The following is a 226,256-nucleotide window of genomic DNA, read 5'->3' as shown; positions in this document are numbered from 1 at the left end:
CGGGCGTCTGCTGCCGCCTCACGCCGGTCAGCGATCTCGTCCCGGGCATCCGCGACCTCCTCGCGCTGCGCAAGCACTCGCTCATGATCCTGCAACTGTTCCACCCACTGCCCGAACTTCGTCTCATCCGCCGGACCCGGTCCGCCGGCATCTGCTGCCACACCGTCTCGGTGGCACTGCTCAGCTCCCCACACCTCCGATGGTCACTCCCTTCCGCAGCACGTGAACAACCACTACTTCGAGACCGGACAGCCGCTGGATACCGACGCCGCGACGCCCCGGGTCGAGCCGGACGCCCCCGGGCGATGCCCGATTTCACGACCAGAACCACACACCCTCGCCGCGACGGCGGCGACGCTCGGGCGCTGACCATGATGCCTGATCTGCGGTCGATCACGCGGGAGATCGCCGACCGGCTCGCCGCGCTGGATCCGCCGGTGATGGCGAGCGGGCAGTAGTGCGGGATCCCCTCGAGGGGACGGGACGCGGCCGACCAGGGCCGTAACGAGCTGACCGGCCTGATTCCCGGGCCGAGCCTGCCTCGGTGCAGCAATACCGTCAGCTGACGGTGCCGGTGAAAGGGTTGCGTCGCGTGGTGAGCCGCTTGCACAGCGTCTGCTGGATGGTTTCGCGGACCTGATTGGCGACCTCGAACCGGGTCGCCGGATCGTCGGCGGCCTGCGGGCCGTATGCGCCGGTGGTGATGGGTTCGCCGAATTCGATGTACCACTTCGACGGCAGCGGGATACCGCCCAGCAGGCCCAGATGCGGGAACAGCGGCGTCACCGGGAAGTACGGCAGCCCGAGCAGCCGGGCCAGCGGCTTGATGTCGGCGAGCTTGGGATAGATCTCCTCCGAGCCGACGATCGAGCACGGGATGATCGGCACCCCCGTGCGCACGGCCGCCGAGGCGAACCCGCCGCGGCCGAAGCGTTGCAGCTTGTAGCGCTGACTGTAGGGCTTGCCGACGCCCTTGAAGCCCTCGGGGAACACGCCCACCAGCTCGCCCGAGTGCAGCAGCCGCTCGGCGTTGACGCGGCAGGCCCGGGTGTGGCCGGCCTTACGGGCCAGCCCGCCCATGATCGGCGTCTCGAACACGAGGTCGGCGGCCAGCAAACGCAGCGCACGCTGCCCGGGGTGCTGATCGTGCACAGCCAGCTGCACCATCAGCCCGTCCAGCGCCACCACGCCGGCATGGTTGGCCACGATCAGCGCGCCCTCGGATTCGGGAATGTTCTCGATGCCGTTGACCTGCACCCGGAACCACACCTGTGCCAGCGGCCGCAGCGCCGGCAGCAGAACGGCTTCGAGCAGATGCTCGTCGAGACCGAACTCGTCGACGCGATAGTCCCCCGTGAGGCGCCGACGGACGAAGTCGGCGGTGCCGCGGATCGTGCCTCGCGCCAGCTCGCCGAGCGTCTGCGGCTGCCGCGGCACTGCCCCGGCCAGCCGTTCGGTCAGCGACGCCACCGGACTCGGTGCCGTCCGCCCCGGCTCGTGCCGCCGGATCACTGGTGAGCCCTGGGGGACGCAACGTCTTCCGGGTCGCCGGTACGCGCATCGGTGTCATCGAGTACCGCTGCCTGGTTGTTCGCCAGCCCGATCATGACGGTCCCTCGGATCTGTTGATGCTCTCAGTACACTCTGAGCGAATCCCGATGTCAACACTGTAGGTCTACGGGGATGGAAAGCAAATGGGCCGGTGACGTGTGTGGACAGGATCATGTCCGCGATCGACTTTCTGCACGAGGACCCGGTACACACGTTTCGCGCTCTACGTCAACAATGTAGGTCTACACTATCTGGACAGAGTAGCCGAGGTCGAAGAATGGATGCTGTCCGTGATGGCCGAACCGCCGATCAACCACAAGTCCGCCCAGCCCGGGACGAAGCCTGTCAAGCGCCGGTCTCCCGGGCACGAGGATGGTCCGGTGACACGGGCCGCGGTGCTGGCCGCGGCGCTGGAGATCGTCGATCGTGACGGTGTGGAGGCGTTGTCGATGCGGCGGCTGGCCGAGGCGGTGGGGCGGGATCCGATGGTGATCTATCGGCATGTGCCGAACAAGGCGGCGGTACTCGACGGTGTGGCCGAGGTGGTGTTGGCACAGTTGTCGGTCGATACCACCGATTCGGACTGGAGAGCCCAATTGCGTTCGGTAGCACGGGATTTCCGGCGGCTGGCATTGGCTCATCCGCGGGCGGTGCCGCTGTTGGTGACCCGGCCGTTGGCGACGCCGCTGGGGTTGCGGTCGCAGGCGGTGCTGCGGCCACTGGAGGACATTCTGGTATTGCTGACGCGCGCCGGGTTCTCCGGTGCGGAGGCATTGCATGTGTACCGGGCGCTGTTCGGGTTCCTGTTCGGGCATGTTCTCAACGAGTTGCAGGAGATCGTGGAGAACCCCGATGAAACCGACGACCTGCTCCGTCTCGGGTTGTACCGGCTGCCCGTCGGCGAGTTCCCGTTGCTGCGCGAACTGGCGCCGGTGCTGGCCGCCTACGACGGCGCCGCCGAACTCGAGCGCGGGCTCGACATCCTGCTCACCGGCCTGGCCGCGAACTCGCCCGAGAGTGGCGCCTTCCAGCAGCGATGACCTCGAAATATGCAATGTCAACAACGTTATTCTACAATGTAGACAGGTCGGGCAACCAAGGCTAGGCTGGGGTGACAACCGGTGCGTGCGTCGAACGGCCAGCCGATCCGGCCGCCGCGGCCGAATCGCACATCCGGGGACGGGATCTTCTCCGATGACCGAGAACAAGATCACGCATCGAATCTGGACCACCAAGGAAGGCTTGGAGAAGCGCTTCCGTGACGCCGGCGCCCGGAGCCCCACCGAAGGGCGGGCAGACAGGCATGGCCCCTTCGACTGGCTGGAACACAATCTGAGGGGCATGTTCAAGCGCTGACATATGCCGACCCTGCGCACGATCGAAGTACTCGGTACCAGTAATCGCCGAATGGTCCTGCTGGTGGTTGCACCAACACACCGGCACAGCTGCGGCGATGACGGATGAATTCGCCGCTTGCACCGAGACGGGAGCATCGATCATGACAGCACAGCAGCCCCGATACGCTCCGGACAATCGCCGGCCACCCGCACTGCGGCTGCTGGTCGACACCCGACCGCCGCACACCGGATGGGTCGATGGTGCGTGGTGGCCGCACAGCCATGACCTCACCGCCGAGTTGCCGGCTCTGCTCACGGTGCTGGCGGCCCGGCTCGGCCTGGTGCATCGCGTGATCTACCACCTCGGCGACTGGGACGAAACACCGGCCAGATTCACCACCGGCGCAAGCTGGGTGCGACTCGGTGGATTCCACCGCAAAACGCCCCACACCCTCGACGTTGTCGGTCTCACCGGCGCCAGGATCGCGCTACTGATCGTCCCGCCGCACACCACCGTCGACTCCGCGCGCGTCACGATGACGACCGCGGCCACCCGAGGAAACACATCGACCGTCGCCGACCTCCTCCGGGCCGGGCACAACGCCCCGGGCGACATTCCGACATGACCGGTGCACCTGTGCCGTCGTCGGAGAAAGCACGGCCTCGAGCACCACGGTTGATGCTGCGCGAGCGAGACACCGCCACCGGGTCGATCGACGGCGCATGGTGGCCGCGCACCGCCGAGCCGATGACCGAACTACATCAGGTGATCGATATTCTCGCACCACGCCTGGGTCGACTGGAACAAATCGGATTCGACTGGAACACAACAGCATCCACCGGCGACGGTGGACAGGGCGGCATCATGCAGCTGTTCGGCCTGCACGGCACGCGGCTGGCACTGCTCGTAGTACCCGCCGACACCGCGACCGAACAAGCAGCCACCCGGATGCGGTGGGCGACCGGACAACCCCTGCTGTACGACCGATGCACCCGGACAATCGCAGCGCGAGTCGTGGAGTCGCCGAACGTGCAGGCGCCGACGATCAACGCTCGTTGTGCGCGACCATGCCGCGCTGCTCGATGAGTTCGTCGAGAATCGCCTGCGCGGTCCGGGGGACGCTGTAGTGGTAGCCCTGCGCCAGCGAGAAGCCGAGGTCGGCGAGCACCGCCGCTTGGTGCGCGTTCTCCACGCCTTCGGCGATGACCTCCATGTCGAGTGCCTTGCTGAGCGCCTTGATCACCCCGAGCAGCGGTGGCGCGGGTGAGTCAGCGGTGATCGCCGCGACGAAGGACCGGTCGACCTTGAGGATGTCCGATGGGATGGCCGCCAGCCTGCTCAAGGATGAGTAACCGGTGCCGAAGTCGTCGATGGCGATGTGTACGCCGGTGTCCCGCAAGGCATTCAGGTTATCGATCGCGTTCGGTGACTCGGCCTCCAACTGCGTCTCGGTGACCTCGAGCACGAGCTGCCCGGCGTGCCAGCCGGTACTGCGCAGAGTGCTCCGTACCCGATTGGCGTAATCGCTGTCGGCCAACTCCAGACCGCTGACATTGACGTTCAGCGTGAGGTCGAAATCGGGGACAGTTCTCTGCATCCTGGCCGCGTCCAGACAGGCCCGGCGTAGCACCACCCGGTCCAGGTCGGCGATCAGGTTGTACTCCTCCGCGGCGCGAATCACGCCGTTCGGGCCGAGGCCGGGCTCGGTGGCCGAGGACCAGCGCAGCAGCGCCTCCACGCCGACCACCTTGCCGCCGAAAGGCAGGCTGACGATCGGCTGGTACCGGACTTCCACCTTGTCTTCCGCGATGGCCCGGCGCAGTTCCTCGGCCAGGGCGATGCGCTGCCCGGATTCCAGCCTGGTCAGGTTGCGGCCTGCTTGCTTGGCCCGATACCGGCCCACATCAGCCCTGCTGACCAGCATCGATGCCGGTTCACCCGGTTGCCATGACGTGACGCCCGCGGAGCAGTCGGCGGTTATCGCCGCGCGCATGCGGTCGGTGAGCCCGACCGCGGTCCGTTCGGTCGTGTCCGGGAGCAGCACCGCGAACAGGTCGCCACCGAGCCGGGCCAGCGTCTGTTCCGGCTCCAGCAGATCGCCCCAGATGTCGGCGACCTGCTGCAGCACCGCATCGCCGGTGGGCTGGTCGAGGTGGGCGTTGATCGTCTGGAGGCGGTCCAGGTCGGCCACCACCAGTGCGGGGCGTTGGTCGAGCCGGCCGGCCTTGGCGATCTCGGCGTTCAGCAACCGATCGAAGCCGCGCCGGTTGAGCAGCCCGGTGAGCAGATCGATATCGGCTTCCGCGGCCATCCGGGCCAGAATCGTGACCACAACGCCGACCACCACAGCCACCCCGGCCGGGATCACCCCGATCCACCAGTGCAAATGCTCGCGAGTGCCCGTCACCACCATGCAGCACACCACGGCGAACGCGATCTCCAGGCCGGTGACGGGCGTGCTGAAGAAGAACGCGGCGTCGCAGGCGACGAAGACATACAACGACGACAGCGTGACCGCGGCGGTGTTGCCGGGGAGCCAATGAATGGCGACGGTGATCAGCACGGTCCCGAGCGAGACCAGGATCGGGTGAGCGCGCACCGGCATGCGCTCACCCATCAGATACAGCAGGATGCCGGTGAGAACCGCGACCAGCCCTACCCCGAACACGATGGCGCGACTGCCCAACCCGTCACCCGTCAGTGCAGCCACCGTGGCAGCGAGCAGTCCGCCGACAAAAAAAGAAGGCCCCTGTAGTCCAGGACATGAGGCTCGCTGTTGCTACCACCGATGCTGCCCGCACTCGAGTACGGGAACCACCACGGGTTCCAACTCCTCGCATCCCTCCAGCCTAGCCATAGGATTACCCAGGTCGGAGCCCTGGCCGAGCACTCGAACTCGTCGTCACGGCGCGTCGGTGACCAGCCGCCCGATGCACCGCGCCACCGACCTCAACGTTGCGGTTCGCTCGCGTATCGGCTCGGCGGCTCGTCGGCGCTGTATTCGTCGACCTGGATCCAATAGCCAGGCGCGTAGAACCGCGTAACCCCGGCCGCGCTGACCGCGAGGACCCCACTCGGCCCGAACGTGTAGCTGTAGCCGACTCCGTAGTTCACAACGGTCGAATCTGCGAGATATACCACGAAGGCCATATGACAAGGCTATCGCCGACGGCTTGCCGACAGGGCCGGCGCGCACACCGTATTCGGCCATCCTCAGAGGCGGTCCGCCTTGCTCTCGGCGAGGTCGTTGAACCGGGCGAGCATTCTGCCGAGCACGCGTACGTCCTCCGCCGGCCAGGTGGCGAGCATCGCGTGGAAACGTTGCTGGCGGGCGGTGCGGGCGGTTTCCACTCGCCGGCGTCCCTCATCGGTGAGGACCAGCAGGTGGGCGCGGCCGTCGTCGGGGTCGGGCCGGCGCTCGATCAGCCCGAGCTGTTCGAGCACCTTCACCTGGCGGCTGATGGTGGCCTTGCCGACGCCGAAGTAGTCGGCCAGATCGCTGGGGCGCGAACGGGCATGGTCGTAGATGCCGATGAGCAGTCCGTACGCGGCGGGCTCGAGCTCCGGGTGCACCGCGCGCGCCACCTCGGCGGACATCGCCCGCGCACGGCGGAACAGGACGCCGAGCTCATGCTCGACCGCCCGATACGCCTCGTGTTCGCGGGCGGTCGTTCCTTCGTGTGCCCTCATACCCGGCAACCTATCGGTCTACGCCGGACCGCCGCGATCGGCGGTCCGGCGGATCTGTGTCATTCGGCGGGGTGGCCGAGCCACAGGTCGTGCGAGTCGTCGCCGTCGCCGGTCAGATCGACCCCACTCGCGACCACCGGGTAGCCGGTGGCCGTGACGGTGTATCGACCACCCCGCAGGCCGGTGAAGTCGTACTCTCCGTCGGGGCCGGTGGTCCGCACGTCGACCACGTTCCCGGCCTCGTCGAGCAGCCTGACGCGTGCGTCGGGGACCGGGCCGCGGCCCTCGGCTCGGATCGTCCCGTGGACCCGCATACCGGGCAGCAGTTCGACTTCCTGGTGGGTCCGTCCGCTGCCGACCTCGACCAGCATGGCGGCCGGCCGGTACGTGGCGGCACTGACCGCGAGCGTGTAGACGCCGGCGGTCACCGCCGAGACGAGGAAACCGCCGTCGGCGTCGGTCGAGCCACCGGCGACGACCTCACCGCGTCCGTCGGTCACGACGACCGTCGCGTCTTCGACCGGTGCGCCGTCCACGCCGCGGACGGTTCCGACGAGGCCGCCGGAACCCAGGAGCGTCACGTCGAAGTCGACCGGCTGGTCGCCGACCACCAGGGTCGCGGCCTGCGGGTCATGATCTCCCGCCGCGGCGATCAGCACGAAGCTGCCGGTACCGGGAGCAGACAGGACGTACCGTCCGTCGTCACCGGTGATCGCGCGGCCGATCTGACGCCCGCCGACGTCGATCAGCGTGAGCACGGCACGGGGCACCGGCGCACCGCCGTTGCGGACGAAACCGCGAATCATGCCGCCGCCCTGCGACTCTCCCGTCGGGCCGGAGGCATACGCCGACATGGCAGCGGTGTGCTGGCCGTTGGACAGCGCGGCGGTGGAGGCAGGCACCGGGCGCCTGGCGTGCCGCCCGTGCGCCGAGGCGTCCGGCGCGGGAGCGGCAGCGACCACGCCGACCGGCGGCTCCTGGCTGTTGGACGTGCGCAGCGGCACCTCCTTGATGAACAGGATCACGATCACCGCGATCAGTACGCACGGCGCGGCGTACATGAAGACGTTGCCGACGGCGTGCCCGTAGGAATCCTGGACGACCGCGCGGATCAGGGCGGGCAGGGCGGACAACTTCGGCACCGAGCCACCGCTTCCGAGCGTGTGTACGCCGATGCGCGCCAGGCCGTCGGTCATGTAGTGGGTGACCCGGCTGCCCAGCAGCGCGCCGAGCGCCGAGACGCCGATCGCGCCGCCGAGCGAGCGGAAGAAGGAGACGGTCGAGCTGGCCACGCCGAGTTCCTGCGGCCGGACCTGGTTCTGCACGCACAGCACCAGGTTCTGCATGGTCATGCCCAGGCCCGCGCCGACGCAGAGCATGTAGATCGCCACCTGCCAGTAGGCGGTGTCGTAGCGCACGATGCTCAGCAGCCCGTACCCGACGGTCATCACCCCGGCGCCGAGCACCAGGATGTTCTTCCAGCGTCCCGTGGTGCTGACGATGCGCCCGGAGATCGTCGACGAGACAGCCAGACCGCCGATCATCGGCAGCGTCATCAGGCCCGCCTTCGTCGGCGAGTCGCCGCGGGCCAGCTGGAAGTACTGGCTGAGGAAGGTCGTCGCGCCGAACATCGCGACACCGACGAACAGGCTGGCCAGCGTGGACAGGGACAGGGTGCGGATGCGGAACAGATGCAGCGGCACGATCGGCTCGCTCGCGAAGTTCTCCGCCACGATGAACAGCGCCGCCAGCACGACCGCGCCACCGAGCATCGCTGCGGTCTGCCATGACAGCCAGTCGTATTTGCTGCCGGCGAACGAGACCCAGAGCAACAGCAGAGCGGCCGCGCCGGAAACCAGCGTCGCGCCGAGCCAGTCGATCTTGACCTTCCGCTTGGTCACCGGGAGGTGCAGGGTCTTCTGCAGCACGATCAGCGCGATGACGGCGAACGGCACGCCCACGTAGAAGCACCACCGCCAGCCGAGCCAGGAGGTGTCGACGATGACGCCACCGATGAGCGGCCCGCCGACCGTGGCCAGCGCGAAGACCGCGCCCATATAGCCGGAGTAGCGGCCGCGCTCGCGTGGCGAGATCATCACCGCCATGATCACCTGCACCAGGGCGCTCAGGCCGCCGGCGCCGAGGCCCTGAATGACCCGGGCCGTGATGAGCATCGCGGGATTGTGTGCCTGACCTGCAATGGCCGAGCCGATGACGAAGATCGCGAGGGCGAGCTGGATCAGGAGCTTCTTGCTCACCAGGTCGGCGAGCTTGCCCCAGATCGGAGTCGTGATCGTCATCGACAGCAGCGTCCCGGTGATCACCCAGGTGTAGGTGGTCTGGCTCGCGTGCAGATCGGCGATGATCGTCGGCAGCGCGTTCGACACGACGGTGGACGACAGAATCGTCACGAACAGGCCGAGCAACAGCCCGGACAGAGCTTCCATGATCTGCCGATGGGACATCGGGACACCTGAATCAGGTGCTGTCACCCGCGCCTCGGCCGACGCTACGGTTGCCATCCAATTTCCTTTCGCGCCCGAAGAGTCCGCGGGACGATGCTTGCACTTGGTTGCCTCAGGCAAGTATCTACCAATTAGTTGCCGAAAGCAACTTTATTTCCGTGGATCCCACCACATGGGAGATCGGCCTCCCAAGCGCCGCGCGGATCACTAGCGTCGCGTCCCGATGAAATGGCCGATACCGATTGGGACCGGGGAGTCGAGATGACACGAATGGCCGGGAAGGTCGCGCTGATCACGGGCGCGCGCAGGGGTGCGGGGCGGGCCTGTGCGGTTCGGCTCGCGCAGGAGGGAGCCGATGTCGTGCTCCTGGATCAGGGCGGACCGGAGGCGGAGGCCGATCTGGCGGATACGGCGAGCCTGGTGCGCGAACTCGGACGACGAGCGTTCACCGCGACCGCCGATATCCGGGACTTCGACGCGGTCGACGCGGCTGTGCGAGGCGGGGTGGGCGAGCTCGGGCCACTCGATGTCGTCCTGGCCAACGCCGGGGTCTACGACACCCCCGGACCGTCGTGGGAGATCGACGACGACACGTGGAACCGGTCGATCGACGTCAACGTCACCGGGACGTGGCACACCATCAAAGCCGGAGTCGCGCAGATGAATTCGGCCGGCGGGTCGGTGATCATCGTGAGCTCCACCGCGGGCATCAAGGCGTTGTCGGGGGCCTCGCACTACTCGACGGCCAAGCACGCGATCACCGGTTTGGCGAAGACGCTCGCGAACGAACTGGGACCTCGATCCATTCGGGTGAACACGGTCCATCCGGGGTCCATCGCCACCCCGATGATCCTGAACCCCGCGACCTTCGCGCGCCTGCGTCCCGATCTGGACGATCCCACGGCCGAGGACGTGGCCGAAATGCTCGCGGCCAGAACGCTTTTGCCGGTCCCGTGGGTGGAACCGGCCGATATCGGCAACGCGGTGCTGTTCCTGGCCTGCGACGAATCCCGGTACATCACCGGCCTGCAGATGGTCGTGGATGCCGGTCTGACCCAGAAGGTTGCATGATGACGGGACGACTCGAAGGCAAGGTCGCGCTGATCACCGGCGCGGCCGGAGGTGTGGGACGCGCGCAGGCGATCCGGTTCGCGCAGGAGGGCGCCGACATCATCGCGGTCGATCTGGCCGCGGCGCCCGAGCGCACGACGACTCCCGGAGTCGCCCCACAGACCCTCGCCGATACGGTCCGCGCGGTCGAGGAAGTCGGCCGTCGGATCCGCGCGTTCGAGGCCGATGTGCGCGACCAGCGGGCCCTGGACGCGGCGGTGGCCGAGGGAGTCGGTGCGCTGGGACGGCTCGATGTGCTGTGCGCGACCGCGGGCATCAGCTCGACCGGTTCGGCCGTCGAGCTGGATGCGCAGCGCTGGCAGACGATGCTGGATGTGAACCTCACCGGTGTGTGGCGAACCTGCAAGGCGGGAATTCCCGCGATCCTCGCCGGGGGCCGCGGCGGTTCGCTCGTGCTGATGAGTTCGATCGCCGGGCTGCGCGGGCTGGTCGGGGTCGGTCATTACACGACCGCCAAGCACGGCGTGGTCGGCCTGATGCGGTCGCTGGCGAACGAGCTGGCGCCACATGCGGTGCGCGTCAACACGATTCATCCCGCAATCGTGCGCACCCCGATGATCGAGAACCCGTCCACCATGCGGACGTTCTCCGGCGTGCCGAACCCGACCCGGGAGCAGTTCGAAGCCGGTGTGCGGACGATGCATCTACTTCCGCTGACCTTCATCGAACCCGAGGACGTCGCGAACGCGAGCCTGTTCCTGGCCTCCGACGAGGCGCGGTGCATCACCGGCGTCACGCTGCCCGTGGACGCGGGGCACTGCCTCGAATAGTTCAGCGAACTGCTTTCATGCCGCCCGCTCACCGACCGGAGTGGGCGTGCGGCATGTTCGCGCGCGAACCGTGGCCGGTTGCCGCGACCGGGCGCGGGCGCAGCGGCGGCACTCCGGCGGCGGCCCGCCAGGTGGTCGTGGCGGCCTTGCGCACCTCGACGATCGCGGCCTCCAGACCGAGCGTCTGGGTGGGGCCACAGAGCGACAGCGCGAAATGCTCGTCGGCGTCGGCGTCCGCGGTGGGGATCGGGGCGGCCACCACGGTGACCCCCAATGCGGTGCCCTGACTGTCCACCGCCACGCCGCCGCGGTCACGCACTCGATCCAGATCGCGGGCGAGCTGATTGCGCGAGCGGATGGAATAGCAGGTCGGGGCATCCTCGAAGTCGAGTTCGGCCCACTGGTCGGGCGGCAGGGTCGCCAGCATCGCCCGGCCCGCCGCGGTGGTCGCGACCGGTTGACGGGCGCCGGCACTCCACTGGCCGCCGGCCGTGGGCCAGATTCCCACGCGGTCGAGATGCATGATCTCGGCGCCGACGAGCATGCTCAGGTGAACGGTCAGTCCGCTGCGCCGATGCAGGTCGGCCATCACCGGCACGGCCGCGCGATGGACGTTGTGCCGTCGGGGGAACTGCGCACCGAGCTCGAACATCCGGACACCGAGGGTGTATTTGAACTGCTTGCGCTGCACCCAGCCGAGTTCGACGAGACGTTGGAGGATGCGATGCGCCGACGACCTGGGCACATGCGAGCGGCGCGCTATCTCCGCCAGGGTCAGTGGTCGTTCACCCACGAAGGATTCCAGGAGCGACGCGACCCGATCGATCATCGCCGTGGGGGTTTCCTCGAGTTGCAGCATTGCCATTACGACCTCCGAAAGATATGTCAGATCGTGTCTTCATGTCACAATCTGACAGGTGTGAGTGTAAGCACATACACGGGTCGCTGTAAAGCGGTTCACACTTCGGTTCGCGGATTCACCGTCGGCCTGCGTCCGGAGTAACCTGTCATAATCTGACACTTACCGACCCGTACCATCGGCGGGCAACCCGAAGCCCGCTGACCGGGCGATCGCGGCTCCGGACGACAGGGCCGACGGTGACCGAGCAACAGCAGAGAGGAAGACCGGGGTGACGAAACCGAAGCGTCCGACTCTCACCGAACGTCGCGCCGAGGAACTGCGCATGACCATCGCGCTCACCGCCCGGGACCTGTTCGTCGCCGAGGGCGACGCGTCGGCGACGGTCGAGCGGATCTGCGAGATCGTCGGCATCGCACCGCGCACCTTCCACCGGCACTTTCCGGTCAAGGAAGACGTCCTGATCCCCCTGCTGCGCCGCAGCGAGACGATCATCCTGGGCGAGTTGGCGAACGCACCCGACGACGCCGATCCGGTCGAGGTGCTCACCTACGCGCTCACCCTGGAGGTCGGCACCAGACAGGTGCCCGACTTCGATCGCCAGCTCGTGCGGCTGATCGTCAACACCCCGCAGTACCGCCTGCGCTTCGTGGAGTGGAGCGAGGGACTCGCCGACGGGATCACGAAGTTCCTGTCCCGCTTCTACGAACTCGACGCCGAGCCGTTCCTGCGTGATCTTCCGGCCCGGCTCGTGGTGCAGACCATGCGCCACGCCATCTACCACTGGGTCGATGCCAGTGGTTCCGGGGATTACTCCGAGGTGGGGCGTTTGGAGTTCCGCGGTTTCGGCATGGCGCTGAGCGGACTGCGACGCCTTCCCGAGAAGTAGTCCACCCCAACGGGATTCACCCCCGCGAAACTCCTCGGCCGCACCCTCGCGTTACTTCGCAGCCGCGTGCTGCGCCGCGATGTAGCCGTACACGATGCCCTGTCCGATCGTCGCTCCCGCACCGGGATACGAGGCGCCGAACGCGTTGGCGGCCGTGTTCCCGATCGCGTAGAGCCCCTCGATGACCGCACCGTCGCCACCCAGGACGCGAGCGTGCCCGTCGGCGACGACGCCGCCGCAGGTGCCCAGGTCGCTCAACACCATGCGCACGGCGTAGAAGGGAGCCTGGCGCAACGCCGCCAGGTTCGGGTTCGGGGTGACGGTCGGGTCGCCGTAGTAACGGTCGTAGGCACTCTCGCCGCGGCCGAACTCCTGATCGGTTCCGGCATCGGCCTGTTCGTCGAAGCGCCGGGCGGTGTCGACGAACGTACTGCTCGGCACATTCATCTTCACGGCCAGCTCGGCCATGTCGTTCGCGCGGTGCGCGATACCGGCCCGGTACCAGGACTCGGGAATCGGCTGGCGCGGATAGACGCCGCCCGCCATGACGTAGCCGTTGCGGTAGCGCTGATCGAACACCAGCCACATCTGTTCCACGGGATCACCCGCGCGTTCGCGGGCGAGCACGGCCTGACCGAAGGACATGTAATCGGTGGCCTCGTTGATGAATCGCCGTCCCGTCTGGTCGACGATGAACGAACCGGGCAGCGACCGTTCGGCGAGCATGACCGCCGGCTGGGCGCCGGGCAGCGGCGCGAACGCCGGGAACCACCACGACTGATCCATCAGCGCGACGTCCGCGCCGATCTCCCGCGCCGCGTGGATGGCGTCGCCGGTGTTGCCCTCCGCCCCCAGGCTCTCGTGACTGCCCAGCCGCGCCGACTGGAACTCGTGACGCGCCGGCATATCGTGGTCGAATCCACCGGCGGCGAGGACGACGCCGCGGCGCGCGGTCACGGTGACCTCCCGATCACCTTGGCGCACAACGGCACCCGAGACCCGGCCGTCGTCGTAGCACAGCCGCTCGAGACTCGTCTCCGTCCACACCGGGATACCGGCGCGCAGCACACCGGTGAACATGCCCGCCGCGAGCGCCTGGCCGCCGGCCATGTAGTCGCGGCCGATCAGCATGCCGCCCAGGCCCAGCGCCGCGCGCGCGACGATGCGCGGGAGCGCCTTGGCGGGCTTGCGCGCCAACAGGTTCATCCACTTGTAGTCGGCGCCGGTCACCGGCATGGGAACGGGAGCCGCCATGACACCGGGACGCAGGCGCGGCCGCTCGGCGCCCAGTTTCGAGGCGTCGAAGGGGCGGCATTCGCAGGTGCGGCCCGCGGCACGGCCGCCCGGCTCCTCGGGGTGGTAGTCGGAGTAGCCCTCGGCCCAGAAGAATCGCATCGGCGTGGTGCGGCGAAGCATCTCGACGGCCGCGGGTCCGTGTTCGAGGAAGGCCTGCCCACGGTCGGCCGGCGCGGAATCCCCGACCACCGAACGCAGGTACTTCTCGGCGTCCGCGATGGCCTGCGTGCCCTGTTCGGGGAGCACCGAACTGCCCGGAATCCAGAACGCGCCGCCCGAGCGTGCCATCGAACCACCGACGTATTCGGTCTTCTCGATGATCAGGGTCGACAGGCCGAGCTCGTGCGCGGCCAGCGCCGCGGCCATACCGGTTCCCGATCCGACAACCAGTAGGTCGACTGTCACGTCGTGAGCCTGCACCAGCGGAGGCATTTTCTTCTTCATGGGACTCGAACTCCACTTCGATTTCGGACCAACGGTCGAGCACACGGTATTGCGGCGAATTCCGGGTTCCCAGGGCCGATTCCGATGAGCGGACGCCTCGAAATTCGGCCCGGGACCACATAATTCAGCGACCGAGGAACGCCAGGACCGCGGATTCCCAGGCGGCCTTCTGCTCGATCATCACCCAGTGCCCGCAATTCGGGAACACGTGCACCTCGCCGCGCGGCAGGGTGCGCATCGCGATCAGCGCCATGTCGACCGGGCTGACGCGATCGTCCCGGCCCCAGGTCACCAGGGTCGGGACATCGATACGCCGGAGTTCGGCCCAACTCGGCGTGATATCGGCGCTGCGCGCCGCCTCGGCCATCCGTGCCAGGGCCGCACCGCTGTACATGCGGCGCGAATTCTCCATCACCCCGGGAGCGGTGGCCTGCTGCCAGCGCTGGTCGATCAATTCCTCGGTGACCAGGGCGGGGTCGAACACCATCGAGCGCAGCCAGGCGACCAGCGCCGCGCGGGAGGGATTGTCGACGAATTCGCTGAGCCGGATGATGCCCTCCCCCGGCGTCGGGCTGAACAATGCGGTTCCGATGCCGCCGACGGTGACCAGGCGCTCCACCCGCTCGGGGGCCGCCAGCGCGAAGTCCGTCGCGACGAAACCGCCCATCGAATTGCCGACGATCGGCACCCAGTCCAGCCCGAGTCCGTCGAGAAAGGCGCGGACCGCGGTGCCCGCGGATTGCATGGGATGCACGGCGCCGAAATCGTCACTGACACCGAATCCCGGGAATTCCAGCACGAGCGTCCGATAGTGGCGGGCGAAGGTCGGCACGTTGTTTCCGAAATTGCGCCACCCCGTGACACCGGGACCGGAGCCGTGCAGCAGCAGAAGCGGTGGGCCGTCACCACTTTCGCGGTAACGCAGCACCCCGTGCTCGGTGGGCAGTTCGAGCAATTCGGGGGCGGTGGAATCGACTGGTGAACTCATGCGCCGGACGATGCCATCATCTGCGAGCCCGATCCGGGCATGCTCCCGTTCAGCGGACGCACACCGACGGCGGCCCTCATGAGACGCTGAGGCCGCTGTAGCGACCGCGGAAGAAGATCAGCGGCGCGAGGTCCGACGAGTAGAGATGACGCACCCGCGACACGACGATGGTGTGATCCCCGGCGGGATATTCGGCTTCGAGCTCGGCCTCGATCCAGGCCAGGCAGTCGGTGACCGCCGGCGCACCGGACGGCGAAGGCGTCCAATCGATTCCGTCGAATTTGTCGACACCGCGAGTCGCCAGGCGGCGGCAGACCGTTTCCTGCGCGTCGGACAGGATGCTGACCGCGTAGAGCCCCGCGGACCGGACCCGCGGCCACGAGGTGCTCGTCGACGCCACGCAGAAGGCGATCAACGGCGGATCCAGCGAGACCGACGTGAACGAATTGGCGGCCAGTCCCACCGGTTGTCCGGTCTCGGAATCGGCGGCGGTGATCGCGACGACGCCGGTGGCGAAATGTCCCAACACAGTGCGCATTTCAGCGGGATCCACTTCCGGGAGCCGCGAAACGAACGGCGCTGCAGCGGTTTCCGAGCCGGGTCTACCGTTCGGTGCGGGGTCGGCGAGTACCTCTCGCATCATCCGCCAAACCCGTTGTCGCGCGGGACCGGTCAGCGAGAGGTCGGGAAAGGTCAGAAATCCGTGGAACAGTCCGTCGAACCGGTGCGCGAGGACCGGCACACCGGCCGCGTTCAGGCGCCGGGCGTAGTCGTCACCCGACGAACACGGCGGGTCGAGTTCCGCGGTCACGATCACCGCTGGGGGTAGACCGGCGAGGGTGGCCGCCCGCGTCGGAACGAGGTACGGATTGTCGGTGCCGTCCGGGGCGTACTGCTGCCAGTACCACCGCATGGCCTTCGCGGTGTTGTAGTAGCCAGTTCCGTAGCGGCGGTACGACTCGGTGGCGAAATCGTCATCGATCACCGGATACAGCAGGACCTGCGCGGCGATCCGCGGGCCGCCCCGGTCCCGCGCGGCCAGGCTCACGGTGGCGGCGAGATTGCCACCCGCGCTGTCACCCGCGACGGCGATCCGGCCGGAGTCCGCACCGTATTCGGCGGCATGCTCGGACGCCCAGATCAGCGCGGCGTAAACATCTTCCATCGCCGCGGGCCCGGGGTGCTCGGGCGCGAGCCGGTAGTCGACCGAGATCACGACGGCCCCGACCGCCTCTGCCATCGCCCGGCACAGCTCGTCGTGACTGTCGAGATCGCAGAACACGAAACCGCCCCCGTGGGCGAAGACGATCACCGGCAGCGGTCCGCGCTGCTCGTGATGCGGGACCAGGATCCGAAGGGCCAGGTCCCCACCCGGCCCCTCGATGACGCGATCCTCGCAGATCCACATGGCGGGGGTGGTGCGCAGTGGTCCCCGCCGCGACCGGATGAGCGTCCGCAATTCGGCGGCCGCGTACTCGCTGACGTCCGGAAAGGCATCCAATGCCTGCAGCATCGCCTCGACCTCGGGGTGCAGGTCGGGCCTGCGCTGTCCGCCCATTCGGACACTTCCTATCTCATCGTCGATGGTGTCCACCGCCGGAGGGAACCTCGGCGGCGTCGAGTTCGAATCCCTGGTAACCGGCGGCGGCGACGTCGTCGCAGATCGCGCTGTACGCGCCGAATCCGCCGATGTAGGGCATGAACACGCGGGGCTTGCCGGGAATGTTCGCGCCGAGATACCAGGAATCAGCGGTGGGGAACAAGGTGGCGGCGGCCTTCGCGTTGCATTCGGCCACCCAGTCCGAGACGGCTTCGGAGGTCGGCTCGATGGTGCACGCGTTGCGTTCGTCCATGAAGTCCAGGCACTCCGCGATCCAATCCACGTGCTGTTCCGCGGTCAGCACCATGTTCGCGAGCACGCTCGGACTACCGGGCCCGGAGAGGATGAACATATTGGGGAATCCGGCGACCGCCAGACCCAGATAGGTGCGCGGACCGGCCGACCACTCCGCACGCAACTCACGACCATCCCGCCCACGGATGTCGATCCGGGACAAGGCGCCGGTCATCGCATCGAATCCCGTGGCGAATACCAGCATGTCGAGGTCGTAGATCTGCTCCGAGGTGCACACCCCGCTCGCGGTGATCTCGGTGATCGGCGTCCGGCGCAGGTTCACCAGTGTGACGTTCGCGCGGTTGTAGGTCTCGAAATACCCGCTGTCGGTGACGATCCGCTTGGTGCCGATCGGGTGATCGGTCGGGATGAGCTGCTCGGCGATCTCGGGATCGCGCACCAGCTTGCGGATCTCGGCCTCGACGTACTCCCGCGCCACGGCGTTCGCGGCCGGGTCGGAGGTCTGGTCGGGGAACGCCTTGGCGAACAGCACGCCACCCCGGTCCCACCATTCGTCGAAAACCCGAATGCGTTCGGCGGCATCGACTTCCAAGGCGCCTTTCGGATGCGGCGTATACGGCGAACCACCGCCGCTCAGGCGCGACAGGCGTCGGCGCTCGGGGTACGTGGCCTTGACCTCGGCGACGAATTCCGGTGTCAGCGGGCGGTTTCGCGCCGGGATCGAATAATTCGGGCTGCGCTGGAAGACGAAGACGTGGTCCGCGCTCTCGGCGATGATCGGAATGGACTGGATTCCCGAGGACCCGGTTCCGATGATGCCCACGCGTTTTCCGCCGAAATCCACCGGCTGATGCGGCCACTCCCCCGTGTGGTGCAGTTCGCCCGCGAAGGTGTCGCGTCCCGGGATGTCCGGCATATTGGTCGCGGACAGCACCCCGGTCGCCAGAACGCAGAAGCGCGCGGTCACGCTCGCGCCGGTGTCGGTCTCGACGGTCCACTGCCGAGTGTCCTCGTCGTAGACCGCCGCGGTCACCCGGGTCGAGAACTCGTAGGCCGAGCGCAGGTCGTGACGATCGGCGACGTGTTCGAGATAGCGCAGGATCTCTTCCTGAGTCGCGAATCGCTCACTCCACGTCCACTCCTGCTGGAGATCCTCGTCGAACGAGTAGGAATAGTCGATGCTCTCGACATCGCAGCGGGCCCCGGGGTACCGGTTGTGGAACCAGGTCCCGCCGAGTCCCGACGCGCTCTCGAAGCCGCGCACGCGCATACCGCGTGCGCGGAACCTGTGCACGGCGTAGAGACCGGCGATCCCGGCTCCGACGACGACCACGTCGACATGGCTGTCCTGGGTTGTCACTGCGCTTCCTTCATCTCCCGCATCCACATCCATTCGTGGCCCCAGTAGCTGTCCGCGGTGATTTCCTCTGCGGTGTAATAGGTTTCGTCGACGGGCACGCCGCCGGTGCCGTATTCGATGTCCCAGCCACCGGGCACGCGAACGTAGAAGGAGATCATCTTGTCGTTGGTGTGCCGCCCGAGCGTCGAGGACACCGGGAACTCGCGCGCCATCACCTGGTCGTAGGCGCGACCGACCGCGTCGAGTTCGTCCACCTCGACCATCACGTGGATCAGCCCCGGGTCCCGGCCTTCCAGGCTCGGCATGATCGCCAGGCTGTGGTGACGCTCGTTCACCCCGAGGAACCGGATCCGCTGCGGCGGGGCGTCCGGCGGCGTCGGCATCCGGAACGCACCGCGCGACAGGAATCCGAGGGTCTCGGTGTAGAAGGCGAAGGATTCGTCGAAGTTGGTGGTCGGCATGACCACATGGCCCAGGCCCTGCGTGCCGGTGACGAAGCGCTGGCCGTACTTGGTCAGCACGGGGCTGTGCTCGAGCACCGGGCCGTGGAAGAACTCCAGCGGTGTGCCGCCCGGATCCGTCGTAACGATGCCCGCCTCGACCTTGCGACGGTCCGCCAATTCCGTTGTCATCGGGGCATATTCGACGCCCGCCGCCTCGAGCGTAGCCGCCAGCCGGGCCAACGCGAGGCCGTCGCGGACCTCCCAGCCGACCGCGGTCACGCGGTCGACGTCACCGTGTTCGACGGTGATGCGGGAGGGCCGCTCGTCCATGCGGAAGTGCAGGGCGTCCGGTTCGACTCCGAAGCCCGGGGCGAACCCGAGGACCTCGAAGCCCAGCTCGCGCCAGCGCTCCATATCGGTTGCGAGAACTCGGACATAGCCGAGACCTTTGATTTCGGTGGTCATCGTTTTCGTGCCTCTCTACGAGCCGGTCAGATCATCACGCGCAGCGGTCCGGGCGGGACCTCCACGCCGAGTGAGGACATCGCGGCGGCGTGATAGGTGGTGCTGGTGACGTGGATGGCGTGGTGCAGACCCGCGTGCGCGTCACGCCAGAACCGCTGCAGCGTGTTGTCCATGCGCAGCGCGTTGCCACCGGCACGGTCGAAGATCTCGTCGGCGGCGCGGACCGCACGCCAGGCGGCGCGCGCCTGATCGCGGCGCACCTGTGCGCGGGTGGCGAAGTCGATCTCCTCGCCGCGGTCGACCCGGTCGTAGATGCGGTCGACATTGGCCAGCAACTGCTGGCGGGCGGCGTCGATCTCCGAGGCGGCCTCACCGAGGGCGTGCAGCACGTACGGGTCGTCCTTGACCAGGGTTCCGGTGGCGCCCACGCGATTGCGCTGGTAGTCGATGCCCGCGGCGAGCACGCCCTCGCAGATGCCGATGGTCGCCGAGGTGATGCCCAGCGGGAACATGGTGGACCACGGCATCTTGTACAGCGTCTCGGTGACGCCGTACTCCTTGGCCGCGGTGCCATCGATCACCTTGTCCCCGTTCATGACCCGGTAATCGGGGATGAACGCGTCCTGGACGATGATGTCCTTGCTGCCGGTGCCGCGCAGGCCGACCACATCCCAGGAGTCCGCGACGATCCGGTAGTCCGAGCGCGGCAGGATCACGTGCAGGCTCTGCGGCGGCATCAGCGGCTTGCCGTCGGCGCCGCCGACCATCGCGCCCAGGAAGATCCAGTCGCAGTGGTCGGTGCCGGAGGAGAACTGCCAGCGGCCGCTCATGACGTAACCGCCGTCGGTGGGCACCGCGACGCCGCCGGGCATGTACGGCGAGGCCTGCCAGGTGTTGCTGTTCTCGCCGAGGATCTCGTCCTGGACTCTCGGATCGGCGAAGGCCAGCTGCCAGGGGTGGACACCGACGATTCCGCCGACCCAGCCCGCCGAACCGTAGAGGGAGGCGGTCTGCATGACCGTCTCGGCGAACTCGCGAGGGTGGGCTTCGTAGCCGTTGTACTTCTTGCGCTGCAACAGGCGGATGAGACCGGCCTGTCGGAGGTTCTCGGCCATGGCGTCGGGCAGCCGACCCAGCGACTCGCCTTCCTGCGCACCGGCGCGGATCTCGTCGGCGATGGCGACGATGTTGTCCAGGACTGGGTTCGGCATGGAAAACTCCTGATCCTTTGATCTGAAAGGCATTTCGAGAGAAGGCGTCCCGGTTGCCGTCACGGAACTTCTCGCGTCGGACAGAGCTTGGCAACTCCCGCTCCGGAACTGGCGCCGGTCTCCTGGTGAGTGGGAAGGTATTCCGACGGGGCGGTCAGTACTCGATCGCGATCTCGTCGGTGACCGGTTCCGCCTGGCAGGCCAGGATGTAACCGTCGGCGACGTCCTCGTCGGCGAGAATCTCGTTGCGCGCCATGCTTACCCGCCCCGACCGCAACGAGCAGACGCATGCGCTGCAGGCTCCTTCACGGCAGGAGTACGGGGCCTGGATTCCGGCCGCCAGCAGCGCGTCGAGCAGCTTGCGGTCGGCTCGCCAGGGCACGACGTGTTCGGCTCCGTCGATGGCCACCCGGATCGTGGCCGCGACCTCGCCGGTGGCGTCCCGGTCGTCCGGCGACTCCGAGTCGACTGCGAACGGGTCCTGCCGAAGCGACAGGAATCGCTCCGAATGAACCCGGTTGCCGGGGATGCCGACCTCGGCGCACGCCTCTTCGGCCAGGCTCATCAACGGGCCGGGCCCGCAGATGTACACAGCCCGCTGGACGAAGGGGCACAGCAGCATCGTCAACGCTCGGCGGGTCGGGTAGCCCTGCAACGATTGCAGCCGGTGGATCACCGTGAAGCGGTCAGCGAACCGGCTCTCCAGGGCACGCAGTTCCGCGGCGAATATGACCGACGCCTCGTCTCGATTCGCGTAGATCAGCACGACATCTGCGCTGCCCGCGAACAGGATCGACTTCGCGATCGCGATCACCGGCGTCACCCCGCTGCCACCGGCGATCAGGACCACCGGCTCGTCGAGGGAGTCCGGCGTGAATGTTCCCGAGGGCGGCAGCACTTCGAGTTCGTCTCCGGCCGAGACGTTGTCACAGAGCCAATTCGAGCCGTGTCCGCCCGCCACGCGCTTGACCGTGAACTTCATCGCCGCATCGCTGTGCGGTGAACTCGACAGCGAGTAGCAGCGCGCCGACCCGGTACCGGCATCGGGAATCCGGACGGTCAGGAACTGCCCCGCCCGGTATTCGAACGATGCCGCCGCCTGGACGCCGGGCTCCACGACGAACGAGGACGCGTCGGCGGTTTCGTGGACGACCTCGCGCACCCGGACGACACTGCCGCGCGAGGCCGCAGGGTTTGCCGCCGAGTCGTCGAGGACCTCGCGGCCGACACTCGTATCCGTGGACATCCGCCCTCCTGATCGCATTCGAGTCACGCCCGCGTTTCCCGGGACGGGTTTCGGGCTCCGGGAAGGTTAGGGCCGCCATTCGTAGTGATCCGGGGGCCGTCTCGCTGATTGGGAGACGAGGCAGCGTCCATTCAGTGAAATATCCCCCGTTTCCTGCTTTCGCGGCTTGCTAGAAACGGGCTCGCCGCCAGCTGCGGCCGGGCGGCGGCCACCCGCTGCCGCCGACGAAACGAGATTTTCTCCCCCGAGGAGCGCACCATGACATCCCCGTTCGCAGAAACCGACATCCGCGAAATCGAAGCAGACGACGCACCCACCCGGTTCGCCCGCGGATGGCACTGCCTGGGCCTCCTGCGCGACTACACCGACGCGAAACCCCACGCCATCAATGCCTTCGGCACCAAGCTCGTGATCTTCCGCGGCACCAACGGCAAGATCAACATCCTCGACGCCTACTGCCGCCACCTGGGCGGCGACCTGTCCCAGGGCCGCATCGAAGGCGACGAAATCGCCTGCCCCTTCCACGAATGGCGCTGGGGCGGCGACGGACGCTGCAAACAGATCCCGTACGCCCGTCGCGTCCCCCCACTGGCCCGCACCCGCTCCTGGCCCACCCTCGAACAGGACGGCATGCTGTTCGTCTGGCACGACCCCGAAGGTAAGCCGCCTACCGACGAGGTCACCATTCCCCGCATCGAAGGCGCCGGCGGCGAGGAATGGACCGACTGGCACTGGTACACCACGGTGGTGAATACCAATTGTCGGGAAATCATCGACAATGTCGTGGACATGGCGCACTTCTTCTACATCCACGGGGCGTTGCCGACATATTTCAAGAACGTCTTCGAAGGGCACGTCGCCACGCAGTACTTCAAGAGCGAGGCACGCGAGGACTACCCCGCTCCCGAGGGGCAGCCGAAAATGCTCGGATCCTCTTCCGTCGCTTCGTATTACGGCCCGTCATTCATGATCGATGATCTGCTCTACCATTTCGAACACGGCGATCAGCAGACCGTGCTGCTCAACTGCCACTACCCGATCGACGCCAACTCGTTCGTGCTGCAATACGGCATCATCGTGAAGAAATCCGCGACGCTTCCGGACGATGCGGCCATGCAGGCCGCGATCGCGCTCGGCGACTTCGTCAAGCTCGGATTCGAGCAGGACGTCGAGATCTGGAAGAACAAGGCCAGAATCGACAATCCGCTGCTGTGCGAGGAGGACGGCCCGGTCTACCAGCTGCGCCGCTGGTACGACCAGTTCTACGTCGACGTCGCCGACATCGAGCCCGCGATGGTCGATCGGTTCGAATTCGAACTCGACACCACCCGGCCGCACGAGGCGTGGCAGCAGCAGGTGGCGGAAAACATTGCGCGGCAGGCCAAGTCGGCGGGCACCCCGACATGAGCGGGTTCCGGTCCGACAACCGGCTCGACGACGTCCCGATGCGGCCGCTCACCTGCGACACCTGCGCCGCCGGGGTGCTCGTACGCAAGAGCAGCCGGGAACAGACGAGCCTGCAATGGAACGCCGCGGCCCGCGAGGCATGCCACGAACTCGGGAACTCGCCGATACCGGGCCCCGCACTGGCCGGCTGCTCGCGGCTCGCGCGGGCCATCGACGAGGCGGTGATCTGCGGCCGGCTGCCTGTCGTCCAGGCCCAACCGGCATGACCTGGCCGAGCGTTTCGATGGGATGGAGAGGCCGAGATCCGCCTGCGCGGCTGCCCAGCTACGCCGGCAGGTCGAGCAGGCGCTCGGGGTTGGTTTTGATCATCGTGTGGATCTCGTCAGGTGTGAATTCGAGGTCGAGCAGGGCGCTGACCAAGATACGCATACCTTCGGCAGGTGTCGGTCCGGAGCCGATGCCGTAGTCGGTGCCGAGGACGAAGTGGTCGATACCTATCTCTCGAATCTGCTTCGCCCAGGGCACGACGCCGCTGTATTCCGGGGCGTTGGCGATCCCGGCGATCTCGTCGGCCCACTCGCGTTCGACGTAGTAGTTGGTCCGTGGCAGGCCGCGGTGGAACATCCAGTCCGACACGGCTCCTTCGAGCAGCACGCCTTTCGCGGCCAACGCGCGCTGCTGCTCGGTCGTCATCCGTCCCCGGCACGGGTGCGCGACGACGATCTTGGTGATCCCGGCCTCGATCGCGAGGTCGACCAGCCGGATCGCTTCCTCGACCGAGACGTGGCCGGTGTTGAGGTGCACGTGCGGGTGATCGGCGATCAGCTGCAGGATCTCGGCCAGGTCATCGGAGACGTTCCCGTCCAACGGGATTCGAATGGACCTGGCGAGTTCCTTCGCGGCGAACTCCGGGTATCGGTCCTTGAACGGAACCGGCTTGCCGTCGACGTAGCTGCCCTCGTTGCTGGCCATGAAGTGCGTGCAGTGGGCGCCGAAATGGACGAACTTCGCGCCGTCGCCGTAGTGCAGCGCGGTCTTCACCGCGCGCGGGTTGAGCCCGCCGAGTGCGGTGGTCAAGATGATGCCCCCGAAAATATCGATGCCGGGAACCTGCCGACGGGTCAACATCGATGTACCGCAGCTGATTCCGAGCGTGTGGTCGTAGAAGACCAGCGACCGCATGCCGGCCGCCGCAGCCTGCTCGGCGATCCGGAACGGGTCCAACCGGCCGGGACACGACTCGAGCCACGGACCGCTGTGAACATGGACATCACTGACGCCCCGGATCAGCTCGTCCGGGAGCTCCATCGATCTTTTGTGGAACGTCTCGCCGACGACGGTCATATCCTGCTCCTTCTCGAAGTCACTTGTGGGCCGGTAGATTTCAGCCACGAAGATCGAATTCGCGACCGACCCCCGCGGATCGTGCCCGACTGCGGGCGAGTTCGGCGGCGGCAAGGTCCTGCAGGCCGATCCCGACCGAGTTGAACACCGTCACCTCGCGACCGCCACGGCGGCCGGGGTGTGCACCGGTCACGATGTCGCCGAGTTCGACGAGCGCGGCTGCGTCCACGGCTCCGGCGGCGATGTTGCCCGACTCGTGCAGCGCGACGTCGAGCGCGTCGACGACCACGAGGTTCGCCCGGGCGAGCACATCCGCCGCGAGTTCGCGGAAATGCGGGCGCGGCGGCGAGCCGACTGCGTTGATGTGCAGTCCGGGCCGCAGTTCGGCCGCGGTGAGGATCGGGTCGACCGAAGGGGTGAGGGTGCACACCACGTCTGCGTTCGCGACGACCTCCCCCGGCGTCTCGGCGATGGTGACCGAGACGTCGGCGGGCGCGATCTCGGCGAGGACCTGCGCCGTGCGGTCCGAGCGGGACCAGACGACGACCTCGTCGTAACCGAGGCATTGATGAGAGCGAAGATGCTCGAGCGCGAGCGCTCCCGCCCCGATCAGGCCCAGCACGCGGCTGCCCGGCCTGGCCAGAAGGCGGGTGGCCAGGCCGGTCGCGCTCGCGGTTCGAATGCGGGTCAGCGTCCGGCCGTCGATCAGGGCCAGGCATTCGGCGGTTTCCGCGTCGTACAGCGCGACGGTCGATCGTTGCGCGGGCAGACCGCGCTCCCGGTTGCGCGGTATGTCCGACAGCGTTTTCACCACGGCCAGCCCGAGCCAGGTCGCCGCCATCGGCAGCAGTGCCGGGCCGTGCGGGTCGGCGGCGTCCGCGGTCGCCGGCCGCATCGCGGCCGGGCGGGGCTGTTCGGCTGCGCCGGTGGTGAGCGCCGCGTGCGCGCGCTCCAGAGCGGCCATCACCTGCCGGTGGTCGAGCAACGACTCGCACTCATCGCTGGTGAGTACCAAGGTGGTCACACCGAAACCTCCCCTCGAGCCGGTGAATGTCTATCCGATTTTTGTATACCAACATGTCAACCTTAACCCACGATCATCGATTCAGTCAGGACACAGACAGCTATGTAATCAGCGCATTCGAGTGTTCACACAACCGAAACAGGTATCCCTTGCCGCCGACAGCATCTGGCACGTATGTATACAAATAACACTCGTCTGATGCTCCGGAGGCGTGGATGCTCAACCCCGACCGCCAGGCCGTCGTCGTCGGCAGCCATGCCGTCAGCCCACTCGATTTCGATCCCGGGGTGCTCGCGGAATTCAACTTTCCGTCCCCGCTCGGCCTGATCGACAGCACGATCCGCAAGACATACTTCACCGCCGGCCAGACGGTCGGCCGGGCCGGTTTCCAGCGGATCGCGGGGGCCCTGGTCGAGCTCGGCATCCGCGACGAATGCCTCAACGTCAACTGGTCCGGCTCGGCCCATCCCGCACCCCAGGACCTCGATCTGCTCGAGACGCTCACCGAATGCGACCTGCCGCTGCGCCTCAACGTGTACGCCGACGCGCTGCTCGGTGACGGCCGCACGCCGACGCCGGTGCCGATGCGCGAGGCCGTGGACACACTCGTGCAGGCGGGCGCCCGCATCCTGGCACCGGGCATCGTGCCCGCCCCCGACGCGGACGCCGAGATGCGCCAAAGAGACCTGCTCGCAGAATATTTCGAGTACGCCCGCGCACTCGGGCTGGAGACGACGATCACGTTGGCGAACGTCGGACGCCGGGACTTCGCGCAGTTGCTCCGGGCGGCCGACCATGCAGCCACCCTCGGCGCGACCCGGATCGATCTGATGGATTCGACCAGCAGCCTGAGCCCGGAGGCGATGAAGGTACTGGTACGACGCTTCCGGGCCCGTCTGAGCGCGCCGATCCCGGTGACCGTGCACGTGCACGACGAATTCGGGCTCGCCACCGCCTGCGCGGTAGCGGCCGCGACGGCGGGCGCCGGACCGGATGTGGCGATCAACGGGATGTCGTATCGCGCGGGATTCGCGCCGCTGGAGGAGGTCGTGCTCGCGCTCGAGACGCTCTACGGCATCGACACGGGCCTGCGACTCGACCTGATCCAGCCGATCGCCGAACTCGTCGCCCGCGAGAGCGGCGTGCGCATTCCGGAGCTGAAACCGCTCACCGGCCGCTACGCGTATCTCAAACACATGCCCGGGGATGCGGCCCGGGCCATGGTCGAGGGACAGGACTCGTTCCCGCCGATCAGCCACGGCCTGGTGCCCGCGAAACTCGGGCAGCGGATCACCTGGGTCTGGGGTGCGCTCAGTTCCGACGCGATGGTCCGCAATCTGCACCGGGTCGCGCTGGCTGCGGGTCACGACCTCGGCACCGCACCCGACCGCGCCGAGATCGCCGTGCTGCGCCGCGCGCTCGATGCCCGGGTCGCCGCGATCACCGGCTATCCGCGCTGGCTGGACGAGCAGGAGGCAACCGCGCTGTACGCGACCCTGCTCGCCGCCTTGCGGCGGCCACCGGCGGACGGCGAACTCGCGGCCGCGCTGGAAACCGCGCTGCCGCATCCGGATCTGATCGCGGCCGTGCGCGCCGAGGCGAGGGACCGTGTCGGCGCGGTGCAGACCGCCCGCACGACGATCCTCGACTGGCCCGCCGCCGACCTGCCCGGACTGACCGCGTACTTCCGGCCGCTCGGGGTGGATGCCGCAGGGCCGCGCGCGGCATTCTCACGCGAGGAGGAGGCCGGGCTGATGCGCGACGCCGGCACCGACCGGCACGCCCTGATCGTCGCACTGACCGAACGATACGAGCAGCGTCTCGGGCACCGGTACGTCGCGGCCACCACTGGAAGTACGGCCGCCGACATCCTGGCCCGCCTCGAACGTCGCGTCACCGACAGTCCCGAGCGGGCACACCGCTCGACGGTCCGCGAATGCGCCAGGATCGTCGAGCAGCGTCTGCTGCGGTTGCTCACCGGAGAGGGTGTCCGCTGATGACGCTTCGGGTGCGTGCCGATCACGTCGTGGCCTTCCAGGACGGCGGCCACGTGCTGCTGCCCGACGGTGAGGTGGTGATCGACGGCGATGTCGTCACCGCGGTCGGGCCGCGCACCAGCCCGAACCCCGGGGACGAGGTCATCGACACGGGCGCGAGCGTGCTGCTGCCCGGGCTGATCGACCTGGACGCGCTGGCCGACATCGACCACGCGGTGTTCGACTCATGTTGGGGTGCAGCGCATTCCGTCGGCCTGGACTGGTCGGCGGACTGGTTCCATCAGCGCCGCCGCGACGTGCTCACCCGGGCGGAGCGCCGGCTCGTGCGCCACTACGCGTTCGTCCAGCTGTTGTTGCACGGCGTCACCACCGCGATGCCGATCGCCGCGGAAACCCACTCCGCCTGGGCGGAGACGTTCGACGACGGCGTCGACATGGCACGGGCGGCGAGTAAGTTGGGCCTGCGCGCCTACCTCGGCACCAGCTACCGCGCGGGCGTGCGGGTCCGGCCCGACGCGACGGGGCCCGCGACGGTGGCCTGGAACGAGGAACTGGGCAGCGCCGGACTCGCCGATGCGGTCGGGTTCGCCGAATGGCTGGGCGCTCTCGACGACCCGCTGCTGCGCCCGGTACTGCTGCCCTGCCGGATCGAGACGCTGACCCCGAAACTGATGACGGCGACCGCGGCCGCGGCCGCGCGATTGGGCACGAAAGTGCGCCTGCACTGCCTACAGGGCCGGTTCGAGTGGACGCAGCTCGCCGAGCGGTACGGGCGCACACCCGTGCAGTTGCTGCGGGAGACCGGACTGCTCGGGCCGGATCTGCTTGTGCCGCATGCGATCTACCTGAATTCCTCGCGCTACACGACGGACCTCGTCGGCGACGACCCCGACGACGACCTGCGCGCACTCGCGGACGCCGGTGTCGCGATCGTGCACTGTCCGCTCACCTCGGTGCGCTACGGCGCCGCACTGGAGTCGTTCGGCCGCTATCGCGCCGCCGGGGTGACCATCGCGCTCGGAACCGACTCGTTCCCACCGGATCTCGTCCGCGGCATGGACTACGGCGTCAACATCGCCAAACTCGTGGACGGCCGGCTCGACGCCGCGCCGGCCGGTGCGTACCTCACCGCGGCAACCCTCGGCGGCGCGCGGGCACTGGGCCGGGCGGACCTGGGCCGACTCGCTGTCGGCGCCGCGGCCGACCTGGTCGCCTTCTCGCTGGACGACCTGCGCGACGGCGTCCTCGAGGACCCGATCCGGACCCTGCTCGCCAGTGGCAGCGGCCGCAGCGTCCGGCTGTCGGTGATCGCCGGCCGGGTCGTCGTGCGCGACGGCGTCGTGCCGGGCGTCGACGTCGCCGCGTTGCGGGCCGAGGCGCAGCGGATCTTCGACAAGCTCCTGCGGGCCTATTCCGAGCGCGACGTGCTGCGCCGCGCGCGCCCGGAACTGCTCCCGCCGGAGTTCCCCGCTTTCAGGCGCTGAGCCAGGGCGAATCCTCGTTCTCCGCGAGATCGACCAGGCCGCGCGAGAACACGTTGTCCGGGTCGTACCTGTGCTTGATCGCAGCGAGCCGGTCGTATTTGTCGCCGTAGACGCTCCGGGCCATCTCGTCGTTGCCCGCCACCGAGGTGAAGTTGATGTAGGTGCCGTTGCGGTACGGTTCGAGCTCCTTGTCGAACCGACGCGCCCACTCGACCAGCGGCGCCTTCTGCGCCGGATACAGCCAGTCCGCGCCGATGTTCGCGCTGAACAGCGACTCGATCCCGGACGTCGAATCATCGGGTCTGGGCCGGGGACTGCGGGTGCCCGCGATGATCTCGAACGGGCACAGCAGCTGGTGGGCGATGTTGGCGCTGGCGTTGAGGCTCGCGCCGGGATACGCGTCGCAGTTGCGCAGGATCAGTTCGATCGCGTCGTCGTCGAGCCGTTCGACAGCCGAATGTTTCCAGTAATGCGCTACGCCGTAACGGAATTCGTCGTCGGTGGCGTGCTGCAACGTGACGTGCGGCATGGTGCGGACGTTGCGGTAGATCGGCGTGCCGACGGCGAACATCGGCGCGGTGATCGCCGGTTCCTCGGCCGGATCGCCGTAACAGATCGTCGCCAGTGACAGCACCGGCCGACCGCGGTGCGCAGCGGGCAGCTGCGACCAGTATTCGGGCGCGCGCAGCAGCCTGATGTAGGTGCCGACGTTGCCGGGCGCGTCCGGACCCCACTCTCGGAACAGACGCAACACCTCGGCGCGATCCTCGGCCCCGTAGAACACCTGCCGGATCGTCACCACACCGGGCAGCGGCACCGTGCGGAAGGTGAATTTCGTTGCGATACCGAAGTTGTGGCCCGCCCCGCGCAACGCCCAGAACAGGTCGGCGTGCTCGTCCCTGGAGACGGTGAGGATCCGGCCGTCGGCGACCACCGCCTCGATCTCGTCGACGTAGTCGACGCTGGCGCCGAACATGCGGGTCAGGTAGCCGACGCCGCCGCCCAGGGTCAGCCCGGCGACACCGGTGTGCGAGACGACCCCGGCGGGCACCGCGCGGTCGTACTCCGCACCGACTCGGTCCACATCGCCCCAGCGACACCCCGCGCCGACGACGACCCGGCCGGTGTCCGGGTCGAGATCGACGTGGCGCAGCAGGCCGGTGTCGATCAGCACCGCGTCGTCGGCGACCGCAGTACCCGCGAGATTGTGCCCGCCGCCGCGAACTGTGATCGCCACCCCGTGCGCGACGCACCAGCCGAGCGCCACAGACACGTCCCGCGCCGAGGCGCAGCGCACGATCGCGGCCGGACGGCGGTCGATGTCGGCGTTCCAGACACGCCGGAGCATGTCGTAGGACGGGTCGTCGGGTCCGACGACGTCGCAGGTGACGACGTCGCGCAGGGCGTCCGCCGGATCGGCGGGCGTTCGTGACACCGGGGTAACCATGATCGAGGGTCTCCGTTCGTGAGAATCAGGACGTTCGTGCGGATCAGCGGACGGCGGCGAGCAGCGGCAGCATCGACAGGCCGGTGTCGCGACGTTCGTCCAGGACGGTGGTCGGGGCGTCGGGCAGTGCGGCCGCGGCGAGGGCGAGGATCTCCTCGACAGCGAGCGTCGGCCGGGCGGCCACCCAGCCCGGCCGGTAGCAGGGCGCGTCGAGCTCGGCCCGGTGCATATCGAAGACGAGGGGCGCGTCGGCGGGCAGCACCGTCAGCAGGGCGGGCCAGTCGACGATCCCGGCACCGACCGGTCGCATCCGCCGCACCATCCCCGCGCGGGACCAGGACAGCGCGGCGTCGTCGAGGAACACCGTGTGCACCCGACCGCTCAGCCGTTCGGCCGCCGCGGCCGGATCCTCCAGACAGACAAGGAGATTGACCGCGCTGAACCCGATTCGCACATGCTCGCCCGCCGCCTCGGCCAACGCCAGCGCCTCGTGTGAGGACATCTCCTCGTGCGTCTTGAGCACCACCGGGATGCCGAGTTCGAGCGAGAGCGGCCCGAGATCGGCCAAGGCGCGCCGGGCACCGTCGAGTTGATCGGTCCACGGCACCGCCGGATCGTCGCGGGATTCGGGCGAGCCGACCCGCACGTGCACCGATTCGGCCCCGAGCAGTGCGGCCTCGCGCAGCAGGCGGCGGCGCGCACTCGTCCCGTCCGGGTCGAGCGGGTCGGGCGACCGCTGGTAGGCCGGGTTGACCGCACCCAGGTCGACGGTCACCTGGAGCCCGGCCGCGGCGAAGACCCGGCCGACCTTTTCCAGTTCCGCCGGATCGAGCCGCTCCCCCACCCAGCGCGCGGGGTTGAGATGGACGACCGTCACGCCGAGTTCCGTTGCCGCGATGACCAATTCGTCCGGTGTGCCGGGGACGACCGCGAAGTCGCGCAGTGCGATGCCGAGCGGCCTCACGCGTCGGCCTCGACGCGAGTCCCGTCCAGGACGATGCCCGCCTTCTCGGCACAGCCGCGCACGTGGTCGCGGGAGGTGCGCACGTACCGCCACGCCGCGTCCTCGTCCCAGACCGCGGCCCGGTAGGTCGCGAAGGAGTCGACCGCACCGGCCGCGACCCGTTCCTCGTAGCGCTGCAACATCTCCAGATACGCCACCAGTTCCTCGGTGGTCAGATCCGGATGGCCCGCCAGCCAGACCGGGTCGTACAGCGCGATCCGGGCACCGTCGGTCCGGTACTCACCCGCCCCGTCGCCGTACGCCCGGACCTCGAGCGACAGATGCAGATCCGGGTTGGCGGCGTACAGGATCGGCACGATCTCGGTCAGATCGACGACGCCGTCACCGTTCGGGCGCAGCTGGCCGTCGAGCCCGTCCGGGACGCGGACCAGGTCGTAGTCCTTGATGTGGGTCTGCCGGACGTACGGCGCGAGGCGACGCGCGGCCCAGGTCGGATGTTCGAGCCGCTGTACCACGTTTCCGGTGTCGAAGGTGATGCCCAGGACGTCGGGACCGACCGCCTCGACGATGCGCACCAATTCGAACGAGGTGATCTCCTCGTGAGTCTCCAGGTTGATATGGATGCCGAGGTCGCGCGCGATCGGTGCCAGGGTGTGCAGGAATTTGACGGTCGCCGCCAGCTGGTCCGCCCAGGGCGCGTCGGTGCGGTACCGGTCGTAGGCGAATCGACCCCGGAACGGCTTGAATGTCGCTGTCTCGGCCCACAATTCGGTGATGCCGATCCCGGCGGCGGCCTCCAGGACCCGGCGGTAGCCGAGCACGGTGTCGCCGTCCCCGAGTATCCGCATCTCCGGTGACTCGGGGATGTTGTACGGGTTGACCCGGCCCAGCCCCGCCTCGAGGTACATCCCGAGTTCGTCGGCGCGCTGCCGCACCGCGCCGAGTTCGGCCCGGTCCAGCGTCCCGGACACGTGCAGCAGGTGCCGGAAGAAGAGTCCGGCCAGGCCCTCCGCATGCGCGCGTTCCAACTGCTCCACCGGGGTGTGGTCCGCCGAGTCGGGCAGTTTGAGGGCGTCACTTCCGAGTCGCATCCGCGTGTCCTTCCGGTTCGGCACCGGCCGCGGTGGCCGGTGGTACTGACGGTGATCCGCCGCGAACACGTTGTGCGACAGCGGAATCGGGGTCGGGTATCGCAGCGATCAGGGCGCGGGTGTAGGGCGCGCGCGGTGCGGCGAAGAGTTCGTCGCGGCTCGCCTCCTCGACGATCCGGCCCTTTTCGAGCACGGCGATCGATGGGCACAGGTACTTCACGACGGCCAGGTCGTGGGAGATGAACAGGATCGACAGGCCCAGCCGCTCCTGCATATCGGTCAGCAGGTTCAGCACCTGTGCCTGCACCGAGACGTCCAGGGAGGAGACGGGTTCGTCGCACACCAGCAGGCTCGGTTCCACCGACAGTGCCCGCGCGATCGCGATGCGCTGCAACTGACCGCCGGAGAACGACGCCGGATGCCGGCCCATCACCTCCGCGGGCAGCCCGACCAGGTCCAGCAGGCCCGCGACGCGATCACGACGAGCCGCGGCCGAGCGCACCAGCCGGTGCACCACCATGCCCTCACCGACCAGTTCCGCGACGGTCATCCGCGGATTGAGGCTGCCCGCCGGGTCCTGGAAGACCATCTGCACCTCACGCCGGTACGCGCGCAACGCCGCACCGCGCGCCCGGACGATGTTCTCGCCCCGGAAGGCGATCGAACCGCTGTCCAGGCTTTCCAGCCGCATGATGCAGCGCAACAGCGTCGACTTGCCCGAACCGGACTCGCCGACCAGGCCCACCGTCGTCCCTTCGGGCACTCGCAGATACACCTCGTCCAGGGCCCGGACCGGGCGCTGACCGAGTGGACGGTACGACTTCGAGACACCACGTACGTCGAGGATCATGCGGCCACCTCCCGTACCAGGTGGCAGGCCACTTCGCCGTCGTCGACCGGTTGCAGCGCGGGTGGGCTGGTCCGGCACACGTCCAGCGCGACCGGGCAGCGCGGGTGGAAGGCGCAGCCCGCGGGACGGTCCGCGGGTGCCGGAGTCGTCCCCGGCAACGCGACCAACTGTCCCGGCCGGGTGTCCAGGCGCGGCACCGCGGCTCGCAACGCCGCGGCGTACGGATGCCGGGGAGCGCCGAGCAGGGACCCCACGCCACCCTGCTCGGCGACCCGACCGGCGTACATCACCAGCACCCGGTCCGCGAACCCGGCGACGGTGCCGATGTCGTGGGTGATCAGCACGACGGCGAGCGAACGTTCCGCGGCGACCCGGCCGAGCAGCGCGAACAGCTGTTCCTGCACGCGCACGTCCAGCGCGGTGGTCGGCTCGTCGGCGATGAGCAGGTCCGGTTCCCCGACCAGCGCGATCGCCATCGCGACGCGCTGGCGCATACCGCCGGAGAACTCGTGCGGATAGGCCCGCATCCGGCGTCGCGCGTCGGCGATGCCGAGTTCGTCGAGCATGGTCGCGGCGCGCCGCCGAGCCTCGCGTCGGCCGACGCCGTGCACGGTCAGCGGCTCGGCGACCTGAGCACCGATGGTGCGGGTCGGGTGCAGTGCGGACAGCGGGTCCTGGAAGACCATCGAGGCGCGGCGGCCGCGGATGCGGGTGAGTTCGGACTCGGTCAGCGTCGTCAGCTCCTGCCCGCCGAGCCGGACCGAGCCGTCCAGCGTCACATCGGTATCCAGGCGCAGCAGCGCGCGAGCGGTCACCGACTTCCCGGATCCCGACTCGCCGACGATCGCCAGGCGCTCACCACCGGCGACCTCGAAGCTCACCCGGTCGACGAGCGTCGCGCCGCCGGGCACGGTGACGCTCAGGTCGCGAACCTCGAGCAGGGCATCGGTTCTGGTCATCGGGTCCGTCCCTTCTGGATGACCACGGCCGCGCGCTGCCGCGTCGCCGGATCGCTGCGAACGTGGAACATGTCGCCGAGCAGCCCGAACGACGCGGTGGTCAGCGCGATGGCGAGGCCCGGGAACAGCGCGATCCACCAGTAGCTGGACGCGTAGCCGCGCGCCGCGGCCACCATCGCGCCCCACTCCGCCGACGGCGGTTGCGCACCGGCACCGATGAACGACAGGCTGCCGACCATGATCACGGTGTTGCCGATGTCACCGGCCCATTTCACCCACAGGGCCGGTAGCGCGTTGGGCAGCACGTGCCGCACCATGAGCCGGGTGCGCGACACTCCGAGCGCCCGCGCACCGTCCACGAACGGCATCGCCATCGTCTCCCGCATGATTCCGCGCAGCAGGCGAGCGGTCATCGGCCAGCCGGTGAGCATCAGGGCCAGGACCACCGAGCGCAGACTCGCGCCGAGCGCGGCGGTGGCGGCGACCGCGAACAGGATTCCCGGGAACGCCAGCACGGCATCGGTGAGCCGCATCAGGATCTCGTCCAGCCATCGCGGCCCGACCGCGGCCACGGTCGCGACCAGGGTACCGATGGCGGCATAACCGGCCACCACGACGACGGCCGCCCCGAGGGTCACCCGGCAGCCGACGACGATGCGCCAGAACACATCTCGTCCCTGGTCGTCGGTGCCGAACCAGTGCTGTGCACTCGGTGGCCGGAACACCTCCTGGATGTGCGAGATGTACACGTCCGGGGCCACCGTCGGGCCGAGCAGCGCCGTCACGAACAGGATGAGCACCAGCGCGACCGTGATCCGGTCGAGTACCGAGGACCGGCGCGTGCGCAGCCCCCAGGACAGCCGGCCCAGCCTGCGGGAACGGTCGAACGCGCTGCGTGGCGCGGCGGTCGCGAGCCCGCTCATCGCGCCAGCTCCGCGGCACGGACCCGGGGATCCCGGATCATCTGCACGATATCGACGACGAGGCTGGACAACACCACGATCAACCCGATGACCAGGACACCGCCCTCGACGCTGAGCGTGTCCTTCTGGGCCATCGCATTCGTCATCATCGCGCCGATGCCCTGACGTCCGAAGACGGATTCGACGAGGATCGCGGCACCGAACAACGTGCCGAAGTCGATACCGACGAGGAACAGCACCGGCGTCAACGCGGGCGGAAGCACATGGGTCCGGATCAATCGCGCCCGCCCGACACCGGCGGCCCTGGCGACCGTGACATGCTGCCGGGTCAGCACCCGCAGAATCTCCGCGCGAGTGACCCGGTACAGCAGCCCGGCCTGCGGGACGGCGAGTACCACCGCGGGCAGCACCAGATGCGCGAAGGCGTCCTGGGCGGCGGCGAAATCACCGGAGAGCAGGGCATCGAGCGTGGGTGCACCGGTGACGCGCGGCACCGAGTAACCGATCGAGAGCTGCCCGGAGATCGGGAAGAGTTGCAGCTTGGTCCCGAGCAGGAATTGCACCATGAGCGCCAGCCAGAAGATCGGCATACCGGCCAGCACGATGACGGTGACCCGGCGCGTGGAATCCCATGCGCCCGAACCGCGTAGGGCCGAGAGCATCGCCAGCGGCACCGCGGTGATCACGCTGATCACGACCGATACGACGACCAGTTCGGTGGTGCCGGGCAGCAGGTCGACGATCGACGCGCCGACCGAACCGTGCGTCGAACTCGACACCCCGAGATCGCCGCGCACGATCCGGCCGAGGAAACGCAGGAACTGGGTCCACAGGCTGCTGTCCAGGCCGAGCCGGGCCCGGGCCGCGGCGACCTGATCCGGTGTCGCGGACGCACCCGCCGCGACCCGCGCCTCATCGCCTGGAACGGCCTTGAGCAGGAAGAACACCACTGTCGCGAGCACAGCCAAGGTCCCGACGCCACCCGCGACCCGGCGCAGGACGAACAACCCCGCCTGTACGAATCGGTTTCGCATCATCGTTTCGCCTCCATCGCCCGGCCGGTCAGTTCCCGACCGTCAGCGCCCGGTAGCCGACACCGCCGCCGGGCGCGGCGACGTCCATGCCGCGAACGTCCGAACGCCACGCCCAGGTGTTGTGCACCGTGTACAGCGGCATGGTGGCGAAGTCGGCGTCGATCAATCGCTGTGCCTGCGAATAGATTCCGCATCGCGCGTCGGCGTCCGGGGTGTTGGTCGCCTGCTCGATCAGCGCGTCCACCGCAGGGTTCGAGTAGGCCCCGCGATTGGTGCCGACGGACTTCGACCAGAAGGTCTTGGTGATCATCACGCCCGGGTCCGGGTACGGCGCGTTCTCGCCCAGCAGGATCATGTCCGGGATGGTCTTCGGGTCACTCAACATGGTCAGGTAGTCGGCGAACGCGATGGGCTGCAGTTGCAGCGTGATGCCGATTTCCTTGAGGTTGGACTGCAACAGCGTCGCGGCCTTGGTGTGCTCGCTGAACGTCGGCTGATAGCGCATCGTCAGCGTCGTCCCGGCCTGCCCGGCGGCGCTGAGGATCTGCTTGGCCTTCGCGAGATCCGTTCTCTCGGTGGGCAATTCAGGTCTACAGGTCAGGTTGGTCGGCAGCGGGCCGTTGGCGATCGTGCCCTGCCCGTTGTAGATCGAGTCGAGCGCGCCCCGATAGTCCAGGACGTACCGCAGCGCCTCCCGCAGCGCCGGGTTGGCGCCGGGTCCCTGCACGGTGTTGAAGTAGATCACCATCTGGTAGGCGTCCGGCGCGGGTCCGACGGTCACCGACGGGATGCCCTGGAACGATTTCGCGTCGGCCTTGGAGATCCAGCCCAGATCGGCGTTGCCCGCCTTGATCTCGTCGCGGATGGTGGCCTGGTCGTCTATCCGGCGGAAGGTCAGGTTCCGCGGACGCTTCGGGTCGAACGCCCAGAACGAGTCGTACCGCGTCGTCTGAATGGTGCCGGCCGAGGAGGACTGCAACCGATACGGTCCGGAGCCGGCGTCGTGGTTGAGCAGCCAGTTCTGGCCCTGGTCGCTGCCGGCCTGCGCGGTCAGCAGTTTCGAATCGACGACGTAGATGCGGCTCAGCGCGCCCATGAACAGCGCGTCCGGGTGGGTGAGGGAGATGATGAGGTGCGTGTCGTCGATTGCTGTGGCGGACTTGTAGCTGGAGATCTGGCCGATGATGCCTTGGCCGATCGACTTCACCCGATCGAGCGAGTAGACGACGTCCCGCGCGGTGAGCGGGTTGCCGGAGTGGAACTTCACGCCGGGACGCAGCGTGAGCTGAACCGAGGCGACGTCCGGTGCGTAGGCGAATTCGGTGGCCAGCTGCGGGACCATCTTGCCGTGGTCGTATCCGATCAACGTGTCGTAGAGAACGGCTTCGACGTTGTCGGATTCCTGATAGTCGGCCCGGACCGGGTCCAACGTGGTGACCTCGTTCCGGTAGGCGACGACCAGCGTCTCGCGGCGGTCGGATCCGCCCGGACCGGTCCCACAACCGGTGACGAGCAGCATCGCCGCGAGCGCGACGGTGAGTGCGCCGACGACAGCCCCGCAGCGGCGCGGGCGGGAGCGTCGGACGGGCGGGCGGGAGCGACGGATAGGTAGGGGCATCGGGAGGCCTTCCTGGAACATACGAGAAGTCGCAATGCGCAGAACGGTATACATATTTGATTTCGATCTGCGGTCCTGCCACGTAAACTATGCGTAACAGCAGCTCAAGTGGAAATTATGTATACACTGGCTATCTCATTCGCATCCGCAAGATTCTGCCGCGAGCACTGAAAGGCCGCCGATTCCGTGCACACAGTGATAACGAACATCAGGCCGTGGGGCGGGCCGCCCTGCGACGTCGTCCTGGACGAGCGCAGCGTCGTCGAGATCGCCGCCGTTGGCTCGGCGCCCACCTCGGACGCGACGATCGTGGACGGCGCCGGACGCGTTGCGGTGCCGTCGTTTTCGGACGTGCACACCCATCTCGACTCGAATCGGCTGGGGCTGCCGTTCCGCCCGTGCACCGGCGCACCCGACCTGATGAGCCGCATCATGGACGACCGGGCGAACTGGCGTTCGGCCGAAGCGTCGGTCACCGACCGAGCAACCTACGCGTTGCAGCGCGCAATCACGTTCGGCGCCACCAGAGTGCGCAGCCACGCCCAGGTCGACGCCGACTCCGGATTGGCGAAGCTGGAGGGCGTGCTGGCCGCGCGCGAGACCCACCGGGATCGCGCGACCGTCGAAGTCGTCGCGTTCCCCCAGGTCGGCCTGCACCGGGAGGCGGGCGTGGTCGCGCTGACAGCCGAGGCGCTGCGGCTCGGGGCGGATCTGGTCGGCGGGATCGACCCGTGCTCGATCGACCGGGATCCGGTGCGCCATCTGGACACCGTGTTCGACCTCGCCGAACGTTTCGGCTGCGGCGTCGACATCCACCTGCACGAGCCGGGTGCGCTGGGCCTGTTCAGTCTGTCCTTGATCACCGAACGGACCCGTGCGCTCGGGATGGCGGGCAGCGTCACCGTCTCGCACGCCTTCTGCCTGGCCGAGGCGTCGACGGAAGCGTTCCGGGCCATCGACGAGCTCGCCGAACTCGATATCGCGCTGACCACGATCGCGCCGGGCACGCACGGCAGCCTGCCCATCCGGCGGATCGTGGACGCGGGCGTCCGGATCGGCCTGGGTATGGACGGGCAGCGCGACTACTGGTCGCCGTACGGCAACGGCGACATGCTCGACCGCACGTGGCAGCTGGCGTTCACCCAGGGCTACACCTTCGAGCCGGACCTGGATTCGGCTCTCGCGGTGGCCACCTGGGGCGGACACGCCGTGCTCGACCGGGCGGCTTCCCGGCTCGTGCACGGCGAGCGTCCGGGGTTGCGGGTAGGCGATCCCGCAGAATTGGTCCTGATCGACGCGGAGTCCGCCGCCGCCGGCGTGCTGGACCGGCCGGCGGGCCGCGTCACCGTCCATCACGGCCGAGTGGTCGCGGAAAACGGGGAGCTCAGGTGAACATGTCCCGCACAGGGCGGACGCCGGTGTCGACTGCGGCGGCCGGCGAACCGCTGTCCATCCAGTTGCAGCGCACGATCCGTCGCAAGATCATCCTCGGCGAATACCCCCAGGGACTCGCCCTGACCGAGCAGCGGGTGGCCGCCGACCTGGACGTGTCACGGGTTCCGGTGCGCGAGGCGATGCCGGTGTTGCAGCAGCAGGGCTTCGTCGAGGCGTCACCACGGCGCACGTCGTACGTCACCACCTGGACGGCGCAACGGATCAACGACCTGTTCGACGCGCGGCTCGGTGTCGAGGTCGTCGCAGTCGGTGGCGCCGCGCGCCGCACCCGGGCCGGCATCGACACCGCGGGCCTGGAACAGATGCTGGCGAAGGCCGAGCACCATCTCGACGAGGGCGAAGCGCTCGAGCTCGCAGAAACCAACAGCGCCGTGCACGTCACCTTGGTCGCGGCAGCCGGTAACGAACTGCTCAACGAACTCATGCGAGTGATCAGCGGGCGCCTCGCGTGGATCTTCTATCTGACGTCCAGCCGTGACCTGCGCAACCAGGTGCATGAGCATCACGCGATCACCGAAGCGATCCGCAACGGCAACGATCGCCTCGCCGAATCGTTGATGTGGGCGCACATCGAGGCCGGACGCGGGCCCACTCTCGACGCGCTGGTGCGGTAGCGCACGAAATTCGGTGGTGTCCTGTGCGGGCGGCGTGCTCGTCCGACACGCGCTGAACGAATCACGGCGAAGTGAGACACGGTCCGAGACTCCGGCGCCCCGGCGGACTCGGCGCGGAAGCCGCGCCCTCGCCGCGAGTCGAATCGGACCTGCTCATCCAGTTCTGCTGTCGACCTACTGGATCAGATGCACCACACGACGCTACCGAGCGGGAAGCAGATGTGGAGCGAGCCACCGCCGCCGATCGGGGTTGCCTGGTGCGATGTCGCAGGCGCAGCCGGCATCGTGGCCGCCGAGGCCGCAGGAGCCGCGAAGACGGCCAGAGGCAACGCCAGCGCGGTCACTGCCATTATCTTGATCTTTCTTTCAAACATTTGTCCAACCCTTCAAGAGAATTCGATCCGGGTTATGACGGTCTGCCACAACCGCCATCTCTACTTTTCACATGATGGAGTGCCGGCGTCGGCTCCTCAATTACCAGAGCTGCCGCCCTCGCCGTGAGTCTCGCCATCGTTCGACCAACTGGGTAACACCGGAAAGACCCGACGCTCACATTACTCCCATGCGATGTGAAGTACAGCCCCTCGGACAATATGTGGACATTCGTCGTGTGAATATATTTCCACCGACCCCGATCAGCCATCGGAGATAGTCCCGGCAAACTCGTTCGAGCAGTAGTTCGGCAGTGCTTCGACGGCCGCGCACGACACATTCAGCCAGGTCGTAGCTGCGATTCGCCATCGCGACCGCACCCGGAGCCCGGCCGCTCCAAAACAAGCCAGCCGCCCTGTTTCACCTTTTGTTACGTTATTCGTAGCGCATCGTCACCGCTTATCGGGATCGAGTTCGTTCAGCACGTCGGGTGTCTGCACGAGCCTGTCGGACATAGTGGTGGCGATGAATCTGGGGATGGTGGGTGCGAAGAGTTTGAGATAGTACTCCAGCCATTCGCGGCGGCCACTAAGGAAAGGAAAATCGGTCGGGACCATTTGGCGGATCGCGAGCAGCGGCAGCGGCGCGTCGAGAGCCCGGAAGTCAGGGTTGTGCAACCCCGCGACGGTGCACCCCGGATAGAACTGTCCGAGCATCAAACCCTGTTCGACGAACCGGGATTTCTGCTCGCGCTGCACGGCATCGATATCGGCATATTCGGTGAGGTCGGGGAAGACTGCGAGGACGGCTTTGAGCTTGGCGCCGGGTTCGTCCCGCGGTGGCAGGTCGGGAAACAGATCGTGCAGGTCGTCGACGATCGCGGTGATGCGCTCGCGGTCGATGTCGCGGCCCGGGATGAACGCCGCCCACAGGAATCGCTGTGCGACAGCGTGACTGGTGAAGGGGCAGACCAGGCCGGGGCGGCCGAGGTCCGGGTGGGGTCGGCACAGATATTCGACCATCCACCGGCGCAGTTCGGCAGCATGCGGGGGCGCGTCGACACCGGTGGTCAGATCGGGGGCGAACAGATTGGACGGTTCGACGCCGGAACGTGTTCCGACGATTCGGTCGGTGTTCATGATCGGCTCGTCCTTGCTGGGATGGATGACTCGGTGGGCGCGGTGCGGGTTGACCGGAGGTGCTCGGTGAGGACGAAACCGATGGCACGGAGCGAATCCTGCTCGGTCATCCGTTCGTGCCGAACGGGAATCCGGTGCTCGGTGATCCGCCCGGTGACGTAGGCGCTCCAGGCGCGAGCTGGTGAGGTGCCGCCGTCGACGTCGCTGTCCGCGGCGCTGAAGTAGATCAGATCACCATCGAACCGAGTCGGCCGATGGTTCCAGGTGAGGTCGACGAGCCGGGTGTAGTCGCGCTGCAACCTGACCAGATGCTCGGGAGTCACGCTGGTGAACAGTCCACCCTGCCGGTGCAGCAACTCGGTCGCGGCCTCGATGGTCGACTCGGCGGGGTCGTCCGGAAGGGCGAAACCGCCGAACTCGGCGAGCATCGTCGCCACCGAAGGGGTGGGAGCACGGAAACTGCCGGCCGTGACGACCCGGGTGTCCATCATGGCCAGGGTGGCCACCGACTCGCCGTCGCGGCGCAGACGGACGGCGATCGCATGGGCGATGGTGCCGCCCAGCGAGTAACCGAGCAGGTGGTAGGGGCCGTGCGGTTGGATCGACCGGATCTCCTGCACATACCGGGCGGCGAGCTGATCGAGCGTCTCGAACCGCACGGCCGGGTCGGTCAGCCCCGGCGATTGCAGCCCGCGGACGGGCCGGTCGGGATCCAGGTACCGGACGAGTCCGCTGAAACCCCAAGCCAATCCGAGCGCCGGGTGGACACAGAACAGCGGCGCCCGGGTTCCGGCGGCCCGCAGGGGCAGCACGACCGAGAGCGCTTCGGCGAGATCCTGTTCGCCGGAGTCCCGCCCGGCGAGGTCATCGCGGCGGCTGTCGATGCGGAGGGCCAGCGATCGCGGCGTCGGATCGGTGAACAGCCACGGCAGCGGCACGGTCACCCCGGTGGCCTCCGCGAGCAGCGCCACCAGCCGGGTGGCGGCCAGCGAGTTGCCGCCGAGTGCGAAGAAGCCGTCGTCGCTGCCGATTCGCTCGATATCGAGGGTCCTGCCGAAGGCATCGCAGATGGCGGCCTCGAGCGGGGTGGCCGGAGCCCGGAACTGCCGGCGCAGGTCGGGTGCGGGCAGAGCGTGGTGATCGAGTTTGCCCGTGGTGGTGAGCGGTAACCGGTCGAGCGTGACGATGGTGGTGGGGATCATGTGGCTGGGCAATCGGGTGACGAGGTGCGTGGTCAGCACGGCGGGATCGGGTGTGGTGTGCGCGGTCGGCACCACGTAGGCGGTGAGTTGCTCGATGCCGTCGGGTCGGGTGTGCACCACGACGGCGGTACGGGAGACGTCGGGGTGAGTGCACAACGCGGTTTCGATATCGCCGGGTTCGATGCGATGGCCGTTGACCTTGATCTGCAGGTCGCTGCGCCCCACGAAGCGCAGTCGCCGGTCATCGGTCCAGGCGACCAGATCGCCGGTGCGATACATGCGGGTTCCGGTCGGCCCGTACGGATCCGGGACGAATCGGGCTGCGGTGAGCGCGGGTTGCCCGTGGTAGCCGCGGGCGATGGCCGGTCCGGACAGATACAGTTCGCCGGCCACTCCGGGCGGGACGGGACGCAGTCTGCGGTCGAGTACCACCGCGGAGAACCCACGCGCCGGGCCGCCGATCAGCGGCGGACTGTCCGTGACCGTGGTCAGCGGGGCGTCGCGGCAGCTCAGAACGGTCGTCTCGGTGGCTCCGTAGGTGTTGATCAGGGTGCGTTCGGGCACCCACCGATTCGCCAGATCCGGCGGGCATATCTCGCCGCCGAGGATCAGCGTGTGCAGGGGGTCGAGTTCGTCGGGACGCAGCGAGGCGAGCACGGTCGGGGTGAAGGCCGCATGAGTCACGCCCGCCGCGGCGATCCGCTCGGCCAGTTCGTCACCGGCGACCACTCGCGCCGGAGCGAGCACCAGGGTGGCTGCGGCAGCGGTGGCGGCGAGCCATTCGAGGACCGATACGTCGAAGCTCGGCGAGGCCGCGGCCAGCATCCGGGACGATGCGGTGAGACCGAAGCCTTCCCGCGCTTCGGCGGCCAGATTCGCGATCCCGGTGTGGGTGACCACGACCCCTTTGGGGGTTCCGGTGGAGCCCGAGGTGTAGGTCAGGTAGGCGGGATGCTCGGGCCGCAGCGTGGTTGTGCGCTCACGATCGTCGATCGCGGCGGCGGACGCCGACGCTGTCTGCGTCGCGAACCGCGCGCTGTCGAGGCTGAACCAGATGGTGTTGTCCGGCAACCGATATCGATCGGCCGACGTCGTCAACCCCGCGATGGCACCGGCATCGGCGAGAATGCCGCCGATCCGGTCCTCGGGCTGAGCGGGGTCGATCGTGACGAACGCGCCGCCGGTCTTGGCGACCGCCCAGACGGCGATCACCGCGTCGATGCAGCGCGGTAATACCAAGGCCACCAACGACTCCGGCCCTGCTCCGGCGTCGATCAGCACCCGCGCCCACCGGTTCGAGGTCTCGTCGAGTTCGCGGTAGGACAGCGTTTCGCCGTCACAGACCACCGCGTCCGCGTCCGATCTCGCCGCTGCCGCCAGCACCTGCGGCAACATCACCGTCTCCGCGCTGGGACCGCCGCGAACGGGAACCAGTGCGGCCAGCTCGTCCGGCGAGAGCAGCTGCACTCGCTGGAGCGGTAGATCGATATCTTCGGTGATGGCGTCCAGTACGCGCAGCACGCGGCCCGCGAGAGCCTCGATCTCGTTGTGGGCGAACAGTTCCGGCAGATACTTGAAGATCAGCTCCAGCCGGTCGCCGAGGTGGACGATCAGGCCCAGCGGATAGTGCGCGGCCTCGCGCCCGTGCACATCCAGGACGTGCATCCCGGCGATATCGGTGTCCTGCGACAATCCGCTCGTGTCGACCGGGTAGGACTCGAAGATGGCCGCGGTGTCGAACATCGCGCCGGACCCGGCCACCTGCTGAATCCGGGCGAGGCCGAGGTGGTTGTGATCGAGCAGCGCGGTCTGTTCGGTGCGGATTCGCCGCAGCAGCCCGGCGAGAGTCTCGCCGTGGTCGAGCCGGACCCGGACGGGCACCGTGTTGACGAACAGTCCGATCATCGATTCGATGCCGGGGATCTGCGCGGGACGCCCGGAGACGGTGGTGCCGAATACGACGTCGTCACGGGCGGTCGCGTCGGCGAGCACGATCGCCCATGCGGCCTGGACGACGGTGTTGAGCGTGGTCTCCTGCTGGTGGGCAACGGCGTTCAGAGCCGAGGTGCGGTCTTCGCTCAGCCGCACCTGAACGTCGCGAGCGGCCTCGGCCGGGCCGCTGCGGTCCGCGCGCGCCAGCAGAGTCGGCTCGGTGACGCCCTCGAGCGCCCGCGCCCACGCGGTCTGCGCGGCATCCTGATCCTGGTTTTTCAGCCACGCCAGGTAATCGCGATAGGGACGCGCCGGGGCCAGTGCGCCCGGGGCGCTGTCGGCGGCATAGAGGATCAGCAGTTCCCGGACCAGCAGTGGAGTGGACCAGCCGTCGATGAGGATGTGATGCATGCTCAGCAGCAGTCGGTGCCGCTGCGGGGATGTGCTGATCAGCATCAGTCGCAGCAGGGGCGGCACGGTCGTGTCGAAGTGCCGGTCGGTGTCCATGAGGTCGTCGAGCGTGGCGGCGGTGTCCGCGGATTCTGCCAGGTCGATCCGGGCGAACGGCACGTCGACGTGCGAGTGCACGACCTGGACCGGTTCGCCGGAACCGTTGCGCGCGAACGCGATCCGCAGATTCGAGTGCCGTCCGACGAGGGTCTGCGCGGCGTGGCGCAGCCGGTCCGCGTCGACGCGCCCGCCGAGTTCCAGACAGAGCTGCACGATGTAGTCGTCGGGGGTTCCATCGGCGAGCTGGGCATGGAACAACAGTCCCGCCTGCAGCGGCGTGAGCGGCCAGATGTCTTCCAGCGCAGGGTATCTCGCCTCGAGTCGCGCTATCGCGGCCTGATCGAGGTCGACCAGGCCGACATCGGAGGGCGTCAGCCCACCGGCGCCGGGCCGGGTCGCGTGGTCGGCCAGGGCAGTCACCGCGTCGCGCCACAGTTCCGCGATGCCGGTGACCTCGGCGGAGCCCATCGGACCGGACGGGAAGTCCCAGGCCGCGGTCAGCGCGGGGCCCTCCGGTGTGTCCACGGTGACCGCGTTGACGCCCAACAGCGTTGCGGCCGAGACGTCGGGAGACTGGACGCTGCCCGCGGCGTCGCTACCGGCGGGGATCCACCCGCTCTCGCGCAACACGTCCGGAATGGTGTCGAACCGGCCGAGATAGTTGAAACTCACCTGGGGTCCGGGCAGCGCACCCAGGACGCGGGCGGTGTCGGGGTCGAGGTAGCGCAGCAGCCCGTAGCCGATACCGTGACGGGGAATCCGTCGCAGTTGTTCCTTGACCGCCTTGACGACTGCCCCTGCGGCAGCGCCGCCCGCGAACGCGTCATCGATGTCGATACCGGACAGGTCCAACCGGACCGGGTACGTGGTGGTGAACCAGCCGACCGTCCGGGTGAGGTCGGCGCCGGGCAGGACCGTGTCGTGGCGGCCGTGACTTTCCAGAGTCAGCAGCGCCTCGGTGACGTTCTCGCCGTGGCGATCCCGCCATCGGGTCAGTGCCAGTGCGAGTCCGGCGAGGAGGGCGTCCTCCACAGCGCCGCGGAACACCCGGGGCAGGGTGGTGAGTACGGCACGGGTCGTGGTGGTGGGCAACGTCATCCGGACGGTGCCGACGGTGGCCTGGACGTCCACGGCCGGGTCCAGCGGGCGCGTCCCGAGCGGCGGATCGGCGGCGGCGAGTGTGTCACGCCACCAGTCGATTTCGTCGAGGTCCGCCGCGGCGGTGTCCAGGGCGTGCGCCCAGCGCCGCATCGATGTGCCGACGGGCGCGAGGCTCGGTTGTTGCCCGGCACTCACCTGGGCGCCGGCGACGGCGAGGTCGGGAACCAGGATCCGCCACGACACTCCGTCCACCACGAGGTGATGCGCGACGACCAGCAGCCGGCCCGGCTGGTCGGCGCAGTCCAGCCAGACCAGCTGCAGGACGACTCCCGCAGCCGGGTCGAGACGCTCGGCGGCCGAATGTGCCTGCGCCTCGGCGATCTCGGCGAACGCCTCGCTGTCCGGCGACTCGTCCACCCGCACGTGCTGGACGAGTCCCGCGGCCGACACCCCGGCCGGTTGCACCTGCAGTGCCCAGCCCGACGGCTGTGCCGGTTCGGGCCGTAGCCGGGCCCGCAGCATGTCGTGGCGATCGATCACGGCTTGCACGGTCGCCGCGATCGCGATCCGGTCGATGCCGGTCGGCAGCGTGAGCATCACCCACTGACAGAATCCGTCGAATCCGCCGCGCTCGACCATCCAGCACATGATCGGCGTCAACGGCATCGGCCCCACCCCACCACCGGGCAGTTCCGCCGGAAGCGCCGCCGCCGCGCCGCTGTCGGGGACGGCGATCCGGGCCAGCCCGGCAACTGTCCTGCCCTCGAACACATCCCGCACCGAGAACATCAGCCCCGCCGCCCTGGCGCGTGTCACCAACTGGATGGACATGATGCTGTCGCCGCCCAGGGCGAAGAACGAATCGTCGAGCCCGATCGTGTCGACGCCCAGCACTCCGGCGAACAGCCCGGCCAGCGTCGTCTCCATCTCGGTGACCGGCGCCCGGAATTCGGTTCTGTCCCTGCCGAAGTCCGGCTCGGGCAGCGCGCCGCGGTCGAGTTTGCCCGTCTCGGTCATCGGCAGTGCGTCGAGTACCAGAACGGTCGCGGGCACCATGTGCGGAGCCAATCGCTGCCCCGCGAATGCCACGACCGCGGCCGGGTCCAGCTCGGTGCCCGGCTCGGGCACCACATATCCGATCAGTCGATCGCCGGTGGTCGCGCTGCGGTGCACGGCCGCCACCGCGCGGGCCACCCCCGCACAGGCCAGCAGACCCGCTTCGACCTCGCCCAGCTCGATGCGGAAGCCGTGCACCTTGACCTGGAAATCCGTCCGGCCGACATAGTCCAGCGTCAGCCCGCCCTGCGGTAATCGCAACCACCGCACCAGATCCCCGGTCCGGTACATGCGCTGCCCCCGGGCCTCGAACGGATCGGCGACGAACCGCGAGGCCGTCAGACCCGTCCGGTTGCGGTAACCGCGAGCCAGTCCCGGACCGGTCAGATACAACTCGCCGACCACTCCCAGCGGCACCGGCCGCAACCACACGTCGAGTACGACCTCCTCGACGCCACGGATCGGCCCGCCGATCGTCGCGGTCTGGCCCGGCGCCATCGGCGCACCGGCATCGGTCTGGATCGTGGCCTCCGCGGGGCCGTAGGTGTTGAACAGTCTCCGGCCCGGAGCCCACCGCGACACCAGTTGCGGCGAGGGCGTCTCGCCACCCAGCACGACCGTCGCCAGATTCTGCAACCCGGCCGGATCGACCGTGTCCAACGCCGTGGGCGTCAACGCGGCATGGGTCACCGAGTGCTGCGAAATGACCTGTGCCAATTCGATTCCGCCGAGGACGGCCGGCGGCGCGATCACCAGCCGCCCGCCCGACGCGAACGCCCAGAGCAGTTCCAGGACCGCGGCGTCGAAACTGGGTGACGCGGCGTGCAGCACCCGCGCACCCGGCCCGATCTCGAACCGCGAGCACTGCTCGGCCACCAGATTCGCCAGCCCTCGATGCGAGACCACCACGCCTTTCGGTGTCCCCGTCGACCCGGACGTGTAGATCACGTAGACGGCATCATCGATCCGGACCGGTCGAATTCGCTCGGCATCGGTCACCGCGATCGACGGCGACGCTGCCGCCTCCGCTGTGACCTCCGGCTCGTCGAGGACCAGCCACCGCACCGATCCGGGCAGCCGATCCTGCCACTCCGACAACGTGATTCCGGTCGCCGCGCCCGAGTCGGTGAGCATGTGCCGGACCCGATCCGCCGGATTGCGCGGATCCACCGGGACGAATGCCGCCCCCGACTTCGCCACCGCCCAGACTGCGAGCACCGACTCGAACGAGCGCGGCAACGCGACCGCGACACCGGTTTCCGGTCCGGCCCCTCGGCCGATCAGTAGGCGCGCCAACCGGTTCGACTCCGCATCGAGCTCACCGTACGTCCACTGCCGGTCACCGCACACCACCGCGATCGCCCCCGGATTTCGAGATGCCGTGTCCGCGAACAACTCCGGCAACACCCGCTCCGGCACCGGCGGCGCACCCGACTTCGGCGCGAACTCGCGATACTCCTCCGGTGTGAGCAGATCGAGCTGGGCCGGCGGCAGGTCCTGGTCGGCGACGACGGCGCCCAGAACGCCCAGCACCCGGCCCAGGATCGCCACTATCGTGGCGTGGTCGAAGAACCCGGGCAGGTATTTGATCTCGAGGTACAGCCGGGTGTCGAGGCGCCCGACCAGGCCCAGCGGATAGTGCGCCGCGTCCAGGCCGACCACGTCGACCAGCCGCATCCCGGCGATATCGGTGTCCGCGGTCACCCCGTAGCGGTCGATCGGGAAGGACTCGAACACCGTGATCGTGTCGAACACCGCCCCCGCCCCGGCCACCCGCTCGATCTCGGCCAGGCCGACGAACTGGTGATCGAACAGCGCGGCCTGCTCCGCCTGGACCCGGTCGAGCAGCTGCCCGAGGGTCTCGGTGGTGTCGAGACGAACGCGCACCGGCACCGTGTTGATGAACAGCCCGATCATCGATTCGATGTCCGCGATCTGCGGGGGCCGCCCGGAGACGACCGCACCGAACGTCACATCCTTGCGGGATGTCAACGCGCCCAACACGATCGCCCACGCCACCTGGATCATCGTGTTGAGCGTGATGCCGCGGGAGCGTGCGCAGGCGGTCAACGCCGCAGTCTGCTCCTCGGTGAGTTCGCCTGCGACATCGCGTGATTCGGTGTCGCGACGGCCGGGATCGGCCGCGGCCACCAGGGTCGGCTCGTCGGCGCCGTCGAACGCACGGGCCCAGACCTCGAGCGAGGCCGCCGAGTCCTGCTGACCGACCCAGGCCAGGAAGTCCCGGTAGGGGCGCACCGGCGGCAGTGCCGCCAGGTCGCCGTCGGTGGCGTAGAGCACCAGCAGCTCCTTCAGGAGCAGCGGCGTCGACCAACCGTCGAGCACCAGGTGGTGATCGGTCAGCACCAGCCGGTATCGCTGCGGTCCGAGGGTGACCAGCATCCAGCGCAGCAGCGGGGCGCGCGCCGGATCGAACCGGGCTGCGCGGTCCGCGGCGATGAGCAACTCCCACTCGCGATCGAGTGCGCTCTCGTCCAGCCCGGACAGATCCAGCTCCGACCAGGGGGCCTCGGCGTGGTCGTCGACGACCTGCACCGGTCCGGCGCCGGCATCGGTGACGAAGGCGGTGCGCAGATTCGCGTGCCGGGCGAGCAGCAGACGTACGGCTCGGTGCAGCCGTCGTGCGTCGACCCGACCACGCAGTTCCAGGACCAACTGTGTGAGGTAGGTATCGACCGACTGCTCGGATACCAGCGCGTGGAACAGCAGACCCTGCTGCAACGGAGCCAGCGGCCAGACGTCGCTCAGTGCCGGATACCGGTCCTCGAGTCGTTCGATCTCCGCCTGTCCGAGCCCGACCAGGTCCAGATCCGATGGCGTGTGTCCCCCGCTCCCGGCGCGGCGGACATGCTGCGCCAAGGCGGTCAGCACCTGATGCCACGAGTGCGCCATCTCGCGCACCTCGTCGTCGGTGAGCACACCGGCGGGATACGTCCAGGTCGTTCGCAACCGCGACCCGGTCGCATCGTCCAGGACGACGGCGCCGACGCCGAGCACCGCCGTCACCGGCATATCCGGATCCTGCGTACCGGCCGACACGCCATCCCCCGGGACCGCGCCGATGTGCACCGGAACCCATCCGGCCACCGGCATCTGTTCGGTGATCCCGGCGTCGACGCGGCCGAAGTAGTCGAACGCGATCTGCGGCGGCGCGGTCGCGAGGATCGGTCCGGTGCCCTCGTTGAGATACCGCAGCAAGCCGTAGCCGATCCCGTGGTCCGGGACGCTGCGAAGTTGTTCCTTGACGGCCTTGACCGCCGCACCCGACGCCGACCCGCCCATGCCCGCGGCGTCGAGGTCGATGTCCGAAAGATCCAGGCGCATCGGGAAATTCGTGTCGAACCAGCCGATCGTCCGGGTCAGATCCGAGCCCGGGACGGCACCCGCGGAACGGCCGTGCCCGTCGAGGCTGATCACGACGTCCGTGAGCGGGCCGTTCGCGGCAACCGGTGCGTGCTCGCGACGCCACTTGGTCATCGTCACCGCGAGGGCGGTCAACAGCCCGTCCTCGACACTGCCGTGGAACGCCGCGGGCACCTCGGTCAGCAGCGCCTCGGTCATCTCGGGATCCATCTCGACCCGGATCGTGCGGGCCGTGCCGACCGTGTCGACCGCGGGATCCAGGGGACGCGACCCGATCATCGGATCATCCCCGGCGGTCATCGCCTGCCACAGTTCGAGTTCCGCGACCCGTTCAGCGCTGTGGGCGGCCTCGACCAGCCCGTACGCCCACCTGCGCATCGACGTCCCGGTCGGGGCCAGATCGGGTGGCCGCCCGGATTCGATCCGCGCCCACGCGGCCGCGAGGTCCGGCGCCAGCACCCGCCAGGAGACCCGATCGATCGCCGAGCGGTGCACCACCACCAGCACCGTGCCCTGCTCCGCCGTGCCCGCCGGATCCAACCAGACCACCTGCGCCACGATCCCGGCGCTCGGATCCAGTCGATCCGCGGCGGCATCGACCTCGGCCGCCGCCAGCGCATGCAACTCACCACGGCCCAGCCCCGCTGCCACCGGCACCCGGACGAGAACATCGTCGGCTCGAATCATGCCGACCGGCAGCACATCCCACGTCCGATACCCGTCGGGGCGCGAACCGAGTCGCGCGCGCAACATATCGTGCCGATCGAGTACTGCCTGCACGGCCTCGGTGAGCCGGCGCCGGTCGATCCCGGCCGGCGGATCCAGGATCATCGTCTGCGCGAGGCGGCCGAACCCGGGCCCCGCCCGTTCCAGCAACCAGCGCATGATCGGTGTCAGTGCCAGCGGACCCACGCCCGCGCCGGGCAGTTCCGCCGGAAGAGACAGCGCCGCGGCACTGTCCTGGATCGCGACCTGGGCAAGTCCCGCAACGGTTTTGCGCTCGAACACATCGCGCGGGGAGAACACCACACCCGCGGCTCTGGCCCGAGTCACCAACTGGATCGACATGATGCTGTCGCCGCCGAGAGCGAAGAAGGAGTCGTCGATGCCGACGGTGTCGGTGTCGAGCACAGCGGCGAAGGTGTCGGCGATGAGGTGCTCGATCGAAGTTCGAGGCGGCCGGTACGGTGCGTCGTCGGCGAACACCGGTTCGGGCAACGCCCGGCGATCGAGCTTGCCCGTCGGCGTCAACGGAATCCGCTCCAGCACCACGATCGAAGCCGGAACCATATATGCGGGCAGACGATCGGCGAGATATTCCGTCAGCTCTGGAGTATCGATCGAATGTCCCGGCGCGGCAACGATATACGACACCAGTGACTGAGCTCCCGAATCGGCGCGCCAACCGACGGTGACGGCATGACCGACGCTCTCGTGCCCCGCGAGCACGGCATCGATCTCACCGAGTTCGACACGCAGACCTCGGATCTTGACCTGGAAATCGGATCGGCCCAGATGCTCGATCGCACCGCCCGCCGACCAGCGGACCACATCACCGGTCCGATACATCCGCTCACCCGGCAACCACGGACACGCCACGAAACGCTCCGCGGTCGCCCCCGTCCGATGATGGTATCCGCGCGCCAGAAGCCCACCGGCAACATACAATTCACCCGCCACACCGACCGGCACGGGCGCCAATCGCCGGTCGAGTATCCACGCCGAGACGCCGCGGATCGGGTGACCGATCGTGACCGGTTCCCCGGTGACCAAGGGGGTGGTCAGCGTGGCGACGATGGTGGTCTCGGTGGGCCCGTAGGAATTCAACAGCTTCCGATCGCTGCCCCACCGCTCGACGAGTTCGGTGCCGAAGTTCTCGCCCCCGACGACCAGATGATCCAGATCCGTCAGCGGCCAACGGCTCCGGTCGATCGTGGACATCGTCGAGGGGGTCAGGCATGCCACGCCGACGTGTTCGTGGTCCAACAGCTCGGCGAGATCGTCGCCGACCGCCTCGTCACCGGCCGCGACGACCATCGTGGCACTCGAGTGCAGCGTCACCAGCAGCTCCAGGACCGAGACATCGAAACTCGGTGAGGCCAGATGCAGTGTGCGGGTTTCGGTTTCGAGATTCAGCGCTGCGGTGTGCTCGGTGGCGCAGTTCAGCAGTCCTCGATGGGTGACCGCCACACCCTTGGGCAGTCCGGTCGATCCGGAGGTGTAGATGACATAGGCGATGTCGTCGACCCGCAGCGGGCGCACCCGATCACCATCGGTAACCGGCCGGTCGTCGCCCCGGTCGAGGACCTCCGGCGTCAACCAGTCGATATCGCCCCCGGGTAGTCGGGCACGTGCGGCGGCCACCGTCAGGCCGACGGTCACCCTCGAATCGGCCAGCATGTATTCGACGCGTTCGGCCGGATTGGCCGGATCGATCGGCACGAACGCGGCGCCCGCCTTGGCCACCGCCCACACCGCCCGCACCGAATCCGCAGACCGCGGGATGCCGATCGCCACGACATCCTCCGGACCGATACCCCGCTCGATCAGCTGCCGAGCCCACCGATTCGACTGCTCGTCCAACTCCCGGTAACTCCACCGCTGTCCCTCGAACACGATCGCCGGAGCATCGGGATCCGATCCGACTGCGGCGGCGAACAATTCCGGCAGAGTGACCGGAGCCAGCGACGCTGGGCCGCGACGGGTCAGCAGATCGGCGCGCTCGGCGGGCTCGAGGATGTCGACTGCCCCGACCGGGATCGTCCGGTCGGCGGCCACCGATTCGAGTATCCGGATCCATCGCCGGGTGAGGGAGTCGATCGTCGCGGCGTCGAACAGATCGGTGGCGTAGGTGACCGCGACGGTCATATCGCCGCTGTCGTAGTCCTGTGCGAGCACGAATTGCAGGTCGAAGCGGGACACCTGAACGGGCAGATCGATCACCGACAGGTCCAGATCGGGCAGTTCGAGCGTCACCGGTTCCAGGTTGTGGAACGCCAGCATCACCTGGAACAGCGGATGGCGCACCTGGGATCGGTGCGTCACGAGCCGGTCCACCACCTGTTCGAAGGGAACGTCGGCGTGGTCGAACGCCTCGAGGTCGGTGGGCCGGACCCGGTCGAGCAGGTCGGCGAAGGATTCTTCGAGGTCGATCTCGGTTCGCAGCACCAAGGTGTTGACGAACATTCCGACCATGTCGTCCAGCGCGGCGATGCCTCGCCCCGCCACGGGTGTGCCGACCGCGATATCGGTGGTGCCGCTCATCCGGGCGAGCAGCACCGCCAGTCCGGCGTGGACCGCCATGAACAGGGAGGAATTATGCTGCCGCGCAATATCTTCCAACGCATGAACCAGCCCGGCGCGGAACGAGAAGCTCACCGTGGCACCACGATTCGACACCGCCGCCGGACGCGGCCGGTCGAACGGCAGACGAAGTTCCTCGGGAACTCCGGCCAACGTCTCCGACCAGTATCGAATCTGCCCGGCGCACAACGATTCCGGATCGTCCGGTGGCCCCAGGACCGCTCGCTGCCACAGCGCGTAGTCGGCGTATTGGACGGGCAACGGGATCCAGGACGGGGCTGCGCCGTGGATCCGGGCGGTGTAGGCGGTCGCCACGTCGCGGGCCAGCGGCGTCATCGAGAAGCCGTCCGCGGCGATGTGATGCACCACCACGGCGAGCACATGTTCCTGCGCATCGGTCGTGCGGAACAGCCGGGCGTGCACCGGCGCACGGGTACTCACGTCGAAGCCCTCGGTGACGAATTCGGTTATCGCCGAGATCAATCGGTTCGCGGGAACCGAAACCAGGGGCAGTTCGTGGTCCACGTCGTCGATGGATTCGATCAGTTGGATGAGCGTTCCGTCGTGATCCGGGTACCGGGTTCGCAAGGATTCGTGCCTGTCCAGTACGTCGATCATGGCCGCTCGTAGCGCCTCGATGTGCAACTCGCCACGCAGCCGGATGACGATCGGCACGTTGTAGGTGCCCGCGCCGGTGTCGTACTGGTTGAAGAACCACATCCGCTGCTGGGCCGGCGCCAGCGGAACCAGATCGGGGCGCGGCCGGGCGACCAGCGGCGGCCGCCCTCGCCCGGTACCGGAATGGGCGTCTATCCGGGCCGCGAGTGCCGCCACCGTGGACGCCTCGAACAACAGTCGCACCGGGACATCGGTATCCAGCGCGGCACCGATTCGCGCGGCGATCCGGGTCGCCACCAAACTGTCTCCGCCGAGGGCGAAGAAGGAGTCGTCCACACCGATCGCTTCGATGCCGAGGGTCTCCTCGAAACACCCGGCCACGATCCGCTCGGTCGCCGTCACCGGAGCCCGGAAAGGTATGGCATCGGCGAATACCGGCTCCGGCAACGCCTTGCGATCCACCTTGCCCGCCGGTGTCGTCGGAATGCGATCCACCGCCATGATCGACGCCGGAACCATGTATGCCGGCAGCCGATCACGCAGCTGATCGAGCAGTATCCCCGTATCGATCGAACGGTCCGGCGCGGCAACGACATACGACACCAACGACTGCGCCCCCGAATCGGCACGAAAACCGACGGTCACCGCTCGGCCCACAGCCGGATGAGCCGTCAGAGCCGAATCGATCTCGCCCAGCTCGATACGCAGACCTCGAATCTTCACCTGGAAATCGGACCGGCCCAGGTGCTCGACCATCCCCGCGGTCGTCCACCGAGCCACATCTCCGGTCCGGTACATCCGCTCCCCCGGCGCCCAGGGACAGGCGACGAAACGTTCCGCCGTCATCCCCGGGCGATGGTGATACCCACGAGCCAACAACCGGCCCGCGACATACAGCTCACCCGCCACCCCGACCGGCACCGGCTCCAGCCGCTGATCCAGAATCCATTCCGCCACACCGCGAATCGGACCACCGATCGTCACCGGATCATCCCCTGCCAGCGGGGTGCTGTGGTTCGTCATGACCGTGGCCTCGGTCGGCCCGTAAGCATTGACGAACTCACGTCCTTCGACGGCCCAGCGCCGCACCAGCTCCGGCGGGCAGGTGTCACCGGCCGTGACCACGACGCGCAACGTATCGAGACCGGCCGGATCGACCGACAGCAACGCGGGCGGTGTGAGCACCGCATGCGTCACGCGCTCGCGGCGCAGCAGCTCGGCCAGTTCTGCGCCGCCGTAGGCGCCGGGGGCCGCGATCACCATCGTCGCCCCCGCGCCCGTCGCGAGCAGCAACTCCCAGACCGACGCGTCGAAGCTCGGCGATGCGACGTGCAGGGTCCGCGAAAGCGCGTTCACCCCATAGCGTTCCTGCTGTTCGTCACCGAGTGCGGCCAGCCCCGCATGGGTCACCGTCACGCCCTTCGGTACTCCGGTGGAGCCCGAGGTGTAGATCAGGTACGCCGGATGCTCCGGGCGAAGTGCGGTCCTGCGATCCCGGTCGGAGATCGGACGGGCATCCGAGGTCTCGTCGAGGTCGTCCGCGATCAGCCAATCGATCCCGTCCGGCAGTTGCGCGCGCACGGACGCCACGGTCACGCCCACGACCGCCCCGGAATCGGCCACCATGTGAGCTTTCCGCTCGCTCGGATACCCCGGATCGACCGGTACGAAAGCCGCTCCGGACTTCGCCACCGCCCACACCGCCGCGACCGAATCCAGGCTTCGCGCAATACCCACCGCGACAACGTCCTCGGGGCCCACCCCACGCCGAACGAGCAAGCGCGCCAACCGGTTCGACCGCTCGTCCAACTCCCGGTAACTCAACCGCCGCCCCTCGAACACGACCGCGGACGCGTCGGGGTTCCGCCGCACCGCCGCGGCCAGCAGTTCCGGCAACGTCGTCACCCTCGTCGCGGGGTCGCCGGAACGAGACGCCAAGTCGGCCCGTTCCGCGGCCTCGAGCACGTCGATCGCCCCGACCGGGGCGGCCGGGTCCGCGGCTACCGATTCGAGTATCCGGATCCATCGCCGGGCGAGGGAGTCGACCGTCGCGGCATCGAAAAGGTCGGTGGCGTACGCGATCGTGGCTGTCGGCGCACTGCCGTCGTGATCTGCCGACAGTGTGAATTGCAGGTCGGCGCAGGATATCTCGCCGGCGGGGCCGACCTCCGGCAGTTCGAGGTGAACCAGCCCCGGTTCGATCGCTCGCCGGCTCCCGACCGCCAGCATCACTTGGTATCGAGGGCGTCTCGACCCTGGTGACCGCTCCACCACCTGTTCGAACGGGATATCGGCGTGGTCGAATGCCTCGAGATCGATCTGCCGGATCCGGTCGAGCAGGTCGGCGAAGGACTCCTGTGGGTCGATTCCGGTTCGTAGCACGAGGGTGTCGACGAGCATTCCGACCGTGTCGTCCCGCGCGGTCGCGCCTCGTCCCGTGGCGGGTGTGCCGACCGGGATGTCGGTGGCGCCGCTCATCCGGGCGAGCAGCACCGCCAGTGCCGCGTGGATCGCCATGAACGGCGATGAATTATGCTGCCGCGCAACACCTTCCAATGTCCGTACGGTCCCCGCAGGCAACGAGTAGCTCGCGGTGGCGCCCCGATTCGACAGCACCGCCGAGCGCGGCCTGTCCGACGGCAGCCGAAGTTCCTCGGGAAGATCCGCGAGCACGGACCGCCAGAACGTCTGGTTCTCGCGACGGCGGCGAATCCGCGCACCGACCGCGACGCTGCCGGGATGAACCCGCCCGAGTCCGGTATCCGGGGTGGCAGCGGCGAATTCGTCGACGAACTCCGCGAAATCGGTGCAGTGCGCCGAGAGTTCCGGGCTGGTGTAGAGGCGGGGATTGGCCAGGAACTGCAGGATCGTCCGCGGCGGATCCCCGGTGCGATACATGTCGACCAGCAGATCCTCGACCGGGCCGGAGCTGAGGATGTGGAATTCCCCGGTCACCGAACCGAACTGGATCCGCTGGTCGAACAGCATGACGTTCACCACCGGGCCCGCGAAGCGCCGCTGCGTACTCGGAGTCCCGGTGGCGGCGCGAATGTCGGCGAGGCCGAACCGCTGGTGCCGTAACACCCCCACCAGATCGGACTGCACCCGCAGCGCGAGCGTGGCGACGGTGTCCGCGGGATCCAGGACGATCGGCAGCGGTGTCACATTGACGAATACGCCCCCGGACCGCCGCAGCACGGCGGTCGTGCGACCCGACACGGGAATATTGACCAGAACCTCGTCCCGGCCCGTCCTGCGGGCCAGGTAGCAGCCGAATGCGGCGATCACGACCGCGGCCGGGCTCGCCCCCAATGCCTGCGCCGAACGATCGACTCGCGCCACCGTCGTCGCCGGCAGTTCGGTCACGGCGACGACGCTGTCCGCGCTCGCGGGCGCGTGCCCGGCAGCCAGGCTGAACTCCGGACGGACACCGGCGAGTTTTTCCAGCCAATATGCCCGGTCGTCGGCGAATCGCTTCGATTCCCGGTAATTGCGGTCGGCCTCGTAGAGAGTGCGGATATCTCCCGCCAGGCAGGGCTCCGGCGCGCGGCCCTGCACCTGCGCGGTGTACAGCGCCGCGATCCGGTTCACGATCATCATCGCGCCGTACCCGTCCAGTGCGACGTGATGGCTGCGGCAATACAGCAGATAATGCTGATCCCCGACCTGCAGGATCGCCGTGGCGACCAACCGGTCCCGGGTCATCACCAGCGGCGTGGTGTACTCGCGGCGCATCCACTCCAAGGCCGCTGCGATCGGATCCGGCGCATCGCGCAGGTCGACCACCGGTCCTGCGGACTTCAGCGACGGGTCGTACACCTGATACGGCACACCGTCGGCCTCGACAAGTCGCAGATACCCTGATTGGAACTCTCGGCCAGCTCTGATCGCCGTCTTGCGCAGCAGATCTACTTCGAGATCACCTCGAAACTCGATATACTGCGCCTCCGATATGGGCACATCCGGACTGAATTTCTGCGCCAGCCACAATCCCTGCTGCCCGGCAGAGAGCGGTATCGGCTGTATGGCTGACAGGTCCGGCTCGGTATTTTCACTCGATCCCGGGGCGGAATCGAGTTGGAGTCGCGGAACGGTCATTGTTTCCTTCTAACCCCGACCGCCCACAGTATAAGCAGAAAATCGCATCGGTGTACATCGGTGTACACCGGAATATTTTTCCGTTACTGCCCCGCTATTGGTGACTTTCGTCTTTCGATTCGACGACTATGTGCCCTTTTCATCCGGCATTCGCGGTGGCGGTTTCCGGGCTGGGATTTTCGAATTCCTCGACCATTCATTTATACCTGTTCGCTGAATCGGCGTCCACCATTCCGATGCCGGAAGTACTACGCCGGATGGCGATCTACCGATTGCGTCGTTCCAGGAAGCGCTGCACCCGATCCCGGTGCACCGCGGACCAGGCTTGCACCCGAACCGCCCACCACGGGGCGACGGCGCGCGGTCTGGCGGTGACCGCGTACGCGATGAGATCGGCGGCTTCCTCGACGGTCAACGCGGCGATGTGCCGGAAGTCGGTGGGTGCGCTCATTCGGGTGTGCACCAATGGCATGTAGACCGAGGTGGTGGTGACGTGGTCACCGGCGATTTCGGCGGCGATGCTGCGCAACCAGACGTCGAAGGCCGCCTTCGAGGCGCCGTACGCCGACCAGCGCGGACTCGGCGGCATGAGCACGCCCCAGGTGGAGACGTTCACGATATGCCCTTGCTTGCGTGCGCACATCTGCGGCAACAGCGTAAGAAGCAGCCGAACCGGGCCCAGATAATTGACGTCGATGGTGCGGGTGAAATCGTGGAAGCGGTCGTAGGACTCGGCGATCGGCCGCCGAATCGACTTTCCCGCATTGCTGATCACCATATCGATATGTCCGTACTCGGCCAGCAGCGTCCGGCCGAGTCGGTCGACCGCGGCCATATCGGCCAGGTCGGTCGGGTACGCGCGGGCCGTGCCGCCGTCCCCGGTGATGTCCGCGGCCAGTTGTTCCAGTTCGGGACCGGAACGCGCGACCAGCAGCACCACCGCGCCCGCCGCGGCGAGTCTGCGCGCACTGGCCTTGCCGATACCGTGCGAAGCACCGGTCACCAGCACTGTCTTGTCGGCGACGGCCGCGCGCAACGCCTTCTCGCTCGGCCGGAATGTCGGGTAGAACAGCCGGATCGCCACCCGCTGGGGGAGCGACCGCTCACGATGTGTGACCGGCGTCTCGTCCACAGCATTCGACTGTATCGCCCGGCCGTTGCCACTAACCCCCGGAACGAATGATCTGTTCGATATTGCGCTCGGCCAGCGCGCTGATCGTCAATGAGGGATTGACCGTTCCGGTACTACCCGGCACAGCCGCGCCGTCCATGACATAGAGGTTTCGATAACCGCGCACCCGGCCGTATGCGTCCGTTGCGCGTCCGATCACCGCGCCGCCCAGCGGATGCGCGGTGAACGACGCATCCGCATCCCGAATCGCCCGAATACCGGATCGACAATCACAACTCGCCCGGTTGTTGACTTCCCGCGCTCGCGCGACCGAGGCGGCCGACCCGCCGGGTGGCCACTGCAGAACCACGCTCCCGTCGGCCGGGTCGTAGACGAACCGGCCGCGGGTGTCGTCCAGGACGATGCCCAACGATCCGAGAACCGTGGTGTCGAAGAATGACGTTCCGGGGATGAACCAGTTCTCCAGTGCCACAGGCATTCCCGCCTCGTCCAGAATCCGGCTCGCGGACGGTGCGCCCTGCACGCCCACGTCGAACGTCTCGAGCGGCCGAGACAGGGCGACGTCGCCGTTGCCGCCCCAGCCTTCGCCGATATGTTCGTTCAGATTCGGCAGCGCACCGGTCGCCCGCGCGCGCACCAGCAGTTCGGAGGTGCCGATCGAACCCGCGGCCAGGAACAGCTTGTCGCAGGTCAAGGTCCGGGTGCCGAGCGCCTCACCGGTGGGGGCGAGCTTGGTCACCGCGACGGTGTAGCGGCCCGGCGCTCCTGGTTCCACGCCGATGGCGTCCACGCGGTGGCCCGGGTGGATCCGGGCACGGCCGGTGCCTTCGGCATCCCGCAGATAGTTCTGGTTCAGATCGAATTTCGCACCGTTGGCATTGCCGAGGTTCGAACAGCCGACCGTGGCCGATGCCCTCGATCGTCCGGCCAGCTCGCCACGGACGATCTCCCATGTCCACGCGCCGGCGACGGGCTGCGGCGTGTACCCCGCCGCGCGGGCCTGTTCGTCCCAGGACCGGGAGTGCACGAATGCGACGGAGTTGTAGATATCGACCGGTATCGGACTCGGCCGCAACATCTTTCGAACCCTGGGGTAGTAGACCTGGTGCATCTCGCGATAGTCCACGACACCGCGGAACACATGGTCGAAGAACCGCTGCTCCGGTTCGATCATCACCCCGGTGAACACCACCGAGCCGCCGCCCACACACGCTCCGCGCCACACGTCGATGCCGGGGTAGCTGCGGACATCGAGGACCCCGCCGAACGGATCGATGGCCTGCGTGACCCCATCCACCCCGGTGAAAGTCGTGCGATGCCAGAAGCCGCGGCCATCGGGAAGGGTGTCGACGGCGAAGATGTCGCGCCACGGATCATTCGGCCAGCGCGACCCGCGCTCGAGCACCGCGACGCTGGTCCCGGCCTGCGCCAGGCGCAGTGCGGTGACCGCCGCCCCGAATCCGGATCCGACGACGATCGCGGGTACGTGATCGGCCGGATCCGGCACCGGGGCGAAGATCTCCGGCACCAGCATGCGATAGATCGGCGTGTTCGGGCTGATGTTGTCGGCCCGTGCGACCGGCGTTCCGGTGCCCGCGCGCGCGAGAGCGAGCATCGCCGCGGCCGACCCGGCGCCCTGAAGGAATTCGCGCCTGTCCATGATGGCTCCTCGTCCGATCCGAACGTCGCCCCATCACCCGCCGACGCCCACAGCAGCTGCGCCGGACATAGCGAATACCTATCATAGGTAGTAAGTCGAGGGCGGGAGGTGACGATGTGATTCGCGCATGGACCCGATGGCTGCTCACGCATGGCCTGCCCCGGACCTATCTGCGATTCTCGGCGCATCGCGGTGACCCGCTCGGACAGATCGCCACCGGCGAGGATCGCCTGCTCGGTTCATCGCCGTACATCGAACAGATCCGGCGGCGGGGGCGCATTCCGCGGATGTCGGGGGTACACGTGACCGCGGACTACGAACTGTGCCGGCTCATCCTGCGCGACCGGCGCTTCGGTGTGGTCTCACCCGATCACCGGGCCCTGCCCAAGCCGATCCGCTGGATGCTGACCAAGACGGATCTGGGGCTTCCCAATCTGGGCGAACCGCCCTCGATGCTGGTCACCGATCCGCCGGATCACACCCGATTCCGCCGCGTGGTCGGGCAGGCATTCGGTCCGAAGGCGATCACCATGTTGGAGGAGCGAATCGGCGAAGTGGCCGATGAACTGGTCGAACGCCTGAAATCGAATCCGCGACCGAATCTGATCAGCGACTTCGCCGCACAACTACCGGTCACGGTCATCGCCGAAATTCTCGGGCTGCCGGCCGATATGCATTCGACCCTGCTGAAATGGGGCGATTCCGGTGCACCGCTGCTCGAACGCGGCCTGCCCTGGGCCACCTACCGGCACGCCGTCGAAGATCTGGTCGAAGTCCGGCAGTACTTCGACCGCTACCTCGACGGCCTCACCGCCGAACCGCGCGATGACGTACTGAGCATGCTGGTCACGACTGAAGATCTCACGCGCCGCGAACAAATGGCCAACGCGGCTCTGCTACTGGACGCGGGATTCCTGACGACGGTGAACATGCTCGGCAACGGAATCGTGCTACTGACCAACCACCCGAACCAGCTGGAACTGTTCGCCGCGGACCCGGGCCTGTGGTCGAACGCGGTCGAGGAAATCCTGCGCTACGACGGCCCGGTGCGCATGACCGGCCGGGTCGCGAACTGCGACGTCGACATCGCCGATCAGCACATCGCGTCGGGTTCGCTGGTCCTGCTGTCCCTGGCGGGAGCCAACCACGATCCCGCGGTCTTCCCCGACCCCGAACAGTTCGATGTGACCAGAGACAATGCCGCGGAACATCTCGGGTTCGGTAGCGGGATACACGGATGCCTGGGCGCCAGGCTCGCCCGATCGGAGGGCGCGATCGGCCTGCGAGCCCTCTTCGAGAGGTACCCGGATCTGAGCCTGAACGGCCCACCTATCCCGCACCCGCTGCGAAACCTGCACGCCTACCGGTCGATGCCCGCCACACTGGGCGCCCGCTAGCCCGATTGCGGCCCGTTGTTCACGAGCGTGCGGTCGCCGCCGTAGTGGGCGAGCACTCGGCGATCCATCACCGTGCGCCACAACGGCGGGACCAATGCCAGCACGACCATGGTGGCGTAGCCGAACGGCAGCTGCGGCGCCTCGCCGGAGCTGCGCAGCGTCTGGTAGCGACGGCCCGGGTTCGCGTGGTGATCACTGTGGCGTTGCAGGTGGAACAGGAAGACATTGGTCACCAGACGGTCGCTGTTCCAGCTGTCCCGCGGTGAACATCGCAGGTAGCGGCCGTCGGCGCGCCGACCGCGCAGCAGACCGTAGTGCTCGACGTAGTTCACCGTCTCGAGCAATGCGATGCCGACGATCGCCTGCAGAATCAGAAAGGGGATGATCACGGGCCCGAAGACCAGGATCAACATGCCGAACAACACGGCGCTCATGGACCATGCCTGCAACAGGTGGTTGTCCCGGCTGAACCATCGTCTTCCCTGCTGGGACAGGCGTATTCGCTCCAGGGCGAGCGCCGAACGGAAGCCGCCCAGGACGGTCCTGGGCAGGAATCTCCAGAGCGACTCGCCGAATCGGGCGCTCGCCGGGTCTTCGGGTGTGGCGACGCGGGCATGGTGGCCGCGATTGTGCTCGACGTAGAAATGCCCGTAACAGGATTGCGCCAGTGCGATTTTCGAGAGCCAGCGTTCGAGATGTTCGACTCGGTGGCCGAGTTCGTGGCCCGCGTTGATGCCGACGCCGGACACGAACCCCATGGTTGCGGCCAACCCCACCTTGTCGACGAGCTTCAGTTCGGGACTGGACCACATGAATCCTGCGACGACCAGTCCGGCGAACTGGATCGGCAGGAAAACGTAGATGCACCAACGGTAATAACGATCGTTGGACAGCGCCTCGTAATCCTCGTCGCGGATGTTTCGGGTGTCGATTCCCATCGCCATGTCCAGCAGTGGAATCACCCCGAGCACGACGATCGGGCCGATCCACCAGAACAGTTCGAGCCCGGTGAACCGCACCAGCTGCGAAGGCAGCAGCGCGCCCGCCGGCCCCAGTGAACTCAAGACCCAGAGGTAGCGTTTGTGATCGCGAGCCTGGGCACGTCCGAAAACCGTCATAGCCGTCTCCCCTCAGCCCAACCGACGATGATCAACGCACGGCGCCGCGATGCGGCATTCGTACAACAGCTTCAGCGCCTCGCAGGGCATTCACTCGGTGCCGGTTCGCCACGCAGCCGTGCATTGATCCAGTCGCTGAGTCCGGGATAGCTGGTGACGTAACTGGACAAGTGCTCGCCGGGCACCGTGCGGAACACGGCCGGAACGCCCCGGCTGCATTGTTCGCCGTACATGCGCTGAACGTCCTCGATCGGAATCCAGGGATCCCACGAACCGTGGTAGAGGTACAGCGGCACGCCCGAGGTCCGATTGGTCAGATCCATTTGGCGGTACAGGTTTTCGGCCGTCGGACTGTCGAGCGAATTACTGATGTTCGCCGCGATATCCATCGGGATACCGACCACGCCGAGCGGTCCGTCGGCATCACCACACAGATCGTGTGTCGGCGAAGTCACCACCCACTGCGCGAGATTGTTCATGTACTGAAGCATCTCGGGATGCTCCCGCGCTATCGCCGTCGATACCGACAACATGATACCGGACGCGATCCAGCCGTTGAAACGGTGGGCGATATCCCGGTAGTCGGTGACAAGTCCGCCCGAGGCCACACCGGTCAGAACTCTCGACAAATCCGGCGCGTACTCCCGCTGCAACATCGCGGCCGCGTACGCGGCGATCGCTCCGCCCGAATAACCCACGACCGCATAACGGCTGTCACCGAACTCCGGCAAGGCATTACGCACCGCGCGAATCGAATCGAGCACCATGTGCCCGGACACATTCGGCTCGCCATATGCCATCAGCGGACCTTCGTGGTCGGGCAGCAGAACCGCGTGCCCCTGATTCAGCGACGCATAGAGGGCCGGCATGAACCAGACCAGATCGGTATTGGTCCGATCGAATAGGTTGTGCGACAACTGATAGCCCGGGGTGCAGTGCATCCCGAGAGCATTGATCGGCATCGCGTTCACCTCTACCGGGCGGGGTCCCGGACCGCTCCACGCGGCCGCCGGGGTGATCAGCGTCGCGGTGCCGAAGGAAGGCGTGCCCGTCGCCGAGGTGGAGCGGAACTTCAACAGCACCGCGCGTCGGATCGGTACCGTCATATGCTGCGCGGTCGTCGCCGTCACATCACGTGATTCGATGATCTGCCCCGGCTTCAGTGCGGCGAGATTCGCGGGCCAGGCATCGAACATCCGATCCCCGGTCGGCGAGGACAACATCGCACGCCACAATGCCGCCTGATGATCCGCGGGCGATTGCGCGGGGCCGGCGGTCAACTGCGGCGCCTTGATGTTGTGGTCGATCCAGCTCTGCAACGGGGAGGGCGGGGAATTCACCGGAAATACCGGTGGCGGAGCGATATTCGGGCCCGGATCCGCCCCGGCCGGCTGTTCGACCGACAGCACGCAACCGACGAGAACAGCTACCACGATCGCCAGAAACCCTCTCACAAGCCAACATCCTTTGTTCGGACGAAACTGCCGGGGAGTGCCTCTAGGTGATGGTTGCCATGTAAAGCGGCATTATCAAGGGCCTTTGTTCTCTAACCAAAAAGGTCTATTGCAGGATAATTGCGTTCGGGGAACCGCGACCTGCGCGTTCGGCGGACCGGCACAATGGATCACATGTCAGTGGGTGGACAGTGCACCACCCCGGCGGAGGCGTTCGGGCGCTACCGGCTGTTGTCGCTGCCGGGTGAGGGCGGTATGTACCGGACGGTGGCACAGTTGACCGAGCCGCATGTGATCCCCATCCACGATCGTCTCGACCAGCAATGCTGCAGACCGTGGCTTGCCGGCCGAGGCTTCGACTCAGCGCCGGGCCTGCATCTTGCGGTCGTAGCCGAGCCTGTGATCGCCGAGGCGACGGTGGATCTCACCACCGGACGGACTCTTCACTTCATCGTGCCCGTGCCCGAAAGCTCCGGACATGGAAGTTGAAAGACTCCGGCCTCAGCGCTGCCCGCCGGGAGACCACCAACGCACTGGCAACGCTGGTCAAGAATCGTGCGGCAACCAGAAGCTCAGCGGCTGGATCCCGCCCTTCATGTCTGGAACCCTGCACGAAGGCGACAGAACGCTCTGCGAATTCAGCTCAGGCGTAGGCCGCGGGACCTGTCCACGATCCAGTCCGCGGGTTCGCGGGCGGTACTCCCGGGCACCGGCCTGAAGCGTTGTGCAGACGTGCCGTAGACCGGGCCCAGGATCGCTGGAAGGTGCTCAGGCAAATCCGCGGAAAACGTTCTTGTCGCCTGCGTTCGCGGCGGCTGCGGCGTAGTCCTCGATGGTGATGTTGCCGTTGTCCACGTTGCCGACCGCTTCGCCCAGCTCGGAGGACGCGACGCGGACGGTGGCGCCGCGCTGGTCCTCGAAGAGGTCGAGGAACAGGATCGGGTATTCCGTGCTCGCCAGGGTCTCGCGGTCCGCCAGCATCACGAACGTGTGGTCCGTCTCCTCCAGCGCGAGCAGCTGTTCGACGGTGATGTCGCAGTTGTCGGGATCATCGAGTATCTCGACGTCCTGTTCGATGCTCACGTCGAACGCCGCCATCGCCGAGGCATCGATCGCCGACCGGCAGGACTCCCATGCCTGCTGATCGGAGAAGTCCGTGCGAATGAGGACAGCCTTCACGGTCTCGGGCAGAACAAACACTGGTGCAGTACCTCTCGGTGTTATGGGGAAACAGGCTCGAGTGCACACACCGTACTCGTTCGGACGGACGAAACACTCGAACCGCAACCCACCCGCCACGGGTTCGCGGACGCGATCGGAGCCGTCTTCGCCGTCGGCAACACCGTGGCACCCGCGAATTCACGGCCTGTGCCTCGAGCCGAGATCAACTATCGGTCATCGAGATTCGGCGGTGTGGTGGACAGCAGGCGCGGGTCCGGCTCGGCGCCGGCCGCGGCGACGGCTCCGGTGAGCGCCCGCACGAGTGTGAGCAGGTCGCGGGGGTTGCGCCGGTCCAGCCCGCCCAGCAGTTGTTTCAGGACGGTGAGCTGATCGAAGTAGATCCGTTCGGTCATCAGGTTCTCGTGCTCGTCGAACACGAAATACGCAGTCATCCGGGTCCGATGAGTCGAGCCCGTCGGCGGGATCTTGCCCAGCGGACCGAGATGCGTTCCCAGCAGCCAGAATTCGACGATCACCGCATCGTGGCTGTGCCGCAGCGCGATGATCTCGTGGTCCTGGTCGGGGAAGGCGACGCGGGTGTCGCGATAGTAATCGCGCACCTCACCGTCACCGTCGTGCACGGTCATCGGCGCGATCAGCTCGTAATGCGGGTGCGGGAACGTCGACGAGGTGGCGTCCCAGTCCTGCGCCACCTCGTCGTGGAAGTGGTCGAGGACGAGTTTCTCGCGGGCACGCAGGACGTCTTCGGGCGGCAGGGTGAAACGTGACGACATCGATGATCTCCTCGCAGGTCCGATCACAAGCTATACCGACTGGGCCCGGTCTGCTCGTCCGCCGGAATCTGCTCGGGCGCAATGGGTTCGGAGCAGTCGTGGCCTGCGGGGCCGGACTACTCACCCCGGGCGCTGCCTACCTCGTCACCGTAATCGAACTGCACATCGTGGACGACCTCGTCGCCGAAAACCCTGACCCGGCTGGTCACCGGCGAATAGCCGCTGGCGACGACGGTGTAGCGGCCGGTGTCGAGATCGGGGACGACGTAGCGGCCGTCGGCATCGGTGCGGGTGTGGGCGATCGGGGCGCCTGCCGGGTCCAGGATCGTCACCCGGGCGTCGGGTACCGGGTGCTCATCGGTTCGCACCGAACCCGCCAGCGATGACGTCGGGCTCATGTCGATGTCGTAGCGCAGTCGGCCGCTCTCGGGGACGGTCAGGGTGATCGCGGTCGGGCGCATGTGTTCGGCGTTGGTGACCAGGGTGTAGTCGCCCGCCACCAGGCCGGGGCACAGATAGCTGCCGTCGGTGTCGGTGATGGTCGCGCCGACGACCTCGCCGCGCGGATCGGTCAGCGTGACGGTGGCATCGGCGAGCGGCGTGCCGCGATCGGTGCGCCGGACCACGCCGGTCAGTTCACCCGAACCGAGCAGGGTGACGTGCTGGCGTTGCGGCCCCGAACCCGGATGGACGGTGGCGGCCACCGGCCCGTACCCGTTCGCCGACACGATCAGCACATGACTGCCCGTCTCCGGCACGTCGATCCGGTAGCTGCCGTCACTCCTGCCGGTCGCCCGCGAAACCTGGTGTCCCAGTTGATCTATCAGCGTCAACGCCACGCCGGGTACCGGACGTCCACCGCCGCCGTGGACCTGACCATCGATCCAGCGGCCCTCGCCCGAAGCCGGTGCCTCGATCGTCGGCCACGCCCGCACCGACGCCGCCACCCGCGTACGACGTGCCGCGCCGCCTGCCGACACCGGCCGACCGGCGGTCGCCAATTGCGCTTGGGCAGCGAACAATTCACGACCGACCGCCTGCGCGCCGGTGCGGTAGTCACCGCCCCGCACCGGGATGTCCAGCCGGGCGGCGAGGTCGCCGAGCAGATCGTCCAGATATCCGAGATAGTGCAACGCGTGCCGCAGCCGGGCATTGGCCGGAGAGACGGACAGCGCCTCCTGCAGCCGCCGAATGTCGTCGGCCTGGCGGACCCAGATCTCCGGAGCGGTCGGGTTCGCTGCCTTCTCGATATCCGCCGCATACTCGATCAGCGGGGAATCTGCACTGTTCGAGGCATTTTCACTGTCGGACACGATCCCGCCCAGACCGTCGATCGAATCCGACAGGTTGCCGGTGATCCGCAGCAACAACTCCCGCTGGCCCGTGGTCAGCACCGCCGCACCACTGCCGACCGACATCTCCCGGGCGCAGACCGCGGCCGTGCGCAGCATGGCACGGATCTCCTCGGCGGGCTCGTGACCGGTGCCGCCCGGCAGGCGAACCAGCGAGCGGGAGAACCGGTGCAACTCGTGCGCCGCCTGATCCACCGCCCTGGCCTGTTCCCGGGTGCCGTGCACGCCGGCCGCGCCGCTCCAGACCTCGCCGGATTCGCGGACGAACGTGGCCAGGGAGTGCACGTGCGTGGCCTGGGCGTGCCGCAGCAGCGTGCGCGTCGCGATGGGCAGGACCACCAGCGCGACCAGTGTCGCGACCACAGCACCCAGGGCGTTCTCCCCCGCGCGCAACACCACCACCGAATCCTCGTACCCCCCGGTGAAGGAGTAGAGCTGGATCAGCGAGAACGCCAGCGCACCCGACCACACCGAGTAGTACGCGCTGATCGAGTAGGCGCCCACCGCCAGGGCCACCACCAGCAGCGACAGCGTCGCCATCGGATGGTGCGCCCCGAGGAGCTGAGCGAAGCCGATTCCGAGGAATCCGCCGACGAGCGTGCCCAGGACGCGCTTGACGGTCTTGCGCAGCCGATCGTGCGGAGAGTCGGTGTTGCTCAACACGATCAGCGCGCCGATGACGGCCCAGTAGAACCGGTAGCCGTTCAACGCGTCACCCAACGGAATCGCGATCATCAGCGTGATCAGCATCTGCGCGGCGATCCGCAGTTGGGGATTCGGCCTGCTCCAGAAGTTCCAGGGGCGGCGCATACCGCCGGCGTCCAGGACGCGTCCGGCCAGCAGATTGGTGCCGGGGAGTCTGCCCGCGACCAATTCGACAGGGGTGCTGAAGGGTTCGGCGTCGATCTCGGCCTCGAGGTCGTCATCGGATGCGGTGGTCCACGCGTCGCTGACGTGGTGCAGGTCGCCGAGCACCGCGACGACCCGGTAGAGCGTCGAGACCAGCCGCTCGTGTTCGGGGTCCCGGGAGTCGTTCTCGTGCTGGGACAACCATTGCAGCAGCGGGGCGGTCGAGGCGGGCAGGGTGCCGCCGTGCCGGCGGCCGCCGCGGTCGAGATCGGTGCAGGCGGCGAGCAGACAGCCGCGTACCTCGGCGGGCAGTGGGCGGCCGGACAGCTGAATCACGATGCGGCCGAGCGCATGTGCGGCGAGTTCGGTGTCGAAGACCAGCCGGTGCAGGCGGTCGGCGGACCGGCTCGAGCTCGAGGCGGTCGCCAGGTAGCCGTCCACCAGCATGGCCGCCTCGTTGAGGTGGATCATCTCGTCGCAGAGTTCGCGGGTCGCGCGGGCGGTGGGATTCTCGGACGCGATCAACCGGGTGGCGCGCCGGACGACGTACCGGCTGCGAGTCAGGAATGCCCGTTCGATGTGCAGGAGACCGGTTTCCGGGCGCATCCGGCACAGCACCACCTGAATCACCGCCGCCGCGATCGCCGCCACCGCGACGATCGGTGCGATGTACTGCATCTTCGACACCGGCAGCGGCACCAGGACGCCGCTGAGGTAACCGGCGAAGATCATCACGCCCGAGTCATGCCCGAATTCCCCGAAGAACGCGGGCGCGGACAGTTGCACCACCGCGGCCACGGCCGCGACGACCAGCGCGAGAATCCGGTTGTGCTGGACCTCGATCGCGCACAGCAGCGCGATCAGGAACGCCGGGACGCCCCACACGCAGCGCACCGCCAGCCTGCCCGCCTTGGGACCGGCGACGGTCAAGCCGACCAGCAGTCCGACCATGCCGCCGTAGGTCAGCCCGAACAGCACCGGTTGCCCCAGCGCATGCGCCATGCCGTATCCCACGGCCAGAGTCGCGATGAAAACCGTCAGCATCCGCCATCCCGCCCGCAGGCGAGCCAGGGCCGGATCGGTGGCCTGCAGATGATCGCGCAGGCGGACAGGCCACGCCGGGCGGCAGGTCGGACACCGGCCGCCGCCGCCCAAGATATTCGACAAAACGTCGTTCTCCTTGTTGCACAAAGCTTTCAAGCGCTCGTGGGGCCATCCGGCCGAACCACCGAGCGCGGCATCGTTGCCGCGAACCCCGCCGCTAGTTACTTAGACAGGCTAAGTTATTTACTTTATCACTGCAAGTATGCAGCACTGCAAGTTTGCACTAGGATAACTTGGGTGAACAGCGCGAGTGCGACCCTCGGCCTGCGGGAACGCAAGAAGCAGCAGACCCGCGAGGCCCTGCATCGCGCCGCCATCCGTCTCTACGCCGAGCGCGGCCCGGATTCGGTCACGGTCAACGACATCTGCGCCGAAGCCGACGTCTCGCCACGCACGTTCTTCAACTACTTCGACTCCAAGGACGACGCGGTCCTGGACTGGCACGAGCAGCAGGCCGGCGGATCGCTCGCCGATCGGATCGCCGCCCGCCCGCCCGAGGAGGCCCCGCTGCAAGCGGTTCACCAGGCGATCAACGCCGGCATCCGCCGCCTCCAGGACCGCCCGACCTGGCGCGAATATCAGCAGATGGTGCGGCAGAACCCCCGCCTGGTCCCCACCGCCTACGCCGAGAGCCGCCGCACCCTGGCCTCGATGACCGAGGGCGTCGCCCGCCGCACCGGCCTCACCCCCGACGACCACTACCCCCGCGCCCTCGCCGGCGCCGCCCACGCCATCACCCGCGCCGCCCTGGCCGAGTGGAACCCCGAAGACCCCGCCTCCGACCTCCTGACCATCATGAACGCCTCCTTCGAGATGCTCGTCGCGGGCTTCCCGCCCCCGTCACCCGCATCGACGCCGGGCCGCGAGCAGCGCATCCACTGAGGACGCCGGTCACGGAGCGATTGCCGCGCAACGAATTCCCAGGTCGGGCGTGGTGCGGATAATGCGTCGCCGCGGTCGCGGCAGGGACGATACGATCTGGCCGACGTTACGGTCGGCGGGGGTTCCGCCGCGGAAGCGGAGGACTGCGGGGATGGCCGATTCCCAGGGCGCCGGTGATCGACCGGTGGTGGACGATGCCGATCCCACTGTGCGGCAGCATGATTCGTCCGTATCGGGCGGGGCGGGGCCGGAGCCGGGGCACGGCGATGCCGGTCGTGGACATCCTGCGCCGATGCCGGATTCGCCGCCGAGCAATTCGGGCAGGACGGGATGGATCATCGGCGGCATCGTCGCGGCGGTCGTCGTGCTGGGCATCGGGGTCGGCGTCGGCGCGCTCGGTGCACGCTCGTCCGAGAAGGCGGGAAATGCGGTCGCCGAGACGCCGATCTACTCGATGGACGGAATCAACGATGCGTGTGGTTCGGTCGATACCGCGCCGCTGAAGAGATGGTCGTCGACGCCCAGCAGCCCACCCGAGCACCGGGAGGATCGGCCGGGGCCCGACGGAGGCGGCAGTCTGAGCTGCCGGATCGGTTACTCCACCGACGGCGATCCACTGCAGGAGGCACGCATCCTGGTCGACGTCGACTTCACCAACGGCAGCGCCCCGCCCTATTACGACCACTGGGAGCAGCGCGAGACCGGCAAGATCGGTTCTGGGCTGTCCTCCGGCAAGGTCACCGGGCTCGGCTCGGAGGGTTACTGGCATTCCGAGGTGAGTGGCGATCTGGTCACCGATACGAGCTACATCGTGTGCGTTCTGGCCGACAACGTCTCGGTGCACGTCGAACTCCAATTCGTCCGCGACCGCGATGTGTCCCAGGTGAGCAGCGCGGACCTCGACCCGATCGCCCGAGCCCAGGTCCGCCGGACGCTGGACGCATTGCGGAAGAAGTAGGGAATCCCTTGCAGCACAGACGGGTACAGCGCCGATGACCGGCCCCGGACACGAATTCGGGCCGCCGCCCGGCCATCGACCACGCGCGAGCGGGATGAACACGATCGGCCTGATCGTGGCAGGCGCGGCCGGACTGGTCGTCGTACTCGGCGTCGGAGTCGCGATCGGACTGTCCACCGGCAGCGATCACGACAGCGGCACATCCGCCGCGCACCCGGCCTCCGCACGAACGAGCACCTCGAGTTCGTCTCCCACACCGACCACCCACTACGAACCCGCCCCGGGCATCTACTCGATGAACAACGTCACCAACGCCTGCGATCTGGTCGACACCGCACCGCTCACGAAATGGTCGTCCGGGCCGACACCGATCGTGCACCGCGAATATCCCGCGCAGAGCGCCGATTACGGCGGTGTCCTGCTGTGCCAGATCAAATACACCAGCACCTCGCCGGTCGACAACGTCACCACCGACGACGCGGAGATCAGCCTCCAGGTCCAGTTCACGGGCGTTGCGGGACCGCCGAAATACGACGAGTGGAAGAGTACCGACACCGTTCCGCAGCAGGGCGCCAGCTCGGGCGACCTCACCGGACTCGGCACCCGAAGCTATTGGTACGCAGGACATCTGACAGCCGCAGACGCCAACTCCGATTCCTATGCCGTCGGCGTGCAGGACAGCAACGTCTCGTTGAAAGTCGAGGTCGGCATCAGACGGGCCCGGGGTGAGGCCGAAGCGAGCAGAGACGACCTCGCCACCATCGCGACATCCCAGGCCCGGACGACACTGGACAAACTCCGAAAGCCCTGAGTGAACCCGCACCACAGACCTTCTCGATGCGACGAAGGATGCCGCCTGCCGCGAAAGCTCTGTCCGTCTGAGGATTTCAGCCGAATCGGATGATCGACAGGACTCCGGCCACGAGGCAGTACACCGCGAAGGGCAGCAGGGTGCGGGTTTGGAAGTGACGCTCCAGGAAGCGCACGGCCAGCCAGGAGGACACCCCGGAGACGATGGCGCCCAACAGGATCGGGCCGCGGATCGGGGCCAGGCGGGAGTCGGTGAGTTCGGGGACCTCGAACAGGCCCGCGCCCAGGATCGTGGGGGTGGCGAGCAGGAAGGCGAATTTGGCTGCGTGCTCGTTCTCCAGGCCGCGCCACAGGCCGCCGACCATGGTCAGGCCCGCGCGGCTGAAGCCGGTCAGCAGGGCGCCGGCCTGGGTGAGGCCGATGCCGATGGCGTCCAGCACGCTCAGCGCCGCCAGCGGGCGGTCGACTTGGCGGGGTACGCGACGCTCGGCGGTGAGCAGTGCGCCGTGCGCCTCGCGGCGGGCGAACCGGCGACCGTATTCGGCCAGGGTGGGCTCGTTGCGGCGGCGTAATCCCTCGCCGAGGATCAGGACCGCACCGTTCAGGGTCAGGAAGATGCTGGTGTCCACGGGCGTGTCGAACAGCGCGTGCAGCGGGCGATCCAGCAGTGGGCCGAGCACCGCGACCGGAACGGTCGCGATCACGATCAACCAGGCCAGGCGCTGCGGCACGGTCTCCGCGCGACGAGTGCGCAGGGTGGATACGAATCCGGCGATGATGGCCAGCCAATCGCGCCAGTAGAACGCCAGCAGCGCCACCGCCGTCGCCACGTGCAGCGCGACCACGAAAGCGAGATACGTTGCGCCCCTGTCGGATTTGTTCACACTGACCGCCTCCCAACGGCCACCGAACCAATCCGCGACCAGCACGGAGTGGCCGAGGCTCGAAATGGGGAACAACTCGGTGACACCCTGCACCGCGCCGATGACGGCGGCTTGAGAGTACGTGATCATCGGCAGGAGTTTCGCACGCGCGCCGGGCGATTACCCTGGCAGTCTCGGTGATGTACCGGATGCCCGAATCGTCTTGTATCCCAGTGATTCTCGTCTCATTTCAAGATCGATTCGAAGGGGTGCAGCACATCTCGAGCAACCCGGCCGAACCGGGAGGCGCACCGGGTGGAATGGATCTGCACCGCATCGTGATGCGCTTTTCGTAAATTCGGGGTGACCGGTCGATATCGTGTACCGAAAGCGGCAAAAACAACACCGACAGGGATTATTCTGCCACCCGTGAATCGATGTCATCGTGTCGCCGCCGTGGTGACCCCGCCACAATCGACATTCGAATTATCTTGCGTCGCAGAGGTATTCGGAATCGAACACCCCGGCGTGCCGACCCGCTACTCGTTCGAGGTCTGCGCGGAGAATACCGGCGCGCTGCCCACCAAGGCGGGGTATCGGATGCTCGTCGACCACGGTCTCGACACACTGCGCACGGCCGACTCGATCTTCGTGACCGGCTGGCCGGACCGGGATCGACAGCCCTCGACACAACTCACCCGCGCCCTGTGCGAGGCACATCGACGCGGCGCCCGGATCGTCGGAATCTGTTCGGGCACTTTCACACTCGCGGCCATCGGACTGCTGGACGGCCGGGAGGCGACCACGCACTGGCGGATGGCCGAGGAGCTCCGGGAGCGGTATCCGCAGGTGCGGGTGCGGCCGCACGCGCTGTACGTGAATCACGGCGACGTCGCGACCAGCGCGGGCACCGGCGCGGCCATCGATCTCGCCCTGGAACTGGTCCGCTGCGATTTCGGCGCGGCATATGCGGCCGATATCGCGCGACATATGGTTCTGCCGCCGCACCGGGAGGGCGGTCAGCGCCAGTACACCCGAAATCCCCCGCGCCGCCCCACCCCACAACCCGATACGCTCACCCCCGCGCTGTCCTGGATCGAGGACAATCTGCATCGCCCGATCGCCGTCGAGGAAATCGCCGCCCGCTGCGCGGTCTCCCCCCGAACCCTGGCCCGGCTGTTCGACCGGCACCTGGGCACCACACCGGGAAAATGGTTGCTGCGCAGAAGAATTCACCACGCCTGCGCCCTGCTCGAACGCACCGACGCAACCGTCGCCGCCGTCGGCGCGGCCACCGGCTTTCCCGACCCCTCCAACTTCCGCCGCCGATTCGCCGACGAGGTCGGCACCAACCCCAGCGATTACCGCCGCACCTTCGCCCAGCCTGCGGGGCACTGAGCACACGGTCGAGCCCGGAACGACGGCGCTCCGGCCGGAATCACCTTTTCGGTGAGGTTCCGGCCGGAGCGCTCGGCACAGTGCGGATCTAGTGGACGGGCAGCGTCGCCGCCTCGTCGTATCCCAGTTCCAGATCGTGCCGGATGCGTTCGCCGGTCACCCGGACGCTGCTGGCCACCGAGGGGTAGCCGCGGGTGACCACCGCGTAGCGGCCCACGGGCAGATCGGGGACCAGGTAGCGGCCGCTCTCGTCGGTGCGGGCGGTGGCGACCAGTTCACCGGTCTCGTCCAGCACCGTGACCTGCGCGTCGGGCACGACCCGATCACCGGCCTGTACCGCACCGGCCAACGTCGCGGTCGCGTCGAGGTCGACATCCTGTCGCAGGACGCCGCTCTCGGGTACGACCACCGTGCTCGCGGCGGGGCGCATCCCGTCGGCGACGACGACCACGGTGTGCGCGCCCGGGGTGACCGCACAGGTGTACGTGCCGTCCGCGCCGGTGACCGCGGCTCCGACCACCTCGCCGGGCGCATTGGTCAGGGTGACGGTCGCACCGGCCACCGGCAGACCACCCGGACCGCGGACGGATCCGGTCAGCTCACCCGAACCCGGCAGCGTGACGGTCAGCAGATGCGGTCGCGCACCGACGGCGACGCTCACCGCGACCGGCCGGTGCCCGTGCGCCGAGGTGATCAGCACATAGTTGCCCGGCGCGGGCGCGGTGATCCGATAGCCGCCGTCCGCATCGCCGGTCACCCGCGAAACCTGTTGTCCGCGTGGATCGATCAAGGTCAGCGCAGCGCCGGGCACCGGCTGACCGCCGGAACGCTGCACGTGGCCCACGACCGCGGGCCCGCTGCCCGGATCGACCACCCGATCCGGAATCGACCGCGCGACAGCCGAATCGGCGAACACAGCGGCCTCGGACGGTGGAGCGACGTCCACAATCTGTTGCGCCGGAACAACTTCCGTCTCCTCAGCCGAATGCGCGAGCTCGACCGATTCCAGCGCCCGCGCCCGTCCGGACGGAATGAAGATGCTCACCACCGCCGCCCCGGCGGAGACCGCACCCAGGAACCAGAAGACGTTGGCATATCCCGAATCCGCCGGAAGTCCGTGCGCCGCATGCGCACCCGAGGTCAGGATGACCGAGGAGATCGCACTGCCGATCGCACCGCCCACGGTCCGCACATTGGCGTTCATCCCGGTCGCCGCGCCGGTCTGCGCGGGCGGCACCGCGGCCACGATGATGGCGGGCATCGAGGAGAAGGCCATACCGATGCCGATCCCCAGCAGCGCGGCGGCCAGGTAGATCTCCCAGCTCTGATCGTGCCCGAGCGCGAGCAGGAAGAAGGCGGGCGCGGTGATGATGGTGCCGATCAGCACGATCGCCTTGGAGCCCAGTCGCGCGGCCAGCGGGCCGATGGCCAGGCCGATGACGAACATCGCCACCGACAGCGGCAGCAGGTACAGCCCGGATTTGGTGATACTCGCGCTGAGCCCGTATCCGGCAACCGATTTCGGCGTCTGCAACAGCTGTGGCAGGAACGTCATCATCGCGTACATCGCGGCGCCGGTCAGCACCGCGACGATGTTGGTCGTCCACACCGCCGGAATCCGCATCGTGGTCATATCGATCAGCGGTGTCTCGGAACGGATCTCGACCACGACCCACGCGACCGCGCACACCACCGTCAGGGCGAACAGGCCCAGGGTGATCCCCGAAGTCCAGCCCCACGAGGGCCCCTTGCTCACCGCGAGCAGCAGCGCGACCAGCCAGGCGGACAGCAGAATCGCTGCACCCCAATTGATCCGGCCCGGACTGCGCACCGGCGACTCGGGGACGAACAGCACCGCGGCCACCGCGGCCACCGCCGTCATGATCATCGGGATCCAGAACAGCCAGTGGTAGTTCAGATGATCGACGATCGGACCGGCCAGCACCAGTCCGAGCCCGGACCCGACCGCGATCAGCGAGGAGGCGATGCCCACCGCGCCGTTCAGCTTGTGCATGGGGAATTCGTCACGAATGATGCCGAACGCCAACGGAATCACGCCACCGCCCAGGCCCTGGATCACCCGGGCGACGATCATCACGCTCACCGAATCCGTGAGCGCCGCGATGAGCGAGCCGGCGGTGAGCCCGACGAGCGTGACGACGAGCATCCGCTCCTTGCCGACCTTGTCACCGATCCGGCCGAGGATCGGCGTGGCCACCGAGGCCGAGAGCAGATAGCCGGTCATCAGCCAGGTAGCGGTGTTCTGCGTGGTGTGCAGGGCCGGAATCAACAGCGAGAACACCGGCACGACCATCGACTGGAGCATCGCGTACGCGGCGATCCCGAGCAGCAGCACCGCGAAGACGACGTTGTAGTGCGGGCGAGTCTTCACTAACGCCATGAGATACGGGTTTCCTCCCCGGAGAAAATAAACGGAGTCATTCTCCGTTTAGATAACGGTAACAGAAAACGGGGCGGTCGCTCCCTATCGGAATTGTGATCTGCGACTCGGAACCCGGGCATCACGCTCGGCAGCGCACCCGTGTACCTGCCACTACTTGAAGCGTCTTGCGTCACAGATCAATTCCCGGTATGGCCGAATTTCTCTCCCCGACCGCGCGTCACGAACCGCCGCGCGAATGTGAAACATCGATTGCCGCAGGGCCGGGCCCTGATCGGCGCACCACCGGTCGGTCCCGTAATGATGTGTGCGCCTTCGAGTTCGACTAACCGGTCGACACCGGCGCAGCGGTGCTGGTTGAATGCCCGTGTCCGCTCGACCGAGCGTACGTCGGCGGCGTGCTGCATACTGCGACGCGAGTCGCAACCGAGCATCTCGACCGAGTGCCCAAAGAACCTCCGGGGGTTGACACATGACAGACCTGAAATCGCTCGACCGATCCGTGCGCCGGTCTCGGCGGACCACCGTGCGGACGGTCGGCGCGGCCGTGCTGGCGGCCTCGCTGCTCGGCGTGTTCGCGACGGGTTGCAGCTCGAATTCCTCCTCCTCGACCTCCGCCGCGGCGAGCAGCTCCCCCACCGCGCCGCCGCCCAGCCAGCTCCCGGACGGCGCGCAGCTGATCTCCGAGTCGGCCAAGACCACCGAGACCCTGCACTCGGTGCACCTGGACATCAAGGTGAACAACCTCCAGAACCTGCCGGTCGACACCATCTCCGCGGATGTCACCAACCAGCCCTCCGGCCAGGCGATCGGTGACGCGAGCATCCGCCTGAAGGAAGGCGATCCGTTCACCAAGACGAAGTTCCTCGCGGTGGACAAGAAGATCTACGTCTCCAGCGACGGCACCAAGTACGTCCCGGTCGGCGACACCCAGAAGGTCTACGACCCGGGCGTCATCCTGGACAAGGACAAGGGCATCGCCAACGTCATCGCGCACGTGAAGGACGCGAAGGCGCAGGCCCGCGAGACGATCAACGGCGTCAATACCGTCAAGGTCACCGGCACCATCGACCCCACCGTGATCGACCCGGTCGTGCCCAAGATCGGTGACAAGGTCCAGGGCAGCCTGCCCATCACCCTGTGGATCACCGACGTCACCCCGCCGAAGTCCTCGACCGCGGCGACCACCCTGCCCTCGACGGCGGCCTCCCCGGGGACCGGCCCGAACCTGGTGCAGGCCCAGGTGACCAAGGACAAGGGCAACGCCACGATCGACCTGTCCAACTGGGCCAAGCCCGTCACGGTCACCAAGCCGGCCGGCTGATCCCGCGCACAGCAGGCAGTTCGGACATGCGAGCCGGTCCGGGATCGCGTACGGCGGCACTGTTGCTGCCGTACCTCCCGGACCGGCTCGCGTAGCGTCCGCGCCGGATTCTCGCCGGTGAGCTCCGGCATCGTTCCGCGCCCGAATCCCGGCCCCGGAACCATGATCTCGGCCCGCTTAAGGGATTATTCAGTCAAATACAAGGCGCCGCACGGAATCTGAACACCAACGACGCTCGAACGCGACGCCTGCCGGAGAACCTGATCGGCAGCACGGCCTCGAACGGCCGATCAGACATGGAGGTAAGAAAGATGACCGACCGCCCGGATGTGCAGGAGCGGGAGTTCAGTCGACCTCCCATTCCCGACGGCCCTCCGCCGGTCTCCAATGTCTGGATCTACAACGGGAAAGCTTACGATCTCAGCGAGTGGATTTCCAAGCATCCCGGCGGGGAATTCTTCATCGGCCGGACGAAGAATCGTGACATCACGTCCATCATCGGCTCGTATCACCGCGAACCCGAGCGGATCGCGCGGATGCTCGAGCGGTACTCGCTGGATCGCCAGGCCCTGCCCGAGGATATCCATCCCAAGAACAACGCCCCGGACTTCCTGTTCACCGAGGGCTTCGACAGTTGGACCGATACCCCGAAGTACCGCTTCGACGACGAGAACGACCTGCTCCACAAGATCAAGGCGCGGCTGCGCGAGCCGAAACTCGCCGCGCGCCTGAATCGTATGGACAAACTGTTCAACATCGTCGCGATCGTGCTGACCATCGCCTATTTCGCGGTCGAGGGCCTGCGGTTGTTCGAACGCAACTGGATTCCGTTGCCGGTCTTCGTGATCGCGATGGTGCTGCTGCGCAGTTCGCTGGCCGGCTTCGGCCATTACGGAATCCACCGAGCCCAGAAGGGGCTCAACAAGATATTCACCAACGCATTCGATTTCAATTATGTGGCACTGTCTTTCGTGACCGCGGACGGCCACGCGCTGCTGCATCATCCACACACCCAGAGTGAAGTCGACATCAAGAAGAACGTCTTCACCATGATGATGCGCATTCCGCGGGTGTATCGCGTTCCGGTGCACACGATTCACAAATTCGGGCACACCATCACCGGGATGACGATCCGCCTGCTGGACGTGTGCCGCCTGACCCGCAAGGTCGGCGTCAAGGACATGTACGGCACCTGGGGCGGCGCGCTGCCGCACTTCATCGGATCCTTCGCGGTGCGATTCCTGCTGCTGGGCGAGCTCGTCGCCTTCGTGCTCGCGGGCGATTTCTGGGCCTGGGCACTGCAATTCGTGATCACCCTGTGGATCAGCACCTTCCTGGTCGTCGCGAGTCACGACTTCGAGGAGGAGGTCGGCGAGCTGCCCGAGGCCGACACCGAGGATTGGGCGGTCAACCAGCTCGAACAGGCCTACGACCTGACCGTGGTCGGCAACCGCTACGTCGACTGCTTCCTGTCCGCGGGGCTGAGTTCGCACCGGGTCCACCACGTTCTGCCGTTCCAGCGCAGCGGATTCGCCAATATCGCCACCGAGGACGTGGTGCGCGAGGAAGCGGCGAAATTCGGCGTCGAATGGCTTCCGGCGAAGAGTTTCTTCACCGACCGGTTCCCGAAACAATGCCGGACCTATCTGCTGGCCCCCTCGCGCGATGCGCAGGAACGCAATTGGGGTTTCTTCCGCGAGCATTTCGCGCCCGGCGCGATCAAGACCTGCGCGGTCTACATGGTCCAGGGATTCACCGGAATCGGAACGGTGTAAACAGCTTTCACACTTCACCGCGCCACGATTCCGGCGTGTGGACGTTTCATCAGAAGGGGAGAATTCGTGAGTATCACATTCGATGCGGGGGGCGCGCGCCCGGACGAAGCGATCCGGCCCGACGCAACCGGCGAGCACGGGCTCGCTCAGTTGCCGCCCGCGCCGCCGACCACGGTGGGCGTCATCGAATCCATCGCCACCGGTGCGCCCGGCCGGGTCATGGACCAGGCCGCCTCCGCCGAGCAGGTGGCCGCGCTGTTCGCCGATCCCGCACAGCGGGCGCGCATTCCGCGGATCTACGCCAAGACGATGGTGCGGACCCGGCAGCTCGCGGTCGACCCGCTCGATCCGGAATTCCTGGAATTCAGCCGCAAGCCCGCGACCATCCGCGACCGGATGAATCTGTTCTTCCGGCACGCGGTTCCGCTCGCGGTCGACGTCGCCGGACGCGCGGTGGCGGGTCTGGACGACCCGGCCGAGGAGATCGGACTGCTGGTCTTCGCCACCAGCACCGGATTCATCGCGCCCGGCGTGGACGTCGCGGTCGTCAAGCAGCTGGGCCTGTCCCCCACGGTGGGCCGGGTGATGGTGAACTTCATGGGCTGCGCGGCGGCGATGAACGCCATCCGCACCGCCGTGGATTACGTTCGCGCACATCCGGACAAGAAGGCGCTGGTCGTCTGCCTCGAACTCAGCTCGGTCAACGCCGTGTTCGACGACGACATCAACGACGTGATCACGCACAGCCTCTTCGGCGACGGCTGCGGCGCGGTCGTCATCGGCGCGGGCCAGGTGCATCAGCCCCTGGCACCCGGCCGGGTGGTGATCCGCGAGAGCTTCAGCCATCTGCTCGACGACGCCGAGGACGGCATCGTCCTGGGCGTCAACCATCACGGCATCACCTGCGAGCTGTCCGAGCAGTTGCCCCGCTACATCTACACCGGGGTGGATCCGGTCATCGGAAAGATCTTGGAGCACAACGGATTGCGGAAATCCGACGTGGATCTGTGGGCCATCCACCCGGGTGGTCCCAAGATCATCGAGGAGTCCGCGCGGTCACTGGGCATCTCGGCCGAACAGGCCGCGCCGAGCTGGGATGTCCTGGCCCGGTACGGAAATATGCTCAGCGTCTCGCTGATCTTCGTCCTGGAGGAGATGGTCCGGGCCGGATCATCCACCACGAAGCCGATATCGACCGGTGTCGCCTTCTCCTTCGCGCCCGGAGTCACCCTCGAGGGAATGATCTTCGACATCATCCGCCGATAGTGCGCCGCGGCCCCGCCCGAGTCGACGCGACCGCCCGAGTCGTCCGACTGCCCGAGTCGAAAGACGCAGCATCATGCAACTCCTCCGATTTCTGATCTCGATCTCCTGGATGCGGATCACCGCCGTCATCGCCGCCGGGCTGGTCTGCGGTGTGGCGAACACCTATCTGGTGACATTGATCCGGGGGGTCGTGTCACCGCCGCCGCATCCGCCGGTCACCATCACCAGTTTCGTGCTGGCCGGTGTGGTCATCCTGGTCAGCGGCGTGCTGTCGCAACTGCTGCTGATCCGGCTGGCCCAGGATGCGATCTACCGGCTGCGCGCGGACCTGAGCACCGGAATCGTCTCCGCCCCACTCGAACACCTCGAACGCCTGGGTACGCACCGCCTCATGGCGACGCTGACCGAGGATGTGCGTTCGCTGTCCGAGGCGGTCACCGCGATTCCGAGCATCTGCGTCGACGTGGCGACCATCGTGGGATGTTTCGTATTCCTCGCGATCGTCTCCGGTCCGATCTTCGCCGTGACGATCGCGGGCACGCTGCTCGGAATCGCCTGTGTCGAACTGGTTCTCAAGCGCGTGCGCGGACTGTACCGGGCCGCGCGCGAGCACGAGGACGGGCTGCTGGGCTCGTTCCAGGCGGTTACCCTCGGCATCAAGGAACTCAAACTGCATCGGGGCCGCCGCCGCGACTTCATGGATCAGCACCTGCTCGGATCGGCCCGCGACGTGCGGGCGCGCAATGTGGCGGCGGGATCGAAATTCTCGCTGGCACAGGGCTTCGGGCAGCTGCTGCAGCTGGGCACGATGGCGGTGATCCTGTTCGTGCTGGCCTCGGCGATGCATCTGTCGCTGGATGTGATGGTCGGCTACGTCCTGGTGACGACCTTCCTGGCGATGCCGATGCAGAACTTCATGCACCGCATCCCGGACCTGGTTCGCGGCGACGTCGCGCTGGCGAAGATCCGCACCATGAACCTGTCCATGGAGACGTTGCACGACGAGGAGTCGCTGCCGTACACCGAGCGCCCGCCCGCCGGGCCGGAACCGCTGGTGCTGACGAACGTCGGCTACAGCTACCGGACCGAGGCGCCGCCGCCGGTGCCGCCGATTCCGGGTGCGCCGCCCCCACCCGGGATACCGCCGATGCCCGGCGGGCCCGGTCGCGGAGCGAAGCAGGCGCCGGGTGGGCGCCCCGCCGGCGCACCCCCTCCGCCGCCGCCCGGTGCACGGCCGCCCGGTGGCGCTCGTCCCGATGTCAACGGCCGCCGGCAGCTGGACCACGGCCGACCGGACGACCGGCCGGTGCCGATGGCTCCGCCGCCGGGCGGTCCGATCGAGTCCGGCGACGAATCGGGCTTCGCACTCGGCCCGCTGGATCTGGTTTTCGAACCCGGCCAGATCAGCTTCGTCATCGGCGGCAACGGCAGTGGCAAATCGACTCTGGCCAAACTGATCACGGGTCTGTACGTGCCGCGGACCGGTTCGATCTCGCTGGGTGACGAGCGGATCGATCACGAGAACATCGAATGGTTCCGGCAGAACTGCTCGGCGGTGTTCACCGATTTCCATCTGTTCGAGGACTATCTGGGCTTCGACCGTCCGGGCATCGACGAGGAGGTGCGCGGATACCTCGAGGACCTGCAGATCGCGCACAAGGTGACGGTGCAGGACGGGCGGCTGTCCACCATCGCGCTGTCCCAGGGACAGCGCAAACGCCTCGCCCTGCTGACCGCTCTGCTCGAGGATCGGCAGATCTACGTCTTCGACGAATGGGCGGCCGATCAGGAACCCCGGTTCCGCGAGGTGTTCTACACCGAGATCCTGGCCGGGCTGAAACGTCGCGGTAAGACCGTCATCGTCATCACGCACGACGACCGGTACTTCGACCACGCCGATCAGATCGTCAAACTCGATTTCGGCAAGGTGGTCGAGGCGACCGCCGCGGCCGGCGAGGCCGTGGTCCGCTGAATTACGGTGGCCCGCACCGCTATCGGTTCGGGCCACCGCTCAGCTCATCCGGTGATGCGCAGGTTACGGACGAACTGTTCGCAGGTGTCGGCGATGGGCCGCCAGGCGCCCTGGACGTATTGGCAGCCGATGCTGGCCTGCAGGCCGGAGTCGACGAGGATCTGCCAGCGGACCGTGGTGCCGTCGCCGGGAGATTCCTCGTAGGACAGGCCGGGGCGGTCGCCGAAGACCGCGTCGCGGCGCAGGTCGCTGACCTGACCGGCGGGGCGGCGTTTGATCTGCGCGTCCAGAGTGTCCGCGACGTCGTTCAGACCGGCGCCCGAGGTGAGCGTCTTCTGCATCAGCGTGATGCGTTGGCGCGCACCGTCATCCGGGGACAGGTCGATGCGGTCGCCGACGTGCGAGGCGATATGCCACCCGGCGGGGATCTGTGCCTGGATCCGCCCGAAGGTCTGTGTGGTCGGCCGGGACGCGCTGGTCGCGGCGGCCGAAGCCGTTGGCGCAGCCGATGATTCGGCGACCGCGGTGTGGGACGAGCCGGAACGGGTCAGCGCGATCGTCACGCCGACACCGATGAGCAGTAGCACGACCACCGCGGCAGCGCCGATGAGCAGCCGGTTCGGCCCCTGTCGCGGCGGCTGGGTGGCCAGCGCGTGCTCGTGCAGGGAATCGAACTCCTGCTGCGGCAACCGGGGGCCCTGCGGCGTGGACAGCTGCGCGTTCGGCATCGGCATCCCCGGATGTACACCGCGAATCAACTCGACACCGGTGAGCGCACGCACGTCGACCGGGAACCCGCACTGTTCGGCCAGAGTCGCGGCCAGCGCCTCGAGCAGGCCCCGATCCGTCACGCCGAGGGCGAGCAGATAGGTCGGCGCCTGTCCGCCGAGCAGCCGGGCGATCACGCCGACCACCCCGGGCAGACCGTGCCCCTCCTCGACATCGGCCAGGCCGACGGCCGGTTCGAACTCGCACGCCTCGATCCAGGTGTCCTGTCCGGACCGGCCGATCAGGCTGACGGTGGTGGACAGCGGGTCGAGTTCCAGTACCGCGATCCGCTGCTGCTGAGCGGTACTCACCCCCAGCGATGCCGCGCGCCGGGCCAGCGGCTCGACCGTCACCTCCGACACCAGCCGCCGGGCCGCGGTCTCCAGCGCGGCCCGCCGCCGACGTCCCCAGGCCGAGGGGCCCACGATGGTGAGTTGTGAGCAGGGCGTGGGCAACTGCAGATTGTTCAGCACCGCGCCCAGCGTCACCGCCCAGGCATCGGCCATCGGCGGCAACGTCGGCGGGAAGGCGATTCGGTCGGCCGCGGCCATCCGAACCATCGACACCGCCGGATACTGCGGCCGAAGCTGTTCTCCGACAATGAAACTCCTGCCATCACTGGCCGGAACGATCGAAGGCGGGCCATCCCAGTGTGTCGACTCGCTACGCGCCCACAGTCGCGTATCGGTCAACACCATGTCGACAGTTGCCATCAGACGAGCGGCATCCATCCGGTCTGGATGAGTTCCTCGCCGTTGCGGGTGACGTAGATACCGCGTCCGGCCGGCATGGCCGACGGACGGGCATTGCCCCACAGCACACCCTCGTCACGGCTGCCGCTCATGATCAGACCGGCCGAGCCGAGATCCTTCATGCGTCCGATCACCGGCTCGTACATCGCGCGGCTGGCACCGCCCGAACGCCGGGCGATGATCACGTGGAAACCGAGATCGCGTGCGTGCGCGAGACTTTCGAGCAGGGCCTGTACCGGGTTGCCGCTGGAGGTGGCGACCAGATCGTAGTCGTCGACCAGGACGTACAGCTCCGGACCATCCCACCAGGACCTGTCCCGCAACTGCTGCGGGGTGACGTCCGGGCCCGGGGTCCGCTTCTCCACATAACCGGCCAGATCGGCCATGTTCTGCATGAACTGCGGTGCGGTGGAACCGTATCCGGCCATGTACTGCTGCGGGAGCAGGCCCAGCATGCTGCGACGGTAGTCGCCCATGATGATGCGCGCCTGATCCGGCGTGTTGGAGGAGATGATGCCCTCCGCGATCGAGCGCAGCAGGGTCGTCTTACCCGATTCGGAATCACCGACGATGACGAAGTGCGGGCTGACGTTGAAGTCGATGTACGCCGGAGCCAGCTCGGATTCGTTGATACCGATGGGGAACCGCATGCACTTCTGCGACGAGTCGCCCGCCCAGTTTCCGGACAGGCGCAGCAGTTCCGCACGCTCGAGCCGTTCGGGCAGCATGCGCACCCGCGGGGCCGGACGGCCCGGGGTCATCTGCTGCAGCGCCGCGACCGCTTGGGCCACACCGGTACTGACCGTCTCCGGATTCGGATCGCCGTCCACACGCGGCAGCGCGGTCAGCATGTGCAGGGTCTCGGCGGTCATACCGCGACCGGGACGGCCCTTCGGGACCAGGGCGGCGAACTTGCGGCCCAGATCGGAATCCATCGGATCACCGAGGCGCAGTTCGATACGGGTACCGATCTGATCCTTGAGCGCCGGGCGGGCCTCGGCCCACCGGTTCAGCGCGATGATCACGTGCACGCCGTACGACAGACCCTGCACGGCCAGGTTCATGATGCCCTGCTCGAGCGAATCGAAATCCTGGCGAATGGTGCTGAAACCATCGATGACCAGGAAGACGTCACCGAACGGGTCCTCGTGCACACCGGCCGCGGCCGTGCTGCTATTCGGATCGGTGCCGCGCAACCGGCGGAATTCCGACATGGACTCGATACCCAGCTGCCGGAACCGCATCTCGCGCGCACGCACGATGCCGTGCATCTCGGACAGGGTGCGCCGCACCTTGTCCTCGTCGAGTCGAGCGGATACCGATCCGACGTGCGGCAGGCCCTCGAGGCTGACCAGGGTACCGCCGCCGAAGTCCAGGCAGTAGAACTGCACCTGTTCGGCAGTGTGGCTCAACGCCATCGACATGATCAGCGATCGCAGCGCGGTCGACTTACCCGACTGCGGACCACCGACCACGGCCACGTTTCCGCCGACGCCGGACAGGTCGACGATCATCGGATCGCGGCGCTGGTGGTACGGGCGGTCGACGATGCCGATCGGCACGCGCAGGGAGGCGACCTGCGGGATGTCGCCGGTCAGCAGGGAGCGCGGCAGGAGCTGATCCATGGTCGGCGCCTCGTCCAGCGGCGGCAGCCAGATCTCGTGCGCGGTGCGGCCGTGCCCGCGGATGCGCGAGACCAGCATGCCGAGGTTGGAGATCTCCTCCCCGTCCTCGCCCTTGACGGCCTCCTGGATCAGTTCCGGCTCGGCCGCCACCGGAATGTGGTCGCTGGTGCGGAAATCCACGTGACCGGCGGTGAACATGCGGGCGTGGATATCGATCTCGCCACCCTGGATGCCGGCCTGGGTGACCTGGCGCTGTGAGCCACCGCCGACATACGTGCCCGAGACGTACGAGGCCTGGAAACGCCGGATCTCGCCGTCACCGGCCTTCAGATAGCCGCCACCGGGGCTGGGCGGCAGGTTGTACGCGTCCGGAACGCCCAGCACCTGCCGGGATTCGTTGGCGGAGAAGGTTTTCAGACCGATCCGGTAGGACAGGTGGGATTCCAGGCCCTTGAGCTTGCCCTCCTCCAGACGCTGCGAGGCCAGCAGCAAATGCACCTGCAGCGAACGGCCCAGACGACCGATCATCACGAACAATTCCGCGAAATCCGGATGCTGCTGCAGCAGTTCGGAGAACTCGTCGAGCACGACGAACAGCGCGGGCAGCGGGTCCAGATCGGCGCCGGCGGCGCGCGCCTTCTCGTACTCACCGACGTTGGCGAAGTTGCCCGCCGTGCGCAGCAGTTCCTGGCGGCGGGTCATCTCACCGGCGAGGGCGTCGTGCATACGGCCGACCAGGTCGGCCTCCTCCTCCAGGTTGGTGATGACGGCCGCGACGTGCGGCACGCCTTCGAGTCCGAGGAAGGTCGCACCACCCTTGAAGTCGACCAGGACCAGGTTCAGCTGATCGGGCGAATGCAGCGCGAGCATCGAGAGCACAAGGGTGCGAAGGAATTCCGACTTACCCGAACCGGTCGCGCCGATGCACAGGCCGTGCGGGCCCATACCGTTCTCCGCGGCCTCTTTGATGTCCAGGAAGACCGGCAGCCCGTCCGCGCCGACACCGAAGGGCACCCGCAGCCGTTCCCGGCCGTAGCGGGGCTTCCACTGGCTCTCCGGGCTGAACGTGCCGATGTCGCCGAGAGCGAGCATCTGCGCCCAGGACGTGATGACCTCGGCGTTCTCGTCCGAAGTGGATTCCGCGCCGGTCTGGGCCACCACCCGGAACGGCGCGAGACGGCGGGCCACCTGCTCGGCCTGGCGCGCGCTGATCCGGTCGATCACCGCAAAACGCTCCATATTGCCGGTGGCGCCGCGGCCGACGCATTCGCCGTTCTCCACGACCATCTGGATGCCGCGCGAAACCGCAAGGCGCGGAGCGTAATTGCACAGGTCGATGATGGTGACGCCCTCGTAGCCGGATTCGCGCAGCGCATCCTCTTCGGCCTCGAGCAGGCCGCCGTCGACCACGACGACGATATGGGTCAGATTCTGATTGGCCGGTTGATTACGCGAATACCGAACTCGGTTGTGCACCAGCGGATTCAGGCCCGCGGTCATCTCCCGGACCGAGCCGTACACCATGCGCTCGGCCCCGACGCCGTCCTGCGACTCCGGATGCTGGGTGTGCGGAAGCCATTTGGTCCACTCCCACTCGGCGATCGTGTCCGCACCGGACACCACTGCGACCAGCACCTGATCCGGCGCCTGGAACATGCACAGCTGCAACAACATCGCGCGCGTCATATCCCGCGCCTGGGCGCGATCGCCGTTGAGCTGGATGGTCGCGAAACCCTTGACCGCGATGGCGGTGGCCAGGTCCGGGACGGTGGAATGGGTGCGCACGAAGCGGCGCAGCGAGACCGCGGCGATCGGCTCGAGCTCCTCGACCGGACCGGTCTCCGGCGACACCAGACGCGTGGCCAGGCGCTGACCGCCCAGGCCGATGCGGGCGTGGCAGAAGTCCTTGTCGCCCGGACGGCGCTCCCACATGCGGCTGGTACCCGCGAGCATCCAGACCAGACCGGGTTCGGGATGACTCCAGTCCACCGCGGCGCGCTGCTGGCGCGCGGTCTCGTCGACATCCTTGCGGACCTGGTCGAGGTAACGCAGATAGTCCTTGCGGTCCTCGTTGGCCTCGGCCGCCTTCTGGCCCTTGCCCCCGCCCTGGGTGAACATGCCGACCATCGAGAAGACCATCATCATCGGGAACATCAGCGCGGTCGGATTCGACCCTATGCCACCACTTTTGGTGAACATGACGGCCATCATGCCGACCATGCCGACGACCATCACGACCGGCATCAGCTTGCCCAGCAGGCCACCGGGTATGGAGCGGGGGATCTCCGGAGGCGGCTGCAGCGTGACCTCACCACCGGGAGAACGCGGCACCTCCCGGCGCTGACGGCGCTGGAAACGGACTGTGCTCATCGACTGAAGCTCCCCCTTCGGCGGCATGGTGCGGCCTCAGTGTAGAGGTCACGGCCGACATGTCGTACAGTTCGGGCAGCATTCTGCACGGGTCAACCGCGCGATCGCAACTCGCGCGCTTGCGGAAACACCAGGTAGAGACGGAGTTGGGGGCAGCGTGACGCACGCGCGAATGAGCCATATCGAAGATGATTCGAGTCGCGGGATCGTCCGTGCGCCGGATCTTGCCCGGGTCACGATTCTGGCCAAGCACACCCAGGTCGACATGGCGATCCCGGTGGATGTTCCGGTGGCACTGGTCATTCCCAGCGTCGTGGATATGGTCGCCCAGCACAGCCGGACAAATGATTTCGATACCAGCGGCGAACAATTCCAACCCGCCGAATGGGTTCTGGCCCGCATCGGGCAGCCGCCGTTCTCCAATTCACTGAGCCTGGGTGAGCAGGGGGTGCGTGACGGCGAGCTGCTGATGCTGGAGAGCGCCGACCACGTCGCGCCGACGCCGCTGTTCGACGACATCATGTACAACGTCGCCATCGCCGACGGCGACAACTTCCGCGCCTGGTCGCCGCGGATGGCCCGGATCGCCGGTTCGGCCATCGCCGTGCTGACCATGATCGTCGGCTGCGTCGGCCTGCTCGCCGCCCCGAATGCCATGCCCGGCTGGATATCCGGCGCGGTCGCGGCATTCCTGACCATCCTGCTGGTCGTGGCCGGCACCGTGCTCAGCCGCATGTACGGGGACATTCCGACGGCGATCGTGGTCGGTGGTTGCGCACTGCCCGCCGCATTCGCCGCGGGCATGCTGCTGGTGCCACTGCAACATCACCACTACGGCTGGGCGAACATCCTGCTGGGCTCGGTGTTGTTCGGTGCGACCGCGGTACTGGCCTGGCGGGTCAGCGGCGTCGGGCTGGCGCTGTTCATCGGCGCGACCACGGTGTCGCTGTTCGCGATCGTGGGTGCGCTGGTCGGCCTGCTGGCCGCGCAGCCGACCCGGGCCATCGGAGCCGGTGCGGCCGTCCTGGCCCTCGGCGCCCTGTCACTCGCCCCGCGGGCATCGATGCTGCTGGCCAAGCTGCCGCTGCCGCCGGTCCCCTCCCCCGGCACCCCGATCGACCCGACCGAGGACGACCCGGACGACCACCGCGCGCTGCCGACCATGGAGGTGCTGCGCGAGAAGTCCGAGCGGGCCCGGATGTATCTGGGCGGCATCGTCGGTGCGACCACGCTGGTCACGGTGATCGGCACGCTGGCGGGGTGCGATCCCGGCCACCACGGCCCGTTCTGGCCCGGCATCGCACTGGCGCTGGTGGCGGCGGTGGTGCTGCTGTTCCGCAGCCGCACCTATACCTCTGCCGAACTCGCGGTGGTGCTGATCGGTGGCGGCGCGGCCATCCTGCTCGTGGTGATGCTCGGCGCGGCCTTCACCCAGTCCCAGCCGCTGGCGGTGTTCGGCGCGGCGATGATCCTGCTGATCGGAGCGCTGATCTGTGGTCTGGTGATCCCCAACCAGACCGCGACCCCGCCCATGCGCCGCGCGGTGGAGCTGCTGGAATACGGTTTCGTCGCCGCGATTCTGCCGCTGGCCTTCTGGGTGGCCGATCTGTATTCGATCATCCGCTCGCTCTCGCTCTGAGTCGCGCGATGAACCCGAAGACATTCGGACGCAACGCGATTCGCGTCGTCGCCGCGGCGGCGGTATTGGGCCTGAGCGTATCGGTCGGCGCCGGAACGGCTTTCGCCGAGCGCCCGCCCGCGGTCAATCCGGGCGATCTGCCCGCAGACGGTACGCCGCATCCGTCCAAGACCACCGAGCCGAAGCCGAACACCCCGTGTATGAGCACCGTTCCCGGCGGCGACGGCGAAACAGTGCCGCAGGCGCAGCGGGTTCTGGACCTGGACCGGGCCTGGAAGTTCTCCACCGGCGCGGGTCAGACCGTCGCGGTCATCGATACCGGGGTTGCCCGCAATCCGCGGCTGCGGAACCTGTCCGCGGGCGGCGATTACGTCAGCACCGGCGACGGAACCCAGGACTGCGACGGCCACGGCACCGCGGTCGCGGGCCTGATCGCCGCCAGCCGGGTGAGCGGACAGGGTTTCGCCGGTATCGCACCCGACGCGAAGATCGTCGCCATCCGCCAGACCAGTAATTACTTCGAGGTCAAGGGCCAGTCCCAGGGGCAGACCCAGGAGCAGATCGAGAAGAACAGCTACGGCGATCTGGACTCCCTGGCCTCGGCCATCCGGCACGCCGCCGACCTGGGCGCTCGGGTGATCAACATCTCCGAGGTCAACTGCGTCGCGGGCACTCCGTCGGACGCGAAGATCGGCGCGGCGGTGCAGTACGCGGCGGTGCAGAAGGATGTCGTCGTGGTGGTGGCGGCCGGTAACAGCGACGCATGCAAGGGAACCAACCCGGTGCTGGATCCGACCGACCCCGATGGCGACATGTGGAGCCGGGTCAACGAGAACGTCACCCCCGCCCGCTGGGACAGCTATGTGCTCTCGGTGGGTTCCATCGATCCGGCCACCGGATCGCCGTCGAAGTTCACCGTGCCCGGACCCTGGGTCGGGGTCGCGGCGCCCGGCGAGAAGATCACTTCGCTGGACGTCAACTACAGCTCGGCCAACAGCAAGGGCACCGCGACCGCGTTCATCGAGAGCAGCAAGCAGACCGAGATGGCCGGAACGAGTTTCGCCAGCCCGTATGTGGCCGGACTGGCCGCTCTGGTCCGCTCGAAGTTCCCGCGCCTGAGCGCATTCGACGTGATCAAGCGCATCGAGGCGACCGCGCACGCACCGGCCGGGGGCTGGAACCCGTACGTCGGCTACGGCGCGATCGATCCGGTCGCCGCGCTGACCGCCGAGGTCCCCACGCAGATCCCGCCCAAGCATCCGTTCTCCGCCCAGAGCTGGCAGATGGCGGTCCCCGCGCCGCCGAAGCCCCCGGACAACACCGCCCGCAACGTGGCGTTGATCGGTACGGCCGTCATCGCGGTACTGCTGATCCTGGGCTATCTGGCGTCGTTCCCGATTCGCCGCCGGTTCGGCATGCACGACTGATGGGTTGCGCCACCGGCGATCCGCGGTGGCGCACCCGATCGGGCGATCGGTCCCGATCGAAGAACCAGCGCGTCGCCGCCCGGCTCGACCGTGATGCCAGAACCAAGCTTTCCCCAAGTCCTCGTCAACGCAGCCCAAAATTCCATTCGGAAGCACGACGAACGTGGCGAAGTCGAGTTGCGCGGTGCTTCCCACATTGCAGAATGCGCTACGGCGCGGTCGCGCGGAATGACCCCGCCGTACACCTGAGAAGAGGGCAGGGATACACATGGCCACCGCCGTACCCAAGGCACCCAGACCGAAGCTGACCGCCGATCAACGCAACTCGTTCATCGCCGCCCAACTCGGGTGGACGATGGACGCCTTCGACTATTTCCTCGTGGTGTTCGTCTACGCCGACATCGCGCACACCTATCACATGAGCAAGGCCGAGGTCGCGTTCCTGACCACGGCCACGTTGATCATGCGACCGGTCGGCGCGCTGCTGTTCGGCATGTGGGCGGACCGCGTGGGACGCCGCATCCCGCTGATGGCCAACGTATCGATGTATTCGGTGATCGGCTTCCTGTGCGCGTTCTCGCCCAACTTCACCGTGCTGGTGGTGCTGCGCATGCTCTACGGCATCGGCATGGGCGGTGAATGGGGTCTCGGCGCCGCGCTGGCCATGGAGAAGATCCCCACCGAACGTCGCGGCTTCTTCTCCGGCCTTCTGCAGGAGGGATATTCGTTCGGCTATCTGCTCGCCTCGCTGGCCTCGCTGGTGGTCATCAACTGGGCGGGGCTGTCCTGGCGCTGGCTGTTCGCGCTGTCGATCATCCCGGCGCTGATCATCCTGATCATCCGTACCCGCACCGAGGAATCCGAGGCGTGGGAGCGAACTCAGGAGCGAATGAAGGTGACCCAGACCAGGATTCGCGACATCATCCGCAATCCGATCATCGTGCGCCGGTTCATCTATCTGGTCCTGCTGATGACGGCGTTCAACTGGATGAGCCACGGCACCCAGGACGTCTACCCGACGTTCCTGTCCGCGCCGCACGCCCAGGGCGGCGCGGCGATCAGCGCGGTCACAGCGAAATGGATTGCCGTGGTGTACAACATCGGCGCCATCGTGGGCGGTCTGCTGTTCGGCTCGCTGTCCGAACGGTACGGCCGCCGGTACACCATCATCTTCTGTGCGGTGCTCGGTCTGCCGATCGTTCCGCTGTTCGCCTATTCGACGACCGCGGCGATGCTGTGTCTGGGTTCGTTCCTCATGCAGCTGATGGTGCAGGGCGCCTGGGGTGTGATCCCGGCGCATCTGACCGAGATGTCACCGGACGCCATTCGCGGGTTCTATCCGGGCGTGACCTATCAGCTCGGCAATCTGTTCGCCTCGCTGAACCTGCCCATCCAGGAACGACTCGCCCAACATCACGGCTATCCGTTCGCCCTGGCGGTGACCATCATCCCGGTCCTGATCGTGGTGGCGATATTGACCGCGGTCGGCAAGGAGGCCAAGGGAATCAAGTTCGGGGCGGGCACCGGACCCAACGAGCCGATACCGGCCAGGTGAATGCGTCCCGGGGTGCGCGATCCGATCGCACGCCCCGGGACCTACGCGGATCCCTGTGCCGGGCAGGGTAATTCGCACGATCGAACGGGCTACCGAAATAGTCCCGATACACGACGAGCGCACGGTCACCATCGACCGTGCGCTCGTTCGTTGTCGGCAGGCTATCCGGAATCCGATGCCCCGCAGACGATTTCGATCAGTTCGACGCCGCCGCCGAGGTCGGGGAGACCAGCGTCCTGGCGGGGTTGGCATCCGGCGCCACACCGTCGTGGGCGACCATGGCGTCCTGCCGCGACAGGGTCGGTCCGGAAGCCAGCAGGCCGACGATCGGCCACGGCGCGGGCTCGTATTTGGTCTTGGCGGAATCCATCCCGAGCGCCTTCTCCGCGTCGGCATCCTTGAGGCCGTAGCGCACACCGGTGTCGGAGATGAAGAATACGGCGTCCTTACGCTGGCTGTCCGGCTCGATTCCGGTGGTCTGCACCAGGATTCCGGTACCCGGGGTGGTGTAGAACTGGTCGGCCTTGTCACTGCCCGAGTTGTCGGCCTGGGCCAGCCGAACCGGCTTGGATCCGTCCGGGATCGGCAGCGCGTGCCCGGTGACCAGGGATAGTTCGGCATGCATACTGCCGTCGGACTTGTCCGCGGAGTTCAGCGGCTTCCAGGACATGCACTCGACCGGCTGGTCCTTCGACTCCACGATCTTGGGCGCGGTGTCCGGATAGTCCTGCACCGGAAGGGTGTTCACGATCGGGGTGTGGGTGCGGCCGTATGGGCTGATCTGTCCGTTGCCCGCGGTCGGATTCGAGTTGCGGATGATGTCGGCGGTCAGCGGCGAGATCTGCTGAATACCGTTCTCCAGCGCCACGAAATACTGGTTGTCGGTGCCGAGTTGCACCACATCGCCGTTGCGGTGATCGGCCAGTGCCGAGGTGCCACCCGGATCGGTGATGGTCGGCGCGACGATCGACAGCACCTCGGGGATCGAGTTCAGCAACCCCTGGCTGATCGGACGCGGGGTCTCACCGGTGATCCCGAGCGCGTCGGTGACCGAGCGGTCCATGCTCACCCGAGCGCGCTTGTTGTCGTAGATGAGGTAGATCCCGTCCTTGCCCTGCACCAGCAGCGCGCTGTTCTTCGGGAGCTTCGAACCCTTGTCGCCGAGCGTCAGGCCGCCCGCGATGGCCGTGCTGGTCAGCGTGTTGGTGCCATCGGTCTTCAGCTCGTCGCACACCGTCCACTGCCGGCCGTTACCGCTGGAGTCGAAGGTCAGCAGCGACGGCGCACCCGGAATGCCGATCAGCGCACCCATCGGCTTGCTGGACAGCTGCGATTCCTTGACGCTGGCCGGACTGGAGGCATCCCCGACGGCCAGCCGCGCGGAGGCGAGATTCAGTGCGGGATGGACGGTTCCGTCGATGACCGCGTAGATCTGACCGGATTCCTTGCCCATCAGGATCTTGCTGTTGCCGATCGTGCCCTGCGGTTTGAGCAGCGCCAGGACCGCACAACCGGCGAGCGCGACGACACCGAGAATGAGTCCGACGGTGTAGGCGCGCGACTGAGAGCGCATGGGGTCGTGCAACATTCGCACATCCCGGCGCACCAGGGCGTGCTCCATGCGGCGTACGAGGAAGCGATATCCGCTTACCTGCCACCTGGTTGTGGGTCTTGAAGGCATGAGTCCTCCCCCGAACAGTGCTCGCGTTCGTGGAACACAGTACAGTTCACGGGGACTTCAGTTCAGCTCGGCCATCGAATCTGGCCGACACCGGGTACATGGGGGACCACGATGGCCGAACCCAGCGGGGCGAACAGGCGCCCGCTTTTCGGGCGGATCACGCTGTCGAATCTGCTCGCCGCACAGCTGCTCGGCCTGGTGGTCGCGCTGGTGGTGCTGGCCGTGCGCCTGCCGGGGTGGTATGCACTGGGCGCGGCGATCGTGGCGGGCCCGCTGTTGCTGATCCCGTTCGGAAAGCGCACGCTCGCCTCCTGGATCGCCACGATCTGGCGCTTCTCCACCAAGCGGGAGTACGAGATCGGCGATACGGTCGACTTCCGTGGTCCCGATGGCCGATCGCTCGGACTGTTCTGGGAGGGCAGCCGGGTGGTCGCGGTGGTCGAGGTGCTGCCACCGCGCGGCGGACTGACCCGGATCGATCGCAGCACCGTGCACGCCTCGCACCTGCTGCCGATGCCCGAACTGGCCCAGTGCCTGAACCAGCACGACATCCTGCTCAGCGGTATCGACATCATCAGCCACGGGCACCGCAGCCGCTCGGGCACCCCGGCCGGGCCGATCTACGAATCGCTGCTGGGCCCGCTGCCCGCCACCGCACATCGCACGGTGTGGCTCGCCATCAGTTTCGACGCCCTGAACTGCCCGGATGCGGCGGACCGAAGGGGCGGCGGCACCGAGGGCGCCTGCCGCGCGGTCACCGTCGCCACGCAGCGGATCGTGCGCGCGCTCGAGGATGCGGACTGCTATTCGCGTGTGCTGACCGCACCGGAGATCCGGCAGGCGGTCCTGCAGATCAGCGCCGGAATCGACCCGCGCACCCTGACCCACCGCTGGCGGTACGCCGAACTCGGCAACGGCGTGAACATCGGCGCCGCAGTCGATCCCAAGCGCCTGGGTTCGGATCTGCTCGCCCAGCTGTGGGTGCCGCCCTCGCGCGGCACCACGGTCGCGGTGCGGCTGCGGCCCGGCAGTTCGGCCGAGACGGTCAACATCGGCGCGGCCTGGCGGCTGACCGCCCGCGAGATGCCCGAGCAGATCAAGCGCAAGGGCATGGTCTCGATGAGCGGGCGGCATCGGCAGAATCTGTTGGCGCACTTCCCGATCGGCATTCCGGACGTCGACAGTACGGTGCCGGTGGCGGAGTTCCCGATCGATGTGATCGACGCGCTGCATCTGCCCTCCTCGGGCTGCGGTCAGCTGATCGGCTCCGACTCCGAGGGCAACGGTGTCGCGATTCGCCTTGTCGGGCAAGGTATTTCGACGGTGTACGTGGCCGGTGAGCTGTATCTGGCGCAGCAGTTGGTATTCCGCGCGCTGGCGGTCGGCGAGCGCATCCTGATCCGCACCGACCGGCCGGGCGCGTGGGAGCAGCTGGTCAGCACCATCGGCAATCCGGAACGTCTCACCATCGCGGTGGAGACCCACCAGAGCGATGCGTCGTTCACCGCCGCGGTCGTGGACGGCGTGCTCGCCCCCGCGCCGCACGCCGGTGTGACCACCATTTACGTGACCGGCGATCCGATGGGCTGGCCCGCCACCAAACCCGATCTGCAGATCCACCAGCCCGGTGCGATCGGCAACCACGTCCTGCTGCGCACCGGCACCACCCAGGTCGATCTGAGCCTGGTCTCCATTCCGCGCGAGTCCACCTATATCGGCTCACCCCGCGGTCAGCAGCAACAGCAGCAGCAGCGCCGGGCCGCGGCCAGCGGGTAGCCGGGCGCTCAGCCCTGCCGGGTGGGCCGCAGGGTGATGTCGCCGATCTCCACATCGTCGGGCTGTTCGATGGCGAAGGCGATCGCGCGCGCCACCGCGTCGGGGCCGATGCCCAGTGCCGCCATCGCCTGCTGCGCCTGTCCGCGCTGTTCGGAATCGTCGATGTAGTCCACGAGTTCGGTGCGGACGAATCCGGGCGAGATCGAGGTCGTGCGCAGGACGCCGTCGGTGGATTCCTGGCGCAGCGCCTCCAGCAGCGTGCGCACGGCGTTCTTGGTTCCCGCGTAGACCGCCTGGGTCGGCACGATCTTTAGTCCGGACGTCGAGATGGTGGTGACGAAATGTCCGCGGCCCTGATCGCGGAACACCGGCAGCGCCGCGGCGATACCGTGCAGGACACCACGCAGGTTGACGTCGATCATGGCGTCCCAGTCGTCGAGGTCCAGGGCCTGCATCGGCGCGATCCGGGCGACGCCCGCATTGCTCACCAGCACGTCCAGCCGGCCGAAGCCGTGCACCGCCGCCGCCACCAGATCCTCCAGATCGGCCCGCCGCGTGACGTCGACCGCGACCATCTCCGCGCGCCCGCCCGCGGCCCGGATGCGCGTCACCAACTCCTCGAGCCGATCGGTCCGCCGCGCGCCGAGTACGACGGCCGCCCCGCGCTCGGCCAGTTCCGCGGCGGTGGCCGCACCGATACCGCTGCTGGCTCCGGTGATGGCCACGACCTTGCCGTCCAGTCCACTCATCGAGATACCTCCCGGTCCGAGAATCGTTCGATCACGATGTCGACCGTACCGGACAATTGTCCGTTTAGCTGAGCGACGAGCGGCCCGACACCTCGGAAGGACCCGAAGCGTGCGCCGCAGATCCGACTGCGAATCAGCCCGGATACGGGTCGGCGATCCTCGCCTCCCGCAAATGCGCTGCCCACCAAGCGAGTTGGCGCAACAGCCGCTGGGCCGCGTCGATCGCCGCGCCGTCGCGGGTCTCGCCGTCGGCGTCGAAGGCGCGCTTGGCCTGATGGAAGCTGACCGATTCGCGGATCGAGACCATGTGCACCTCGGCCACCACCTGACGCAATTGTTCGATCGCCCGCAGACCACCCGACAGCCCGCCGTACCCGACGAATCCGATGGGCTTGGCGCGCCATTCGCGTTTGGCACTGTCCAGGGCGGTCTTCAGCGAGGCCGGGTAACCGTGGTTGTATTCCGAAGTCACCACGACGAAAGCCGCTGCGGCGGAAAGGCGTTCACGAAAAGCCTCGACTTCGGGCGTCTCGGACAGATCCGTCGGCAGCGGGGTGTGCAGCAGATCGATGACACCGACGTCGAACCGGTCGTCGGCCCGCGCGGTCCGCAGAAACCAGTCGGCGACGACCGGCGCGAACCGCCCCTGCCGCACACTGGCGACGATCACCTCGAGCCGCAGCGGAGTATCCATGTCAGCGAGCCTAACCGCAGTCGAAGCACGGTCCGGCCGAGCGAACCGTCACGGTGGCGAATCAGCCCCGCCCCCATGTCCGGACCGGACACCGCAAGCAATGCGACGATACTGCGAACCACCCACCTCAACAGGGACGATCCTGCTGCGGTACACCACTCGGGAACCAGGGCCCAACCGAGCGATTTGAATCAGACCACCACCAGGGACGATCCTGTACCGGGCGAACTGGAATCCAGCGATTCAGCACGCCCACCCGAACGCGCCCGAGTTCCGCTCACCCTGGGCAACGCCAACACCTGGCCGGGGCCCGCCCCGGTCCTGGACCGAGTGGAGCGGAGGAGCGAAGCGGGGGAGCGGAGGGAGGGAAGGACCGGGGTTGATAGGGCCCCGGCCAGCCGGAGCGAAGCGGAGGCAGAATATTCAGCCCCGCCGGAGCGGAGCGGAGGCCAAAATTACAGCCTGGCTGCTGATCGAGACTCTCGGCGCGCCCGAGAGTTGGTCACTGGTCGCCGTGGGCACCGCACCGCGACAGTGGAAGTCGTTGGCGCGCGCGGTACCCGGCCGGGTGCTGCCGGCGATCGCCGCGGCCCACGCCACCGGTGAGCCGGTCGAGCGGATCCTGCCGAAATCCCGGCACACCTGGTCACAGCAGCGAGTCCAGGCCATTCCGGTCGTCGGACCGGGTGATCGGGTGTACGCGGTGCACGTCCGGGTGGGCGAGGGCGACACCGAGCCGACCCCCGCGGCGCCGTATCTGTACAACGACGACGATCGGCGGCTCGAGGTCGTCTCCACCGGGCTCGGACCGGACTTCGACCGCGGCCGCACGGTGTGGACGGGGACCGAGACCTTCGAATACGTCGAACGTTTCGACGACGCGCTCGACTGGGTGGCGACCATGGCACAGGCGGTGCCGGGCGCGCGCTGGCTGGGCGAGATGACCGTCCGCATCCCTGGCGGCCTGCGCACCCTGATGACCGCGGCCCGCAGCGACGACGAGGATCCGCGCCGCTGGCGGGGACTGCTCGTCGACATCACCGACAGCGTTCCACCGCAACAGAAGTCGTTCGAGGCCGCGACGGTGGACACCCTCGTCAACGCCAATCCGGGACTGTATCTGGCGATCGTGGACACCGAGCAGGTTCGCGTGCTGCGCTGGATCAGCGGGCCGATTCCCGGCCTGCGCTGGTCCGGTGACATCGAGGAGCGCACGCTGCCCCATCCGGACGATCTCGAACGGATTCGCGCCGCCCGCAACCACGTTCGGGCGGGCGAACTCAACCAGGCCCTGCCCGGATTGCGCCTGGCCGCCACGGACGGCGGCTGGCTGCGGGTCGACGCGGAGATCAGTCCCCTCCCGCACGGCGCCCTCGACGAGGGCCGGCCCCGTTTCGCCCTGGTCCGTTTCGAGGTGCTCTGACGACCCGTTCAGGGGTGCACGGCGGTCGCGGCGTACTCGGCCAGTCCTTGTTCGGGAGGCACTGCGGCGGTGAAATCGACTGTGCGACGGGCACGTTGCGGATCGGCGACGATATGCCGGGCGTCGGTGATCCGATACTGTCCGCTCACCACGGGATTCGGGCCACTGCGGGCCCGGGACATGATCGAGGCCACTTCCCACAGCGTGATCGGATGGCCGGAGGCGATATTGAGCGGGACGAATCCGGACAGCGGGCGCGCCACCACCGCGGCGGTGGCGTCCGCGATATCGCGGACGTGCACGAAATCCCGCACCTGCCCGCCGTCCTCGAACACGTAGGGCGCTCGTCCGGCCGCCAGTTCCGCACGAAATCGCGCCGCGACTCCGGAATGCGCACTCAGCGCGGCATTCTCGTGCATCGGGTCGCCGTACACGTGGTGATACCGCAGCACCGTGACGCCCGCGCCGGTGGCCGCGCCCCAGGCCATCGCGTAGTTCTCCTGGGCCGCCTTGCTCGCCGCATAACCGGTGCGGGGCCGCAGCGGGGCATCCTCGCCGACCGGCTCCCAGGTCAGGATCTCCCCCGACCGCGGCGCGCGATGGTCGAACATCCCGCGGTCCAGATCGCCCCGGCGGCGCACCCCCGGGAAGAACGGCCCGCTGCGCAGCCCGCGATAGCGCCCCTCCCCGTACACCGACACCGAGGAGGCGAGCACCAGCCGCCGGACTCCGGCGCGCTCCATCGCGGCCAGCAGGACCGCGGTGCCGAAGTCGTTGTGCGCGGCGTACATCGGGGCGCGCTGAACACTGGGACCACCCGGCCGCACCACACTCGTCGCGCCCGTGCCCGGCTCCGAACCGGTGTTCTGCCGCGGCAGTCCGGGCGGCCCCTGCACTCCCATCGACGAGCCGGCCCCGCCCACGGCCGAGGAACCCGGCGGAATCGCGGCAGCCAGATGCACGACCACATCGATACCGCGCAGCAGCGGGTCCAGCGCGTCCGGATCGCGGATGTCCGCACGCACGATGCCCTCGGGCGGAGTCGGATCGGGCCCGTGCACGGTGTCGAGCAGCGCGTCCAGCGCGACCACCTCGTGCCCGGCGTCGGCGAGGGCGCTGCGCACGTGCAGTCCGATGAATCCCGCAGCCCCGGTCAGCATTACCCGCATGTCATCTCCATCGGCCCGCGAATCCCCCGCAGGAAGATCGGCGCGACCGCCGCCGGAACCGAAGCCTGCGACGGTGCACCCATCACCTCAGGGTAGTTCGAACGGCAGGGTGACACCGGCATGGACACGACACCGCGCACAGGTGTCCGTGCCCTCGACCGCCGCGATCGCGTTGCGCACGAGTCCCTTGAACGGCACCAGATTCTGCTCGAACGCGGCGAAAACCGCCGCCGCGCTGACGCCTTCGCCCGCCTCCAGACCGGCATCCAGATCGGTCACCAGGGCGATTGCCGCGTAACACATTTCGAGCTCGCGGGCCAGGACCGCCTCCGGGAATCCGGTCATGTTCACCAGTTCCCAGCCCTGCGCGGCGAACCAGCGGCTCTCGGCGCGGGTGGAGAACCTGGGCCCCTGCACCACGACCATCGTCGCGGTCGATTGCAGCGGCAGTTCGGGAACCGCGGATCCGATTGCCGCACCGCGCAGTTCATCGCAGTAGGGGTCGGCGAAGGAGACGTGGACTCCGCCGTTGTCGAAAAAGGTCTGCGGCCGCCCGGACGTGCGGTCGACGAGTTGATCGGGCACCGCGACCGTCCCGGGCCCCCAGTCCGCGTGCAGGCTGCCCACCGCGCAGGGCGCGAGGATCCGCCGCACGCCGATCGAACGCAACGCCCACAGATTCGCCTGGTAGGGCACGGTGTGTGGGGAGAATTCGTGTTTGCGGCCGTGGCGCGGGAGGAATGCGACCTGCCGCCCCTCGACCTGCCCGACGGTGATCGGCGCACTCGGCGCACCGTAGGGTGTGTCGACCTCGAGGCTCACCGCGTCGTCGCCGAAGAAATCGTAGAAGCCGCTGCCGCCGATGATGGCCAGCGCGGGCCGGGGAACCGAACTCATGCGCCGATTCTCGCGCACCCCCGGGTCCCGGGCGGAAACCGGGGCGCGACCACTGCCACCAGCCTGTACCCTGGTGGGGTATCACAGACGGCAGGCTCGACGGGCTGGGAGAAGAGGGCGATCCGGTGACCGAGGACGACATCACCACGGCGGAGACCACGTCGGGTCACGATCATGCCGGCCACGGGTACATCACCGCCAAGGACGACTACCTCAAGCGGCTGCGCCGCATCGAGGGCCAGGCCCGCGGCCTGCAGCGCATGGTCGAGCAGGAGCAGTACTGCATCGACATCCTCACCCAGGTCTCGGCCATGACCAAGGCCCTGCAGGCGGTGGCGATGGGACTGCTCGAGGACCACATCAGCCACTGCGTCGTCGACGCGGCCGTGCGCGGCGGACCCGAGGCCGACGAGAAGATCAAAGAGGCCACCGACGCCATCGCCCGCCTCGTGCGGTCCTGAGCGAGCGGTCCGGGCGGCTTCCGGACCATCACCGATAACCGCCACCGATTCCGTAGAGACTGCACCCCCCGCATCCGCACCCTTGCGGGGTTCGCGTCAGGTGCGGATGCGGTGCAGCGTGCGGCGGCCTCAGCCGAGCGCGGCGGCCAACGTCCGCAGAGTGCCCATGTAGTCGTTGCCCAGAGCCTGGATGGCGACGGTGTCGGCTCCGGCGGCGAGGTGCTCGGTCAGGCCCGCGGCGATCTGCTCGGCGGTGCCGTGCAGCGCCAACGCGTCGATCAACCTGTCACTGCCGGGTGCGGTGAGATCCTCTTCGCTGAAGCCGAGACGGCGCAGATTGGACACGTAGTTGCGCAGGCCGAGGTAGAACTTCACCACGTCGCGGCCGGTCGGGCGGGCAGTGGCCGGATCGGTGTCCAGGACGATCTTCTGCTCGGCGACCAGCAGCGCGTCCGGCCCCAGGATCTCGCGGGCCTCGCGGGTGTGCTGCGGGATGGTCAGGTACGGGAGCGCGCCCGCGGTGCGGTCGCCGGAGAGCTTCAGCACCCGCGGGCCGAGTGCGGCCAGGGCTGTCTGCTGTTTGGGCACACCGGCCTTGTCCAGGACGTCGATGTAGTCCACCAGGACGTCGTAGGGCTTGCGGTAGTCGTTGTCGTGCTCCGGGTGCCCGATACCGATACCGAGGATGAAACGCCCCGGAAAACGCTTGTCGATGCGATGGAACGACTCCGCGGTCTCCGCCGCGGCCGCGCTCCACACGTTCACGATGCTGGTGCCGATGACGAGGTTCTCGGTCGCCTCCAGCAGCGACTCCACCACCGGCAGCTCGGCGGCGGGCGATCCACCCAGCCAGATCGAGCCGTACCCCAGACCTTCCAACTCCTTCGCCTCGTCCGGAGTCACTGCCCCGTAGTAGCGCCACACCCCGAACCGGCCGAGTCCACGAATCGTCATATCGGTTGTGAACCGCGACACTCCGGCACGTATTCCGCCCCGGTGGGGACCGGCTACACCAGCCCCGCCTCGAATTCCGGATGCACATGGATCGGGAGCGGTTTCGCCGCGACGGGCAGGATCTGCAGCCGTGCCCGCACGACCACCTCGGCGACCTCGTGCGGAATCGCGTCGTCCTCCTCGGGCTCCTCCAGTTCCACGCCCGCCTCGCGCGCGGCGCGATCGTGCAGGGCGCGAGCGTCCAGCGCGGCGTGCACGTGCCAGCGGAATTCACCGGCGGTCATGGGTTCCTCGTCGGCGGGTTCCTGTTCATCGGTGAGCCGCCGCGACTCGGTCAGTCCCTCGCCGACGAACGGGGCCAGATCGTATGCGGCACCGCAGTTCTCGTCGTCGACGAAGATCAGGAACCCGTCCGTGCGACCCGCCCGCGCGAAGCTGCCGAACAACGTCGCGCCCGTGCCGTCCATATCGGGCCAGCGGACGAATTCGCCCGCGGTGAGCGGTTCGTCCAGTTCGGGCACCCAGGCGGCCGGGACGACACCGGCCGCGGCGAGCCGATCGGCGGCCTCCTGCGCCACCGTGCGCGAGGGCTCGGCGATCAGGGCGGTGACGCAGCGCAGGAAGGCCAGCGCACCCGGCGTCGCCAATTCCTCGGCCCGGTCGACGAACAGGCGCACGAACACGTCCAGGTAGTCCGCGCTCTCCCCGTATCCGACCGCCAGCAGCCCCGCCGCCAGATACTCGCCGTCGACCGGCTCGTCCACCTGCTCGAATTCCGTTATCCGAGCGTCGACCTCGGCCATCATCTCGGCAACGCCGAGATCGTCGGCCTCGACGACGTCGGCGCCGCCTCGGCGCACCTCGCCTCGCTTGTTCTCCTTGCCCTTACGACCACGGCTCACCGGACTCATGAGAGCCGAGTCTGCCATCTCCTCCCGCCGGCGCACGAACACCCCGTGGAGCGAGTCGGCGCAGGCAGTCGGAACACATCCGCTCACGCTAGCGGCTATCGGACATTTCCTGCCGCCACTTCGGATTCCGCCCTGCTGCGAGCACGAGGACATAGGCTTGCCACGATCTGGCGAACCAGGATGGTCGCCTCCGGAGGCACCGAGAATTTTCATGACAACCCTGGTTTGGCTGGTCGTCCCCTACCTCGCTTTCGCCTCCTTCGGCGTGGGCCACTGGTGGCGCTGGCGGCACGATCGATTCCGCTCCGGCGTCGCCGGCGGTCGCACCGACATCTCGCGCACCGGCTTGTGGCTGTTCCGGATCGGCATCCTGGTGGTGCTGCTCCCCCGGATCGGCCGAATACTGCTCAGCCGTACACATTTCGGCTTCTCCGTCAGCGTCTCGCAGGTCGCCCTCATCAGCGAGGCGATCGCCGCGCCGATCGCCTCGACCGGCGCGGTGCTGCTGTTGTTGCCCGCCATGGTGAACGGTTCCACCCGCCCGGTCACCATCGTCGACCGCATCACGCTGCCGATCCTGGCCGCGGCGGTCCTGTCCGGCGTCCTGGTGATCTTCGACCCGAAATCCACCGGTTCCCAGGACATTTCCGAGCACACCCTGTTCGTCTGGTTCCCCTCCCTGTGCAGCTTCGACCCCCAACCCGGCGTCATGGCCCACGCCCCGCTGCTCTACCGGGTCAGAGGGCTCACGGTCATCCTGGCCATCGCCCTGTGGCCCTACACCAGACTCGCCGGACTGTTCCTGCGGCCGATCGGACACGGCATCCGCAGACTCGCCACCGCACTGACATCAGCTGTCCGCCAAGCGAATTGACCTGCGGGTCACTCTCCGCAGCAACCCCCGGCACTCGGCACGGTCCGGATTTCTCGGGTCTGGGCGTTGCGGGTGGCCAGGTCCTGGTCGGCGGGGTAGTCGACGGCGATGAGGCTCAGGCCGTGCGCCGGAGCCACCGTGACGGAGCTGGAACGGCTGCGTTCGTCGAGCAGGGAGGCCAGCCAGTCGGGAGTGCGGCGGCCCTCGCCCACCGCCAGGGCACCGCCGACCAGGCTGCGGACCATCGACCAGCAGAACGCGTCGGCGGTGACATGGGCGGTCAACAGGTCGCCGGTCCGATCCCAGTCGAAACGCTGGAGTTCGCGCACGGTGGTCGCACCTTCGCGACGGCGGCAGAATGCGGCGAAATCGTGCAGGCCCAACAGGTTTCGCGATGCCTCGCGCATCGCGTCCAGGTCCACCGGACGGCACGGGACCACACTGCGGGCCTGCAACGGCGACGCACCGTACGGCGCGGTGGTCAGCCGGTAGACGTAGTGGCGGCGGATCGCCGAGAAGCGGGCGTCGAAGTCCGCGGGCGCGGGCCGGATCCCGGTGACCCGCACATCCTTCGGCAGGAACCGCGCGAGTCGGTGCAGCAACTTACCAGCATCAATTTCGGCGGTGGTATCGAAATGCGCGACCTGCCCTTCGGCGTGCACTCCGGCGTCGGTGCGGCCCGCGACGGTCAGCTGGACCGGCTCCCGCAGCACCTTGCCCAGCGACTCCTCCAACACGCCCTGCACCGTGCGCAGACCCGGCTGACGTGCCCACCCGGTGAAATCGGTGCCGTCATAGGAGATATCCAGCCGTACCCGAATCGAGACGGTTCGCTCGGGCGAATCGGACATGGTCACAGCGATCTCCTGGTTAACATGAACGAAGCCCGCCGACCCGGAGGGGACGGCGGGCTCGCGCATGGATCCGACGCAGCGGTCAGGCTTCCTCGGTGGCAGCCTCTTCGGCAGCGGCCTCGGCCGGAGCCTCGGTCTCGGCAGCCTCGTCGGCCTTGGGGGCCTCCTCGGACTTGGCCTTCTGCGACGCGGCGACCCGACGGGCACGATCGGCCTCGTTGGTCACGGTCTTCTCCCGGACCAGCTCGATGATCGCCATCGGCGCGTTGTCACCCTTGCGGGGGACGGTCTTGATGATCCGGGTGTAACCACCCTCGCGCCCCTCGAACGACGGTCCGATGGTCGCGAAGAGCTCGTGCACGACATCCTTGTTGCGGATGACCTTGAGCACCTCGCGGCGGTCGGCCAGCGAGCCGGCCTTCGCCTTGGTGACGAGCTTCTCGGCGTACGGGCGCAGCGCCTTGGCCTTGGCCTCGGTGGTCGTGATCCGACCGTGCTCGAAGAGCGCCTGCGCCAGATTGGCGAAGATCGCCTTCTGGTGCGACGCCGACCCGCCGAAGCGAGCACCCTTCTTGGGCTTGGGCATTGGTTGTTCTCCTTTGGGAAGGCCCCGGGGACGCTGCCCCGTACGGCCTAGAGCTGTTCGGTTTCGGCGTAGTCCTGCTCGCCGTTGTCGGTGTCGCTGAACGTGCCGCTGTCGCTCCAGGTACCCGTGGCGGCGTCGTAGCCGACGACGCTGGAAGGATCGAAGGAGGCCGGGCTGTCCTTGAGCGACAGACCCAGCGAGTGCAGCTTGACCTTGACCTCGTCGATGGACTTCTGCCCGAAGTTGCGGATGTCCAACAGATCCGACTCGGTGCGCGCGACCAGCTCACCCACGGTGTGCACACCCTCGCGCTTGAGGCAGTTGTACGAACGCACGGTCAGGTCCAGGTCCTCGATCGGCAGCGCGAACGAGGCGATGTGATCCGCCTCGGCCGGGCTGGGCCCGATCTCGATGCCCTCGGCCTCGACATTGAGCTCACGCGCCAGACCGAACAGCTCGACCAGGGTCTTACCGGCCGACGCCAGCGCATCCCGCGGGGAGATCGAGTTCTTGGTCTCGACGTCCAGGATGAGCCGGTCGAAGTCGGTACGCTGCTCGACACGGGTCGCCTCGACCTTGTAGGTCACCTTCAGCACCGGAGAGTAGATCGAGTCGACCGGAATCCGGCCGATCTCCGCACCCGAGGCCTTGTTCTGCACGGCCGGGACGTAACCGCGACCGCGCTCGACCACGAGCTCGATCTCCAGCTTGCCCTTGTCGTTCAGGGTCGCGATGTGCATATCCGGGTTGTGCACGGTCACGCCCGCCGGGGGAACGATGTCACCGGCGATGACCGCGCCGGGGCCCGACTTGCGCACGTACATGGTGACCGGCTCGTCCTCCTCGGACGACACGACCAGACCCTTGAGGTTCAGGATGATGTCGGTGACATCCTCCTTCACGCCCGGGACGGTGGTGAACTCGTGCAGCACACCGTCGATGCGGATGCTGGTGACCGCGGCGCCCGGGATGCTCGAGAGCAGGGTGCGGCGCAGCGAGTTGCCGAGGGTGTAACCGAAGCCCGGCTCGAGCGGTTCGATGGTGAACTTCGAGCGGTTCTCGGCGATAACCTCTTCGGTCAGCGTCGGTCGCTGTGAAATCAGCATGAGGATCTCCTCCTTCAGGGGCGCCCGCTATTTGACGCCCACGACTGGGGTTGCGGGAGACCGCGTTCCGCGGAACACGGCCTCCCACCAGCGGCGTGTGTAACGCCTTACTTCGAGTAGTACTCGACGATGAGCTGTTCGTTCAGCGGCACATCGATCTGCGCACGCTCGGGCAGCTGGTGCACCAGGATCCGCAGCCGGTTCGGCACGACCTGCAGCCAGCCCGCGTTCGGACGGTCGCCGATGGTCTCGCGCGCCACCTGGAACGGCAGCGTCGGCAGCGACTTCTCCTTGACATCGATGATGTCGTACTGGCTCACCTGGAAGCTGGGAACATCGACCTTCTTGCCGTTCACCAGGAAGTGGCCGTGCGAGACGAGCTGACGGGCCTGACGACGGGTGCGAGCCAGACCGGCGCGGTACACGACGTTGTCCAGACGCGACTCCAGCAGGCGCAGCAGGTTGTCACCCGTCTTGCCCTTCTGGCGGTTCGCCTCTTCGTAGTACCGGCGGAACTGCTTCTCCATGACGCCGTAGGAGAAGCGAGCCTTCTGCTTCTCCTGCAGCTGCATCAGGTACTCGGACTCCTTGATCCGCGCGCGGCCGTGCTGGCCGGGCGGGTAAGGACGACGCTCGAACGCCTGGTCGCCTCCGACGAGGTCGACGCGCAGACGACGCGACTTGCGGGTGATGGGGCCTGTATAACGAGCCATTTTTCGCTAATTCCTTTCCCGCTAGACGCGACGCCGCTTGGGCGGACGGCAGCCGTTGTGCGGCTGCGGGGTGACGTCGGAGATCGTGCCCACCTCGAGGCCCGCGGCCTGCAGCGAGCGGATCGCGGTCTCACGGCCCGAACCCGGGCCCTTGACGAACACGTCGACCTTCTTGACACCGTTCTCCTGCGCCTTGCGGGCAGCGTTCTCGGCGGCGAGCTGCGCGGCGAACGGGGTCGACTTGCGCGAACCCTTGAAACCGACGTGGCCCGAGGACGCCCACGAGATGACGTTGCCCTCGGGGTCGGTGATCGACACGATGGTGTTGTTGAACGTGGACTTGATGTGCGCGTGGCCGTGCGGGACGTTCTTCTTGTCCCTGCGCCGCGACTTCTGGGTCTTCTTGGGGCCGGAGGTCCGGCTCTTCGGAGGCATCGGTTATATCCCCTACTTCTTCTTGCCGGCGACGGTCTTCTTCGGACCCTTGCGCGTACGCGCATTGGTCTTGGTCCGCTGACCGCGCACCGGAAGGTGGCGACGGTGGCGGATGCCCTGGTAGCAGCCGATCTCGATCTTGCGGCGGATGTCGGCCTGCACCTCGCGGCGCAGGTCACCCTCGACCTTGATCTGGTCCGACGCCTCGATGTAATCGCGCAACCGGGTGACGTCATCGTCGGTGAGGTCCTTCGAACGCAGGTCGGGGCTGATGCCCGTGCCTGCGAGGATCTCCTTGGAGCGGGTACGACCGATACCGAAAATGTAGGTCAGTGCGATCTCCATGCGCTTGTCGCGCGGGAGGTCGACGCCCATCAGACGTGCCATATGGCATTTCCTTCATGTTGCGGAGGTCTGCTCCCTGGCCGTCCCCTCGTCTGGGGCCCCGGCCTCCGTTCCGGGGGTGGTTCCGGCATCCGCCCGCCTCGTCCCTGGAGATTTCGCGGGCTCGCCGATGCCGTGTGGCGCTGGGAGTTCTTCGTATGTGCCAATCCGAACCGCGTTCGGTGCTTGGCTGGTGGTGCGAACCGGGGGTCGCCCCCGCCGGGACTAGCCCTGACGCTGCTTGTGACGCAGGTTGTCGCAGATCACCATGACCCGGCCGTTACGGCGGATCACCTTGCACTTCTCGCAGATCTTCTTGACGCTCGGGTTGACCTTCACGTCATTCCAATCTTCTCGGTGTTCACCGGCTGTGAACACAGGTGTTCCCCGACCGGTGCGGCCGGGGAAATCTATGGGGCGATCGCCGAGGCGATCACTTGTAGCGGTAGACGATGCGACCGCGGGTCAGGTCGTACGGCGAAAGCTCCACAACCACACGATCCTCGGGGAGGATGCGAATGTAGTGCTGCCGCATCTTGCCGCTGATGTGGGCGAGAACCTTGTGGCCATTTTCCAGCTCGATCCGGAACATCGCATTGGGCAACGGCTCGATGACCCGGCCCTCGACCTCGATGGCCCCTTCCTTCTTCGCCATATCCTCCGCGATCCCGTTTGCGCTGAAACCCTTGCTGGTCGCAGCTCGTCGGCGGATTTCTCCGCCGTCACCGTCTGTTCTGCGGCCGACTCTCGTGCACTTTCGCCGACCTGGTGCCATACTCACCGGACAGCAACATGCGAACATGAACCGACCGGCGGATAGGTGCACCGCCGACCAAGCTTACCTGTGCCTACTTCCCCCCACCAAACCGGTCCATTCTGCCCTGCGCGAAGCGCGCTCGAGGCGATTCTGCGGCGAGGGGCCGCGACTCTCAGACCAGCGGACCTCGACCGGTGCGCGGTCCCCAGACGCTGATCAGGGCGAACATGATCAGCAGGGCCCCGGTGATGATGGTGAAGACCAACCCCGGGCCGTGACTGTCCAGCAGTGGCAACAGCAGGAACGGCTGGATCGCGGTGCTGAGTTTGGACAGCGAGTACGTGGTGCCCGAGGCGGTGCCGCGGACGGCGGTGGGGAACGATTCGGGCAGATAGGTGTGGATCGCGTCGGAGAACACGTTGCTCGCCAGGGTGAACAGCCCGCCCGAGATCAGGATCAGCGGGATGCTCACCGCGAATCCGAAGATCAGGCCGAAGATCGCCATCGCGGCGGTGGAGACCAGCACCAGATATTTGCGTTCCATCCGCTCGATCAGCGGAACCGCCAGCAGCGAGCCGATCGGGTAGCCCAGATAGGTGATCGCCAGGTACCCCAGCGAGTTGACCACCGTGAAACCCTTGTGCTGCAACACCAGAACGGCCAGCGTGCCGAAGCCGTAGTAGCCGAAGACCTGCAGGATCATCGCCGCGGAGAACAGCAGGGTGCGGGCGCGCAGCGGCGCGGCGAGAATCTCGGCGAAGCGCGTGCGTTCGGCCGTGCGATCTCGATGTTGTTCCCAGCGCGGCGATTCCGGCATGAACCGGCGCGCGAAGAACACCAGCGCAGCGCCCAGTCCGCCGATCACGAACAGCCAGCGCCAGCCGTCCAGGCCCAGCGGTTTGAGCGGAACCAGCCAGCGCGCCAGGAATCCCACCGTGGGGACGGCGCAGAAACCGATCGTGTAGGCGATGGAGATCATCCGCCCGCGTACCTGCGGCGGCATCACCTCGGACAGATAGGTGTCCGCAAGGGTCATCTCCGCGCCGATGCCCAGACCGGCCAGCATTCGGGTCACCATCAGGAACCACACGTTCGGGCTGAACGCGCCCAGCAGGGTGAATCCCGCGTAGAGGCCGATGTTGATCATGAACATCCGGCGGCGGCCGAACAGGTCCGACAACCGGCCCAGCACCAGCGCGCCGAGGAACTGGCCGACGAACGCCGAAGCCAGGATGCCGCTGAGCTGATAGGTCGACAGATGCAACTGCTCTTTGAAGACGCCGGTGATCGTCCCGGCCAGGAACAGTTCGTACAGATCGAAGAACAGCCCCATGCCGACCAGTGCGACGAGCCTGCGATGGATGGGCCGGACCGGTAGTTCGTCGAGGCGACCGGCGTCCTCGTGATCGACCGATTGTGCCATCGCGCCCCTGCTCCTGAACTCGTACATCCCTCGGCGACAGCGCCCGCCGAGCCCGGCCGAGACTACACCGCACACAGGTCCCGCACCTGCCCTGCTCGATGGAGCAGCGGATCACTCGCCATCGGGTGCGCTCGCGTAAACTGCGGACTGTCCAGGTAATCGGCCGAGCAGATCCCAGGGGGACACCAGTGAGCGAGCGCAGCGACTACGTCGGCGACGCAGCGCACGCAGCCATGGCGAGCACCGACGAGGTGGCGCTGTGAGTAACAACGAACTCCCGATGCTGCCACCGTGGCTGTCCGAGAGCGAAGGCGCGGAGTCCGGCTACGAAGCCCCCGTGCAGAACCTGCCGCAGCGGGATCTGATCTCGGAGAAGCCGTCCAAGCGTCCTCGATTCGGCCGCAAGGCCGAAAGCGAGCGTCCCGACCCCGGACTCAAGGGCCGCAACAAGAAAAAGGGTAAATCCAAATCCGACGATGCGCCCGAGCAGCGGCCGTGGGGTGAGCCACAGTCCGAGTCGCAGACATGGGGCGAACCGCAGCAGAGCGCACAGTCCCAGGGTGTGCGTCCGAACGAGACCGCGGCACCGGCCGATCCGCGTCAGTTCTCGCCGAACGCCCAGCGCCCCAACGGGGAATTCCACCAGCCGGCGAATCCGCAGTCCATGGGCGGATTCCCGAAGCCCGACAACGGCTTCGAACCCGGTCCCCGGCCGAATACCGGCCCGCAGCAGACGGGCCAGGGTTTCCCCGGTCCCGATCAGCGCGGTCCCGGGCCGATGCCGCAGGGCGAATTCGTTCAGCCGCAACAGGATCAGCCGCAGCCTCCCGGCCCGATGCCGCCGCAACAGCTTCCGCCGCCACAGTCCGGTCCGATGCCGCAGGTTCCTCCGGCGCAGCCGGACGGGCCGTCCCCGAACCGCCCGCCGATTCCCGATGCACCGCAGGCGTATTCGACTCCCGCGACGCCGGAGTCCGGTGACGCCGGTGATATGACCGTGCGGGTCGGCGGTCGGCCGGATCTGCCGCCTCCCCCGCAGCAGACGCCGCAGCGGCCGCCGCTGCCCGAACCCCCGGGGCAGCACGAGGGACAACCGGCTGCCGATGATTCCAGTGCGCCCGCGTGGGTGACCGGGCTGGATTCGCCCGCGCCGCATGAGGATACCGGCGCTCCGGGCCCGGATGCCGAGGCGCCGCAGCGGCTGCCCGATTCCCCTGCCCCGCAACCGAATACGCCCGCGCCCGAGGCGCTCGCGCAGCCTCCGGCCGCACCCGAGCGGGGCATCGACCCCAACAGTGGGCGGCATCAGGCATACGATGCGCCCGCGCCGACCCACCCGGGTCCGGAGTCCGATCGAACCGTGGTCGCGGGACGCCCGGACGAGCAGCATCCCCAGGCTCCGTATCCGCCTGCCGCACAGGGATTTTCCGGGGATCGCCCGCCTTCCGGCGACTACCGGCAGGTTCCGCCGCCCGATGCGCCGAACTTCGCGGCGCAGCAGCCGCCGATCGCGCCGCAGAACGAGCAGTACTCGCCGCAAGCTCCGGGACCGGCCCAGTCCGATCCGCGTTTCGGGGCTCCGGCGCAACCGCCGATGCAGGGCAACCAGTGGAACGCCCCGGCGCCGCGGCAGGGCGGTCAGGGTTATCCACAGCAGTACCAGCAGGGTCGGTACCAGCAGCAACCGCCGCAGTATCAGCAGCAGCAGTACCCGCCGGGGCAGCAGCCTTCGCTGGACAACGTCCCGGTGCGCAGGGCCAAGAAGGCTCCCGGCACCGGATGGCGGCGCACCGTGCACCACATCTCCGGCGGCGCGATCAATCCCGGCATGTCGGCCGAGGAGCGGCGGCTGCAGGAGTTGGTGGCCCGCATCCGCCAGCCGGTCCGCGGTGACTACCGGATCGCGGTGCTCTCCCTCAAGGGCGGCGTCGGCAAGACGACCACGACGATGGGCATCGGCTCGATCTTCTCCTCCATTCGCGGCGACCGCGTCATCGCGGTGGACGCCAACCCGGACTTCGGCACGCTGTCCCAGCGCGTGCAGTTGCAGACCCGCTCCACGGTGCGCGATCTGCTGCTGGACCCGTCGATCAACTCCTACTCCGACGTCCGCCGGCACACCTCCCAGGGCACCAGCCGACTGGAAGTGCTTGCCAGCGAACGGGATCCGGCTGCCTCGGAATCCTTCAGCGAGGACGAGTACCGCAAGGTCGCACGCATCCTGCAGCGGTTCTACAACATCATCCTCACCGACTGCGGCACCGGTCTGATGCATTCGGCGATGGCCGGTGTGCTGGAGTTGGCGCACTCGCTGGTGCTGATCTCGTCCTCGGCGATCGACGGCGCCCGCAGCGCCGCGGCCACCCTGGACTGGCTGTCCCTGCACGGCCACGACCACCTGGTCCGCAACGCCGTCGTGGTGATCAACCTCCCCCGCCCCGGCTCCCCCAACGTCGGCATCCAGCAACTGCGCGAATACTTCCTGTCCCGCTGCCGCGCCGTCCACATCATCCCGTACGACGCCCACCTGTCCGAGGGCGCCGAAATCGAACTGGCCCGCCTGCACAAGACCACCAAGCGGGCCCTGGTCGAACTCGCCGCGACCGTCGCCGACGACTTTGCCACCGAACACCACAGATTCAGCTACTGACCGTTCGAAAACGAACCACACCAACGGAATTCGCGCCCGCCTCGGCATCGAGGCGGGCGCGAATCGGTTCGGGCGCCGCAGCACCCGCCGAATGGCGGGTTTTTCCCGTCGCTTGGCTGTTCCGCTCGTGACGACCTCCGGCCAGACTGGGCCGAGCAGCTTTCAGCAGGAGGAACCATGACCGACAGCGACGTCGCGACCCCATCACCGATCGGACCGCCCGTACCGTTCGACCCGGAACTCGCTGCGGCGCTGGAGGTGATCCTGCCACACATGCCGACCTTCACCAGCGTGGAATCCATCCCGCAGATCCGGGCCAGGGCCGGCGATCTCCTGGTGGATCGCTCGAACGAGGACCTCAGCCGCGAGGGCGCCCTGCACGTCGAGGAGGTTTTCATTCCCGGGGCGCCCGGAGCGCAGATCTCCCTGATCATCTGCCGCCCGGTGCGAGCCCAGGCGCCGACGGCGGCGTTCTACCACACGCACGGCGGCGGCATGATCCTCGGCAGCAACCGCATGATCAGTGACGAAATGCTGGACTGGATGGTCGAATTCGACGCGACCCTGATCTCGGTCGATTACCGGCTCGCTCCGGATACGCCGCACCCCGGGCCGGTGGAGGACTGCTACACCGGGCTGACCTGGGTTGCCGATCACGCCGCGGAACTCGGTATCGACCCGGCGCGAATCGTCATCGCGGGGGAAAGCGCGGGCGGCGGCCTGGCCGCGGCGACTGCGCTGCTGGCCCGGGACCGGCAAGGTCCGGCGATCGCGGCGCAGGTCCTGATGTGCCCGATGCTCGACGACCGCAACGACACTCCCTCGGCGATCCAGGGCGAAGGGCGCGGCGTCTGGCACCGCCACACGAACGAGATCGGCTGGTCCGCGCTGCTGGGCGAGTCTCGCGGCGGCCCCGACGTCTCGCCCTACGCTGCTCCCGCGCGCGCAACCGACTTGTCCGGTCTGCCACCGACATTGATCGATGTAGGCTCGGCGGAGACGTTCCGGGACGAGGCGGTCGCCTACGCCGGCAATATCTGGCGCGCGGGAGGCCAGGCGGAACTGCACGTTTTCGCCGGAGGTTTCCACGGATACGACGGCCTGGCTCCGCAGGCGACGGTCTCCCAGGACACCAAGGACGCCCGGATTCGGTGGCTGCGCAGGATCATGAACTCCTGACCGAACAGAGGAAAGACGATGCGAGAGCTCACCATCCGCCTCTCGGCACTCGCTCCGGAAGCGGCGAACGCGCTGCACGTGGTCGCCTATTTCGATCGGCTCGTCGAGCACCGCGCCGGTTCTCGTTCGGTATTGCGCGGCGCCGCAATACTTTCCGGGTGCCCGGCGGGCTTCGTCGATCGAACGCACGGCAACAGTTGGCGGGTTCTTCCCGATGGGACGTTCACGGCGCCGGAACCCGAGGCCGCGCACACATGGCCGCGGGTCGCCGCGGGCGATGGTTCGCTCGAAATGTGGCTGGAGCGTGCCGAACCCGTCGAGGGCGGATTCGACGCACTCGTCCTCGAACGGGCGCTGCTGGCCGCGGCGACCATGCTCGGCCGCACCTCGGACACCCCCGAGCAGCGCCGGGCAGGATGGATACAGGCGCTACTGGCCGACGATCCGGACGACGCGGCCCGCGACGCCGCCCTGCGCGGACTCGGGCTGACCGCCACGACTCCGCTGTGCGTCGTGGCCACGGCCGACGACACTCCGTTGCTCGCGTCGTCGATCGACGATGCCCGCACCGCGATCGGCGCCGGACGTGCGGGTATCGGTCCGATCGTGCCCGCGCGAGCAGCCGCGGCGTCGTGGCGGCAGGCCCGCTCGGCGCGCAGGCTGACAGCCGAAGGCACACAACAGGATCCGGGCGATCGCGTGGTCCTCGCCGAGGAAACCGGCACCCTGCTCGTCCTCGCCGCGAGTATCCGTCCGGACGAGACGCCACCGGCGGATGTCATGGCGCTGGAGGACGCGGCCGCCACCACCGCGTGGATGTTGGAGACCCTGCACGCGATCAGCACCACCAACAGCGTGCGAGACGCCGCGAGCGTCCTGCATCTGCACCACTCCACGGTGCAGGAGCGCGCTGCCCGAGCCGATCGGGTCTTGGGCTGGAATGTGTTGAGCCAGCGTGGAAAACAGCGCGCCCAACTCGCCTTGGTGATGCGTCGCATCCTCGCCGCTCGGTGAGTGGCGAGCCATCCGCCGGTATCGCGCGAACACCGAGTGCCCCGCGCAGGACACGTTCGAGCAGGTGGGAGGTCCGAGCGGCCGTAACGACCAGGTATCCGGAGCCGATAATCGGCTAACTCGTCGGGAGGACTCGAATGAGAAGAACGACAATCACAGCCACGCGAGTCGCGATCGGCGCCGTCTCGGTGCTGGGTTTCGCCGCGATGATCGGCTCCGGCACAGCTCAGGCGGCACCGCAGGACTGCGTCGTCACGCGGGACCTGTTCGGTGCGACCGCAGCATGCCACGACACCGGAACACCTGCCGGTAGGGAGTACACCCTGGTCGTCGAGTGCGTCGGACTGCACGGCGTACCGAACGCCTTTCCGCTCATGGCCATCGGCCCGTACCAGGGTTCGTGGGGCGGTTCCTTCGCTCCGTCCGGTCAGGGCACGGCCTCCTGCTTGGGGCCCACCAGCGTCGGAACCGCCACCAACGCCTATGTAGCGATATACCGCTACTGATCGACTCCGGAGCCGTCCTCTCGCCGGTACGGACTCGGGTTCGCGAGAACGACCGGCGCCCAACGACTGTCAACGGTCGGGTACGAGCGTCGCGATCAGGCTGTTCTGCTCGTCTTCTGCGATGGCGAAAATCCCTGGCGGCCGAGGAATCCCAGTAGTTGCCGATGGGCGGGCACATCGAGGGGAACCGGTTGCGCGGGCCCGAACATGCCGGGGCGGCGGAAGGTGTCGAAGTCCATGGACCGCATCGTGGTGAGCAGATATTCGGCCTGTTGTTCATCGATGCGGTGCGGTTGTTCGGTGACGACGGCCAGGTCGATGCCGTGGACCAGGATCTCGGTGAGGTGGATCAGTGCAGCCATCGGCGCGGGGACCGCGCCGAAGCCGAGCCGGATGGTCGCGTCCAGGGCGCCGGGGCGCGACCAGGCTTTGCGGTCGAGGTCGGCGGCGGCGGTGAAAGCCGCGCGATGGTCGGCGCCGAGCCAGTCGTCGTGATGCTCTCCGCCCGGATCGGTCCCGGCGAGTTCGGCGGCGAAGATGCGGAGGCCGCCGACCAGGTGGTTGAGTTCGAAGCCGATGTCCCATCCTGCGCAGAGCGAAGGTTGGGTGAGGTGCGCGCTGGTGACACCGGCGACGATGGCGCCGGTGGCGTCCAGGGCGGTATCGATGCGGTCGATGAGGGTGGGGGGCGCGGTGTTCATGACGGTATCTTTCGGCTAAACGCAATCAACGGCTGCGTTAGTGACTGTACGCCGCCTCGCCTGACAAACGCAAGAGCAGACTGCGTTAAGGTGAGGATGTGGCGGAAGACAACACCGTGCGCCGCCCAGGCGGACGCAGCGCCCGCGTCCGCGCGGCAGTACATCACGCGGTCACCGAACTGGTGGCCGAAAACGGCTACGGCAACTTCACGATCGGCGATGTCGCTACGCGGGCCGGGGTGGCCGATTCCAGCATCTACCGACGCTGGGGCTCGCTCGAATCACTGACCAGCGACGTCGCGGTCACCTTGCTGACGACCAGCTCACCCATCCCCGACACCGGCAGCCTCGACAGCGATCTACGCGGCTACGCGGCGGGCGTGGCCCGCGACATCAGCGGTCCCGACGGGCTCGCGGTGCTACGCCTGGCCATGGCCCTGTCCCAGGGCGGTGCGATCGGCGCGGACGCGCGCGACCGCTTCATCGACGAGCGCCGACGCCAGATCCAGCAGATGCTCGACCGTGCCGCGACGCGAGGCGAGAAACCGCCCGCGGCCCTGGACATCCTCGACCACCTCCTCGCCCCGCTCTACATCCGCATCCTGTTCGGCATGGGGCCACTCACCCCCGACTACATCGATTCCCTCGTCGACCGACTGCTCGCCGCCTTCCACCCGAAATCCGTGCAGCGGTGACCATGGCGGGCGGATCCAACCAGCCGTCCCGGCTTCGAACCCGCACCGGCAACATCCCAACCGGACAAGAGGTGTCGCGCTCGCCCCGTTCGCGTTCTGAGAGCAGCACGGCTGGAAAGTGACCCTGTCCACCGACGCCGACGGCATCGTCGTGCAGGCTCGCACCTCCGGCTGGTACGAACTCACCCTGACCCTCCGCCACGACACAGTGCGCCTTCCGTCCCATCGCCCGGCTTCCTGCGGCCGTAGGGCTCCTTGCGACCACAGCACGGGATCGTCACCGGCACAGGCGATATCGGATGAGGCACTCATACCCGACGAGGAGTTCCGGGACCGGTCCGCCTCGCGCGGCAAGACTGCAGGGCAGTCGGGCCGTCTCGTACAACGCGGAACGACGAACCCTCCGATGGCAGAATCCCCTGGGTGGCAAGCCTCATCACAATCGACGACATCATCAGAGCGGCGGACCGGCTGGCCGATGTCGCGCACCGGACTCCGGTGCTCACATCCCGCATCTTGAACGAGCGCGTCGGCGCCGAGGTGTTCTTGAAGTGCGAGAACTTCCAGCGAATCGGTGCGTTCAAGTTCCGGGGGGCCTACAACGCGCTCGCCGAGCTGACATACGAACAGCGCGAACGCGGGGTGGCGACCTGGTCTTCGGGGAATCACGCCCAGGCGATCGCTCTGGCTGCGGGACTGCTGGGCACCTCGGCCCTGATCGTGATGCCCGAGGACGCCCCTGCCTCGAAGTTGGCTGCTACCAAGGGATATGGAGCCGAAGTCGTCACCTATGATCGCTACACCGAGGACCGGACCGCGATCGGTGCAGCCCTGGCAGCCGAACGCGGGCTGACCGTCATCCCACCGTTCGACCACCCCGCGGTCATGGCGGGCCAGGGCACCGCGGCGCTCGAGCTGGTCGAGCAGGCCGGGCCGCTCGACGCCTTCCTCGCCCCGATCGGCGGAGGCGGGCTGATGGCAGGGTGCGCCACCGCCGTGACCGCGCTGTGCCCCGATGCTCGCATCATCGGCGTCGAACCGGTCGACGGCGACGACACGAAACGTTCACTCACAGCCGGTCATCGGGTTCGGATACCAGTTCCGCACACCATCGCCGACGCTCAGGCGGCCGACATCCCCGGCGAGCTCACCTTCCCGATCAACCAGAAGCTGGTCGACGAAATCACCCTCGTCACAGACGATCAACTGGTGACGGCCATGTCGTTCCTCTTCGACACGATGAAGATCGTCGCCGAACCGACGGGAGCCGCCGCCGTCGCCGCACTCCTGTCCGGCCGGGTTCAGCTCCCGGGTGCGCGTATCGGCCTCGTCATCTCCGGCGGCAACATCAGCGCGTCACGCTTCGCGGCGCTCGTGGGAGAGCGCGACTCACGGAAACCAGCTCACCAGCTGTAAGAGGCCAGGACGTTGGTGGCGGCTGCGACCGCTGCGGCATGTCGTCCCCGACGGGCACCCGGCGCACGCCCTACTCCGGTTGTCGGAAGCCCCCGATCTGCTGTTCGAGCAGTTCGGCCAGCCGTAATGTGGTGCGGTCCTGGAACATCGGACCGATGAGCTGTACTCCGACGGGCAGACCCTCGGGTGACCGCCCCGTGGGTATGGCGGTGGCAGGAAGGCCGGGCATGGTGGCCAGACCGGCCCAGACGAGCTGGTCGAAGTACGGGTACTCGACCCCGTCGATGTCGAGCCGACGTTCCAGCAGATCAGGGTCGTGGTCGTGCGGGTACGCCGGGGTCGGCGTGATCGGACACACCACGACATCGAACTCGCCGAACAGCTGCCGCCAGCCGTGACGGTGGAGCTCGCGACGGTTGTTCACCTCGATCCAATCGCGGTGACTCGACACCATGCCGCGCAGTCGCGCCGCGTCGAGGCTGTGGTCGTCTGCGCTCAGCCCGGCTGCGCGGGCCCGCAGCTGCTCGTACGTGTCGACCGGAAATCGTGCCGTGGAGCCGGAGAACAGCAACTGCGTGTAGAGAGTCGCGGCTTCGGCCAGATCGGGCAGCAGTGGGCTGCGCCGTTCGACGCGGGCGCCACTGGCGACGAGCGCGTCGGCCACCCGGTGCACGCCCGCTCGCACCGCGGCTCCGGTCGCGATGAACGGATGCTGGTCCAGGACCAGGACCCGGAAGTCGCCGAGTCTGTCGTGGCGCGCGGGCGGCAGCGTCACCTCGTGCGCCACACCGAGCGTCAGCGGGTCCGGTCCGGCCATCACGTCGAGCAGGACAGTGAGGTCGCGCGCGGTGCGTGCCATCGGACCGACGACAGCGAGGTCGAGATCGACCGGCAATGCCGGCGCGGGCGGCGCGACCATACCCCGGGTCGCCGCCAGCCCGAGTGTCGGCTTGTGTGCGTAGACGCCACAGAAATGCGCGGGGGTGCGCAGCGAACCGGCGAGGTCGGAGCCGATGGACAGCGCACCGAAGCCGGATGCCAGGGCCGCTGCCGATCCGCCGGAGGATCCGCCCGACGTGCGGCCGCGATTCCACGGATTGTTGGTGGTGCCGTAGATCTCGTTGAAGCTCTGCAGATCTTGCAGCCCCAACGGCACATTGGTCTTACCGAGCACCACCGCGCCCGCGGCCTTCAGCCGCGACACCTGTACCGCATCCTCGGCCGGTACGAAGTCCTGGTACTGCGGCATACCCCAGGTCGTGGGCAGGCCGACCATGTTGTAGGACTCCTTGACCGTCACCGGAATACCCAGCAGCGGCCGATCCTCTCCGCGGGCGCGCGCCTGGTCGGCACGATGTGCCGCGGCCCGCGCACGATCGAAGTCCGGCACACAGATCGCGTTGATCAACTTGTCGTCCCGCTCGATCCCAGCGATCGCCGCGTCGGTCAATTCCGCCGAGGACACTTCACCAGCACGCAACGCAGCCGCCAGCTCACCGGCCGACCGAAAATTCCATTCCATGATTTCGACGCTAACGGCCCTCCGCGAAGGCCATAAAATCCCGCTTCCTGCAACGGAAATGACGTGCAGACTCGCCCTGGCCAGGGCACGTCGAAATGTCAGCCGCGATAAGCGTCGTATGCCACCGGGCCGCCACTCGACGCCACCGGGACGATCCGGGGCGGAGAGAGCCATCGACAATGTCTCGGCCCGCAACAACAGCGATCCTGCGCGAGTTCCGGAACCCGCTTTTCCGACCCGATCACCAGGAGCGTGGGCGACATTCGAATCCGCACAGAGGTTTGGTCGAAAAATGGTGTGTGCAAGCATAATTGGATCAAATGTCCAGAGTGAAGATTCTGATTTCACTTCGGTTGGCGGGGTGTTTCGGGGCGGTTTTCTCGATAGAATTCGAACATGGATTCGAACAGTGTGTCGACCAGCGGGTGCAGGATGTGGAGCGCCTGTCCGGGGTCGCGACCACCGCGACCGGTGGCACGGTGGCGATCACCGACGCATTGCGGTTGGCTGAGCAGTCCCGCCCGTATCTGGCGGTATTCGACCATGCCGGTTTACCACTGCATTTGGGTCGGATGCGTCGGCTTGCTTCACCCGCGCAACGACTTTCGCTGATCGCTGCGCTGGCTGGTTGTTCCCGGCCTGGGTGTGACGCACCCGCATCACTGTGCGCGGTGCATCACGTCCGCGATTTCAGCAAGGGTGGACCCACTGATATCGAGAATCTGGTGCTGGCGTGCGATCACTGCCATTCGCTGATCAATGACACTGATGCCGGTTGGAGAACTGTTGTTCTGAAAGATGATTCAGAGTTTCTGCGCCGGACGGCGTGGATCGCGCCGGATCACATCGATCCGACCGGTACACCGCGAGTGAATCATCGACATCGAGCGGGGGAACTGCTGGCGGAAATTGTCGCGGGCATCCATGCGCGTCGGGAACGAGAACGCGCCGCACACCGACGCTGGTTGCGCGAGCGAAAACCCAACGATAGAGCAGCCTGACCTCGGCGGGGAACCACCCCACCGAGGTAGTCACATCCGGGAGATGCCTCGACGGCTAGATCTTCCGAAAACTGTTGAACAGAAAGCCAATACGATCAACCGACAAAGAGCATTCTCGGAAGTTACGGGGCTTTCCGATTGTCGCTTGATCTTCCATGCTGCTCGACGGATGGCAGGAGTCACCGTTGTCCGCACGTTCACCGCACCTGTTGAGCAAGGCGTTTCGGGGCGGTCAGGCGGTAGGCGGACTGGAGGATGGCGGTTACTTCCGGCCAGTCGATTTCTGCGGCTTCCAGATCCAGTGCTACCCAGCCCCTCGCACCGAGGTAGGCGGGTACGTAGAAGCGTTCGGGTTCGGCGTCGCGGAGTTCCTGTTGCACGCCGGGAGGGGCTTTGTAGGCCAGGCCGACTCGCCCGTCGCCCTGGTGGTCCCCCCAGAAAGTAGGCGAAGCTCTTGCGGCGCACGCGGAACGCGAGGTGCTGGTCGCCACTCGGACGAAGGCGGCGTTCAGCGCCGGGAAGCCGAGCGGATGACGCTCTCGGCCTCGCGGGGGACGCTGGGAATGACTGCGGGGAGCCAGGAGTCGGCGCGGCGTTCGAACAGGGCTGCCGACGGGCCCGAGGCTTCCGGGCCCGCTATTCGGGCCAGGCGGAATCCGGCGCGGCGGTAGTAGTCGTGCAGATCGGTGTTGGTGGTCCAGGCGTCCAGGCGGACCCAGGTGCGGCGGCGGGCTCGGGCCAGGGCGGCGGCGTGGGCGAGCATGTGCGAACCCACGCGGTTTCCGGCGAAACGCAGGTCCACGATCATGTAGTGGACGATGACCGATTCGGCGGTTTCGTGTGGCGTCCAGAGTCCTTCGTCCGCACGGTCGTTCACGGTGATGGTGCCTGCCGGTTCGCCACACTTCTCGGCGATCCAGGTCTCCCCGGCGTACACCGCGCGGCCGACCACGTGGGCAAATATCTCGATGGGCAGGCCCCGACCCTGCCGCGTCCACTGATCGGACCCTCGTTCCGCAAGCCAGTCCGTTCGTTGGAGCCGTAGTCGGCAGATGGCGCCGAGGTCGGCCAGCGTGGCCTGGCGTATGCGGACTGTCATGGTGATCCGGGTACCAACGAGTTACCGAAGGAATGGGAATTGCCCGGGGGATGCTGCTCGCCCAGGGTCTTGCGGATGAGTTCGGTACCGGCGTCGTCGCCGAGTTCGTAGGCCAGACGATTACGCGCGGCAATGGAACGGTGCCTGGTCACACGGGTGATCCGGGCGTCGTTCGCGCCGATGCGCAGATGATCCAGCAGCAGCGTGCCTGTCGCTACCCCCAGCACAGCAGCCTCCTCGGCGGTCGCGGGGCGGGCGACGACGGTATCGCGATGCGCGGATTCGGGATGGCCGCGCTCGGCCAGACGACGCGTGGTGCCCTCGGGGATGTCGTGCGGGGAGTCCACGCCGGTGGCCTCCGCCAAGTCCCGTGGATAGAAGCTGACCTCCCAGGACCACGGCTCGTTGTCCAGGTACTGCACGACCGTGCGCGCGACGACCCAGGAATCCTCCGGTACACCCAGCCACAGTGCCACATCCGGACCGGCCGGTTCCATTCGGGCGGTGAAATGTTTCGCCGGTTCGCGCCCGGCCGCCCGCGCGATCTCGGAGAATATGTCCTGTGAGGATTTGGGGCGATCGGGCCGGATCGAGCTGGTGACAACCGATTCCAGCACTTCCTGACTTCGCACGATGGTTCCGCGCGAAGTAGCTGTGTACAGCAGATTTTCGGCGACCAGCACTTGAATCGCATTGCGAGCGGTGGTGATCGACACCTGCATCTGATCGGCCAGCTCGTTGTGGCTGGGGAGCCGATCGCCCGGCTTCCACCTGCCGCTGCGAATCTCCTCACGGAGGAGATTCGCGATCCGCTGATACCTCGGACCGTCCGCCATCTCGCTCCTACGGATTGTTACTTCAAGGTAAGGAAGTTTACCCCCGCCGTCCGCAGGGCGCGGGACCCTTGACACCCGGCTTCAGAGGTTTATTGTAATGAACGTCCTGAACGGGTGTTGTACGGCGATGACGGCGAGGCAACGTGGCGGGTTCGGAGACATCTCATACGGTGGTGATGGCAGCAGTGCCTAGCGCACCGCAGAGTGTGACTGCGGTCCAGACCTTCTTGAACGGCATTCTGCCGAGTTCTGATCTACTCCTACGCGCATGTCGCGGCTATCGCGTGATCGGTGGGCCCATGCTGTGGTTCACCCGCGATCTCGCGGTGCTGCACGAGCGCAGACTGATCGGGCGCGGCGGATCCGAACCGACGCACGATCCGGCCACCCTCATCGAAATCGACCGTCGCCGAAACGAACTGGTGATGGCGATCGACGACTGGATCTCTCGGGCCATCCCCCAGCATCGCCTCGGCGCGACCCTGCACACCGAAACCGTCGGCTCGGTCATCGACCGCATCGCCGAGGCATCCGTGCGCGCGCACCACGCCCTGATGACCCTGGACGCCAACGACGAGATCCTGCACATCGCCTGGCACCACCTCGCCGAACTGGCCGACGCCTACGACGACCTCATCGCCGACGTCCTCGCCGGCCGCCGCCGCCTGCCCTCCTGGCTGTAATTTTCGCCCTTCGCTTCGCCCCGGCGCGAAAATTACAGCGGCGGGAGGTTGGCTATCTGGACCATCTCCTGGCCGTGGCTGCGGGAGACCAGGATGCCGCGGCCGGGTGGGAGTTTGGAGGGGCGGACGTCGCCGATGATCTTGCCCTCGTCACGGGGGCCACTCATGATCAGCGCGTCGACGGACATGTTCTTCATACCGCCGAGGATCGGGTCGAACAGCGCGCGGGACACGCCACCGGTGCGGCGGGTGACGATCAGGTGCATGCCGATGTCGCGGGCCTGCGGCAGGTACTCCATGAGCGGGCTGAGCGGGTTGCCCGCGCCCTGCACCACCATGTCGTAGTCGTCGACCAGGATGTAGATCTCCGGACCGCTCCACCAACTGCGTTCGCGCAACTCCTTCGGGGTGATGTCGGAGCCGGGGATGCGTTCGGACAGGAATTTGACGATATCGCTGATCATCGAGCTGCAGGTCTGCGACGAGGTCGAGTATCCGGCCAGCTGATCACCCTCGACCACACCGAGCATGGTGCGGCGGTAGTCGATCATGATGATGCGGGCCTGTTCGGGTGTCGCACTCTCGATGATGCCCATCGCTATGTTGCGCAGCAGCGTGGTCTTGCCGCACTCCACGTCGGCGAAGGCCATCAGATGCGGGTCGGAGCCGAAATCCAGGACCAGCGGCTCCAATTCGTTCTCGCCGAGGCCGACCACGATGCGGGTCGGGCTCTGCTCGATACCGCGCGCCGCGGCCACGGCCAGCAGTTCCTCGCGGGAGAACTGCATGGGCAGCATGCGCACCTCGGGCGCCTTGCGGGGGCCCCACAGCTGCGCCAGGCCCTCGCGTGAGGCCGCGACGCCCTCGGACAGATTGCCGGGCTCGGTCTGGGAGTCCAAGCGCGGCAACGCGATCAGCATGTGCAGTTCCTCGGGCGTCAGACCGCGACCGGGACGGCCGACCGGAACCAGCGCCGCCGAACGACGATTCATCTCCGAATCGGTCGGATCACCCAGGCGCAGTTCCAGGCGGGTACCGATCTGGTCCTTGACCACCGCGCGGATCTCGGCCCAGCGGGACGCACCGACCATCAGGTGGATGCCGAGCGAGAGACCTTGTCCGGCAATGGCATTGATCTGTGGCTCGAGCGCCTCGAATTCCTCGCGGATGGTCGCCCACCCGTCGATCACCAGGAATACGTCACCGAACCGGTCCGCCGCGAGCGGATGGTCCGCCGGCATGGTGCCATCGGTGTCGAGGACCGAGAACTTGCGCCGCCGGAACTCGGCCATGGATTCGATGCCCAGCTCGCTGAACCGTTCCTCACGCTGACGCATCAGCGAGGTCAGCTCCGCGATCGTGCGCCGGACCCGGTCCACGTCCAGACGACCGGCCACCGAACCGACGTGCGGCAGACCGACCAGACCGGCCATACTGCCGCCACCGAAATCCAGGCAGTAGAACTGCACCTGTTCGGGGGTGTGCGTCGCGGCCGCGGCCATGATGATCGTGCGCAGTGCGGTCGACTTACCCGACTGCGGACCGCCGACCACCGCGACATGTCCTCGCGCACCGGACAATTGGATGGTCAGCACATCGCGGCGCTGTTCGTACGGCTTGTCGATGATGCCGATCGGCATCCACAGCTGACCGTGCCGGTTCGCGGGCGAACGCCAATCCGGATCGGGCAGCAGCATGTCCACCGACGGGGATTCCTCCAGCGGCGGCAACCACACCTCGTGCGCGGGACGGCCGTGTCCGGTCAGCCGCTTGACCACCACGGTAAGCAGCGAATCCGGGATACCTTCGTCGGCCGACGGCGGTTCGGGCAGCTCGAGCGGATCGAACGCGGGTTCGGGCTCCGGCGGCAGTTCGGGCATCTCCACGTGACTCGCGGTGAAGACGGTCGGCGAACCGCCGACCGTGCGGCCACCGACCACGACCGGCCCCGTCGTCGTCGGCGCGACGTAGGGCCCGGAGACGTAGGTCGCGTTGAACCGCAACGGATCCGCGGCGTCGGTCTTGAGATATCCGGCGCCGGGCACGCTCGGCAGGTGGTAGGCGTCGGTGATACCCAGCACGGCGCGGGATTCGTTGGCGGAGAAGGTACGCAGACCGATCCGGTAGGACAGGTGCGAGTCCAGACCGCGCAGCTTGTTCTCCTCGAGCCGCTGCGAGGCCAGCAGCAGATGGACGTGCAGCGACCGGCCCAGACGGCCGATCATCACGAACAGGTCCGCGAAATCCGGCTTCTGCGAGAGCAGTTCGGAGAACTCGTCGACCACGACGAACAGCGCGGGCAGCGGATCGAGCGGGGTTCCGGCGGCACGGGCCTTCTCGTAATCGGTGACGTTGGCGAAGTTGCCCGAGGACCGCAGCAGCTCCTGGCGGCGGTTCATCTCACCGGCCAGCGCGTCCTTCATACGGTCGACCATGGAGAGTTCGGCCTCGAGGTTGGTGATGACCGCCGCCACGTGCGGCAGCGGATCCAGACCCAGGAACGTCGCACCACCCTTGAAGTCGACCAGGATGAGGTTCAGCGCGTCCGGGGAGTGCGAGGTCACCATGGACAGCACCAGCGTGCGCAGGAACTCCGATTTACCCGAACCGGTTGCGCCGATGCACAATCCGTGCGGGCCCATACCGTTCTCGGCGGATTCCTTGATGTCGAGTTCGACCGGGGTGCCGTCGGGGGTGACGCCGATCGGCACCCGCAGTCGCTCGCGCGGTGTGCGCGGGCGCCACACCTTGGACGGTTCGATCTGCGCGGCGTCGGGAATCTTCAACAGCGCCATCAGACCCGGATCGGTGCGGGTCTCCTCGCCCAGGCTGACGATCTGCGCGGCGGTGGCGATCCGGTACCGCGCCAGTGCGCGGGAGAAGGTTTCGGCCTGAGCGCGGCTGATCACGTCCACCGTGGCGAAACGCTCCACCCCGGCGGCACTGCGCGCGCTCACCGCGCCGTCGCCGACGACCAGTTGCAGACCTCGGCGCACGGCCAGGCCGTTCTCCGGCGCGGTCAGGTCCAGCACCGTCACCGAGTCCAGACCGGACTCGCTGACCAGCCGCTCGGTGCCGTTGACGAATCCGTCGTCGATGATCACGATCAGATGCGTTCGGCCCTGTGTCGGTTGGGGATTGCGCATGAACCGGCCGCGTTCCATCAGTTCGGCGGACAGCGCGGTCTCCAGCTCACCGAGTGAGCCGTACATCATCCGGGCCGAGCCCATACCGTCGCGATGGGTCGGATGTTGCAGGTGCGGAAGCCATTTCGCCCACGCCCAGGCTTCACCGTCGGGATCGGCGCAGACGATGGCGACCGCGACGTGATCGGGTCCGTGGAATGCGGTGAACTCCATCAGCATGGCGCGCACCAGCATTCGGGAGTCCTCGTCGGGCCCCTCGATGTTGACCGCGGGGAAGGCGCGCAGCGAGACCGCGGTCGGCAGCTGGTGCACGACCGAGTGGGTGCGCACGAAACGACGCAGCGCGACGGTCGAGACCGGTTCGAGGTCCTCGAGCGGACCGGTCTCCGGACGAGCCAGTTTGGTGGCCAGGCGGTGACTGCCCACCCCGACGCGCACATGTCCGAAGTCGGGATCGTTGGGGCGGCGCTCCCACATCCGGCGGGTGCCGACGAGCGATTCCAGATCGACCGGTTCGGGATGCGACCAGCGCAGCGAATCCAACTGCCGCACACCCGTTTTACGCACGTCACGGCGGATCTGATCGAGATACCGGAAGTAGTCCTTGCGTTCCTCGTTGAGCTCACCGGCGGACTTGGCGCCGCCACCGCCGCGGCCCATCATCATGCCGACCATCGACACGAGCATCATCATCGGGAACATCATCATCATGGGATTGCTCAGCAGCGACTTTCCCATCATCACCATCATCGCGAGCATGCCCACGACGGCGACGACCATCACCACCGGCATCAGCTTGGCGATCAGCGGACCGGGCACCGGCCGGGTGACTTCGGGCGGCGGGCTCAGCGTCACCTCACCGCCGGGCGCACGCGGCGGCGCGATGCGGGGACGGCGGACGAAACCTTCGGTAATCATGGGTCCTACCGATCGGGGTCGAGGGTATCGGCGGCGGTCCCGGGGCGGCGACGCAGCGGAATAGCCAGTGCGATACCGATTCCCAGTACGGACAGACAGGCGATCGAGCCGATCGTGGCGTACTTGCGCGGGCGGGTGTCCGCGGGCGGGGGCGAGTAGGGCGTCGGAATGGCCCGCGGCACATCCGCTCCCGCGGACACCGGACGATCCGGCAGCACGGCGGTCAGCGCGGCGACGGGATCGATCATCCCGTAACCGACCGAATCGTCCCGGGTCGCGCCCGGATGGTGTGCGGTGCGCTCGATCCGGTCGATGACCTCCCCCGCGGTGAGCTTCGGGAAACGCGAACGCACCAGTGCCGCAAGGCCGGAGACATACGGCGCGGCGAAACTCGTGCCCTCGATGGGCCGGATGCCGTCGTTGCCCTGCACAGCGTTCACCAGGCCGGTACCGCCGGTTTTGCTGTCCAGCGACACGATTTCGCGGCCGACCGCCGCGGCGCCGATCCACGGACCCCGCAGCGTCAGTTCCGAAGGGGAGCCGTTGGGATCCACCGAGCCGACCGACAGCACATATTTATCGAACCACGCCGGACTCGGAATCGTCTGCACTCCATCCCAACCCGATCCGGAATTCTGCGTCTTGCACGGCCCGTCGGACTGCATGTTTCCGGCCGCGGCGACGACGACCACATTGTGGTTGTAGGCGTATTGCACGGCCGCGCCGAGTGATCCGTCCGCGGTGTCGTACCCCGCGCCGGTGCAGGCCACCTCGGAGATGTTGATCACCGTGGCGCCCATGTCGGTCGCGCGCACCACCGCCGCGGACAGGGTGAGCACATTGCCGTAGCCGGAATCGGAGATCGCGCCCGGTGACTGCCCGCCGGAGCGGTTGTTCTTGGCCGCGAACGCCAAACTCAGCTGGCGGATGCTCAGAATCTGCGCCTGCGGTGCGACACCGGAGAATCCGTCGTTCGCACTGGGCTGCCCGGCGATGATGCCCGCGACGATGGTGCCGTGCCCGTCGCAGTCGGTGGTGCCGTCGGAGTTGGAGACGTAATCGCCGCCCGCTTGCAGATTCGGCAGCCTCGGGTGCCGGTTCACGCCGGTGTCCACCACCGCGACCTTCTGCCCCGCGCCCTCGGAGAACTGCCATGCCGCAGGCAGATTCAGCACCCGCTGCGCGATCGGCGCGTCCGCGGGCGCGGTGCCGCTGAGCATCGGGGTGGCGCAGACCTCGCGCTGCTCGGTCGGCTCGAGCGGTGCGGGATGTCCGCTCAGTGCCTGGGCCGCGCCCAGCGCCCTGGGATCGACCGTCGGCGGCTGGACCGCGTTCGCGGGCCCCGGCACGGCGAATACCGCGGAACCGAGAACCGTTGCCGCGCACAACATCCGAAGAACCGAACGACCCCGGCCGCCGTGTCCTTCCCCGCCGGCCGGGCCCACACCGGTCATATGTCGCGGGCCATCGAGTACACGCCCATGATCCACAGCACCAGCGGGATCACCAGCACGATCAGCAGATATTCGAACAACTCGTTCATCCGGCGCATGACCGGGGTGATCTCGATGTGCGGACCGATCACACCGAAGACGACCACCGCCGCGGCGAACAGCAACAGAAGCCCGGTCGAGATCAGCACCGCGCGTGAATCACCCAGCGCCACACCGGCTGCCGTCCCGACGAAGATCACCCCGCCGCCCGCGATCAGCGTGCCCGCCTGGGTCAGATCGGCGAAGGAGCGGCCGCGCAGAGCCAGGATGATCGAGGTGATCACTGCCAGCGCGATGCCCGGCCAGCGGGCATCGCCGCCGACCGGATCGGCCGCGGCGATCGTGCCGACGACCGCCGCCAGCGTGCAGCCCGCCATGATGCCGGTCTGATACGCGTTGGCCGCCTTGGCACGTCGGCCCAGTCCGATCGCCGAGGGCAGGGCCGTGGCGCCGATCGCGCCGATGCCCTCGATGGTCGGGCGCGGCTCGTGGTCGGCCGGATCGATCGCCGCGCCGGCCGTGGGTACGTGCGGCACGGGCAGCCGGGCCAGCACCGCGGACAGCCGCGGCACCGTGGAGATCACGATCAGCGCGCCCACCAGCATGCCCGCACCGATGCCGGGCAGTGCCACATCGCCGAACATCCGTACGGCCGAAGCGATCCCGCCGAACAGCGCGACGGTGATCGCCATGGGGAACAGCGTCGCGCCGATGCCGGTCGCGCGGTAGCCCACCGCCGCGGCCACCAGGGCCACCGAAAAGCCCAGCAGCAGATGGGGACTGCCCAGACCACCCGGTATGAAGAACACGCCGCTGGAGAACAACAGCACCAGCGACGCCAGCGACAGCCAGGTGCCCGCGAGCGTATCGCTGTAGCGGCGCACCGCGATCGCGGCGGCCACCATCGCCGCCACCCCGACACCGGCCGCGATGAATCCCGCGGCCAGACCGTTGACGTGCGATCGCCCAGCGGCCAACAGCAACATCGCCACGACAGTGGACAACACGGCGGCCACCAGGCCCGTCCAGCGGGCCGACTGCGCCGACCAGCCGCGGAAAGTGTCCGCGGTCAAACGCGATACCGCATCGATGACGTCGTCGAACAGCGCCGGAGTCTCCTTGGCGCCCACCGCGCGCAGGACGAGCAGATCGCCGTCGTGCACCTCGGCCTCGACCAGGGTCCGGCTCGGCGGGATCGGGTCGCGCCCGAGCCGCGCCAACGTCCAGTGCTGGGTCTGCAGCGGGCCGGTGTCGTCCTCCGCGTCCCCGACGTCCGGGTTGCGAGATTCGATCAGCGAGACCAGATCACCGATGAACGAGGCCACCGGGATCGCCGTGGGCAAACCCACATCCAGCTGCGTGTTTCCTCCGATTACCGAAACTCGGCAGAGCTCGGGTTCCGCGGCGGTCCGCCCGCCCGGCGATGGTGTCGTCATGAGGCCGCCGATCCCGGACCTACGGTAACCAACGGTGTTTCACACGACGATCTGTCAGCTGGCCGAACCACTTTCACCCCGTCAATTGCCTTCGCGTTGCGACCTCTATGCAGCGAACCCTAATGTATCGGACAGGTGAGTAGTGCGCGATCGGTAGGCTGGTCAGGAGAGATACGGAATGGGCCTTCACAAAAGAAAATTCGGGGTTCGAGTGTTATGACCAGCAACCGCCAAGCTCAACGCGCCTTCGACGCCGGCGTTCTGTCGCTGGGTCTGACCATCGACGGACAAGAGGCCACGCGCGATCTGGAGTACGCCAAGTTGGCGTTCCAGCGTGCCACCGAGTGGGATCCCACGATGTGCGATGCCTGGCTCGGACTGGCCGTCGCCGGTGAGATGACTCCCGAGGTGCTCACTCAACTGCAGAAGACCAGTAGCTCGACGCTCTACCGCGAGCAACGCCGATTGGGCCTGCGCCCACGCGAATTGGCCGGACGCTTCGTCACCGGCCTCTACATCGACTACCCGCTGTCGAACTACACCGAGATCTGGGTCGCCCAGGCCGCACAGCTGATCACCGCCAAGAAGTACGAAGAGGCCGAGCAGGTGCTCGACGAACTCGCCGAATTCCGTCGCGGCCAGGCGCCTGCCCCCGAAACCGAGCCGGACAACCGGATCTCCGCCTACGTACGCGGCGTGCTGCACTACAACACCCAGCGCTGGCCCGATGTGATGACCGTCCTGGCCGGTTCGGCCGAGTGGGACGATCCGTTCATGGCGGCGGGCGCGCACGTCATGGTCGGTTCGGCCTGTGCTCAGCTGGGCCTGTTCGGCGAGGCCATCCGCCGCATGGAAATGGCCGAGCACGGCCCGATTCCGGCCGCGCGCACCACGGCCATGTTCTGCCGCGGCCTGTGCCTGCGCGAGAACGGCGCCGAGGAGGAAGCGCAGAAACTCTTCGAGAAGGTGTACTCGCAGGCGCCCGATTTCGCCGCGAACACCGAGGCGATGCGCGATCGCACCTACCGGATCACCATCACCTCCAAGGAGACCATCGCCGCCCGCACCGACCGCTGGGACCCCGAATCGGCCCCCTCGATGCAGGAGCAGCAGGAGGCCGATTTCCAGGATCGCGCCAAGAAGATCCTGGACGAGGCGCGCAAGGAACTCGATCACCAGATCGGTCTGGTCTCGGTGAAAACCCAGGTCGCCCGGCTGCAGTCGAGTGCGCAGCTGGCCAAGATCCGCGCGGAGAAGGGCCTGTCGGCCAAATCGCGTGGCAATCACCTGGCGTTCACCGGCCCGCCCGGTACCGGCAAAACCACGATCGCTCGCGTCGTCGCCAAGATCTATTGCGGCCTCGGAATTCTGAAAACCGACAAGGTCGTCGAAGCGAAGCGAATGGATCTCGTCGGTGAACATTTGGGTAGCACCGCGATAAAAACCGATAAATTGATCGATAGCGCAATGGACGGTGTGCTTTTCATCGACGAGGCGTACACCCTGATCCAGACCGGCCTGTCCGGCGGTGACGCCTTCGGTCGGGAGGCCGTGGACACCCTGCTGGCCCGCATGGAGAACGACCGCGACCGGCTCGTGGTGATCATCGCCGGATACGACGGCGAGATCAGCCGTCTGCTGGCCGCCAACGACGGTCTGGCCTCCCGTTTCTCCAAGCGTCTGCAGTTCCCGTCCTACACCGCTGAGGAACTGGGCCAGATCGGCCAGGTGATCGCCAAGTCGCGCGACTCGGAACTGACCGACGGGGCCACGGCCCAACTGGTTGCGGCCTGCCAGCGGCTGTACGAGATGGAGAGCACCGATCAGAGCGGCCAGCCGCGTCGCGGGGTCGACATCGCCGGTAACGGTCGTTTCATCCGTAACGTCATCGAATCGGCCGAGGAGGAGCGTGAATTCCGGCTCGCCAACGATGATTCGCTGGATCTGGCCGACCTGGACGAGGCGGTGCTGATGCGTATCGAGGGGGCGGATATGCAGGCCGCGCTCGGGACCATTCTCGCCTCGCTCGGCCTGAGCTGAGTGTTCCCGAGCTGAGTGTCACTGCGGCTCTGCTGCTTTCGAGAGGAATCGAAAGCAGCAGAGCCGCAGGTATTTCGGGGGCGGCTCAGTTCGACGCGGTGGTGGTGTTCGACGAGTCGTCCGAGCCGGCCGCGCTGCTGGGCACGCTGTCGTAACTCTGCAACGCCGATGTCCGCGAGAGCGTCGGGCCCGGAACCAGCTGGCCCACGATCGCCCACGGCGCCAGATGCGGCGTCTTGCCCAGGCCCAGCATCTGCGCGGTGGCCAGATCCGGTATGCCGTACCGGACTCCGTCGTCGGTGATGTAGAACAGGCTGTCGCGGCGCAGGCTGCCCGCATCCATCCCGGTGGTCTGTACGAACTCACCGGTCATCGGCTTGACGAACACCTCGTCGACGTGGTCGCCGGTGCCGGACGAGGTGGCCAGCTTGACCGGATGCTCCGAATCGGCCAGCGGCAGTTGGGTTCCCAGGACCAGCGAAACCATCGCCTTGTCCGCCGGATTACTCGATTCGACCTGTTCGGTGGCCATGCCCGAACTCTTGTTCCAGTGCACGCAGGTCACCGGATCGTCCTCGGCGGAAACGATCTTCGGCACCTGCGTCGGGAACTGGTCCAGCTGCAGAGTGGTCACCACCGGGACGCCGTCGAGCACGTCCGGCGGCACCGTCTTGATCTCGCTCATGCCGTGTGAGTCGGCATTGCGGATCAGCTGCGCGACGAACGGTCCGATGTGCTGCACGCCGTTCTCCAGCACCACGTACAGATCCGAGGCACCGCCGCCATCCAGCGGCGCGACCGAGATCACGCCGCCCACAGGCACGTTCGACAGTTTGCCCGGCCCCGGATGACCGGCCTGCGGGATCGTCGGCGGAGCCAGCGCGGGCATCGGGACCGCGACGTCGAGCAGGCCGGTGCCGGTCGGCCGCGCCGGATGCGCGCCCAGGTTCAGGGTGCGGGCGACGACGGTATTGCTGGGATCGATCTCCGCGCGCTTGCCGTCGTAGAGCAGATAGGTCTTGTCGTCGTGGCGCACCAGCACCGCCTCGTCCGGGCCCGCGGTCTGCGCCCGGGAACCCAGCTCCGGCGGTCCGGCCACGACGGTCGTGGTGACCGCCGAGGAACTCGTCGCGCTGCCGCTCGCCGAGAGCGCCACCGACTCGCACATCGACCAGTCCGAATGGTCACCCTGCGAGGTCGCCGGCAGCGCGTTCGGCGCACCCGGAATGCCCAGCAGCGGACCGCGCGGATAGGACGACAGCTTGGAATCCTTGACCGAGGTGGGTGTTTCGGCGGTGCCGCTGATCAACCGGGCCGAGGCCAGGTTCATCGCGGGATGCAGGGTCTGATTGCCGGACTGATCCTTGACCAGTACGAACAGCGCGGCGCTGTCCTTGCCGACGATGATCGACGCCTTGCCGACCGAACCCTGCGGATGCAGCAGCGCCAGGATCACGCAACCGGCCACGGCGATCACGCCGAGGATGGCGCCGATGATCAGCGAACGTGATTGCGAGCGCATCGGATCGTGCAACATCCGCACATCGCGCCGGACCATCGCGTGGTCGAGGCGGCGCAACAGGAAGCGATAGCCATTGACCTGTGCCCGAGTTGTCAGCTGTGCCGGCACTGGATCTCCCTCGAACGGTAGGGCATCGGTCGAACGCGCGGGTGCGGCCGCCCATCGGTGGAGACTCCCCGCATGGAAAAGACTAAGCGGTTGCGCGGGCGGGACGCCACTCGCAGCCGGAACAGGTAACGTAATCCGCGAAACCGGCCATTCGTACCGTGCTTCCGGCCGTACCGGCCGGCCTGCAATGCGGCTCGTGAACAGATATGGGAAACGATGGTCGAAGAAGCGATCGTGTACACCGGCCCCGAGGAACCCGAATCCGGATCGCCGGACGGGCCGTCGTCGCAGAACGGCGGCGTGGGGCGCACCGGCCGTCCACCGGTCGCGCTGCATGATCAGGACTTCTGGCTCTTCCGGGATTTCCCGCTGCGCCAAGTGGTTCCGGTGCTACTGCTGGCCGCGGTCGCGGGCTGGATCGCCACCGCATTCCATCTGCGGCTGTACGTGATCATCCCGATCGGCGTCGCCGTGGCGCTGATCGGACTGGTGCCGCTGCGCCGCCGGCTGCCGCGCACACTCGCCGGAATCATCGGCGGGGCCATCTCCTTTCGCTGGAACCGGTGGCGGCACGATCCCAGTGCCGAGCCGCCCGAGGCGTTCGACGTTCCGTTGCCCGAGGGCGGCAGCTACGGCGTGCGCTGGGACGCGGATCGGCTGATCAGCATGCTGCGGATCGAACCGCCGCCGGACTCGATGACCTGGCTGCGCCCGGGTTCGCTCGGCTCGGTGCAGGAACTGCCGCTCAGCGAGATCGCCAACTGCCTGGGGCAATTCGACATCACGCTGGATTCGATCGACGTCATCAGCACCGGTGCGCGCACCGCGGGCAACGGCGCGGTCGCCTGGCTCTACGACCGCATCCTGGGCCCGCTGCCCGCGATCGCGCGGCGCACGGTGTGGCTGGTACTGCGGTTCGATCCGCTGGCCAATGCGCAGGCGGTGGACAATCGTGGCGGCGGCGGGGCCGGCGCGTTGCGCGCGGCGATCATCGCCACCCGACGCGTCGCCAACCGGCTCGCCGCGCGGGACATCACCGTCTCGGTGCTGACCGCCGGTGAGATCAACAGCGCGGTAAGGCAACTCACGCACGGCATCACCCCGGACCAGTTCACCGAATCGCCGAACACGCTCGAGTACGAGGGTCTGCACCTGACCAGTTACGCGATCGGGCGGGATCTGATCGCCTCCCCCGGTTTCGCGGATCTGTGGGCCGCACAGAGCCTTTCCACGACCATCACCGTGCGGCTGCGCCCGCAGGCCGTGCGCTCCGGGCAGGACGAGATCCGGCCGGGCATCGCACTGCACGCGCTGGTCCGGTTCGACACCCTGAGCAATCCGGCCGACCCGCCGGTGCCGGGCCTGCGACGGCTGCCCGGACAGCAGCTGCGCGCCTTCCTGGACAGCCTGCCCATCGCGGTGGCACCGGGAGACGCCCCGGAGGATTATCGCGGCCCTCTGGACGCGCTGGACGGGCTTGCGGTGCCCACCGCGGGATGCGGGCAGCTGATCGGCGCGGATCTGACCGGGCAGGGCATCGCGGTGCCGCTGATCGGTGAGGGCACACGGCATCTGGAGGTCATCGGCAAGCTCGACCTGGCCCAGCAGGTGGTGCTGCGGGCGATCGCGCTGGGCGCGCACACGGTCGTGCACACGGTGCGTCCGGATGCCTGGAACGCCATGGTCGCGAGTGTGGCCGCACCGCATTCACTGTCCCTGGCACCGCGTTCGGCGGGCGCCAGCCATCATCCGCCCGCACCCGCGATGCAGCCCGGAAGCTCTTATCCCACAACGACTGTCGTGGTCTTCGACGGGATCACCCCGACGGCGCTGCCGGGCGGAGCCACCATCCTGCACGTGCGCGAGCAGGACGGTCCTGAGAGTCCGTTCGACGTCGATGTCACCCTGCTGCAGGATCCCGCGGCGCCGAATATGATCACCGTCCGCACCGCGACCGATTCGGCGACGGTGCACATGGTCACCACACCCGACGAGATGCAATACATCGGGGAATCGCTCGCCACGCGCTGAATTCCGGTGACGCGGCGGGAATAGCGAAGTGCCGACGTTTTCCGAATCTGTCACGTATGTGAACGCTTCGCCACATATGTGAACGAAAAAGTCAGCGGCCGTTCAGGATTGTGACATCGCCGGGAAACCGTATCTCACACCCGATATTTCAGTGCTTGGAAGAATATCGATGTTCGCGCATCACCGAATGCGCACGGAATCACGAACCGGCGCACCCCGGCGTTACCGCGGACCGGATACGGCGGGGTCAGGTAATTATGCTGCCGGACAACAGAACAGGCCGCGCGAGGATATCGCGCGGCCCGGCGGGATAGACGAAACGCCGACGGCCGCCCGGAGGATCTACTCCGAGCGGCCGTTCGTGTAGCGCAACCGTGAATCAGAAGACCTCGAAGCCCTGACCGACGGCGGAGTCGGCGGACAGCGCGCGGTGCAGCGCCTCCTCCACCGAGTTGGACAGCTGGTCGAGCACGCCCAGGTGCTGGCTGAACTCGTCCGACCACTTCTTGTGCACCGAGTCGAAGCTGGACGACGCGTTGTCACCCTGCAGGGCGTTGTGGAACGCGGTGGCGTTCTGCTCGAGGTTCTGGCCCTCTGCCTTGAGCTGCGAACCCGAGTGGTTCAGGTCGTCGTACAGCGTGTTCATCGTGGCGGGGTCGTAAAGGATATCGCTCATGGATGTATCTCCTCATCGGGAAGTAATGGAGTGCGGCAGAATTGCCGCTGCGCCGGCAAGTGGCCGCAACGGATGATCAGGCGTTGCCCTGGTCCATCGACAGCAGCTTGTTCTTGCCGTCGATGACGGCCTGGTGCAGCGCGGTGAGGTTGGCCTTGAGGGTCTCGGCCTCCTCGTGCCACGAGTTGGCGGCCTTCACGAACGAGGCGTTCGCATCGCCGTGCCAGCCGGCCTTGGCCGCATCGGCGGCATCTTCGATCTTCTGAATGTGGTTACGGATGTTAGTGATCGAGGTGTCCATGTCGCCGGCCACCTTCTCGATGGCGGCCTTATCAAGACCAACTGCGCCTGCCATTTTCCCAACCTTTCATCACGGTTTACTGCTACTCGGAGATCGTCCGACTTCTTCAGAATAGAAGACTTCCGGACATATTTCAGAACTTATAGCCGCAGCCACCTTTCCCCGGGCAGCAACTGGATCAGCGCCGAAATCGCCTGAGCGATCCGGTGATCCGTACCCGGTGTGACCGTCGACCAAGACTGTTGATCGGGCGCCAGCGCCGGAATGGCGATAATCCGGCCGCGGCCGGTGTCGTACACCGCGACAGCACCCGGCGTCCGGGTGGCTATGCCGTCCTCGTGAGTGTAAGCGACGATTTCGGCGTAGGCATAACATGATTCGAAGGCCAGACCGAGAATGGTGGCCTCCCGATCGGGTACCCCGAGCGCATAACAGGCGTCGGCGTACTCGATGGCGGTGCTCGCCTCGCTGAGCCGCTCGCCCAGATCCTGTGACGGCACATTGAAATCGGGAATCTGTGCCGGTGCGCACGCACCGAGCGCACCGAACAGCGGACGCGCCAGCGAAGCGCCCGAACCGTCGGACCAGAAGGTCTGCAGCTCGAAATCGTCGCCCGTGCGCACCGCGATCGCGTGGTCTTCTCCCCTGCGCGCCAAGCACACTCGCACCACGTCGGCCGGGGCGGCGGTTTCGTCGCCGGCACGATTCGGCGGGACGCGATAGATCCGCGCGACCAGTTCGCGCTCGGGTTGTGCCAGCACGAAGAACGCCTGCGCCAGATCCGAACTCACCTCGCCGTAGGAGTCGAACACCCCGTCGTCGGTCAGACCGGCGACCGCCTCCTGCTGGGCGGCCTGCCAGTCGGCGTACGAATCATGGTGCGGTGCAACGGCAAGTACCAACGGCAGCGTCTGCACGCCGAGACGTTCGGCCACCGCGAACAGGCCGTCGTTGGTGAGCGTCGTCATCAGGCCGCCCCGGGCTGGGCGGTATCCGGCACGGGCTTCGCCGCCTGCTGCGGCGCGGCCGAAGAACCGCCGAGAACTGCCGGGGCACTGACGATTCCGTTGTCGAGGCCGACCGCGTCCGCACCCTCGACGGCGATTCCGGCGCGATGCTCGTCGTTCTGCAGGGCCGAACCCGCCGCCGCGGCCGGGGCGACCGCGCCCGGGACACCGCCGGCGGGGATCTGGCTCGCGCCGGTGGTCGCCGAGGCCGGAACGACCTCCGCGGCCTCCTCGGCCGTGGTCGCCGATTCCACGAAAGACGGTGCGCGATAAGCGGTCTTGACCGGCGGTGCGATGGCGAACGTCGCGGGATCGAAGCTCGGCGGCAACACCGGAACACCCTCTGGCTCGGGCAGTTTCGGCGCCTGGGCACTGGCCTGCTCGGCCGCCAGCGCCGTTCCGGCGCTCAACACCGGCGGATGATCCTGCACCCACGGGGTGGCCAGCGGTTCGGTGGCCGCCTCGTAGATGCGCATCACCCGAGATGCGGTGGCCTTGGCCATATCCGAATTCGTATCGGTGACCGCCGCGATCGCCTGGATCGGCGCGCCCAGCGAGATGCCGATCTGCTGCAACATCTGCTGCGCTTCCAGAATCGCCTTGATATCAGCCATATTCGGCATCGTCAGGCGGGCGAGCTCATTGGCCGCGGCGTGTTCCTCGGCCTTGGCGGCATTGGCGGCCGCCGCCTGCGCGGCGCCGGCCAGCCAATCACGCAGCGCCGAAACACGGTCGTGCACACCGGCACTGGTCGCCGACTGCCACGCACCGCGCAGGCTGACGATGATCGCCTCGTACTCGGCCGCCGCAGCCCCGAAGGTGGTCGCCAGACGGGACCAGGTGGCACCGGCCTCGGCCATCGGAAGCGGACCGGGGCCGGTATCGAGATCGCGTGCGAGCTGGTCGGGTTCGCGCGCCTCCCAGACGACCCCGGTGAAACCGGGCTGCGGTGGCTCGATCATCTAGACCGACCGCGCCTGCTCGATCCCGGTGCTGTTCTCGCTCTCGACCCGGCCGAAATGCGTGACCTGAGCCCGCAGCGAGGCAGCCATCTTCTGCAGTTCGAGTACGCCGGCGTCGGCACTGGTGGAGAACGAGCCCCCGACCTCGTTCATCGTGTGGGCCGCACGCACGGAGACCTCGTCGGCCCCGGCGGCCGGTACGGTCAGTGTGGGCTTGCTGGTCTGCAGCTCCTGCTGCAGGCGCTGGGCCAGTGCGTCCAGGCGGCCCGCGGCGTCGGTCGCGGCGGCCGGGCTGAAATAGAGCCCGTCGAATTTGTTGTCTGTCATGACGATCCCTCCACAATTGGTTTCCGCTGCACCATCACAACGTCAATTCTTTGTCGGGTGGCGCTTCCACGGCCCGCACGTAGGCCCCGACCACTGGCAGCGTCGCACCATTGAGATCGCCGACGACTTCATCGCCGTTAACCCCGGTGACCAGATTGCTGTTCACGCCGCCATCGGCATCGCCCGCGCCGCCGATGCCCCGGGCAGCCGCCGCGGCGGCGCCCGCACCGGCCATCGGCACCATCGGGCTGGTGGCGGACATCGGCGTCGAGGTCGCCACCGGCTCGGCCGCCAGCGCCTCGGCAGCCGCGGCACCGCCGGGGCCGAAGGTGGATCCACCGGCCAGTTGGGTGCCGATGTACGGGGTGAGCGGCGTCGCGGGAACTGCGGCGACACCGCCGGCCCCGCCGCCGCCTGCGGCGGAGGAACTCTTCGGATCCGAGCCCTTGTACGCACCCAGCGCGGTCTTGTCCGCCGAAGCCGAAGCGGCCGTGGGCGTTGCGGACACACCGGGGATGAGCGTCTTCGCCGCCTCCCCCAGCTGTGTCGCCGATTGCACTCCGGTGGTGAGCAATTGACCCACCGGCGAGATCATCTGCATGAGCTGCTGCAGCTCGCTGGTGGACGAACTGGACGAGGCTGCCGCGGTATCCGCGGCGGTGGACGCCTGGGACGCCGCGTTGACGCCGGTCGGTGTGGAACTGACCTCGACCTTCTGACCGGCCTCGGTCATGTTGGCCGAGTGGATCGTCAGCTCCACGCGCGTCTTGGTGATGACCGCGAGCGCCTCGGCGATGGCCTCGGCGGTCTCGGCGACCATGAATGCCGCGCCGCCGGGCACCGACAGGGCCGGTGCGGTGAGCGCCATCGTGGTCATGTACTTGCCCATCACGGTCGCCATCAGCGCACCGCCGGTGAAGACCGAGGTCGCACCCGCGCCGAGAATTGCCTTCTGCCCGGTGCTCTGGGTGGCCAGCTGGCTGCCGGACGCCCGCGCCTGCGCACCCGTCGAGGCCGCCTGCTGCGCGCCCTGGCCCTGCCACATCTGCATCACCACCTGCAGCGCCGACATGCCGAGTTGCATGGCGGTCTGCAGACCGGTAGTGATCGCCGTGAGTACCTGGGTGGGATCGACATTCGGCTGCGCCGCGGTCGGCGAGCCCGGTGCGTTGTTGCCCGCGGGCGCGCCCGGCGTCGCGGGCTGCGGCGCGGCGGCCTGCGGCTTGCTCGCCTGTGGTGCTGGCGAATTGTTCTGTGCCGCAGGGTTGTTCACCGGATTGCTGGTGGTCGGCGCGGGAGCCGGAGCGACGCCCACCGCGGGATGCACTCCCGCGCCACCGAACTGGCCGGTGCCGAAACTCGAGGCCATATCCGTCAGCGGCCGGACGATCGCCGTCAGGTCGATCACCGGCATCGGCGGCAGCCCCGGTAGGGGCGGCAGCGGCGGAATGGCAGGCAGCTGCGGCAATCCCATGCTGTGCAGGATGTGGCTCACCGGCTGATCCATCATGGGCGCCAGTGAGCTACCCCGCAGCAGTTCCGAGATGCTGGGGTCGATCGGCGCGTTCATCGGACTCAGACCGAGCCGATGTGTGCGGCAGAGTCGTCGTCGGTGAGCTGATAGTGGTCCGCGGCCGTGAAGGCGGCCAGCGCGGTGCCCGCGTGCACGGAAGCCAGCTCGTTGACCGACGAGATGTGGTTGGCCTGCGCATAGGCGAACGCCGCCAGGAAGTCCTGGCCGATCAGCCCGAACACCGGCACCGCCGCACCGACCGTGGCGGCCTGATCGACATTGCCGACCGTGGCGATGGTCGTCGCCATCGACGCCGAGGACGCACCGTATCCGCGGATGGCATCCGGGACTGTGACAAAAGGCTCCATTGTAAAAAACCCCGATCCGGTGACGAAAATCCTTACTTGCCATCAATGGTAAGCGGACCCGCGCTCATCGCGCTACGCAATTGCTGCCCTCGAGTCTCGGGGGCCTGGCCATGGGCCAGAAGTTCACCAGCTTGCAACCTCGTCATTGAAGGTATTGACCAGATCGGCACGTTCGGCAAAGGCTTGGCGCGCAGCGGCATACGAGGTAGTCACCAGAGTGCTCTCGAACTGCTCCGGCGTCATCCGCGAAATCGACTCGGACAGTTGAAGATCCACGATCGCGCCGTTGCCGTCGACCTCGACGGTCATCGATTCGTCCGGCGCGGTCTCGCGGGCGCGCACGCCGGCCATCTCGTCACCGAGGTCACGCAGCCGGTACAGCCGTCGGCGCACGCTGGCCTCGAGCTCGTCCATCGATTCGTACATGACGCTCCTCACAAGGGTTTTCGTCGCTCGAACAGGCCGAACCGTCTCAGACGGACCGCAGCCAGCTCTCCGGCTCGGTCTCGTACTCGTCCTCCTCCAGGAGCTCGCTCTGCGCGACCTCCGCGGGAGTGGGCAGCCCCATCCGGCGCAACGCCTCGGGCGCGACCCCGGCCTCCTCGAACTCCGCCCGCCGCGCCAGCGCCGCACGGTTGGCCGCCTGTTTGCACAGCCGCAACACCTCGGCCGCCAAAGCCTGTGGATCCCGCCGCAATTCGGCTGGATCGACCGAAATCCCCAGCGGCAGACCCTGTTCGGTGGTCCACACCGAAATCGACCCGGTCCGGTTGGCCGCGGTCCACTCCACCAGCTCCGGTTGCGCCTGCTCGTCGACCGGACTCTCCTCGCCCGAATCCTCGCGCACCGGCTCCTCGCCCAGAATCCCCTCGCCCACAACGGAATCCATCTCGAAACCCGAATCGTCGGCGCTCATATCACAATCCCATCAGCTCGTACGGACCGGTCGAGAGTCACTTCTCGACAACGGGTTTGGCGACGGTCGGCGCATTGCCGAGCGCGTCGTCGAGCCACTCCTCGGAGTCGAGGAATTCGGCGCGCTTGCGCTCCTTGTCGTTCTGGCCACCGCGTTGCGCGGCTCCCATGGGGCTCATGGCCGGCATACCCATACCGCTGCCGCTGGTGGACAGCGCCGACTTCACTTCCCCGCTGAGGGTCTCGCCGAGCGCGGAGGTGAGGGACGCGCGCGGGAACAGCTTCGCCGAGGCCTGTCCGACGGAGGAGAACGGCGAACTCGGGCCGCCCTCGCCCCCGCCGCCACCGCCGCCGCCCAGTCCGTTCAGTGCCGACTTCTCCAGTCCGGCAAGGGCGGAAGAGGCGGGGGTCTCGAGCTCGCTGGCCAAATCCTTGAGCTGGCTCTGCTGACCCTGCTGCGTCCCCAGCTGCAAGAACTGCTGCGCCGCTTGCATTCCCTGTTGCAGGAGCTGCTGCAGCGCCTGCTCCATGGTCTGGACGATCTGCTGTTCCTGCTGCTGTTGCTGTTGTTCCTGCTGCTGCTGTTGCTGTTCCTTCTGTTGCTGCTCTTGCTGTTTCTGCTGTTGTTCCTGCTGTTTCTGCTGCTGTTCCTCTTGCTGCTTCTGCTGCTGTTCCTGTTCCTTCTGCTGCTGCTCCAGCTGCTTCTCGTAGGCACTGCTGGGTCCGGGCGTGGAAGGAGTCGACGGAGTCGAAGGCACGGAGGGAGTCGACGGCACGGAGGGCGTGGAAGGAGTCGACGGGGTCGAGGGCTTCGACGGCTTACCGGGCGTGCCGGGTGTGGACACCTGGGGTTTCGGAGCAACCTGAGGCATCAACGGAACACTGTCGCGCGAGAAATTGTATCCGTTGACGTAGAAGTCGTTCCATTTGTCGGCCGCGATATCCCGAAGCTGCCGAACCCAGGTCGGGAGATAACCGTACAGCGTGATCCAGTCGTCTTCGGTGTACTGGGGAATATACGGTTGCAGACCTCGTAGCCAACCTGTCGATATTCTCAGATTGTCGCCGATGGCCGTCATGGCGGTATGAAGTTTGGCCAGCTCACTACAGTACCTGGTAATTGCCGCCTTGGCCTGCTGCGCAGATTCTCCTTGCCAAATGGTTTCGGAGTTCTTGCCGTTGATGGCGCCGCCGGTATCCGATTGAAAGTCGCTCAACGCGTTGGCCAGCAAACTCGCACCGCCGTACCAGGTGCCCACAGCGTCGTCGATCCCGCCGATGTTCGCGGCCACGAAATCGTAATGCGCCTTCATGAGCTTCAACGTCAGCATGTGACCGTCTTCGGGAACATACGAATTGGACTTGTCCAGATCGGTGCCGATCTCGCCCTTCAGCGCATTGATCTCCGTTTGACCGCCGAATTTCGCGTCGAATTTCTTCGAGCGGCTTATGGTCACCAGTCCGTCGGCACTCTGACTGTAGCCCATGTTGAAAACAACATCCGCCGCATCGCCGTAGGTCGAAGCTCGGGTTTTCGTATCGAATTTCTGATCCGCCGCGTCTTTGTCGGAAATACCGCTGTAGTCCAGCTGCGTCCAGGTATTGTCCTGACTGAAGGTGTGTTGATCCTTGAAGCCTTGCTTCAACACACTTTGATCCTGGTATTTCGCGATGACACCAGAAGTGGTGCGATCATCGTCGACGATGACCTTACCGGCATTGATGAACAGTTCGGCCAGGTTGGAAACCGTGGTGTAATGGCTCTTGATGGAGACGTTCTGGTAGTCGTCCGCAGCCTTCTTGAATTGATCCGCCAGCTTGGAACCGGACGGCTCCGAACTGAAGGCAGGTATATTGTGCGCGTGCGCGATACCCCCCTTGAGCTGGTCGAACGTGTACAGCAACGTACTGCAGTATTCGACCAGATTGCTGGCGATGGAATTGTCGAAGCTGAATGTCCCACCCTTGGCCTTGTCCGTCAGACCATTGAGGATGTCGTCGATCTCACCCACGTGCTCCACCCCGTCTCGTGCTCATCCGCCCGCCGGTTGCCGCCGACCGCTCGCGCCCGATGATCATGGCTTGTCGACACCTCTCGATCCAACGTCAGCTCGTGAGCCCACGCCGTAACCATCCTGGCACGGTTCGGCAGCCCTCGCACGCCACCGAAAAGACCGGCACGCCGTCGGATCTCGTTCTCTTCTCCCTCCCGGATCATCTCATGAATCGGTTCGGAGGTCACCCCCGTTCGGTCGGAGTGCGCGGCGATGCTGGGTATACGCTGTGAGCCAGGGAGGACCGGATGAATACGAATGATCATATGGGCGACGAGCAGGTGAGACCGGCCGAGCGACCGGGTGTGCGGCGATGACCAGAACATGGAAACTCGGCGAAGCCGAATTCTTCGTCCTGTGGAAGGACCATACGGACGACATCATGCCCCTGCCGTTCTCCTACACCTCGCGTGCCAAGGTCTCCGCGGATTTCGCCATCGAACTGGCCGAAGCCAGGGCTACCCTGCGGGAGAAGATGGACCAGTCGCTGGAGGATGTCGTCCGGTCGATCATCGAACCGGATCTCTATGTGACGGTGACCGGCTGGGACGAGGCCGATCCATTGCGGTTCTCGGAGGAAATCCGGGTCATGGCGACCCGGCGCGGACCACAGGGCTACCTGCTGACCCAGGCGCCCGGAGATTCCTTCTGGCACGGTGGTGGATATTCCATCGTCGAATGCGATCCGCTGCTGCTGGCGGACGAGGCGGTCGCGATCCTGCCGGAGATGCCTGCGGGTAAGCGCGGACAAATCGTCCTGACCGACGACGAGGCCGATCTCGACTACGATTTCGGCAGTTCCGCGGTTGAGGACACCTTCACCGACACCGAATATGTACACGCGAAGAATTTCCTCGAAACAACTGCCGTACATGCGGGACAGATCATCGTGGCACAGGGACCGTCGATGTTCGGTCCCCGCGGGCACACCGAGCACACCCTGAAATGGCGGGACATCGAGGACGACGGTCGCTATGCGATCACCGACGAGCATCCGCCGGTGGCGATCCCCGCCGATGCCGGGACCCTGAAGTCGTTGATCAACAACAGGATTGCCGATGTGGTCCGGGTGATCAAGGAGGAGCGGAGCTACAACCGGGAGCAGTGAACCGGCCGGTTCGGCGCGGCCGGGCAGTCCGTACAACCGATGCCCGGCCGGCACCGATCAGATGCGCAAATCGGCTGCCGCACCCGTTTGTCGCTGGTGGAAACGTTCCTCGAAACCGGTGGCGTACACCGACGGTGCGGTCGAGGAGGACGACTGTTCGATGACTCCGTCGTCGGCGATGTAGAAGATCGCGCGGCCGATGGCGATCTCGCCCTCGGGGACCGGGACGAAGACCATCCAGCCCACGTTCAGGCGCTCGGCGACCAGGTCCTCGAGCGGGTAGTTGGTGGTGTCGATGCCCAGGCTCAGGATGTGCTCGCGCACCAGGGCGATGGCCCGATCCTGGGACAGCGCAACGGGATCGTCGGTCACCAGGCCCGCCAGCGACAGCTGGTAGAGCGCGCCGTCGATATCGTCGGCGGGGTCGTCGAACAGGGCGGTCAGGGTTTCGCGGGTGACCACACCGGCCTCGGCGGCGGCCACCAGATTCACCGCGGCGGCACGCTGGGCGCTGCTCGGATCGTTGCTCACCACACCGCACACCACGTCGGCGACCGTGTCGGCGGACCACACGCCGGGGATCGCGGCGCTGATCTTGTCGGAGGTCGGCGATTCGCCGCGGTACCAGCCATCGCGGTCCCACCAGTAGCAGAACGACATCAGACCGCGCGCCGCACGCGGGTTCAGGACCTGGTTCGCAACCCATTCCGGCGCACCGGAATACAGATCCGGCATCGGTTCGCCGTCGTTGTACGCCGCATCCAGCGCGGGAGCGTCCCAGACGCCGCCGGACAACACCGCCCGCCCGCCCGGCAGGATGTACAGCGTCGAACCGCTACGCGAGGAGCCCTCGAAAACGCCCAGCGCGGGCAGCACCCGCGGACCCCAGTCGGAACCGATCGCGACGAAGGCCGCGGCGATCGTGGCCCAGCGCGACCAGAACACCGGCAGCACCGGGAAGTCGTCGTAGGACGGCACCGGGACGACGCCCGCCTCCTGCTCCGCGCGGGTGTTCTGCGCGGCCTGCTGCGGCGAGCGCCACTGCCGGTTGTCGTGCCCGACATACGCGGCCAGCCACACCGGCACCCGCTCGCGCGGAAAGGCTTGCAGGTCGGCCAGATACGCGTCGGGGACCAGCATCTGATCCTCGGGGAACGGCTCGTCGCCGTAGTCGTAATCGGCCTCGACGTGACCGGCGACGTCGAGCCGGATCTCCATCCGCCACCACGGGCCGTCGCCGAGCTGCGCGGAAACCTCGCGCTGCATCTGCACCAGATCGATGATCTCCGAGGACGGTTCGCGCCGGGCCACCCGATCGGCGTCGTCGTAGTACAGCGTGTAGGTCACCCCGCCCGCGACGGTGATCGCGAAGTACGCCTCGAGCCGCTTCCAGCCTTCCGGACCGGCAACCGCGAGTTCGCGCGCGATGGTGTGGGCGAGCTGGGTCGCCTGCTGCTCGATGGAGGAGGGTTCCTCGGCAGCGGGCTGCGGTACGGGCCTCGACTCACCGGGCACCTCCTCGTCCACGAGCGAGATGTCCAGCGGCGCTTCGGCACCGGCCTGCGGTGTGGGCGTGGCACTCGCGTCGGCGGACGGTCCGGCGGCACCGGGTGTACCCCCGCCCAGGAGACCGCCCAGGCTGAAGGTGACGTCGGGGGCTTCCTGGCCCTTCGACGCTTCCTCGTGCGGATCGGTCATGTGCTCGAACCCTCCTCAGTGCCGCAACGGCCTGCCTCATCACGGACAGGGGCAATCATGCCGTGTCACCGGCCGTCACGCTATTCAACGGTATCGCCGATCGATGCGAACGACGAGCCAATATCTCGAAAACGGCCGCGGCCGAAAGGGCAAGACCACATTTCCCGGGGTTCGGGCCGGACGAGGCGCCGACCGGCCCGAACCGGAACTAGTGGTCCATATCGTCCATCTTCTGCGCGGCGTCGGTCATGCCGGTGCCGAACTTGCCGAGCGAGACGACCATATTGTCCGCACCCTGCACGAGGTTCTTGCTGGAGTTGGTGTATCCGCTGTCGCCCTCGGTGAACTTGTTGCCGTAATGGTCGTGCCCCCAGGGAAATCCCTTGGCGTTCAGGCCGTTCTTCAGGGTCGTGACGATCGTGGTGACCCGACTGGTGACATCGTTCATCGTTCCCGCGGCCTGCCGCAGTTTCGCGGTGTCGACTTCGACCGGTTTACTCATCGAATTCTCCCTCTCTGATCGTCATCGGTGACCGCATTACCAGCGATCCTCGGGACGTCCACTTTCCCAATGGGTATCGAGCCGCTCCATCAAATTGTCGATCTGCTGCTGGATCTTGTTCGCGAACGCGTTGCGACCGATGCCGACGGCCACCGGCGAGTCGTCCATGTTCATCACGTAGCGGCCGTCGCCGATCACATCGCGCCAGAGCAACTTGGTCTCCTGGATGCCGCGCGGGCCGAATTTCGAACGGCCCTGTACGACGCGCAGCGTCCCGGTCTTGCTGGCGGGCATGTTGAAGAACTTCGTGGAGGCGACGGCGGGCGGATCCTCGTCGTCGTCCTTGAAGAAACTTCCGCCGCCGTGCCCGACGTGCTCGGCCGGATCGATGATGATCGGGGTGCTGGACAGACTGCCCGCCTCGGTCGGCGGCAACGACCTGACCACCTCGGATGCCAGACTGCGCGGATCACATTCGGTGACGATGTATCCGTCGGTGTGCCAGTACGTCTTTCCGGGCTTCTGCTCGAATTTGAACGCCTGCGCGCCACTGCGCGCGAAATGGATGTAGATGTTCTTCTTGCCGTTGTCCATATCGCGCTCGTCCCAGCCGTGCAGCCGGATGTAGATCTCCGGGGCGCACATGACGTCGATCATCGAGTCCCAGGACGGATCCCATTTCGCCCGCAACTCCTGCCAGACATCGGCTTTCAGCGCCGCCGACTTGTCGATCGTCATGTGCTCGTCGAGCGTCCAGAACAGCGGGTCCGGCATTTCGCCACCCCGGTACTTCTCACAGAGCACCTGGAATTCGATACCCGTGAAGGTCCACGACAGGCTCACGGCTCGATCACCGGCCTCACCTTGTCGACCGGATCGAGGATCTCATCGAGATTCGTTGCGCCATCGAGGTATTTCGCCCGCTTGTGTTCCTTGTTGCTGTTGGCCTGCTGACTGCCGCCCATGGGTCCGGGCATACCCGGCATGCTCGGCCCGTTCGCGGAATTGGACGGGTCGAGGGCATGTTCGGTGGACAACGGCGTATCGGAGCCGGCCGCGCGCGGGAACAGTTTCGACACGTCCGGCGAACCGTTCGGATCCAGCGCGGCGCCAACGGCATTCGAGATGTCGTGCCCGGCTCCGCCGAGTGCTTCCCCGGCCTGGGTCAGGCCCTGGCCGAGGCTGCTCAACGCGTTGTTGAACATGCCGGGCACACTGGCCAGACCGGAGGTCGCGGCGCCCAGCAGCGAGGGCAGCAGGCCCGAGAGCGCGCCGCCGAGGGTGTTGCCCAGGCTGTCCAACCCGGACAGCGCGCTGTACGGGGACGCGCCCGACAGGCCCAGCGCGTTCTCGGCGGCCAGGTAGCCCGCCGAGTAGCCCGCTTCGTAGCCGGCGGCGTAACCCGAACCGCTCAGGCCGTACGAACCGTAACCGTAACCACTGCCGTAGCCGCTGCCGTAACCGTAGGAGCCGTACCCGCTGCCGTACGCGCCACTGCCGTAACCGTATCCGGAGTAAGCGCCCGAGTAGCCGATACCCGAGTAGCCACCGAGCCCCGAGTAGGCGCCGATGCCGGAGTAGGCGCCCAGACCGGATGCGGCCGCCAGGCCCGCGGAGTAGCCGGCCATGTACGCCGAGCCCATGGCGCCGGTGTACCCGCCCGCATTGCCGCCGCCCTGGCTGCCGCCACCGCCGCCGTACGCGCCGGCACTCGATCCGGCCCCGCTGTAGGCGCCGTAGGGACTGCTCGCGCCGTAGCTACCGGCGCCACCGCCGCCGTAGCCGCCACCGGTGCCGCCGCTGCTCTGTCCTGCGCCGGTGCTGCTGCCGGCGCCGTAGCCACTGCCGTAGCTGGAGCCGGTGCCGCCGGTCGAAGCACCACCGCCACCGCCGTAGCCGCCACCGGTGCCGCCGGTGGAACCGCCACCGCCACCGCCGGTGGAACCGCCACCGCCGCCGCCGTAGCCGCCACCGGCGGCACTGCTCGCAGCGGCCTGGGCCGCTGCGTAACCCGCGGAGTACCCCGCACCGTAACCGGCGGAATAGCCCGCGCCGTAACCGGCGGAATACCCTGCGTTGTAACCGGAATCGGCGCCACTGCCGTAACCGCTGCCGTAGCCACTTCCGTAACCGCTGCCATAACCACTACCGCTGGCCGCACCGCTACCGCTGGCCGCACCGCTACCACTGGTAGCACCGCTGCCGCTGGTAGCACCGCTGCCGCTGGTGTCACCGCTGCCACTGTTCGAGCCGCTCGAGCTCGTATTTCCGGTGCCCGAACCCAGAACGGTGATGTACGGCAGGGCTTTCATCGCGTTCTGGATGCCGACCTTGTAGTCGTTGTTGTACGCGTTCAGGGCCTTCTTGCGCCACTTCTCGATACGGCAGTGTGCCGCACCCGAGTCCGCGGCGGTCACCGTGGGCATCTGGTCGAAGGTGGCCTTGAGGAAGCCGCTGGTGTACTTCAGGACCGAGGACAGTTCGCTGATGCTGTTGCTGAACGCCAGCGCGCCGTTCTCGAAACGCTGCACCGCGGCCATGGCCGCGGTCGCTCCCGTGCCCGTCCACATGTCGCCGGTGATCTTCGACAACTGCTGGGTCACGGACGTGAAGCTGTTGCCCATCTGCGTGGCCAGCCACCCGTAGCGGACGCTCGCGGCGTCGGTATTCCAGTCACTGCCGATCATCGACCGGTCGAAGTAGTAGAAATCGTCGTAGGTCCACGAGCTGGCATCGTTGATCTGCACCGTCTGACCGGTGTCGTGGTTCAGCGGAGTCGTGGGCGCGTCCGGCATATCACCGCTGCCCACCGAGAACTGCGAGGGGTCCGGTGGATTAACCGTCGGATCGCTCTTCAGCGCGGCATTACTGATGCTGGTGAAGTCGTCGACCGTCTGCCCCTCGGTCTTCTGATAGGCCTTGAGCGCCGCGATGAACGTGTCCTGCATATTCGTCAGGATCTTCTGCAGGCCCTCGATCCCGGTGAGGATCGTGGTGCCCTTCTGGTTGTAGATGTTCGTCAGCTGGGGACCGGCCGGGTCCAGCGCGTAGTTCGTGATGGGCTTGATGGCGTTCAGCTGGTTGTCGGTGATGTACTTGTGGTACGTGTCCAGCTGCTTGATCAGCTCGTGAATCGCCGCGGCACTGTCCTTGAACACCTGGAAGTCGGCGCTCATACCCTTGTCGGTGTTGAGCGTCAGGCTCGGCGGATCGTTGCTGGCCCAGTTGTGCAGATTGGTCCAGTCCGTCGAATCTTGGGGCGTCGTATCTCCAGGGCCACCGGTGGTTGTACCGCTGGTGCCGGTGCCGTCAGCCATCTGCTTCCTACTCCCTCATCAAAGTCACTAAGTGTGTCGAGCTGTGCTGCCCTAATCGGAATCCCGGTAGCTCGACCCCGGGGCCCTCGGTTCGCCGTCGGGGGCCTTCGGCCCGCCTTCGGAGATCGTCGTCACGGGCGTCACCTTCGGCTTCGCCTTCTGTTTATCAGGATCTCGCGAACCCGCCTGCGGCAGTAGAGGTTCGCCGAGGTTGAACTTGACGTCCACATCGGCCTCTGGAGCCTCGACCTCGACTTCCTCGTCCGGCGAGGGCATCAGAACCGCCTTGGGACGCTTGCGTTTTCGCTTGTCGTCCTTCTTGCGGTCCTTCTTGCGGTCCTTGGGGCCCTTGGATTCGGCCGTCTCCGCGCCGCCACCCATACCGCCCATACCGCCACCCGAACCGCCGAACCCCGAACCTGCCGAACTCGGCATGCTCTGAGCGTCGGAACCGTCCGGGTTCTGCGGTGTCTGATCACTCTGATTCGTCGGATCCGGGGAGTTCGTCTCGCCGCCCAGCGAACCCGGGGAACCGTCGTGCGACGCCCCGTTCGACGCCCCATTGCTACCGTCGTCGCCGGTGATGTCGGCCATCGACTTGTTCGCCTCGGATCCGTACTGCGAGCCGGGCTGATCGCCGGTCCCGTCGGTGCCCGAACCCGTTCCGTCCGTGCCGGATCCGGTCCCATTGGTGCCCGAACCTGTTCCGTCGGTAGCGGATCCGGTCCCATTGGTGCCCGAACCTGTTCCGTCGGTACCAGATCCGGTCCCACCGGTGCCCGAACCCGTTCCGTCGGTACCAGATCCGGTCCCGTCCGTGCCGGAACCTGTTCCGTTCGTACCCGAACCGGTCCCGTCGCTGCCCGAACCCGTCCCGGTGGACGATCCGTCCGTACCCGAACCCGGGGTGTGCTGCGAACCGAGCGGGTTCTGCCCCAAGGCATTCAGCAGTCCGGGCGCCGAGAGCGATTGCAGACCGTTCTGCCCGGTGAGCGCGTTGAGCAGTGCGTTCAGGGCGGGACTGGCCGAATTCAGCAGATTCGACAATCCCTGACCGCCCAGGCCGGACGATCCCTGATTGCCCAACCCCGTCAGATCACCGAGCCCCGACAGGCCGTTGAGTCCGGACAACCCGTTCAGCCCGTTGAGCATGTTGTTCAGCCCCGACAGCCCGCCGGGACCGTTCAATCCGGACAGCATGTTCGCCAGGCCGAGCGGACCGCCGCCGCCCATCGAACCGAGCAGATCCGACATCGCATGCGGGGACAGATGCGACATACCGGCCAGGCCCGACAGTTGCGACGGCGACAGTCCGGACAGCCCGCCCAGACTCGAAAGTCCGGGCAGATTCGACAGATTCGACAGACCCGCCAGCTGCGCGGACTTCAGCCCCTGCAACCCGGCCAGCCCTTGGGCCAGGTGCGCGGCCGCGGCCCGCTGGGCAGCGGCGGCAGCCTGGTGAGCCGCCGCCTCGCGGGCGGCGGCCTGCTGGGCAGCAGCCGACGACGGACCCGACACACCCGCCAGATCGTGGGCCGCCCGTCGGGCAGCGTCGTTGAGACCGGACAGATCCGGGCCGCCGGAGTGGTGGCCGTTACCGCCGCCGTACCCGCTGCCGCCGCCGTAACCGCCGCCACCCCAGTTGCTGGTCCACGGCGGATTCCAGTAGAACGGCGGTGGCTGGAACGGTGGTGGTGGAGGCGGAAGCGGCGGTGGTGGCGGGGGCAGCGGCGGAGGCGGCGGCACCAGATCCTGCTCCGGAATGAACTGGATCGCCTCCGGCCCCGGCAGCGCCATGAACATCGTCGGATCCGGCGGCGGTGCGGGCAGCACCAGCCGCGAACGGAACCTCGTGGTCAGATCGCCGCCCTCGACGAACGGGCTGTCCCGGTCGCGCGGCGGCAGTTGGACGCCGTCGGCATCGTTGACGTGCACCTTGCCGTTCTCGTCGACGGTCCACGTGGTGCCGTCCGGGCGGCTGCCCGAGGAGGTGCCGTTCTTGTCGGTGACCCGCACCGAACCGTCCGAGCGGATCTCCCGGAGCGACCCGTCGGGGTGCTTGATCCCGACCATCCCGTCCGGTCTGGTCTCGCGCGAAACACCTTCCAGGTCGGTGAATTTCACCCCGCCCTTGCCGACCTCGGACACCGAGTCGCCGTGGAACACCTTGAACCCGGTGGAGGTGTTCTCCAGGGTCGAGCCGTTGGAGAGCTTGACCGTCCCGTGCGTCGACTCGATGGGCGAGCCGCCCTTCAGCGCCTCCCCGTCGGGACCGGTGACGGTGACCTTGCCCTTGGCGTCCTTCTCGAAGGTGGTGCCGTTCGGGTCGGTGACCTTGACCGTGCCCTTCGCGTCCACCTGCAGCCCGGTGCCGTCGGGCCGGCCGAGCGTCACCGGCGGTCGCTGCGGACCGGTCATCCGCTCCTGGAACCCCGACGGCTCCGGCGCCTCGAGCACGGTCGTGGTCGAGCCGTCCGGATAGGTGGTCTTGCGCCCGCCCAACGGATTCGAGGTGTCGGCGACCGTGTGGGTGGTGCCGTCCGGATCCTTCACCGTCACCGCTCCGTCGGAATGCAGCGTCTGCTCGGTGCCGTCGTGCATCGAGACCACAGTCGGCGAGTCCGGCCCCTTCTGCACCACGGTGCCGTCCGGCTTGGACAGCGTGGTGTGCCCGTTGGGCTCCTCGAAATGCGTTGTGCCGTCCGTCTTGATGGTGCTGACGGTGCCGTCCGGGGTCTTGGTGCGCACGGTCCCGTCGGGGCCGATCGAATGCGTCGTGGTGTCCGGCCGGTCGAACGAGATCGAGCGATCGGAATCGATGGTGATCTTGCGCTGCGGATCACCCGGATGCCCGAACGTGATGTTCTTGTCCTTGTCGACGGTGAAGTGCGTCCCGTCCGGTGCGGTGATGTGTACTTCGTCGCCGCTCTTGTTCCAGGCCGCGAAGGTGCCCTGCCAGCCGGACTTGGAGCCCGATTCCCTTCCGCTGGAGCCGAATCCGGTCTTCGTGCCGTCCTCGCTGACGAAGTCCGCGGATCCGTTGCGCTTGATCGTGACCGTCGAGCCGTCCGAGTTGGTGGCCTTGACGGTGCCGTTGGGCTGTGCCTCGACCGTGACCGATTTCCCGTTCTGGCCGAAGAATTCGACGCTGTGATCGTTGGTCTTCGGCGTCGAGGACCCCGGGGTGATCCGGCTGATGAAGCCGGGCTTCTCCGGGGGCGCGGGCGGGTGGATGGTGAACCGATGCGGATCGTTTTCACTGCGCCCCACCGGAATCGGGCCGCCGTCGGATTTCATCAGGTGCGTCGTGCCGTCGGTGGAGCTGACCAGCAGATCGCCGTCGGAGTTCTTGTTCCAGGATCCGCGGTCGGACTGCACGGTGTGGGTGCTGCCGTCGGAGTGGGTGACGATCGTCGGGCGGCCCGGACCGAATTCGACCTTGCCGCCGTCCGGGCTGTGCGTGGTGGTGTGCCCCGACCGTCCGGCGAATTCGGTTGTGCCGTCCGGTTTCACGGTGGTGGTCGAACCGTCCGGGCCGGTGGTGCGCACGCCGCCGCCGGACAGCGTGGTGTGCGTCGTGCGGTCCGGACGCCCGAAGGTCTGCTCTTCGAAATTCCCCGCACCCTTGCCGGGTTTGCCTGCGGGACTGCCGCTTTCGTGGCCGTCCGGGCCGACGAACCGGACCGTCTCGCCGTCCGCGGACACCTTGATCCCGTGCAGCTCGCCGGGGCGGATGACCGTGATGTTGCCCTCGGAGTCGACGGTGTGCCGCGTGCCGTCGTGCGAGACCACCGTGGTGGTGCCGTCGTCGTTCCTGGTCCAGCTCTGTTTGTCGGTCGGGACGGTGTGCTGGGTGCCGTCCGGGGTGGTGACGATGGTGGGCTGTCCCGGCTCGGACTCCACCTTGGTCCCGTCCGGGCGGTAGGTGGTCTTCTTGCCGTTCGAGGAGGCGACCTCGGTCTCGCCGTTCGGCTTGACGGTGACGTTGGCTCCGTCCGTACCCGGGAACCGCACCGAACCGTCCCGGCCGAAGTTGTGCGCGGACGGCCCTCGCCCACCATCGGCGCCGCCGTGCACGCCGATGAACACGAAGCCGTCCTGCACCTGGACCTCGGTGCCGTCGGGGAGGCGGACGGTGATGCTGCCGTCCTTGTTCCGCCGCCAGGTGGGGTTGTTGTCGTCCTCGTTGTTCGAACCGCCGCGGGTGTTCCCCGGGTTGGGTTCGTTGTGCGATCCGCCGCCGCCGTCTTCGGTCCGAGATCCGTAGGGGGACAACGGAGTCTGATCGGACCGGTTCGATCCGCCGCCGACCCCGGCGCGCGGGCCGTTGCCCGAGGTGACCGGATCGTCGTTCGAACTGCGGCCGCCGCCGGAGGGAGTGGAGTTGCTGTCGCCGAGCGGGCGGCCACCGGAGCTGCCCGTATTCGACGAACCCGTCGCCGGAGTCCCGCCGACGCGCGTCGGCGTGGAGGTGCCGTCGCCGGTCACGCTCACCGTCGGGCGCGGTCCGCTCTGCAGGGACGAGCCGCCGCCCGGCGTGTTCTTGACCGAGGCCGCGATCGGGTTGCGCGTCCCGCTGCCGCCGGTGTCGGTGCTGGAACCCAGCGAATTCGAGGCGCGGACGGGCGTGCTCGTCGAACCCGTATCGGAGGACGAAAGTGGCCGCGCCGTACTGGAATTCGTCGTGAAGTCCGAACCGAACTGCGATCCGGTGGAGAACGACGGTGTGGCCTTGGGGGTGATCGGGCTGACCGGCGACAGGTCTTCGGAGCTCCACGGGGAGGTATCCGACACCGGGCTCACCAGTTCGTCGCCCTGGCGGGCGAGATTGAAGGCCGACATGTCGGTCTGGACGCGCAACGTCGGACGCGTTGTCGTACCGTCACCGGTGCTCGAGGTCGAGGACGACCGGATCGGCGAGGACTGCGAGGTACTGCTGGAATTGGTCGTCGTCGTGGTCGTGGTTCGCTGGGTGACCTGGTTGCCGGTGCTGTTGGTGTTGTTCGTGACCTCGGTCTTCTGACTCGACTGAGTTACCGGACCGTCGGTGATCTCGGACTTCTGATTCGACTGGATGACCGGACCGTCGGTGACCTCGGTCTTCTGGTTCGACGGAGTCACCGGACCGTCGGTGATCTCGGACTTCTGGTTCGACGGAGTCACCGGACCATCGGTGACCTCGGACTTCTGATTCAGCGGGGTTTCCGTGCCCTCGGTGGGCGGCTTCTTGTTACCACCCCCGGTGATCCCCGAGGTCTCGTTCGCCGGTGGATCGGACCGCTGTTGCCCGTTGGTCGAATTGGATTCGGGCCGCGTGTTGTTCTGGGTCGATCCGGCCGGAGTGGTCGGCTTCTGATTGGCCGGCGGAGTCTGGTTGGAATCGCTGAAGCCGCGCCCGTTGGTAGTGCCGTTGGTGATGGTGAGCTGGTTGTTCGGATGCTCCTCGTCGAAGTTTCCGCCCCGGTTGCCGTTCGAGCCGCCCGGCATGAAATCCGAACTGCCGCCGCGGAATCCGTTCGAACCGCCCGGTGTGAACTCCGAACTGTCGCCGCGGAATCCGGTCGAGAAGGTCGGCGGGGAATCATCACTCCCGCCGCGGGTGAAGGTATTCTCGAAACCGCCCTTCGGGGAGAACGACCCGATCTCGAAGCTCTTGGATCCGGGCGGCGCGACGATGCCGCGGTACCCGCCCAGACCGCCGCCGAGGGCGCCACGCACCGCGCCACCGGCCCAGCCCGCGCCGTTGCCGAAGGTGCCCGCCCAGTCACCGGTGATGCCCGCGGCCACCAGGTTCGTGACCGCGTTGCCGAATTCGCCGCCCGCCGCGCCGACGAGCATGCCGTGACCGGTACGCATCCACGGGTTGGTCATATCCCCGAACAACTTCGAGGCCTGCTTGCCGAAGAAGTTGCCGAAGGTCTTGCTCAGCCCGCCGACTCCGGCGCCGCCGGCCATCGCCACGCCGAACTCCGTGGCGTTGAAGCTCTTTCGCTTACCGTCCGCCATCTGACCGAGCTGCACGGCGGCGTCGACGCCGCCGGAGATGAGCGCGGACTCGAGGATTCGCGCGACCCAGCCCTTGGCCAGATTCGCGAACTTCTCACCGAAGATCCGCAGCACCCGAGCGACGATCTGATCCTCGATCATCCTGGCCAGGAACCGGACCACCGCGCGGGTGGCGCCGATCTCGGCCGCCTCCACCGCGGGCGCGGTCGGCGGGAACAGCCACGCCCAAGCGATCTCGATGGCCAGCATGATCAGCGAGATGATCACCATGAGCTTGGCGGCCTGCACCTGGGTGCCCATGTCGAACGCGGCGTCGCCCACCGAATCCATATATTTTGCAAGGGTTTCCACCGAGGAGTCACCCTGCAGGATCTGGTCGAACATGCCCGCGATGTTCTCCCCGCCGGTGCCCTGCGGGTAGGCCGAGACCGCTACGCCCTTGGCGGACTGGATTTCCGGGATGACGCCGCGCAGTCCCTCCGCGGCATCCTTCCAGATCTGCGAGACCGCCCAGATGGCATCTTCATCGCCATCGGGCCATTCGGTTCCCGCGACGTAGCCCAACCATCGAAGCTCGGGAGGCAGATAGAGGCTCATAACGGTACAACCCGCACCTACCGGTCGAGGTCACTGATCATCGAACGCGGACGAACATCCTCGACGTCACCGTAGACCATCGTGGGCTCCTCCTCGCGCCGACGCTCGGCGGCATCGGGCGGGGCGGTCGACGCGGGCGGGACCAGCGGCATCATTTCGCCGAGATCCGGTGCGCCCTCCAATAATTCGGACAGCCGCGGCAGCCGGTCCTTGCGCTCGCGCAACGGCTCCATGAGTTCGCGGGCCATCTTCTGCACCTTGGCGGAGGCGGCCTGGACCGACTGGGTCATCGCGGTGGCGATCTCCTCGTAGGTCAGATCCTTGATGTCGTCGGCGAATTTGGTTCCGATGAGGATGCCGTCGGCATTGACGGTGACCGTGATGCGCTTGTCGCATGCGGTAACGGTGGCCGTGAGCCGAGACCGATTGCGCTGAATCTCAGCGATGCCGGACATTTGCTCGGCGAACGCCTCCATCATCATTGCGGCATCGGCCTGCAATCGCTCATTGCTCATCGGCAACCTCCACGGATCAATGCTACGGCCGAACCCACTGAGCCGCACGTCGAGACGCTCATCCCGGCGCACCCTCAGCTATATCCGGATCGTTGGTCCCGCTTCCAGTGTTAACGTTCATCATGGCCGGTTCGCGGCAGGTTTCGCATCGCAATGCCGAAGTTGCCCAGCCGATCTGTCGTCACATGACATCACGACGTACAGCGCGCGAAATGCCCGGGAAACCTCCAGAGAACTCTGGACGAATCGACAGCGTCGGCGAGATGTCCTGGACGTCAACAGATCTCGACATGACCTCGCACACACCACGCCCCCGCCCGCCGTCCCGGCATCCCGAAACACCCCGCAGCGCACGACGCGGCTGGTCCCGGGCAGGTGGATCGGACGACGGCCGCGGGCACGCCCGACCGGACGATGCAATACTGACCCGGTGCGACGCAATCTTGTCATTGTCCGAGCCGGCGACACGTCGATGCACGAGAAGTGGCTGGCTGGGCCGGTGGATCGGAACTGGGACCTGATCGTCAGCTACTTCGGTGACGACCCGGATCGCTACCGGGTGCCCGACGTGGTGCGAGTGGATGCGAAGGGTCCGAAGTGGCCGCCGCTCGGGGAGCTCATCCGGAATCTGGCCACCCTGGTCGACCAGTACGACTACATCTGGCTGCCGGACGACGACATCGACGCGGATACCGCCTCGGTCAACCTGATGTTCGACTATTGCGCCGAGTACAAGCTGTCGCTGGCCCAGCCCGCGCTGACCCCGGACAGTTCCATCGTCCACCCGATCACCCGGCTCGACCCGCGATACACGTTGCGCTACACCAACTTCGCCGAAGTCATGGCTCCCTGTCTGAGCGGGGACTTCCTGCGCCGCACCGTCGCGGAGTTCGGTGAGACCCAGTCGGGCTGGGGCATGGACTACGTGTGGACGACCATGCTCGGCGAGGGCGATATCGCGATTCTCGACGCGGTCCCGATGCGGCACAGCCGGGCCCAGGGCAGCGGTCCGCTGTACGCGGCGGTGCGCGAGGCCGGGGTGGAGGATCCGCGGCAGGAATACGAGGCCTACATGGCCCGCAAGGGAATCTTCCGGCAGCCGCAGGTGATGTATCGCGGTATCCCGGCCGGTTTCCCGGAACCGGCGAGCCTGACTCGCCGCCGTTTGATGTGGCAGGCCCCCTCGCGGGAGGTGCTGGACCCGAGGCGTTGCGTCGTGCTGGTCCCGGTCGCGGACAAGATCGAACCCGATTGCGCCCGCGGCCTGTTCGAACTCGAACGGCAGGGATACACCGTGTGGCGCCTGTACGGAGCCTCGGCGATCGATCAGGCGCGCAGCCAGATGGCCACCGACGCACTGGCGGCCGGGTTCGAGGAACTGATGTGGATCGATGCCGACATCGACTTCCCCGCCGACGCGGTGAACCGGCTGCGCGCACTGGATCTGCCCGTGGTGTGCGGTGTCTACGCGAAGAAGGGCAGGCGCGAACTCGTGGTGCACTTCGAGCCCGGAACCGAACAACTGGTGTTCGGCCAGGGCGGCGGGGTGCTCGAAATCAAGTACGCCGCTACCGGATTCCTGCTCACCAAGCGCAGTGTGTACGAGAAAATCGAAGCGGCGGAACAACTTCCGACCTGTAACCGGCAGTTCGGCACGCCGACGGTGCCGTACTTCCTGCCGATGGTCATCGACGACGGCGAGAACCCCTGGTATCTGGGTGAGGACTTCGCCTTCTGCGAGCGGGCCCGGCGCAACGGTTTCGCGATCATGGCCGACACCCGAATTCGCTTGGGCCACATCGGCCGTAACTCCTACAGCTGGGAGGAGGCCGGTACCGACTCCCCCCGCTACGCCACCTACACCTACCATCTGCACCCGCCCAAGGATGATGCGACCGCCGAGCCGGAGCCGCAGCCGGACGCGCCCGCGGCGGGCGAGGATGCGTCGGCATCCGCAGCGCCGGCGTGGGCGAGCCCGGGGAAGGACGAGCCCGCCGCACAGCCGGACCCGGACGACGCACCACCGGTGTCCGGACCGAATTCGTGAGTGAGTTTCCCGACGTCACCGACCTCCAACGCGCACAGGCGGAGTTCGGCGACCGGTGTAATACTGTCGTTGTGCGACGTAACCTTGTCATCGTCCGAGCCACCGAAATATCGCAGCACGAGTCCTGGCTGACCGGTCCGGGCGATCGGAATTGGGATCTGATCGTCAGTTACACCGGCGCCGACGCGAAACGCTTCCGCAGCCCGCACGTGGTGCGTATGGATTTCGAGGGCACGAAATGGCCCGTGGTGCGGCAGGTGGCGCAGAGCTTGGGCGATGCGCTCGAACAGTACGACCACATATGGGTTCCGGACGATGATCTCCAGACCGATATGGCATCGATCAATGCGATGTTCGATATCTGTGCCGAATACTCCTTGGCACTGGCGCAGCCCACGCTCACCAGTGACAGTTATGTCGATCACGAGATCAACCGGGTCGTTCCCGATCAGGTACTGCGATACACGAATTACGTCGGCACCATGGCGCCCTGCTTCAGCCGGGAATTCCTGAATCGCTGCCTGCCGGATTTCGTCGCGAGGGTCTCCGAATTCGGCCTCGCGGCACTGTGGCCGACCATGCTCGGCGACAACGACATCGCCGTCATCGATCACGCATCGGTCCGCAACGTCCGGTCGCGCTCGATTCTGCAGCCCGCCACGGACGAGGAGCTCGAGCTGTTCGCCCGGCTGATCGAGCTGGAGGGCACCGAGGAGTACGACGAGTTGCCCGACGTGGATCCGCGGATCGTCGACTATCGGCGGTTCCTCGACGAGCGCGACCTCTCGCCCGTCGAGCCGCAGGTGCGCGGCGAGGTCGCGGCCGATCCGGACGCACCGGACGCGCCGCAGCCGCGGCTGGAACCGTTCTGGGTCGCCTCCAATACCCGCGAACGCCTGGATCCCGCGCGCTGCGTGATCCTGGTGCCGGTGGGCGACAGTATCGAACCCGATTGCGCGCGTGGGCTTTTCGAGCTCGAGCAACAGGGTTACCCGGTGTGGCGGCTGTACGGCGCCTCCGGTATCGACCAGGTCCGCAGCCAGATGGCCACCGACGCACTGGCGGCCGGGTTCGAGGAACTGATGTGGATCGACGCCGATATGTCCTTCCCGGTCGAGGCGGTGATGCAGCTGCGCACCCTGGACCTGCCGATCTCCTGCGCCGTCTACACCAAGAAGGGGCAGCGCGAGCTGGTGGTCCACCTCGAGCCGGGTACCCAGCGGCTGACCTTCGGCGAGGGCGGCGGCATGACCGAGATCAAGTACGGCGCAACCGGATTCCTGCACACCCGGCGGGAGATCTACGACGAGATCCAGCGGCACGAACAATTGCCCACGTGCAACAAGCATTTCGGGCGCCCGGTCGTGCCGTACTTCCTGCCGATGGCCGTCCCGGTGGGCGAGGACTTCTGGTATCTGGGTGAGGATTTCGCGTTCTGCGAGCGCGCCCGGCGCTGTGGTTACGCCATCATGGCCGATACCCGGATCCGATTGGGCCACATCGGGCGACGGACCTACGGCTGGGAGGATGCGGGCAGTTCCCAGGAACGGTTCGCCAGCTTCACCTTCAACTTCTGATCCCCGCGACCGCCTCGGCGGTTCGGAGATCAGCGAGCATGTTTCGACGAGGGAGTGAACTTCGATGGACCCGTCCCGCTGCGTCGTGCTGGCGCCGATCAGCGGCTACCTGGAGCCCGAATGTGCCCGGGGGCTGGCGCAACTCGAGGCGCGCGGCTACCACGTGCGCGCGGTGCCCAGGTATGCCGCGATCGATCAGGGGCGCAGTCAGCTGGCGACCGACGCGCTGATGGACGATTACGAAGCGTTGATGTGGATCGATTCGGATATCGGCTTCGACGCGGATTCGGTGGATATGCTGCGCGAGCACGATCTTCCGGTGGTGTGCGGGATCTACCCGCGCAAGGGCCGGCGGGAGCTGGCCTGCAAACTGCTGCCCGAAACACCCCGGGTCGTCTTCGGCGAGGGCGGCGGCCTGATGGAGATCCGTTATGCGGCAATGGGTTTCTGCTACACCCAGCGAACGGTCTACGAGCAGATGATCGTGCACGAGGAACTTCCGGTGTGCAACAAGCAGTTCGATCGCATCACGGTGCCGTATTTCCTGCCGCTGGTGCTGCCGGAGGGAACGGACCACTGGTACATGAGCGCGGAGTACTCGTTCTGTGAGCGGGCCCGGCGCAGCGGTTTCCAGATCATGGCCGATACCCGGATCCGCCTGGGCCACATCGGGCGACACACCTTCCAGTGGGAGGACGCGGGCGCCGATCAACAGCGTTTCGCCACCTACGAGTTCAATCTTCGCTGACCCCGAGCCCGTTCACGCGGTAAACTCGGACGAGTTTCCGCACGAGGAGATTTCGCTGTCGTGAGTAACGAGAGAGCCAAGGCCGACCTCGCCGACCTGCTGGACACGGTCAACACCCACATCAGGTCGATCGCCGACGCACAGCGTCAGCGCACCGAGCTCGTCGCCACCGCCACCGCCGAAGAGGGCCGGGTCGAGGTGACCTGCAATGCCGACGGTGTGCCGATCGACATCGTGTTCGGCGACGACATCGACGATCTGGACTACGACGAGATCGCCGCGGCGGTGCTGGAGGCCGCACAGGATGCCGCGGCCTCGGTCGCCCGCCGGGCCGAGGAGTTGATCGCGCCGGTGCGCAAGACCCGCTCCCGGCTGCCGAGCCTGTCCTCGATCGTCGCGGACCTGCCGGATCTGCAGGTGAAGGTGCCCGAACCCGAACGTGCGTCGTTCGATCCGCCCTCGGCGCGCAACAAGGAGCAGCCGGACCAGGCCCAGCCCTGGTCGGTATCCGACGACGACTGATCGGCCCGTGAGAGCGAGGATCCCATGAGCGAACCGGTAGAACTGAATCCCGACGGACTGCGCAAGGCCGCCACGGAGTTCGACGACGTCTCCGCGAGCACCAAGGCGCTCCTGGACAGATTGAAGTCCTCCAGCAGCGCCAAGGGCGCGCCCTGGGGCGACGACAAGAACGGCAAGAAGTTCGCCGAGGGCGACAAGGGCTACATCACCAATCGCGACGGGATGTTCAACACGCTCTCCCAGCTGGTGACCGTGTTCACCGACAACGCGAACAACCTGCGGGACTCCGCGAACACCTTCGAGCAGAACGAGAAGGACTCCTCGCAGTAGCGGCGCGGGCCGATCGGCCCGCGCGGCTCACACGCCGTCGGGCAGGATGTCGCCCAGTTCCCGGGTGACGTGGTCGAGATATCGGGCGACGTACTGACCGATCAGCTCGCCGGCCACCCGGCCGGGCATCGACCGCGTCATCGACAGGTGTCCGACCAGTTCGGCCACATCCTGCGATTTGCGATCGGACCGGCGGAACTCCCGCACCGCGGTCCGCTCGAACATGTCCACGAACTGCCGGGCGATGTGGTCGCAATCGTCCCGCAACCGCTCGATTTCGTCGAGCACCCGGGTCGGCGGCACGCCCGCGCCCATCAGCTGCGCGGCGATGTCGACCAGGTGCGGATCCTTGACCCGGTACGTGGTGGCATCCAGCGGCTCGTACAGGCCGGTGGCCACCACGCGGGCCAGGCCGTTCGGGATCTCGCTGTAGCGTTCGGCGAGTTCGGTTGCGGCAACGGTGGTTTCGGCCGCTACGGCAACAGGTTTGGGGGCCGCGGGCGCGGGCGAGGTGGACGCGCTGACGCCGAGCACCGCGGCCAGATCGTCACCGCGATCCCATGCCTCGAGCAGATCGCGCACACCGTTGAGCTTGATGCCGCGATCGAGCAACCGGCTGATGATCCGTACCCGGTTCAGATGTTCCTCGCTGTAGAAACCGGTGCGCCCTTTCAGCTGCGGGGGCGGCAGCAAACCGCGCTCGTTGTACACGCGCAGCGTGCGCACGGTCATCCCGGCCTCGCGCGCCAACTCGTCGATCGTGAACTCCGATTCCACAGCCATACCTCCAGGAAACCATATGGAAACCCGTGTCCACAGTGCCCGTAACCACCGGGTTTCGGTGAGAGCCATGGGTTTCCATGACGTTACATATGAACTTACCTCTTGCATGTGCCATTTATCAGCGGTACGTTACACCACACAGCGGTATGATCGGCATCACAAGGAAGGTCCCGCACATGACCACAGTTCAACCTCCTCCGGAGACGCAGGCACATTCCCTGCACGCGGAGGACGAGGGCTACCACAAGGCGCTTCGGCCCCGCCAGCTGCAAATGATCGCGATCGGCGGCGCCATCGGCACGGGCCTGTTCCTGGGTGCCAGCTCACGCCTGCACTCCGCCGGCGCGGGCCTGTTCATCGCGTACGCGGTGTGTGGCATCTTCGTCTTCTTCATACTTCGCGCCCTCGGCGAGCTGGTGCTGCACCGGCCGTCCTCGGGCTCGTTCGTCTCCTATGCGCGCGAGTTCTACGGGGAGAAGCTCGCCTTCGGCGTCGGCTGGATGTACTTCTTCCACTGGTGCATGACCGGCATCGCCGACATCACCGCCATTGCAACCTACGTCCACTACTGGGGGGCCACCAAGGTCATCCCACAGTGGCTGATCGCGCTGATCGCGCTGGCCATCGTGCTGAGCATCAACATGATCTCGGTGAAGTGGTTCGGTGAGATGGAGTTCTGGGCCGCGATCATCAAGGTCGTCGCGCTGGTCGGATTCCTGGTCCTGGGCGTGGTGTTCCTCGCCGGGCGGTTCAAGCTGGACGGCGACACCACCGGCTGGACGGTCATCAGCAACAGCGGCGGCCTGTTCCCGAAGGGCACCTGGCCAGTGGCATTGGCCGTCACCGGCGTCGTGTTCTCCTACGCGGCAGTCGAATTGGTGGGCACCGCGGCCGGTGAGGCCGAGAACCCCGAGAAGATCATGCCCCGCGCGATCAACTCGGTCATCGCCCGCATCGCGCTGTTCTACGTCGGCTCGCTGGTGCTGCTGTCGTTGCTGATCCCGTACAAGTCGTTCGACCCCGAGGTCAGCCCGTTCGTGACGTTCTTCGCCAAGCTGGGCGTCCACGGCGCGGGCACGGTGATGAACCTGGTCGTGCTGACCGCGGCGTTCTCCAGCCTGAACGCGGGCCTGTACTCGACCGGCCGCATCATCCGGTCGATGTCGATGAACGGCAGCGCGCCGAAGATCGGCTCGAAGATGTCCTCGCGGGGCGTGCCCTACGTCGGCATCCTGGCCACCGGCTGCGTCGCGCTGATCGGTGTCGGGCTCAACGCGCTCGTCCCGAAGGAGGCGTTCTCCATCGTGATGAACGTGTCCGCACTGGGCACCATGTTCGCCTGGACCGCGATCCTGCTGTGCCAACTGCAGCTGTGGCGTTGGTCGCGGCAGGGCAAGGCGACGCGTCCGTCGTTCCGGCTGTTCGGCGCTCCGTACACGAGCATCGCCGCGCTGATATTCCTCGCGGTGGTCGTGGTGATCATGATCTGCAGCGGTGATCGCACGCAGTGGGGTGCGGTCCTGGCCATGGCCGTGATCGTGCTCCCGCTGCTGATCGGCGGCTGGTTCCTGGCCCGCAAGCGGGTGCTCGAACTGGCGACCGCACGGGTCGGCTACACCGGACAGTTCCCGGTCCTGGCCGAGCGTCCGATGGAAAACCGGGAGGACAAGCTGCCCGGTTCGGTCTCCAGTCCCAGCGCGAGCTCGGATGATGAGGCACAATCGCACTGATACCCGACGATTCCGGTAACCACCGGAACACCGCCGGGACCGGTCCCCGCCGCTCCGCAGTACGGATCACTCCGGCTGCGGAGCGGTGGGGTTTCCGGGTCACTGCGAGGTTCGAGGTTCTGAGAAGACGAATGGCCGAGAATTCCAGCCCGCCCGGCCACCCGAGTCCGCCCCCGTGGGCGACGCGCCAGCTGCGCGAGGCCGCCGATACGTCGTACCGCTGGGCGACCCGGCGCGCGGTGGTCACCCAGCCCAGTTCGTGGGTGGGACAGGAGGATTCCGTTCCGGCCGCGCCGGACACCGAGCAGCGCTCGCGTCCCGGGGTGCGGCGGGTGGGCGTCGGGCTGATCTCGCTGCCGCGGGTGAATCCGATCGATCCGACCGCGGCGGTGCTGCGCGATCCCCAAGTGCCCGAGGACAAACGCTTCTGCTGGAAGTGTCAGCAGCCGGTCGGGCGATCCGAGGAGAGCGCGGCCGAACCCACGTCGAGTGCCGCGGCGCACGACGTGTCGGCCGGAACCTGCGCGCAGTGCGGCTCCCCGTTCAACTTCCGGCCCATGCTCGAACCCGGCGAACTGGTCGCCGACCAGTACGAGGTGCGCGGCTGTCTGGCCTATGGCGGGATGGGCTGGATCTTCCTGGCCCGCGACCGCAACGTCAGCGGGCGCTGGGTGGTGTTGAAGGGGTTGCAGAATCCCCTGGACATCGAGGCGCACGTGGTGGCGCTGGCCGAACGCCAATTCCTTTCCGAGATGGCGCATCCGGCGATCGTGAAGATCTACAACTTCGTCAAACACCGTGGTGCGGACGGAATCCCGTGCGGCTACATCGTGATGGAGTACGTCGGCGGGCGCTCGCTCAAGACCGAGCTGGACGAGCGCGCCCCCGAATTCCTGCCGGTCGCCGAGGCCGTGGCCTATATGCTCGAAGTGCTTCCGGCACTGGATTATCTGCATTCGTTCGGGCTGGCCTACAACGACCTCAAACCCGACAACATCATGGTCAGCGAGGATGAGGTCAAACTGATCGACCTGGGCGCGGTGGCCGCTCGCGAATCCGGCGGCAGTCTCTATGGCACGCCCGGTTATCAGGCGCCCGAGTTCACTCGCACCGGCCCCACCGTGGCCTCGGACATCTACACCGTCGGGCGCACCCTGGCCGCGCTGACCATGCGCATGCCGACCGACGCACACGGTCACAAACTGCCCGGAATCCCGTCGGCGCAGGACGAATCGGTGCTCGAGCGCTATCCGGCCTTCGCCCGGCTGGTGCACCGGGCCACCGATCCCGATCCCGCCCAGCGCTTTCCGTCCGCCTACGCGCTGTACCGGCAGTTGCTCGGCGTGCTGCGCGCGGTCCTGGCCGAGGACACCGGTCGGGAGTATCCCCAGGTCTCCACCGTATTCAGCGCTCCGAGAGGGGATTTCGGCATCGAGACACTGCTCCGGCAGACCGATGCCATCGCCGACGGGGTGCGCCGCATGCCCGAGCTGGACGCGGCGAATGTGGCTGCGGCCCTCCCTGTTCCGCTGATCGACGGCGAGGATCCCAGCGCGGATCTGCTCTCGCCGCTGCTGCACGGCGATCCGCATCGGGCGCTGGACACCCTGCGCCAGGGCCGGGAGAACATGCGCATCGGCAAGATCGCGATGCCGGACACCTTCGAACTGGAAGGTGCGTTGACCGAGGTCCGCGCCTATCTGGACCTGGGTGAGGTGAAATACGCGCGATCGAAACTGGACACGCTGCGCACGGGATACCGGGTCGACTGGCGCATCGAATGGTATGCCGCGGTCGCCGACCTCGTCGACGCGGATTACGACAAGGCTTATGCGCGTTTCGATCTCGTCGCCGCCTCGCTGCCCGGCGAGGCCGCGCCGCTGCTGGCCCTGGCCGCGACCGCGGAACTGCTGCTCGAATCCGAGCCCGAGGATGCGGACCGGTGGGAGCGCGCGGCGACCGATCACTACCGCGCGGTGTGGCGCTCCAATCGCGGGATCGCCAGCGCCGGCTTCGGATTGGCTCGCTGCCTGGCCGAGGCGAAGGACCACACCGCCGCCGTGGCCACGCTGCAGCAGATGCCCGAGACCTCGCGCCACCACGATGTCGCCCGGATGACCGCCTGCCTGCTGCTGGTGACCCGTCCGGCCGACGAGCTGACCCGCGAGGATCTCGACGCGGCCGCCACACACCTGCACGGTCTGCACGACGAGCCCCGCCTGCACCAGCTGCGGGTGCTGGTGCTCAGCGCCGCGCTGGACTGGCTGCGCCGCGGCGGATCTCCCCCGGCCCCGGGGTCGACGATCCTGGGCCTGAACTACTCCGACGAGGCGCTGCGCGAGGGAATCGAACTGGCACTGCGTCATATCGCCCGCACCACCCCGCGCCGCCTGCAGCGGTACGCACTGATCGATCTGGCCAACCGGCTGCGGCCACGGTCGTGGTGGTAGTTGCCGCTCATCGCGCGAAGATCTGGGTGCGTCGATCCGGATCGGCCAGCACGTCACGGATGAGCAGGCCCAGATCCGTCTCGTTCGGCGTGGACGGGTAGTACAGATCGCAGACCACGACGCCGGCCACCGCGACCGCGAACCGGGTCCGGCTCGGATCGACCCGCTCCCAGTGCGTGGCGACATCCGGCGAGTCCAGATCCACGCCGCGCTCGTTCACGCGCAGCGACAGCCCGGTTCCACAGCGGTAGAACACGATTCGCGAGCCGCCCAGTTCGCCGTAGACTCCGGCGAGCCCGCCCAGGGCGAGTTCGACCGGGCGCAGGGTGCCGGTGGCCGGGTCGAACGCGGCACTTTCGCCCCAGCCGGTGTGCGACCGGACGTAGATCTCGGTGTCGTTGCCGTGCCCGTTGCCCGGACCGATACCGCTGCCCACGCGGGGCATGTAGTTCTTGCGCTTCTTCGACGAATCCGAGGAGCCGCGCGGTGCCGCACCCGGCAGCCCGGGTACGCCCGGGAAGCCGGGCGCGCCCGGATACTGGTTGCCGTTCGAATCACCGTGCTGGGATGGCTGATTCGCGCCGTTTGACCCGTTGTGCGGACCGGATCGGTCGGGCAGTGGCATACCCGGGAGGGAGCCGAAGGTATCCGGACCGGGCAGACCCGGATATCCGGGCTGATCGCCCGGCCCCGAGGAACCCGTGCCACCGGGCAGTTGGGTGCCGGGAGGTTGCGGAATTCCGGGCGGCACAGCGCCGTTCGGTGATCCCGGCGGCTGCGATCCACCGGTGGCCCCAGGAATGTCCGGCAGCGACGGGAGACCCGGCAGCGAGGGCAGGCCGGGCCACTGCGTTCCCGGATCCGAGCCCTCGCCCGGACACTGCGGACACGGGTTCGGATCGTCCGGGCAGTGGTCGTGCGGGCAGTGGTCGTGCTGATCGCACCCCGGCTGTCCGTCGCCCGGCCCGGACCCGTGCGGCGGACCGGGCACGCGATGCTGCGGCGACCGCGGCGACTGCGGCCCGCGCGGCCCGGGGCCCTGGGGCCCAGGACCTTTCGGCCCGGGGCCGTGCGGCTTCGGCGGCTGGCCCGGATCGGGCGGCACCGGCGTGAGGTTCGCGCCCGGAATATGTTCCGGCGCACCCGGTTCACCCGGCCACCGGAAGTTGTGCCGGATCGGGATACGCGGCGTACGCGGCCCGTAGTACGGCCACGGCTCGGTCCGCTTGCCTCCGAGCCCACCGAGGCCACCCTCGTCCGGTGTCCTCGGCTTCGCCCCTGAGGATTTCGGTGGCTTCGGCGGCTTACCGGATTCCTGCGGCTCCTCTGTCTCGGGTCGCTTGGCCTTCGGGGATTCGCCGGGCTCCTGCGGCTCCTCTGTCCCAGGGCGCTTGACCTTCGGCGACTCGCCGGGCTCCTGCGGCTCCTGAGCCTTGGGGCGCTTCGTCTTCGGCGTCTCGCCCGATTCCTCCGGCTCGGTCTGCTTCGGCGGCAACGGCTTCGACCGCTCGGTTCGCTTCTCGGACTCCTCGGACTCCTCCGGCTCCGAAAGTTTCGGCGGCTTGCTGGACTCCGGAGATTCCTCGGGACCAGGCTTCTTCGCCTTCGGCGTCCGCTCCGAGCCCTGCGGCTCCTCCGACTTCTTCGGCAACTCGGCGGATTTCGGAGTGCGACCCGACTCGGACGACTGCTCCGGCGGCACCTCCGGCAGCTGCTCCGACTCGGTCCGGCGCTGCTGCGGCTGCGTCGGGGCATCGGGATCGGACTTCTGCTGCGGGAGTGGGGTTTCCGGATCGCCGCCGGGGAGTTCCTTGGTCTTCGCCGAGCCCTCGACCTGTCTGCCGTTCTGCAGCTCGAGGTCGAACTCGATGTTGCGGCGCAACCTGGCCAGCGTCCGGTCGAGGTTGTCCGGGTCGACCGCCTCGGGGAGTTCGTCCAGTCGGCGGGCCCATTCCAGGCGTTCGTTCCTGGTCGGCGAATCGGCCAGCAGTTCGATCGTGCCGGCGCGGATCACCCTGGCCAGTTCGCGATCGGCCTCGTTCAGGTGCAGCGCGGTGACGTCCGGCCCCAGTTCGATCCAGGCGTGCAACGCGACCTTCTGCAACGCCGCGACCGGATCGTCCGGCAGTCCGTCGTACCAGTCGCGCAGACCGGTGACCTCGATGATGTGCTCGGCCCGGCGCACCGTCGGATGCTTCCAGGAATCGTCCAGCGGCCGCATCTCGACCGCGTACGAAATCCGCGCGAACGGCACCTTCTTGTCGCGGGCGAACGGCATCCCGCCGCGCTCGGGCGCCTCGGCCGGCAGATCGTCCGGGTGCACCAGCGCACCGTCGCGGACCACGAAGTGTTCGGTCAGCGGTGGCCGAATCCACCTGTAGCCCAACAGATCCGCATGCGCTTCGGCGTCGTGCCAGGTGACCTTGTCCTCGGTGTCGAGGTAGTGCGCCTCGGCCCAATAGTGTTCCAGCATCACCAGATCCGGCCGCGTCGGCGAGGTCTTGCCCGCGCCGTCGCCCCGGCCGGTCAGCCGGTTCCAGGCATCCACCAACTGCGGCATCGCATCCATCCGCCGGGTACTGGACCGCCCCTCGGGCGTATTCGCGTCGAACACCGACATCACATCGCGCATCACGTGGTTCTTGATGCGCAGAATACGTTGTCCCAGTTCTTCTTTCGTCAACGGCGTGCCGTCTTCACGATGCGCCAGCGGCATGCCGTGCGCGTAGGTGACCCCGCCGTCCTCGGGGCGCAGCAGCGGATTGCCCGAACGCGTCAGCGCATCGACGATCTCGCGGACATCGGCATTGTTCTCGTGCTCGATGTCGTCGTGCGCGGCCTGCCTGGCCGCCTGTTGCGCGGCCTGCCGGTCGGGCGCGAATTCGTCGTATCGATCCTCGGCCCACTCCCGCACCTTCGAATAGCGGTGGACCATGCGGTCCCACTTGTTCGAGATGAAATCCACCCGATCACCCGGCGGCGCGAATTCGGCGACGTGGTACCGGGGATGCGGCGGCTGGACCTCGAGGTCGATCGGCGGATGGAATCCCCGGAAGGTCCGGATGCTGCGCAACCCCGGAACGAACCGCAGCACCGGATGATTCTCGTCGAACGGCCCGTTCGGCAGACCGCGGGTGTGCTCGAGCACCCACCGCCCGATCTCGGGATGGTTGTAGAACCGGTTGAGCACCCACGGATGTTTGCGCGCGAGGTTGTAGAGCTGGAACCACCGCTTGCCGATCGTGTACAGCGCACCGTCGAGCGGCATCTCGTGGTGAGCGTCCTCGTCCCAGCCGATCGGCGGTTCGGGCCCCGGCCCAGGGCCCTGGGTTGCCCAGAGCATCGCCCGCCCCTCCTCGGTCAGGCTCAGCAGCTCCTCGTAACTCATCTCCGGCCAATGCCCGGTGATCAGCCGCAACAGACCCGGCTCCACCATGTTCTGGAAGGGTTCGGCGGCCATCGCGCCGCTGAATCCGTCCGGCATCTTCTCCTCGTAGGAGCGCACGGGCAGATGCGATTTGTCCTCACCGCCGAACGCAGCCCAGCCCTTGGGCGGCAGCCGCCAGCCGTCGACATCCTTCTGCCCGTACTTGTCGAGCTTGGTGCCCATCGGCAGTTCCGGTTTGTGCGCCCGGAAGCCGTACGCCTCGCCCGCACGGACGTCGTGCCAGGTCGGCTCACCGCCCGGAGTCTCCGAACGCCGTTCCCACAGCAGGATTTCCAGCGGAATCGTGGGTTCGCGCTGACGCCGCCCCACCTCGGCCGCCTCCCGATCCCGGCTGGGCAGCACGCGGCGATCCCCGGTGCCGGGAGCCTTGATTCCCGTTGCCTCGTACAGCATCTGCCGCCAGCGCACCGCCCCGGAAAGGGTCAGCGGACGCTCACCGTGCTGAATGATCCGCAGCGACTCAACGAGATTGCCGTCCTCGTCGAGTTCGGTACGCATGCCCTGACGTTCGATCCGCGGCGGCGCCAGCTCGCTCACCCGATGACCGTTGCCGCTCTTCTCGGCCACTACCTCCAAGTAGTGCACCACGGTCTCCGGCCGCTCGAACAGCCGCGTCACGACGTGGTGACGGCTCAGCGCCTCGGCGAGCGCGCGATCGTGATCCACGCCCGCGTCGAGCCCGTACTCCGGACGGCCCGCGGTCACGACGATACGCGCGGGACGCCCGCCCTCGCCGTTCTCATCGGGGACCCGGCCGTGATCGATCCACACGTTGTCGGTGATCCGCCGCAGATTCCGCGGATCCACCACGCTCTGCGCGGCCGCCCGCCAGCCGCCGCCCATGCCGACCCGGCGATCGTTGATCCGATCGATCTCGTTGTCCGCCCGGTCGACCGCCTCCCGGGCGTCGGCCAGTGCCCGCAGATCCTCGGGCGTCGCCGCGCCCGGATCGGCCTCGTGTTGTGCGCGCAGGCGGTGGTACGTCCGGCGCAGCGGTTTGGTCCGCTCGAGCGCCGCCTTGTACCCATCGGCGAGCCGCCCGATCGAACGATGCGCCTTATCGGTCTCGGAGACATCGTGTTTCGCGCCGAGCTGTTCGAGCTGATGGATCCGCTGATCGATCTCGGCGAGCTGATCGACCACCGCGTAGTACTGCTCGGCGGCCTCGGCGAGCTTGTCGATCGGATCCTGTCGGCGGGCCAGTTCCTGCTCGCTGACCTGTTCGGGCAGGGACAGACCCGGCGTGTCCAGACCCGCGTCCTCCCGGGTGTAGCCGACCCGCTCGGTGGTCAGCCGCGCGATGGTGGACGACCACGCGTCCCGGCTCAGATCGTCCGGTGCCACGCCCTCGATGCGGGAGGCGCGGCCTTCCAGTTTGGTGCGCCAGAATTCGTGTGCCAGGGCGATACGGGCGCGGCGATTCACCAGTTCGTCGAGTTCGACCTGATTCGGATCCGGGGCGAACTTCTCCGCCGGATCGGTTGTCTCGTCCGGTGTTTCGGCATCCCCGGAGTTGTGGCCACCGGATTTCTCTGTGCTGCTGACCTTTTCGATGCTTCCGGATTTCTCGGCCGCGCCGGACTTGTCGCCCGTGGCAGATTTCTCGACGGTGCCGGACTTCTCACCGGAACCGGACTTTGCGGAGGCACCGGCCTCCTCACGCTCCGCCGGTGCCGCGGTCCGCTTCGGCTCGATCGCGGGGGCTCCCCCAGCCGGGACGGCTGCTCGCGCGCGCTGTGGCTCGGTGAGGTCGGACAGCCACACCCGCCCCTCGTCGTCCACCCGAATCCGCCGGACGTTCAGTGCACCATCGGCGCCGAGCAGTTGTTCGCGCACCGCGCGGGGCAGCACGTGATCCGGATTCGCGGTCGGCGCGACGATGTCCAGCCGCACCGGGTTCCCCGCCTCGGCCTCCCGCAGGCGGGCGACCTCCGCGGTGGCGTGATCCGCGTCGACCGGCAGACCGTCCCGGCCGATCGCGGTGCCGCCGATGTGCCGCAACACATTCCGCGCGGCCATCATCGTCAGCTCGGCGGCCTTGCGATCGCGCATCACCACGCCCAGCTCGTGGATGCCCAGCCGTTGCAGAACGGCGTTGCCGCGCGAGGAGACCTCCTCCGCCCGCGCCTCGATGGCACGTCGCTGGTCGAAGAACTCCTCCATCCGATCGGCCGGAATGGCGGTGCGGTCGAAGAACTCGTCGGCCCGCGCCCGATGTTCGGCGACCAGCTCCCGCACCGCGCCGGCCAGTTCGTGCCGAGTCATATCGGCCGCATCGATGTCCAGCCAGCCGACGTCCCGCAGGATGCTGCGGAAGTTCTCGTTCAGCGCCTCGTCCATATCGCTGACCTGAAGAGCCAACTTGCGCAAGGCTTTCCGGTCCGGCCGGGAGGCGGGCAGATACTCTGTCTCCGCGCCCGCGTCCCAGTCGCCCGGACGCGGCGCGGGCGGGATCTGCGGACGCCGGGCAGGCACCTCGTCGGGATGGTGTTCGGTGAGGTGCACCGTACCGTCCGCACCGACCCTGACCTGGTAGTAGACCGTGTCGGCGCCCTGCTCGGCCAGGGTGCGGCGGCGAGCGTCGTCGATGTGGATGTTCGGATCGTCGGTCTTGCCGACGCCGACCAGACGTGCGGTCCGCCCGTCCGGGCCCTCGACCTCCCGAGTGTGCGAGACGCCGAACTTCAGCCGCACCTTGCGCAGACCGTCGCCGTAGACCTTGGGCCCCTTCTCCAGAGCACCGGCCTTGACGCCCATCACCTCGCGCTCGGCCTCGGTCTGCGCCTCGGAGTCGCGCATCCGCTCGTTGGCCTGCGCGACCCGGAAAGTGTTCAGCTGCTCGATCAGCTCGCGCGCACCCTCGACGGTCCGGTTCGTCTCGACCTGCGATGCCTTGTCGATCCTGCGCACCAGGGCTTTTCGATCCAGTTCGGGATCGACGCCGAATTCACCTGCCAGCTCCCGCAACCGCGGCAGGCGGGTGCGGGGATTCTCCAGCTCGTCCAGCACGGCCGCGCGCTGCCGCGCCGCCGCCCGGGAGTTCTGCTCGGCGTGCTCGCGCAGCGCCTCGTCCAGCTGGTGGCGGGTCGGCTCGTCGATCCCCAGATCGTCGATGCGAGTGCGGAATTCGGCATCGGTGAGCGCATCGCCGTTGTCGCGCAGCTCGATCAGCTCCGCCAATGCCCGGCGCTGCTGGAGCTGATCCGCCCGAATCAGGTGGCGCAGTTGACTTTCGGTCAGGAAGTCGTGCTCGATGGCGCGCTCGTCCGCGTAGTCGCGCAGCTGTTCGGCGTTCATCCGCCACACCGCGGGCCGCTGCGCGTAATCCTCCCGGGCGAGGATCACCAGATCGGAAACCTTGCCCTGCAACACTTCCCGGCGCACCTGCTCGGGATCGACGCCGGCCGCACGCGCGGCGCGCGACGCGCCGTCCCATGCCTGCTCCCGGCGGGCCACCGCCTTGACCAGTTCGCGCAGCGCCTTCTTCAGCGGCCGCGTGGTGGGCACATGCCGTTGCTCGGCATCCGCGCCGGTCCAGGTATCGCGGCGACGTGGCTCCGGGTCCGGTTCCGCGCCTTCCCACTTCGCCGGTGGCATCGGCCCGTCACCCGAGCCTCCCGCGTCGCCGTCGTCCTCGCTGTTCGTCGGCGGCGGAACCGAATCCGCACCGCCGGTGTCGCCTCCGGCCCCGTCGTCCGAATCCGGGCCGGAGACCGGCTGATCCGGCGCACCGGCGCCCTCCGGACCGGCGGGATCCAGACCCAGCGCCTGCATCTCGGCACGCAGTCGCTCCTGCTCCGCAACCGCCGCCCAATAGTCGTTGGCGACCTTGACCACGGCCTTCGTGATCGGGCCGTTGGCCGCCAGCTGTGCCCGCAGCTCCCGGTGCCGCTCGACGTCACCGGCCGCCTGCGCCGCCTTGATCTCCGCACGCAGTCGATCCCGGTCCGCGCCGACCGTGCGAACGGCCGCACGGGCCAGGTCGTTTCCGGTCAGCGTGGGATCGATGCCGATCGTCGGGGCGAGATTGCGCAGGATCTCGTGCGCGGTGTGCTCCGTCTCCCGAGCCGTATCGAGCTGATGCCGGTACACCTCCACCGGCGCGGCCGGTACCGCGGCGTGCGGCTGTCCGGATTCCTCGGTGCGCGGCACCACAGTGCCCCGCACCCGGACCTGTCCGTCCTCCTCGTGCACCGCGTCCACCCGGACGTGCAGCCCGCGCCCCAGCAGCAGCCTGGCCGTCTCCAGCCGCCCGCCCGGAGACAGGTCGGCGCCGCCGACGAACAGCGCCGGTGTGCCGTCGGGCACCGTGAGTTCCAGGTGGTAGTTCGACTCCGGTCGCGCCGACACCCGGCCCAGGAACCCTTGCAGGTAGCCGGGCACCTCGTACACCGATCCCGGTGTGGTGTCGCCGAACAGCCCGTGTTCGCCCTCGAAGCTGAGCAGTACCGATTCGGGCAGCACCGCTCGGTTCAGCACGTCGTCCAGGATCGCGGCCGCTTCCGGCGACAGCCCGGAAATCCGGCCCGCCAGGAATTCACCGAGCACCCGGCGTTCCTCGGCGGACAAGTCGTCCAGCACCGCGTCCCACACCTGATGAGCGAAGCGCAGCCGATCGGCGATCGGACCCGTGGCATGCAGTCCGATCGCCGGAACTCGTTGCGGAGCAACCTTTTTCAGTGTCTGCTCACCGGGTTGCACAGGGGCCGAACCGGATTCGATCTCCTTCTGCTCGGCCTCCGCCGCGCGCCGAGCAGCGGCCTCGGCGGCCGACAACTCCGCATCACGCGTCTTCGCCTGCTGCAGTTCCTCGGCCAGCTCGCCGACCCGGGTGTCGGCGAGGTGGAACGCCACCACGGCGTCCTCCAGCCGCGACACCCGCTCGGAGTATTCGTCCACCTGGGTTGCGGGCAGCGTGCGCGACCGCAGTTCTTCGAACAGGCGCCGGCGGACCGGTTCCTGTTTCAGGTCGTCGTGCAGCACCTCCTCGACGTTCACCCGCACGCCGCTCTGCCGTGCGATCACGTCGAACCGGGCGCTCTCGCGAGCGAAGGTCGTCTGCCGCAATTCCTCTGTCAGCCAGTCGATCTCGGCACGTCGAGCGGCCGGGTCGTGCACCGCGTCACCCGGTTCGGCGGCGGCGCGGAGCGCACGGACCCGCTCGGACAGCTCGGCGGCGCGAGCATCGAGGCGGTGATATTCCTCGACGGCATCGTGCAGTTCGGTCACCCGCGCCTGATACGCCTCGGTCTCGGGGCCGACCACCTTCCGACGGTTGCGCGCCTCCGCGAGCAGATTCTCCAGCGCCATCGGGTGTTTCATCTCGTCCGACAGCAATTCATCGGCGTTCACCGGCAGACCGTGGGCCTTGTCCAGGACCGCCCGCAGCGCGTTCGCCCGCTCGCGCACGGCCGGCGCCCACTCCAGCAGCGCATGCTCGTGCGCGGCCTGCCGCTGCGCCCGCGCCGCCTCGTCCGGATCGCTGAACTCGAGCAGCTGTTGCGCCACTTCGACACGCAACTGCTCGGTGAGTTCCTTCGGCGTGGCCGCGGAGTCGGCGTGATTCAGCAGTGCGGCCCACCGCTCACGCTGCTCCGGAGTCCGGGCGGCGAGGTAGTTCTCGACCGCACCGGCGCGAACCGCCAACGCCAGCGCGGGATCGTTGCCCAGCTCGGGCACCGGCTCGCCGCCGAGCAGCACCTGGACCGCCAGCTGCCGCAGGGCGGCGATCGGATCCTGCGGCAACGCCGGGAACCGGTCGCGCATACCGGTCTCGGCGAGGATCCGGGCCGCGCGCCGGGTCGCCGGGGGCAGCCAATCCTGCTCGGCCGCAAGCGGTTCCACCGCGTAGGGCAACGCCGCCACCGGCAGCGTGCGGTCGCTGAACAGTGGAATCCGCTTGTCGGTGAACCAGAAGGTGCGTCGCCGCTGCGGACGACCGGCGGGCAGCTCCTCCGGGTAGTACAGCCGACCACGCCGACGCACGAGCTGCCCGCTGAGCCGACGACGGTTGGTGTCCCAGTCGTGGCCCAGGCTCGCGGCGTGCTCGTCGGCCTCGTGCCAGGTGGCCTTGGGGTGCGTGCGCAGGTAGTCCGCCTCCGCGTGGGCGTCCTCGAGCAGCAGCAGATCCTCCGGATACGGCCGGGTGCGACCGTCGCGGTCGCCGATCCCGGTCAACCGCAACCACGCATCGGCCACATGCGGCAGCCGATCGTACGGCTTCTCGATCAGCCTGCCCTCCGGACTGGCCGGATCCTGCACCCGCATCTCGTTGATCATCAAATGTTGTTTGATCAGCAGGATCTCGGCGGTGAGCTGCGCGCGCGTGAGCGGGGTGCCGTCCGGGTGACGCGCGAAACCGAGCAGTTCGGCGAACACCGCACCGCCGTCACCGCGACGCAGCAGCGGGTCGCGCGGGTTGGTCAGCTGATCGACGATCCGCTGCACATCCGCGTGCGCCTCGTCCTCGACGAATCCGCCGATGACCCGATCCGCCCAGGCCTGCACCCGCGCCCAGCGCTCGACGTCGCGCTCCCAGAAGCGCGCCCGCACCGGATCGAGCTCACTGTCCGGCCCGTGCTCGGCCTCGGTCCAGCTCAGATGCGGCGGCTGTAGATCCAGGCGCGGCGCCTTCCAGCCGCGGTAGCCCCGATAACTGCGGACGATCGGAATCTTGCGCAGGAACGGATGATCCGGGTCGAACGGCCCGTCCGGCAGCCAGTACCGGCTGCGCCGGCGGCTGCCGAGTTCGGGGTTCTTGTGGAAGTGCTTGATGATCCAGGGCAGCTTGCGCACGCCCTCGCCGATCTGGATCCACCGCTTGCCGACGTTGTAGAGCGCGTCGTGCAACGGCAGATCGTGGTGCTCCTCCTCATTCCAGCCGTGCGGAGCCTCCATGCCCGGCCCCGGCCCCTGCAACCAGAACGCCTCGGCGCGACCGTCCGGGCCCAGGCTCGCCAGCTCCTCGTAGCTCATCTGCGGCCAGTAGCCGTAGATCTCGTGAATCAGCCACGGCTCCACCATGTTCTGGAACGGCTCGACCGCGACCGCGCCACTGAACCCGTCGGGCATCTTCTCGTCGTAGGAGCGCGCGCGCAGATGCGATTTGTCCTCGCCGCCGAACGGGGCCCAGCCCTTGGGCGGCAGTCGCCAGCCGTCCAGCTCCTTCTGCCAGATCTTGTTCAGTTTGGTGCCGGGCTCGACCTTCGGCTGGTACGCGCGGTAACCACGGGCCTCCCCCTCGCGGGTGCTGTGCCAGTTGCCCTCGGCGTCACGCCACTGCATCAGGGTCTGCGGCGGCAGCGCGTGCCGGGCGAACACCTCCAGTTCGGCCGCGTTCCGATCCTGGTCCGGCATCCGCCACCGCGTCTCCGAGCCGGCCGGAATGCCGGTGACCTCGTGGATGATTCGCCGCCACGCGATGGGATCGGTCACCGGCAGCGCCCGAGCGCGCGGATTGCTCGGGCCCATCGTTGCGCGCTGCAACTGCGGCGAGGCGAGGCGGACGTTCGCGGTGTGCAGCTGGGCGTCCGCGGTCACTCGCAGGTAGTCGACCGTGGTATCCGGCCGCTCCAGCAGCCGGGCCAGGTAGTGGTGGTGGGCCAGCGCATCGGCCAGGGCGGCGTCGTGCGCGGTGGCATCGAGCCTGCCGTATTCGGCGCGACCGGCGACCACGATGATCCGGCCGCCGCGGAATACGCCCCGCGCGTCGGGCACACCGCGGTCGAACCACACATTGGCGCTGATCCGCCGCAGCCGCTTGCCCGACTCGTCCGGCTCGACGGCCGCCGAACGCCAATGTGCCTGTGCCGCATCGGCCCACGCGCCGGTCGCGGCGGCATGCTGATCGTTGAGCCGGTCGATCTCGGTGTCGGCGCGGTCCACCGCCTCCTGCGCCTCGGTGAGCTCCCGCAGTCGCTGCGGATCGTCGGCGGCGGGATCACCGTCGCGGCGCGCCTGATCCAGGCGCGCCTCCAACTCGTCGCGCGCACGGCGCAGCGGTTTGGCCGCGTCGACGGCGGCCTTGTGCCGATCGGCGAGCTCGACCTGCAGACCGTCGAACGCGGCGATGTGCGCCGGATCGTAAGTGGCGCCCTGTCGCACCAGTGCGTCGATATCCTCGTCGATCTGCTGGATATCGTCGGCGAGCTCGTAGTAGTTCCGCGCGGCCTGGGCCAGTTTGTCGACCGGATCCCGGCGCCGGGCCAGTTCCGCGGGACCGAGGTCCTCGCGCTCGCCGGACGAAACATAGTCCAGCCCTTGATATTCGGCGGTGTATCCGGTCGTCTCGCCGCTCAGCCGACGCACCGTCTCCGCCCAGGCGCCCCGGGAGATGTCCGCGTCGGGGAACTTCGCGGCCCTGCCCGCCAACTTGTTTCGCCAACGCTCCTGGGCGGCGACCTTCGCCGTACGCCGACGCACCAGTTGATCGAGCCTGCGCTGCGCCTCCTCCGGGGAGAGCGCGGCATCGCCGGTCTCCTCGGCCGGGACCTCGGGGGTGTCCGGGTCCTGCCGGGCCGGTGTTTCCGAGATCGCCGGGCGCTGTGGCTCGGTGGCCGATTCGGGGGCGAGTGCGGCCGGGCCACCCTCCGGTTCCCGCAGCTCACGCGTCCACACCCGGCCCCGCTCATCGACACGCACCTGCTGGAAGGTGAACTCGCCGTTGCCCACCAACAGATTCCGGGTCGCCGGATCAAGAATGTGGTCCGGATGCGCCGCCGGTGACACCACGACCAGACGGTTCGCGCCGTCCGCCGAGGTGATCAGGCGGGCCACCTCCTGCCCCGGATGCGCCGGACGCCCATCCGTGCCGATCGGCACGCCGCCGTATGCGGCCAGCACCCGCCGCGCGGCCAGCACCGCGGTATCGGCGGCCTTCAGATCACGCGGCCGGAGATAGTTGTTGTCATGGTCGGCCAGCCGCAACAGCAACTCGTCACCGATCTCCTGGGCGGTCTGCGCCTCGTCCTCCAGTCGATTGCGCTCGGCCAGCAGCGCGGAGCGCTCGGCGGGCGACACGTCATCGGTGCGGTCCCACGCCTCCTCTGCGCGAACACGGAATTCGGCGACCTTCGCCCGCGTGGCGGCCTCGAGTTCGCGCGGACCGAGCTGCCAGGCGTCATCGATGTCCAATGTCTCCGCGAGGTCCAGCAATTCGGCGTAGTTCTCATCCGCCGCACTGGTCAGCCGTCGAATGTCGTAGGCGAGCTGGCGCAGGTTCCGCCGGACCTTGCCTCGCGAGGGCACGAACTGGCGCTCCTGGCCCGCAGGGCTCCAGTCGCCGGGCCGCGCGCTGGGCCCGAGCCGCTCCACCGGCGCGGGCGGTGGCCGGTGCTCCCCGACCCGGACGACGCCGTCCGCATCGATCGAGACCCGGTAGTACACCGCGTCGTCGTAGCCCTGTGCGGCGTGCCGACGGCGTTGCGCGGCAGGCAGATAGATCTCCGGATCCGCAGCCGCGCCCACGCCGACGAACCGGCCGCGTTCCCCGTCCGCGCCCGGAACGATGAGGGTGTGCCCGTCACCGTGGCGCGCGTGGACGGTGGCGGTGCCGATGACCCGCGGACTTCGATCGGACACCCCGGTCCGGTGATAGAGGATCTCGTGCTGGGCGGCGGCCTGCGCCTCCGAACGACGCACCGACTCGTTGGCGACGGCCACCCGGAACCGGTCGAGTTCCGCGAGCACGGGAACGGCCTGTTCCCGCGCGGCCGCGATGTGCCGGCCGATCTCCGTGCGCAACGCCCGCTCCACCTCGGCATCCGGGCGGCCCGCCGGATCGATGCCGTACTCGCGCGCCAGTTCGTGCAGACGCTCGGTGCCGATCGGCGCACCCGAGGTCGGACTGCGGTAATTCGTACCGCTGCGGCTGTCGCGATGGGTGCCGGACAGCTCGCGGACCACCTGCCCGCCGCGTTCCTCGATCGCGTCGATCCGATCGCGGATGGCGTGCTCGACCATGAAGTCGGTGACCTGCACGCCCAGGTCTCGCGCGCGCTGTTCCAGCTCGGCCGGTGGCACGGTGTCCGATTCCCCGGCCAGGGCGCGCAGCGCCGCGATGGTGGCCGCCGCCTCGGCTCGCTCCGCCTCGGCGAGCAGGATGCGCCGACGCAGTTCGGCAGCGCCCGCCGAGCCGGGTGCCAGATCGAGACCGTCTGCGCGCAAACGCAACTCGGCCAGACTCTGCCCGCGCGGATCCGGTTGCCGCAGATCGTGTTCATGGTCCTTCTCGGCCCGGTCCGCCTTCGCGCCGAGTTGTCCGGCGAACACCTCGCGCCGCACCCGATCCGGGTCGATACCCAACTCCCGGACCCGCGATACCGCCCGGTCCCAGGCCCGCGCACGGGCCTCGGTCGCGCGTGCCAGAGCGCGCAGCGCTCGGCGCGTCCGTCCGGTGAGCGGCCGATGCTCCTGCAGCGCGGTGTGCTCGGTCCAGCCCTCGGGACGCAACGAATCCGGATCGGGCGTGGCCTCCGATTCAGCCAATTCGTCTTCGAGCCTGGCGATCTCGTCGACGACCTCCTGGTGATCCAGCGACAGTCGTTCCAGCGCAACGATTTCCGCGGCACGCCGAGCGTGCTCGCCGGGAGCCGTCGCGCGGGCGCGAAGCTCCTCGAGAGTGTGGCCGAGATTCTCCGGCCGCAGCGCTGCCCATCCGCCGCTCGGATCGACCAGCAGGTGCGCCGCCAGCAGATCCCGTTGATTGCGCAACTCCGCCAGTCGCGCAACGGCTTCGGCGTGCTCGGCCAGCTTCCGGTCGTGCACGGCGAGTTGTTCCGGAGTCAGGTAGGCGGTCCGCTCCGCAAGGCTCGGCTGCCGGTGACCCGCCTGCGACGGCCCGGGTTCCGGCTCACCCGCGGCGGGCGCTCCCGGCCGGCGCGGCGGGGCGATGCCGCCCGGCCCCGCGTCCGTACCGTCCGAATGCCGGTACGGATGATCCGGATCCACATCCGCCGCGAGGAGCCGATTCAGCACGGCCAGACGGAAATCCGCGAAGTCGCCCTGCCGATGCGCGTCGAGCTGCTGCAGGACGATGTTGCTGCGGACCTCCCCGAAGCTCTGATCCCGACCCGCGGCATCGAGGGGCGGTTCCGCGCCGATGCCGACCCCAGGCAGCACCTGGTCGGTCATCGCGGGCACGTCCCAGCCGAACGCGTCCGGGCGGGCGTCCTGGAATGTCTTCAGCCACTCCACAACTCGTTGCGCGGAGTCCAGATCGCGGACGTAGATCACGATGCGGTCCGCTCGCAGTTCATGCGGACCGGACACCTTCATGGAGTGGATTCCCGGGAAGTTGCCCGGATCGTCGACGATCTCGTGCACGATGCCCGCAGCCAGATCCGGCGCCGCCTCGTCGCTGGGGTTCACGTAGATGCGATACCCGACGTCCTCGGAGGCCAGCGGCTCGATGTGGCGGTAATAGTGCACGAATCCGACGTCCGCGGGCGCCCACGCGTCCGCGTTGTCCGGTGTCAGCATGCCGACGCCCTGCAACATCGCGAGTTGCGCGTCCGGAGCCCGATCGCCGAGGATCCGGACCAGCCCGTCCAGGTAAGCACGCGGATCCTCGACCGTCCCCATGACCCGGCCCGAATACTGGCGATACACGTCGTTGAACGAATGCATCGAATCGCGGCGGTCCCAGACGCGCCGCAGGAATTCGTCCAGGCTCTCCCGCGACAAGGACGGCGGGACGAGTCCACTGCGACGATAGGACAATTCCCGCACCGCCAGCAGGACTTCGAACGGCGTCCCCGGACGCAACCTCGTATGCAGTTCGGCCAGGGTGCGCGGCCGGTCGAACACCTCCGGGAACCGGTCCATCACCCGCCGCACTTCAGTGGCGGGGTCGAGCGCGGGGCGGTGCGGTTGCGCCGGAGAGTTCGCCACCCGGCTCCGGGCCACCGTGAGCGCGTCGCCGAGGCGATCTGCTTCCGTTCGGGCAGTGTGGAATTCGCGCGCCGCATCCTCCAGCGCCCGAACGTCCCGCAGCCATTGCTCCGCGAGATCCGAACGTTTGGTGCGGCTCTGCAGATATTCGATGGTCTCGTCCAGCGTCCGCACGTATCCCGGATCCTGCGGATCGGTCGGCTCGCCGGGTGCGCGACGCGGTCGCAGTTCCGCATCGGACAGGCGGATGCCGGTGGGCGCGCTCGGCGGCTCGCGCCCCGGCCCCGCCTGGTCGATACGTTCGCGGGCCTCGGTCAGCTTCTCCTGCGCGACACCGAGCCGGGTGAGCGCGTGCGCGTGGTCCTGTTCCAGCTGATCGGCCACGGCCTGCCGGGCCAGTGCGCCGTCCGGTCGCACGTCGACATCGCCGCGAATGGCCTCGGCGAGTTCGCGTCCGGCCCGCGCGGCCGCGGCATCGGCCGCCCACTGCCGACGCGCCGCGGCGGCCAGGTCGTCGACCGCGTCGTGCCAGGCGTCGGCCAGGTCGGCGCGCTTGGTGCGGCTGTACAGGTAGTCGAGCGTCTCCGCCAGCGTCCTGACGTACTCCGGGTGAGCGGGATCGGTCGGCTCGCCCGGCAGCCTGCGCGGACGCAGTTCCTGCGGCGTGATGCCGACCGTGCCGCCGCGAGCGGGCCCCTCCGGGCCGAGACCGAGCCGGTTCACTCGCTGCCGGGCCGCCTCGACGGCCGCGTGCGCCGCGATTCGCGAGCGTTCGGCGGCATCGCGGGCCCCCACCAGCCGATCCACCTCGGTCGCGGCACCGGCCTGACCGATCCGTGACTGCGAGGCGGACGATCGCATGACGTAGCGCACGATCCACCGCAGCGGGTGCATCGGGCGGCCCTTCTTGTCGAACAGCACCGCGTGGGTGCTGCGCAGTTCGACCGGCACCGTCGGCGGATAGCCCTGCACCGTGCCGGTGGACGGATCCCGGACGACGATCCGGCCGTTCTCGTTCACCAGCACATAGGCGTGCGCACCGGGCTGCTGTCTCGACGAGCCGGCGTATTCGTCGACGACGAGTGCGATCGCGCCGTTCCCCTTCTTGCGCAACATCGCGGCGATCGCGTCGTGACCACCGGGGAACTTGCGAAGTCGGCCACCGGCGGCCAGTTGGAGTTCCCGCCTGGTGACCCCCTCGGGGCCCACCTCACGATCGAAGGGCCGGATGAATCTGCTGCCGGTCAGCTCGCGAATCAATTTCAGCGCCAGCGGCGCACACTTGCCCTGGTTCGTATTCCGCTGCGGTGCGCGGGTTCTCGGCTCCAACGGGTTGCTCGTGTCCGAACGTCGCTGCTGGGCCGAACCGTCGGAGTTCGGCACTCGCCTCGATCGGGTCGGCGGCGCCGGGGCCGGATCCTCGGAGGTCACGACGGGAACCGGTGCGACACTCGGATCCGTTGTGGTCGAGTCTTTTTCGGTGCTCCGATGCTCCGGATCCCCGGACCGGGTCGAGGAGCGATCCTGCTCGACAGAGGAATCCGGGACTCCGGGACTCCGCTCCCCGTGCTCCGCGCCGGGCGTGCCCTCGGCGGCGCCCGGCCTCCGCGAAACAGCCGGTGCCGCAGGTGAATCGGTTGTCGACTCCGGCTCCGGCGTGATATCCGGGGCGCTCTCGCGGTCGGCTACCGAACCGGGCAGCTGCCCCACTCGGGCTGGATCCGTGGTCGTGTTCTCGTCCCGCGCCGCCGGTGTCCCGTACTCTGCGGTGCGCCCTGCCCGGATACCGGGATCCGCAGTGCGTTCGGTCCCGGTCCCAGGTTCCGCAGTGCGTTCCGTCCGGGCCCCAGGGTCCCCGGCGCGTTCCGTCCGGGTCCTGGGTTCCGCGGTACGTTCGGTCCGAGACCCGGAGGCTGTGGTGCGCTCAGTCCGGGTCCCGGCTTCCGCAGCATGTCCCCTCCGCGCCCCGGGGTCTGCGGTATCTCCCGCTCTGGTCTCGGAGTCTGCGGGATGCGGGGCCCGAGTTCCTGGGTCGTCAACGCCCTCCGCGACCGGACGCCGCGCGTGCGACGGGTCGGCGACCGTGACATCCGCGCCGTCTTCGGTATCGACGGTATCCACCTGCGGCACAGCGGTTTCGGGATCGCCGAACTGCTCCTTGTCGACCTCCGCCTCCGCATCGTCGCCGGGAACGATCCCGCGTGCGGGCAGACCGTGACGAGCGGCTCCCGAAGTGGACGGCGAATCCCCTTCTGTAACAGAGTTGTTCGCTTCGCCATCGCCACGAGCCGGGCCCCTCGTCGCATCGGGCGCGGCGCTGTCGGTGTCGGTGTCCGACGGCGGCGTCGTCCGCTCCTCCACGTGCGGCTGCTCACTCGCTGCCGCAGGTGGCTGTTCACTGGTCGTCGCCGGAGACTGCTCACTCGTCCCCGCCGGAGGCCGCTCACTACTCGTCGCCGGAGACTGCTCGCTCGTCCCCGCCGGAGGCCGCTCAGTACTCGACGCTGATGGCTGCTCACCCTTCGCCGCAGGAGACTGCTCACTCGCCGCCGCCGGAAGCCGCTCAGTACTCGACGCTGATGGCTGCTCACCCTTCGCCGCAAGAGGCCGCTCGCTCGTCGCGGCGGGAGACCGTTCGCTCGTTGCCGCAGGAGACTGTTCACTCGTTGCCGCAGGGGGCCGTTCGCCTGTCGCCGTGGGAGGCCGCTCGGGAGTATCGGTCCCGGCGTCGGTCCCCCCGCCCTCGCGCTCGGGCACGGGCGCGCTGCCGTCTCCCGGCGGGGCGCGGGTCAGGCCCAGTCGCGCGGCGGCAGCGTCCTGCAGCGGCTCGACCATGTCCCGGAGCTGCTGCTCGGCGGCGATCCGCATTTCCTGCGTCGGCGCGACGGCGCCCTCCGCGTCGGAGGAACCGACGGACTGCGAGTACCGCACGACCACATGCTGCACATCCGGATTCGCGCTCAGGGCGTACAGCTCGTCCTCGGGCGAGGTGTAGTACTGCACGGTGCCGCGCTGTCCGGCTCGCGCGGCCCGGTTCTCGGCCTGGATGTCGATATCGTGCGAGGTGCCGGAGTGACCAGTGACGATGACGTGCAGGCCGCCCCGCGCGTTCATGTCCTTCCCGATCGGGATGTCCACGCCGCGCGCGCCCTGCATGTTGATGATGAGGATCTTGCCCTCTTTACCCGCCTCGTCGAAGATCTCCTGCAACCGCGCCTCGGCGTCGACCCCCTGCTCGGCCACCCAGTTGGCATCGATCGCCACATGTTCGACCGACGTGCCGTCGGTGAGTTCTGTTACGCGAGCGGACAATTCGCCGACGAGACTGTTGCGATGCGCCAGCACCAGCTGCGGCCGGCCGCTCTCGTGATTGCTGACGATGTCCGCCGCGATGCGGTCCAGCTTCGTATTCTCGTCGGGCGAGACGTCGTCGTCGCCGTGGATCAGCTTGGATGCCTCGTTCCGCGGAATCTCCGTGACGCCGATGTTGTAATCCTCGTGCAGCCGCCCGGACACCCCGGTCGCCGTGCCCGAGGCGCCGGTCTTGCTCTCGTAGTGGTCGTTGATCAGTTCCTTCGCGCCCAGCTCGTTCGTGCTGCCCGGATCATCGCGAATCCGCAGCCCGTGCTCGGCCTCGAGGGCCTGTGCCAGACCGCCGTTCCAGCGACTCTCGGTCGAGGTCTCCGGATCGAACATCACCTTGTGGGTGGTCTGATCGATGATCAGCACGCGGCCGTCGTCGATGATGTAGTGGTCTTTGTTCTTGTACTCCCACCTGGCCGTAGCGGCCATGTTCAACCGGCGAACCTCCTGCTCCGAGAGCTCCCGGCCCAACGACTCCTCGAGTTTGGCCCGCCCCGCCTCGGTGAGGGCGGCGGGCCCGCCCTTCTGACCGGGTTGCCGACCGTAATCGGCCTCGGTCAGCACGCTGTGGCCCGCCTCGTCCCGCGCCAGACTGTCGTCGAGCATGTTGCGTGCCCCGACGACCTCCTCCACCACGTGCGGGGGCGCGCTCTCACCCGCGCCCTCCGAGAGGATGTAGGTGGTGTTCGCATGGACCAGCGCCTCATCGATCTCATCGATGGAGACATGCTTTCCGGGCGGGATATTGCCGCGCAGATGGCCGAACCCGACGTCCTCCATGGTGCCGATGTAGATCGTGGGCCTGCCCTCGACAGGTTCGGTGTAGGCATGGTCCGCATCCATCCGCACGATGTCGAAACCCATGTTGCCCAACGTCTTCAGATACCGGTCGACCTCGCGGTTGGCCAGATTGTCGCGGGTGGTGAGCACCTGCACCGCGCCGTGCTCCACCGCGTCGATCGAGGCCCCGGCCAGGAACACCAGCGACTTGCCCTCACCGGCGTCCATGTTGATCGCGCCGTCCCGGATCGCGAGAGTCGCCATGACCTGCGTTTCGCGCAGCACGATGTTGCGGTCCGGGGATGCCTGCCGGATCGCCTCGATCACCGCGGCGAGCTTGTCGGCCTGCGAACCCGATTCCAGTTCGTGGCGCAGCGCATCCGGCCCGGCGTCCTTCAACTGGAGATGTTCAGGGGTATCCGGCCCGGTCCTGGCGTGGTAGTACTCCAGCGCCGCCTTGCCCGCGGCCCGGTACGCGTCGGTCAGCGGCTCGCCGCGCACGCCCTCCGCGTGGGCGGTCTGCGCGGCCGCCACCAGTTCGTCGGTCGCCTCGTGCAGGACCTCCGCGTGATCGGCCAGCGCGGCGTGGTATTCGTCGCGGGCGGCGTCCAGATCACCGTGCGGACGCGAGGCCGAGTCGTTGGCCGAGGCTCCGTCGGGGTGCGCCGCGTCGTGCGCCTCCTGCGCCTGCCGCAGGGCCTGCTGCGCCTCGTCGACGCGCCGTTGCGACTCGTCGATCCGGGCACGCTGTCGCTGTTGTTCGGCCGCGGCGCGGTCCTGCGCCTCGGCGATCTGCCGGGGCGACCGTTCGGGAGTCGCGGTCTTGTCGCCGTCGCGCCCGGTGGCCGAATCATCATGTGCCCGTGCGGAATCGCGTTCGCTCTGCGCTCGGGCAGTATCAGGCACCTCACCGGCACGCGCCCGCACCGGCAGCTTGTGATCGCCCGCCTCGGCATCTCCCGCGGCCGCGCGTGGCCGACCGTCCTTCCCTGCACCGTCCGCACCGCGAGCACGTTCGGAAACTGGCTGTGCCGCAGCATCTTTACCGGCCTTGATCTCGGAAGACCGCCCGCCGGGAGCCGCCTCGGCGGTCCGCGACGCCCGCACACCCGGCTCGGCGGCCGCCTTCGCGCCGTCCGCACCGGCCCGTGCGCGCGGTGCGTCACTCGACTGCGGGCGAGAACCGGGCGAGTCGCCGATCTTGCCGGCGGTCCGCGCATCCGGTGCACCCGCGCGGCTCGTTCCCTCGCCGCCCGACGCCGCTGCGGAACGGGTACCGGACGCGTCCGCGGCGGCGGTGCGGCCGTCGCCCACCGGGGAGGATTGCGTCGGGGTGGACCGGACGTCGCCGGGCGCGGGCGAGCCGGTGCCCAGCCGGGAACTCTCCCCGCTGACCGGAGCGTCCGCGCGCACCGGAGCGCCCGTCGTGGACGTGCCCGAGGTATCCGCCGCCACGGGGGCCGACGTCGTCGCGGTGCCGTCCGGCTGGACCGCCGGAGTGACCGGCGGATCGGATTCCGTTCGCGCACCGGTGATCCCGTTCGAATCGGTCTCCGAATGCGACACCGTGCCGGGCTCGCCGTGCGAGGCGGTATCCCCACCGGCTCGAACCCCCGCCTCGGAAACGTCGTCGCCCGCAGCGGGCGACCGAACCCCGCTCGCCTCGGAATGCACACCGGCACCGGGTGTTTCGGCGCTCCGCCCCGGCGACTGCGTGGTCGTCTGCTCCGGACGGGTGGTCGTGGTCCCGTTGTCACCACCCGACCGGTGCTCACCCCCGGCCGAATCCGACGCCCCGGCCGCGCGCACCTGCGTGTGGTCCAGCGAATCCACCGCTGCCGCACGGCTGTTCGGCGTCTCCTGGCTGGCGTACTGATCACCCCCGCCGCCGCGCTCCTGAACGGGAGTGACCTGATCGCCATGTGCACCCGAATCCACCGTCAGCGGCGTGCTGCCGTCGGGCACGATGGTCATGTCCCGGGAGGACCCGATGCGGATCTCCGGAACCGACGAGGGCGTCTTCCAGAAGCTGCTGTTGGTGTAATACCTGTCCGCCACAGCATGATTCGCGCCGGACAACATGCCGCCCGCCGCGCCGGCGGTGAACATCCGCCAGTCCGCGTGGGTGTTCTTCAGATCATCGACCGCGGTGTCCCAGCCCTTGGTCGTGGCATCCACCACGAATTGCGTGGGCACCGACGCGGCGAACGCGCCCACGGAATTGACTGCGCCGGAGACGGTTCCGGCCACGATCCGGGCCGCCTTGGTGCCCAGCGAATTCACCAGCGCCTTGTCCAGCGCCTCCGCCGTGGGACCGCCCACCGCACTGCCCGCCGCCCCGGCCACACCCGAGACGATCGTCTGCCCCCAGTCGATTCCCTTGCGATGCCCCTCGAACACCTGGAACTGCTGAATCGCGTAGTCCTGCAAGGCACCGAGCAATCCGCCGATCATCACGTGCCGCAGCAGGAATTTCGCCATCCGGGCGCCGATCAGGCTGGCGAGCTTCTCCTCCATCGCCGCCAGCGCTTCGCGCATCATCACCCGGACCCCGACCCGGGTGGCGACGATGATCCCGGCCTCCTCCGCGGGCGCGGTCGGCGGGAAGATCCACACCGAGGCGATCTCCGCGGCCGTCACCATCAGCGTGGTGTAGAACATCAGCTTGGTGTACTGGATCTGGGTGCCGCCGCCGTCGACCGATTCCGCGACCTGATCGAAGAAATCGGCCAGATCGGGCAGTGAATTCTTCTCCTTGCCCGAGTCCTTCAGGATCGCGTCGAACGCCTTCGCCATCGAAGCCGATCCGTCGCCTTCGGAATAGGCGGCCAGAGTCGCGCTCTTGGCCGCCTCGACATCGTGCACGATATCGCGCAAACTCGATGCGGCCGTGCGCCAATCGCCGGCCATGGCCCACATCTCGTCCTCGTTGCCGTGCGGCCACTCCATGCCGACGGCAGCGCCCAGCCACTCCAGCCAGGACGGAAATTCCATCGGCATGGGACTACCCCGCGATCACCAACCGGCTTCTGTGGGCCGATGCTGCACTTCGTGGTCGTGGTCGTACGACTCCACGTCGGTGAACTGCATCTCGTCCGCGCCGGGTAGTGGGTTGCGCTCAGCCGAATTCGGCGGCTTCAGTGAGGGTTCCGGCGGTGTGGGCAGCTGACCGCGCAGGTCCGGCATGCCCTCGATGAGGTCGGAGAGTTTCGGCAGCCGGGCCCGCTGACTCTGCAGCGGCGACATCAGCTCCCGATTCTTCTCGGCCAGATCCTGGGCGGCCAGCTGGGCGGCCTCGGTGACCGCCTTGGCGATCGCCGAGAAGCCGAGGTTCTCGATACCCGGCCCGAACCTGGTCTCCACCACGACTCCGTCGGCATTCACGCTGACGGTGACGCGCTTATTGGAAACCGTTGCAGTACCGATCAATTGGGCACGCTGCTGCTGGATTCGAGCGACGGTGCGCAGCTGTTCCTGCGCATCCTCCACCATCGACTCCAGCTCGGCCCTGTCGAACTTGTATGCCATCGGTCACCGAACCGGCATCATTTGTCGAAGGTGACGTACACCGCGGCCGTGCCGTGCTCGGTGGTCTCGATCTTGTCCGCGCTCTGGGTCTGGCCCGTGGAATAGCTGTCGAAGGTCTTCTCGAACTGCCCCGCGCCGGTGATCATGTTGGACTTCGCGGTGAGGTAGCCCTTGTCGCCGTCGGCGAACTGGTGCCCGAGCGAATCGTCACCCCAGGGCTCGCCCCGAGCGGCCAGAGCCGACTGGAGGGTGGTGATGACACTCCCGATCCGGTCCCGCACCTCGCCGGTCTTGACCGACGCCCTGCGCAACTGCTCCGGATCGACCTTGACGGTCGTCATCGCGGTTCCCCTCTCCTCGCGTTGTCACATCGACGCGTTGTCACATTGACGCATCATCGACGATGACATTCGTCGGCGAATCCACCGTTGCGCCGACATGAACGAGGAGTAGCCGAAATGCAAATCGGCACAGCCAAACCTGGGAACAGGACAGACCTGCGATGATGTCCGACGTGCGAATTCTGGTGCAGCGCGTGAGTTCCGCGCAGGTGATCGTGGGTGAGGAAGTGGTCGGCCGCATCGACCCGGCCGCGGCGGGGGTGCCGCACGGTCTCGCGGCCCTGGTCGGGGTAACCCACACCGATTCCGAGGCGACCGCGAAGGCCCTGGCCGACAAGCTGTTCCGGCTGCGCATCCTGGACGGGGAACGTTCCGCCGCGGATCTGGGCGCACCCGTCCTGGTGGTCAGTCAGTTCACGCTCTACGCCGACACCGCCAAGGGCCGCCGGCCCTCCTGGTCCGCCGCGGCGCCCGGCCCGGTCGCCGAACCTCTGGTCGAGCTGTTCGCCGAAACCCTGCGCAAGCTCGGCGCGACCGTGGCCACCGGCCGATTCGGCGCGCACATGCGGGTCGAGTTGGTCAACGACGGTCCGGTGACCCTGCTGCTGGAAGCGTGAATCCGGTCCGGCTCAGCCGGCCGCGCCGGTGACGGACGTCGGGTGCAGTCGCTCGGCCAACGCCCGGAACACCACGTAATTCGGCACCAGGCACAGCGGCAGCGATTCCAGCGGCTGCGCCCGCCCCCGCACCCGCACACTCAACCAGCCACCGACCACGGCCAGATCACCGACCTGCGACCACGGCACCGACTCCGAACCGGTCCCCAGTTCCCTCGAGGTCAGCCACATCGGCGCGAAATCCAGTCGCTGCCCGGCGTCCAGCGCCGCCTGGGCAACCGGTAGCTGCGCGTGCAGAATGCCCTGTTCGATCTCCACGCCCCACTGTCGCGGACATTCGATGCCGTGCCGCAGCACCACCGGCTCACCATCGGTGTCCACGATCGTGTAGCGGTACGAAACTCCCTCTGCGGCAGGATCTTTGGCGGAATGCACGATCTTGCGCCGGACCGTCGTACTGTCGTACCGGACCACCCGGACCTGTCCCTCGCCCGAGGCGACCATGCCCTGCTCGTACAGATCCAGCCGACTCTCGCGCCGGTGCGCCGAACCGGACCGGCTCAGATCCCACAGCGACCAGACCCCGCCCGCCAGCAGCGCCACGATGCCCAGAGCGCCCACCGCCGGAACCCCGACGACGAAACCGATCGACGCGACCACGATCCCGACCGCGATCACCACGGCCTCGACCAGCGGCCGCCCCGCATCCGCGGGCCCCGGCCGATACGTCCGTAGGTACCGTCCGAGCCTCGCACGCTCGGCTGCCACGCCGACCGCTTCGGTCACCCCCGAGTCACCGCCCGATGTCACCACGAATGGGTGCCCACCGCGAGCCCGATCCACACCTGTTCCTCGAATAATTCACATAGAACGACGACGCACCCATGCCAACCTGTGGAATGGGTGCGTCGGTGTGCGCGGCGAGTGGTTACTCGGGTCGCAACGTCAAAATCCTCGGGCCGTCCTCGGTCACGGCGACGGTGTGTTCCCAGTGCGCCGCCCGAGTGCCGTCGGTCGTCACGACCGTCCAGTCGTCGGCGAGCACCTTCGTCTGCGTGGTGCCCAGCGTGAGCATCGGCTCGATCGCGAGCACCGAACCGACGACCAGCTTCGGTCCGCGACCCGGTGCGCCCTCGTTCGCCAGGAACGGATCCATGTGCATCTCGCGGCCGATGGCGTGCCCGCCGTACCCGTCCACGATGCCGTAGGACCGGCCGTGCTCGCGTTGGGCCGCGCGGGTGCCCAACTCGATCGCGTGCGAGATGTCGGTGAGCCGGTTGCCCGGCAGCATCGCCTCGATCCCGGCCTCCATGGACAGCCGCGTGGCATCGCTGAGCAGCCGATCGGGCTCGATGATCTCGCCGACGCCGAACGTCCACGCCGAATCACCGTGCCAGCCGTCCAGGATCGCCCCGCAGTCGATCGACACCAGATCGCCCTCGGCCAGAATCTCGTCCGCGACCGGAATCCCGTGCACCACACGGTCGTTCACCGAGGAACAGATCGATCCCGGAAAACCGTGATAGCCCTTGAAGGAAGGCACCGCACCCGCGTCGCGGATGATCTGCTCGGCGACCTCGTCCAATTCCAGTGTGGAAACGCCCGGCTTCGCGGCAGCGCGCACCGCGACCAGGGCCCGGCCCACGACCGCTCCGGCCGCCGCCATCGCATCCAGCTCACCGGAGGTGCGGAACGGCACCACCTTCTTGTGCTTACGGCCGAAGACCATCCGCGTCAGCGACCCAACGCCCGCAGCACGCGCCCGTTGACCTCGTCGACCTCGCCGACGCCGTCCACGGTGACGACCAGGCCGTCGTAGTGCTCGAGCAGCGGCGCGGTCTCCGACTGGTACACGTGCATCCGGTTGCGGATGACCTCTTCGGTGTCATCCGAGCGACCGCGGCCCAGCATGCGCCCCACCACGACGTCCTCGGCGACCTCGAGGCTCACCACGGCGCTGAGCTCGTGCCCCGCCTCCTTGAGCATCTTCTCCAGCGCCTCGGCCTGATCGACCGTGCGCGGATAACCGTCGAGTACGAAACCCTTCACCGCGTCCGGCTCGGCGATCCGGGATTCCACCATGCGATTGGTGACATCACTGGGCACCAGATTGCCCGCGTCGATATACCGCTGCGCCTCGCGCCCGAGCGGCGTCTGCTGCGAGATGTTCGCACGGAAGAGATTCCCCGTGGAGATGTGCGGGACGCCCAACTTGTCCGACAGCAGTTCAGCTTGTGTGCCCTTACCGGCACCCGGCGGACCGAGCAGTACGAGTCTCACTTGAGGAACCCTTCGTAATTTCTGTTCATCAGTTGGCTCTCGATCTGTTTCACCGTGTCGAGGCCCACACTCACGACGATCAGCACCGACGTACCACCGAACGGCAGGTTGCTCGCCGCACCACCGCCGCCGCCGATATGCAGCAGCAGATTCGGCAACACGGCAACAGCACCGAGATAGATGGACCCGGGCAGGGTGATCCGGCTCAGAACCCGAGTCAGATAGTCCGCGGTCGGCTTACCGGGACGATATCCGGGAATGAAGCCGCCGAACTTCTTCATCTCGTCCGCGCGTTCCTCCGGACTGAAGGTGATCGCGACGTAGAAGTAGGTGAAGAACACGATCAGCACGAAATAGATCGCGACATACACCGGATTACCCGGATTCACCAGGTATTCCTGAATGATCTTCTGCCACCAGCTGCCCTGAGCACCCGAGGACCCCTGCGTCAGCTGGGCCACCAGGTTCGGCAGATACAACAGCGAGGACGCGAAGATCACCGGGATGACACCGGCCTGATTGACCTTCAACGGCAGATAGGTCGACGAGCCGCCGTACATCTTTCGCCCGACGACACGTTTGGCGTATTGCACCGGAATCCGGCGTTGGCCCTGCTCCACGAAGATGACAGCGATGACCACCAGCAGTGCGGCCACGATGACCGCGCCGAAGATCAGGCCGCCGCGGCTGTCCAGAATGCCCTTGCCCTGCGAGGGCAGCCGCGCGGCGATACCGGCGAAAATCAGCAGCGACATGCCGTTTCCGACACCGCGATCAGTGATCTGCTCACCGAACCACATGACCAACGACGCACCGGCGGTCATCACCAGCACGATGATGATCATGCCGAAAATGCTCTTGTCGGAAAGAATGTCCTGATCGCACCCGCGCAGCAGCTGCTTGCGAGCGGCCAGCGCCACCAGACCGGTGGCCTGCAGAATCGCCAGCGCCACCGCGAGATATCGGGTGTACTGCGTCATCTTGGTCTGGCCGGACTGGCCTTCTTTGTGCAGTTCCTCGAAGCGCGGAATGACGACCCGCAGCAACTGGATGATGATGCTCGCTGTGATGTACGGCATGATGCCGATCGCGAACACCGAAAGCTGCAGCAGCGCACCACCGGAGAACAGGTTGATGAGCTGATAGATGCCCGCGTCACCGCCACCGCTGACGATGTCGACGCAGTGCTTGACAGCCTTGTAGTCCACACCGGGCGACGGCAGAGCCGCGCCGACGCGGTACAGCGCGATCAGGCCCAGCGTGAAGAGAATCTTCCGCCGTAGGTCCGGGGTCCGGAAAGCCGACACGAAGGCGGAAAACACAGATCCTCCTGGCTAACGACATGTGGGGTCATGCCCGGGTTTCGACAAGTCTTGGCAGACAACACTTGAACTCTAACAGCGACGCCGGACGGGCTCTCACCCGTCCGGCGACCTGTGTAGTACTGCGACCTACGCGAGGCGGTCACGTGGTCTTTCGCCACGCTACCGCCCCGCCGCACCGGTTACTGTCAGCCCAGCTCGGTGGCGGTGCCACCGGCCGCGGTGATCTTCTCCTTGGCGGAGCCGGAGAACTTGTCGGCGCTGACCTGAACGGCCACGGCGATATCGCCCTGGCCGAGCACCTTCACCAATTCGTTCTTGCGCACGGCGCCGGCGGCGACCAGTTCGGCCTTGCCGATCTCGCCACCCTGCGGGAACAGCCGGGCGATATCGCCGACGTTCACGACCTGGTACTCGACGCGGAACGGGTTGGTGAAGCCCTTGAGCTTCGGCAGCCGCATGTGCAGCGGCATCTGGCCACCCTCGAAACGGGCCGGGACGTTCTTGCGAGCCTTCGTACCCTTGGTACCGCGGCCCGCGGTCTTGCCCTTGGAACCCTCACCGCGACCGACGCGGATCTTGTCCTTCTTCGCACCCGGCGCGGGACGCAGGTGGTGCAGCTTGATCGGGGTCATGCGTTTACCTCCTCAACGGTAACGAGGTGGCGCACGACGTTGACCAGACCACGGTTCTGCGGGGTGTCCTCACGGACCACGCTCTGCCGGATCTTGCGCAGGCCGAGGGTGCGCAGCGAATCACGCTGGTTCGCCTTCGCGCCGATTGTGCTCTTGATCTGGGTGATCTTCAGCTGTGCCATGTCTAGACTCCCTGTCCGGCACGTGCACGCAGCATGCCCGCGGGAGCGACGTCCTCGATCGGCAGACCGCGGCGCGCGGCAACCTCTTCCGGACGCTGCAGCATCTTCAGGGCCGCAACGGTGGCGTGCACGACGTTGATGGCGTTGTCGCTGCCGAGCGACTTGGCCAGAATGTCGTGGATACCGGCGCATTCCAGCACCGCACGAGCCGCACCACCGGCGATCACACCGGTACCGGGCGAAGCCGGACGCAGCATGACCACACCGGCGGCCGCTTCACCCTGCACCGGATGGGTGATGGTGGAGCCGATCATCGGGACGCGGAAGAAGCCCTTGCGAGCCTCCTCGACGCCCTTCTGGATGGCCGCGGGAACTTCCTTGGCCTTGCCGTAGCCGACGCCTACCAGGCCGTTGCCGTCGCCCACGATCACCAGGGCGGTGAAGCTGAAGCGCCGACCACCCTTGACGACCTTGGAGACACGGTTGATCGCGACTACGCGCTCGAGCTGGTTCTTCTCGGCGGCATTGTCGCGGCCACCGCGATCACCGCGACGGTCACGACCGCCGCCACGTTCCTGACGGCCGCCCTCGGGGCCGCTGTTCTGTCCGGCGGGTCCGTTTCCGCCGTCACGCCGCTGACGTCCCGGCATCAGACGTTCCTTCCGTTCATGGTCATTCCGGTCTGGGGCTGAATCCGCATCAGAACTGCAACCCACCTTCGCGCGCGGCATCGGCCAGGGCGGCGATGCGGCCGTGGTAGTCGTGGCCACCGCGGTCGAACACCGCGGCCTCGACACCGGCGGCCTTGGCGCGGGCGGCGAGCAGCTCGCCGACCTTGCGGCCCTTGGCGGTCTTGTCGCCCTCGATCGCACGCACATCGGCCTCGATCGAGGAGGCGGAGGCGATGGTCTTGCCGGCCGAGTCGTCGACCAGCTGGGCGTGCAGGTGCCGCGAGGAGCGGTTGACGACCAGGCGCGGACGCTCGGTGGTGCCGGCGACCTTCTTGCGCAGCCGGAAGTGACGACGGACCTTGGCGTTGCGCCGACGGGTCGAGGCGTCCTTGCCGAGCGGCTTGCGCGCAGCCTTCTGGGCTTCGGTTTGTGTATTGGCCATGGCTTACTTACCCGTCTTTCCGACCTTGCGGCGAACGACCTCACCGGCGTAGCGGATGCCCTTGCCCTTGTACGGGTCGGGCTTGCGCAGGCCGTGGATCACCGCGGCGATCTGGCCGACCTTCTGCTTGTCGATACCCGACACCGAGAACTTGGTGGGCGATTCCACCGCGAAGGTGATGCCCTCGGGCGCCTCGATCGGAACCGGGTGGCTGTAGCCCAGGGCGAACTCCAGGTTCGAGCCCTTGGCCTGCACGCGGTAACCGACGCCGAAGATTTCCATCTTCTTCTCGTAGCCCTTGGTGACACCCTCGATCATGTTCGAGACCAGGGTGCGGGTCAGGCCGTGCAGGGAGCGGTTGCGACGCTCGTCGTCCGGACGGACGACCTCGAGCTCGCCATTGTCCGCCCGGTTGATGACGATGGGCTCGGCGACGAGGTGCGACAAGGTGCCCTTGGGGCCCTTGACCGCGACGTTCTGACCGTCGATGGTCACCTCGACGCCGGCGGGGACGGTGATCGGCTTCTTACCGATACGCGACATTGTCCTGACCTCCCTTACCAGACGTAGGCGAGGACTTCGCCGCCCACGCCCTGCTGCTTGGCCTGACGGTCGGTCAGCAGGCCGGTCGACGTGGAGATGATGGCCACGCCGAGGCCGCCCAGGACCTTGGGCAGATTGGTGGACTTCGCGTACACACGCAGACCCGGCTTCGACACGCGGCGCACGCCCTGCAGGCTGCGCTCACGGCTGGGGCCGTACTTGAGGTCCACGACGAGGGTCTGGCCCACGTTCGCTTCCTCGGTCCGGTAGTCGGCGATGTAACCCTCACGCTTGAGAATCTCGGCGATGTTCGCCTTGAGCTTCGAGTGCGGAGCCTTCACCTGATCGTGGTACGCCGAGTTGGCGTTGCGCAGACGGGTCAGGAAGTCTGCGATCGGATCTGTCATGGTCATACGTGACCGCTAACCTTTCTCGCCACGGTTCCCATACAGCACCCGCGCACGCGAGTAGTGGGCCTATGACAATTCGGCTGGTCCGGCCGACTATCTGCCGACCGGATGAAGTGCGTGTCCCCGAGCCCTGCGCACACGACAATGCACACAGACCTGCCCAGGCAACTGGACCAGTGTAGACAAGCCTGTTACCAGGACAAAATCGGGGTCCCGGTCGCAGTGACCGGACAGGTCGGGTGATCGGCGTCGGGGCGAGAGCCGGACGTATACCGGTCGACCCGACGGGCCGCATGTCGACGGTGGCGCGGCTGGTTCCGGGGCAGGGCCCGGCTTTATCGCGGGACCAGGTGCCGGTGAAGGAGTCGGCGGAATCCGGGTCGGCGTCGGATCGGGCCAGATTCCAGCGGAACGTCGCGTTGGTATGGGGTTCGTTCGAATCGTTGTAGCAGGGATACGGAGTGTCGTAGACCATGCTCCATGCTCCGCCCGCGTACACGAGCATCGGCACGAAGACCGCACGCGGATCCGTGCGAGGATCCGCGCTCGGATCCGACTGAGTCGTCGCCGCACAACGATCGCCCGTACGCAGGCAGATGGTGTCGTATCGCTGCCGGATCCGGTCCGGCGCAGGAGGATTCGGAACTTCCGGTGTCGAACCATAGGCGATGGTCACCTGGTAGGTCCCGTTCATCGCCGTCGCCGGCGGATCGGCGGGGGCAGGGATGGTCTCGGGTGCGACGACGTGGACGTTCGGCTCGATACCGCCGAGGCGGGACAGCGTCATCCCACTCTCCTGCGCATAGGCACAGGGTCCCCCGACATAGCCCCGGTACGTTCCCGTCCACTGCGCGCCGACCGACCGCAACACCACTCGCTGCCATCCCTGAACCATTTGGGGCGCATGCGTGATCGGGCTGGTGCAATCGTTATCGGGCCAGGGTTCCACCTCTCTGGTGGCCGTCCAGGCGCCATCGCGGTAATCAGCAACGAACTGGGTCGGGGCACTGCCCGGAGCGTCCGGATTCTCGCTGGTGATCGAGGCTACGCACCGGTCGCTGCCGGGCAGGCAGCGCGACCGGACCGACCACACCCGGGTATCGGTGACGGCTTCAACCGGATTCCCGTTCATACTGCGGTGCGTATAGGTGACCCCGTACTTGCCGTCGAAGGCGAGTACGGGCGTGGACCCGTGACTCAACCGCCACACTCCCGCCACCGCCGCCGCGCCGATCAACACCGCGACCGCGGCCACCGTCGCCCGGACGACAGGACGCTTGTTTCCCGGTGCGAATCGTGTGCGCTGCAGTCGATTCGATCGCAGGAAGGGGAGCAAGCGATGCCCGGGCGGTGTCGGTAGCGCCCTGGCCAGGACCGTCGGCGGCGTATCGGCCAGGGCGGTACCGGCCGCGACGGCCAGCTCGCCGGCGGTCGTGTAGCGGTCGTCCGGACTTTTCGCCAGGCCGCGGGCGACGACATGGTCGAACCCGCCCGGCAGGTCGGATCGCCGCGTGCTCGGCGCAGGGGGTTCGGCGGTCAGATGCGCCGCGATCTGTTGTTCCGCACTGTTGCCCGGATAGGGCGGGGTTCCGGTCAGACATTCGCACAACACACAGGTCAGGGCATAGACATCCGATCGGCCGTCGACAACGCCGGTGGTGAATCGCTCCGGAGCCATATAGGCCAGGGTGCCGATCATCGCGCTGGTCCGGGTCAGCCGGGTGTCCTCGGCCGAGCGGCAGATGCCGAAGTCGATCAGATATACGAATCCGCTGTCGTTGACCAGCAGGTTCGACGGTTTGACATCGCGGTGCACCAGACCTTGCGCATGTGCCGCATCCAACGCCGCCGCGGCTTGTGCGATCACCGCGACCGCCGCCTTCGGCTGCATGGCCCCATCGCGTTTCAACAGGGTTCGCAGATCGATGCCGTCTATCAAGCGCATATCGAGGTAGAAGCGGCCATCAATTTCGCCATAGCCGTGGATCGGGATCACATGCGGTTCCCGCAGCCGGGCGGTGTCGTGCGCCTCGCGCCGGAATCGTTCCCGGAAATTGGCATCGGCCGCGAAGTGTTCCGGCAGCACTTTGATAGCCACGAACCGGTCGGTCACGGTGTCGTAGGCCCGCCAAACCTGGCCCATGCCGCCTTCACCGATCAGCTCTTGCAGCTGGTAGCGGCCGAACGCCTTGACGCTCACCGACCACCTCCCGCGCTGATGGGTCGCGTTCGCCGCGAGAAATCCACATCGTGAAACGGTCGCAAACCAATGATATCAAGGCATTTCACGCGTCGCGATCGCTCGCCCGGGGAAATATGCGGAAGCCCTGGCACAGCGCAATGCGCTGTGCCAGGGCTTCCGCTGTGGCCGACTCGAGCCGACGTTTATTGCGTCCGGTAGGAATTACCAGCTGGACTTGTGCACGCCCGGCAGCTCGCCGCGGTGCGCCATTTCGCGCAGGCACACGCGGCACAGGCCGAACTTGCGGTAGACCGCGTGCGGGCGGCCGCAACGCTGGCAACGGGTGTAGGCGCGAACAGCGAACTTCGGCGTGGCCGCGGCCTTGATCTTCAGAGCTTTCTTAGCCATGTGCTCAGTTCTCCTTGAACGGGAAGCCGAGGTGCTTGAGCAGCGCGCGACCCTCGTCGTTGTTGGTCGCGGTGGTCACCACGGTGATGTCCATACCACGGGGCCGATCGATGCTGTCCACGTCGATCTCGTGGAACATCGACTGCTCGCTCAGGCCGAAGGTGTAGTTACCGTGGCCGTCGAACTGCTTGGGCGACAGACCACGGAAGTCCCGGATACGGGGCAGCGCGATGGACACCAGGCGGTCCAGGAACTCCCACATCCGGTCGCCGCGCAGGGTGACCTTCGCGCCGATCGGCATGCCCTCACGCAGCTTGAACTGCGCGATCGACTTGGTGGCCTTGCGGATCTCGGGCTTCTGACCGGTGATCAGCGTCAGGTCGTTGACCGCGCCGTTGATCAGCTTCGCGTCGCGGGCGGCGTCGCCGACACCCATGTTCACCACGACCTTGACCACGCCGGGGATCTGCATGACGTTGGCGAAGCCGAATTCCTTGTTCAGCTCGTCCCGGATCTCCTCGCGGTACCGGACCTTGAGGCGGGGCTGAATCTTGTTCTCGGTGGTGGTCATCAGATGTCCTTCCCGTTGCGACGGGAGATGCGCACCCGCTTGCCGTTCTCGTCGGTGCGGTAGCCCACGCGGGTCGGCTTGCCGTCCGAGTCGACGACCATCACGTTCGAGACGTGGATGGGCGCTTCCTGGGTAACGATGCCGCCGGAGCTGGCGCCACGCTGGTTCGCGGAGTTCGCGACATGCTTCTTGATCCGGTTCACGCCCTCGACCAGGACCTTCTCGGTCGCCGGGTAGGCCTGGATGACCTTGCCCTTGGCGCCCTTGTCCTTACCCGAGACGACGATGACGGTATCGCCCTTGTGCACCTTCATGTCAGAGCACCTCCGGGGCCAGCGAGACGATCTTCATGAACTTCTTCTCACGCAGCTCGCGGCCGACGGGGCCGAAGATGCGGGTGCCGCGCGGATCGTTGTCCGCCTTGATCAGCACCGCGGCGTTCTCGTCGAAACGGATGTACGAGCCATCCGGACGACGGCGCTCCTTGACGGTGCGCACGATGACAGCCTTGACGACCTCACCCTTTTTGACGTTGCCGCCGGGGATGGCGTCCTTCACGGTGGCGACGATGATGTCGCCGATACCGGCATAGCGACGCGACGAACCGCCGAGCACCCGGATGCACAAGATCTCCTTGGCACCCGTGTTGTCGGCGACGCGCAGTCGCGACTCCTGCTGAATCACTTCAGCTCCTCCTAGACCTGGACGAAATGCACGCCGGATTGCCGACCCGACGGGCATGGTCAGTTGCCCCTCAAACGCGCGCCTGCCAGCGGTTATACGAGGATCCGGGGATCAACCACTGTGGGTTCGCGGCCGAAGTGCGGGCACAGCTGTCCCGCAAGCAACCGGATCAGTGTAGCCAAGCCGCAGGTCGGGCCCAAATCCAGGCCACCGCGCGGCCGCGGATCGCGTCGTTCATCCGGCTCTCAGGGGACTCCAGTAGCCTCGGGCCGAACTACGACCAACCACTTTCGCCACACAGCAGTCGGGGAAGGATCTTCCGTGAGTTCGTCGCGTCCTCTGGTTCGTCTGGATCGTCGCTCGTTTCTCGTCGCCCTCGGCGCGGTGCCGGTCGCTGCGGCCCTGGCCTCGTGCAACGGCAACGATTCCGCCTCGAAACCGCCCGCCGGGCCGGATCTGTCGGGCATGGATCGGGCCGTGCGGCCGCAGGACGATCTGTTCCGGCACGTCAACGGCACCTGGTTGCGCACATATCAACTGCCGCCGGACAAGACGAGCTTCGGCACCTTCACCGAGGTGTCGGACCGGGTCGAGGGCCAGCTGAAAGATGTCATCGCCGGGATCGTGGATCCGAAGGACGGCACTCCGGAGCAGCAGATCCGCGATCTGTACGACGCGCGCATGGACGAGGCCACCCTCGACAAGCTCGGCCTGACGCCGCTGTCCGGACTGTTCGCCCAGATCGACGGTGCGGCGACCAAACCCGATCTGGCCAAGGTGATGGGCGCACTGCCGCTGGGCGGGCTGATCGGACTCGGCATCACCGTCGACCAGAAGAATTCCAATGCCTATCTGCCCTCGATCGGCCAGTCCGGCCTGGGCATGAGCGAGCAGTACTACAGCAAACCCCAGTTCGCGCAGTATCTCGCGGCGTATTCGACGCTGCTGGGCAAGCTCGCCGCCGGGGGCGGCCTGCCCGATCCCAACGGGTCGGCGCAGCGCGTGCTCGATCTGGAGAAGCAGATCGCCGCGGCCTTCTGGGACAACGTGCGCACCCGCGACAGCGATGCCACCTACAACCTGAAATCCTGGGACGAGGTCAAGGCCCTGGCTCCCGAATTCGATTGGGAGCCTTGGCTTTCCGGAAGCACCGACCGCCCGAAGGAGCTGTTCGCGAAGATCGTCGTCGCGGAGCCCTCCTTCGTCACCAGCGCCGGGCGGATCTGGGCCGCCACCGATATCGCGATCTGGCGCGACTATCTGAAGCTGGCCCTGCTGCGCAGCTACGCCAAGTACATGACCAAGGCGCTCTCGGATGCCAACTTCGAGTACGTGAAGGTCACCGCGGGCGTCCAGCAGCGGCCCGAACTGTGGAAATCCGCGGTCGGCGTGGTCGACGGCAATCTGGGCGAGGTGCTCGGAAAGCTGTACGTGGCCAAGTACTTTCCCGCCGAGGCCAAGGATCGGGCCAAACAGCTGGTCGACAATCTGCTGGCCGCGTACCGGCAGAATTTCCGCAACTCCAGCTGGATGTCGCCGCCGACGCGTGATGCCGCCATCGCGAAACTGGGCAAGATCACCGTCAAGATCGGCTACCCGGACAAGTGGGTGGACTACTCGAAGGTGAAGGTCACCCGCGGCAAACTCGTCGAATCCCTGCTGGCCATCACGGCTTTCGAGGCCAAGCGTTCGATGAACAAACTCGGCACCCCGGTCGACAAGACCGAATGGGGGATGACCCCGCAGACGGTCAACGCCTACTACGACGTGACCTCCAACTCGATCAATTTCCCCGCCGCGATCCTGCAGGCCCCGTTCTTCGACAAGGACGCCGAAGCGGCCGTCAACTACGGCGCGATCGGCGCGGTCATCGGCCACGAGATCGGCCACGGCTTCGACGATCAGGGCTCCAAGTACGACGGCGACGGCAACCGCAAGGACTGGTGGACCCCGCAGGATCAAGCCGCGTTCGACGCCAAGACCAAACAGCTCATCGCCCAGTACGACGTCCTGGTCCCCGAGGGCCTGCCGCCGACCGATCACGTCAACGGTGCGCTCACGGTCGGTGAGAACCTGGCCGACCTGCGCGGACTGATGATCTCGCTGGCCGCCTTCCGCATCGATCTGAAGACCGACAAGCCGAACTACACCGACATGTTCCTGGCCTGGGGCCGCAACTGGCGTGAGAAGCAGACCACCCAGTACACCGAGTCGCTCCTGGCCAACGACGTCCACTCCCCCAGCGAATTCCGCTGCAACCAGGTCGTCCGCAACCTGCCGGAGTTCTACCAGACCTTCGGCGTCAAAGAGGGCGACAAACTGTTCCTCGCCCAGGACCAGCGGGTGAGCCTCTAGCGTCGTGCACCGGGGCGGAACACGGATCGCGCCGCCCTGCCCCGGTTACGATCGGGACGCAGACTCGAAAATCCTTCGGAGGGGATGGAATTCAGATGAGCGAGCCGACCAGCGATGCGACCGCATCACCCCCGCGCCTGGCCCGCGTCTACGACGGCCGCGACCCGGACGGCCGCCCCATCGCCGACCGCGACCCCATTGATCACGCGCTGACCGAGGCGCTGCTGACCTACCTCGAGTCCGCCCCCGTCATCCTGGCCGCCCGCAGCTTCGACGTCGACGAGTTCGCCCCCGCCGACCGCGACGTCCCGCTGAACTACCGCACCGACGGCACCTGGATCTGGGCCGGCTCGGTCCCGCACTACCTGCGCAAACACGGGCTGGCACCGGAACCGAAGTTGGTGCGCCATATCCAGGCGCGCGATTTTCAACTCGACCCGGTCGACCAGGCCACGAAAGACCTTGCGGTGTCGGTGATCACCGGCTCGTGAAGTCGGCGTCTATCGCGATGGTTTGCGATCGGTCCTGCTCAGTACACCGGTGACCGAGTCGCCCGGGAAGGGTTCGCGCTCGGTGTGCGGCAGCGGGACCTCCGTCAGCTTGCCGTCGAACAACATCCACAGACCGAAGCAGTCGTCCTCCTCGTCACGAACGAGCACCTGGACCGATTGCGGATCCGGCCAGGGAAGCGACTCGAGATGCGGTAGCAGCCCTCTCCAATTGAGCCGGTAGAACTGCGCGACCCACGCATAGCATTCGCTCGACCCCGTACCGGAGCCGGAGAACACCGAATCGTCGACCGGAGTGAAGCATTGCTGCCACTCGCGGTCCGGATCGGGCTCGGTCAGCGGTGCCATCACCTTCTCGGCGTTCCGCGCGAGAACGATCACCTCCGCGAATCTACTCATCACCAGTCACCTTTTCGGCATGAAGGGCCTTGCGGGCCGGAAGTCGGGCGGTCAGACCGGGAATTCGCCGAGCCAACCGCGCTGCACGAGCTGCGTCGGGATATACCCGGATTCGACATCGATCGGGAACTCGCCATCGTATGCGAAACAGGTAATCGCCAACGGGCCCAGTGCAATACGTCCGGCAGTCTTCTTCGCCCGATCCGCGTCGGCCGTCCAGTACCGCTTGTGCAGCTCCAATGCCTCCACCAAGGCGCCGTCGAAGCCTGCCCGGTCCTCGGTGAGGAATCGGTGGAAGAGATTGATCGGCTGATAGACGAGTTGCTCCAGGCGATCCTTCGGCATGAGCGTAGCGACATCGGGATACGACGCCTGGATCGTGGCAGTCAGCTTCTCCGCCACCCCGGGACGACGGAGCCAGTACGCCTGCAAGGTGTCCACCCACAGGTAGACGAACTCATCGGTCTCGCCCTCGGCCTCGCGCAAGCGGTCCACCGGAAAGTCGCAGAGCTGGGTCATCCGTTCCTGATCGCGGCAGACGATCGCCAGCCAGAATGCGTTGAGCCACTGCCCGACGTTGGGGAAGGTCCGCGGCCCGATCGCAGGCAACTGCCGAACCTTGTGATCGATACGGCATTCAACGACGCCTTCGGTGCGGCTGGTGATGGCGAACATCGCCGATCCGACCTGCATGGCTGCAACCACGGATTCCCAGGTCGTCCCCAGTGCCGCACGCGGATCGACGGTGCACTGCGCCTCCATGTACTGCAGTGAATTATCGAAAGCTAAATTGATCGTCTCCGGAAAATCTTCGAGATCATCGATCGTCTCGGCAGCATCTTCCCCCAATGCCGCAGCGTACTGTTCAGCGTTCGGACCTGCCGTCCAATGCGTCTCCACAGTACGTGTCACTTCGACCTCCAGCCGCTGATATCGAATACTTTCATGGCATAGCCTGTATACACACCATTGTTCCGCTGACCTTGCACCAGAATATAGTCGACGTCTCCCCTCTTCAAGGCCCGCTGCAATTCCCTGGCCAGCTGCAACTCGTGCGGATATTCTTCGCCACGGCCTCGCATCTCCCGAAGTATGTCCAGAAAATACTCCGGGCGCCCCTGGGAAACCCGCAGTCCGTCATGGGTCCATCGAGCGCCCAGGTCGGTGTCCACCGTGCTCTTGCACTCTACAACCACGAACTTTCCGTTCGGCAGTCGGTAGACCTGGTCGAACCGATCATTACCGTTGTCCGGCCCCTCCAGATTCTCCACCCGTTCCGCACCCTCGTAGTGGTCCGGAATTGCATGCTCGGCAGCTACCGTCTCACCGAAGGTTTCGGATTTTACCGACATCTCCCTGTGCAATGGCGCATGAGCCTCTTCCGCTTGCCGAACAGCCTCTCGATTCTCGGGCGTATCCTCATTTTTGAGCGCGTGCCGAGCATTCTTCAGCGTGCCCTCCGCCTTGGTGTCCTCCGAAATTGCGTGCTGCCTGTCTCCGGCGCAGGAATTGAGCGTATCCAGCGTCTCCTTGCTGACGCCCTCGGGACCGACCGGGTCGTGAATTTTCGCATAGTCCGGCTGCAACGGAGGCGGCGCGTCGTCCTCGGCAACCCATTTTCCGGATTCCGGATCCTTGACCAGATGCGGAGGGACGTACCCTGTTTCGTCCGGAGTTTCCTTACTGTGGCGGACCGTGTAATTACCGTGATCCTTGTAATACTTCTTGAAGTATTCCGGATCATTGTTCGCCCGCTCGACCTGTTGGCGCATCGCCCGGCGCTGCGGCGTTTCCCCGTCGGGCGCGACGTGGTCGGCGTTGTCACCGTGCCCCTGGTCGTGCTTCGTACCCGGTTCCGCATCGAATTCACCCGACTTCGGCGGACCGTCGTGTTCGGGCCCATCGCCACGAGCCACCGGCCGCCCGCCACCGGAATCATCGCCCGCGGAGGACGAACGGACCGCATGCGCCGAGCCGTCCCCGACACTCGTATCGTCCGAGCCCGACCTCGCGCGCGCTCCCGACTCACCCGCGTTCGCCGCCGAATCGAAGCCGGACTCCGGATGGATCACTCTGATCCGGGGATCGCCGCCCGTCGCCTCCGTCACCGCGTGCGCCCACTCCTCGCTCGGCGCGACGAAGACGCTGTTGTCGGTTTGATACTTGCTGCCGTCCGGCAATTTGTTCCGCAACGTGTTCACCTGGTGTTCCAGATGATCTTCCACGCTCTTCGTCGTTGTCGTCGCATCGAATGTCTCCACCTCGGTCACTCGACCGTCTCGCCAGGTGACCTTGACGAGATCGGCCGTGGTGCCGGTAATGGAATCGGTGCCGTCGATGACCGCCTTCGGCACAGGCGGATTCTTGTCATCCTGGAAGAAGAATCGCGAACCGTTGCCCGTCTTCGGGTCATACAGTTCACCGGCGCGCTCGAGCTGGTTGTTGAAGTACTCGTGCGCCGCACCGGACGCGTCGTTGTCCTGCTTCCCATCGATCTTGTGTGGCACCCCGTTCTCGTCGACGACGACCGGCCGGCCATCTACCGTCTGTTCGGTGAGAGGCTCGTACAGCCGGGCCTCCGACGGTGTGATGGTCTTGGGGTCCTGGGCCCGCATGGTTGCGGGGTCGTGGTGCTGCTCGAGATCGTGTTTGGCACTCTCGGGCGTCCCCGGGACGAACCCGTCCGCACCGGCGGGCGTCGTGGTGCCGTCCGGGTGGGTGGTGTGCCATTCGCCGTCCGGGGGGATGCGGGGGCGAGGGTTGCCGTTGGCGTCCTTGACCGGGGTGCTGCTGTAGACGCGGCCGTGTTCGTCGGACCAGGCCTTCTCGGTGGGGGCGAGGACATCGGTGTCGAGGTGGTTCGCCAGGCGGCTGGCGAAGCCGTTCTCCGATGCGTCGCAGCCGATCATGCGGATGGGCTTTTCGCCGTCCCAGCCGTGCTCGCGCAGCATATCGCCGAATTCCTCGGGCGTGTAACGATGTTCGCCGATGCGGACGTGCCCGTCCGCGGTGACGTGAGCGTCGACGGTGAAGTAATGGTCGTCGGCGGGGACGAGGCCCGCCAACCGACTCAGTTCCGGATCTTTCGCGTGCAGCGAGAGTCCGGCATCGGTCGGCTCGGCGTGATCGCGGAACGCATCCTCGATGCTCGGACGCTCGGTTGGCCCGGCCTCCTCCGGATGCGGCGAGCCGTCCGCGTGATGATCATCGTCTGTCGAATCCCGTCGCGGCTCTTCCCGTTCATAATCTGCGGGACGAGTCACCGGGTCGTCGTGATCGCCGGTGCGGTGTTCCTCCGGGGTCCGGTCGGACGGGTGCGTTCCGTCCTTGCCCGCACGCGGGTCCTCGGGCAGGCCGGCGCGGGAGTGGGGGTCCTCGCCGGGGGGATGTGGAGGGCGGGTTCCGTTGTCGCCGTGGGGATTTTTCTCGTTCGGGTGTGGGGTTTCGTCGTCGCCGCGGGCGCGGGCGCCGACGAGTTCGCGTGGACGGTCGGAGCTTCCGGTGCGATCCGTGCGGCTGGAATCGCCTGCTCTGGAAGGGGATTCGGTCGCACGGGAGGTGGATTCGCCTGCGCGGGTGCCGGGTTCGGCGCCGGTGCTGCGGGCTCGGATCGGGGAGGAGGGTTCGGGTCGGTCGCCGACGCGGCTCGACGGTCGTTCCGGGTCGCCCGGACGAGCGGTGTTGTCGGCCAGACCGGCACGCGTCGACGGTTCCGGCGGTGCGGGAGTTTCGTGGATGGTCGAGATATCGTCCGGGACGACGAATTCCGCGTCATCCGGCGATCGCGACTCGGAGACCGGAACATCCTCGGTGCGAGGAGTTTGCGTGGCCGGATCGTCCAGCGAGGGGCTGAACGGCTTGTCCGCAGACACGGAATCGGTGGTCTGAGAATCCGACACAGGGCGAGTCTCGGACGACTCGCCACTGCCCGCCAACGGACGCTCGGCCGGTGTGGTCGTGGATTCGCTTCGCACCGGGGTGGTTTCGGACTGGGTGGGCCGGTAAGCACTCGACCCGTCCCCGGTCGCCTGCGGACGCGGACTCGAGCCCGGCGCGCGCACACCATCGCCCGCAGAACCTCCCGAACGCGCCGAGACCGGCGACTCCGGCCGCGCGGCATTGTCCGCACGCGGTCCCGCATGATCGATGCCGGAAGTGACATTCGTTCCCTCGGAACGAGATTCGACATTGTGCGACTGAGCCGGATGAGACTCGGCCGCATGCGACTCCGGACGCACCCCATCCGAACCGGTCGAATGAACCTTCGGCCCGCTCTCGGACGACGTCTCGTGCGACGATCGCGAATCGACCGGACGATCGTGCGTGGACGTCGAATGATCCTGTTTCTCAGGGCTTTCCGAACGGTGCTCCGATCCGGCCGGATGTGTCGCATCTGGTTGATCGGTGCTGTGCTGCCCGGGACCGGAATCCTCCGAGGACGGCGAATGATCACTCGTGAGGTTCTCGGTCGGCTCGACGTGTGGCGAACTGCCGTCCTGCCCCTCCGAGGGCACCGAGGGGCGCTCATTGGGCACACCGCCCTCGTCGCTGAGATTCACCCGGGTGTGCGGAGCGGTGCCGTCCTCGATCGGACCGTGGTGTCCGCCCAGCGAACCGTGCGCACCCCAGAATGCTCCGGCGACAAGAGCACTCGGATCCATCTCCCATTTGCCCGTGTACGCCATCTCGGCCAGACCGCTGGCCAGTGTCCCGGTCACACCGCCGGTGATCCCCGACACCAGGCCCTTGAACATCCCGCTGCTCAGGTTCCGCATCCACCCCTGCATGAGGCCACCGGCGAAACCACCGGTCAGGCCACCCGCCAACCCCACCACGGCGGTCTTGCCGACATCGCCCCAGTGGATGCCGTCCTGATGGCCGCTCTGCACCTTGGCTTCCTGATTGGCCAGGTTCACGCCTGCGGGAATGGCCGCGTCCAGCACCAGGTGCAGCAGAAGCCGCTGCCACTGATTCTTCAACGTCGTCAGCAGGACGTCCTTGAGCCCGTTCTCGGCGATGGCCTTCAGCAGCTGCCGCATCGCGAGCCGCGCACCGACCCGGGACAGGGCGATAGTGGCCGCCTGTTCCGCGGGCGCGGTCGGCGGGAAGGCCTCCTCGGCCAGGAGCGCGGCCGCCGTGGTCAGCAGCAGCGTCTCGAACTGGATCTTCCCGCCCTCGATCGAATCACCGGTCGCCTGGGCGCTGTCCCCGACGTGGTTGAACCAGGAGACCAGCTGGTCGATGGATTGCGGTCCCGAGCGCATCGACTGCAGCTGCTTGATCATCGCGTCGCCGCCGGAGCCCTCCGGATACGCCGCCTGAACCGCGCTGATGGCCGCGTCGATATCGCCGTCGATATCCGACAGCGATTTCGCCGCATCGTGCCAGTCGTCGGCGAGGTCCCACATCTTGTCCTCGTCGCCGTCGGGCCAATCCAGCCCCAGCCAGTTGAGCAGGTACTCCAGGCCGGACGGCTTGTCCATCCCGCTACCGCCTATGGCAACCACCCACCCGCGCGGCTACTCCGGTACATCGAATCCCCCTCCCGATGGAGCCTGCGGCCGGCGAGATCGAATCGCACCGCATCCACTCCACACGGCTCATCCAACACCGTCCGAGCCCGGACTTCCCGGTCCGCAGCCTAACAGCACCCGGCATTCGTCACGGTGACATACCGCGTGTGCGATCGCAAGCCCCCAAAACCCTTGGACTATACGGCCTTTCAAATGAGGTTGCCCGCGGTTCGGCGCGACCGCTATCTTTGATTCGGAAACGCTATCTTCGAATGGCATTCGGGTACATCGGTCGGAGGGGCCAGCGATGGGTAAAGTTCAGGTGGATCCGGAACTACTCCGGCAGGCCGCAGCCAAGACGCAGCACGTCAGCGATCGAATCACCAATGCCCTCACCACCTTGCAGTCCAAGGCCGATGGCCTGGGCTCGCCCTGGGGTGATGACGTGTACGGATACAAGTTCGCGGTGGAGAACGGCTATCTGGACGCGCAGAAACAGCTGCACACCATCACCAACGGACTGGCGAACCATTCCGGAAGCCACGCCGACGGTCAGAAGACCTCTTCGAAGTATCTCGACGACACCGATCACGGCAACTCCGACGGCTTCCAATAGCCCGCATGGCCAACGAATTCGCGAAGGCTCAACTGGCGGATGTCCGGGCGGCCTTCCAGGATCAGCTGGCACTGATCGCCGACCTGCAGTTCCGCCGAACTCAACTCACCGCGACGGGCACCGCACGCGGTAAGCGAGTGACGGTGACGGTGAACGCCGACGGCACCGTGATCGAAACCAAGTTCAGCGGCAACGTCTCCGATCTCGGTTATGCCGAGATCGCGCGCGCGGTGACCGCCGCGGCCCAGCAGGCCGCGGCGGAATTGGCCCGCAAGAGCAGCGAACTCATGGAACCGCTGCAGGAAATTCGCGGCCGCTTCCCGAAGGTGCACGAAATCGTCGAGGGTATGGCCGATCTGAGTGCGCAGCGTCCCGTGGCTCCCGAAGTCTCCCTCGCACCGCCGAACTCGCCGGAACGCCGGAGCGCCGAGGACAACCCCTTCGAGAACGCGGAGCACGCCCCCCGGCACAGCGACAAGGGCGTTACCGAATCCGGCTGGTCCCCGGCGAAAAGCCCAGCGGCGCATGCCCAGTCGGCTTCGGCCACCGGGCCTGGCGCGCCGGAGCCGGGGCCCGCCGTCGAGACACCTTCCGCGGGCTTCTCCGAGATGGAGGAGATCGTTCCCGAACAGCGCGGCGGTGTCACCGAATCCGGATGGTGACGCCGGCGCCGCACGTTCAATGGGTGACGAGTTTCCAGTCCTGCGGCAGATTCGACGAACCCACCTGATCGCCGTCGACCACCAGGTCCAGCACTGTTCCGCCCAGGCGCAGATCGGTGAGCTCGACCCGTCCCCAGCGGGCCGGGACATGCGGTAGGACCGTCAGGGTGCGATGGGGCACGTCGGGCTCGAGTCCGAGGAACGAGCGAACCAGCAGCAGCGGGGCCGCACTCGCCCACGCCTGCGGTGAGCAGGAGGTGGGGTACGGGACCGGGGCCGGAAATCTGGATCGTGGGAAGCCGCAGAACAATTCGGGCAGCCGCCCGCCGAATGCCGCGGCGGCGTCCAGTAATCCGTCGGCCAGCCGGGTGGCCAGGTCGATCGCGCCGGGGATGTGCCGGTAACGCAGGAGTCCGGCGATGGTGATGGCGGTGTCGTGCGGCCAGATCGAACCGTTGTGGTAACTCATCGGATTGAACGCGCCCATGCTCGAAGCCAGTGTGCGCAAACCGAATCCGCTGTCCATCTGCGGCGTGGACAGGTGTTCCACGATCCGCACGGCATGTTCGTCGGTCGCGATACCCGACCACAGGCAGTGCCCGATATTGCTGGTGAGCGAATCCATCCGACGCTTGTGCCGATCCAGGGCTATTGCGTACCAACCCTTTTCGGGAACCCAGAAGGCCTCGGCGAATTTACTGCGCAATTCGGCGGCCCGGTCGCGCAGCCGGGTCGCGGTCGCCGATTCGCCGAATTCCTCGGCCAATTCCGCCCGCGCGGTCAGTGCGGCGTAGACATATCCCTGCACCTCGCACAGTGCGATCGGAGTCTGTGCCAAATGCCCTGCGCTGTCGTTGATTCCGTCGAAACTGTCCTTCCAGCCCTGATTGGCCAGACCGCGGTCGGTGGCGCGCTGATATTCCACGAACCCGTCGCCGTCGCGGTCACCGAAGTGCTCGATCCACTCCAATGCGGCATCCGCGGCGGGCAGCAACGCCTGCACCGCGTCCAGATCCGCGCCCCAGCGCCGCACCTCCGCCAGCAGCATCACGAAAAGCGGTGTGGCATCGACGGTTCCGTAGTAGACCTCACCGCCGAGCACCTGACCGCTGGCGGGGCCGCGGCGGATCTCGTGCATGATCCGGCCCGGCTCCTCCTCGGTCAGCGGATCCACCCGCTGCCCCTGCATCTCGGCCAGTTGCTGCATGGTGCCCATTGCCAGGCCCACATCCAGCGGCAACGCCATCCACGCGGTCAGCAGGCTGTCCCGGCCGAACAGCGTCATGAACCAGGGCGCACCGGCGGCGACGAAGGTGCGGCCCTCGCGGGTGTCGTCGTGGATGCGTAGCGCGCCCAGATCGCTCTCGGTGCGCTGCAGGACCGAGGTGAGCAGCGGATCGCCCGCGGTGAGTTTGGTCGCGGTGTCGCGCCACGCCTCGATCTTGCGACCGGGCTCACTGGCCCCGTAGTGCTCGCCGGGACGCGCCGGCGGCCGGGGGCGCTGATTGGCCATCGTCGGCTGCGCCAGGATCTCGGTCCGCCAGCGCCCGCCGGGCGGGACCACCACCCGCCACGACAGCGAACCGGGCAGCACCTGCGGCAGTTCCGAGGAGGTGACCGCCAGCCCGCGGGCCCGATCGGACCGGTCGGTGAACAGCAGCTCGTTATCGGTGACCAGGACGTCCGCGTGGCCGTGCCCGCCGCGGCCCTCCTTGACCGCGAACAGATCCACGAAATCGCCCTCGGCGTGCAGTTCGAGCACGACGGCGGTGGGTTCGCGACCGAGATTCTCCAGCGTGACCGTCTCGCGCAGTCCCTCGGAGACCAGCCGGTCGCGCACCACCAGCAGGGTGCTGTCGGCCACACCGGCGCGCGGCGGGCGGCGCAGCACGAATCGCGCGGTGAACGCCTCCGGGCTCAGCACCGAGAGCGGTTCGGGCCGATGCCCGTCCACCCGCAGCTCCCAACGCGACACCACTCGCGCATCGCGATAGAACAGTCCGTGCGAGGTGCCGAGTTCGACATCGCCCACCCGGTCGGACAGACAGAACGTACTGCCCTCCACCAGCGTGATCGCGCCGCCCGCCCCGCCGAGCATGGCGGGTTCCCCGGCATTGAGCGGACCGGGGCTCATCCGCGCGCACCCGTCGCTTCGACCGGCGTCGTCGTCACCGGTCCGCACATCATCATCGGCTCGATCGTCATCACCATTCCGGACGGTTCCTCCCATTGCACCGGGAACAGCTGGCATCGCGCTTCGGACAATCCGGTACCGGCCGTACCGAACAGGATGGTCGCGCTGTGGCCGGACCGACTCAGGTGATCAAGCGTAGCGGTTCGCGGCGAAACCCACGACTTCCCGCGTGACTGAAACCTATGGTTTGGCTAACCTAACTTCATGGGAAAAGGGTTCAACGGATTCGTCCTCAAGGCGCTGCGCGCCGACGACTACCGGCTCACCGTCACCGCCACGCGGCAGATCAGTGATCACTACCTGCGGCTGAGCTTCACCGGAGGCGGTCTGCCGGCCGGGCATCCGGTGCACCCCACCCAGTGGATCCGCATCTGGTTCCCCGACGGCGGCGAGAATCTGGTGCAGCGCGGGTACACCCTGGTCGACCCCGATCCGAGCCGCGACACGTTCGACATCGAATTCGCGTTGCACGCGGGCCCGGCCTCGCAGTGGGCGCGCGCGGCCGCGGTCGGGGACGTCATCGACGCGACCGTGATGGGCTCGAAATTCACTGTCCCCCAGCCGATTCCGCCGGAGTTCGTGGTCTTCGGCGATACCGCCTCGCTGCCCGCGATCAATTCGCTGCTCGACGCCATCGGCGAGAGGCCCGCCCGGGTCTGGTTGGAGTGGCAGCACGAATCCGATCGCGAACTGCCCGTGCGCACCGGTCCGAAGACCGAGGTGACCTGGGTCGAACGGGACGGCGGCGGGCAGTCGCTGCGGCAGGCCGCCGAATCCCTGACCTGCGCACCCGATGCCTTCGGCTGGGCGGCCTGCGATGCGGCGACCACGCGATCGATCGTCAGATCGCTGAAATCCCGGCTGCCCAAGGACAATATCGCCGGCCGCGCCTACTGGCGGTGAGCGCGGCTCAGTCCCGCAGCCCCAGTTCGATCGCGGCCTGGCGCGCCTTGCCGCCCACGTAGTCGGCAAAGCGCTGTTCGTGTGATCCGAACGGGTTGTCGTTGATCAGATACGTCCAGGTGGCGGAGGGTCCCTCGATTCCGGCCGCTTCGAGATCCACACCGTCGGCGGTGATCTCGGCGTGGTCGAAGGTATCCGCCGCCCGGTCGTACACCGTGGCCAGGAAGGTGCCGAACTCCTCGACCGCGATGCGGTGGAATTCGTCGATCGGCGTCTCGCGGCCCAGGGCGCGCAGGTGGATGCCCTCGCGCACATCGGCCAGGTGGGACAGGTGCTCACTCCAGCGCCGATCGAGATGATGCAGCACGATCAGCCGGGCGGCCTCGGCCGTGACCGCAGCGCCCGCCTCGGCCTCGGAACTCTCGTAGCGCTCCGGGCACCGTTCCCGGATCCGCTCGGCGGCCAGGTCGTTGCGCAACACCTCGCCGCGATGCCGCAGCACCTCGTCGCGCTGGATCGTGATCAGGTGGTGGTAGCGCCAGGTGTTGCGGTGCATCGCGAGATGTTCGCCCTCCGCGACCCGCTGGGCGTGATCCATCGTGCGCTGCGCATCCGCATCGCGCACCTGCCCGTCCTCGTCGACCGCGCGGGGCTGCACCGGCCGGACGTGGTTCACCAGCACCTCGTCCTCGAGGCTGGTGAAGAACACCGAACTGCCCGGATCGCCCTGCCGCCCGGCCCGGCCGCGCAGCTGATCGTCCAGCCGCCCGGTGTGATAGCGGCCCGCGCCCACCACGCACAGCCCGCCGAGTTCGGCGACCCGCTCGTAGTCCTGCTCACCGACCGCGCCCAGCCGGATGTCGGTACCGCGACCGGCCATCTGGGTGGAAATCGTCACGCGGCCGAATTCGCCTGCGCGAGAGATGATCCCGGCCTCCTCGGCATCGTTCTTGGCGTTGAGCACCACACCGCCGATCTCCGCGTCGACCAGGGTGCGGGCGATCCGCTCGGATTCGGCCACGCTCGCGGTGCCCAGCAGCACCGGACGGCCCTGCTCGTGCACCGAACGCACGTATTCGACGATGGCGTCGAATTTGGCGTCCTCGGTGACGTAGAGGCGATCGGGTTCGTCGGTGCGGATGCACGGCACATTGGTCGGGATCGCGCCGGTCTCCAGCTGGTAGAACTCCGCGAACTGATCGGCCACCGCCACGGCCGTACCGCTCATCCCGCAGACGGTGCGATACCGGCCGATGAGCGCCTGCACCAGAATCGAATCCAGAATCGTGCCGGTCGGCGTGGTGTCCAGCCCCTCCTTGGCCTCCACCGCGGCGTGCAGTCCGTCCGGCCAGCGCTGCAACCGCGCCACCCGGCCGCGCGCGGCGTTGATCAACTCCACCTTGCCGTTGCGGACCAGGTAGTCCACGTCGCGGTGCAGCAGGGCGTGCGCGTGCAGGGCGAGCTGGATGCGGGTCAGCTGATCGGCCTGTTCAACGGTGTAGAGATCCACATCGCCGAGCAGTTCCTGGACGTGGTCGATACCGGCGTCGGTGAGGAAGACGTTGCGGCGGTCGCCGTCGGCCTCGTAGTGCACCGATTCGACCAGTTCGCGCACCACGTGCGCGACATCGATGTCGTCGTGGCCGTGATCGATCGAGCCGGCCAGCACCAGCGGCACCGTGGCCTCATCGATCAGGACCGAGTCGGCCTCGTCCACGATCACCACGTCCGGGTCGGGCAGCACGATCTCGGCGGCGTCGGTGCACATCCGGTCGCGCAGGACGTCGAAGCCCACCTCGCTCACCGGCACGTAGGTCACGTCGCAGGCGTACGCCTCCCGGCGCCGGTCCGGTTCGGTGTGCTGATCCACGAAGCCGACCGTGACGCCCAGCAGTGCGTACAGCTCACCCATCCACTCCGCGTCGCGGCGGGCCAGATAGTCGTTCACCGAGACCACGTGCACCTTGCGGCCGCGCAGCGCGAATCCGGCCGCGGCGAGCGCCCCTGCCAGGGTCTTTCCCTCGCCGGTGGCCATCTCGACGACATAGCCGCGCAGCAGCCCGACCACACCCAGCAGCTGGGTGTCGAACGGACGCTCGTCCAGTGCCCGGCGCGCGGCCTCGCGACCCAGCGCGCAGATCCGCGCGAGCTCCTCGGCCTCGAACGGCCGATCCGGTTCTGCGCGCACCTTCCCGGCCGCCTCGATCAGGCCCTGCGGGGACAGCTCCCGGAACTCGTCCTCGAACTCGCCCGCCGCGTCGACCACCGGCCGATATCGCAGCAGATCCGCACTGCCCGGTCGTTCGATGATCCGCCGTACCCGATCACCGATCCCCCGCAACCACCCGTTCCCGCGCTCGCCCGCCACCCGTACCTCCGTAGTCTCGGTCCGCAGGATCGACAGTACTCATGCCCGCACCCGACGTGCCGAGGACCGCACGCGATCCGGGCCGTTCGCACACCTGCCGCACCGAGCCGTGTGGCAGGTGCCCGCTGTCCTACACGGTGCGAGGCGTTTTCACCGATCGTGTTCTTTGGGGCGCGGTGCCCGGGTTCCACTCGCCAGGGCGACGGTGCGCAGGAAGACGACCGGTTCGGCGCCGTGGTTGTGGTAGCTGTACGGGCGGTCGCTGCGCAGGCGGCCGGATTCGCCGGGGGCCATGGTGACTTCGACGCCGTCGGCGAGCACGCTGAGGTGGCCGTGGGTGACGTGGAAGAGTTCGAACGAACCCGGCGGGTCGGGCAGGCCGCGGTAGGTATCGCCGGGAGAGAGCGTCCAGGACCACAGGTCGGCGGTGCGCACGCCGGTCGTGGAGACCAGCAGATGCGCCGAACTGCCCGCGGGCGAGGTCCAGACCAGCGAATACTTCTCCGGCGGAACGCGTTCCACGGCACCCTCGGCCGGTCCGGCGTCACCGATCAGCTCGGTGAACTCGGTACCGAGACTGCGGGCGATCCGGGTGACGGCCACCAGGCTGGGATTCGCCTGGCCGTGCTCGATCTGGGTGAGCAGCCGTCGGCTGACCCCGGACAGGTCGGCCAGGTGCTGCACGGTCAGACCGCGATCGATCCGGGTGGCCCGGATGCGCTCGCCCACCCGGAGCAGGAAGTCGCGGGCGAGTACGCCGTCACCGGTGGTGTCGTCCCCGCCCGCGACCTCGTCGGTGTCCTCGACCATCGGCTCAGACGGCGAACAGCTGGTCGAGATTGCGGAACGCCTTGAACTCCAACGCGTTTCCGGACGGATCGAGGAAGAACATGGTCCACTGCTCGCCCGGCTCACCCGCGAACCGCACGTAGGGCTCGATCACGAAGTCGGTGTCGACCGCGCGCAACCGCTCGGCCAGTTCCTGGAATTCCTCGACGGACAGCACGAGGCCGAAGTGCGGGACCGGAACCTGGTGCCCGTCAACGGGATTGGTACCGCGCACGGCCGGGTCGGGATCGCCGCCGACCTCGTGGGTGACGACCTGGTGGCCGCGCACGTTCCAGTCGGTCCACTTCTCGTCGGAGCGGCCCCGAGGAAAGCCCAGGACGTTGCCGTAGAACTCGCGCGCGACCTCGATGTCGACGACCGGGATCGCGAGATGGAAGGGGGGAAGGGTGCCGGTTGCTTCGGTTGCGGTTGTCATGATGAGTACTTTAATTCTCTCTTAATGCGCAGTCAAATGCTCATTGCCGTATTTTCGCTGCTCCGAGGACGTGCATGACCCGTCAACGCGACCGGCGACAGGATGGCCGCCAGCTCCGTCCGGCTCAGCAGCCCCGCATCCTCGGCCAGTTCCGCCACGGTGCGATCCGAGGACAGCGCCCGCGCCGCGAGTTCCGTCGCGGCCTCGTACCCGATATGCGGGTTCAGCGCCGTGATCAGACCGGCCGATCGTTCGACGTGGGCCCGCATGCGTTCGACGTCGGCGGTGATGCCGGGGACGCAGCGCTGGGCCAGAGTCGTTGCGGCGCTGGACATGTGGGCGGCCGATTCCAGGAGCTTGTGCGCGATCAACGGTTCGAAGGCGTTGAGCTGGAGCTGACCGGCCTCGGCGGACATGGTGATCGCGATGTCGTTGCCGATCACCTCGTACGCCACCTGCGAAACCACCTCGGGAATCACCGGATTGACCTTGCCCGGCATGATCGACGAACCCGCCTGCACGGCCGGAAGCCGGATCTCGCCCAGACCTGCTCGCGGCCCGGAAGCCAACAGGCGCAGGTCGTTACACACCTTCGACAACTTCACCGCCGTGCGCTTGAGCGTGCCGGAGATCTGTACGAAGGCCCCGACATCCTGGCCCGCCTCGAGCAGATCCGTGGCCGTGGTCAGCGGGAATCCGGTCAGATCGCGCAGCACCGAACACGCCTGCGCGGCGTAGTCGGGATGCGAGTTGAGGCCGGTGCCGATCGCGGTGCCGCCCAGATTGATCTCGTCGATCAGGCGCGCGGCCTCGTCGAGCCGCTGGATGTCCTCCCCGATCATCACCGCGTAGGTCCCGAACTCCTGACCGAGGGTCATCGGAACCGCGTCCTGCAGTTGGGTTCTGCCCATCTTCAGGTGATCGGCGAACTCGACGGCCTTGGCGGCGAATGCCGCCGCCAGGTGCGCGAGAGCGATGCGCAACTCGCCCAACACCGTTCGCACCGCGATCCGCACGGCGGTCGGATAGACGTCGTTGGTGCTCTGACCCAGGTTGACGTGCTCGATCGGATGGATGACGCCGTAGTCACCGCGAGGGCGGCCGACGAGTTCCAGTGCGCGATTGGCGATCACCTCGTTGGCGTTCATATTCGTCGAGGTTCCGGCCCCGCCCTGGACGACATCGACGACGAACTGCTCGTGCAGCGCGCCCTCGGCGATCTGCTCGCAGGCGGTGACGATGGCCTCGGCGATCTCGTCCGGCAGCAGTCCGAGTCGCTGATTCGCCTGCGCTGCGGCAGATTTCGTCAACGCCATGGCCCGGATCAACGCGGGATGGTGCGAGATGGGCGTCCCGGTGATCGGGAAGTTCTCCACCGCGCGCAGCGTGTGGATACCCCAGTAGACGGCCTCGGGGATCTCGCGCTCGCCGATGAGATCGTGTTCGATTCTGGTCGAACTCACGCGGCGACCACCGTGTCCAGGACGAGCATATGGCCCGGGTAATGCGTCGCCGCGTACTCCAGTCCGGCCTCGGCGAGGGCGAGCTGCGGTGTGACACCGCAATTCCAGAACACCGGCGTCTGATTCGGCCCGATTCCGGGGAACACGCCGAAGTCGGGCGACGCGAGGTCGGCCAGGCCGATCTCGGCCGGATCGCCGATGTGCACCGGCGCTCCGTGTCCCGTGGGGAGCATCGCGGTCACGGCGATCGCGGTGTCGACGAGATCGTCCTCGACGGGCCGCATACTGACCGCCACGGCCCCGTCGAATCGCGTCGTCCCCCGGGTGGTGAGGCTGGTGATGTACACCGGCGGCGCGGTGACCGCGACGGGAATGCCCGCGCGGCGCAACGGTCCGTCGAGCGTGTGACTGCAGCCCAGGGCGAAGGCGACCGAATCCTCACGCCACCGCGGGGTCAGGTCGAACGGCTCCTCGGCCAGGCGGCCGTTTTGCCACACCCGATAACGCGGCACCATGGTCCGCACATCGACGATGCAGCCGTCGTAGGTCAGCTGCGGATCGCCCGGTGCGGACGAGGCCAGCAGCGGGCACACCGACGGATTCGCTCGGCAGTACTCGGCGAATTCCGTTGCGGCCGAGGCGGGTACGACGACCAGATTCGCCTGCTGATAGCCGTCCAGGATGCCCGCGGTCGGACTCGTCCAGGTGCGGTCGGCGATCGACCGGCGCAGCTGTTCCGGGGTCGCGGGGACGTCGGGAGCGGAATTCGTCACTGCGCCTTCTCCTTCGCCGAATCACGAATGGTCGCCAGCGCGATGAGCGCGAGCACCACCGCGACGATGAGCAGGAATCCCGGGGTGAGCAGGCTGCCGGTGCGATCGATCAGGTACGTCGCCAGATACGGAGTCAGACCGCCGCCGACGATGGTGCCGATATTGAAGGACAGCGACAGACCGGTGTAGCGCACCCGGGTCGGGAACTGTTCGGCATAGGTCGGATAGGTGACCGACTGGACGATCGGCATGGGCAGCGCCAGCACGACCATCGCCCCGACTGCCAGTGCGAAACTGCCCTGATCCATCGCGATCATGGTCGGCAACACCAGGATCGCGTATCCGAGGAATCCGATGGCGATCACGCGCTTGCGGCCGACCCGATCGGACAACGCGCCGAACAGCGGCATCAGCAGCGCGACGAACAGGTTGATCGCGCCCATGATCCAGAACGTGTTCGACTTGGAATAGCCCAGATACGTGGTCAGGTAGATGTTCATGAAGACCAGGCCGACCCAGTAGCCCGTATTGGAGCCGATGGACAGGAAGATGACCCGCACCAGCGCCCCGCCGTGCTGGGTGATGGCCTCGCGCAGTGGCGCTTTGGCGGGTTTACCGGACTCGACGAAGGCGTGCGAGTCCTCGAGCTTGCGTCGCGCGATCAGGGTCACCGCGATCAGCGGCAACGCGAGCACGAAGGGAATTCGCCAGCCGAAGTCCCGCAGTTGTTCCTCGGTGAGCAGCGTCGTGGTGAGTCCGGCCACCAGTGCCGCCGCGCCGCCGCCGACCGCGACGCCGACCGGTGTGAAGGCGCCGAAGAAGCCGCGACGTCCCGCGGGCGCGGACTCGGAAAGGTATGTGGCCGAACCGGTCACCTCTCCCCCGGCGAAGAAGCCCTGGGCCAGCCGGACGATCAGCAGTGCCAACGGCGCGAGAATGCCGATGCTCCCGGCGGTCGGCAGCAGACCGACGATCGCCGTCGCCGATCCCATACCCACGACCGTGGTGATCAGCACGGGTTTGCGCCCGATCCGATCGCCCAGGCGGCCCAGCACGATTCCGCCCAGCGGGCGCATCAGGAAGGCACTGCCGAAGACCGCCAGCGTCGATAACAACGAGGCCGTCGGATTGTGACTGGGGAAGAATCGCGGACCGATGATGACCGCGAGATATCCGTAGACACCGAATTCGTAGTATTCCACCGCCGTTCCGGCGGCGGCCGCGAGCGCAGCGCGCCTGGGGTGTAATCGATTCTGCGCCTGCGTAGCCGGAGGCGAAGCGGCGGTGACGGGAGTGGTCATGGTAACTTCTCCATGAGTAGTGGTGAGGGTCGAGATGTCCGTGGGCGGAACTGTCGGCGGCTAAGCACCGGTGAGCGGCGAGAACGACACCCGTGAACCGGGTGGCGCTTGGGCGAGTAGATCGAGATCGGATTCGGTGACCACCCCGATGACCGGATAACCGCCGGTCACAGGATGATCGGCGAGAAAGACGATCGGTTCCCCCGAGGGCGGCACCTGAATCGCCCCGAGCGGCATACCTTCACTGGGCATATCCACCGCGCCGATCGACAGAGCCGGTCCCGACAGCCGCACCCCGACGCGGTTGCTGTCCACACCCACCGACCAGATCGTCGAGGTGAGCGCCCGGGCATCAGCGGCGCTGAACATGTAATGCCGTGGACCCCAATGGAATCCGAGGTCGATCACGCCGACCGGCAGGGCTCGGCCGATCAGCTCGAGCCTGGCACAGGGAGGTTCGGACACGGTCGCGCCGAGCTCGAGGTCTTCGCCCGCCTGTACGGGCGAAGGGCCCAGCCCCGACAGGGAATCGGTACCGCAGGAGGCGAATACCTGCTCGGCGGCGACTCCCCCGGCGACCGCGACATAGACGCGAATACCCCAGGTCGGCCTGGCCACCGATATACGCTGTCCCGCACGCAGATACAGGCGCTGCGGTTCGGCGACGATTTCCCCGTCGACGCGGACCTCGGTCGGCGCACCCGTCACCGACACGTACCGGGAGGCCGTCGCGGTGATCGTCAATCCGCCCAGCAGATTCTCCAGCACGGCCGCACCCTCGGGGTTGCCGACCAGCCGATTGGCCAGCGACGCCGCACCCCGATCGGCCGGGCCGCACGCGCCGATGCCCAGGTGGGCCAGGCCTGGGCGGCCGGCATCCTGAATGGTCGTGTACATACCCGCGTCGACGATGTGCAGGCGCGCGGTCGCCTCGGCGGTATTCGACGGGCCGGCGGGCGATTCCAGCAGTGCGGACATCACGCCACCGCCCGGAAGGTGACCCGATCACCGACG

At 67.4% G+C, this 226,256-nt stretch carries 162 protein-coding genes and 2 pseudogenes (1 of these 164 cut by a window edge); 55 read left to right on the top strand and 109 right to left on the bottom strand.

Annotated features, from left to right (window positions below; translation table 11 throughout):
* Positions 1 to 305 precede the first annotated feature (305 nt).
* A complete protein-coding gene (locus tag ON40_RS53115; RefSeq protein WP_169541823.1) occupies positions 306 to 458 on the top strand; it encodes a hypothetical protein in 153 nt (50 codons plus the stop codon).
* A gap of 100 nt (positions 459 to 558) precedes the next feature.
* Here the strand turns inward: ON40_RS53115 and ON40_RS04640 are convergent, their stop codons facing one another.
* Positions 559 to 1,512, bottom strand: coding sequence for a lysophospholipid acyltransferase family protein (locus ON40_RS04640; protein WP_040818704.1), 954 nt, complete (start codon positions 1,510 to 1,512; stop codon positions 559 to 561).
* A 332-nt stretch (positions 1,513 to 1,844) separates the two neighbouring features.
* On the opposite strand from ON40_RS04640, the gene ON40_RS04635 reads away from it, so the two are divergent.
* The 4 genes from ON40_RS04635 (at position 1,845) to ON40_RS04625 (ending at position 3,975) form a co-directional block, all read left to right on the top strand.
* Positions 1,845 to 2,591, top strand: coding sequence for a TetR/AcrR family transcriptional regulator C-terminal domain-containing protein (locus ON40_RS04635; RefSeq protein WP_040818849.1), 747 nt, complete (start codon positions 1,845 to 1,847; stop codon positions 2,589 to 2,591).
* A gap of 154 nt (positions 2,592 to 2,745) precedes the next feature.
* Positions 2,746 to 2,907, top strand: a complete 162-nt coding sequence (locus ON40_RS51665; protein ID WP_157186193.1) for a hypothetical protein — start codon at positions 2,746 to 2,748, stop codon at positions 2,905 to 2,907.
* Between the two features lie 142 nt (positions 2,908 to 3,049).
* Positions 3,050 to 3,514 carry a DUF5994 family protein gene (locus tag ON40_RS04630; protein WP_040818847.1) on the top strand — a complete coding sequence of 155 codons (465 nt, stop codon included), beginning with the start codon at positions 3,050 to 3,052 and terminating at the stop codon, positions 3,512 to 3,514.
* 53 nt (positions 3,515 to 3,567) lie between these two features.
* Positions 3,568 to 3,975: a DUF5994 family protein gene (locus ON40_RS04625; protein WP_051192675.1), complete on the top strand. Its 408-nt coding sequence runs from the start codon at positions 3,568 to 3,570 to the stop codon at positions 3,973 to 3,975.
* On the opposite strand, the gene ON40_RS04620 is transcribed toward ON40_RS04625, so the two are convergent.
* The 4 genes from ON40_RS04620 to ON40_RS04605 form a co-directional block, all read right to left on the bottom strand.
* Positions 3,935 to 5,599 (bottom strand): putative bifunctional diguanylate cyclase/phosphodiesterase, encoded by a 1,665-nt coding sequence (locus ON40_RS04620; RefSeq protein ID WP_245567658.1) that lies wholly within the window; start codon positions 5,597 to 5,599, stop codon positions 3,935 to 3,937. The two genes, ON40_RS04625 and ON40_RS04620, sit on opposite strands and share 41 nt — an antisense overlap.
* A 239-nt stretch (positions 5,600 to 5,838) precedes the next feature.
* Complete coding sequence (locus tag ON40_RS04615) at positions 5,839 to 6,039, bottom strand: hypothetical protein (RefSeq protein WP_040818701.1); 201 nt, start codon at positions 6,037 to 6,039, stop codon at positions 5,839 to 5,841.
* 63 nt (positions 6,040 to 6,102) lie between these two features.
* Positions 6,103 to 6,579: a MarR family winged helix-turn-helix transcriptional regulator gene (locus ON40_RS04610; protein WP_040818699.1), complete on the bottom strand. Its 477-nt coding sequence runs from the start codon at positions 6,577 to 6,579 to the stop codon at positions 6,103 to 6,105.
* A 59-nt stretch (positions 6,580 to 6,638) separates the two neighbouring features.
* Positions 6,639 to 9,101 (bottom strand): MFS transporter, encoded by a 2,463-nt coding sequence (locus tag ON40_RS04605; protein WP_218008736.1) that lies wholly within the window; start codon positions 9,099 to 9,101, stop codon positions 6,639 to 6,641.
* 204 nt (positions 9,102 to 9,305) lie between these two features.
* Here ON40_RS04605 and ON40_RS04600 point away from each other — a divergent pair, with 204 nt between their 5' ends.
* Both ON40_RS04600 and ON40_RS04595 read left to right on the top strand, forming a co-directional pair.
* Positions 9,306 to 10,115 (top strand): mycofactocin-coupled SDR family oxidoreductase, encoded by an 810-nt coding sequence (locus ON40_RS04600; protein WP_040818842.1) that lies wholly within the window; start codon positions 9,306 to 9,308, stop codon positions 10,113 to 10,115.
* Positions 10,115 to 10,945 (top strand): mycofactocin-coupled SDR family oxidoreductase, encoded by an 831-nt coding sequence (locus ON40_RS04595; protein WP_040818695.1) that lies wholly within the window; start codon positions 10,115 to 10,117, stop codon positions 10,943 to 10,945. Before ON40_RS04600 ends, ON40_RS04595 begins: the two co-directional genes overlap by 1 nt.
* A 28-nt stretch (positions 10,946 to 10,973) precedes the next feature.
* Here ON40_RS04595 and ON40_RS04590 read toward each other — a convergent pair whose 3' ends face one another.
* On the bottom strand, positions 10,974 to 11,810 hold the full coding sequence (locus ON40_RS04590) for an IclR family transcriptional regulator (RefSeq protein ID WP_218008735.1): 837 nt from the start codon (positions 11,808 to 11,810) through the stop codon (positions 10,974 to 10,976).
* Positions 11,811 to 12,075: 265 nt separating this feature from the next.
* Between ON40_RS04590 and ON40_RS04585 the strand changes: the two genes are divergently transcribed.
* Positions 12,076 to 12,693 (top strand): TetR/AcrR family transcriptional regulator, encoded by a 618-nt coding sequence (locus tag ON40_RS04585; protein WP_040818693.1) that lies wholly within the window; start codon positions 12,076 to 12,078, stop codon positions 12,691 to 12,693.
* Positions 12,694 to 12,744: 51 nt separating this feature from the next.
* Here the strand turns inward: ON40_RS04585 and ON40_RS04580 are convergent, their stop codons facing one another.
* The 8 genes and pseudogenes from ON40_RS04580 to ON40_RS04550 all read right to left on the bottom strand — a co-directional run bounded on the left by ON40_RS04580 (position 12,745) and on the right by ON40_RS04550 (position 22,001).
* A complete protein-coding gene (locus ON40_RS04580; RefSeq protein ID WP_040818691.1) occupies positions 12,745 to 14,433 on the bottom strand; it encodes a 3-ketosteroid-delta-1-dehydrogenase in 1,689 nt (562 codons plus the stop codon).
* Positions 14,434 to 14,557: 124 nt separating this feature from the next.
* Positions 14,558 to 15,421, bottom strand: coding sequence for an alpha/beta fold hydrolase (locus ON40_RS04575; RefSeq protein WP_040818690.1), 864 nt, complete (start codon positions 15,419 to 15,421; stop codon positions 14,558 to 14,560).
* 76 nt (positions 15,422 to 15,497) lie between these two features.
* Positions 15,498 to 15,935: pseudogene (locus ON40_RS54345) on the bottom strand (flavin reductase family protein); the annotation flags it as partial.
* A gap of 96 nt (positions 15,936 to 16,031) precedes the next feature.
* Positions 16,032 to 16,979 (bottom strand): annotated as a pseudogene (locus ON40_RS54340) (alpha/beta hydrolase); the annotation flags it as partial.
* Between the two features lie 16 nt (positions 16,980 to 16,995).
* A complete protein-coding gene (locus ON40_RS04565; protein WP_040818689.1) occupies positions 16,996 to 18,636 on the bottom strand; it encodes a flavin-containing monooxygenase in 1,641 nt (546 codons plus the stop codon).
* Positions 18,633 to 19,544, bottom strand: a complete 912-nt coding sequence (locus ON40_RS04560) for a VOC family protein (protein ID WP_040818687.1) — start codon at positions 19,542 to 19,544, stop codon at positions 18,633 to 18,635. Before ON40_RS04560 ends, ON40_RS04565 begins: the two co-directional genes overlap by 4 nt.
* Before the next feature lie 26 nt (positions 19,545 to 19,570).
* Positions 19,571 to 20,755 (bottom strand): acyl-CoA dehydrogenase family protein, encoded by a 1,185-nt coding sequence (locus tag ON40_RS04555; RefSeq protein WP_040818685.1) that lies wholly within the window; start codon positions 20,753 to 20,755, stop codon positions 19,571 to 19,573.
* 154 nt (positions 20,756 to 20,909) lie between these two features.
* Positions 20,910 to 22,001 (bottom strand): ferredoxin--NADP reductase, encoded by a 1,092-nt coding sequence (locus ON40_RS04550; protein WP_040818684.1) that lies wholly within the window; start codon positions 21,999 to 22,001, stop codon positions 20,910 to 20,912.
* Positions 22,002 to 22,259: 258 nt separating this feature from the next.
* Between ON40_RS04550 and ON40_RS04545 the strand changes: the two genes are divergently transcribed.
* Positions 22,260 to 23,408 carry a 3-ketosteroid-9-alpha-monooxygenase, oxygenase component gene (locus ON40_RS04545; protein ID WP_040818683.1) on the top strand — a complete coding sequence of 383 codons (1,149 nt, stop codon included), beginning with the start codon at positions 22,260 to 22,262 and terminating at the stop codon, positions 23,406 to 23,408.
* Entirely contained in the window at positions 23,405 to 23,674 is a 270-nt protein-coding gene (locus ON40_RS04540) for a hypothetical protein (RefSeq protein ID WP_040818680.1), read from the top strand. Before ON40_RS04545 ends, ON40_RS04540 begins: the two co-directional genes overlap by 4 nt.
* A 58-nt stretch (positions 23,675 to 23,732) precedes the next feature.
* On the opposite strand, the gene ON40_RS04535 is transcribed toward ON40_RS04540, so the two are convergent.
* Both ON40_RS04535 and ON40_RS04530 read right to left on the bottom strand, forming a co-directional pair.
* Positions 23,733 to 24,752, bottom strand: coding sequence for a DUF6282 family protein (locus ON40_RS04535; protein ID WP_157186191.1), 1,020 nt, complete (start codon positions 24,750 to 24,752; stop codon positions 23,733 to 23,735).
* Positions 24,753 to 24,792: 40 nt separating this feature from the next.
* Positions 24,793 to 25,776, bottom strand: a complete 984-nt coding sequence (locus tag ON40_RS04530; protein ID WP_040818677.1) for an ornithine cyclodeaminase family protein — start codon at positions 25,774 to 25,776, stop codon at positions 24,793 to 24,795.
* Positions 25,777 to 25,991: 215 nt separating this feature from the next.
* On the opposite strand from ON40_RS04530, the gene ON40_RS04525 reads away from it, so the two are divergent.
* Together ON40_RS04525 and ON40_RS04520 are read left to right on the top strand one after the other, a co-directional pair.
* On the top strand, positions 25,992 to 27,773 hold the full coding sequence (locus ON40_RS04525; RefSeq protein ID WP_063712938.1) for a hydroxymethylglutaryl-CoA lyase-like TIM-barrel protein: 1,782 nt from the start codon (positions 25,992 to 25,994) through the stop codon (positions 27,771 to 27,773).
* Positions 27,773 to 29,257 (top strand): chlorohydrolase family protein, encoded by a 1,485-nt coding sequence (locus tag ON40_RS04520; RefSeq protein WP_040818674.1) that lies wholly within the window; start codon positions 27,773 to 27,775, stop codon positions 29,255 to 29,257. The genes ON40_RS04525 and ON40_RS04520 overlap by 1 nt, the downstream gene beginning before the upstream one ends.
* On the opposite strand, the gene ON40_RS04515 is transcribed toward ON40_RS04520, so the two are convergent.
* From ON40_RS04515 to ON40_RS04480, 8 genes are read right to left on the bottom strand one after another with little or no spacing between them, the layout of a single operon-like run.
* The gene (locus ON40_RS04515; protein ID WP_051192672.1) at positions 29,247 to 30,692 is read right to left on the bottom strand and encodes an FAD-binding oxidoreductase; all 1,446 of its coding nucleotides are present in this window, start codon (positions 30,690 to 30,692) and stop codon (positions 29,247 to 29,249) included. The two genes, ON40_RS04520 and ON40_RS04515, sit on opposite strands and share 11 nt — an antisense overlap.
* Before the next feature lie 55 nt (positions 30,693 to 30,747).
* Positions 30,748 to 31,668: a sugar phosphate isomerase/epimerase family protein gene (locus ON40_RS04510; RefSeq protein WP_040818672.1), complete on the bottom strand. Its 921-nt coding sequence runs from the start codon at positions 31,666 to 31,668 to the stop codon at positions 30,748 to 30,750.
* On the bottom strand, positions 31,665 to 32,759 hold the full coding sequence (locus ON40_RS04505) for a sugar phosphate isomerase/epimerase family protein (protein ID WP_040818670.1): 1,095 nt from the start codon (positions 32,757 to 32,759) through the stop codon (positions 31,665 to 31,667). The genes ON40_RS04510 and ON40_RS04505 overlap by 4 nt, the downstream gene beginning before the upstream one ends.
* Positions 32,743 to 33,609, bottom strand: a complete 867-nt coding sequence (locus tag ON40_RS54335) for an ATP-binding cassette domain-containing protein (RefSeq protein ID WP_051192671.1) — start codon at positions 33,607 to 33,609, stop codon at positions 32,743 to 32,745. The genes ON40_RS04505 and ON40_RS54335 overlap by 17 nt, the downstream gene beginning before the upstream one ends.
* A complete protein-coding gene (locus ON40_RS54330; RefSeq protein ID WP_040818667.1) occupies positions 33,606 to 34,568 on the bottom strand; it encodes an ABC transporter ATP-binding protein in 963 nt (320 codons plus the stop codon). The genes ON40_RS54335 and ON40_RS54330 overlap by 4 nt, the downstream gene beginning before the upstream one ends.
* Positions 34,565 to 35,491: an ABC transporter permease gene (locus ON40_RS04490; RefSeq protein ID WP_040818664.1), complete on the bottom strand. Its 927-nt coding sequence runs from the start codon at positions 35,489 to 35,491 to the stop codon at positions 34,565 to 34,567. Before ON40_RS04490 ends, ON40_RS54330 begins: the two co-directional genes overlap by 4 nt.
* The gene (locus ON40_RS04485; RefSeq protein WP_083895395.1) at positions 35,488 to 36,528 is read right to left on the bottom strand and encodes an ABC transporter permease; all 1,041 of its coding nucleotides are present in this window, start codon (positions 36,526 to 36,528) and stop codon (positions 35,488 to 35,490) included. Before ON40_RS04485 ends, ON40_RS04490 begins: the two co-directional genes overlap by 4 nt.
* Before the next feature lie 25 nt (positions 36,529 to 36,553).
* Positions 36,554 to 38,143, bottom strand: coding sequence for an ABC transporter substrate-binding protein (locus tag ON40_RS04480; RefSeq protein WP_157186190.1), 1,590 nt, complete (start codon positions 38,141 to 38,143; stop codon positions 36,554 to 36,556).
* A 195-nt stretch (positions 38,144 to 38,338) separates the two neighbouring features.
* On the opposite strand from ON40_RS04480, the gene ON40_RS04475 reads away from it, so the two are divergent.
* Positions 38,339 to 39,535: an amidohydrolase family protein gene (locus ON40_RS04475; protein WP_218008734.1), complete on the top strand. Its 1,197-nt coding sequence runs from the start codon at positions 38,339 to 38,341 to the stop codon at positions 39,533 to 39,535.
* Between the two features lie 2 nt (positions 39,536 to 39,537).
* Positions 39,538 to 40,212: a GntR family transcriptional regulator gene (locus ON40_RS04470; RefSeq protein WP_051192669.1), complete on the top strand. Its 675-nt coding sequence runs from the start codon at positions 39,538 to 39,540 to the stop codon at positions 40,210 to 40,212.
* A gap of 824 nt (positions 40,213 to 41,036) precedes the next feature.
* On the opposite strand, the gene ON40_RS04460 is transcribed toward ON40_RS04470, so the two are convergent.
* The 4 genes from ON40_RS04460 to ON40_RS04445 all read right to left on the bottom strand — a co-directional run bounded on the left by ON40_RS04460 (position 41,037) and on the right by ON40_RS04445 (position 61,716).
* Positions 41,037 to 41,723 (bottom strand): DUF6875 domain-containing protein, encoded by a 687-nt coding sequence (locus ON40_RS04460; protein WP_040818658.1) that lies wholly within the window; start codon positions 41,721 to 41,723, stop codon positions 41,037 to 41,039.
* Complete coding sequence (locus ON40_RS04455; RefSeq protein WP_051192668.1) at positions 41,720 to 58,924, bottom strand: non-ribosomal peptide synthetase; 17,205 nt, start codon at positions 58,922 to 58,924, stop codon at positions 41,720 to 41,722. The genes ON40_RS04460 and ON40_RS04455 overlap by 4 nt, the downstream gene beginning before the upstream one ends.
* A 265-nt stretch (positions 58,925 to 59,189) precedes the next feature.
* Entirely contained in the window at positions 59,190 to 60,056 is an 867-nt protein-coding gene (locus ON40_RS04450) for an SDR family NAD(P)-dependent oxidoreductase (RefSeq protein WP_245567656.1), read from the bottom strand.
* A 31-nt stretch (positions 60,057 to 60,087) separates the two neighbouring features.
* On the bottom strand, positions 60,088 to 61,716 hold the full coding sequence (locus ON40_RS04445; RefSeq protein WP_040818657.1) for a GMC oxidoreductase: 1,629 nt from the start codon (positions 61,714 to 61,716) through the stop codon (positions 60,088 to 60,090).
* A 116-nt stretch (positions 61,717 to 61,832) separates the two neighbouring features.
* Here ON40_RS04445 and ON40_RS04440 point away from each other — a divergent pair, with 116 nt between their 5' ends.
* Positions 61,833 to 63,113: a cytochrome P450 gene (locus tag ON40_RS04440; protein WP_051192667.1), complete on the top strand. Its 1,281-nt coding sequence runs from the start codon at positions 61,833 to 61,835 to the stop codon at positions 63,111 to 63,113.
* Here the strand turns inward: ON40_RS04440 and ON40_RS04435 are convergent.
* Entirely contained in the window at positions 63,110 to 64,231 is a 1,122-nt protein-coding gene (locus tag ON40_RS04435; RefSeq protein WP_040818656.1) for an alkane 1-monooxygenase, read from the bottom strand. The genes ON40_RS04440 and ON40_RS04435 overlap by 4 nt on opposite strands.
* A gap of 71 nt (positions 64,232 to 64,302) precedes the next feature.
* Positions 64,303 to 65,685 (bottom strand): lipase family protein, encoded by a 1,383-nt coding sequence (locus ON40_RS04430; protein WP_040818655.1) that lies wholly within the window; start codon positions 65,683 to 65,685, stop codon positions 64,303 to 64,305.
* Between the two features lie 174 nt (positions 65,686 to 65,859).
* Here ON40_RS04430 and ON40_RS04425 point away from each other — a divergent pair, with 174 nt between their 5' ends.
* Positions 65,860 to 66,174, top strand: a complete 315-nt coding sequence (locus ON40_RS04425) for a hypothetical protein (protein WP_169541822.1) — start codon at positions 65,860 to 65,862, stop codon at positions 66,172 to 66,174.
* 279 nt (positions 66,175 to 66,453) lie between these two features.
* On the opposite strand, the gene ON40_RS04420 is transcribed toward ON40_RS04425, so the two are convergent.
* The 3 genes from ON40_RS04420 to ON40_RS47885 form a co-directional block, all read right to left on the bottom strand.
* Positions 66,454 to 66,864, bottom strand: a complete 411-nt coding sequence (locus tag ON40_RS04420; RefSeq protein WP_373281847.1) for a DUF6924 domain-containing protein — start codon at positions 66,862 to 66,864, stop codon at positions 66,454 to 66,456.
* A 209-nt stretch (positions 66,865 to 67,073) separates the two neighbouring features.
* Positions 67,074 to 67,640 carry an ester cyclase gene (locus ON40_RS04415; protein WP_040818652.1) on the bottom strand — a complete coding sequence of 189 codons (567 nt, stop codon included), beginning with the start codon at positions 67,638 to 67,640 and terminating at the stop codon, positions 67,074 to 67,076.
* 116 nt (positions 67,641 to 67,756) lie between these two features.
* Complete coding sequence (locus ON40_RS47885; protein ID WP_157186188.1) at positions 67,757 to 71,008, bottom strand: carboxypeptidase regulatory-like domain-containing protein; 3,252 nt, start codon at positions 71,006 to 71,008, stop codon at positions 67,757 to 67,759.
* A 174-nt stretch (positions 71,009 to 71,182) separates the two neighbouring features.
* Here ON40_RS47885 and ON40_RS53105 point away from each other — a divergent pair, with 174 nt between their 5' ends.
* The 3 genes from ON40_RS53105 to ON40_RS04395 all read left to right on the top strand — a co-directional run bounded on the left by ON40_RS53105 (position 71,183) and on the right by ON40_RS04395 (position 73,596).
* Positions 71,183 to 71,827: a TetR/AcrR family transcriptional regulator gene (locus ON40_RS53105; RefSeq protein ID WP_051192665.1), complete on the top strand. Its 645-nt coding sequence runs from the start codon at positions 71,183 to 71,185 to the stop codon at positions 71,825 to 71,827.
* 151 nt (positions 71,828 to 71,978) lie between these two features.
* Positions 71,979 to 72,785, top strand: coding sequence for a hypothetical protein (locus ON40_RS04400; protein ID WP_040818650.1), 807 nt, complete (start codon positions 71,979 to 71,981; stop codon positions 72,783 to 72,785).
* A gap of 34 nt (positions 72,786 to 72,819) precedes the next feature.
* Entirely contained in the window at positions 72,820 to 73,596 is a 777-nt protein-coding gene (locus ON40_RS04395; protein WP_157186187.1) for a hypothetical protein, read from the top strand.
* Positions 73,597 to 73,672: 76 nt separating this feature from the next.
* Here the strand turns inward: ON40_RS04395 and ON40_RS04390 are convergent, their stop codons facing one another.
* Positions 73,673 to 74,608 (bottom strand): undecaprenyl-diphosphate phosphatase, encoded by a 936-nt coding sequence (locus ON40_RS04390; protein ID WP_040818646.1) that lies wholly within the window; start codon positions 74,606 to 74,608, stop codon positions 73,673 to 73,675.
* 279 nt (positions 74,609 to 74,887) lie between these two features.
* Here ON40_RS04390 and ON40_RS04385 point away from each other — a divergent pair, with 279 nt between their 5' ends.
* Positions 74,888 to 75,856, top strand: coding sequence for a GlxA family transcriptional regulator (locus ON40_RS04385; RefSeq protein ID WP_085997642.1), 969 nt, complete (start codon positions 74,888 to 74,890; stop codon positions 75,854 to 75,856).
* A gap of 88 nt (positions 75,857 to 75,944) precedes the next feature.
* On the opposite strand, the gene ON40_RS49155 is transcribed toward ON40_RS04385, so the two are convergent.
* Positions 75,945 to 78,257: an MFS transporter gene (locus ON40_RS49155; RefSeq protein WP_063712937.1), complete on the bottom strand. Its 2,313-nt coding sequence runs from the start codon at positions 78,255 to 78,257 to the stop codon at positions 75,945 to 75,947.
* Positions 78,258 to 78,729: 472 nt separating this feature from the next.
* On the opposite strand from ON40_RS49155, the gene ON40_RS04370 reads away from it, so the two are divergent.
* The 4 genes from ON40_RS04370 to ON40_RS04355 all read left to right on the top strand — a co-directional run bounded on the left by ON40_RS04370 (position 78,730) and on the right by ON40_RS04355 (position 84,594).
* Positions 78,730 to 79,581 carry an LppX_LprAFG lipoprotein gene (locus ON40_RS04370; protein ID WP_040818642.1) on the top strand — a complete coding sequence of 284 codons (852 nt, stop codon included), beginning with the start codon at positions 78,730 to 78,732 and terminating at the stop codon, positions 79,579 to 79,581.
* Between the two features lie 311 nt (positions 79,582 to 79,892).
* A complete protein-coding gene (locus tag ON40_RS04365; protein ID WP_040818640.1) occupies positions 79,893 to 81,356 on the top strand; it encodes a fatty acid desaturase in 1,464 nt (487 codons plus the stop codon).
* Positions 81,357 to 81,467: 111 nt separating this feature from the next.
* Positions 81,468 to 82,622 (top strand): type III polyketide synthase, encoded by a 1,155-nt coding sequence (locus ON40_RS04360; protein ID WP_051192684.1) that lies wholly within the window; start codon positions 81,468 to 81,470, stop codon positions 82,620 to 82,622.
* 73 nt (positions 82,623 to 82,695) lie between these two features.
* The gene (locus ON40_RS04355) at positions 82,696 to 84,594 is read left to right on the top strand and encodes an ATP-binding cassette domain-containing protein (protein ID WP_040818636.1); all 1,899 of its coding nucleotides are present in this window, start codon (positions 82,696 to 82,698) and stop codon (positions 84,592 to 84,594) included.
* 44 nt (positions 84,595 to 84,638) lie between these two features.
* On the opposite strand, the gene ON40_RS04350 is transcribed toward ON40_RS04355, so the two are convergent.
* Together ON40_RS04350 and ON40_RS04345 are read right to left on the bottom strand one after the other, a co-directional pair.
* Positions 84,639 to 85,922: a type VII secretion-associated protein gene (locus tag ON40_RS04350; protein WP_245567665.1), complete on the bottom strand. Its 1,284-nt coding sequence runs from the start codon at positions 85,920 to 85,922 to the stop codon at positions 84,639 to 84,641.
* A gap of 152 nt (positions 85,923 to 86,074) precedes the next feature.
* A complete protein-coding gene (locus ON40_RS04345; protein WP_040818631.1) occupies positions 86,075 to 90,109 on the bottom strand; it encodes a type VII secretion protein EccC in 4,035 nt (1,344 codons plus the stop codon).
* A 172-nt stretch (positions 90,110 to 90,281) separates the two neighbouring features.
* Here ON40_RS04345 and eccD (ON40_RS04340) point away from each other — a divergent pair, with 172 nt between their 5' ends.
* The 3 genes from eccD (ON40_RS04340) (at position 90,282) to ON40_RS04330 (ending at position 94,730) form a co-directional block, all read left to right on the top strand.
* Positions 90,282 to 91,748 (top strand): type VII secretion integral membrane protein EccD, encoded by a 1,467-nt coding sequence (eccD, locus tag ON40_RS04340; RefSeq protein ID WP_245567655.1) that lies wholly within the window; start codon positions 90,282 to 90,284, stop codon positions 91,746 to 91,748.
* An 8-nt stretch (positions 91,749 to 91,756) separates the two neighbouring features.
* Positions 91,757 to 93,175 carry a type VII secretion-associated serine protease mycosin gene (gene mycP / locus ON40_RS04335; RefSeq protein WP_040818628.1) on the top strand — a complete coding sequence of 473 codons (1,419 nt, stop codon included), beginning with the start codon at positions 91,757 to 91,759 and terminating at the stop codon, positions 93,173 to 93,175.
* A 268-nt stretch (positions 93,176 to 93,443) separates the two neighbouring features.
* Positions 93,444 to 94,730: an MFS transporter gene (locus ON40_RS04330; RefSeq protein WP_085997641.1), complete on the top strand. Its 1,287-nt coding sequence runs from the start codon at positions 93,444 to 93,446 to the stop codon at positions 94,728 to 94,730.
* A 196-nt stretch (positions 94,731 to 94,926) separates the two neighbouring features.
* Here the strand turns inward: ON40_RS04330 and eccB (ON40_RS04325) are convergent, their stop codons facing one another.
* Complete coding sequence (eccB, locus tag ON40_RS04325; RefSeq protein WP_051192664.1) at positions 94,927 to 96,411, bottom strand: type VII secretion protein EccB; 1,485 nt, start codon at positions 96,409 to 96,411, stop codon at positions 94,927 to 94,929.
* A gap of 111 nt (positions 96,412 to 96,522) precedes the next feature.
* Between eccB (ON40_RS04325) and eccE (ON40_RS04320) the strand changes: the two genes are divergently transcribed.
* Positions 96,523 to 98,187 carry a type VII secretion protein EccE gene (gene eccE, locus ON40_RS04320; RefSeq protein ID WP_051192663.1) on the top strand — a complete coding sequence of 555 codons (1,665 nt, stop codon included), beginning with the start codon at positions 96,523 to 96,525 and terminating at the stop codon, positions 98,185 to 98,187.
* Positions 98,188 to 98,195: 8 nt separating this feature from the next.
* Here eccE (ON40_RS04320) and ON40_RS04315 read toward each other — a convergent pair whose 3' ends face one another.
* Both ON40_RS04315 and ON40_RS04310 read right to left on the bottom strand, forming a co-directional pair.
* Complete coding sequence (locus ON40_RS04315) at positions 98,196 to 98,936, bottom strand: SDR family oxidoreductase (RefSeq protein ID WP_040818625.1); 741 nt, start codon at positions 98,934 to 98,936, stop codon at positions 98,196 to 98,198.
* A gap of 133 nt (positions 98,937 to 99,069) precedes the next feature.
* Positions 99,070 to 99,630, bottom strand: coding sequence for an NADPH-dependent FMN reductase (locus tag ON40_RS04310; RefSeq protein ID WP_040818623.1), 561 nt, complete (start codon positions 99,628 to 99,630; stop codon positions 99,070 to 99,072).
* Between the two features lie 421 nt (positions 99,631 to 100,051).
* On the opposite strand from ON40_RS04310, the gene ON40_RS04305 reads away from it, so the two are divergent.
* Positions 100,052 to 101,053 carry a GAF domain-containing protein gene (locus ON40_RS04305; protein WP_306305372.1) on the top strand — a complete coding sequence of 334 codons (1,002 nt, stop codon included), beginning with the start codon at positions 100,052 to 100,054 and terminating at the stop codon, positions 101,051 to 101,053.
* An 8-nt stretch (positions 101,054 to 101,061) separates the two neighbouring features.
* Here ON40_RS04305 and ON40_RS04300 read toward each other — a convergent pair whose 3' ends face one another.
* Together ON40_RS04300 and ON40_RS04295 are read right to left on the bottom strand one after the other, a co-directional pair.
* Positions 101,062 to 102,222, bottom strand: a complete 1,161-nt coding sequence (locus ON40_RS04300) for an NAD-dependent epimerase/dehydratase family protein (RefSeq protein ID WP_040818621.1) — start codon at positions 102,220 to 102,222, stop codon at positions 101,062 to 101,064.
* A gap of 87 nt (positions 102,223 to 102,309) precedes the next feature.
* Entirely contained in the window at positions 102,310 to 103,119 is an 810-nt protein-coding gene (locus tag ON40_RS04295; RefSeq protein WP_040818620.1) for an S-methyl-5'-thioadenosine phosphorylase, read from the bottom strand.
* Positions 103,120 to 103,244: 125 nt separating this feature from the next.
* On the opposite strand from ON40_RS04295, the gene ON40_RS04290 reads away from it, so the two are divergent.
* Positions 103,245 to 103,580 carry a metal-sensitive transcriptional regulator gene (locus ON40_RS04290; protein WP_372460088.1) on the top strand — a complete coding sequence of 112 codons (336 nt, stop codon included), beginning with the start codon at positions 103,245 to 103,247 and terminating at the stop codon, positions 103,578 to 103,580.
* Between the two features lie 129 nt (positions 103,581 to 103,709).
* On the opposite strand, the gene ON40_RS04285 is transcribed toward ON40_RS04290, so the two are convergent.
* Positions 103,710 to 104,534: an LLM class F420-dependent oxidoreductase gene (locus ON40_RS04285; RefSeq protein ID WP_040818618.1), complete on the bottom strand. Its 825-nt coding sequence runs from the start codon at positions 104,532 to 104,534 to the stop codon at positions 103,710 to 103,712.
* 53 nt (positions 104,535 to 104,587) lie between these two features.
* Positions 104,588 to 105,445 carry a hypothetical protein gene (locus tag ON40_RS04280; protein ID WP_083895393.1) on the bottom strand — a complete coding sequence of 286 codons (858 nt, stop codon included), beginning with the start codon at positions 105,443 to 105,445 and terminating at the stop codon, positions 104,588 to 104,590.
* A gap of 211 nt (positions 105,446 to 105,656) precedes the next feature.
* On the opposite strand from ON40_RS04280, the gene ON40_RS04275 reads away from it, so the two are divergent.
* Positions 105,657 to 106,319: a respiratory nitrate reductase subunit gamma gene (locus ON40_RS04275; RefSeq protein ID WP_040818616.1), complete on the top strand. Its 663-nt coding sequence runs from the start codon at positions 105,657 to 105,659 to the stop codon at positions 106,317 to 106,319.
* A gap of 8 nt (positions 106,320 to 106,327) precedes the next feature.
* Here the strand turns inward: ON40_RS04275 and truA are convergent, their stop codons facing one another.
* The 9 genes from truA to ON40_RS04230 form a co-directional block, all read right to left on the bottom strand.
* Positions 106,328 to 107,170, bottom strand: a complete 843-nt coding sequence (truA, locus tag ON40_RS04270; protein ID WP_245567663.1) for a tRNA pseudouridine(38-40) synthase TruA — start codon at positions 107,168 to 107,170, stop codon at positions 106,328 to 106,330.
* Positions 107,171 to 107,255: 85 nt separating this feature from the next.
* Positions 107,256 to 107,759 carry a 50S ribosomal protein L17 gene (gene rplQ, locus ON40_RS04265; RefSeq protein WP_040818613.1) on the bottom strand — a complete coding sequence of 168 codons (504 nt, stop codon included), beginning with the start codon at positions 107,757 to 107,759 and terminating at the stop codon, positions 107,256 to 107,258.
* A 47-nt stretch (positions 107,760 to 107,806) separates the two neighbouring features.
* Positions 107,807 to 108,865 carry a DNA-directed RNA polymerase subunit alpha gene (locus tag ON40_RS04260; protein ID WP_040818611.1) on the bottom strand — a complete coding sequence of 353 codons (1,059 nt, stop codon included), beginning with the start codon at positions 108,863 to 108,865 and terminating at the stop codon, positions 107,807 to 107,809.
* A gap of 107 nt (positions 108,866 to 108,972) precedes the next feature.
* Positions 108,973 to 109,578 carry a 30S ribosomal protein S4 gene (gene rpsD, locus ON40_RS04255; RefSeq protein ID WP_040818609.1) on the bottom strand — a complete coding sequence of 202 codons (606 nt, stop codon included), beginning with the start codon at positions 109,576 to 109,578 and terminating at the stop codon, positions 108,973 to 108,975.
* A gap of 21 nt (positions 109,579 to 109,599) precedes the next feature.
* Complete coding sequence (gene rpsK / locus ON40_RS04250; RefSeq protein ID WP_040818607.1) at positions 109,600 to 110,013, bottom strand: 30S ribosomal protein S11; 414 nt, start codon at positions 110,011 to 110,013, stop codon at positions 109,600 to 109,602.
* A 12-nt stretch (positions 110,014 to 110,025) separates the two neighbouring features.
* Positions 110,026 to 110,400, bottom strand: a complete 375-nt coding sequence (gene rpsM / locus ON40_RS04245) for a 30S ribosomal protein S13 (protein WP_040818606.1) — start codon at positions 110,398 to 110,400, stop codon at positions 110,026 to 110,028.
* A 222-nt stretch (positions 110,401 to 110,622) separates the two neighbouring features.
* A complete protein-coding gene (gene rpmJ, locus ON40_RS04240; protein WP_040818798.1) occupies positions 110,623 to 110,736 on the bottom strand; it encodes a 50S ribosomal protein L36 in 114 nt (37 codons plus the stop codon).
* Between the two features lie 94 nt (positions 110,737 to 110,830).
* Positions 110,831 to 111,052, bottom strand: coding sequence for a translation initiation factor IF-1 (gene infA / locus ON40_RS04235; protein ID WP_040804562.1), 222 nt, complete (start codon positions 111,050 to 111,052; stop codon positions 110,831 to 110,833).
* Positions 111,053 to 111,326: 274 nt separating this feature from the next.
* Positions 111,327 to 112,577, bottom strand: coding sequence for an MFS transporter (locus ON40_RS04230; RefSeq protein WP_040818604.1), 1,251 nt, complete (start codon positions 112,575 to 112,577; stop codon positions 111,327 to 111,329).
* 1,201 nt (positions 112,578 to 113,778) lie between these two features.
* Between ON40_RS04230 and ON40_RS56475 the strand changes: the two genes are divergently transcribed.
* The 4 genes from ON40_RS56475 to ON40_RS04210 all read left to right on the top strand — a co-directional run bounded on the left by ON40_RS56475 (position 113,779) and on the right by ON40_RS04210 (position 117,926).
* Complete coding sequence (locus tag ON40_RS56475; protein ID WP_063712943.1) at positions 113,779 to 115,227, top strand: MinD/ParA family ATP-binding protein; 1,449 nt, start codon at positions 113,779 to 113,781, stop codon at positions 115,225 to 115,227.
* Positions 115,228 to 115,404: 177 nt separating this feature from the next.
* A complete protein-coding gene (locus ON40_RS04220; RefSeq protein ID WP_040818601.1) occupies positions 115,405 to 116,406 on the top strand; it encodes an alpha/beta hydrolase in 1,002 nt (333 codons plus the stop codon).
* A gap of 18 nt (positions 116,407 to 116,424) precedes the next feature.
* Entirely contained in the window at positions 116,425 to 117,420 is a 996-nt protein-coding gene (locus ON40_RS04215; protein WP_040818599.1) for a helix-turn-helix domain-containing protein, read from the top strand.
* A 137-nt stretch (positions 117,421 to 117,557) separates the two neighbouring features.
* The gene (locus ON40_RS04210) at positions 117,558 to 117,926 is read left to right on the top strand and encodes a hypothetical protein (protein WP_245567653.1); all 369 of its coding nucleotides are present in this window, start codon (positions 117,558 to 117,560) and stop codon (positions 117,924 to 117,926) included.
* Positions 117,927 to 118,021: 95 nt separating this feature from the next.
* Here ON40_RS04210 and ON40_RS04205 read toward each other — a convergent pair whose 3' ends face one another.
* Positions 118,022 to 118,627 (bottom strand): TIGR03086 family metal-binding protein, encoded by a 606-nt coding sequence (locus ON40_RS04205; RefSeq protein WP_040818597.1) that lies wholly within the window; start codon positions 118,625 to 118,627, stop codon positions 118,022 to 118,024.
* Between the two features lie 98 nt (positions 118,628 to 118,725).
* Between ON40_RS04205 and ON40_RS04200 the strand changes: the two genes are divergently transcribed.
* Positions 118,726 to 119,322, top strand: a complete 597-nt coding sequence (locus ON40_RS04200; RefSeq protein ID WP_040818596.1) for a TetR/AcrR family transcriptional regulator — start codon at positions 118,726 to 118,728, stop codon at positions 119,320 to 119,322.
* A gap of 423 nt (positions 119,323 to 119,745) precedes the next feature.
* Positions 119,746 to 120,738, top strand: a complete 993-nt coding sequence (locus ON40_RS04195) for a threo-3-hydroxy-L-aspartate ammonia-lyase (RefSeq protein WP_218008733.1) — start codon at positions 119,746 to 119,748, stop codon at positions 120,736 to 120,738.
* Between the two features lie 70 nt (positions 120,739 to 120,808).
* Here the strand turns inward: ON40_RS04195 and ON40_RS04190 are convergent, their stop codons facing one another.
* Positions 120,809 to 122,260, bottom strand: coding sequence for an amidase (locus tag ON40_RS04190; protein ID WP_040818592.1), 1,452 nt, complete (start codon positions 122,258 to 122,260; stop codon positions 120,809 to 120,811).
* Between the two features lie 329 nt (positions 122,261 to 122,589).
* Here ON40_RS04190 and ON40_RS49595 point away from each other — a divergent pair, with 329 nt between their 5' ends.
* Entirely contained in the window at positions 122,590 to 123,261 is a 672-nt protein-coding gene (locus ON40_RS49595; RefSeq protein WP_306305370.1) for an HNH endonuclease signature motif containing protein, read from the top strand.
* Positions 123,262 to 123,458: 197 nt separating this feature from the next.
* On the opposite strand, the gene ON40_RS04180 is transcribed toward ON40_RS49595, so the two are convergent.
* The 3 genes from ON40_RS04180 to ON40_RS04170 form a co-directional block, all read right to left on the bottom strand.
* Complete coding sequence (locus tag ON40_RS04180; RefSeq protein WP_051192662.1) at positions 123,459 to 123,641, bottom strand: MmcQ/YjbR family DNA-binding protein; 183 nt, start codon at positions 123,639 to 123,641, stop codon at positions 123,459 to 123,461.
* Positions 123,642 to 123,769: 128 nt separating this feature from the next.
* Positions 123,770 to 124,360: a GNAT family N-acetyltransferase gene (locus ON40_RS04175; protein ID WP_051192661.1), complete on the bottom strand. Its 591-nt coding sequence runs from the start codon at positions 124,358 to 124,360 to the stop codon at positions 123,770 to 123,772.
* Positions 124,357 to 125,196, bottom strand: a complete 840-nt coding sequence (locus tag ON40_RS04170; RefSeq protein ID WP_083895388.1) for a GntR family transcriptional regulator — start codon at positions 125,194 to 125,196, stop codon at positions 124,357 to 124,359. The genes ON40_RS04175 and ON40_RS04170 overlap by 4 nt, the downstream gene beginning before the upstream one ends.
* A 299-nt stretch (positions 125,197 to 125,495) precedes the next feature.
* Here ON40_RS04170 and ON40_RS04165 point away from each other — a divergent pair, with 299 nt between their 5' ends.
* On the top strand, positions 125,496 to 125,879 hold the full coding sequence (locus ON40_RS04165; RefSeq protein WP_245567652.1) for a DUF4254 domain-containing protein: 384 nt from the start codon (positions 125,496 to 125,498) through the stop codon (positions 125,877 to 125,879).
* A gap of 32 nt (positions 125,880 to 125,911) precedes the next feature.
* Here ON40_RS04165 and ON40_RS04160 read toward each other — a convergent pair whose 3' ends face one another.
* The 3 genes from ON40_RS04160 to eccD (ON40_RS04150) are packed head-to-tail and all read right to left on the bottom strand — an operon-like array spanning position 125,912 to position 132,872.
* Positions 125,912 to 129,943 carry a type VII secretion protein EccC gene (locus ON40_RS04160; protein ID WP_040818586.1) on the bottom strand — a complete coding sequence of 1,344 codons (4,032 nt, stop codon included), beginning with the start codon at positions 129,941 to 129,943 and terminating at the stop codon, positions 125,912 to 125,914.
* A gap of 5 nt (positions 129,944 to 129,948) precedes the next feature.
* Positions 129,949 to 131,334: a type VII secretion-associated serine protease mycosin gene (gene mycP / locus ON40_RS04155; protein ID WP_040818786.1), complete on the bottom strand. Its 1,386-nt coding sequence runs from the start codon at positions 131,332 to 131,334 to the stop codon at positions 129,949 to 129,951.
* A 59-nt stretch (positions 131,335 to 131,393) separates the two neighbouring features.
* On the bottom strand, positions 131,394 to 132,872 hold the full coding sequence (gene eccD / locus ON40_RS04150) for a type VII secretion integral membrane protein EccD (protein ID WP_040818584.1): 1,479 nt from the start codon (positions 132,870 to 132,872) through the stop codon (positions 131,394 to 131,396).
* Between the two features lie 216 nt (positions 132,873 to 133,088).
* Between eccD (ON40_RS04150) and eccA the strand changes: the two genes are divergently transcribed.
* Positions 133,089 to 134,912 carry a type VII secretion AAA-ATPase EccA gene (gene eccA, locus ON40_RS04145; RefSeq protein WP_040818582.1) on the top strand — a complete coding sequence of 608 codons (1,824 nt, stop codon included), beginning with the start codon at positions 133,089 to 133,091 and terminating at the stop codon, positions 134,910 to 134,912.
* An 85-nt stretch (positions 134,913 to 134,997) separates the two neighbouring features.
* Here the strand turns inward: eccA and eccB (ON40_RS04140) are convergent, their stop codons facing one another.
* Positions 134,998 to 136,542, bottom strand: a complete 1,545-nt coding sequence (gene eccB / locus ON40_RS04140) for a type VII secretion protein EccB (RefSeq protein WP_051192660.1) — start codon at positions 136,540 to 136,542, stop codon at positions 134,998 to 135,000.
* Positions 136,543 to 136,758: 216 nt separating this feature from the next.
* Between eccB (ON40_RS04140) and eccE (ON40_RS04135) the strand changes: the two genes are divergently transcribed.
* Entirely contained in the window at positions 136,759 to 138,573 is a 1,815-nt protein-coding gene (gene eccE / locus ON40_RS04135) for a type VII secretion protein EccE (protein WP_083895387.1), read from the top strand.
* 379 nt (positions 138,574 to 138,952) lie between these two features.
* Here the strand turns inward: eccE (ON40_RS04135) and ON40_RS04130 are convergent, their stop codons facing one another.
* The 10 genes from ON40_RS04130 to ON40_RS53865 all read right to left on the bottom strand — a co-directional run bounded on the left by ON40_RS04130 (position 138,953) and on the right by ON40_RS53865 (position 146,654).
* On the bottom strand, positions 138,953 to 139,249 hold the full coding sequence (locus ON40_RS04130) for a WXG100 family type VII secretion target (protein WP_040818580.1): 297 nt from the start codon (positions 139,247 to 139,249) through the stop codon (positions 138,953 to 138,955).
* Positions 139,250 to 139,325: 76 nt separating this feature from the next.
* On the bottom strand, positions 139,326 to 139,604 hold the full coding sequence (locus ON40_RS04125) for a WXG100 family type VII secretion target (protein ID WP_040818578.1): 279 nt from the start codon (positions 139,602 to 139,604) through the stop codon (positions 139,326 to 139,328).
* A gap of 86 nt (positions 139,605 to 139,690) precedes the next feature.
* Positions 139,691 to 140,518, bottom strand: coding sequence for an ESX secretion-associated protein EspG (locus tag ON40_RS04120; protein ID WP_040818576.1), 828 nt, complete (start codon positions 140,516 to 140,518; stop codon positions 139,691 to 139,693).
* On the bottom strand, positions 140,518 to 141,519 hold the full coding sequence (locus tag ON40_RS04115; protein WP_040818574.1) for a PPE domain-containing protein: 1,002 nt from the start codon (positions 141,517 to 141,519) through the stop codon (positions 140,518 to 140,520). Before ON40_RS04115 ends, ON40_RS04120 begins: the two co-directional genes overlap by 1 nt.
* Positions 141,520 to 141,846 carry a PE family protein gene (locus tag ON40_RS04110; protein ID WP_040818572.1) on the bottom strand — a complete coding sequence of 109 codons (327 nt, stop codon included), beginning with the start codon at positions 141,844 to 141,846 and terminating at the stop codon, positions 141,520 to 141,522. It lies immediately after the preceding gene.
* A gap of 34 nt (positions 141,847 to 141,880) precedes the next feature.
* On the bottom strand, positions 141,881 to 143,416 hold the full coding sequence (locus ON40_RS04105) for a hypothetical protein (RefSeq protein ID WP_040818570.1): 1,536 nt from the start codon (positions 143,414 to 143,416) through the stop codon (positions 141,881 to 141,883).
* A gap of 5 nt (positions 143,417 to 143,421) precedes the next feature.
* Positions 143,422 to 143,727, bottom strand: a complete 306-nt coding sequence (locus ON40_RS04100; RefSeq protein WP_040818568.1) for a type VII secretion target — start codon at positions 143,725 to 143,727, stop codon at positions 143,422 to 143,424.
* Positions 143,728 to 143,850: 123 nt separating this feature from the next.
* Positions 143,851 to 144,153: a YbaB/EbfC family nucleoid-associated protein gene (locus ON40_RS04095; protein WP_040818566.1), complete on the bottom strand. Its 303-nt coding sequence runs from the start codon at positions 144,151 to 144,153 to the stop codon at positions 143,851 to 143,853.
* 46 nt (positions 144,154 to 144,199) lie between these two features.
* Positions 144,200 to 144,643: a hypothetical protein gene (locus tag ON40_RS04090; RefSeq protein WP_306305369.1), complete on the bottom strand. Its 444-nt coding sequence runs from the start codon at positions 144,641 to 144,643 to the stop codon at positions 144,200 to 144,202.
* A gap of 37 nt (positions 144,644 to 144,680) precedes the next feature.
* A complete protein-coding gene (locus ON40_RS53865; protein ID WP_157186185.1) occupies positions 144,681 to 146,654 on the bottom strand; it encodes an MIC19/MIC25 domain-containing protein in 1,974 nt (657 codons plus the stop codon).
* Between the two features lie 355 nt (positions 146,655 to 147,009).
* Here ON40_RS53865 and ON40_RS04080 point away from each other — a divergent pair, with 355 nt between their 5' ends.
* Positions 147,010 to 147,804 carry an ESX secretion-associated protein EspG gene (locus tag ON40_RS04080; protein ID WP_040818562.1) on the top strand — a complete coding sequence of 265 codons (795 nt, stop codon included), beginning with the start codon at positions 147,010 to 147,012 and terminating at the stop codon, positions 147,802 to 147,804.
* 57 nt (positions 147,805 to 147,861) lie between these two features.
* On the opposite strand, the gene ON40_RS04075 is transcribed toward ON40_RS04080, so the two are convergent.
* From ON40_RS04075 to ON40_RS04050, 6 genes are all read right to left on the bottom strand, one after another.
* Positions 147,862 to 149,502, bottom strand: a complete 1,641-nt coding sequence (locus ON40_RS04075; RefSeq protein WP_040818561.1) for a hypothetical protein — start codon at positions 149,500 to 149,502, stop codon at positions 147,862 to 147,864.
* Positions 149,503 to 149,710: 208 nt separating this feature from the next.
* Positions 149,711 to 150,004: a WXG100 family type VII secretion target gene (locus tag ON40_RS04070; protein ID WP_040818559.1), complete on the bottom strand. Its 294-nt coding sequence runs from the start codon at positions 150,002 to 150,004 to the stop codon at positions 149,711 to 149,713.
* Between the two features lie 36 nt (positions 150,005 to 150,040).
* Complete coding sequence (locus ON40_RS04065) at positions 150,041 to 150,847, bottom strand: ESX secretion-associated protein EspG (protein WP_040818557.1); 807 nt, start codon at positions 150,845 to 150,847, stop codon at positions 150,041 to 150,043.
* The gene (locus ON40_RS55400) at positions 150,844 to 153,321 is read right to left on the bottom strand and encodes a hypothetical protein (protein WP_051192658.1); all 2,478 of its coding nucleotides are present in this window, start codon (positions 153,319 to 153,321) and stop codon (positions 150,844 to 150,846) included. The genes ON40_RS04065 and ON40_RS55400 overlap by 4 nt, the downstream gene beginning before the upstream one ends.
* 51 nt (positions 153,322 to 153,372) lie before the next feature.
* Positions 153,373 to 159,924: a WXG100-like domain-containing protein gene (locus ON40_RS55395; protein WP_040818555.1), complete on the bottom strand. Its 6,552-nt coding sequence runs from the start codon at positions 159,922 to 159,924 to the stop codon at positions 153,373 to 153,375.
* Positions 159,925 to 159,941: 17 nt separating this feature from the next.
* Positions 159,942 to 160,439, bottom strand: a complete 498-nt coding sequence (locus tag ON40_RS04050; protein ID WP_040818553.1) for a YbaB/EbfC family nucleoid-associated protein — start codon at positions 160,437 to 160,439, stop codon at positions 159,942 to 159,944.
* 430 nt (positions 160,440 to 160,869) lie between these two features.
* On the opposite strand from ON40_RS04050, the gene ON40_RS53685 reads away from it, so the two are divergent.
* The 5 genes from ON40_RS53685 (at position 160,870) to ON40_RS04015 (ending at position 165,663) form a co-directional block, all read left to right on the top strand.
* Positions 160,870 to 162,486, top strand: a complete 1,617-nt coding sequence (locus ON40_RS53685; RefSeq protein WP_174435001.1) for a hypothetical protein — start codon at positions 160,870 to 160,872, stop codon at positions 162,484 to 162,486.
* Positions 162,487 to 162,557: 71 nt separating this feature from the next.
* The gene (locus ON40_RS54320; RefSeq protein ID WP_245567650.1) at positions 162,558 to 164,063 is read left to right on the top strand and encodes a hypothetical protein; all 1,506 of its coding nucleotides are present in this window, start codon (positions 162,558 to 162,560) and stop codon (positions 164,061 to 164,063) included.
* Positions 164,064 to 164,127: 64 nt separating this feature from the next.
* Positions 164,128 to 164,811, top strand: coding sequence for a hypothetical protein (locus ON40_RS04025; protein ID WP_040818551.1), 684 nt, complete (start codon positions 164,128 to 164,130; stop codon positions 164,809 to 164,811).
* A gap of 60 nt (positions 164,812 to 164,871) precedes the next feature.
* Positions 164,872 to 165,333 carry a YbaB/EbfC family nucleoid-associated protein gene (locus tag ON40_RS04020; RefSeq protein ID WP_040818549.1) on the top strand — a complete coding sequence of 154 codons (462 nt, stop codon included), beginning with the start codon at positions 164,872 to 164,874 and terminating at the stop codon, positions 165,331 to 165,333.
* 24 nt (positions 165,334 to 165,357) lie between these two features.
* Positions 165,358 to 165,663 carry a WXG100 family type VII secretion target gene (locus ON40_RS04015; RefSeq protein WP_040818548.1) on the top strand — a complete coding sequence of 102 codons (306 nt, stop codon included), beginning with the start codon at positions 165,358 to 165,360 and terminating at the stop codon, positions 165,661 to 165,663.
* A 27-nt stretch (positions 165,664 to 165,690) separates the two neighbouring features.
* Here the strand turns inward: ON40_RS04015 and ON40_RS04010 are convergent, their stop codons facing one another.
* Positions 165,691 to 166,446, bottom strand: coding sequence for a MerR family transcriptional regulator (locus ON40_RS04010; RefSeq protein WP_040818545.1), 756 nt, complete (start codon positions 166,444 to 166,446; stop codon positions 165,691 to 165,693).
* Positions 166,447 to 166,622: 176 nt separating this feature from the next.
* Between ON40_RS04010 and ON40_RS04005 the strand changes: the two genes are divergently transcribed.
* Together ON40_RS04005 and ON40_RS04000 are read left to right on the top strand one after the other, a co-directional pair.
* Complete coding sequence (locus tag ON40_RS04005; protein WP_040818543.1) at positions 166,623 to 168,176, top strand: amino acid permease; 1,554 nt, start codon at positions 166,623 to 166,625, stop codon at positions 168,174 to 168,176.
* A gap of 131 nt (positions 168,177 to 168,307) precedes the next feature.
* Entirely contained in the window at positions 168,308 to 170,626 is a 2,319-nt protein-coding gene (locus ON40_RS04000) for a serine/threonine-protein kinase (RefSeq protein WP_040818540.1), read from the top strand.
* A gap of 7 nt (positions 170,627 to 170,633) precedes the next feature.
* On the opposite strand, the gene ON40_RS03995 is transcribed toward ON40_RS04000, so the two are convergent.
* From ON40_RS03995 to ON40_RS03985, 3 genes are read right to left on the bottom strand one after another with little or no spacing between them, the layout of a single operon-like run.
* Positions 170,634 to 193,106 carry a WXG100-like domain-containing protein gene (locus ON40_RS03995; protein WP_040818538.1) on the bottom strand — a complete coding sequence of 7,491 codons (22,473 nt, stop codon included), beginning with the start codon at positions 193,104 to 193,106 and terminating at the stop codon, positions 170,634 to 170,636.
* Positions 193,107 to 193,121: 15 nt separating this feature from the next.
* Positions 193,122 to 193,634: a YbaB/EbfC family nucleoid-associated protein gene (locus ON40_RS03990; protein ID WP_063712934.1), complete on the bottom strand. Its 513-nt coding sequence runs from the start codon at positions 193,632 to 193,634 to the stop codon at positions 193,122 to 193,124.
* Positions 193,635 to 193,651: 17 nt separating this feature from the next.
* The gene (locus ON40_RS03985) at positions 193,652 to 193,975 is read right to left on the bottom strand and encodes a WXG100 family type VII secretion target (protein ID WP_040818535.1); all 324 of its coding nucleotides are present in this window, start codon (positions 193,973 to 193,975) and stop codon (positions 193,652 to 193,654) included.
* A 173-nt stretch (positions 193,976 to 194,148) separates the two neighbouring features.
* Between ON40_RS03985 and dtd the strand changes: the two genes are divergently transcribed.
* On the top strand, positions 194,149 to 194,592 hold the full coding sequence (gene dtd, locus ON40_RS03980; RefSeq protein WP_040818764.1) for a D-aminoacyl-tRNA deacylase: 444 nt from the start codon (positions 194,149 to 194,151) through the stop codon (positions 194,590 to 194,592).
* Between the two features lie 12 nt (positions 194,593 to 194,604).
* On the opposite strand, the gene ON40_RS47875 is transcribed toward dtd, so the two are convergent.
* From ON40_RS47875 to rplN, 15 genes are all read right to left on the bottom strand, one after another.
* Positions 194,605 to 195,378 carry a DUF6585 family protein gene (locus ON40_RS47875; RefSeq protein WP_051192657.1) on the bottom strand — a complete coding sequence of 258 codons (774 nt, stop codon included), beginning with the start codon at positions 195,376 to 195,378 and terminating at the stop codon, positions 194,605 to 194,607.
* 142 nt (positions 195,379 to 195,520) lie between these two features.
* On the bottom strand, positions 195,521 to 196,321 hold the full coding sequence (map, locus tag ON40_RS03970; protein ID WP_040818532.1) for a type I methionyl aminopeptidase: 801 nt from the start codon (positions 196,319 to 196,321) through the stop codon (positions 195,521 to 195,523).
* Positions 196,322 to 196,326: 5 nt separating this feature from the next.
* Entirely contained in the window at positions 196,327 to 196,872 is a 546-nt protein-coding gene (locus ON40_RS03965; protein ID WP_040818531.1) for an adenylate kinase, read from the bottom strand.
* Positions 196,869 to 198,194 carry a preprotein translocase subunit SecY gene (gene secY, locus ON40_RS03960; RefSeq protein ID WP_040818528.1) on the bottom strand — a complete coding sequence of 442 codons (1,326 nt, stop codon included), beginning with the start codon at positions 198,192 to 198,194 and terminating at the stop codon, positions 196,869 to 196,871. The genes ON40_RS03965 and secY overlap by 4 nt, the downstream gene beginning before the upstream one ends.
* A 188-nt stretch (positions 198,195 to 198,382) precedes the next feature.
* The gene (gene rplO / locus ON40_RS03955; RefSeq protein ID WP_040818525.1) at positions 198,383 to 198,829 is read right to left on the bottom strand and encodes a 50S ribosomal protein L15; all 447 of its coding nucleotides are present in this window, start codon (positions 198,827 to 198,829) and stop codon (positions 198,383 to 198,385) included.
* Complete coding sequence (gene rpmD / locus ON40_RS03950) at positions 198,826 to 199,011, bottom strand: 50S ribosomal protein L30 (protein ID WP_040818521.1); 186 nt, start codon at positions 199,009 to 199,011, stop codon at positions 198,826 to 198,828. Before rpmD ends, rplO begins: the two co-directional genes overlap by 4 nt.
* Before the next feature lie 2 nt (positions 199,012 to 199,013).
* A complete protein-coding gene (rpsE, locus tag ON40_RS03945; protein ID WP_040818518.1) occupies positions 199,014 to 199,661 on the bottom strand; it encodes a 30S ribosomal protein S5 in 648 nt (215 codons plus the stop codon).
* 49 nt (positions 199,662 to 199,710) lie between these two features.
* A complete protein-coding gene (gene rplR / locus ON40_RS03940; RefSeq protein ID WP_040818515.1) occupies positions 199,711 to 200,124 on the bottom strand; it encodes a 50S ribosomal protein L18 in 414 nt (137 codons plus the stop codon).
* 3 nt (positions 200,125 to 200,127) lie between these two features.
* Positions 200,128 to 200,667, bottom strand: coding sequence for a 50S ribosomal protein L6 (gene rplF, locus ON40_RS03935; protein ID WP_040818513.1), 540 nt, complete (start codon positions 200,665 to 200,667; stop codon positions 200,128 to 200,130).
* A gap of 14 nt (positions 200,668 to 200,681) precedes the next feature.
* Positions 200,682 to 201,041, bottom strand: a complete 360-nt coding sequence (gene rpsH / locus ON40_RS03930; protein ID WP_245567661.1) for a 30S ribosomal protein S8 — start codon at positions 201,039 to 201,041, stop codon at positions 200,682 to 200,684.
* Entirely contained in the window at positions 200,953 to 203,277 is a 2,325-nt protein-coding gene (locus ON40_RS54315) for a serine/threonine-protein kinase (protein ID WP_281032996.1), read from the bottom strand. The genes rpsH and ON40_RS54315 overlap by 89 nt, the downstream gene beginning before the upstream one ends.
* A 204-nt stretch (positions 203,278 to 203,481) precedes the next feature.
* The gene (locus ON40_RS03920; protein WP_040818507.1) at positions 203,482 to 203,667 is read right to left on the bottom strand and encodes a type Z 30S ribosomal protein S14; all 186 of its coding nucleotides are present in this window, start codon (positions 203,665 to 203,667) and stop codon (positions 203,482 to 203,484) included.
* Between the two features lie 4 nt (positions 203,668 to 203,671).
* On the bottom strand, positions 203,672 to 204,238 hold the full coding sequence (gene rplE, locus ON40_RS03915; RefSeq protein ID WP_040818505.1) for a 50S ribosomal protein L5: 567 nt from the start codon (positions 204,236 to 204,238) through the stop codon (positions 203,672 to 203,674).
* The gene (rplX, locus tag ON40_RS03910) at positions 204,238 to 204,552 is read right to left on the bottom strand and encodes a 50S ribosomal protein L24 (RefSeq protein ID WP_040818503.1); all 315 of its coding nucleotides are present in this window, start codon (positions 204,550 to 204,552) and stop codon (positions 204,238 to 204,240) included. The genes rplE and rplX overlap by 1 nt, the downstream gene beginning before the upstream one ends.
* Position 204,553: 1 nt before the next feature.
* Positions 204,554 to 204,922: a 50S ribosomal protein L14 gene (rplN, locus tag ON40_RS03905; RefSeq protein WP_040818501.1), complete on the bottom strand. Its 369-nt coding sequence runs from the start codon at positions 204,920 to 204,922 to the stop codon at positions 204,554 to 204,556.
* Between the two features lie 321 nt (positions 204,923 to 205,243).
* Here rplN and ON40_RS03900 point away from each other — a divergent pair, with 321 nt between their 5' ends.
* Together ON40_RS03900 and ON40_RS03895 are read left to right on the top strand one after the other, a co-directional pair.
* Positions 205,244 to 207,277 carry a M13 family metallopeptidase gene (locus tag ON40_RS03900; protein WP_051192656.1) on the top strand — a complete coding sequence of 678 codons (2,034 nt, stop codon included), beginning with the start codon at positions 205,244 to 205,246 and terminating at the stop codon, positions 207,275 to 207,277.
* A gap of 95 nt (positions 207,278 to 207,372) precedes the next feature.
* Complete coding sequence (locus ON40_RS03895; RefSeq protein ID WP_083895384.1) at positions 207,373 to 207,768, top strand: hypothetical protein; 396 nt, start codon at positions 207,373 to 207,375, stop codon at positions 207,766 to 207,768.
* 9 nt (positions 207,769 to 207,777) lie between these two features.
* Here ON40_RS03895 and ON40_RS03890 read toward each other — a convergent pair whose 3' ends face one another.
* The 3 genes from ON40_RS03890 to ON40_RS03880 are packed head-to-tail and all read right to left on the bottom strand — an operon-like array spanning position 207,778 to position 213,668.
* On the bottom strand, positions 207,778 to 208,185 hold the full coding sequence (locus tag ON40_RS03890; RefSeq protein WP_040818499.1) for a hypothetical protein: 408 nt from the start codon (positions 208,183 to 208,185) through the stop codon (positions 207,778 to 207,780).
* 51 nt (positions 208,186 to 208,236) lie between these two features.
* Positions 208,237 to 209,034: an immunity 49 family protein gene (locus ON40_RS03885; RefSeq protein WP_218008732.1), complete on the bottom strand. Its 798-nt coding sequence runs from the start codon at positions 209,032 to 209,034 to the stop codon at positions 208,237 to 208,239.
* A 59-nt stretch (positions 209,035 to 209,093) separates the two neighbouring features.
* A complete protein-coding gene (locus tag ON40_RS03880) occupies positions 209,094 to 213,668 on the bottom strand; it encodes a WXG100-like domain-containing protein (RefSeq protein ID WP_040818495.1) in 4,575 nt (1,524 codons plus the stop codon).
* A 337-nt stretch (positions 213,669 to 214,005) separates the two neighbouring features.
* Here ON40_RS03880 and ON40_RS03875 point away from each other — a divergent pair, with 337 nt between their 5' ends.
* Positions 214,006 to 214,314 carry a WXG100 family type VII secretion target gene (locus ON40_RS03875; protein WP_040818492.1) on the top strand — a complete coding sequence of 103 codons (309 nt, stop codon included), beginning with the start codon at positions 214,006 to 214,008 and terminating at the stop codon, positions 214,312 to 214,314.
* A gap of 5 nt (positions 214,315 to 214,319) precedes the next feature.
* On the top strand, positions 214,320 to 214,976 hold the full coding sequence (locus tag ON40_RS03870) for a YbaB/EbfC family nucleoid-associated protein (RefSeq protein ID WP_063712933.1): 657 nt from the start codon (positions 214,320 to 214,322) through the stop codon (positions 214,974 to 214,976).
* 16 nt (positions 214,977 to 214,992) lie between these two features.
* Here the strand turns inward: ON40_RS03870 and ON40_RS03865 are convergent, their stop codons facing one another.
* Positions 214,993 to 217,110, bottom strand: coding sequence for an amylo-alpha-1,6-glucosidase (locus ON40_RS03865; protein WP_040818489.1), 2,118 nt, complete (start codon positions 217,108 to 217,110; stop codon positions 214,993 to 214,995).
* A 264-nt stretch (positions 217,111 to 217,374) separates the two neighbouring features.
* Here ON40_RS03865 and ON40_RS03860 point away from each other — a divergent pair, with 264 nt between their 5' ends.
* Complete coding sequence (locus tag ON40_RS03860) at positions 217,375 to 218,073, top strand: siderophore-interacting protein (protein ID WP_040818486.1); 699 nt, start codon at positions 217,375 to 217,377, stop codon at positions 218,071 to 218,073.
* A 7-nt stretch (positions 218,074 to 218,080) separates the two neighbouring features.
* Here ON40_RS03860 and secA2 read toward each other — a convergent pair whose 3' ends face one another.
* From secA2 to ON40_RS03820, 8 genes are all read right to left on the bottom strand, one after another.
* Positions 218,081 to 220,441, bottom strand: a complete 2,361-nt coding sequence (secA2, locus tag ON40_RS03855) for an accessory Sec system translocase SecA2 (protein WP_051192655.1) — start codon at positions 220,439 to 220,441, stop codon at positions 218,081 to 218,083.
* A 150-nt stretch (positions 220,442 to 220,591) separates the two neighbouring features.
* Positions 220,592 to 221,251, bottom strand: a complete 660-nt coding sequence (locus ON40_RS03850) for a helix-turn-helix domain-containing protein (RefSeq protein ID WP_051192654.1) — start codon at positions 221,249 to 221,251, stop codon at positions 220,592 to 220,594.
* A gap of 4 nt (positions 221,252 to 221,255) precedes the next feature.
* Positions 221,256 to 221,705, bottom strand: a complete 450-nt coding sequence (locus ON40_RS03845; RefSeq protein WP_040818485.1) for a VOC family protein — start codon at positions 221,703 to 221,705, stop codon at positions 221,256 to 221,258.
* Between the two features lie 32 nt (positions 221,706 to 221,737).
* The gene (locus ON40_RS03840; protein ID WP_051192653.1) at positions 221,738 to 223,168 is read right to left on the bottom strand and encodes an aspartate ammonia-lyase; all 1,431 of its coding nucleotides are present in this window, start codon (positions 223,166 to 223,168) and stop codon (positions 221,738 to 221,740) included.
* Entirely contained in the window at positions 223,165 to 223,941 is a 777-nt protein-coding gene (locus ON40_RS03835) for a D-glutamate cyclase family protein (protein WP_040818482.1), read from the bottom strand. Before ON40_RS03835 ends, ON40_RS03840 begins: the two co-directional genes overlap by 4 nt.
* Positions 223,938 to 225,242, bottom strand: coding sequence for an MFS transporter (locus ON40_RS03830; RefSeq protein ID WP_040818480.1), 1,305 nt, complete (start codon positions 225,240 to 225,242; stop codon positions 223,938 to 223,940). Before ON40_RS03830 ends, ON40_RS03835 begins: the two co-directional genes overlap by 4 nt.
* Before the next feature lie 60 nt (positions 225,243 to 225,302).
* The gene (locus tag ON40_RS03825) at positions 225,303 to 226,220 is read right to left on the bottom strand and encodes a 5-oxoprolinase subunit C family protein (protein ID WP_051192652.1); all 918 of its coding nucleotides are present in this window, start codon (positions 226,218 to 226,220) and stop codon (positions 225,303 to 225,305) included.
* Positions 226,220 to 226,256: the end of a 5-oxoprolinase subunit B family protein gene (locus tag ON40_RS03820; protein WP_040818478.1), read on the bottom strand. The gene runs 611 nt beyond the window's last position; the window shows 37 of its 648 coding nt (coding positions 612-648); its start codon lies beyond the right edge, outside the window; the stop codon is at positions 226,220 to 226,222. Before ON40_RS03820 ends, ON40_RS03825 begins: the two co-directional genes overlap by 1 nt.

Source organism: Nocardia jiangxiensis NBRC 101359, assembly GCF_000308615.1.
Lineage (GTDB): Bacteria > Actinomycetota > Actinomycetes > Mycobacteriales > Mycobacteriaceae > Nocardia > Nocardia jiangxiensis.
Note: the sequence above shows the minus strand (reverse complement) of the source record. Positions and strands in the feature narration are given on the sequence as shown.

What these genes read in the sequence shown, in the direction of transcription:
- eccD (WP_245567655.1), top strand. Translation starts at nt 90,282, where the DNA reads ATGAGCCATATCGAAGATGATTCGAGTCGCGGGATCGTCCGTGCGCCG.
- ON40_RS04630 (WP_040818847.1), top strand. Translation starts at nt 3,050, where the DNA reads ATGACAGCACAGCAGCCCCGATACGCTCCGGACAATCGCCGGCCACCC.
- ON40_RS04210 (WP_245567653.1), top strand. Translation starts at nt 117,558, where the DNA reads ATGAGAAGAACGACAATCACAGCCACGCGAGTCGCGATCGGCGCCGTC.
- ON40_RS04090 (WP_306305369.1), bottom strand. Translation starts at nt 144,643, where the DNA reads ATGAGCGCCGACGATTCGGGTTTCGAGATGGATTCCGTTGTGGGCGAG.
- ON40_RS04425 (WP_169541822.1), top strand. Translation starts at nt 65,860, where the DNA reads ATGTCAGTGGGTGGACAGTGCACCACCCCGGCGGAGGCGTTCGGGCGC.
- rpsM (WP_040818606.1), bottom strand. Translation starts at nt 110,400, where the DNA reads ATGGCACGTCTGATGGGCGTCGACCTCCCGCGCGACAAGCGCATGGAG.
- ON40_RS04300 (WP_040818621.1), bottom strand. Translation starts at nt 102,222, where the DNA reads ATGCGGGTAATGCTGACCGGGGCTGCGGGATTCATCGGACTGCACGTG.
- ON40_RS04525 (WP_063712938.1), top strand. Translation starts at nt 25,992, where the DNA reads ATGCTCAACCCCGACCGCCAGGCCGTCGTCGTCGGCAGCCATGCCGTC.
- ON40_RS04130 (WP_040818580.1), bottom strand. Translation starts at nt 139,249, where the DNA reads ATGAGCGATATCCTTTACGACCCCGCCACGATGAACACGCTGTACGAC.
- mycP (WP_040818628.1), top strand. Translation starts at nt 91,757, where the DNA reads ATGAACCCGAAGACATTCGGACGCAACGCGATTCGCGTCGTCGCCGCG.
- ON40_RS04125 (WP_040818578.1), bottom strand. Translation starts at nt 139,604, where the DNA reads ATGGCAGGCGCAGTTGGTCTTGATAAGGCCGCCATCGAGAAGGTGGCC.
- ON40_RS04310 (WP_040818623.1), bottom strand. Translation starts at nt 99,630, where the DNA reads ATGGATACTCCGCTGCGGCTCGAGGTGATCGTCGCCAGTGTGCGGCAG.
- ON40_RS03890 (WP_040818499.1), bottom strand. Translation starts at nt 208,185, where the DNA reads ATGAGTAGATTCGCGGAGGTGATCGTTCTCGCGCGGAACGCCGAGAAG.
- rpsD (WP_040818609.1), bottom strand. Translation starts at nt 109,578, where the DNA reads ATGGCTCGTTATACAGGCCCCATCACCCGCAAGTCGCGTCGTCTGCGC.
- ON40_RS04355 (WP_040818636.1), top strand. Translation starts at nt 82,696, where the DNA reads ATGCAACTCCTCCGATTTCTGATCTCGATCTCCTGGATGCGGATCACC.
- ON40_RS04390 (WP_040818646.1), bottom strand. Translation starts at nt 74,608, where the DNA reads ATGATCACGTACTCTCAAGCCGCCGTCATCGGCGCGGTGCAGGGTGTC.
- rpsE (WP_040818518.1), bottom strand. Translation starts at nt 199,661, where the DNA reads ATGCCGGGACGTCAGCGGCGTGACGGCGGAAACGGACCCGCCGGACAG.
- ON40_RS04190 (WP_040818592.1), bottom strand. Translation starts at nt 122,260, where the DNA reads ATGGAATGGAATTTTCGGTCGGCCGGTGAGCTGGCGGCTGCGTTGCGT.
- ON40_RS04175 (WP_051192661.1), bottom strand. Translation starts at nt 124,360, where the DNA reads ATGACAGTCCGCATACGCCAGGCCACGCTGGCCGACCTCGGCGCCATC.
- ON40_RS04280 (WP_083895393.1), bottom strand. Translation starts at nt 105,445, where the DNA reads ATGAGTCCGGTGAGCCGTGGTCGTAAGGGCAAGGAGAACAAGCGAGGC.
- eccD (WP_040818584.1), bottom strand. Translation starts at nt 132,872, where the DNA reads ATGACGACACCATCGCCGGGCGGGCGGACCGCCGCGGAACCCGAGCTC.
- ON40_RS04545 (WP_040818683.1), top strand. Translation starts at nt 22,260, where the DNA reads ATGACATCCCCGTTCGCAGAAACCGACATCCGCGAAATCGAAGCAGAC.
- ON40_RS04120 (WP_040818576.1), bottom strand. Translation starts at nt 140,518, where the DNA reads ATGACGACGCTCACCAACGACGGCCTGTTCGCGGTGGCCGAACGTCTC.
- ON40_RS03830 (WP_040818480.1), bottom strand. Translation starts at nt 225,242, where the DNA reads ATGACCACTCCCGTCACCGCCGCTTCGCCTCCGGCTACGCAGGCGCAG.
- ON40_RS04415 (WP_040818652.1), bottom strand. Translation starts at nt 67,640, where the DNA reads ATGTCGTCACGTTTCACCCTGCCGCCCGAAGACGTCCTGCGTGCCCGC.
- rpmD (WP_040818521.1), bottom strand. Translation starts at nt 199,011, where the DNA reads ATGGCACAGCTGAAGATCACCCAGATCAAGAGCACAATCGGCGCGAAG.
- ON40_RS04105 (WP_040818570.1), bottom strand. Translation starts at nt 143,416, where the DNA reads ATGAACGCGCCGATCGACCCCAGCATCTCGGAACTGCTGCGGGGTAGC.
- ON40_RS04075 (WP_040818561.1), bottom strand. Translation starts at nt 149,502, where the DNA reads ATGACCGATCCGCACGAGGAAGCGTCGAAGGGCCAGGAAGCCCCCGAC.
- ON40_RS04170 (WP_083895388.1), bottom strand. Translation starts at nt 125,196, where the DNA reads ATGGCGGACGGTCCGAGGTATCAGCGGATCGCGAATCTCCTCCGTGAG.
- ON40_RS04540 (WP_040818680.1), top strand. Translation starts at nt 23,405, where the DNA reads ATGAGCGGGTTCCGGTCCGACAACCGGCTCGACGACGTCCCGATGCGG.
- ON40_RS04080 (WP_040818562.1), top strand. Translation starts at nt 147,010, where the DNA reads ATGACCAGAACATGGAAACTCGGCGAAGCCGAATTCTTCGTCCTGTGG.
- map (WP_040818532.1), bottom strand. Translation starts at nt 196,321, where the DNA reads ATGGTCTTCGGCCGTAAGCACAAGAAGGTGGTGCCGTTCCGCACCTCC.
- ON40_RS04555 (WP_040818685.1), bottom strand. Translation starts at nt 20,755, where the DNA reads ATGCCGAACCCAGTCCTGGACAACATCGTCGCCATCGCCGACGAGATC.
- ON40_RS04050 (WP_040818553.1), bottom strand. Translation starts at nt 160,439, where the DNA reads ATGAGCAATGAGCGATTGCAGGCCGATGCCGCAATGATGATGGAGGCG.
- ON40_RS04575 (WP_040818690.1), bottom strand. Translation starts at nt 15,421, where the DNA reads ATGAGTTCACCAGTCGATTCCACCGCCCCCGAATTGCTCGAACTGCCC.
- ON40_RS04350 (WP_245567665.1), bottom strand. Translation starts at nt 85,922, where the DNA reads ATGGTTCGGATGGCCGCGGCCGACCGAATCGCCTTCCCGCCGACGTTG.
- ON40_RS03875 (WP_040818492.1), top strand. Translation starts at nt 214,006, where the DNA reads ATGGGTAAAGTTCAGGTGGATCCGGAACTACTCCGGCAGGCCGCAGCC.
- ON40_RS55400 (WP_051192658.1), bottom strand. Translation starts at nt 153,321, where the DNA reads ATGGCTGACGGCACCGGCACCAGCGGTACAACCACCGGTGGCCCTGGA.
- ON40_RS04590 (WP_218008735.1), bottom strand. Translation starts at nt 11,810, where the DNA reads ATGGCAATGCTGCAACTCGAGGAAACCCCCACGGCGATGATCGATCGG.
- rplX (WP_040818503.1), bottom strand. Translation starts at nt 204,552, where the DNA reads ATGAAGGTGCACAAGGGCGATACCGTCATCGTCGTCTCGGGTAAGGAC.
- ON40_RS03850 (WP_051192654.1), bottom strand. Translation starts at nt 221,251, where the DNA reads ATGGTCGAGGACACCGACGAGGTCGCGGGCGGGGACGACACCACCGGT.
- ON40_RS04330 (WP_085997641.1), top strand. Translation starts at nt 93,444, where the DNA reads ATGGCCACCGCCGTACCCAAGGCACCCAGACCGAAGCTGACCGCCGAT.
- ON40_RS04025 (WP_040818551.1), top strand. Translation starts at nt 164,128, where the DNA reads ATGGACCCGTCCCGCTGCGTCGTGCTGGCGCCGATCAGCGGCTACCTG.
- ON40_RS03860 (WP_040818486.1), top strand. Translation starts at nt 217,375, where the DNA reads ATGGGAAAAGGGTTCAACGGATTCGTCCTCAAGGCGCTGCGCGCCGAC.
- rplQ (WP_040818613.1), bottom strand. Translation starts at nt 107,759, where the DNA reads ATGCCCAAGCCCAAGAAGGGTGCTCGCTTCGGCGGGTCGGCGTCGCAC.
- ON40_RS04460 (WP_040818658.1), bottom strand. Translation starts at nt 41,723, where the DNA reads ATGAACACCGACCGAATCGTCGGAACACGTTCCGGCGTCGAACCGTCC.
- ON40_RS03985 (WP_040818535.1), bottom strand. Translation starts at nt 193,975, where the DNA reads ATGACGACCGTCAAGGTCGATCCGGAGCAGTTGCGCAGGGCGTCGGTC.
- truA (WP_245567663.1), bottom strand. Translation starts at nt 107,170, where the DNA reads ATGTCCGATTCGCCCGAGCGAACCGTCTCGATTCGGGTACGGCTGGAT.
- eccB (WP_051192664.1), bottom strand. Translation starts at nt 96,411, where the DNA reads ATGCCTTCAAGACCCACAACCAGGTGGCAGGTAAGCGGATATCGCTTC.
- ON40_RS03995 (WP_040818538.1), bottom strand. Translation starts at nt 193,106, where the DNA reads ATGCCGATGGAATTTCCGTCCTGGCTGGAGTGGCTGGGCGCTGCCGTC.
- ON40_RS04480 (WP_157186190.1), bottom strand. Translation starts at nt 38,143, where the DNA reads ATGCCCCTACCTATCCGTCGCTCCCGCCCGCCCGTCCGACGCTCCCGC.
- eccA (WP_040818582.1), top strand. Translation starts at nt 133,089, where the DNA reads ATGACCAGCAACCGCCAAGCTCAACGCGCCTTCGACGCCGGCGTTCTG.
- ON40_RS55395 (WP_040818555.1), bottom strand. Translation starts at nt 159,924, where the DNA reads ATGAGCCTCTATCTGCCTCCCGAGCTTCGATGGTTGGGCTACGTCGCG.
- ON40_RS03920 (WP_040818507.1), bottom strand. Translation starts at nt 203,667, where the DNA reads ATGGCTAAGAAAGCTCTGAAGATCAAGGCCGCGGCCACGCCGAAGTTC.
- ON40_RS04490 (WP_040818664.1), bottom strand. Translation starts at nt 35,491, where the DNA reads ATGAGCGGGCTCGCGACCGCCGCGCCACGCAGCGCGTTCGACCGTTCC.
- ON40_RS04315 (WP_040818625.1), bottom strand. Translation starts at nt 98,936, where the DNA reads ATGAGTGGACTGGACGGCAAGGTCGTGGCCATCACCGGAGCCAGCAGC.
- ON40_RS03865 (WP_040818489.1), bottom strand. Translation starts at nt 217,110, where the DNA reads ATGAGCCCCGGTCCGCTCAATGCCGGGGAACCCGCCATGCTCGGCGGG.
- ON40_RS54330 (WP_040818667.1), bottom strand. Translation starts at nt 34,568, where the DNA reads ATGACCAGAACCGATGCCCTGCTCGAGGTTCGCGACCTGAGCGTCACC.
- rplF (WP_040818513.1), bottom strand. Translation starts at nt 200,667, where the DNA reads ATGTCGCGTATCGGTAAGAAGCCGATCACCGTCCCCGCCGGCGTCGAG.
- ON40_RS04295 (WP_040818620.1), bottom strand. Translation starts at nt 103,119, where the DNA reads ATGAGTTCGGTTCCCCGGCCCGCGCTGGCCATCATCGGCGGCAGCGGC.
- rplE (WP_040818505.1), bottom strand. Translation starts at nt 204,238, where the DNA reads ATGACCACCACCGAGAACAAGATTCAGCCCCGCCTCAAGGTCCGGTAC.
- ON40_RS04215 (WP_040818599.1), top strand. Translation starts at nt 116,425, where the DNA reads ATGCGAGAGCTCACCATCCGCCTCTCGGCACTCGCTCCGGAAGCGGCG.
- ON40_RS04535 (WP_157186191.1), bottom strand. Translation starts at nt 24,752, where the DNA reads ATGACCGTCGTCGGCGAGACGTTCCACAAAAGATCGATGGAGCTCCCG.
- ON40_RS04220 (WP_040818601.1), top strand. Translation starts at nt 115,405, where the DNA reads ATGACCGACAGCGACGTCGCGACCCCATCACCGATCGGACCGCCCGTA.
- ON40_RS03825 (WP_051192652.1), bottom strand. Translation starts at nt 226,220, where the DNA reads ATGTCCGCACTGCTGGAATCGCCCGCCGGCCCGTCGAATACCGCCGAG.
- ON40_RS04600 (WP_040818842.1), top strand. Translation starts at nt 9,306, where the DNA reads ATGACACGAATGGCCGGGAAGGTCGCGCTGATCACGGGCGCGCGCAGG.
- ON40_RS04110 (WP_040818572.1), bottom strand. Translation starts at nt 141,846, where the DNA reads ATGACAGACAACAAATTCGACGGGCTCTATTTCAGCCCGGCCGCCGCG.
- ON40_RS04550 (WP_040818684.1), bottom strand. Translation starts at nt 22,001, where the DNA reads ATGTCCACGGATACGAGTGTCGGCCGCGAGGTCCTCGACGACTCGGCG.
- ON40_RS04010 (WP_040818545.1), bottom strand. Translation starts at nt 166,446, where the DNA reads ATGGCTGTGGAATCGGAGTTCACGATCGACGAGTTGGCGCGCGAGGCC.
- ON40_RS04610 (WP_040818699.1), bottom strand. Translation starts at nt 6,579, where the DNA reads ATGAGGGCACACGAAGGAACGACCGCCCGCGAACACGAGGCGTATCGG.
- ON40_RS04625 (WP_051192675.1), top strand. Translation starts at nt 3,568, where the DNA reads ATGCTGCGCGAGCGAGACACCGCCACCGGGTCGATCGACGGCGCATGG.
- ON40_RS04455 (WP_051192668.1), bottom strand. Translation starts at nt 58,924, where the DNA reads ATGACCGTTCCGCGACTCCAACTCGATTCCGCCCCGGGATCGAGTGAA.
- ON40_RS04005 (WP_040818543.1), top strand. Translation starts at nt 166,623, where the DNA reads ATGACCACAGTTCAACCTCCTCCGGAGACGCAGGCACATTCCCTGCAC.
- ON40_RS04580 (WP_040818691.1), bottom strand. Translation starts at nt 14,433, where the DNA reads ATGAAGAAGAAAATGCCTCCGCTGGTGCAGGCTCACGACGTGACAGTC.
- ON40_RS04605 (WP_218008736.1), bottom strand. Translation starts at nt 9,101, where the DNA reads ATGGCAACCGTAGCGTCGGCCGAGGCGCGGGTGACAGCACCTGATTCA.
- ON40_RS04470 (WP_051192669.1), top strand. Translation starts at nt 39,538, where the DNA reads ATGTCCCGCACAGGGCGGACGCCGGTGTCGACTGCGGCGGCCGGCGAA.
- ON40_RS04615 (WP_040818701.1), bottom strand. Translation starts at nt 6,039, where the DNA reads ATGGCCTTCGTGGTATATCTCGCAGATTCGACCGTTGTGAACTACGGA.
- ON40_RS04370 (WP_040818642.1), top strand. Translation starts at nt 78,730, where the DNA reads ATGACAGACCTGAAATCGCTCGACCGATCCGTGCGCCGGTCTCGGCGG.
- ON40_RS04395 (WP_157186187.1), top strand. Translation starts at nt 72,820, where the DNA reads ATGACCGGCCCCGGACACGAATTCGGGCCGCCGCCCGGCCATCGACCA.
- ON40_RS04230 (WP_040818604.1), bottom strand. Translation starts at nt 112,577, where the DNA reads ATGGCACAATCGGTCGATCACGAGGACGCCGGTCGCCTCGACGAACTA.
- ON40_RS04260 (WP_040818611.1), bottom strand. Translation starts at nt 108,865, where the DNA reads ATGCTGATTTCACAGCGACCGACGCTGACCGAAGAGGTTATCGCCGAG.
- ON40_RS04435 (WP_040818656.1), bottom strand. Translation starts at nt 64,231, where the DNA reads ATGACGGTTTTCGGACGTGCCCAGGCTCGCGATCACAAACGCTACCTC.
- ON40_RS04015 (WP_040818548.1), top strand. Translation starts at nt 165,358, where the DNA reads ATGAGCGAACCGGTAGAACTGAATCCCGACGGACTGCGCAAGGCCGCC.
- rplR (WP_040818515.1), bottom strand. Translation starts at nt 200,124, where the DNA reads ATGGCCAATACACAAACCGAAGCCCAGAAGGCTGCGCGCAAGCCGCTC.
- ON40_RS04560 (WP_040818687.1), bottom strand. Translation starts at nt 19,544, where the DNA reads ATGACCACCGAAATCAAAGGTCTCGGCTATGTCCGAGTTCTCGCAACC.
- ON40_RS03870 (WP_063712933.1), top strand. Translation starts at nt 214,320, where the DNA reads ATGGCCAACGAATTCGCGAAGGCTCAACTGGCGGATGTCCGGGCGGCC.
- ON40_RS04205 (WP_040818597.1), bottom strand. Translation starts at nt 118,627, where the DNA reads ATGAACACCGCGCCCCCCACCCTCATCGACCGCATCGATACCGCCCTG.
- ON40_RS04505 (WP_040818670.1), bottom strand. Translation starts at nt 32,759, where the DNA reads ATGCGACTCGGAAGTGACGCCCTCAAACTGCCCGACTCGGCGGACCAC.
- ON40_RS04445 (WP_040818657.1), bottom strand. Translation starts at nt 61,716, where the DNA reads ATGGACAGGCGCGAATTCCTTCAGGGCGCCGGGTCGGCCGCGGCGATG.
- ON40_RS04285 (WP_040818618.1), bottom strand. Translation starts at nt 104,534, where the DNA reads ATGACGATTCGTGGACTCGGCCGGTTCGGGGTGTGGCGCTACTACGGG.
- ON40_RS51665 (WP_157186193.1), top strand. Translation starts at nt 2,746, where the DNA reads ATGACCGAGAACAAGATCACGCATCGAATCTGGACCACCAAGGAAGGC.
- ON40_RS04520 (WP_040818674.1), top strand. Translation starts at nt 27,773, where the DNA reads ATGACGCTTCGGGTGCGTGCCGATCACGTCGTGGCCTTCCAGGACGGC.
- ON40_RS04275 (WP_040818616.1), top strand. Translation starts at nt 105,657, where the DNA reads ATGACAACCCTGGTTTGGCTGGTCGTCCCCTACCTCGCTTTCGCCTCC.
- eccE (WP_083895387.1), top strand. Translation starts at nt 136,759, where the DNA reads ATGGTCGAAGAAGCGATCGTGTACACCGGCCCCGAGGAACCCGAATCC.
- ON40_RS04595 (WP_040818695.1), top strand. Translation starts at nt 10,115, where the DNA reads ATGACGGGACGACTCGAAGGCAAGGTCGCGCTGATCACCGGCGCGGCC.
- ON40_RS03990 (WP_063712934.1), bottom strand. Translation starts at nt 193,634, where the DNA reads ATGGCATACAAGTTCGACAGGGCCGAGCTGGAGTCGATGGTGGAGGAT.
- mycP (WP_040818786.1), bottom strand. Translation starts at nt 131,334, where the DNA reads ATGTTGTGCGCGGCAACGGTTCTCGGTTCCGCGGTATTCGCCGTGCCG.
- ON40_RS04070 (WP_040818559.1), bottom strand. Translation starts at nt 150,004, where the DNA reads ATGAGTAAACCGGTCGAAGTCGACACCGCGAAACTGCGGCAGGCCGCG.
- ON40_RS03880 (WP_040818495.1), bottom strand. Translation starts at nt 213,668, where the DNA reads ATGGACAAGCCGTCCGGCCTGGAGTACCTGCTCAACTGGCTGGGGCTG.
- ON40_RS03895 (WP_083895384.1), top strand. Translation starts at nt 207,373, where the DNA reads ATGAGCGAGCCGACCAGCGATGCGACCGCATCACCCCCGCGCCTGGCC.
- ON40_RS04160 (WP_040818586.1), bottom strand. Translation starts at nt 129,943, where the DNA reads ATGATTACCGAAGGTTTCGTCCGCCGTCCCCGCATCGCGCCGCCGCGT.
- rplO (WP_040818525.1), bottom strand. Translation starts at nt 198,829, where the DNA reads ATGACCCCGATCAAGCTGCACCACCTGCGTCCCGCGCCGGGTGCGAAG.
- ON40_RS53115 (WP_169541823.1), top strand. Translation starts at nt 306, where the DNA reads ATGCCCGATTTCACGACCAGAACCACACACCCTCGCCGCGACGGCGGC.
- ON40_RS04115 (WP_040818574.1), bottom strand. Translation starts at nt 141,519, where the DNA reads ATGATCGAGCCACCGCAGCCCGGTTTCACCGGGGTCGTCTGGGAGGCG.
- ON40_RS04345 (WP_040818631.1), bottom strand. Translation starts at nt 90,109, where the DNA reads ATGAGCACAGTCCGTTTCCAGCGCCGTCAGCGCCGGGAGGTGCCGCGT.
- ON40_RS49155 (WP_063712937.1), bottom strand. Translation starts at nt 78,257, where the DNA reads ATGGCGTTAGTGAAGACTCGCCCGCACTACAACGTCGTCTTCGCGGTG.
- eccE (WP_051192663.1), top strand. Translation starts at nt 96,523, where the DNA reads ATGGCCGAACCCAGCGGGGCGAACAGGCGCCCGCTTTTCGGGCGGATC.
- ON40_RS03845 (WP_040818485.1), bottom strand. Translation starts at nt 221,705, where the DNA reads ATGACAACCGCAACCGAAGCAACCGGCACCCTTCCCCCCTTCCATCTC.
- ON40_RS54335 (WP_051192671.1), bottom strand. Translation starts at nt 33,609, where the DNA reads ATGATCCTCGACGTACGTGGTGTCTCGAAGTCGTACCGTCCACTCGGT.
- ON40_RS04635 (WP_040818849.1), top strand. Translation starts at nt 1,845, where the DNA reads ATGGCCGAACCGCCGATCAACCACAAGTCCGCCCAGCCCGGGACGAAG.
- ON40_RS04000 (WP_040818540.1), top strand. Translation starts at nt 168,308, where the DNA reads ATGGCCGAGAATTCCAGCCCGCCCGGCCACCCGAGTCCGCCCCCGTGG.
- ON40_RS04165 (WP_245567652.1), top strand. Translation starts at nt 125,496, where the DNA reads ATGCTGTGGTTCACCCGCGATCTCGCGGTGCTGCACGAGCGCAGACTG.
- ON40_RS04485 (WP_083895395.1), bottom strand. Translation starts at nt 36,528, where the DNA reads ATGATGCGAAACCGATTCGTACAGGCGGGGTTGTTCGTCCTGCGCCGG.
- ON40_RS04365 (WP_040818640.1), top strand. Translation starts at nt 79,893, where the DNA reads ATGACCGACCGCCCGGATGTGCAGGAGCGGGAGTTCAGTCGACCTCCC.
- ON40_RS04100 (WP_040818568.1), bottom strand. Translation starts at nt 143,727, where the DNA reads ATGGAGCCTTTTGTCACAGTCCCGGATGCCATCCGCGGATACGGTGCG.
- rpsK (WP_040818607.1), bottom strand. Translation starts at nt 110,013, where the DNA reads ATGCCTCCGAAGAGCCGGACCTCCGGCCCCAAGAAGACCCAGAAGTCG.
- ON40_RS04095 (WP_040818566.1), bottom strand. Translation starts at nt 144,153, where the DNA reads ATGTACGAATCGATGGACGAGCTCGAGGCCAGCGTGCGCCGACGGCTG.
- ON40_RS04400 (WP_040818650.1), top strand. Translation starts at nt 71,979, where the DNA reads ATGGCCGATTCCCAGGGCGCCGGTGATCGACCGGTGGTGGACGATGCC.
- infA (WP_040804562.1), bottom strand. Translation starts at nt 111,052, where the DNA reads ATGGCGAAGAAGGAAGGGGCCATCGAGGTCGAGGGCCGGGTCATCGAG.